This window comes from Modestobacter sp. VKM Ac-2985, assembly GCF_026967925.1.
Classification (GTDB): Bacteria; Actinomycetota; Actinomycetes; order Mycobacteriales; family Geodermatophilaceae; genus Modestobacter.
In genome coordinates this window covers 847,275-1,074,418 of record NZ_JAPVBI010000002.1, presented here as the reverse complement: position 1 = coordinate 1,074,418, position 227,144 = coordinate 847,275, and the positions used below count along the sequence as shown (strand labels likewise).

Below are 227,144 nucleotides of genomic sequence, written 5' to 3'. Positions count from 1 at the left end.
GAAGAAGGACCTCCCTGCCCCCCACCACTCGCGAGCTCGCGGCGGGCCCCTGCAGGGAGGCCGAAGGCGACGAGCCGCCCCCCGCGGTGCGGAGGGCGGCTCGCCGGGGGCGGCGGGTCAGGCGTGTGCGGGCTGGAGGTCCCCCGCCGCCGCGGATGCCGCGACGTCGGCGGCCGGGGCCCCGCCGTCCTCGGCGTCGGCCGGGGCGCCGAGCCGGATCAGCCCGTAGTCGAACGCGTGCCGCCGGTAGACGACCGAGGGCACGCCGGTGTCGGCGCAGAGGAAGAGGAAGAAGTCGTGCCCGACGAGTTCCATCTCGTAGAGGGCCTGGTCGATGTGCATCGGGGTGGCCGGGTGCACCTTCTCCCGGACGACCCGGCCGGGCAGGTGCTCGTCCAGGTCGGTCACCAGGGGTCCGTCGGCCAGCGCGGCCTCGACGTCGGGGGTCGTCCCGTCCGGCTCCCGCACGGGGGCGCTGCTCACCCCGTTGAGCACCGGCTCCTCGACCGTGGGGACGCCGTCGATCCGCACGCTCGGTGGCGTGCGCCGCCCGTGGTGCACGCGGCGACGGTCGTTCGCCCGCCGCATGTGGTTCTCCAGCTTGCCGGCCGCGAGCTCCAACGCGGCGTAGAAGTCAGGGGCGGAGGCTTCAGCGCGGGCCACCGGCCCCTTGCCCCGCAGCGTGATCTCCACGCGCTGGGCGTTGGCGGTCTGCCGAGGGTTCTTCTCGTGCAGCAGCTCGACGTCGATGCGGATGACCTTGCCGTCGAACCGTTCCAGCTGACCGACCTTGTCCTCCACCTTCTGGCGGAAGTGCTCGGGCACCTCGACGTTACGACCACGGACCACGATCTCCATGGGACCTCCCGGTTGAGCGGGGTGTGATCAACCCGACGCTAGACGCTGTACCCCGGTCCCGACAGTGGGAGCAGGGTCCGGGCCCGCTCCACCTCGACCACGCACCGTGAACGACCCAGGTGGCGGCGCGGCGAACGGGCGGTGCACTCGTCGTGGAGTCGCCGCGACGACCGCGGCCACCACCGGCGTGTCCCGACACGGCGTGTCCCCGGCTGTCACGAGCGCCCGGGCCCCCTCGGTCAGGGTCGCGCCGCTCGTGACGACGTCGTCAACGAGCACCAGCCGGCTGCCCGAGGGCACCCCGGCCCACGCCCGGTGGCCGGGGGGCAGCACGCGGAACCGGCCGGCCAGGTTGGCCCGCCGGGCTGCGGCGTCGAGGCCGGCGGAGTCCCGGGTGCGCCCGGCCCGCCCCCGCAGCCTGCCCAGCACCGGCGCCGTCCGGGCGGGCACCCCGGCTGCCCGCAGCTCGGCCACGGCGCGGTCGGCCAGTTCCTGCACGTGGTCCCGGCCCCGCTGGCGCACTGCCGCCGCCGAGCTCGGTACCGGGACCAGCACGACGGTCGCGGTCGCCGGGCCGGCTGCACCGGCCAGCACGACGCCGACGGCCAGCGCCAGCGCCGCGCCCAGCGGGCCGGCCAGCTCGGCCCGGCCGTGTTCCTTGAACGCCAGCACCGCGGGGCGCACCGGCCCGGCGTAGGCGCCGGCCGCCACGGTCGGCGGGAAGCCGGGCGGATGACGCCGCGGCTCGGCCAGCCGGGGCCGGGTCAGCCGACTCCGGCAGGCCGGGCACAGGACGTCGCCGGGCCGCGCACAGCCGGCGCAGCTGCGGGGCAGGACCAGGTCGGCCAGCGCCCGGCTCCCGGCCCGCAGCACCCCGACCACCCCGCTGTCCCCGTCCATGCCGACAGCCTGCCGGTCCTCGGCCGCGCCCGGTCGCCCAGCGCGGCGCTGGGGACCCGGGGCGGGCGTGGGGACGACGGCCGGCGTCGTCCGCTCACATCGGGTAGAAGGGCGCCCCTCCCGGCAGCGGCTCGGCACCGCGCACAGCGGTGACCCAGTTGCCCCCGGGCAGTTGCCACAGCGTGCCGCCGGCGCTGACCAGGGGCTGACGCCCCGGCGCGGCGGCGACGCCGGTCGGCTGCGCGGGCAGCCCCGAGGTGGTCAGCTCACCGAGCCCCCAGCCGTCGACGCTCACCTCGTACGGCACGGTGCGCCCGGTGCTCGGGTCACCGGCCAGCAGGAGCAGCGACCCGGCGTTCCGCCAGGCGACGTCGACGACCTGCCGGATCGCCGGGGTGACCGACCGCAGGTCCCGGACACTGACCGCGTCCTCGGCCCGGACCACCGTCCCGACGTAGAGCTGCCCGCCCTCGGGTCCGTCGATCACCACGGCGGCCCGCAGCCCGTCCGGGGAGAGCTGGAACGTGCTCGCCCGGCCGAGCCCGGGCAGCGTGGGGGCGCTGACCGTCTGCGGCGCCCCGCCCTCGGGCAGCCGGATCACCTCGGCGCCGTCCCGGACGGTCCACACCTCGGCCCGGGTGCCGGCCGTCGTCGGCTCGGTGAAGCTGCTGCCGGTCAACCCCGGCGCCAGCTCCTCGCCGTACTGCCCGGCGTACAGCGTGGCCGGCGCCCCCGACGGCGACGCCGAGGTCGACACCCCGGCGGTGAGCCCGAGCGCCCCGGTCCGGCCGTCGACCGAGACCGCCGCGGAGTCCAGGTCGTACACGCCCTCCCCGGCGGGCCCCGGTGCGGCGCTGCCGTCGGCGGCACGACGCAGCGCGCCGTCGGCCACGTAGTGCCCGACCGCATCGGCCGGGACGACGTCGGGGTCGTACTGCTGCCAGTCGTCGACCCGCTGCTCCTCGGGCACGTCCGGCAGGCCGAGCTCCTGCCCGTCGCGCAGCACCCTCACCGAGGTCACGTCCAGCTGGTCCAGGGACCAGACCAGCTGCGCGGAGGCCGCCTGCAGGGTCGCGTCGTCGACGTCGGAGGGGAAGGTGAGGTCGACCGTCGCCGTCCGACCGGAGGTGCTCACCGTGCTGCGCAGCTCCGCGCCGGCCAGCGGGTTGAGCACCCCGGCGGCGACCTGCGGGGACGGGCCGTCGATCAGGCGCTCGACGAGCGTGTTCGGCTGGGCACCGCCCTCGACCAGGTAGCGGGGGTCGGGGACCACCCGGGTGCCGGACTGGTCCAGGAAGTAGGCGTCGACGGGTTCGTAGGTGCGGGCGAAGTCCGGCTCGAGCATCAGCAGCCCGTCGGGCGGGTCGCTGATCCGCCACTCCCCCGACTCCTCGGTGAGCGTGAAGGTGTGGTCGTAGACCTCGCCGGTGCCGACCGTGAAGCTGCCGCGCTGGTCGACGGTGCCCACCTCGGCAGCGGTGACCTCGACGACGCCGGGCGCGGTGCGCACCGGGGCGTAGTCGCCGCTGATGACGGTCAGCCCGTCCGTGTCGCGCCAGGCCGCTGCGGCCTCCTCGGTCAGGTACTGGCGAGCCACCGGGTGGTTGCGGACGGTGCTGGCGTTCGCGTCGATGAACCCACGGACGACCTCCTCCGGCGTCGCGCCCGGTACCGGCGCCGGCGGCTCGATGCCGACGGCGCCGGCCGGCGGGGCAGCCGCCTGGGTGATCCGCACCGTCGGGGAACTGCTGGGCACGGTGCTGCACCCGGCCAGCACGAGCACGGCGAGCAACGCGACGAGCGGGGCCAGCCGTGCGGAACGGGGCCCGGTCACGAGGCGCCCCCCACGACACGCGTCGGCGCCGGGCGGAGGGGGAGCGGCGAACTGGCCAGGTCTGCGCCGGCGGTCAGCGGCAGGGTGAGCCGGAACTGGGCCCCCTGCCCGGGCTGGCCCCACACCTGCAGCCAGCCACCGTGCAGCCGGGCGTCCTCCAGGCTGATGGACAGGCCGAGGCCGCTGCCGCCCACGGTGCGCATCCGGGAGGGGTCGGCGCGCCAGAACCGGTCGAACACGTGCTGGGCCGCCACCGGGTCCAGGCCGACACCGTGGTCGCGGACCGTGATCGCCGTCGCCGAACGGTTCGCGGCCAGGGTGATCTCGACGGGCTGCCCCTGCCCGTGTTCGATCGCGTTGCCGATCAGGTTGCGCAGCACCCGCTCCACCCGTCGCCCGTCCACCTCCGCGATGACCGCCGACGTCGGGACGGCGACCTCCAGGGTGCAGCCGTGCCGCTCGGCGAGCACGGTCATCCCGGCGGCGACCCGCTCGACCAGCGGGCCGAGGTCCTGCGCCTCCGCCTCCAGCGTCGCCGCGCCGGCGTCGTACCGGCTGATCTCCAGCAGATCGGTCAGCAGCCCCTCGAAACGGTCCAGCTCCGCCCGCAGCAGCTCCGCGGAGCGGGCGACGGCCGGGTCGAAGTCCCCGCGCGCCTCGTGCAGCACGTCCGCCGCCATCTGCACCGTGGTCAGCGGCGTGCGCAGCTCGTGCGAGACGTCGGAGGTGAACCGCTGCTGCAGCTGCGAGAGGCCCTCCAGCTGGGTGATCTGCTTCTGCAGGCTCTCGGCCATCGCGTTGAAGCTCGTGGCCAGCCGCGCGAGGTCGTCCTCGCCGCGCACGGCCAGGCGCTCCTCCAGGTGCCCGGCCGCCAGCCGCTGTGCACCTCCGGCGGCGCGACGCACCGGGCCGACGACCAGCCGGGTCACCAGGACGCCGATGCCCACGACGAAGAGCACGAGCGCGGTCCCGCTGATCACCACGGTGCTGCGGATCAGCCCCAGGCTCTCCTGCTCCTGGTCCAGCGGGAAGGCGAAGTAGACCTCAACCCGGTCGCCGCTGCGGGCGTCGGTGGGCACGGGCGCCCCGACCACCAGGGTGGGCACGGGCTCGCCCTGCCCGCTGGGCACCGACGCGTACCGGTAGGCCGGTGATCCGTCGGCCACCTCCGCCCGGAGGTCGGCGGGGAGGGCGGGGTAGATCTCCAGCCGGCTCCACGCCGGGCGTTCCTGGTCACCGGAGCCGTAGACCATCACGACGTCGAAGTCACCCGCCGCGCCGCCGCGGGAGGTCAGCCCCGTGACGGTGCGGGCGAGCGTGGACCGCACGCTCGCCGAGTCGCCGGTGGCGATGCCACTGACCTCGGTCTGGGCGTACGCCACCCCGTTCAGCGCCTGGTCGATGGCGGCGTCGCGTTTGACCCGGAGCAGCTGGTCGCTGATCTGGCTGAAGAGCACCAGGCTCACGATCACCACCACGGTGCTGGCGACCAGCATGGTGATGGCGCCGATCCGCAGCTGGAGCGAGGACCGCCAGGCGTGCAGGGCGCGGCGCAGGCTGCGCCCCCCGAGGACCAGTGCGCGCCGCCGCGCGCGGCGCACCCGGCGGCGCACCCGGGCCGATGGCGGACGACGGGCAGGACGGGGACCGGGGGCGGCGCTGCCCGGTGCCGCCACGCCCACCGGGTCGGCGGCCGGCGCCCCGGTGGCGGTGCGCACGACCGGCGAGGTGCTCACGACCGGCGAGGTGCTCGCGACCGGTGGGGTGCCCAGGTCACGGCGGGCCCGCCTTGTAGCCCACCCCGCGGACGGTGAGGACCACCTCGGGCTTCTCGGGGTCGCGCTCCACCTTCGCGCGCAACCGCTGGACGTGCACGTTCACCAGCCGGGTGTCCGCCGCGTGCCGGTAGCCCCACACCTGCTCGAGCAGCAGCTCGCGGGTGAACACCTGTCGGGGCTTGCGAGCCAGGGCCACCAGCAGGTCGAACTCCAGCGGGGTCAGGGCGATCGCCTCGCCGTCCCGGGTGACCTGGTGCGCCGGGACGTCGATCTGCACGTCACCGATGGCCAGGCTCTCTGCCTGACCGGTCTCTCCGCGGCGCAGCTGTGCCCGCACCCGCGCGACCAGCTCGACCGGCTTGAACGGCTTGGTCACGTAGTCGTCGGCCCCGGCCTCCAGCCCCTGGACGACGTCGATCGTGTCGCCCTTGGCGGTCAGCATCACGATCGGCACGGTGGACTGGGTGCGGATGTCGGCGCAGATCTGCAGGCCGTTGCGGCCCGGCAGCATCAGGTCCAGCAGGACCAGGTCGGGGCGGACCTGCTGGAAGGTGGCCACGGCTCGTGCCCCGTCGGAGACGAACGCCGGTTCATAGCCCTCCCGGCGCAGCACGATGCCCAGCATCTCGGCGAGGGCGGCGTCGTCGTCGACGACGAGGACGCGGCCGCGGCTGGTCCCGGCAGTGGGAGCTGAAGGTGGCACGGGACCCATTCTGCGCGACCGAGTCCAGGAAACGGTCCGCCCCGCCCGGGAGATCTCCCCGGACGGGGCGGAACGTGCAGCTCAGAGCCCCTGTCGCAGCTGGAACGGCCACCCTTCAGGGGCCAGCGCCGAGCTCGTGACGTGCTGGAACGGCCCCCTTGCAGGGCCCCGCCGCGAGCTTGCTCGTGGTGGGGGGCAAGGGGGTCCTTTCAGTAGCGGTAGTGGTCGCTCTTGTAGGGGCCCTCGACCGGGACGCCGAGGTAGTCGGCCTGCACCTTGCTCAGCGTGGTCAGCTTCACCCCGAGGGCGTCCAGGTGGAGGCGCGCGACGTGCTCGTCGAGCTTCTTGGGGAGCACGGTGACGCCCGGGGTCTGGCCCTCGTAGGCGGCGCGGTTGCCCCACAGCTCGATCTGGGCCAGCGTCTGGTTGGAGAACGACGCGCTCATCACGAAGCTCGGGTGCCCGGTGGCGTTGCCCAGGTTCAGCAGCCGCCCCTCGGAGAGCACGATGATCGTGTGGCCGTCGGCGAAGCGCCACTCGTCGACCTGCGGCTTGATCGTCGTCCGGACCACGCCGGGGGTGCGGGCCAGGCCGGCGATGTCGATCTCGTTGTCGAAGTGCCCGATGTTGCCGATGATCGCCTGGTGCTTGGTCTGGCTGAGCTGCTCGGCGGAGATGATGTCCTTGTTGCCGGTCGTGGTGATGATGATGTCGGCCTTGCCGATGACCTCGTCCAGCGTGGTCACCTCGTAGCCGTGCATCGCCGCCTGCAGGGCGTTGATCGGGTCGATCTCGGTGACGATGACCCGGGCACCCTGGCCGCGCAGCGACTCCGCGCAGCCCTTGCCGACGTCGCCGTAGCCGCAGACGACGGCGACCTTGCCGCCGATCATCACGTCGGTGGCGCGGTTCAGGCCGTCGATCAGGGAGTGCCGGCAGCCGTAGAGGTTGTCGAACTTGCTCTTGGTGACCGAGTCGTTGACGTTGATCGCCGGGAAGAGCAGCCGGCCCTCGCGGGCGAGCTCGTAGAGCCGCAGCACACCGGTGGTGGTCTCCTCGGTGACGCCCTTGATGGCCGCACCGATGCGGGTCCAGCGCTGGTCGTCCTCGGTCAGGCTGGTGCGCAGCGCGTCGAGGATGACGCCGTACTCCTCGGAGTCGGCCTCGGTGGTGTCCGGGACGACGCCGTCGGCCTCGAAGCGGGTGCCGAGGTGCACGAGCAGGGTGGCGTCGCCGCCGTCGTCCAGCAGCATGTTCGGCCCGATGATCGTGCCGTCGGTGTCGGTGAACTCGAAGAGCCGCTGGGTGCACCACCAGTACTCCGGCAGCGTCTCGCCCTTCCAGGCGAAGACCGGCACGCCGGTCGGCTCCTCGGGGGTGCCGTCGCCGACGACGATCGCCGCGGCCGCATGGTCCTGGGTGGAGAAGATGTTGCAGCTGACCCAGCGGACGTCGGCGCCGAGGGCGGTCAGCGTCTCGATCAGCACGGCGGTCTGGATGGTCATGTGCAGCGAGCCGGCGATGCGGGCCCCGGCCAGCGGCTGGGCCTCGCCGTACTCGGCGCGCAGCGCCATCAGGCCGGGCATCTCGTGCTCGGCGAGCGAGATCTCCTTGCGGCCGAAGCCGTGCAGGGAGAGGTCGGCGACCTTGAAGTCGCCGTCGGTCAGGGTGCGGGTGCCAGTGCTGGCGGTCATGTCGCTCCAGTGTCCGGCCCTGCCCGGGACGGGCGGGCTCTGTCGGTCGCTGTGTCCCCGCGGCTGCGGGGCGAGCGAGCATGCCGAGGCTTCGGCGGGGCTCGTGCCGTCGTCGATCCTACCCGCCGGAGCACCCCGCCCGGTGGCCCTGCGGTCCCGTCAGGGCTGCGCGGTGGTGGCGCGGTAGAGCACCGCGGGCCCGCGGGCGGTGACCGCCTGCCCGGCGGGCACGAACGCCGACTGTCCCTGCCGCAAGGTCAAGTCGCCGTCCGCGCCGGTGAGCACCGCGACGCCCTCCGCGCAGAGGACCACCTGCGGCCCGGCCGTGGTGAGCACACCGGGGTCGACGTCGACCTGGCAGCGAGTGAGGTCGAAGTCGTCGACCGGGACGGGGTAGCGCAGGCCACCACGGCCGAGCACCGGGTGGATGACCGGCACCTTGCCGTCGGTGAAGTCCAGGACCTCGATCAACGCCGCCAGGTCGACGTGCTTGCTCGTCAGCCCGCCGCGGAGCACGTTGTCCGAGCTGGCCATCACCTCCACCCCGGCACCACTGAGGTAGGCGTGCAGGTTCCCGGCGGGCAGGAAGACCGCCTCACCCGGCGCCAGCGTCAGGTGGTTGCACAGCAGCGAGATGACCACGCCGGGGTCACCCGGGTACGCCTCGGCGAGGTTCTCCGCCCAGCGGTAGGTGTTGATGAACTCGGGGTCGTGCTTGGCGACGAAGCTCGCCGCCTTCTCCGCGACCGCGCTGACCAGCGACTCCCGGCGCCGCTCGGACAGGGCGAGCAGCTGGGGGATCGCGGTCCGCAGGCCCCCGTGGGCGAGCGCGGCGACCGTGGGCAGCAGCTCCGTCAGCTGGAGCTTGGCCAGGCAGTGCAGCGACTCGACCAGCGGGCGGAAGCCGCAGAGCGCCTCGACCGGCGTGATGGCCAGCAGGATCTCCGGCTTGTGGAACGGGTCCTTGAAGGTCCGTGTCGGGTCGTCGAGCGGGACGCCCGCGGCCTCCTCCGCCGCGAACCCGACCTCTGCCTGAGCGGTGGTCGGGTGCGCCTGGAGGGACAGCGGCTCATCCGCGGCGAGGACCTTCATCAGGAAGGGGAGCCGGTCACCGAAGCGGTGCCGGGCCTCTGCACCCAGCATCGTCTCCGGGTCCATGGCGATCGCCTTGTCCAGCGGTCGACCGTCGGAGAGCACGCTCGGCTGCCCCGGGTGCGCCCCCATCCACAGTTCCGCGTGCGGCTGGTCAGCCGGTGAGGGCTGCCCGAGCAGCTCGGGGATCACCGTGCGGGATCCCCAGGGGTAATGGCGCACGGCGTTCGTCATCTGCCACATCGCGCCGGACCATACCTCCGCACTCAGCGGCGTCCACGGCCGAACCGCCGACCACGCTCACCGAGGTGTGCACCAGGTCAGGTGTGGAACGCCCGCTCGTGGTCCAGCGCCAGCGCCAGGTAGACGGCGCTGAAGTCGGCGACGGACAACTGCCGGGCCAGCCGGGCCAGCCGGGGATGCCGTTCCGGTTCGGCCTGCTCGGCCAGCGCGCTGACCGGGACGTTGTGCGCCGCCGCGGTGCGCAGCACCTCCTGCATCGCCTCCCCGGCCGACCGCGGGTCGCGTTCCCCGGCGTCGTGCTCGCCGGCGTCCGCGTCGCGGATGGTGATCAGCCGCAGCCGGCGGCCGACGTCGTCGGTCCGATCCCGGAAGAAGTCGTCCTGCCCCTCCTCGGGCGCCAGCAGGCCGCCGAGGACGGTGCACGCAGCGACCCGCTGGTCGGGCAGCCGGAAGCCGGTCACCGGCAGCCCGGCCAGGGTGGCCAGCTGATCGGCGACCCGGCCGGCCGCGGCCCCGGCCAGCGGACCCTCGGCAGCGATGACCGGCAGCGCGTCCAGCAGCTCCAGCGCCAGGGTCTTCGCCGGGTTCACGAAGGACTCACGGGCCGGGCCGCACTCCGCCGCCACCTCGTCCAGCGCCGCGGCCACCAGCTCGGTGTCGGCGGCGTCCTCCGCGACGAGCCCCAGCTCGGCGGCGAGCAGCAGCATGGGCGTGAGCAGCGACCACAACGCGGTGTGCTGCACCCGGGAGGCCGGCAGCGGCACGTAGGGCGCCCGGGCGCTGGCGCACGCGCCGTGCAGCGGGGCGCCCTCGGCGCCGATGCCGACCAGCACGACGCCGCGGCGGGCGGCCTCGTAGGCGGGGGTGACGGCGTACCGGCCCGCGCCGGTCCGGGTCGCCACCACCGCGATGTCCGAGGGACCCATCCAGACCGGCAGGTCCGGCCCCGGGACGACGTCCACGGTCACCGGGCTGGCCGGCCCGAGCAGCGCCCGCAGCACCGCCGCGGCGACCGCTCCCTCGCGCCGCCCGACGATCACGAGCCCACGCGGGCGGCCGCCCGAGGTGGCCCGCTGCAGCCCGGCCTCCTGGGTCAGCTGCGTCGTCTCCCGGACCTGGGCCCCGGCACCCGCGACCGCCGGCAGCAGCCCCCGGGGGTCGCGGGCACGCAGCAGCTCGAGGTCGTCGAGGACCTCCTCGGCGAGCTCGGGCGAGGTCATGAGCTGCGCTGCCGGGCCTCGTCGAGCAGCAGCACCGGGATGCCGTCGCGCACCGGGAAGGCGCGGGAGCAGCTCGGGCAGACCAGCTCGCTCGCCTCGACGTCGACGGTGAGCGGCGTGTGGTGCGTGTCCGGGCAGGCGAGGATCGCGAGCAGCTCGGGGTCGATGCCCAGCGTCCCGCCGCCGGCGGCCGGGCCGCTCATGCGCGGACCACCTCGAGCACCTCGTCGCGCACCTGCGTCATGCGGGCTGCGTCGGCCGCCTCGACGTTCAACCGCAGCAGGGGCTCGGTGTTGCTGGCCCGCAGGTTGAACCACGCGCCGTCGGGCAGGGAGACCGTCAGGCCGTCGAGGTCGTCGAAGGTCACCCCGTCCTGGTCGCCGTAGACCTCGCGGACGGCGGCCACCCGGCCGTCCTGGTCGGCGACCGTGGAGTTGATCTCGCCCGAGGCCACGTAGCGCTCGTACGAGGCGGTCAGCTCCGACAGCGGGCGGGACTGCTCGCCGAGCGCGGCCAGCACGTGCATCGCGGCGAGCATGCCGGTGTCGGCCCGCCAGAAGTCGCGGAAGTAGTAGTGCGCGGAGTGCTCACCGCCGAAGACGGCGTCGGTGCGGGCCATCTCCGCCTTGATGAAGGAGTGCCCGACCCGGGTGCGCACCGGCTCCCCGCCGTGCTCGCGGACGATCTCCGGCACCGCCCGGGAGGTGATCAGGTTGTGGATGATCACCGTCCCGGTGCCCTTGGCGAGCTCACGGACGGCGACCAGCCCGGTGATCGCCGAGGGGCTCACCGGCTCACCGCGCTCGTCGATGATGAAGCAGCGGTCGGCGTCGCCGTCGAAGGCCAGGCCGATGTCGGCGCCGTGCTCGCGCACCCCCGCCTGCAGGTCGACCAGGTTCGCCGGGTCCAGCGGGTTCGCCTCGTGGTTGGGGAAGGACCCGTCGAGCTCGAAGTACATCGGCACGATCTCCAGCGGCAGGCCGGAGAGCACCACGGGGACGGTGTGCCCGCCCATCCCGTTCCCGGCGTCGACGACGACCTTCAGCGGCCGGATGCCGGAGAGGTCGACCAGGTTCCGCAGGTACGCGGCGTACTCGACGGCGACGTCCCGACCACTGACCGTGCCCAGGCGGCCCGGGTCGCGATCGAACACGGTCGCCCCGTCCAGGAGCTGCTCGGCCCACTCCCGGATCTGGACCAGCCCGGACTCCTGGCCGATCGGTGCGGCGCCGGACCGGCAGAGCTTGATGCCGTTGTACTGCGCCGGGTTGTGGCTGGCGGTGAACATCGCACCCGGCATCTCCAGCGAGCCGGCGGCGAAGTACAGCATGTCGGTGGAGCCCAGGCCGGCCTCGACGACGTCGAGCCCGCGGGACAGCACGCCCTCCGCGAAGGCCCGGGACAGCGGGATCGAGGAGTCGCGCATGTCGTGCGCGGTGACGACCGAGGTCGCGCCCGTCTCCTGGTGCACGAACTCGGCGAAGGCGGTCCCGATGGCGCGGGCGACGGTCTCGTCCCACTGGTCGGGGACGACCCCGCGCACGTCGTAGGCCTTGATGATCGATGTCAGGTCCGGCAACGCAGCTCATCCTCGCAGTCGGTGACCGCGGCCCGAGTGACCGACGGCGGGTCGACCCTAACGGCGCGGCGGGCGCCGGGCGCCCCAGCGTCTCAGGGGAGGTTGGGGAGGACGCGCAGGTGGCCGCGGCGGGTGCCGCTGCCGTCGTCGGCCGGGTCGCGCGGGGGCTCCGGGCGGGCCGCCTCGCGCACCGCGTCGGCCAGCGCCAGCAGGTCGTCACCGGTCGGGCCGAGGTCGTCGGCGTCGATCTCGTGCCGGACGACCTCCCAGCCCCGGGGCACCGTGAGCCGCTCGGCGTGGAACTCGCACAGGTCGTAGCTGTGCGGCTCGGAGTAGGTCGCCAAGGGGCCGACGACGGCCGTGGACTCCGCGTACACGTAGGTCAGGGTGGCCGCCGCCGGTTGCGCGCAGCCGCTGCGCGAACAGCGACGTGACTGCCTCACCACCGGTTCCTCACGCTGGGCACACTATCCGGGCCGACGCCGTCTGGGGAGGAGGCACACCGGATCACGCACGTCCACCCCCTCGTCCCCGTCCTGGCACACCTGCCCCAGCCGTCCCCGCACCACGACCCGGGAGAGACCCCCATGACGACCGGACCCGACACGGTGCTGCTGCTCGGCGGGCGCAGTGAGATCGGCCTGGAGCTGGCCGAACGACTGGTCGCCGACGGCGCCCGGCGGGTCCAGCTCGCAGCCCGGCGCAGCGACGCCCTCGACGCAGAGGAGGCGCGCCTCCGAGCGGCCGGCGCGACGTCGGTGCAGCGGCTGGAGTTCGACGCCGACGACCTGGCCGGACACGAGCAGCTCCTGAGCGCCGCCCTCGACCCGGCCGGCGGCTGGGACCCCCGACGCACCGTCGCCGTGCTCGCCTTCGGGGTGCTCGGCGACCAGGCACGGGCGGAGGTGGACGCGGAGCACGCGGTGGCCGTCGTCTCCACCGACTACCTCGCCCAGGTCTCGGTGCTCACCCACCTGGCCCGCTTGATGCGTGCCGGCGGGGGCGGGCGCATCGTCGTCTTCTCCTCGGTCGCCGGGGCCAGGGTGCGCCGGGCCAACTACGTCTACGGCTCGGCCAAGGCGGGGCTCGACGGTTTCGCCAGCGGCCTGACCGACGCGCTGCACGGGTCCGGGGTCCGACTGCTCCTGGTCCGGCCGGGGTTCGTCGTCGGGCGGATGACCACGGGCATGTCCCCCGCCCCGCTGTCGAGCACCCCCACCCAGGTCGCCGCCGCCGTGGCCGATGCCCTGCGCCGGGACCGGACCGTGGTGTGGGTGCCCGGGTCCCTGCGGCTCGTCGCAGCGGTCCTGCGCCTCCTCCCCCGACCGATCTGGCGCCGGATGCCCCGGTGATCCGGCGTGGCCACGGCCACGTCAGGCCGTAGGCTCCTGCCGCGATGGACCGCCTCCCTTCCCGCGCCCGGCGCGACCGCCATGGCCGCGGCCTGCGTGGTCGTCTCGTGCCACCGACGGTGCCGCTGTCCCGCAGCCGCGCCGAGCAGTTCGACGACCTGGTCCTGGACGCGGTCGAGGACCTGGAGCGCCGCTGGGAGCGCGAGCTGGCCGGCGTCGAGTTCGCCGTCGAGGACGTGCCCTGGGTGGACCACACCAGCCCGGACGACGTGGTGCTGGACGCCGACGTGCTGGAGGACGGCAGCGTCCCGCTGGCCCGGGTGCTGCCCGCACACCGGGAGGGCGGGCACGAGCACCCGGCTCGGATCGTGGTCTACCGCCGTCCGCTGGAGATCCGCGCCGCCGACCGCGACGACCTCGCCGACCTGGTGCGGGACGTCGTCGTCGACCAGGTGGCGGTGCTGCTGGGGCGGGACCCCGAGGAGATCGACCCCGCAGGTTGAACGGGCCGTACCGGACCCCTTTGCCATGCTGGGCGCCGAGATGAGCGCAGCTGACCAGAGCCGGCCCGGCCGGCAGGGTGCCCGACGGGCAGTCGTCACCGGGGTCGTCGCCGTCCTCGTCGTCCTCGCCGCGGGCCTGGCGCTGCTGGCCCTCCAGCCCCGGACGACGACGGCCACCGCGACCCTGACCGTGACCCCCCGCACCGAGGCCGGCGCCGGTGCCGCCCTGCTGCTGGCCGACCGGTACACCGCGCTCGCCGGATCGGCCGAGGTGCTGGCCGAGGCGCGGGCCGGCGCGCCCGCGCTGGCCGAGGTGTCGCTGGCCGAGCTCGAGGAGGGCACCGCTGCCGACCGCGCCCCCGGCACCGCCACCGTCGCGGTCCGGGTGACACTGCCCGACCGGGACGCGGCGGTGACCGCTGCCGACGCCGTGGTGGACCGGCTGGTCGAGATCGGCGCCGCCGAGGACCTCGTGGACGTCGACCCCGGCCGGGAGGCCTCCCCGTCCGACGCCACCGGGTCGCCGGCCGCGACCCGGTGGGTGGTCGTCTCGGTGCTGCTGGCCCTCGCCGCCGGGCTGTGCGCCGCGCTGGCGTCGGCGCTCCTGGCCGGGCGGGCTGCTGCCGGGCCGGCCGCCCGCGAGGCCGGTCACCACGGCACCGATGTCGAGCAGCTCGACGACCTGCCCGGCTTCCGGGAGGCCCCGCCCGGCTCCGCCACCACCCGGCCGCCGGCCGCACAGCCGCAGACCGCCAGGACGGGCGTCACGGCGACCGCGGTCCGGGCACCCGGCGGCACGCTGTCGCGCACGGCTCTGTCCGCCACCACCCTGACGGCGGCGTCCCTGCTGGTCCTCGCCGCCGTGGCGGTGGGCGCACCCCCGAGCCAGGCCGGCGACGCCGGTCTGGACGACACCGCGGCGGACGGCACCCTCACCGGGACGACGGGCGCTCCCCCTGCCCCGACCGACCCCGCGCCCGCCGCGCCGACTCCCGAGAACGGTGTGCCGGCCGCCGCGACCCAGCCCGAGGCGGGCGCCCTGGCGCTGTCCTCCGTCCCGCTGGGCGCCGACGGCGTCGCGGCGACGGCGAGCTTCGGCGGGGTGCTGCTGGAGGAGCGGGCCGTGGGGCTGACCGTCACCTACCCCAGCGTCAGCCTCACCACCGACGGCCGACGCGCCCTGGCACACGTCCGGCTGCCCACGTACAACTGCCTGACCGCCGAGCCCCCCGCCGACCCGGTGGCCGCCGGCTGCGCCCGGTCGATCACCGAGTACGCCGACCTGGCCGACCCGGAGCTCCAGGTCACCCGCGACGGCGACCGCATCGAGCTGACGGGTCTCTTCCCGACCTACACGCGCCCGAACGGGAGCCCGCCCGGCTACACCGGCAGGGCCTACCAGCTGGCCGCCTCGATCACCCCCGACGGCCCGCGCCGGGAGGGCACGGCCCCGGCGACCGGCGTCGTCCGGATCGGGCTGGACAGCGCGGCCACCGCACCCGAGCGCGGGGTCACCCGGTTGCAGCACCCCGGCTGAGCGCACCCCGGCGGCCCAGCCGGGTGAGGCCGGCGACGGCCGTCAGCGTGCCCGCCGGGGCACCGAGCTCACGGCGGAGCCCGCCGACGTCGCTCGTCCCCCACCACGGCCAGCGCTCCTCCCCGGCGGCGCCGCGATCGAGCAGGGTGAGCAGCACGGCCCTCGGCCCGTCGTCCGCCGGGACGACGGCGACCTCCAGCTCGCCGGTCGCGGCGTGCAGCCGGGCTGCGGCGCGCACGAAGTCCCGCTGCGCGGCGGGGAGCTGCGCCAGCACGGCCGGCAGCCAGCGCTCGACCTCGGCCGGGTCCCGACTGCGGACGACGTCGGCGACGGTGTCCAGCTCGTCGACCAGGCGACGACTGCGGACGGTGGCCAGCTGGGCGTCCGGCAGCCCGGCAGCGAGGTGCCGCACCGTCGGGTCGCCGAGCGGGAGCCCGGTCAGCCGGAGGGTCCACGGGCCCCGGACCCGGTCCAGCAGGCCGATCACCCCGGCGGCGAGCCGTGTGGCGACCTCGTCGTCCCGGGCCGGCAGCCGGGACTGAGGTCGTCCCGGGGGCAGCGGGCCGGGTTCGGCACCCAGCAGGGTGACCACGGTGCCGACGCCGCGGCGCCGGAAGGACAGCAGGGCCACCCCGACGGGAGGGCTTCCCGCGTCCTGCCCGACCAGCACCGCCCGCGGACGGACCCGACCGAACGGGCGGCCGGCCTGCGTGTTCAGCGCAGCGGTGAGCCACGGTGGGCGGGCGGGGAGGGGGGCGGCGACGCCGGTCAGGAGAGGTGCGGCGGCGCGGACCTCACGGACGACGGCGGTGTGGCCGTCGACGACCCGGGTGTGCACGGGCCCAGTCGATCACACGGGCGAGATCCGTGGGGGCGGACTGCAGAGCGGCCGGGTGGGGTGCTCGGTGACGAGCCTCGTCGGCGCGTCGTTGCGCCGACCGTCCGGGAGGAGAACGGGGAGTTCGGGACGTGCGATCCAGGGGACCTGGGTTTCGTCAGCCGGCCTGGCGGCGCAGGCGGCGACGCTCACGCTCGGAGAGCCCGCCCCAGATGCCGAAGCGCTCGTCCATGGTCAGCGCGTACTCCAGGCACTCGGCGCGGACCTCGCAGCCGGTGCAGATCTTCTTGGCCTCGCGGGTGGAGCCGCCCTTCTCCGGGAAGAACGCCTCCGGGTCGGTCTCCGCGCACAGCGCGCGCTCCTGCCAACTCTGGTCCTCGGCGTCCACGCCCGGGAGCCCGGCGTCGAAGACACCTGCCCTCCCCAGCACGTCCCGCCCGGAGGAGGCCGGCGTGGGGCCTGCTGCAGAGCTCTCGTGCTCGGTCAACCACGACACCTCGGCCATCACGTTGCGTCCCCTCTCGCTGCGTCCTGGCGCGTGCAACTGGGCGGGTCCCAGTCGCCAGCACCTGATGACGACATCGGAATTACACGCGTGTCGTTGAGTCGAGGTCAAGTCGGGCCGGTGTAACGCAGCACCACATCCGTCCCACAGGTGACAACTCGTCCGGGAGTGATCACAGCCCACCCCGACACGCCGCGTTCCGCCACACCATCTGCCATCGAGACCGGACGGTTTCGTGTAGATCATCTGGGGCCGACCCGGGTCCGCCGTGGAGTTCTGACGATCAGGCACCATGGGTGGGGTGCACATCGTCGTACTCGCCGGCGGCATCGGCGGCGCCCGCTTCCTCCGCGGCCTCCTCGCGGCGGCTCCCGACGCCGAGGTGACCGCCGTGGTCAACACCGGCGACGACGTGACCCTGCACGGGCTGCGGATCTGCCCCGACCTGGACACCGTGATGTACACGCTGGGTGACGGCATCGACGAGGACCGTGGCTGGGGCCGTCGGGGCGAGAGCTGGACGGTGAAGGACGAACTGGCCGCCTACGGTGCAGAACCGACGTGGTTCGGTCTCGGCGACCGGGACATCGCGACCCATCTCGTCCGCACCCGCATGCTCGACGCCGGCTACCCGCTCTCCGACGTCACCGCCGCGCTCGCGCAGCGCTGGCAACCGGGGGTGCGGCTGCTGCCGATGAGCGACCAGCGGGTCGAGACGCACGTCGTGGTGGACGACCCCGACACCGGCCGCCCGCGCGCCATCCACTTCCAGGAGTGGTGGATCCGGCACCGGGCCGCCCTGGCCGCCCGCAGCTTCGTCCAGGTCGGGGTGGACGACGCCCGTCCCGGCCCCGGCGTCGTCGAGGCCCTCCGCACCGCCGACGCGGTGCTCTTCGCCCCGTCCAACCCGGTCGTCTCGATCGGCACCGTGCTGGGGGTGCCCGGGATCCGCGACGCCGTCCGGGCCGCCGCCGGCCGGGTGGTCGGCATCTCCCCCATCGTCGACGGCGCCGCGCTGCGCGGCATGGCCGACCGCTGTCTGCCCGTGGTCGGCGTCGAGGTCAGCGCGGAAGGTGTCGGCCGGCACTACGGCGCCCGGTCCGCCGGCGGCCTGCTGGACGCCTGGCTGGTGCACACCGGCGACCAGGCCACCGTGCCCGGCGTCGACGTGCGCGCCGTCCCGTTGCTGATGAGCTCACCGGAGGCGACGCAGGCGCTGGCCCAGGCCGCGCTGGACGCAGCCGGAGCAGGGTCCCGGTGACCGCACCACCGGCGGGCATCTCGGTGCTGCCGGTGGCCGGGCTGCCCGAGTTCTCCCCTGGCGACGACCTCGCCGGCGCCGTCGCCGCCGCTGCCCCCTGGCTGGGCGACGACGACGTCCTGGTGGTGACGTCGAAGGTCGTGTCCAAGGTCGAGGGCAACCTGGTGTCGGTCCCGCCGGGTACCGACCGGGAGACCGCACGACAGCAGGCGATCACCGCCGAGACGGTGCGGGTCGTCGCCCGCCGCGGGCCGCTGAGGATCGTCGAGACCCGGCACGGCTGGGTGGTGGCCGCCGCCGGCATCGACGCCTCCAACGTCGCCTCCGACGCCCTGGTGCTGCTGCCCGAGGACGCCGACGCCTCGGCCCGGCGGCTGCGTGACCGGCTGCACGAGCTGCTCGGGGTGACCGTGGCCGTCGTGGTCAGCGACACCTTCGGCCGGCCCTGGCGGGACGGGGTCACCGACGTGGCGATCGGGGCGGCCGGGCTGCCCGCCCTGGTCGACCACCGCGGGGCCGTCGACGTGCACGGCAACCGGCTGGAGACCACCCAGGTCGCGGTGGTCGACGAGCTCGCCGCCGCCGGTGACCTGGTCAAGGGCAAGCTCGGTGGCGTCCCGGTGGCGGTGGTGCGCGGTCTGCGGTTCGCGCCACCGGTGCCGGACGACGGCACCCGTCCGCTGGTCCGGCTCGGCGCCGGCGACCTGTTCCCCACGGGCGCCCGGGACCTGGTCGGCAGCCGCGCCAGCTCCGCCTCCCTCGCCCATCGGGACGGCGCCCTGCTCGCCGTCGCCGAGGCCTTCCGGACCGCCGTGGCCGCGCTGCCGGAGTTCCCGGTGGTCTTCCGCTACGGCAGCGAGGAGGGGGAGGACGGCGACGTCGTCGACGTCCACCTGGCCGACCCGATCACCCCGGTCACCTCGCTGGCCCTCGGCGCGGTCGTCGGCGCGGCGCTGGTCCAGCTGCAGGCCGAGGGCTGGGCGACCCGGTGGGAGCCGGCCGCGACCTTCGGCGGTGCGTCGCTGGCCGGCCGGGTGTGGCTGGGGCGCACCCCCACCTGAGGGGGAGACCCGGTGCCCGCCTCCGCCGGCGGTCGCTAGCGTCGACCCGTGCAGATCCGTGAGCTCGCCGTCCCCGACGCCTATGCGCTGGACCTGGTCCCGCACGGTGACACCCGCGGCCGGTTCACCGAGTGGTTCCGCGCCGACGTGCTCGCCGAGGCGGTCGGTCCGGGCTTCCGGATCGCCCAGGCCAACCACAGCGTCTCCGCCCGCGGCGCGCTGCGGGGCGTGCACTTCGCCTCGGTGCCCCCCGGCCAGGCCAAGTACGTCTACTGCCCGGCCGGCACGGTGCTCGACGTGGTGGTCGACCTGCGGGTCGGCTCGCCGACCTTCGGTGTGCACGACACGGTGCTGCTGGACAGCGCGCAGCCGCGCGCGGTCTACCTGGCCGAAGGGCTGGGACACGCGTTCGTCTCCCTCGCCGACGCCAGCTCGGTCACCTACCTCGTGTCCACCGGCTACTCCCCCGGTCGGGAGTTCGGCGTGCACCCGATGGACCCCGAGCTGGACCTGCCCTGGCCGGCCGACGTCGAGTTCGAGCTGTCAGCCAAGGACCTCGCCGCGCCCACCCTCGCCGCCGCCCGTGAGCAGGGCCTGCTGCCCACCATGGCCGAGTGTCAGGCGCGGTACGCAGAGCTGCGCGGCAGCTGACGAGCTCGCGACTCCAGCCCCACCCGGGTCAGCTGCGGAGGGCGCCGAGCCGGTCGACGCAGGCGCGCACGGAGGTCGCCCAGGGCGGCAGCGGCGTCAGCCCGGCCGCCACCCAGGCAGCGGGGTCCAGCACGCTGTAGGCCGGTCGCACCGCACGGCTGGGGAACGCGTCGGTCGTGGTGGGCTGCACCCGCCCCGGATCGGCGCCGGCGAGCTCGAAGACCAGCCGGGCGAGCCCGAACCAGGTGGTGGAGCCGCCGTTCGTGGCGTGCAACAGGCCGCGAGCCTGTGCCAGCGACACCTCCACCAGCCCGCGGGCGAGGTCGGCCGACCAGGTCGGGCTGCCGGTCTGGTCGTCGACGACGGACAGGGTGTCCCGCTCGCGCTCGAGCCGGAGCATGGTGCGCACGAAGTTGCTGCCGTGCGCGGCGTGCACCCAGGAGGTCCGGACGACGACGGCGTCGTCGTCCACCGCCGCGATCGCGTGCTCCCCGGCCAGCTTCGTCCGGCCGTAGGCGGTCCGCGGTGCGGGCTCGTCGTCGACCCGGTACGGCGTGCTGGCCGTGCCGGCGAAGACGTAGTCGGTGGAGACGTGCACCAGCCGGCCGCGCCCGGCCAGCTCCTCGGCCAGCCAGCCCGGGGCGGCCCCGTTGACCAGCAGCGCGGTCGCCTCGTCGTCCTCAGCGGCGTCCACCGCCGTGTAGGCGGCGGCGTTGACCACCACCGGCCGCGCACCGGCCGCCCGGGCCAGGTGCAGCCACCCGCGGACCCGCGCGCGCACCTGGGCCTCGTCGGTGAGGTCCAGCTCGGCCCGGCCGAGCGCGGTCACGGTGTCGTCCGGACGGTCCGCCGCCAGCACCGCCTGCAGGTCGGTGCCGAGCTGCCCGCCCGCCCCGGTGACCAGCCAGGAGGTCGGGGCGGTCACGAGCGCGCGGTCGCCGCGGCGGCCTTGAGCGGCTCCCACCAGGCGCGGTTGTCCCGGTACCACTGGACGGTCAGCGCGAGACCGTCCTCGAAGCTCATGCGCGGGGCATAGCCGAGCGCAGCGGTCTTGGAGTGGTCGACGGAGTAGCGCAGGTCGTGACCGCCGCCGCGCGGGTCGACGATGTTCTCCACGTGGCTCCAGTCGCGGCCGGTGGCCACCAGCAGCTGCTCGGTGAGCTCCTTGTTGGACAGCTCCCGCCCACCGCCGATGTTGTAGAACTCCCCCGGCCGCCCCTTCTCCAGCACCAGCTGGATCCCCCGGCAGTGGTCGTCGACGAACAGCCAGTCGCGCACGTTGGCGCCCTCCCCGTAGAGCGGCACCGTGAGCCCGTCCAGCAGGTTGGTGACGAACAGCGGGATGACCTTCTCCGGGAAGTGGTACGGCCCGTAGTTGTTGCTGCACCGGGTGATCGAGACGTCCAGCCCGTAGGTCTTCGCGTAGGCCCGGGCGATCAGGTCGCTGCCCGCCTTCGCCGCCGAGTACGGCGAGTTGGGCTCGAGCAGGTGGTCCTCGGTCCACGAGCCGGAGTCGATCGAGCCGTAGACCTCGTCGGTGGAGACGTGCACGACCCGGCGGACGCCGTGCCGGAGCGCGGCGTCGAACACCTGCTGGGCGCCCAGCACGTTGGTCAGCACGAAGCCGGCGGCACCGGTGATCGAGCGGTCGACGTGGGACTCCGCAGCGAAGTGGACCACCATGTCGTGCCCGGGCAGGGCAGCGTCCAGGTCCGCGGCGACGCAGATGTCGCCCTGCACGAACCGGTAGCGCGGGCTGTCGGAGACCGGGGCGAGGTTGGCCAGGTTGCCGGCGTAGGTGAGCTTGTCGAAGACGGTGACCTCGGCGTCCTCGAAGCCCGGGTACCCGCCGGAGAGCATGGTGCGCACGTAGTGCGAACCGATGAAGCCGGCACCGCCGGTGACCAGGACGCGCATGCCCGAGACGCTAGGCGACGCGGCTGCCGGGCGGGGCGTGCCACGTCGGAGCTCATCCGCCGGGGTGAGTGGCACCACCGCTCCACGTCACCGGCCGCTTACGGTCAGCGGATGCGAGGGATCATCTTGGCCGGCGGGACCGGCAGCCGACTGTGGCCCATCACCCTGGGCGTCAGCAAGCAGCTCATGCCGGTCTACGACAAGCCGATGATCTACTACCCGCTCTCCACCCTGATGATGGCGGGGATCCGCGAGGTCCTGGTCATCACCACCCCGGAGGACCGCGACTCCTTCGCCCGGTTGCTCGGTGACGGCACGCGGCTGGGCATGCGGATCGAGTACGCGGTGCAGCCCCGGCCGGAGGGGCTCGCGCAGGCGTTCCTCATCGGCGCGGACTTCCTCGACGGCCAGGCGGCCGCCCTGGTGCTGGGCGACAACATCTTCTACGGCGCCGGCCTGGGCACCGCCCTGTCCCGGCTGCCCGAGCCCGACGGCGGGCACGTCTTCGCCTACCACGTCGCCGACCCGGCGGCCTACGGCGTCGTGGAGTTCGACGACGCCGGCCGGGTGCTCTCCATCGAGGAGAAGCCGGCGGTGCCCAAGAGCTCCTACGCCGTCCCGGGGCTGTACTTCTTCGGCCCGGACGTCGTCGCGGTCGCCCGCGGCATCACCCCCAGTGCCCGGGGCGAGCTGGAGATCACCGCCGTCAACGAGCACTACCTGCGGCAGGGCCGGCTCACCGTCACCGTGCTGGACCGTGGCACCGCCTGGCTGGACACCGGCACCTTCGCCTCGTTGCGCCAGGCCACCGAGTTCGTCTCGGTGGTCGAGGAGCGGCAGGGGCTGAAGATCGGCTGCATCGAGGAGGTCGCCTGGCGCAACGGCTGGCTGGACGACGCGGGGCTCCGCGCCGCGGCCGAGCCGCTGGCCAAGAGCGGGTACGGCGACTACCTGCGGGGCCTGCTCGCCGGCTGACCGGAGTCAGATCGAGCGGTACTGGGTGGGGGCCATCCGGGGGCCCCGCTTGGGCGGCATGCTGCCGCCGACCTCCAGCAACCGGACGACGCGCTGCCGGTGCCCGCGCCAGGGCTCCAGCAGTTCGAGCATCCCGGCGTCGTCGGTCTTCCGGCCGGCCAGCGACCAGCCCACCAGGTTCTTCAGGTGGTAGTCGCCGACGCTGACCGAGTCCGGGCAGCCCACGGCGCGCTGGGCCACCTCGGCCGCGGTCCAGACGCCGATGCCCGGCACCGACTGCAGCCGGCGGCGCAGGTCGGCGCAGTCGTCGTGGACGCCGGCCTCCAGCCGGGACGCGACCGAGGCGACCGCCCGCAGCGACCGGCGGCGGGCACCGTCCAGCCCGCAGCCGTGCCACTGCCAGTCGGTGACCGCGAGCACCCGCTCGGCCGAGGGCACCACCCGCATCCCCGCCGGCGCCGGTCCGGGCGCGGTCTCACCGGCCAGCCCCAGCAGTTCACGGAAGGTGCGGTGCGCCTCGATGCCGGTCACCTTCTGCTCCAGGACGGCCGGCAGCAGGGCGTCCCACACCCGCCCGGTGCTGCCCAGCCGCAGCCACGGCGCCCCGCGGTGCAGCCGGGCGACGAGCGGGTGCGAGGTCGGGTCGAAGTCCTCCGGCCGGTCGTCGGCCCCCAGCCAGCGGGGCGCGCGCCGGCCGGCCCACGCTGCGCCCGGTCCCCAGGCCTGCACCCGGATGGCCGACGCGCCTCCGGTCAGCCGCACGGTGGCCGGCCCATCGGGGGTGGTCGTCGTCCGCCAGACGCCGTCCTCGGCGTAGCGCAGCGTCGGGTCGCCGGTGCCCCGGCGGTCCCGGGACAGCGTCCGGCGCACGTCCAGCGGCCAGTCCGGCGTCCAGACCTGGTCGTGCGCCGGTGCGTCGACGGCCGACAGCTCCCCCACGGCGTTCCTCCCGGTACGTGCTGTCGTCAGCGCGGTGCCATCCGCAGCGCGCCGTCCATCCGGACGACCTCACCGTTCAGGTAGCCGTGCCGCACGATGTCCAGCGCCAGCTCGGCGAAGTCCTCGGGCCGCCCCAGCCGCTTGGGGAACGGGATGCCGGCGGCCAGCGCCGTCCGGGCCTCCTCGGGCAGCGAGGCGAGCAGCGGGGTGTCGACCAGCCCGGGGGCGATCGTGCAGACCCGCACGCCGACGGAGGAGAGGTCGCGCGCCGCCGGGAGGGTCAGTCCGACGATGCCGCCCTTGGACGCGGCGTAGGCGGTCTGGCCGATCTGGCCGTCGTAGGCGGCGATCGAGGCGGTGTTGACGACGACGCCGCGTTCGCCGTCCTCGTCGGGCTCGGTGCGGGCCATCGCGGCGGCGGCCAACCGCAGCACGTTGAAGGTGCCGATCAGGTTGACGGTCACGGTGCGGCTGAACGGGGCCAGGTCGTGCGCGGACCCGTCGCGGCCGAGCACCCGCTGCGCCCAGCCGATGCCGGCGCAGTTGACCGCGATCCGCAGCGGCCGGTCCTTGCCCGTCGCGTCCTCGATCGCCGCCTGCACCGACGCCTCGTCGGTGACGTCGGTGCGGACGAAGGTGGTGTGGCCCCCCAGCTCGGCGGCCAGCGCCTGCCCGCGGTCCTCCTGCAGGTCCAGGACGGTGACCGCGACACCGGCCGCGGTCAGCGCACGGGTGGTGGCCTCACCGAGGCCAGAGGCCCCTCCGGTGACGACAGCGGCGACGTCGAGGTTCTTCATGCGCCCGAGGTTAACCAGCGCGCTGCCGCCACCGGACGCCCTCAGCTGAAGCGCGGGCCGAACCGCTCCCCCGTCGCGCCGAGCAGCTGCTTGACCCGTTCGGCGTCGGAGACGGGACAGACCATCGTGACGTCGGCGGTGTGCACGACCACGCTGTCCCGCACGCCGACCAGCGCGACCAGGTGCTCCGGGTCGTCACTCAGCACGACGTTGCCCGAGCTGTCCAGCAGCACGGTCAGCCCCCGGGTGGCGTTGCCCGCCTCGTCGGCGGTCAGCGTGTTCGCCAGCGCCGGCCACGAGCCGACGTCCAGCCAGTCGACGTCCAGGTCGACCACGGCCACCCGGCCAGGCTCCGCGGCCGCCGGCTCCAGCACGGCGTAGTCGACGCTGATCTTCGGCAGGGTCGGGAAGACCTCGGCGAGGACGGCGTCCCGCTCCGGGCCGGCCGGCGCGGCGACGATGCGCCCCAGGCCGGCGGCCGACTCCGGCAGGTGGTCGGCGAGCGCGTCCAGGACGGTCTGCGCCCGCCAGACGAACATCCCCGAGTTCCAGACGTACTCGCCGCTGGCCAGGTACTGCTCGGCGGTGGCCAGGTCCGGCTTCTCCCGGAACGACGCCGCCTCGCTCGCGCCGGCCACCTCGGTCGGCGCGCCCTTCTGCACGTAGCCGAAGCCGGTGGCCGGCGACGTCGGCGTGACACCGAGGGTCACCAGCGCCCGCGGCCGGACGGCGAGGAGGTCGTAGGCGGTGCGCAGCGCGTCGGCGAACCGCTCGACCGGCCGGATCACGTGGTCGGCGCTGACCACGGCCAGCTCGGCGTCGGGGTCGACGTCGGCGACGAGTGCGGCGGCCAGCCCGACGGCGTTGGCGGTGTCCCGGGCGACCGGCTCCAGGACCAGCCGGTCGGCCCGCAGCTCGGGCAGCGCGGCCCGCACCTGGTCGCCGTACCGGGCCGCGGTGCACACCCAGATCTGCTCCGTCGGGAGCACCGCCTGCAGCCGGGTGAAGGCCTCGGCCAGCAGGCTGTGCGCGGAGCCGTCCTCCGCAGCCACGACGTCGAGCAGCTGCTTCGGGCGCTCGGCCCGGGACAGCGGCCAGAGCCGGGTGCCGGATCCGCCCGCCATGATCACCGCGTGTCGCATGGTCGTCCGTCCTCAGTCGTCATCGTGTCGGGGTGAAGGGGGCCGGGTCAGCCGCGGCGGAGGCGCCGACGGCTCCGCTGGGCCGGGAGTTCGTCGACCGTCTGCTGCGGCTGCGCACCCTCGTCCACCCGGCTGCTGACGTAGGAGACCAGCATCCGGCCGCCCAGTCCGGCCCGCAGCACCGCCCGCAGCGGGGCGTGCCGGCGTCGCGGGTAGTCGGCCGACAGGTACCGCAGCGCGCTCGTGTGGTGCACCCGCTGCATCCGGTGGGCCGAGCGCTTCGTCGCGTGCCCGCCCTCGTGCGTCACCACAGCGGTGGGCACGTACACCTGCAGCCACCCTCGCTGACCCAGGCGGCGGGCCAGGTCGACGTCCTCGAAGTACATGAAGTAGCCAGGGTCGAAGCCACCGACCGAGGCGAAGGCGCCCACGTCCACCAGGAAGCAGCTGCCGGAGAGCCAGCCCGCCGGACGCTCGACGATCTCCTCGTGCTCCCGGCGGTACCGGGCCGTCCACGGGTTGGCCGGCCAGGCCCAGCCGAGCAGGGCGTGCCCGACACCGGTCGACAGCGCCGGCAACTCGCGGGCGGAGGGGTAGATGGTCCCCTCCGGCGTCCGGATCGCCGGTCCGAGCGTCGCCGCGCGGGGCCACCGGGCGGCCGCGGCCAGCAGCTCGTCGACCGAACCGGGCTCGAAGCGGACGTCGGGGTTGGCGATCAGCGCATGGCCCGAGCTGAGGTCGGCCAGCCCGGCGTTGGCTGCGGCGCCGTACCCGACGTTGCCGCCGGTCCGCAGCAGCCGGACCTCGGGGCGCTCCCGGGCCATCTGCTCGGGCACCCCGTCGGTGGAGCCGTTGTCGGCCAGCACCACCTCGTACCGGCGGGTGGTCGCCTCGGCCAGGGAGTCCAGGAAGGCGGCCAGCGTCTCCCCGGGCGAGTAGGTGACGACGACGACCGTCAGTGTCGCCGAGGTGCTGCCCACAGCGCGACCCTAGACGGCGCCGGGAGCCACACCGCGCACCGGCTCGGCCGGCGGGCACGTCAGCGGCGGCGCCACCACGGACCCGACCCGGCAGCGGCTTCGTACACCGCGAGGTGCACGTCCGCGGCCCGGCCCCAGGTGAACGTGGCCGCCCGGGTCACGGCCCGGGTCGCCAGCCTCTCCCGCTCCCCGGCATCGGCGAGCAGCGAGCGCAGTGCCGCAGCGATCGAGGGCTGGTCGACGCCGCAGTAGGCGACCGCGTCACCGCCGACCTCGGGCAGCGCGAGCCGTTCGGTGGTGAGCACCGTCGCCCGGCAGGCCATCGCCTCCAGCACCGGCAGGCCGAAGCCCTCGCCGAGGCTCGGATAGGCCACGACCTCCGCCCCGCCGAGGAAGCCGGGCAGGTCGGTGAGCGGCAGGTAGCCGGGACGCAGCACGGTCAGGTGTGCCGGGACGGCGGCCACGGCGGCGTCCACCCGGTCGTCCCAGCCCATCCCGCCGGCCAGCACCAGCGCCGGTGGGTCGTCCTGCTCGCGGACGGCGTCCACCCAGGCGCCGATCAGCGCGGGCACGTTCTTCCGCGGTTCGATCGTGCCCAGGAAGGCGACGTACCGGCGACCGGACAGGCCCAGCGATGCGGCGACCCGGGCCCGATCGCCGTCGGCCGGGGGACGGAACACCGTGTCGTCGACCCCGTGCCACGCGACGTGGATCTTGCCGGGGTCCACGTCCGCCTCCCGGGCCACCTCGGCCCGGGTCGCCTCCGACGGCGCGATCAGCGCGGCCGCACAGCGCCCGGCCAGCCGGGTGGCTCCGCGGAAGAACCGGGCCTTGACCGGCGAGTGCACGGCCCGATCGGTGAAGAAGGTCGCGTCGTGGACGGTCACGACGACGGGCACCGGGGCCGCCAGCGGCAGGGTGTAGTGCGGGCTGTGCAGCACGTCGGCCCTCCAGCGGCGGGCCAGCCGGGGCAGGCCGCTCTGCTCCCACGCCAGCCGTACCGGACGGCGGGCGGCCGGTCCCGGGGCAGCGACCACCTCGGCGGCCGGGACCGTCCGGGCGAAGCCGGCGACGTCGTGCGGCTGGGCGACGACCAGCAGGTCGACGTCACGCTCGCCCAGCGCAGGCAGGACGCCGTCCAGGTAGCGGCCGACCCCACCGCGGTCGTGCGGGATCGCCGTGACGTCGACCAACACCTTCAGCCCCATGCCATCAGCCTCACCACGCGGTCACCCTACGAGCACCGCGGACCGTCCCGGAGGGCGGATGACCAGACCGGCTCCGCGCCGCGAGGGGCTGGTGTGGCGGGCGGCGACTCACGAGGCCCGCGGACGCGCGCCTGCTGGCTCGCACACAGAGTGATGTTTAGGTTCCGGTACGTGACGGTTCTCCCGCTGTACTTCTGGCACATCCCCAAGACCGCTGGCACGTCGTTCATCCAGTGGCTCGACTCCCACCACGAGCCGGATGACGTCTTCGCCCCCCAACTCCTCCCCCAGCTGGAGGCCACGAGGGACGAGGACCTCCGGGGCCGGCTGCTGTACCGGGGACACCTCGCCGACGAGCTGTCCCGGCGACTCGCCGGGCCCACCGTCGACATCACGTTGCTCCGCAACCCCCGCGCGCGGACCGTCTCCCACCTGTGCCACATCTGGCGCGCTCCCGAGCACTACCTGCACGATCGACTCCACCGCATCGGCAACGACCTCGCCGCCGTGGTCCAGGACCCGGTGCTGCGACTGGCGCTGACCGACGTCCAGGCCCGCTACCTCGCGACCAGCACCGCCGACACGCGTGACACCCGCCTGCCCGAGGAGGCGACGGGGTTCTTCCTGGCCCAGGCCCGCTACGAGCTGGCCGCACTGCCGTCGAAGCCGGTGCTGGTGCACCGCGCGACCCAGCGGCTCCGGCGGATGGCCGACTTCGGCTTCGCCGAGGAGCTGGACGCCCTCGCCCAGCGGGTGGCGAACCGGCGGGGCTGGCCGCCGGCCACCGCGATGCCCCGTTCGAACGTCCGTCCCGCCGGCGCACCGTGGGAGCTCCCGGCCCTCACGCCCGGCGACCTGCGTGCGCTGGACTCGCTGAACCGGGCCGACTCCGCGCTCTACCAAGCCGCCCGCCGCCTGGTCCAGCTCCGTGCGGTGCGCAGCACCCCCGCCCGGATCCCGTTCCCCCGGCGGGGTGAGCGCGCGACGGCTCCGGTCTGACCGCTCGGGGGCTGGTGGCCGGGCCGCCGACGTAGCCTGCTCGGGCGTCCGTCGCACCAGCACGGTCACCACCAGGCCCCCGCTCCCGATCGGGGGCCATGACAGGCAGGAGCGTCATGGCCCCCGATCGGAGCCCGCTGCGCGTCGGGATGACGGTCGAGCAGTGCTGGCAGCCCCAACCCGGCGGGTCGGGCACGTACGTGCGCGAACTGCTCACCGAGCTGTCGGGGCGGGCGGACCTGCGGCTGACCGGACTCACCGCACGCCACGGCGGGCGGACGCCCGAGGGTGATCGCCTCCCCGTCCCGTTGCGGCGCTCCCCGGTGCCCCGGCGGGCGCTCTACCAGCTCTGGCAGTCCACGCGCCGCCCACGGCCGGACCGCGGACTGGACGTCGTCCACGCCACGACCTGGGCGATCCCCGGACGGCGCCGGCCCCTCGTGGTGACGGTGCACGACCTGGCGTTCCTGCAGGACCCCGAGCACTTCACCGCGCACGGCGCGGCCTTCTTCCGCCGGGGACTGGAGATCACCCGACGGGAGGCCACCGCAGTCGTCGTGCCCTCGCACGCCACCCGCGCGGAGTGCGTCGAGCAGGGCATCGACCCCGCCCGCATCACCGTCGTGCCGCACGGCGTGCGACCGGTGCACACCACACCCGAGGACGTGGCGCGGTTCCGCGCACGACACGGGCTGACCCGCCCCTACGTGCTGTGGACCGGCACGCGCGAGCCGCGGAAGAACCTGCCCGTGCTCGTGCAGGCCTTCGAGCAGTTCGCCACCGGCACCGGCCTGGACGTCGACCTGGTCCTCGTCGGCCCCGAGGGCTGGGGCCCGGAGACCGCGCGACTGCGCCGGGTGCCCACCGACCGGGTCCGCGTCCTCGGGCGGCTCCCGCGCACCGAGCTGGACGCGGCCTACGCCGGCGCCCTGCTGTTCTGCTACCCGTCCCTCCGCGAGGGGTACGGGCTGCCGGTGACCGAGGCGATGGCGCACGGGGTCCCCGTCGTCACGTCGTCGGGGACCGCGACCGAGGAGGCCGCCGGTGGCGCCGCCGTCCTCGTGGAACCGCGCGATCCCGCCGACGTCGCCCGCGGACTGGCGGAGGCCGCTGACCCGACACGCCGGGAGGTGCTGCGCACCGGCTCGCTCGCCCGGGCAGCAGACCTGGACTGGTCCCGGACGGCGGACCAGACCGCGGCCGTGCTGTCCCGGGCAGCGGCCGACGGGCCCCGCTGACCCGTCGAACGGGTCAGCCCGGAGGGCGCTCCGCGGTCAGCGCCAGGTCCGTCTCGACCATCCGGGCGACGATCTCCTCGAAGGGCACCGTGGGCGCCCACCCGAGCAGCTCCCGGGCGCGCGAGGCGTCCCCGAGCTGCTCCGGCGCGTCCGACGGCCGGGCGAAGCGCGGGTCGAGGGTGACGTGCCGCTCCCAGTCGTCGATGCCCGCGGCGCGGAAGGCCGCGGCCACGAACTCCCGGACGCTGTGCCCCACCCCGGTCGCCACGACGTAGTCCCGGCCCTCGTCGGCCCGCGCCGCGAGGACCATCGCCGCGACGTAGTCCGGCGCCCATCCCCAGTCCCGACGGGCGTCCAGGTTGCCCATCGCCAGCTCGTCCTGCTGACCGCGGGCGATCCGGGCTGCGGCGGCGGTGACCTTGCGGGTCACGAACGTCTCCGGACGCCGCGGCGACTCGTGGTTGTAGAGGATGCAGCTGGACGCGTGCAGCCCCCGCGCCCGGTAGACCCCGACCAGCAGGTGGCCGTAGGCCTTGGCAGCCCCATAGGGGGTGATCGGGCGCACCGGGGTGGTCTCGTCCTGCGGGACCTGGTCGGCGTGACCGAACACCTCGGCGCTGGACGCCTGCACGAAGCGCACCGGGCGACCGGTGCGCTCCTGCAGATCGTGCGAGGCCTGCAGCAGCCGGCCGACCGCCACCCCGCTCACCTGGGCGGTGAGCGCCGGCTCCTGCCAGGACAGCGCGACCGAGCTCAGCCCACCGAGGTTGTAGAGCTCGTCCGGCTCCACCTCGGCGACGACGGCCTCGAGCCGCTCACCGGCCAGCAGGTCGGCGGTGTGCACGTGCACCCCGTCGGGGAGGTGTCCGGACGGACGACCGCCCGGCTCCTGACCGCGGACCACGGCGTGCACCTCGACGCCCTCGGCGAGCAGTTGCTCGACGAGGTAGCTGCCGTCCTGCCCCGTCGCCCCGGTGACGAGCGCACGGACCGGGCTCACCGGCCCGCGAGCTCCTTCTGCTGGGCCAGGTCCGAGTCGACCATCATCCGGACCAGCTCCTCGAACCCGACCTGCGGCGTCCAGCCCAGCTTCTCCTTGGCCTTGGCCGGGTCACCGATGAGCAGGTCGACCTCGGCGGGGCGGAAGAACCGCGGGTCCTGGAACACCTTGCCCGACCAGTCCTCGATGCCCACGTGGGCGAAGGCGATCTCCAGCAGCTCCCGGATGGAGTGCGTCTCACCGGTCGCGACCACGTAGTCATCGGCCTCGTCCTGCTGCACCATCCGCCACATCGCGTCGACGTAGTCACCGGCGAAGCCCCAGTCACGCTTGGCGTCCAGGTTGCCCAGCGCGATGCTCTCCTGCAGGCCCAGGGAGATGCGCGCCACGGCCTGGGTGACCTTGCGGGTGACGAACTCCGGGCCGCGGCGGGGCGACTCGTGGTTGAACAGGATGCCGGAGCTGGCGTGCATGCCGTAGGACTCGCGGTAGTTGATCGTCATGTAGTGGCCGTACACCTTGGCCACGCCGTACGGCGACCGCGGCCACAGCAAGGTGCTCTCCCGCTGCGGGACGTCCTGCACCTTGCCGAACATCTCCGAGCTCGACGCCTGGTAGAAGCGCACCTTCGACAGGTCGCTGCCGGCGTAGAGCCGGGTCGCCTCCAGCATGTTCAGCACACCGATGCCGGTGACGTCCGACGTCAGCCGGGCGTTCTCCCAGGAGTACGCCACGAAGGAGATGGCGCCCAGGTTGTAGACCTCGTCGGGCTGAGCCTCGGAGAAGGCCCGGATGAGGCTGGACAGGTCGGTGATGTCACCGGTCAGCAGCTTCACGTCCGGCACGGTCTGACGGACCAGGTCGAGCTTCGGGTTGTTCTGCCCCCGGATGAGGCCGTAGACCTCATAGCCCTTCGACAGCAGCAGCTCGGACAGGTACAGACCGTCCTGACCGGTGATGCCGGTGATGAGTGCGCGCTTCATGTGTCCTTCGTCCCTCGGTTGCAGATCGCGGCCAGCCTAGAGGGCATCGGCCCCGCCCACGCGGCGGGCGGGGCCTCCGAGCGGACGCCTGGGGCGCCCGTGGCCGCTGTGACGAAAGGTGCCCCGCCCCCGGCATCCCGGCCCGATCGACACCCTCCCGTCGGTATCGTCCGGCCCGTGACCCTCCTCGACCGACCCGAGTCAGGACCCCCGTCGTCGACCCACGGCGGCAGGCCCGACTCCCGGATCCTCGCGGGCATCACCGTGCTGGCCGTGAGTCTCCTCGTCATCTGGCGGGTGGGTCCGGGGAAGCTCATGAACATCGAGGGCTTCGAGGGGATCGCCCGGGCCTGGCCACTGGCCCCCCTCCCCCCTGAGCAGGCGTACGTCCTCCGTCAAGCGCTGGGCCAGGCTCTCTACCACGCACTGGGCTGGACGGGCACGGACCGGTTCCTCGTCCTGCACCTCGCCGTCCTCCTGCTGTCTGGACTGGTCCTGGCCGGCTGGCTGGTCCGTCGCCTGGGCATCCAGCGGGGAGCCATCGCGGTCTGCCTCCTGGTGGTGTCACCGGTCACGGCCGTGCTCCTCGAGTGGATCGGCATGTACGACGCCTTCTCCGTGTTCGTGTGGGTCCTGCTCCTCCTGGTCCTCGGCCGCAATCCGTGGCTGCAGGGAGCCGTGGCCTTCCTCGGCGGCGTGCAGAACTTCGAACAGTTCGTCGTCAGCGTCGTGCTGCTGGCGCTGCTCCCCGAGCTGACCAAGGGGCTGGCGCTGCGCGTCCGGCCGATCGCCCTCCTCGTCGGCGCCCTCGGGGGCAAGGTGGCCCTCGAGCTGTACCTGCGATCCGCCGGCGCGGCCAACGGGTCACGCGCCTCGTTCCTGACGGACCCGGACATGCAGCGGCTCGTCCTCACCAGCTTCGCGTTGCTGGCGCCCGTGATCGTGTGGACCGTCCTCGGCGGCCTGTGGGTGCCGCTCCTCCGGCGGCTGCCTGCGGTCTGGGCGTCCGCTCCGCGCGGACTGCGGGTCCGCGGACTGCTCGCCGCAGCCCTGGTGCTCGGGATCGGGATCGTGAGCGCCGATCACACGCGGGTCATGGTGCTGATCTCCTTCCCCCTGCTGGTGCTCCTCTGCGTCCGGCTCGCTCTCGACGAGACCTCGGTGAGCACCTGGTTGCGACGCCCGGACACGTGGTTGGTGCTGTTGACACCGACGTTCGTCATCGTCTCCGGCAACACCCCCCTGCCCCTCGGGATCGATCCCTCGCTCCTGGGGCTGTGAGGCCTCACCAGTCGTCAGGGTGCAACGAGGTCACCCGGGCCAACCCCGACGGCAACTGACCGAGCGGCCTACGGAGCCGTTCCCCGTCGCCCGGACGCCGCCCCCACGGCCGGACCGCACCGCGCGCGATGAGCCCGGGTGCCCGCAGGACCCGGAACACATCGACGACACCGATCACCGCTCGTCAGCACGGCACTGGCCACGAACGGGGCGCCGCACGCCCGGGCCGGCGCGGCGACGAGGAGACTCCGCCGCGGTCCAACCGGCGCCGCCCGCGCGCCCCGGCCCCGGACCACCGAGCCCGGGCGCTCATCCCCACCGGACCACGTCCGTCACCACGTCGGTGCCCAGCGGGCCCACGGGGGCTCCGTGGAAGGGCGCGTCGCCGAAGGTGAACACGCCGCCGTGCTCGGTGACCACCCAGTAGCCGGCACCGGTGGCGGTCGGGACCAGCTCCACGCCGGCGTCCGACACGGCGCACGTGCCCAAGCCGGCGATGCTCCCGGCGTAAGGCACGCCGAAGGAGAAGATCCCACCGTCACGAGCCAGCAACCAGTACCCACGCCCGTCCGGGCTGACGGCGACCGAGGTGACCGGGTCCGACAACGCCGTCGCAGCGCCGCGGAAGACGGCATCCCCGAAGGTGAAGACCGCACCATTGGCAGTGACGAGGTAGTAGCCGCCCCCGCTGTCCGTGACAGAGGCGTCGACCACCGGGGAGGTCGAGCGGACGCCCACCGACCCGAGGGAGCCGAGGAACGGTGCGTCACCGAAGGAGAAGACGGCTCCGTCCGCGGTGACGAGCCAGTAACCCTTCCCGGAAGGGCTGCTCATGATGGCCGCGACCGGCGAGGCGCCACCGAGTCCCCGGGCGTCCCCGTACCACCGGGCCGCCCCGAAGTCCTGGACGGCGCCGCCGGGTCCCGCCACCCAGTAGCCGTCCCCCTGCGGGCGGAGCACCATCGCACCAGACGGCAGCGGGAGCCGGGTGCCCGCTGGCGCGCCGAAGAACGCGCTGCGACCGTACGAGAAGAGGCCCCCGCCGCGTGCCAACACCGAGTAGCCCGCACCCGCAGCCGGTGACGGACTGGCAGGGGGGTTCGAGTTCCGCGCGCAGAAGCCCGGGGGGATCGGATTGCCGCCGGTGAGCGGCCCGCCCAGCCTGCGTTCGCCCTTACGGAACAGCGGCCAGTCACTGGCCGCCCCGGTGGCTGGCAGGACGATGGAGGTGATCTGCCCCGACGTGAAGCCCGGCACGGCCGGCGCCCAACCGAGGACGATCAACTGGCGCCCGCCCGCGCTGCCGAAGTCCGCGATCGCTGGCGCGCCCACTGAGGCGTGGAGAGTGCCGCCGACCGCCGCCAGCAGGGCGCCGGTGGAGCCGTTGAGGAGGAGCGCGCCACCCAGCCCGTAACCGATGGCCACGTCCTGGTCGCCGTCCCCGTCGAGGTCCCCGATGGTCGGGCCCCCGTCGTATCCGTTGCCGTTGTCGCCACGCGGACCGGGAAAGGTCTTCCAGGCTCGCTGCCCGGTGCCTCGGAAGGCGTACACGGCGCCGCTGCGATCCCCGATGACGACTTCCGGCCGGCCGGCGTCCCCCGGGACGACGTCGCCGAGCGCGACCGAGGTGGCCAGCAGGCCCTCGGTGGTCTGCGGCCACCCCGGGGTGAGGCTGCCGTCCTCGAGGTGCACCGCCCATATCCGCCGACTGTCCACCGAGTCGTTGTAGAAGCCGCCGGTGGAGAACACGGCCTCGGGCCGCCCATCCCCGTTGATGTCGCCGATCGCGGGGCTCGCCAGGACGATGTCGTCGAACGTCCGCATCCAGGCCTGACGCACCTGGCCGTTGGCATGGTCCAGCGCTCGGAACGTACCGCGGAAGAAGAGCCCCGCCGGTGGGTTGGGCGTCGCGTCTCCGCCGATCAACACCTCGAGCCGTCCGTCTCCGTCGATGTCGTAGAGCGCCGGGGACGAGAAGACGGTGTCGACGTTGTCGAACGGGAAGCCGGGGATCATCGCGCCGTCGGAGCCGCGCAGTGCGTAGACGTAGTGGTCCAACGCAGCGAACACCACGTCGTTGACCCCGTCTCCGTCCACGTCGCCGATCGCTGGTGTCGCGATGACGCCGTCGCTCAACCCGTCCGGCGGTCCACCGGTGTAGACGTTGAGCGTGTCCCCGGTGCGGAAGCGCCACTTCGTCGTCCCGTCGGAGTTGAAGGCGACGACGCCACCGTTCTGCGGGCGATCCCGCGGGTCGATCGCGCCGGCGCCGACCACCACCTCGTTGCGGCCGTCGCCGTCCAGGTCACCGATGGCGGGCGAGCTCTCGACCGCGGCCACTCGGCCGGGGTCCGGGTCGACGCCGGCCGCCCACAGGATCGATCCGTCCGGCCGGATGGCCCGGAGAGTGCCCGCCATGTCCGCGGCGATGATCACCCGCCCGGCGGGGAGGTCGCCCACTGCGGCCGAGGAGTTGTGCGTGGCCGCCGCCGGGATGGTCCACGCTGTCGGGTAGCTCGGCGCGGCCTCGGCGGTCCCCGGTCGCGCGTTCACGATGCTGAGGACCATCGCCATCGCGAGCATGGCGACCACCGACATCCGGGCACACTTCATGACGGCTCCTGGGAGGTCGTTCGCCGGCCCACGGCCGGCGGCCGCCAGGACCACGCGACTGGGTCGACCTCCTCCATCGGCCGTGGCCGGACCGACCGTGACCCCTGGACCCTCCACCCGCCGGGCGGCTCATGGGTCGGACCAGGAGGGCGGGTCACCGGGCCAGTCCCTCACAGCCGTGCTGGGCCGTCCCTCCCCGGACCGTCTCGGCTGCCCAGCCGTTGGTCGCGATGCCCCGCACCCCGGCAGTGACCTGCGCATCCGACCAGTCCCAGAGACGCTCTGGGTGCAGGTTGACGTCAGCAGGGAGGCTGTTCCAGCACCAGGAAGAACGGGTGATGGCGCCCTCCGCGTGCACTGCCACGCTGACCACCACCAGCACTGCCGTCGCCACCCGCGCGGTGGCCACGACGGCCCGGCGGGATGCGCCCGGCGGCCGCGGCTGGGTGAGCCAGGCCACCGCCGGCAGGCTGAGCAGCACCATCGGCGGGATGACATCCGACATGAACCGAGAACCGTAGGAGTACCCACCCCACCAGTCGGCAAAGGACGACACCAGCACCCAGTGCGCCACCACGAGCCCGAGACAACTGAGGTCCAGCAGGTCCCACTCCCGACGGCGCACGCGCAGCGCGAGCCCCGCGAAGGCCAGCAGCAGCACCGGACTGAACACCAGCAGTCCGCGGGCGGGGCTCACCAGGTTGGACAGCAGCGCCTGCGACAGATCGCCACGCGCGGCGCCGAACTCGGTGTCGCCCGGCAGGAAGTACCCCGGCAGCACCTGTCCGTACTGGGACAGGTTCACGGCCACGAAGAGGCTGGTCACCACAGTCCCGCCCAGCACTGCCCAGCCGATCGCAGCCGGGCGACGGGCCAACAGCCAGAGGCCCAGCGCGATGATCAACAGAGAGCTCGTCGGCCGCATGGCGAAGGCCGAGGCCGCAGAGGCGCCGAGCAACAGCGCCGGCCATCGCGCTCGGGTCCCCGCCGCCTCCAGCTTGACGGCGCCGAGCAGTGCCAAGCAGGAGAAGAGCATGGCTGGTCCGTGCTGCCACAGTGAGCGACTGCTCGTCGACCAGGCGGAGGTACCGAAGGCGAAGACCAGTGCGACCACCACCGCAACGACCTCACGGCGCCGGGCGGGCAGGGCTGCGAGCCTGGCGCGCGCGATGGCGTGGACGACCATCGCGGTGAGGGCGACGACCAGGCTCATGCTGGCCACCTCGAAGGGCCACTGGGTGTACGACACGCTCAACCGGTCTTCGATGCTCCCCCCGCCGGTGGCTCGCAGGAGGACGTCGGCCACCGCGAGGAGGGGCACGACGAACAGAGACGGCGCCCACGGGAAGAAGGGAAGCCAGGCACCGCCCGCCCGGACGATGCCGAAATCGGTCCCCATGGTCCAGGCCGGCGAGAAGCCCTGTAAGTCGAGTTCACCGCGGCGGAGCATGGCCACGCCCACGAACACCGCCCGCAGCGAGTCTGCGCTCACCGCCATGGGACTGGCGAGGTGGCCGACGAGCACGGTGGCGAAGACCACGAGACCGCCCACGACGGGAGGTCGACGCAACCCCTCGAGACGGCCGCGAAGGGGCCTCACCGGCCCGTGAGCTCCTTCTGCTGGGCCAGGTCGGAGTCGACCATCATCCGGACCAGCTCCTCGAACCCGACCTGCGGCGTCCAGCCCAGCTTCTCCTTGGCCTTGGCCGGGTCACCGATGAGCAGGTCGACCTCGGCGGGGCGGAAGAACCGCGGGTCCTGGAACACCTTGCCCGACCAGTCCTCGATGCCCACGTGGGCGAAGGCGATCTCCAGCAGCTCCCGGATGGAGTGCGTCTCACCGGTCGCGACCACGTAGTCATCGGCCTCGTCCTGCTGCACCATCCGCCACATCGCGTCGACGTAGTCACCGGCGAAGCCCCAGTCACGCTTGGCGTCCAGGTTGCCCAGCGCGATGCTCTCCTGCAGGCCCAGGGAGATGCGCGCCACGGCCTGGGTGACCTTGCGGGTGACGAACTCCGGGCCGCGGCGGGGCGACTCGTGGTTGAACAGGATGCCGGAGCTGGCGTGCATGCCGTAGGACTCGCGGTAGTTGATCGTCATGTAGTGGCCGTACACCTTGGCCACGCCGTACGGCGACCGCGGCCACAGCAAGGTGCTCTCCCGCTGCGGGACGTCCTGCACCTTGCCGAACATCTCCGAGCTCGACGCCTGGTAGAAGCGCACCTTCGACAGGTCGCTGCCGGCGTAGAGCCGGGTCGCCTCCAGCATGTTCAGCACACCGATGCCGGTGACGTCCGACGTCAGCCGGGCGTTCTCCCAGGAGTACGCCACGAAGGAGATGGCGCCCAGGTTGTAGACCTCGTCGGGCTGAGCCTCGGAGAAGGCCCGGATGAGGCTGGACAGGTCGGTGATGTCACCGGTCAGCAGCTTCACGTCCGGCACGGTCTGACGGACCAGGTCGAGCTTCGGGTTGTTCTGCCCCCGGATGAGGCCGTAGACCTCATAGCCCTTCGACAGCAGCAGCTCGGACAGGTACAGACCGTCCTGACCGGTGATGCCGGTGATGAGTGCGCGCTTCATGTGTCCTCGACTGGATGACGACGGGTCCGCCTAAGGTACCGAGGATGCTGGTGACGCCCAGGCCGACCGCGCGCGTGGACCGACCATGAGGGTCGGTGTCGACGCGACCCCGCTGCTGGGCCAGCGGAGTGGTGTCGGCCGTTATCTCAGCGGACTGCTGTCGGGTCTCCACGAGATCGATTCCGGTGTCGAGCCGGTGCTCACCCTGTTCAGCATCCGGGGGCAGGTGCCCGCTCCCTGGCCACCGGGCACGACTCCCGCACCCCGCCGCGCGCCTGCCCGGCTGCTGAACAGGATGTGGGCGCGCGTGCCCTTCCCGCCGGTCGAGCTCCTGACCGGGAAGGTCGACGTCTTCCACGCCACCAACTTCGTCCTCCCGCCACTGGCCCGCGCCGGCGGCGTCGTCACGGTGCACGACCTCACCTACCTGCGTTTCCCCGAGACCGTCGACGACCAGGTGCGGGCGTACCGGCACCTGGTCCCGGATGCACTGCGCCGGGCGGCCCGGGTCATCGCGGTCAGCCACACGATCGCCGACGAGCTGGTCGCGGAGTACTCGTTGGCGAGCGAGACCGTGGTCGTCGCGCCCAACGGCGTGGACCCGGAGTGGGGCCGGTCCCAGCCGCTGAGCGAGGAGCGGCGCCGAGTCCTGGGGCTCCCCGACCGCTATCTCCTCTTCGTCGGCAACCGTGAGCCGCGGAAGAACCTCGGCACGCTCATCCGGGCCCACGCCCTCGCCCGCCGCGCCGACCCCGACGTCCCGCCGCTCGCCCTGGTGGGCCCGGCCGGATGGGGCGACGCCTGGGGCGGCCAGCAGCCCGATCCCGAGCACACGCTGCTGCTGGGCTTCCTGACCGACGAGGACCTCCGGAGCACGGTGGCCGGCGCCACCGCGGTCTGCGTCCCGTCGCTCTACGAGGGGTTCGGCCTGCCGGTCATCGAGGCCATGGCCGCCGGGGTGCGCGTACTGGCCAGCGACATCCCGACCCACCGGGAGATCAGCGGCGGGCTGGCCACGCTCGTGCCGGTACAGGACGTGGAGGCGTGGTCAGAGGTGCTGGTGGGATTGCGCCACGCCGAAGATGATGACGGTTCGGCATCGACTGCCCGGCGTGCGCACACGCGCGCGTTCACCTGGGAACGCAGCGCCCGGGCGCACCTCGAGGCCTACCGCGCGGCCGCCGCGCACGCCTGAAGCACCTCCGCCGACGCCGTTACAGTGGCGCCGTGACGAATGACCCCTTCGTGTCGTACGCCCAGAACGGCGAGGACGTCGTCCTGTGGCGGGCCCTGCACTCGGTGACCCCCGGCCGCTACGTGGAGGTCGGCGCCAACGACCCGAAGACCCACTCGATCAGCCGCGCATTCTACGACCGGGGCTGGTCAGGTCTCGAGATCGAGCCCGTGCCGGCCTTCGCCCAGCGGTTCCGCGAGGCTCGCCCACGGGACACCGTCGTCGAGGCGGCGATCACGTCCCAGGACGTGGAGTCGATCACGCTGCACGTCATCCCGGACAGCGGGCTCTCGACGCTGCGGGACGACGTGGGCGCCGAGCACGCCCGATCGGGCTGGCCGGTCGAGGCGGTCTCCGTCCCGGCCCGGCGACTCGACGACGTCCTCGACGAGCACGTGCCCGCCGGTGAGGACGTGCACTTCCTCGTCATCGACACCGAGGGTGCCGAGCGGCAAGTGCTGGAGAGCATCGACCTGAAGAGATGGCGCCCCTGGGTGGTGGTCATCGAGGCCACCGCGCCGATGAGCGCCGTGCGGACCCACGAGGCCTGGGAGTCGCTCGTCACCGACGCCGGCTACCAGTTCTGCCTCTTCGACGGGCTCTCCCGCTGGTACGTCGCCGACGAGCACGCCGAGCTCACCCGGCTCCTGGACCACCCGGCCTGCGCCCTCGACCCGTGGATCAGCCGGGCAGCGCACGAGGCCGAGCAGCGCGTCGACGTCCTGACCGCGGAGAACGCGGAGCTGCTGGAGCAGCTGATCAAGTGGCGTGGCAAGGTGCTGACGCACTGGGCCGAGGCCGCCTCGGCTGCCGTGCACACCCCGGGTGCCGGTGGCGTCGCATCGCACGAGTCGGCCCGGCTGCGCGCCGAGCTCGACGCGATGCACGAGACCCTGTCCTGGCGTGTCACCGCGCCCCTGCGGGACGTCCGCAGCGCCCAGCTGCGCCGGAGTCGCCGCGCATGACGAGCACGCTCCCCCAGGCCGGCTCCGCCGCGACCGATGTCGCCCGCGCGCTGGTCCAGCGCCTCGGTGCCGCCGCGCAGCAGCTGCTGGACCAGGTTCCTCCGCCGGCACCGGACCCCGAGCAGGAGGCCGCCCAGCTGCTGTGGCACCTGGTCGAGACGGTCCGTGCCAGCGGCGACACCCAGCACCTCTGGCTGCTGCTGACCGCACTGTCCAGCGCCTTCCCGACCGGTGACGAGCTGGTCGACGCCCGCCGTCGCCTGCAGCTGGACGACACCGGGGACGCCGTGGCGTGGCTGCTGGAAGCCGCACACTCCGCCGTGCTGAACGCCGGGACCCCGTCCGCCGAGATGGACGTCGTCGTCGGCGCGGTGGTGGCCGACGTCGACTTCTGCGCGACCAACGAGCACCACACCGGCATCCAGCGGGTGGTCCGCGAGACGGTCCCGCGGTGGGACCGTGACCACGACCTGCTCCTCGTCGCCTGGACCCGGTCCAACGGCGCGCTGCGCCAGCTCGACGCGCACGAGCGCGACCTCGTCCTCCGCTGGGGTCAGACCCGGACCACCGTCTCCGACCCCGAGCTGGGCACCGAGGCCGGCACCACGCCGCCTCGGCTGCTGGTGCCCTGGCGCAGCACGGTGATCCTGCCGGAGAACCCGGAGCCGGCGCGCTGCCCCGCGATCGCCGCGCTGGCCGAGCACAGCGGCAACACCGTGACCGCGATCGGGTACGACTGCATCCCGATCGTCAGTCCCGAGCTCATCCACCCCGGGCTGCCCGACCGGTTCGTGCACTACCTCTCGGTGGTCAAGCACGCCCGGGTCGTCGCGGGCATCTCCGCCTCGGCGACCGAGGAGTTCCGCGGCTTCTCCCGGATGATGCCGTCGCAGGGACTCCCGGGTCCCGAGGTCGTCGAGGTGGCGCTGCCCGTCGAGGTACCCGTCCCGACCGGGAGCCCGGCCTCGCCGCACGAGCGGCCCGTCGTGATCTCGGTCGGCAGCTTCGAGCCCCGCAAGAACCAGCTCGCCGTGCTGCACGCCGCCGAGCGGCTGTGGCGGGAGGGGCTGCGCTTCGAGTTGAAGTTCATCGGTGGAGGCGGCTGGCGCACCGAGTTCGACGCATCGATGAACCAGCTGGCCGCCAGCGGCCGCCCCGTGTCGGTGGCCGTGCGGATCAGCGACGAGGAGCTCTGGGGGCTCTACCGTCGGGCGCGCTTCACGGTCTTCGCCAGCCTGCACGAGGGCTACGGCCTCCCCGTGGCCGAGTCCCTCGCCTACGGCACCCCTGCGCTGACCACCGACTACGGCAGCACCGCCGAGATCGCCGCCGAGGGTGGAGCGCTCACGGTCGACCCCCGGGACGACGACGCCCTGGCCGACGCCATGCGCCGACTGCTGACCGACGACGCGCTCATCACCGAGCTCCAGCAGGGCGCCCGGTCTCGTCCCGTGCGGACGTGGGACGACTACGCCCGAGAGCTCTGGGACGCCCTGGCGCGCCCGCTGCCCCGAGGAGAACAGCCCCGATGAGGCTCACGACTGCAACGCAGATGCTGCCGGAGCTGTCCCTGGGCCGGCTCCTGCAGCTGCCGGGCAAGCGCACCGGGGTGATCCGGGACCGTCTCGCGACCCTGGCCGCGGCCCTCGAGCTGCAGCCGTCCACCGTGGACGACCCGCAGTCGACCCTGGCCGCCGTGGAGGACCGGCTCGCCGACCCGCACCCGGACGAGGTGTGGCTCACCATCGCCGTCCTGACCGCCGCTCTCCCCGAGGCGCCCGACGTGGTCCGGGCTGCCCGGGCCTGCCGCACGGAGGGGCCGGGCCCCGTGCTCAGCCGCCTCGTCGCCGAGGGCTGGCTCCGCCGGCAGCTCACCGGCGAGGCCCAGCCGGCAGTCGAGGTGGTCTCCGGCGAGGTGCTGGTGGACCTCGAGCACACCAGCCGCACCGAGCTGGCGACCGGGATCCAGCGGGTCGCCCGGATGACGGCCAGCCGCTGGGCCAGGGACCACGAGGTCGTGCTCATCGGCTGGCACCCCGGGCAGCACGCCCTCCGGCGGCTGCGCGTCCACGAGGCGTCGCGGGCTCTCACCGGCAGTGCCCGTGGTGCAGACACCGTGCTGGCCGACGCGCCGGAGACGGTCGTGGTCCCGTGGCGCGCGACCTACCTCCTGCCCGAGCTGGCCCCGGAGCGGGAGCGCACGTACCGGCTGCTGGCCCTCGCGCGCTTCTCCCGCAGCCGCACCGGGGTGATCGGCTTCGACTGCGTGCCCATCAGCTCCGCGGAGACCACCGACGTCAACGTGAGCGAGGCCTTCGCCAACAACCTGGCCGCGGTCCGGCACTTCGACCGCGTGGCCGGCATCTCCGAGGCAGCCGCCGAGGAGTACCGGGGCTGGCGGCACATGCTGTCGGCGATCGGCGTGCGCGGTCCGGAGATCGAGGCGGTCAGCCTGCCGGTCGAGGCCCAGGCGCCGACCGAGCGGGCGCTGGCGGAGATGCGCGAGCGACTCGTGATCGGCACCCTGCCCGTCGTCCTCTGCGTCGGTACGCACGAGCCCCGCAAGAACCACCTCGCCGTCCTGCACGCAGCCGAGGTCCTCTGGCGGCGCGGCGTCCGCTTCAGCCTCACCTTCATCGGTGGGCACTCCTGGAACAGCCAGCGGTTCGACGCGGGCGTCGCCCGGCTCCGCGAGGCCGGACGCCCCATCGAGACGCTGAGGTCGGTGACCGACGAGCAGCTGTGGGCGGCCTACCACCTCAGCCACTGCCTGGTGTTCCCGTCGTTGAACGAGGGGTTCGGGCTCCCTGTTGCCGAGGCGTTGGCCTCCGGCACACCGGTGGTCACCTCCGCCTTCGGCAGCATGGCCGAGATCGCGGCCGACGGTGGCGCCGTGCTGGTCGACCCCCGGGACGACGACTCTCTCGTCGCCGGGCTCGCCCAGGTCCTGACCGACCCCGAGCGCCACGGCGAGCTGCGGGCAGCCGCCGCCAGCCGGCCGCTGCGGACCTGGGACGAGTACGCCGCAGAGACCTGGACACACCTCGTGGAAGAAGAAGTGGACCGATCATGACGAGCCAGGCCCCCGAGAAGGTCGGCGTCTCATCGACGTCCGAGGTCGCCAAGGAACGCATGGCCCGCCTGAACGAGGAGGCACTCGTCTCGGCCGGCCCGACGAGGGGCTTCTTCCGCGGCACCTGGCAGTCGATCCGTGACCTCGGCGAGTACCGCGAGCTGCTGGGCCTGCTGGTCCGGCGCGAGCTGAAGGCCCGCTACAAGGACAGCGCGCTCGGGTTCCTCTGGAGCCTGCTCCGCCCGATCGCCATCCTGCTGGTCTACTACGTCGCGATCGGCAAGTTCCTCGGCGCGGAGCGGTCCATCCCCTCCTTCGCCATCTACGTCTTCGCCGGCCTGACCGCATGGCAGCTGTTCACCGACGTGGTGGCCGGCGGGACAGGCTGCATCGTCGGCAACGCCGGGCTGATCAAGAAGGTCTACCTGCCCCGCGAGGTCTTCCCGCTCAGCGTCCTCGGGTCGGGGCTGTTCACCTTCTCCACCCAGTTCGCCATCCTGGTGCTCGGCGTCGTCGTCGCCAGCGAGATCCCGACCGGCTCGCGGCTGCTCTTCGTGCCGTTGTCCCTGCTGGTCATCGTGGTCTACGCGACGGCGCTCGCCCTGGTGCTGTCCGCGGTCAACGTCTACCTGCGCGACGTGCAGTACCTGGTCGAGATCGGCCTGACCGTGCTCTTCTGGTCGACACCGGTGGTCTACTCGTGGGCACTCGTGCAGAACATCGTGGCCGGCGGCTGGCTCCAGCAGCTCTACCTGGCGAACCCGATGGCCGTCGCGATCATGGGCATGCAGCGCGGCATGTGGGTCGCCGGCACCGACCAGCCCTTCCCGGACGGGCTGGGCACCCGGTTGCTGATCATGCTGGGGATCGGCCTCGTACTCGTCTGGCTGGCGCAGCGTCTGTTCGCGCGCCTGGAAGCCAACTTCGCTCAGGAGCTGTGACAGTGTCCGACAGTCCGACAGTCGTGCGAGTCCACGACGTCTCCCAGCGGTTCGTGATCCGCAAGGACAAGTCGCTCAAGGAGCGACTCGTCAACGCAGCCCGGTCCCGCCAGCACCGCGAGGACTTCTGGGCGCTGCGCAACGTCAACCTGGAGATCTCGGCCGGCACGACGGTGGGCCTCATCGGACCGAACGGGTCCGGGAAGAGCACCCTCCTCAAGACCATCGGCGGCATCCTCCAGCCCACCACGGGGTCGGTGGAGCGACGTGGCCGGCTGGCTGCGCTGCTGGAGCTGGGTGCCGGGTTCCACCCCGACCTCACCGGCCGCGAGAACGTCTACCTCAACGCCTCGATCCTGGGCCTGTCCCGGGCTCAGACCGAGCGCTTCTTCGACCCGATCGTGGAGTTCTCCGGGATCGAGAAGTTCATCGACACCCAGGTGAAGTTCTACTCGTCGGGCATGTACGTGCGCCTCGCCTTCGCGGTGGCCGTGCACGTCGACCCCGACGTCCTCCTGGTCGACGAGGTGCTGGCCGTCGGCGACGAGCCGTTCCAGCGCAAGTGCCTGGACCGCATCCGCACCTTCCAGAAGGAAGGCCGGACGATCGTGCTGGTCACGCACGCGCTGGACCAGGTCGTGGACATGTGCGACCGGGCCGTCGTCCTCGAGTCCGGGCACGTGATCGTCGACGGCGACCCCCGCCTCGCCACCCGCACGCTGCGGGACGACTTCGAGGCCACCCGTCAAGCCGAGCAGCAGGTCGAGCAGGCCGCGCAGCAGCAGGTGGCGGCGAAGGTCGTCGCCGTGCGCATCCTGGACGACAACGGCGTCATCGTCCGCGAGATGTCCAGCGGCGACGACCTGCGGGTCCAGGTGGACGTCGAGTCCCCGGACACCCTGGACGACTGGGTCCTCGGCATCGGCCTGGACACCCCGTCCGGGCAGAGCCTCTACGGCACGAACACCCGGCTGCTCAAGACCCGGCTCCCGTCCTTCTCCGGCCGCCGCACCTTCGAGATCCGGCTGCGCAACGTCGGGCTCGGCGCCGGCCAGTACCAGGTGCACGGTGCGCTGGCGATCTGGCACGGCGCGGAGATCCACCGGCTGCCCCAGGCCGCGACCTTCACCGTGGAGGGCGACGGCCGCTCGGTGGGGCTGGTCGGCGCCCAGCCGACGCTGGTGCCGACGTGGGAGCAGTGGGCCACCTCGGCCAGCATGAGCTGACGGCTGATCCCCCGCGGCTGATCGGTCGCGGGGAGGGCCGCAGGGGACGAGACCCCCGTCGCGCAGCCCGGCGGGGTGCCGGCGGAGGCAGCACGCAGCTGCCAGCGCGGCGGTACCCAGTCGACACCGACGGGGCAGAGCCCAGTGCCGTGCGAGGACGACGCGTGGGCCCGTCGACGGGAGTCCTGCGGGCCATCCGTCGACCGCGGCCCGTCAGCCGAACGCGTGCAGCTGGCCGCCGCGTGACCACCCCGTCCTCGACGACCCGGAGCGATCGTGACCCAGCTCCGTGAGGACGCCGCCGTCCGCTGAGAGCCTCCCGGCTCGTCGCGGACGCTAGGACCGGGAGGCGGCCCGGTGAACCGCGAGGCTCTGCGCACCGATCGCCGCGGAGTGGACCGGCGACGACGTGCGCCGTCCCCGTCGGGGGTCCGACATCACCCCGCCCACCTGCCCCGGGCTCGCCCGTGCGGCTCGGTCGGTCCGGGGCCCAGGGCGCTCCTCGCGCTCTGGGCCCTGCACAGTTGCCGACCGGGCCTCCTGGGGGCCGGTCGGCAACTGCTCCGTCAGGGGAAGCGGGTCTGCGATCGCGTGACGTACTCGGGGCTGACCAGCGCCGCCTCGCGCATGCTCTCATCGCCGGCTGTGATCACCGTCCGAGACCAGTAGTCCCGCTCGCCGGGGCTCGCCGCTCGGCTCAGCCAGCGCAGATAACTGCGGTCGACTCGGTTCAGTGCCCCCTCGTAGCTGTCCCAGATGCCGCGCACCACCTCCGCCCGGCCTGCGGTGCGCGCGGTGCCGGCCCAGAGCGCCTGCTCGCCCGACGACGCGGTCCGGTTGAAGGTGCGTCGGTAGAGCAGGTCGACGAAGCCCTCATCGGTGCCGCCCCCCTTGAGGTAGAACTCCTGGGCGAGCATGAAGTGGCTGCGCAGCCGATCCGGGGTCATCCGGCCGGCAGCCATCTCGTTGACCCAGAAGGCCACCGCGCCCGGCTCGGGGTTGCGGGCGAGGATCGTCTCGTATGCCTCGGCGACGAAGCGCTGGCGGTACTCGACACTGCCGGAAGTCCCGCGCACCGCCACCCAGCGGTCTCCGCTCTCCGCGACCGCCTTGGTCCATGCACCGAGTTCGCCGGGTGCCGGAGTCCGGCCGAGCACGTCCGCGAAGAGCCCGTTGACGAGGGCAGCTGCTCCCGTGGCCGCGAGCGCCTGCTCGCGGACCTGCCCGAGCTGGGCATATCCGTACTGTCCGGGGCACGCCGTCTTGCCCACATCGCGATGCCCGAAGATCGTGGGCACGGTGACCTGAGTGCCCGCAGGGTACTTGGACGTCCCCCCGCCACCGGAGGTGAGCGTCGTGGTCGCATACGGGTTCACCCCGTACAGCGAGAACTTCCAGGCGATGATCGCGGCGATCGAACTGGTCATCGACGGGTACACCCGCTGGGTGTCGTAGTTGCCCAGCATCGAGACGCCGAAGGTGCCGGTGTTGAAGCCACCCGCGTGGGCTCCGATCACGGTGCTGTTGAGCCCCCCGTACCGCCCCTCCCAGAGCCGGCCGTACTTGTCGACGATGACGTTGTAGCCGATGTCGCCCCACCCGCGGCTCACGGAGTGATACCGGTAGATGGCCCGCAACATCGCCGGCACCTGCTCCGCCGAGTAGTTGTTGGTGTCAGCGGTGTGGTGCAGCGTGGCCGCCTTGATCGTCCTGGCGTACTCCGGGTCCCAGGACCGGATGCCCTCGTCAGCACCCCACTGCGCCCGGGAGAACACCTCCGGCATGGCCATCGCCGCATGCGCGGTACCCACGGCGCCCGCATCCGTGAGCGATTCGTCCGCGTCGCTCTGACCCGGGTCCACCAGGTCGAGGACGACGTCGCGCGGCTGACGACCCGATCGGGTGACCAGTTCGGCTTCCACCCCGACGCTGGGCCCGGTCCACAACGGCGCGGAACCCCCTCGGCGTTCGGCACCGCTGTCGGCGTCGGCGTCCTGGTCGGCGTCCTCGACCGCCACCTCGGCCCACTGACCCCACGTTCCCTCGGCTGAGCGGACACGGACCTTGACGAGCGTGTCGGTGACGGCCGGGTCGTGGTCCCACGTCACCCCGACGAGGGAGAACTCGCGGGTCCTCGGCTCGGCGACGGTCAAGGTCGGGGCGTTGCCGGGGACGCCCACCACGGGATCGGTGGTGCCCGCCTGGACGGCGGCGGCCTGCGACGGGTCCTCGACCGACCCCATCGTCACCTCGACGCTGGAGGTCTCGACGGGCTCGGCCTCGGCTGTCGGCGCCGCATAGACGGGGAGGATCAGCAGCGTCCCGGTGAACAGGACGGATGCGCTGACACAGGCGCTCACACGACGCACAGGAGGTACCTCCGAAAGGGTCTTGGTGACGGCCCGCACGGGACGTGCCGATTCGACGTGTCCTCCAGCCACTCGTCGCGACTGGGTCGGGGTGCGCACCGATGTCGCGCAGGGACCTTCTCACGAGTTGACCACTCTCCGCATGCGACTCGCGGCATAGAGTAGCTGTTACGCCTGCCACCGACCGGGACTCGCGGGGTGCGTGCGCGACGTGGGGTGAGCTTGGCGGGAGGGGCATCTGTGGGTCGCGGCGGGATGCGTCGCACGACCGCACCCGCACGTTGCCGACGTATCGTCACCAGCGACTCCGCCGCGGGATGGGCAGACCAGCCGCCCAGCGCGCCCGCCCTCCCGACGTCAGGACAACTCGTGAGCGAAACCCCCGACCGCCACGGTGGGATGGACCGCCCCCTGCCTCCCCGGCTGGACCCACGCGCCGGGCGATCCCCGCGTCAGTCGACCTCCGGGTCCTCGAGCACTCCCGGGCACGCCCGCCTCGCCACCGGAGCCCGCGTCGTCGCCGGCCTGCTCTCCCTGGTGCTGCTGGGCACGAGCGGGTGGGGTTGGTATCTCGGCCGGGTCGCCGACGCCAGTGTGAACCGGACCAACGCCATCCCGAGCTCGGGCAACGAGCAGACCGTGGACACCGGCGAGGCGATGAACCTGCTCCTCGTGGGCAACGACAGCCGCGCGGGGGCCTCGGAGGAGGAGCTGGCCCTGCTCAACACCGAGGCCAACGCCGGGCTCAACACCGACACCATGATCCTCGCCCACGTCCCGGGCGACGGGTCCGCAGCCTCCTTCGTCTCCTTCCCGCGGGACTCGTACGTGCAGATCCCCGGCCACGGCTGGGACAAGCTGAACGCCGCCTACGCCTACGGGGCGATGGACGCACCAGAGGGCGCATCGGACGCGGGCGTGCAGGCGGCGGGCGCCCAGCTGCTGATCCAGACGATCAGCTCGCTCACCGGGCTCCGCGTCGACCACTACGCAGAGGTCGACCTGCTGGGCTTCTTCAAGCTGTCGACGGTCGTCGGCGGTGTGGAGGTCAACCTCTGCGAGCCGGCGAAGGACAGCTTCTCCGGCATCGACCTCCCTGCCGGCGTGCAGACGATCAGCGGCGAGCAGGCGCTGGCCTTCGTGCGCCAGCGGCACGGCCTGCCGCGCGGTGACTTCGACCGGATCATCCGCCAGCAGACCTTCATCGGCGGGATGATCCGCAAGATGCTGAGCGACAACGTGCTGCTGGACCTGGGCAAGCAGCGCGAGCTGGTCCAGGCCGCCGCCGACGCGCTGACCGTGGACCAGAACCTCAATCTCCTGCAACTGGCGCAGCAGATGCAGTCGGTGACGCCGGGCAGCATCGACTTCCAGACCGTCCCGTACATCGGTGACGACGAGGACGACGCCGGCCGCTACATCCTCCGGCTCGAGGACGAGGACACGCTGCACACCTTCTTCGCCGAACTCGATGCCGATCCCGAGCCCGCAGCCGAGACGGCGGCACCTGAGACGCCGGAGGTCGTCAGACCGGCCGACGTGGACGTGGAGGTCTACAACGGTTCCGGCATCTCCGGCCTGGCCGGAGATGCCGGCGAGGAACTGACCGCGGCGGGCTTCCAGGTCATCGGGACGGCGAACGCCGACTCCATGGACTACGAGGTGACCGAGATCCGGCACGTCGCCGGAGACGAGGCGCTGGCGGCGGCACTGGCCGCCCAGGTCCCGGGTGCGGTCACCGAGGTCGTCGACGACGCCGTCAGCGGCACCGTCCAGCTGGTGCTCGGCTCGGACTTCAACGGGGTGGGGCAGGCCGTGACCGCCGCACCCGCGGCGCCGGTGACGGAGGGCGCGGACGCCCGGACCGCCGCTGACACCGGCTGCATCAACTGACCCGACGCGCAGCAGCGGCAGACGGCGAGGGAGGTCCCACCCGATCGGGGTGGGACCTCCCTCGTCCGTGGGGCGTCCGGTGGGCTCAGATGGGCAGCCGTCGGAACAGTGCGCGGGGGGTGTGCCGCAGGCCGCTCATCACCCACCGCATCGCGCCGGGCACCCAGACCGTGTGCCGTCCTCTGCGGATGCCGGTGACGATCGCCTCGGCGACGGCCTCCGGGGTGGTCGCCAGCGGCGCGTCGGCCAGGCCCTCGGTCATCTTGGAGCGCACGAAGCCCGGCCGGACGACGAGCACGGAGACCCCGGTGCCGACCAGCGAGTCGGCCAGCCCGGAGTAGAAGGCGTCCAGCCCTGCCTTGGTGGAGCCGTAGACGAAGTTGGACGCCCGCGGCCGCTCCCCCGCCACCGAGGAGAGCGCCACGATGACGCCGTGCCCCTGCCGGCGCAGCTGGTTGGCCAGCTCGGTGCCGACCACCGCGGGCGCGACGTAGTTGACCTGCGCCAGCTGGGCCACGGCGGTCGGGTCGGTGCGCAGCTGGTCGGCCTCCCCCAGCAGCCCGAAGGCGACCACCGCGACGTCGATGTCACCCGCGGCCGCTGCCTCGGTGACCATCCGGCCCGGCGACGCCGGGTCGTCGGCGTCGAAGTCGACGACCTGGACCTGTGCGCCGGCGGCGGTGAGCTCCGCGGCGACGGCGCTGCGGCGCGGGGTGTCCCGCGCGGCGACGACCACCCGCAGCGGCCGCTCCGCGAGGTACCGGCGCGCGGTGGCCACCGCGATGTCGGAGGTGCCGCCGACGAGCAGCAGCGAACTGGGCGAACCGAGCGCGTCGATCACAGCGCGAGCCTCCTGGCCAGGTCGGAGGTGAAGACCCCGTCCGGGTCCACCCGCTTGCGCACGGCCCGGAAGTCGTCGATCCGGTCGTACATCTCCTCGAAGGTCTCCGGGCGCACCCGGGAGTCCTTGGCCAGGTAGGTCCGCCCCTCCGCGGCGACGACGACCTCGTCGAGGGAGTCCAGCAGGCCGGCCAGCCCCTTCATCACCGGGATGTCCAGGGCCAGCGTCCAGCCGGGCGAGGGGTAGGACAGCATGCCCGGGTTGCCGGGACCGAACCGCTTCAGGACGGCGAGGAAGGACGCCGTCCCGAAGGAGCTGAGCCGGTCCAACACCTCGCGCATGGCCTCCTCCTGCCCGAAGGGCACGGTGACCTGGTACTGCACGAAGCCCTTCGGGCCGTAGATCCGGTTCCAGCCGCCGACCGCGTCGAGCGGGTGGAAGAAGGTCGGGATGCTCTGCAGCTGGTCGCGCTTGCGCGTGGGCGCCTTGCGGTACCAGAGCTCGTTGAACGCCGCGACGGTGGCCAGGTTCAGCAGGCCGGGCGGGAAGACGTCGGGCACGGAGGCCTTGACCGAGCCGTGGTACCGCAGCGGGTCGCTGCGGCGCTTGGCCGGCAGTTCGTCGAGCTTCGCGAAGCGTCCCCGGGTGACCACCGAGCGGCCCATCCGCTTGCCCTTGGCCAGGGTGTCGATCCAGGCGACCGAGTACTCGTAGAGGTGATCGGTCTCGGCGAGCAGGGTCATCAGCGAGTCGAGGTCGGGCGTGCGGTCGGTGTCGACCAGGCACCGCGAGGACTCGATCGCCTTCATCTGCACCTGCGCCCGGAGGACGACGCCGGTCAGGCCCATGCCGCCGACCGTGGCCCAGAACAGGTCGGGGTCGGAGTCCGGGCTGATCCGGCGGACCTGCCCGTCGGCGGTCAGCAGGTCGAGCCACCGCACGTGCTGGCCGAAGCTCCCGGCGACGTGGTGGTTCTTGCCGTGGATGTCCGCGGCGATGGCCCCGCCCACGGTCACCAGCCGGGTGCCCGGCGTCACCGGTACGAAGAAGCCCTGCGGCACGAACCGGTTCATCAACTCGTCGAGGGAGATGCCGGCCTCGACGTCGACCAGGCCGGACTCCAGGTCTGCGTGCAACACCCGGTTCGCGGTCGTCATGTCGAGCACGGTGCCGCCCGCGTTCTGCGCGGCGTCGCCGTAGCTGCGGGCCAGGCCACGGGCCACGACACCGCGGCCGGTGGCGGCGAGCACGGCGGTGCGGACGTCGTCGTCACCGTTCACCGGGACGAGCGCGGCACGGGTGGGGGCGGTGCGGCCCCACCCGACCAGGGGGACGGTCTCCTGCAGTGTTCGCTCAGACACCGAAGACCCCCAGGCCGACGGTCAGCACCCACAGGGCACCGAGGACGAGCAGGACGCGGTCGCGCATGACGATCTCCTCCGGGGCACCTGCAGCGCCCTTGTCGACGTCCCGCGCGTACCGCAGGATCGCCATCACGAACGGCGCGATGGAGATGGTCGCCCACGGCACGCCGTCCTGGGTCTCGGCCATCTCGAACGCCCACAGGCTGTAGGCCGTCACGGCCACACCGGCCGACAGGCTCCAGACGAAGCGCAGGTAGCTGGCCGAGTACTCCTGCAGCGTCTTGCGGGTGGCCGCCTCGTCGCCCACGAGGACGAGCTCGGAGTAGCGCTTGCCGGCGACCATGAACAGCGACCCGAAGGCGGCCACCAGCAGGAACCACTGCGACAGCAGCAGTCCCGCGGCGACGCCGCCGGCGATGCCGCGCAGCAGGAAGCCGGAGGCCACCACGGCCAGGTCGATGACCGGCTGGTTCTTCAGGAACACGCAGTAGGCGAGCTGGATGACCACGTAGGCCCCCAGCACCCCGGCCAGCTCAGGCCGGGTCAGCAGCACCGCGGTCGTCAGTGCGACGGCGAAGAGCACCACGGCCAGCGCCACCGCGAGCGGCCGGGGCACCAGACCGGCGGCGATCGGGCGGTACCGCTTCTTCGGGTGCCGGCGGTCCTCCTCGACGTCGATCGAGTCGTTGACCAGGTAGACCCCGGACGCCGAGAGGCAGAACAGCAGGAAGGCGACCGCCGTCGGGCCCATGACGTCGGGGTCGAACACCGCTCCGGCGGCCAGCGGGGCGGCGAGCACCAGCCCGTTCTTGACCCACTGCCGCGGGCGCAGGGCGCGGACGACGCCCCACGGACGCGATCCCCGGAAGCCGGGGGTGCGCGGCGGCGGCGGGACCTTGGCCGGCCCGGCGGTGTCGACCGCGGTCAGCGGGGCCGGCGCCGCGCCCACCACGGTGGGCGGCGAGGCGGTGACGGGTGTCGAGTCGGGGTACACGCTCACGGTCACGCCTTCCTGCCGGCGATCGGGTTCGTACGACGTCGGACGACGGTGGCCACGCCGGCGCCGAGGGCGGCGCCGCAGAGGACGTCCGAGGGGTAGTGGACGCCCAGCAGCACCCGGGAGACCAGCATGGCGCCGGTGACGGCGACCATGACCGGTCGGCCCAGCATCGGGGCGAAGCCGACCGCCGCGGCTGCGGTGGAGCAGCTGTGCGCGCTCGGGAAGGACAGCGTGCTCGGGGTGGCGACCAGTGCGGGGACGTCGTCGAGGGCCGGGCGCACGCGGCGGACCACCCGCTTCACGACCACCCCGGCCCCGTGGGCGGCCACGACGCCGGTCACGGCAGCGGCCCAGCCGGCCCGGTCCCGGCCGCGCAGCCAGCCGGCGGCACCGAGGGCGATCCAGCCGATCGCGTGCTCGCCGAAGTGCGAGAGACCCCGGGCTGCGGACACGGCCGGCGTGCCGCCCAGGGCGCGGCGCGTGGACCGGAGCAGGGAGTGGTCGAACCGGAGCAGCACGGTGCCGGGGCTAGCGCTCATCGAGACGTGACTGTAGCTGCGCACCGCCCACCGCACGGCGACGTGAAGGAGAGGTTCGTCGCGCACCTGTCACTCTGGTCGCGTGCCCCCCACCGCTCCCCCCACCCCCGCGGATCTGCTCACCGCGGCCCTCCGCCGGGACGCCGCCGCCCCACTGATCACCTTCTACGACGACGTCTCCGGCGAGCGGACCGAGCTCTCGGCCACCACCCTGGCCAACTGGGTGGCCAAGACCGCCAACCTGCTGCAGGAGGAGTTCGACGTCGGGCCGGGCAGCACCGTCGGCCTGGCCCTGCCGGTGCACTGGCAGACCGCCGCCGTGCTCCTCGGGGTGTGGAGCTGCGGGGCCGCGGTCTGGGAGACCGCCGCCGAGGACGACGACCGGCTCACCGACGCCGACGTCGTGCTGGCCGACGCCGACCGGCTGCCCGCCCTGGAGGAGCTGGGCCTGGACGAGCTGCTGGGCCTGTCCCTGCACCCGATGGGCATGGGGATGACCGGCTACACCGGCCCGGCGCGCGACTTCGCGCTCGAGGTGCGGGGCCACGGCGACGTCTTCTCCCCCTGGCTGCCGGTCGATCCCGCCGCGGTCGGGCTGGTGCTCGGCGGAGGCCAGCTGAGCCTGGCCGCGCTGGTCGAGGCGGCGACCGAGCTGGCCGGCCGGCTGGGCCTCGTCGCCGGTGACCGGGTGCTGGTCGACCAGCAGGCGGCGACGGAGGCCGGGCCGGTCGCGTGGCTGCTCGCCCCGCTGGCCGCCGGGGCCTCGCTGGTGCTCTGCCGCGCGGCCGCACCGTCCGGCCTGCTCCGTCGCGCGGAGACCGAACGGGTCACCGCTACGCTCGGGCTGAAGCTCGACGGGATCCGCGAGCTGGGCCGCCCCGCCTGACGCACCACCTGCCCAGCCCTCGAACGGATGGTGGTCAGCGCATGGACAAGGTCGTCGCGAGCGCACGGGAGGCCGTGGCCGACATCCCCGACGGGGCCACCCTGTCGGTCGGTGGGTTCGGGTTGTGCGGGGTGCCGATCGCGTTGATCGACGCGCTGCTGGAGCAGGGCGCCGAGGACCTGACCACGATCTCGAACAACTGCGGGGTCGACGACCAGGCGCTCGGGGTGCTGCTCTACGCCGGGCGGATCGCCAAGACGATCAGCTCCTTCGTGGGCGGCAACAAGGAGCTGGCCCGGCTGTACCTCTCCGGTGAGCTGGAGGTCGAGCTGACCCCGCAGGGGTCGCTGGCCGAGCGGCTCCGTGCGGGGGGCACCGGGATCCCGGCCTTCTACACCCCCACCGGGGTGGGGACGCTGGTGGCCGACGGCGGCATCCCGGTGCGCTACGACGCCGAGGGCACCGTGGTGGCCACCAGCGAGCCCAAGGAGGTCCGCCGCTTCGGCGACCAGGACTTCGTCCTGGAGACCGCACTGACCGCGGACTTCGGTCTGGTCCGAGCAGCGGTCGGTGACCGGCACGGCAACCTGGTGTTCCACGAGTCGGCCCGCAACTTCAACCCGCTGTGCGGCATGGCCGCGACGATCACCATCGCCGAGGTGGAGGAGCTGGTCGAGCCCGGGGAGATCCTGCCCGAGTCGGTGCACCTGCCCGGGGTCTTCGTCCAGCGCGTCGTGGTCGTGGGGCCCGAGGGCAAGCGGATCGAGCGGCGCACCACCCGTCCCCGCCCCGGAGCGGCCGCACCCGCAGCCGCCGGCACCGAGTCCACGGAGGCCTGAGATGGCACTGTCCCGCGACCAGCTCGCCGCCCGGGTCGCCCTCGACCTGCAGGACGGCCAGTACGTCAACCTCGGCATCGGCATGCCCACCCTGGTGCCCAACCACATCCCCGACGGGGTGCACGTGGTGCTGCAGAGCGAGAACGGCGTGCTCGGGGTCGGCCCCTACCCCTTCGAGGGCGAGGAGGACGCCGACCTGATCAACGCCGGCAAGGAGACGATCACGATCCTGCCCGGGGCCAGCTTCTTCGACTCCTCGCTGTCCTTCGGCATGATCCGCGGCCACCACATCGACGTCGCCGTCCTGGGCGCGATGCAGGTCAACACCCGAGGCGACCTGGCCAACTGGCTGATCCCCGGGAAGATGGTCAACGGGATGGGCGGGGCGATGGACCTGGTCCACGGCGCCCGCGAGGTGATCGTGATGATGGAGCACGTCGCCCGCGACGGCTCCCCCAAGATCGTCGACGAGTGCTCCCTGCCGCTGACCGGCAAGAGCTGCGTCGACCGCATCATCACCGATCTCGCCGTCATCGACGTCACCGACGCCGGGCTGGTGCTCCGCGAGACCGCACCGGGCGTCACCGTCGCCGACGTGGTCGCCGCCACCGGCGCCCCGCTGCAGGTGGACGGCGAGGTCCCCACCATGACCTTGCCGGCGACCGTCTGACCCCCGCCCACCAGGACAGGTGACCTTCTCCGTCATCGCCCGGGACCCCACGACGGGCGACCTGGGCATCGCAGTCTCCTCCTGCATCCTGGCCGTCGGCCGTGCCGTGCCGACGGTGCAGCCGGGGGTCGGCGTGGTCGCGGTCCAGGCGCGCAGCCGGCGGGGCCTGGGCCGCACCCTGCTGGCCGGACTGACCGACGGCGCCTCGCCGCAGGACCTGGTCAGGCGGGCCGCGCACGCCGCCGAGGACGCCGACCGCCAGATCGCCGTCCTGGACGCGGCCGGCCGGGTGGCCGCCGACACCGGCCCGGGCTCGCTGCCCACCAGCGGGCACGTGCTGGGCGAGGGGTTCAGCGTGCAGGGCAACATGCTCGCCTCCCCCGACGTGCTGCCGGCCATGGCGCAGGCCCTCACCGCGGCCAGCGGGGCGCTGTCCGACCGGCTGATCGCCGCGCTGACCGCGGGGCAGGACGCCGGCGGTGACCTCCGCGGCCGGCAGTCCGCCGCGCTGCAGGTGGTGAGCGGGGCCCCGGCCAGCGAGGACGACGACGGCGTCCGGGTGGACCTGCGGGTCGACGACTCCGGCGACCCGGTCGCCCAGTTGCGGATGCTGCGCAACCTGCAGCGCGCCTACGACGAACGCGACTACGAGACGCTCGCGGTCTTCGCCCCCGAGGGCGCCCGAGACCTGTACGCGGCGCTGGCCGCCTCCCGGCGCGGGGACCGGGCCGCGGCCCGCAGCGCGCTGGAGGCGGTGCGCACGCGGCCCGGCTGGTCGACGTGGCTGGCCTCGATGGCCGGCGACGCGCGCCTGTCCGCCGTCTCGCAGCTGCTCGACTGAGAGTCAGAGACCCCGGTCCCGCAGCGCCTCGGCCAGCTCGGTGCCCATCCGCTCGTAGCCTGCCCCATTGGGGTGGACGGGGTCGGCGAAGAGGCCGTCGGCCGGGCTGAGCCACCCTTCGGCGATGGGGTCGATGAAGGTCAGCCCGGCCGAGCCGGCAGCCTCCAGGAGGACGTCCCGGACCGCGCCCACCCCCGCCGGGTCGACCCCGGGCGGAGCGACCGGGCCCAGCACCACGACCCGAGCGTCGGGGAGACGGGCGGCCAGCGCCGCGTACAGGTGGTCGGCGGCCGCGCGCAGTTCGGCGACCGGGTGGCCCACGTCGTTCGTACTGCCCTGGACCAGCACCAGGTCGGGCTGACCGGCCACGACGTCGTCCAGCCGTTCCCGGTACGGCGCCGGGTCAGCGGCGAGCCCGCCAGCGAGATAGCCGGTGCCGTCCTCCGCCTCGAGCACGGTCGCCCAGCCCATGGCCTCCGAGACCAGCGGGACATAGCCGGCACCCTCGGCCGAGTCCACCGTGTAGGAGTCGCCCAGCACGACCACGCGGGAGTCGGCGGCCGTCGTCCTCGCGTCGTCGCCCGACGGCGCGCTGCCCGACGCCGTCGAGAGACCACAGCCGACACAGGCGAGAACCGAGAGGACAGACAGCAGGACCGGAGTGGGAGACCGCACGCCACGAGGCTAGGGCGTGCGGTTGCGCTCCGAGGACTCCCGAGGTCGTGTGCCGGCCGCCGTCAGCGGAGCAGGCTGCGCGCGATCACCATGCGCTGCACCTGGTTGGTGCCCTCGTAGATCTGGGTGATCTTGGCGTCGCGCATCATCCGCTCGACGGGGAAGTCCTGGGTGTAGCCGGCGCCACCGAACAGCTGGACGGCGTCGGTGGTCACCTGCATCGCGACGTCCGAGGCGAAGGCCTTGGCGGCGGCGGAGACCCGGGTGACGTCGGGGCTCCCCTGCTCACCGGCCGCGGCAGCGACGTACACCAGGTGCCGGGCGGCCTGGATCTTCATGTCCATGTCGGCGAGCATGAACTGGACGCCCTGGAAGTCGCTGACCGCGGAGCCGAACTGGCGACGGTCCTTGGTGTAGACCACCGCGGCGTCCAGTGCGCCCTGGGCGACCCCGACCGCCTGGGCGCCGATGGTCGGCCGGGTGAAGTCCAGCGTCCGCAGCGCCGTCGTGAACCCGGTGCCGGGCTCCCCGACGATCCGGTCGGCCGGGATGGTGCAGTCGGTGAACCACAGCTCGCAGGTCGGCGAGCCCTTGATCCCCATCTTCTTCTCCTTGGGCCCCACGGCGAAGCCCGGGTCGTCGCGGTGCACGACGAACGCGGAGATGCCCTTGGCACCCTTCTCCGGGTCGGTGACGGCCATGACCGTGAACCACTCGGACACGCTGGCGTTGGTGATCCACGCCTTGGTGCCGTTGAGCACCCAGCTGTCGCCCTCGAGCCGCGCCCGGGTCCGCATCGCCGCGGCGTCGGAGCCCGCCTCCCGCTCGGAGAGCCCGTAGCTGATCATCGCGTCACCGGCGGCGATCGAGGGCAGCACCCGCTGCTTGAGGTCCTCCGACGCCGACAGGATCACCGGCACCGAGCCGAGCTTGTTGACGGCGGGGATCAGCGAGGCGCTGACGTCGACCCGGGCGACCTCCTCGATCACGATGCAGGTGGCGATCGCGTCGGCACCCTCACCGCCGTAGGCCTCCGGGACGTGCGTGGCGTGGAAGCCCGCCGCGGTGAGCGCCTTCTGCGCCTCCACCGGGTAGCGGGAATCGGCGTCCACCTCTGCGGCGAACGGGGCGATCTCCCGCTCGGCGATCTCGCGGACGGCTTCCCGGATGGCGTCGTGCTCGTCGGTGAGCGCGTACAGCGCGGCGTTGTTACCCACGGGTAGATGCTAAGCCCGGCAGCGCCGCTCCTGGGAACAACTCACCCCGGAGCGGGGTGTCCGGTCAGGGCGCGATCCGCTGCTGCAGCGCGTCGTCCCGGGCGACGACGGACGCCGCCAGATCGGCCTGGAACCGCTCCACCGCTGCGCGCAGCTGATCGTCGCCGGCGGCCAGGATGCGCACGGCCAGCAGTCCGGCGTTCCGACCGCCGCCGATCGAGACGGTGGCCACCGGCACACCGGCCGGCATCTGCACGATCGACAGCAGGCTGTCCAGGCCGTCGAGCCGGTCCAGCGGCCGGGGCACGCCGATCACCGGCAAGGGCGTCGCCGCGGCGACCATGCCGGGCAGGTGCGCTGCTCCCCCGGCGCCGGCGATGACCACCCGCAGACCCCTCTCAGCAGCGGACTCGGCGTAGTCCAGCATCCGCCGCGGGGTGCGGTGCGCGGAGACGACGTGCGCCTCCCATGGGACGTCGAACTCGGCCAGCGCCTGCGCGGCGGGCTCCAGCATCGGCCAGTCGGAGTCACTGCCCATCACGATGCCGACGATCGGGTCGCTCACGGCACAGCTCCTCAGTGCTCGGTCTCGAAGGCGAACGCAGGGTCGACGACGCCGTCGGCCAGGTAGCGGGCAGCAGCCACCGCCCGGGCGCGCACCTCGGCCATGTCCTCGCCCAGCGCGGTGACGTGCCCGAGCTTGCGGCCGCGCCGCTGGCCCTTGCCGTACCAGTGCAGCTTCACGTCCGGCCAGTGCGCCATCAGGTGGTGCACCCGTTCGTCGAGGCCGGGCCCGGACCAGTCGTCGTCCGCGGTCGCGCCGCCGAGCACGTTGGCCATGACGACCACCGGCGCGGTCATCGCCGTCGATCCCAGCGGGTAGTCGAGCACGGCGCGCAGGTGCTGCTCGAACTGGCTGGTCCGGGCGCCCTCGATCGTCCAGTGCCCGGAGTTGTGCGGGCGCATCGCCAGCTCGTTGACCAGCACGCCGTCGGCGGTCTCGAACAGCTCCACGGCCAGCATGCCCACCACCCCGAGCCGGTCGGCGATCCGGACGGCGAGCTCCTGGGCGGCCGCGGCCAGCTCCTCGGAGAGCCCGGGCGCCGGGGCGTAGACCTCGTTGCAGACGCCGTCCCGCTGGACCGTCTCCACCACCGGCCAGACCGCGACCTGACCGAACGGCGAGCGGGCGACCTGCGCCGACAGCTCGCGCACCATCGCCACCCGCTCCTCCGCGAGCAGCGTGCCGTGCCGCTCGAGGAGGTCGGCGACCTGGTCGGGGCCGGAGACGACGAAGACGCCCTTGCCGTCGTAGCCGCCACGCGGGGTCTTCAGCACCACCGGCCAGCCGACGCCGTCGGCGAAGGCGGTCACGTCGTGCACCGTGCGCACCTCGGCCCAGGCCGGCTGTGGCTCCCCGGCCTCGGTCAGCGCCCGGCGCAGCACCAGCTTGTCCTGGGCGTGCACCAGGGCAGCGGGACCCGGGGCGACCCGGTGGCCGTCGGCCTCGAGCGCGCGCAGGTGCTCGGTCGGGACGTGCTCGTGGTCGAAGGTGACCACCGTCGCGCCCGCGGCGAGACGCCGGAGGTCGGCGAGCTCGTTGTGGTCACCGAGCTGGACGTCGGCGGCCACGAGCGCCGCGGACTCGTCCGGGTCGGCGGCCAGCACCCGGAGTGACTGCCCCAGCGCGATCGCCGCCGGGTGCGTCATGCGGGAGAGCTGTCCCCCGCCGACCATCGCCACGACGGGCATCCCGGTGGTCGGGTGGAGCGGCGTGTGCGAGGACGGAGAGGTGGTCATCGGTGCCCAGCCTAGTGATCAGCCCGCGGGTGGCCGCCCGCGCCGTTCTCGCCGGAAGTCACCTCGGCCGCCTCATCCGGACCCTCCCGCCCCACCGGCGACAGCGACCGTGTCGCTCCGGCGGTGACTGGGTGTACAGCTGTCATTCTCCTGCGTAGCCATGACTGAGCTGCGCGATCCCCGACGGGCTCGGTGCGGCAGGTCCTCCACGCAGACCCGAGGGACGTACATGCGACAGGGACGGCGACCGGCTGCGCTCGGCGCAGTGGCGCTCATCATGACGGCCTTGGTCGGCTGCACCTCGGCGTCCGATGATGTGGCGGCCGGGACGTCGGCCCCTCGATCCGGGACTGATGCGGCGGCCACCACCGCGCCGGGCACCTACGGGGTCCCCGTCGACCCCGCACTGCCCGACCCCACCGACGTGGCAACCGACGCCCCGGTCACCACCCCTCCCAGCGACGCAGTGCGGGTGGTCGTCACCTACTCCGGGTGGACGGACACCAGCGCGGCCGTCGAGTTCGGCGCGTACGTCGCCGGGGTGGTGGAAGCCGGGGGCACCTGCACCCTGACGCTCACCGCCGGCTCGTCCTCGGCCAGCGCGACGGTGGAAGCCCAGCCCGACGCCTCCTCGACCTCCTGCCCGATGATGTCCATCGCGGGCACGGAGCTGTCCTCCGGCACCTGGCAGGCAGCCGTCGAGTACGAGTCGTCCGGGACATCGGGGCAGTCGAAGCCCGTGTCGGTGACCGTGCCGTGATCCGCAGCGTCGTGCGCCTGCTGACCGTCGCGGCGCTGCTGGCCACCACGCTGGCCCTGCCCGGCTCCGGGAGCTCGCCGTCCGCCACTGCGCAGGCAGCGGACCTGAGCTCCTTCGACCCCGGCAACATCATCTCCGACGCGATCTTCTTCGACTCCCTCGCCACCGACGTGAACACCGTGCAGACGTTCCTCGCCGCCAAGGGCGCCAACTGCGTCGCGGGTGAGATGCCCTGCCTGAAGGACTACCGGCAGAGCACCGCGAACCAGACCGGCGACAGCTACTGCGCCACCTATCAGGGCGCGGCCGACGAGACCGCCGCAGCCATCCTGGTCAAGATCGGCGTCGCCTGCGGCATCAACCCGCGGGTGCTCCTCGTCCTCCTCCAGAAGGAGCAGGGCCTGATCACCGGCACGCGGCCGAGCGCCACGAGGTACACCAAGGCCACCGGCTTCGGCTGCCCCGACACCGCGCCGTGCAACCCCGCCTTCTCCGGCTTCGTCAGCCAGGTCTACTTCGCCGCACGGCAGTTCCAGCGGTACGCCGCGGGCGCCGCGGGCAGCTACCGGGCGGGCAGGGAGAACAAGGTCCACTACCACCCCGACCTGACCCGTTGCGGGTCCTCGCAGGTGTTCATCCAGAACAAGGCCACGGCCGGTCTCTACAGCTACACCCCGTACCAGCCGAACGCAGCCGCGCTGGCCGCCGGCTACCGCGTCGGGGACAGCTGCTCGTCCTACGGCAACCGCAACTTCTGGAACTACTTCACCGACTGGTTCGGCTCCACCCAGTCCCGCGGTGCCACCGCGATCGACAGGTTGCACGCCGCCACCGGGGGCAGCACCGGTCTCCTGGGCGCCCCGATCTCCGGCTACCTCTGCGGGCTGGTGGCGTCGGGCTGCTGGCAGCAGTTCCAGACCGGGGCCATCTACTACACGCCCGCGACGGGTGCCCACTACGTACGTGGCGCGATCCGGATCGAGTGGGGGGACAACGGCTACGAGGCCGGCTTCCTCGGCTATCCCGTCACGAGCGAGAGCTGCGGGCTGATCAGGGGCGGCTGCTGGCAGCAGTTCCAGGGCGGGGCGGTCTACTGGAGCCCGGACAGCGACGTCCACTTCGTCCGAGGTGCCATCCGGAGCGCCTGGGCCGGACAGCGGTGGGAGGCCGGCGTCCTCGGCTACCCGATCGCAGACGAGGCCTGCGGGCTGGCCGGCTCCGGCTGTTGGCAGCAGTTCCAGGGTGGGACGTACTACTACTCGCCCGCCACCGGAGCACACTTCGTGCGGGGCGCGCTCGAGACGGGTTGGGCCGACCAAGGGCGCGAGAGCGGTTTCCTCGCGTACCCGCTGACCGACGAGGGCTGCGGCTTGGTGGGCGGTGGGTGCTGGCAGCAGTTCCAGGGGGGATCTCTGTACTGGAGCCCCGCGAGCGGGGTGCACCACGTCCGCGGCGCCATCCTCTCCCAGTACGCCGCGGTGGGTTGGGAGAACGGTGCACTGGGTTACCCGACCAGCGGCGAGACCTGCACGACGACGCCCGCGATGTGCACCTCGACGTTCCAGGGCGGGGTGATCGTGTGGAGTCCGGCCACCGGTCCGGTCGCTTCCGCGCCGCCCACCCTGGAGGGCTGGCAGGCCCGCGGCGGGGCCACCGGCCCCCTCGGCCTGCCCACGGTGAACACCTGGTGCGGACTCGTCGGCGGCGGTTGCAACCAGGTGTTCACGGGCGGGACCCTGTACTCGACTGCCCGTACCGGCACCCACCTCGTGCGCGGAGCGATCCTCAGCCGCTACGCCGGCGTGGGCCGGGAGGCCGGCGCACTGGGCTACCCGACCAGTGACGAGAGCTGCACCCCGGCGAACACCTGCAGCAACACCTTCGAGCGCGGCTCCATCGTGTGGAGTCCGGCGACCGGGCCGCTGCTCGTCTCCGATGCGGTGTCGGGGCGCTGGACGGACCTCGGTGGCGTCGGTGGGCCGCTCGGCAGGCCGCTGGCCGACACGTCGTGTGGACTGACCGCAGGAGGTTGCTCACAGGCGTTCGAGGGCGGGACGATGTTGACCAGCCCTGCCACCGGGGCCTTCTGGACCCGGGGCGCGATCCGGGGCCTCTGGACGTCGGCGGGGGCACAGCGCGGCCCGCTCGGATATCCCCTCTCGGATGAGAACTGTGGGCTGGTGGGTGGTGGGTGTTTCCAGATGTTCCAGGGCGGTGCGGTGTACTGGTCGCCGACCTCGGGCGTGCACGCGGTGAGCGGTGGGCTGTGGGACGCCTGGGCCGCCCAGGGGTGGGAGACCGGCCCGTGGGGCTATCCGACCGGGGACGCACAGGTGACCGGCAGCGTCGTGACCCAGCGGTACGCCGGAGGTACCGCGCGGTGGGACACGGTCACCGGGACCGTGACCTTCGGCTGATCCGCGGCGAGCGGGGGGCTCGGGCGCCTGCCTACACTCGGCAGGTGCCTGAGTCCCCCGTCCGCGCGGGCCGAGCCCCGAGCCGGTGGCGGCTCTTGGCCAGGGAGCTGACCGCGTTCGGCGTCGTGGGCGCCGTCTGCTTCGTCCTGCAGGTCGGGGGCTTCCAGCTGCTCTACGCCCACCTCGGCGTGGGCGCAGTGACGTCGAACCTCATCGCCACGCTGGTGTCGATGACGGCGGCGTACCTCGGGCACCGCTACTGGTCGTTCTCCGACCGGGAACGCTCAGGCGTGGCCCGCCAGTACCTGGTGTTCGCCGCGATCAACGGGGTCACCCTGCTGCTCGGGCTGACCGTCGTCGCGGTGGTCCGCTACCCGCTGGGGCAGGACAGCGCGCTGGTGCTGCAGGTCGCCAACGTGGGCTCCATCGTGCTGGGCACCGTGATCCGCTATCTCGGCTACCGCCGCTGGGTGTTCCGTGCCGCGGCGCCGGAGGCGGGAGCCGGCGAGCAGCCGGAGCCGGCCGACCACGGTGCAGCGGCAGTCCCCGTCTCCCGCTGAGCCCCACGTCAGGCAGCGAGCCGCGAGCCGTGCCGGCCGGAGACGACCTCCAGCCGGCTGCTGATCCGGGTCCGCAGCTCCTCGACGTGACTGATCACGCCGACGGTGCGCCCACCCCGGCGCAGCTCGTCCAGGACGGTCATGACCGCGTCGAGGGCCTGCGGGTCCAGGGTGCCGAAGCCCTCGTCGACGAAGAGCGTGTCGATCCGGACGCCGCCGCTCTCGGCCGTGACGACGTCGGCCAGGCCCAGCGCCAGGGCCAGGGAGGCCATGAAGCTCTCCCCACCGGACAGGGTCTTCGTCGGCCGCCGGGCGCCGGTGTGCTCGTCGAGCACGTCGAGCCCCAGTCCGCCCCGCGCGCCGTGCCGGCCGAGGGCGTCGCTGTGCAGGAACGTGTAGCGCCCACCGGACATGTCCTTCAGCCGCCGGCTGGCCACGGCGGCGACCTGCTCCAGCCGGGCAGCCAGCACGAAGGACTGCAGCCGCATCCGGAGCGTGTTCGCCCCTCGGCCGTTGACCAGGTCGGCGAGGGCGGTGACCTGCTCGGCCACGGCCCGGCGCTCGTCCAGCTCGACCTCGATCTCGGTGAGGTCGGCGGTGAGCGAGTCCAGGGCGTCGGCGCAGCGCCGCACCTCGGCCAGCGCACCGACCGCGGCCTCCCGGCTGCGCGTCGCACCGCGACAGGTGTCGGTCAGCGCGTCCAGGTCCGGCCGGGGCGCGAGGTCGGCCAGCTCCGGTTCGGCCAGCGTCGCCGTGACCACCGACCACCGCTGGTCGTGCTCGGCCACCCGCCGCCCGGCCGACGCCGCGGTGGCCCGGTCCAGCAGCGCGTCCGCGGCGGCCAACAGGTCCGGGAACCCGGCCTCGGCGACACGCTCCTCGGCCAGCCGGCGAGCTGCGTCGGCTGCCGTCCGAGCGCGCAGTCCCGCGCCCTCGGCGTCGACGAGGGCCTCGCACCGTTCGGTCTCGGTGGCGAGGCGGGCGATCCGGGCGGCGATGCCGGGGTCCTCGCCCTGCGCGGCGAGCAGCCGCTGCTGCACCGCCGCCAGCGTCTCCTGTGCTGCCACGCGCTCGGCGGTCCGCCCCGCCAGCTCCTCGCGGGCCGCGGCGGTGGCTGCCAGGGCGGCTTCCCGCTCGGCGGTCAGCGTGACCAGTGCCCGGCGTGCCCCGTCCAGGACCCCGGCTGCGGCGCGTGCCCCGGCCTCCTGCTGGGCCGCCTCGGCGAGCGCGTGCTCCTTGTCGGCCAGCGGCTCCGGCCCGGCCTGGGCACGGAGCACCGCCAGCTCCCGGTCGGTCTCCTCCAGCGCGGCGCGCAGGTCGGCGAGCCGGGCCTCGGCCTCGTCCGCGGCGGCACGGCCGGCGTCCTCGTCGGCCTGGGTCACCACGGGACCGCCGTGGCCGGCCAGCCGTGGGTGCTCCAGCGCACCGCACACCGGGCAGTCCTGGCCGTCGGCCAGACCGGCGGCGAGCTCGGCGGCCATCCCGTCCAGCCGCCGGGTGCGCAGGTCGCCCCACGTCTCGCGGGCGTCCAGCCACGCCTCCCGGGCGGTGTCGACGGCGCTGCGCTGCTCCTCCTGCCGCCCGGCCAGCTCACCGGCCGCCCGGGCCGCAGCGAGGGCGGCACGCCGACCCTCGAGCACGGCGGTCAGCCCGGGCAGGCTCGAGGCCGCCGCCGCGGCCTCGGCGACCCGGGCCTCCTGCTGGGCCAGCCGCGCCGGCCACTCCAGCGCGGCGGCCTCGTCCTCGGCGCAGCGGGCCCGCAGCACCTCGACCCGGCGGGTGGCCTGGGCCACCTCACGGGTCAGCTCGGCGGCGCGGTCGACGTCGGGGAGCAGTGCCCGCAGTCCGGCGATCTCGTCCCGCAGCGCCCGGGAGAGCAGCGTGTCGGCCGGACGACCGGCGGCGACCTCCGCCCAGCGGTCGCGGGCAGACGCCAGGTGGTCCGCCGCGCCCTCGGCGTCCAGGGCCGCGCGACCGGCGGCCTCCAGCACGTCCCGCACCGGCTCGGCCCGGCCACCGGCGTCCAGCGCCGCACGCAACGGCAGCAGCTCCGCCGCCTCGGCCTGCAACCGGACGAGCTCGGCCCGGGCGCGATCGCGCCGGTCGTGCCGGTCGACCTCGCCCCGGGCGGCGGCCAGCACGGCGTCGACCCGCGCGACCTCGGCGGCCGCCCGCTCCGCCTCCGTGCGCTGGTCGGCGAGCCGCCCAGCGACCTCGGCACGCACCCGCTGCACCCAGGCACCGGCGGAGGCGTGGGGCGTGGCACCGACCAGCTCCGGGGCCAGCTCCTCGGGCACGTCGACGTCGGCCACCTGCGCCACCCGGGCCAGCAGGGTGCTCGCCCGCAGCCGGACCTCGTCCCAGTGTCCGCGGGCGACGGTGCGCTGGTCGGCGAGCCAGTCCTCGACCTGGGCGAAGCGCCCGACGTCGAACAGCGTGCGCAACAGCCGGCCCCGGTCCTCCGGCTCGGCCACCAGGAACCGCGCGAAGTCCCCCTGCGGGAGCAGCACGACCTGGCAGAACTGCTCGGCCGACAGCCCCAGCCGGCTGCGCAGGTGCTCGGAGCCCTCGTCGATCCGGGTGCTGACCGGCTCCCAGCCCTCCGGCGTCCAGCGCTGCACGGTGAGCTTGGCCTGCTCGGTGGTCCAGCCGGTGCCGCGCCGCTTGGGCCGCTGCTGCTCGGGCCGGCGGGTGACCAGCAACCGCTCCCCGCCGAGGGTGACCTCGCACTCCACCTCGGTGCGGACCTGCTCGACGGCGTGGTCGCTGCGCAGCCGCTTCTCCTCACCGCGCGCCCCCGGGACGGTGCCGTAGAGGGCGTACACGACCGCGTCCAGCAGCGTCGTCTTCCCGGCGCCGGTCGGGCCCCAGAGCAGGAACAGCCCGTCCCGGCCGACGTCGTCGAGGTCGACGTCGACCCGGTCGGCGAACGGCCCGAAGGCGGTCAGGGAGAGCGAGTGGACCCTCATGCCAGCGACTCCTCGTGCGCAGCCGCGGCCAGCGCCCGGCCCAGCAGTTCGAGCTCGGCCGGGGTGGCGGCCACCGCGCGGACGTGCGCGACGAACTCCCCGGCCACCTCCAGGTCGCTGCGGCCGGCCAGCCGCTCGGTGTAGCTGCGCTGGTCGCCGGGCTGGCCGGTGCCGGCCCACTCCAGGTGCACCGCGTGCGGGAAGCGCCCCTGCAACTGGCGCATCGGGTCGCTCGGCCGGGCCGCATCGGTGAGCTGGGCGGAGACGAAGTGCCCGGTCACCGGCTCCAGCTCCGGGTCGGCGAGCAGCGCGGCGAGCTCCCCACGCAGCACGGTCAGCTGACGGGGCGCCGGGAGGAGGACGGGCCGCACCTCGGCCAGCCCACGGGCGTCGAGGTCGACGAGCCAGGCCTGTTTCTGCTGGCCGGCCTCGCCGAAGGAGTAGGCGAGCGGTGAGCCGCTGTAGCGGATCCGGTCGCTGAGCGACTGGGGCCGGTGCAGGTGGCCCAGGGCCACGTAGTCGACGCCGTCGAAGACCGCGGCGGAGACCAGGTCGACCCCGCCCACGCAGATGTCCCGCTCGCTCTCGCTGGGCAGCCCACCACCGACGAAGGCGTGCGCCAGCACCACCGACCGGGTGCCCGGTCGGAGGAACAGGTCGGCCCGGACCCGGTCCATCGCCGCGCCCAGCACCGCCTCGTGGCCGCGGGCGTCGGGCAGGCCCAGCTCGTGCCGGGCCACCTCCGGCTCGAGGTAGGGCAGGCCGTACACCGCGACGTCACCGTGCTCGTCGGCCAGCAGCACCGGCTCGTCGAGCGCCGGGGTCACCGCGCGGACGTGCACCCCGGACTGGGCCAGCAGCCCGGCGCCGAACCCCAGCCGCCGTGCCGAGTCGTGGTTGCCGGGGGTGAGGACCACCTGGGCGCCGGCACCTCGCAGCCGCATCAGCACCCGGTCCAGCACACCCGTGGCATCCGCCGAGGGAACGGCGCGGTCGTACACGTCACCGGCGATCAGCACCACGTCGACGGACTCCGCGCGGACGACGTCGGCCAGCCCGCCCAGCACCTGCTCCTGCTCGAGGAGCAGGTCCGTGCCGTGGAGGGATCGGCCGAGGTGCCAGTCGGAGGTGTGCAGCAGTCGCATGCCGTGACGTTAGGACGCGGTACCGACGATCTGCTCCAGGCGGCGGTCATCCGTCCCTGACCGGCGACCGGCAGAGGCCAGGCGCTCGTCCGCGCCACCACGCCTCGGGAGCGGCGGCAGCTGACGAGCCGCCGATGAGGCCGGCAGCCCCGTCGTCCGGGGGCCGACGATCGAGGGCACCGGTGCCCGGACGGTGATGACCGGTGTCCGGACGTCCGAGCCTGCCGAGGACCGGGCTGCAGCGGTGGACCGGCCGAGCAACCGGAGCACCAGGCGCCTCCCCGGCTCCTCGACGCCGTGGTAGAGCCCGGCGCTGAGCACCAAGGAGACCAGGATGAGCAGCGGCAGCACCAGGACCATGCCGGCCCGCATGTTCCCCTGTGGCTCCCCGCCGCGGAGGAAGAGGGTCAGCACGACGTCCAGGACGGCGAAGTGCACGAGGTAGAGGCTGTAGGACAGTCGCCCCCCGTAGTTCATCGCGGCTCCGGACAGCACCCGGGCCGGGCCGCGTGAGGTGAGCGCCAGACCGGCGATGAGCAGGGGGAAGACGATGACGATCACGCCCGAGTAGTCGTGGGGTCCGGTGCCCTGGACCCGCCACGCCGCCCAGAACACGCCCATGACGACCAGGAAGAGGCAGGTCCAGACCCCGGCCAGCGCGATCGCCTCGGTCCGCTCGTCGCGACGGACCCGGCGGACGGCGAGCGCAGCCAGCATGCCGGCGGTGAAGCCACAGGCGATCCGGAGCACCCAGGACTGGGTGAAGTCCTGCGGCCCCCAGAGGAAGGACGTGACCGAGAGCGGCGCCATGGCCGCCACCGAGAGGACGAACAGCACCGCCGCGGGCAGGCGGCGCAACGGCCTCAGTGCCAGGACCAGCACGGGGAAGGCCAGGTACGCAGCCCACTCAGCACTGATCGACCAGCCGGGCAGGACGTAGCTGGCACCGTGGAGGTCCTGCTCGCCCCACATCTGCGTCATCGTCAACTGCCGCAGCAGGGTGGGCGCATCGGCGGCCGGGTGGGCGGCCACGAGTTCCGACGACCACCCCAGCGACCGCACGGTCCACAGCCAACCGCCCATCACGATGGTGACCGTCGCCCACGCCGGCCACGTACGAGCGAGCCGACTGACGAGGAACGACCACGCTGCAGCCAGGGTCGGCGAGCTCCCCATGCGATCGCCGTAGGACAGCATGATCAGGAAGCCGCTGAGCACGAAGAAGGCCTCGACACCGGTCCAGCCGGCGCTGATGACCGGGCGCAGGATGGGCGCCTGCTCGATGTACGGGAGCATGGGCCCCTGGTAGTGGAAGAGCACCACCAGGACGGCGACCACGATGCGCATGCCGGTGAGCGCGCGGATCTCGGGAGTGCCGCCGACTCGCCGCACAGCTGTCGTCACGTCTTCCCCCCAGAGATGGTCGCCCCCGGGAGAGTCCCCCCGCGCCACGGTCGACCCTAGGAGCTGGACCGGTCCACCTTGAGCCGACGGGAGACCAAGTCGAGGGGCGCCTGTTGGCAGGTCGCGACAATGGTCGCCCCATCCGCCCCACGCCTCTCGCGACCTGCGGACCTCGCGGATCTCACCTGCACGTCGAGGTCCCGAGGACCGTCGGTCACCTCACTCCCGGGCCTCCGAGGTGGTCGGGCGATCACCGCCGTGCGGGGCCCGCCGGTCGGCGTCCTCCTCGATGAGCTGGTTGAGCAGTTGCTGCACCCCCTCGCTGTCCGGGATGGCCCGCAACACGGTCGGGCCGCCCTCCCCCGCCGTCTCGATCGAGACCGTGCCGGAGTTGACCAGCCGCTCCCCCAGGGTCTGCCGGTAGGAGACGTCGGTGATCCGGGACAGGCCGATGTCCCGGCCGTGCCGGGCCAGGATGCCGACCCGGTACAGCAGCCGGTGGGTGGTGATCACGTAGTGCGTGGTGCGCCAGCGCAGCAGCGGGGTGACGACCAGGAACACCGCGAGGACGACGGCGACCCCGACGACGACCAGACGCCAGAGCCCCTGCTGGTCCCCCGCGGGCACGATGGCGGCGCCGAAGGAGGCCAGGCCGACCAGCGCCAGGAACGCCACGATCGGCCAGAAGACGGTCAGCCAGTGCGGGTGCAGGTGGCGCTCGACCTCTTCATCGGCAGCGAGCACCTTGTCGGGGTAGGCCACGCCGACAGGATGACCTACCCGGCTGAGCGCCGTCACGGGCCACGACGACGGAGTCGGCGGTGTCGCGGCGCGAGGGCCCGAAGGGTCTTCCGACGTGGCACGGGACACGGCTCAGCGCCGCTGGTCCACGCTCCTGGCCGCGTTGCGGCCCGTCAGGGTCGCGATGTGCTCGGCCGCACGTGTCGCACGTCGCCGGAGGCGAGCTCCAGCAGCCCGGCGTCGGTGCGGACGACGAGCCGGCCGTCCCAGTCCACCGCCTCGGCGACCCCGTCGAGGGCCGAGCCGTCGGGCATGGTCACGGTGACGGCGGAACCGACCGTGCTGCACCAGGCCAGGTAGTCCTGGGCCAGGCCGGAGGAGACCGGGTCGCCGAGCACCTGCGACCACCGGGCGTGACGCCGCTCCAGCCCCCGCAGGAAGGCCAGCAGCACGGCGGCCCGGTCGACCGGTTGCGCCCGCACCAGCTCCAGCGAGGTGCCGGTGTCGGGGAGCTCGTCGGCACGGGTCGAGACGTTGAGGCCGACTCCCACCACCACGGCCGTGCCGGAGCTCTCGGCCAGGATGCCGGCCAGCTTCCGGCCGTCGGCGGCGAGCAGGTCGTTGGGCCACTTCAGCGAGGTGCGGACGCCGGTGACCTCGCCGACCGCCTCGGCCAGCGCCACCCCGGTGAGCAGCGAGAGCCAGGCGCGCCGGGCCGCGGGGACGTCGGGGCGCAGCAGCACCGAGACGGTCAGCCCCGCCCGCGGCGGCGACGTCCAGGTGCGGTCCAGCCGTCCGCGCCCGGCCTCCTGGTGCTCGGCCGCCAGCACCAGCCCCTCGGTGGCGCCCTCGGCCGCCCGGGCGACCAGCTCGGCGTTCGTCGACCCGATCGCCTCGACCACCTCGACCGCCCGCCACAGGTCGCTGCCGGCGGTGAGGGCGGCGGTCAGCGCGGCCGCGTCGAGGCCCGGCCGATCGATGGGAGGAGCTGCGGTGCGGGAGCTGTCGGGCACGTCACCTACGCTACGGCGCTGTGAGTGCCGCCGAACTGGAGAGCGCGGGAGAACCCGTCCCTGCCGACCTCGACCTGCACACCACCGCCGGCAAGCTGGCCGACTTCGAGCGGCGGGTGGAGGAGGCGACGCACGCCGGGTCGCAGCGCGCGGTCGACAAGCAGCACGCCGCCGGCAAGATGACCGCCCGGGAGCGGATCGAGGCGCTGCTGGACCCGGGCTCGTTCACCGAGCTCGACGAGTTCGCCCGGCACCGGTCCACCAACTTCGGGATGGACGCCAAGCGCCCGTTCGGGGACGGCGTCGTCACCGGCTACGGCACGGTCGACGGTCGCCCGGTCTGCGTCTTCTCCCAGGACGTCACCGTCTTCGGCGGCAGCCTCGGCGAGGTCTACGGCGAGAAGATCGTCAAGGTGCTGGACCTGGCCATGCGCAACGGCTGCCCGGTCATCGGCATCAACGAGGGCGGTGGCGCCCGGATCCAGGAGGGCGTGGTCTCCCTCGGCCTCTACGCCGAGATCTTCCGGCGCAACGTGCACGCCTCGGGCGTGATCCCGCAGATCTCCCTGGTGATGGGCGCCGCCGCCGGTGGGCACGTCTACTCCCCCGCGCTGACCGACTTCATCGTCATGGTCGACAAGACCAGCCAGATGTTCATCACCGGCCCCGACGTGGTGAAGACGGTGACCGGGGAGGACGTGACGCTGGAGGAGCTGGGCGGCGCCCGCACCCACAACACCAAGTCCGGCGTCGCCCACTACCTGGCCGAGGACGAGGCCGATGCGCTGGACTACGTGAAGGCCCTGCTGTCGCACCTGCCCAGCAACAACCTCGACCCGCTGCCGGTGGTCGAGGCCCCGCCGGTCGAGATCGCCCTCCCCGAGGCGCTCACCGACGTCGACCGCGAGCTGGACACCTTCATCCCGGACTCGCCGAACACGCCCTACGACATGCACACCGTGATCGAGCACGTGCTGGACGACGAGGAGTTCCTCGAGGTCCAGGCGTTGTTCGCGCCCAACATCCTCATCGGCTTCGGCCGGGTCGAGGGCCGGCCGGTCGGCGTGGTGGCCAACCAGCCCACCCAGCTCGCCGGCACGCTGGACATCGACGCCAGCGAGAAGGCCGCGCGGTTCGTGCGCACCTGCGACGCCTTCAACATCCCGGTGCTCACCTTCGTCGACGTCCCCGGCTTCCTGCCCGGCACCTCGCAGGAGTGGGACGGGATCATCCGGCGCGGCGCCAAGCTGATCTACGCCTACGCCGAGGCCACCGTCCCGAAGATCACCGTGATCACCCGCAAGGCCTACGGCGGCGCCTACGACGTGATGGGCTCCAAGCACCTCGGCGCCGACGTCAACCTGGCCTGGCCGACCGCCCAGATCGCGGTGATCGGCGCCCAGGGCGCCGTCGGCATCCTCTACCGCAAGGAGCTCGCCGCGGCCGAGGACCCGGAGTCGCTGCGCGCCGAGCTGGTCACCGACTACGAGGACACGCTCGCCAACCCCTACATCGCCGCCGACCGCGGGTACGTCGACGCGGTGATCCCGCCCTCGCACACCCGCGTCCACGTCGTCCGGGCGCTGCGGCTGCTGGCCAACAAGCGCCAGACCCTGCCCGCCAAGAAGCACGGGAACATCCCACTCTGATGACCGAACAGACCCAACCCCCACTGCTCCAGGTGGTCCGCGGCGAGCCGACTGCCGAGGAGCTCGCCGCGCTGACCGTCGTCGTCGCGGCGCTGTCCCAGCGCCGCACCCGTCGCCGTCCCACCCCGGTCGGGGCCTGGGCCGAGCGGGCCGACGTGCTGCGCCGGCCGCTGCTGGCCGGCCCCGGCGGCTGGCGCGCCTCGGGGCGGGCGTCATGACCCGGCGTCTCGTGCTCGCCTCCCAGTCCCCGGCCCGCCTGCAGCTGATGCGCCAGGCGGGGCTGAACCCGGAGGTGGTGGTCAGCGGCGTCGACGAGACGGCGGTGACCGCACCCAGGGTCGGTGAGCTCGTCGCCCTGCTCGCCGCCGCCAAGGCCGCCGCGGTCGCCAAGGACCAGACCGATGCGCTGGTGATCGGCGCCGACTCGGTGCTCGAGTTCCGCGGCCAGGCGCTCGGCAAGCCGGCCGACACCGCCGACGCGCGGGGCCGCTGGCAGCGGATGGGCGGGCGCAGCGGCGTCCTGCACACCGGTCAGGCGGTCTTCGACGTCCGGGACGGGGGCGTGGCCCAACGGGACGTCGGCGTCTCCTCCACCGTGGTCCACTTCGCCACGCCGACGTCGCAGGAGCTGGAGGCCTACCTCGCCACCGGTGAACCGCTGGGGGTGGCCGGCGCCTTCACCCTCGACGGGCTGGGCGCCCCGTTCGTGCGCCGGATCGAGGGCGACCCGTCCGCGGTGCTCGGCCTCTCGCTGCCGCTGCTGCGCACCCAGCTCGCCAAGCTCGGCCTGGCGATCACCGACCTCTGGCGACGCTGACCCGGCGCCCTTCAGCCCGCCCCGCCTCTCAAGGAGAACCAACGTGCAGAAGGTCCTGATCGCCAACCGCGGTGAGATCGCGGTGCGGGTGGCGCGCGCCTGCCGGGACGCCGGGCTCACCAGCGTCGCCGTGTACGCCGAACCCGACCGGGACGCGCTGCACGTGCGCGCCGCCGACGAGGCCTTCGCCCTCGGGGGCAGCACTCCCGGTGACTCCTACCTGGTGATCGACAAGGTCCTCGCCGCGGCGCGGGAGTCCGGCGCCGACGCCGTGCACCCCGGCTACGGCTTCCTGTCGGAGAACGCCGACTTCGCCCAGGCCGTGATCGACGCCGGCCTCACCTGGATCGGCCCGTCACCGCAGGCGATCATCGACCTCGGCGACAAGGTCGCCGCCCGGCACATCGCCACCCGGGCGGGCGCCCCGCTGGTGCCCGGCACCAAGGACCCGGTGGCGAACGCCGACGAGGTGGTCGCCTTCGCCCGGGAGCACGGGCTGCCGGTGGCCATCAAGGCCGCCTTCGGCGGCGGCGGTCGCGGCCTGAAGGTCGCCCGCACCCTCGAGGAGATCCCCGAGCTGTTCGACTCTGCGGTGCGCGAGGCCGTCTCGGCGTTCGGGCGCGGCGAGTGCTTCGTCGAGCGGTTCCTGGACAAGCCCCGGCACGTGGAGGCCCAGGTGCTGGCCGACACCCACGGCACCGTCGTCGTCGTCGGCACCCGGGACTGCTCGCTGCAGCGGCGCAACCAGAAGCTGGTCGAGGAGGCGCCGGCGCCGTTCCTCACCGACGACCAGCGGGAGCGGATCCACTCCTCGGCCAAGGCGATCTGCGCCGAGGCCGGCTACGTCGGTGCCGGGACCGTGGAGTACCTGGTCGGCACCGACGGCTCGATCTCCTTCCTGGAGGTCAACACCCGGCTGCAGGTCGAGCACCCGGTCAGCGAGGAGACCTCCGGGATCGACCTGGTCCGCCAGCAGTTCCGGATCGCCGAGGGCCTGCCGCTGGAGATCACCGAGGACCCCACCCCGCGCGGGCACAGCTTCGAGTTCCGGATCAACGCCGAGGACGCCGGCCGCAACTTCATGCCCGCCCCCGGACCGGTCACCCGGCTGGAGATCCCGCAGGGCCCCGGCGTGCGCTGGGACTCCGGGGTCGAGACCGGGGGTGAGGTGGCCGGTGCGTTCGACTCGATGCTGGCCAAGCTCATCGTCACGGGTGCCACGCGCGAGGAGGCCCTCCAGCGGGCCCGCCGCGCGCTGGCGGAGCTGGTCGTCGAGGGCATGCCGACCGTCGTCCCGTTCCACCGCGCGGTCGTCGCCGACCCGGCCTTCACCAGCGCGCCGTTCACAGTGCACACCCGCTGGATCGAGACCGAGTGGGACAACCAGGTCCAGCCGTACGGCCCCGCCGCGGAGACCGACGAGGCCGAGCCGCGGCAGACCGTCGTGGTCGAGGTCGGTGGCCGCCGCCTGGAGGTGTCGCTGCCCGCCGGGCTGGCCGCAGGCGGGGCGGCGCCGGCCGCGGGTGCGGCCAAGCCGCGCAAGCGCAGCGGCGGCGGCGGGTCGGCCGCCTCCGGCGACTCCCTCACCGCCCCGATGCAGGGCACGATCGTCAAGGTCGCCGTAGAGGACGGTGCCACCGTCGCCGCCGGTGACCTGGTGGTCGTGCTCGAGGCGATGAAGATGGAGCAGCCGATCGTGGCCCACCGGGCCGGGACGGTGTCCGGGCTGTCGGCCGAGGTCGGCGTCAGCGTCACCAGCGGCGCCGTCCTCTGCACGATCGCCGACGCCGCCGGCTGATCGGCCTGCGCCGGCGCAGCTGCTGCGCGCGGCAGGTCACCGCACGGGGTCTCCGCCGGTCCACCAGACGGGCGCGCCATCAGGCCGGTAGGCGACCAGGTTGCCGTCGTCCTGGAGGACGACGCGGGTCGCTCCTGACCCGCCCGTGCGCGAGTTCCACAGCGCCCGCCCGGCCGGTGAGTACACCACCAGGTTGCCGTCACCCTGCATCACCAGCCTCGAGCCGGCGGAGCCGTGGGTGCCGGCGTGCCACAGGACGCGCCCGTCCGCGGCGTAGAGGACCACGTTGCCGTCACCCTGCACCACCAGTCGGTACCGGCCACGAGGCGAGGACAGCAGCTGCCCGGACGTGAGGGTCTGCCCCGCGGACAGTTGTGCCGGAGCAGACGGCACGTCGGCACCGGTCCACCACAGCGGCTTGCCGTCCGCCCGGTAGAGCACGAGGTTGCCGTCGTCCTGCATCACCACGTACGCACCCGGGTTGCCCGATGTCCCGGTGTGCCAGACCGGGACACCGGTGCGGGAGTAGAGGACCAGGTTCCCGTCCCCCTGCATGACCAGGTAGCTCCGGGCCTGGCCCGTGCCGCTGTTCCAGATCGGCTGTCCGTTGCTCCGGTAGACGACGACGTTCCCGTCGCTCTGGACGACGGCCAGGTGGCTCCCGCTGGCGGACCTGAGGTGCCCATCATCGGTGAGGCCCTGCCCGGCGGCCAGGACATGGGGCTGTGTCGGTGGAGTGAGCTGGAGAGTGGCGGTGGCGACGGAGATGACGGCGGAGGCGCCGGCGGACTGCAGGGTGAGGCCGAACTCCCCATCGGCGACCGTGACGGGGACCCCGATCGGGAGGAAGGCGGTGATGTCGCTGCTCCAGCCCGATGAGGCCGAGGGGGAGGCGTCCAGCAGCAGTGAGGAGTCCCCGCCACCGACCTGCTCTCGCCGGACGAGCACCCCGGGCATCAGGCCGATCCGGTTGGCCGACGGGGCCAACCAGCTGTCCTGCCCTGCTGCCGGCCGGTACTCCACCCAGTAGACGGCACCGTCGGACGCGCTCAGTCGCAACGCCCGGGTGCCGCTCGACGCGGAGATCGGCGCCAGGGTGTGGTTCCCGGTCGAGGTGGTCGAGGTGACGTCGACGCGTTGCGCGGACGAGAGGACGCCGAGCGCAGCTGCGTGGCGCGCGCTCAGCGAGCCCACATGGTCCCAGGAGATGCCCATGACGTCGTAGTAGTCACGGTAGGAGCTGACCTGGCAGGCGGAGGACGTCGACTCCTCGACCGTCCCGGAGCACTGGAGCTGCGACGAGTGGCCCAGGCCCAGGTTGTGCCCGAACTCGTGTGCGATCACCGAGGTGGCCGGAGCCTGGACGTAGGCGAGCCCGCCGCTGTCGATGCTCGTGCCCAGGGTGCCCAGCCCGTAGCTGCAGCCGGGCGCACCAGCGGGCACGTAGACGAGCAGGTGCCGACCAGCGCCCGTGGTCCAGCCCGCTCGATCGGCGGCGGCCTGCCACAGGGCGAACGGGTCGCTGCACGTGGCCGTCGTCGTCGCCCAGTCGAACCCGGCGACCACACCGAAGCGCGCGACACCGGCGGACTGCTGCTCCCAGAAGTCGCCGACCGCACCGTTCACCACGTTCGTCACGGTCGCGAGGGTGGTGGAGTCACGGGCGACACCGCCCGGCTGCATCAGCACCACCGTGACCTCGTGGTTGACCGCGGCCACCGCGGGGGCCGTCACCGGTTCCTCCGCCGGCGCGAGGACCTCCGCGGCGACGAGTTCGTGGGCCGCCTCCAGCCCCTCCTGCGCGGCCGTGTCCTGCACCTCCGCACCCAGGGTCACCTGGACGGTCGAGCCGGTCTCCACCTCCGTCACGTCTCCGGTGGAGACCCGGACGGTCTCGCCGGACTCCGTCTGCACCCAGCTGAGCAGCGTGTCGTCGTGCCCGGCCTCGTCGTGCCCGGCCTCGTCGTGCCCGGCCTCGTCGTGCCCGGCCTCGTCGTGCCCGGCCTCGTCATGGGCGTGCCCGGTCTCAGCCTCGTCGCCCGGGCCGAACGGCGCCGGGTCCGCGAAGGCCTGCACCAGCTCGCCCAGCACGACTTCACCGGGTCCAGGCGCAGGCGCGTCCACCGCAGGGAGCGCGGCAGTCGTCGCGAGCGCCTCGGTCGTGACAGGCGCCTCGGAGGTGGCCGGTGCCTCGGTCGCCACAGGCGCCTCGGAGGTCGACGGCGCCTCGGTGGGGGCGGGCGCCTCGGTGGGGGCGGGCGCCTCGGCGGTGACGGGCGGGGTGGGCGACGAGGCGTCGTCCGCGCGAGCGTGGGTCGGACCCGTCGCGAGCATCCCGGCCAGCAGGACCGAGACCGTGACCAGTCCTCCGGAACGGAGGCGCGGTCGGTGGGGGAAGTGCACGGGAGGCTCCTGACCGAGAGGGGATCCCGATCAGGATCGGCACGCCCCCCGCAGAACTGGAGCGCGCGCCCCGGGGGGCGGCCGCGGGCCCCCACTCCGGGGGGCCTCAGGTGCGGCGACCCGGGTTCAGCTGTGCTCGTCCTCGATCCCCATCAGCCGGCGGCCGGCCTCGGTGATCGAACCGGACAGCGACGGGTAGATCGCGAAGGTCTGCGCGAGGTCCCCGGCGGTCAGGCCCTTGGTGACGGCCAGTGCGATCGGCAGGATCAGCTCCGACGCACCGGGCGCGACGACCACCCCACCGACGACGACGTCGGTCGACCGGCGGGTGAACAGCTTGACGAAGCCGCTGTGCAGGTCGCCCATCTTGGCCCGGGCGTTGGTCGCCAGCGGCAGCCGCACGACCTCCACGTCGGCGTCCTCGGTCAGCGTCTTCTCCTGCACGCCGACCGTGGCGATCTCCGGGTGGGTGAAGACGTTGGCCGAGACGGTCTTCAGCCGGATCGGCGCGACCGCTTCGCCGAGGGCGTGCCACATGGCGATCCGGCCCTGCATGGCCGCCACGGAGGCGAGCTGGAAGACCCCGGTGACGTCGCCGGCGGCGTAGACGCCGGCGACGGTGGTGCGGGAGACCCGGTCGACGACGACGTGCCCTGCGGGGGTGAGCTCGACGCCGCAGGCCTCCAGGTTCATCCCCCCGCTGTTGGGCACGGTGCCCACGGTCATCAGCGCGTGCGAGCCCTCGACGACGCGGCCGTCGGTCAGCTCGACCCGCACGCCCTTCTCGGTGCGCACGACCTTGTCCGCGCGGCTGCGCTCGGCGATCCGGCCGCCCCGGGACTGGAAGACCTCCTCGACGACGGCCGCGGCGTCGGCGTCCTCGCCGGGCAGCACCTGGTCGCGGGAGGACACCAGGGTGACCGGCACGCCGGCCTCGAGGTAGCCGGAGGCGAACTCCGCACCGGTGACACCGGAACCGATCACGATCAGGTGCTCGGGCATCTCCTGGAGCTCGTAGACGTCGCGCCAGGACAGGATCCGCTCGCCGTCCGGCTCGGCACCGGGCAGCACGCGCGGGTCGGCACCGGTGGCGATGAGGACGACGTCGCCCTCCAGCGTCTCGGCGACCTGCCCGTCGGCGTCCACGACCTCGACCCGGTGCACGGTCAGCCCGAGCTTCTCGTCGGCCAGCCGGGCCGAGGCACGGATGATCCGCACCCCCTCGGACTCCAAGCGGTGGTGGATGTCCGAGGACTGCGCGACGGCCAGTCCCTTGATCCGGCTGTTCACCGTCGCCAGGTCCAGCGCAGCCCGCCCCAGCTCGGTGCCGGTGACCCCCAGGGCGACGGAGTCGCGGACCCAGGTCATCGCACCGGCGGAGGCGATGAAGGTCTTCGACGGCACGCAGTCGGTCAGCACGCTGGCGCCGCCGATGCCGTCGCGCTCGACGACGGTGACGTCCGCACCGAGCTGGGCGGCGACGAGCGCGGCCTCGTACCCGGCCGGGCCGCCGCCGATGATGACGATGCGGGTCATGGCTGCTGCTCCCAGTGCTGGACCGATGTGTGCACCCGCCATTGTCCCTGTTGCGGCAGGCACTGTCGGCCACCGACGCGACCACACCGCGCACCGAGCTGCTCGCTAGGCTGCCCGGGTCGGGCTGTGCTCCCGCGACTGCCGTTCGATCGCGATCCGAGGGACACGTGACCACCGACCCACAACGACCCGGCGACCTGTGGGGACAGCTGGTCCGGTTCGTCGTCGTCGGCCTGTTCAGCGCCGTCGTCGACTTCACCGTCTACACCCTCGCCCTGCACCTGGGCCTGTGGGTGCACGCCGCCCGTGCACTCAGCTTCGTGTGCGGCACCACCACCGCGTACGCGCTGAACCGGCGCTGGGCGTTCCGGGTGGCGGGCGGCCGCAATCGGGCGCTGGGCTTCACGCTGCTCTACAGCACGACGTTCTTCGTCATCCTCGGCGTGAACGCGCTGGCGCTCGCCGTCCTCCCGGAGCGCTCGTGGACGATCACGCTGGCCTGGGCGCTGTCCCAGGGGTTCGGCACCGCCTGCAACTTCGTGATGCTGCGGACCGTCGTCTTCCGCAGCTGAGGATCAGTCCGGCACGGTCCCGAACGCGTCCAGCAGCCGGCGGGCGGCCAGCGCCGGGGTGAGCTCGCCGGCCAGCACGGCCGCCTCCAGCTCCGGCGTCGCCGCCCGCACCGCGGGGTGCTCGCGCAGCTGGTGCTCCAGCCCGTCGCGGACCAGCTGCCAGGTCCAGCGCACCTGCTGCGCCCGGCGCCGCTCGACCAGCTGACCCGAGGCCCGCATCCGGTCCTGGTGCTCGACGACCTTCGCCCACACCTCGACCAGCCCGGCGCCGCTGAGCCCGGCGCAGGTGAGCACCGGGACGTCCCACTCGGTGTGCCCGCGCAGCATCCGGATCGCCCCGGCCAGCTCGCGGGCGGCGCGGCGGGCGTCGACCTCAGCCGGGCCGTCGGCCTTGTTGACCGCGATCACGTCGGCGATCTCCAGGATGCCGCGCTTGATCCCCTGCAGCTGGTCACCGGTGCGGGCCAGGGTGAGGAACAGGAAGGAGTCGACCATCTCCGCGACGGTCACCTCCGACTGGCCGACCCCGACGGTCTCCACCAGGACGACGTCGTACCCGGCCGCCTCCACCACGACCATCGACTCCCGGGTCGCCTGGGCCACCCCACCGAGCGTGCCGGCGGTCGGCGCCGGCCGGATGAACGCGTTCGGGTCCACGGCCAACCGGGCCATCCGGGTCTTGTCGCCCAGGATCGAGCCACCGGACCGGGCCGACGACGGGTCGACGGCGAGCACCGCGACCTTCGACCCCGCCGCGGTCAGGTCGACGCCCAGGGAGTCGATGAACGTCGACTTCCCGACCCCCGGGACGCCGCTGATCCCCACCCGCCGGGCGTTCCCGGCGTGCGGCAGCAGCTGCACCAGCAGCTCCTGGGCCGCCTCCCGGTGGTCGGCCCGACGCGACTCGACCAGCGTGATCGCCCGCGCCATCGCCCGCCGGTCCCCGGCGAGCACCCCCTCGGTCAACCCGGGGACGTCGACGGGCCGACTCACACCGGCCCCCGACCCACCAAAATGGCCATTGCGGTGGACGGGGTCACGCGTGGCCGAGCCGGGTGGAGAGGGTGCGGAGCAGGTCCTGGGCGGCGTCGGCGATCACGGTGCCGGGTGGGAAGACGGCGGCGGCGCCCATCTCCTTCAGGGTCGGGACGTCGTCCGGCGGGATCACCCCGCCCACCACGACCAGCACGTCGTCGGCCCCGAGCTCGGCGAGCGCGTCCCGCAGCGCCGGCACCAGCGTGAGGTGGCCGGCAGCGAGGGAGGAGACGCCGACGACGTGCACGTCAGCCTCGACGGCCTGCCGGGCGACCTCCTCCGGCGTCTGGAACAGCGGGCCGACGTCGACGTCGAAGCCGAGGTCGGCGAAGGCGGTGGCGATCACCTTCTGCCCGCGGTCGTGCCCGTCCTGGCCCATCTTGGCCACCAGGATCCGGGGGCGACGGCCCTCGGCCTCGGCGAACGCCGACGCCAGCGCACGGGTCTCGTCCACCGGGCCCGCTCCCCCTGCCTCGTCGCGGTACACGCCGGAGATGGTGCGCACCTGACCGGAGTGCCGGCCGTAGACCGCCTCCAGCGCGTCGGAGATCTCCCCCACCGACGCCTTCGCCCGGGCCGCGTCCACGGCCAGCTTGAGCAGGTTGCTCTCGAGCGAGGAGTCGCGGCGGCCGTCGGCGGCCGACCGGGCCGCGTCGGTCAGCCGGCCCAGCGCCTCGGTCACCGCGGCGCCGTCCCGGGAGGCGCGCAGCTCGGCGAGCTTCGCCTTCTGCTGGGCCAGCACGTCGGCGTTGTCGACCCGGAGCACGTCGACCGCCTCGTCGGCCTCGACCCGGTACTTGTTCACCCCGATCACCGGCTGGCGGCCGGAGTCGATCCGGGCCTGGGTGCGGGCCGCGGCCTCCTCGATCCGCAGCTTCGGGATGCCGTCGTCGATGGCCTGCGCCATGCCGCCGTGCTCGGCGACCTCGGCGATGTGCGCCCACGCCCGGCGGGCCAGGTCGTAGGTCAGCTTCTCCACGTACGCCGACCCGCCCCACGGGTCGATGACCCGCGTCGTCCCGGACTCCTGCTGCAGCAGCAGCTGCGTGTTGCGGGCGATCCGGGCGGAGAAGTCCGTCGGCAGCGCGAGCGCCTCGTCCAGGGCGTTGGTGTGCAGCGACTGGGTGTGCCCCTGGGTGGCGGCCATCGCCTCCAGGCAGGTGCGGACGACGTTGTTGTAGACGTCCTGCGCGGTCAGCGACCAGCCCGAGGTCTGGCAGTGGGTGCGCAGCGACATCGACTTGTCCTTGGTCGCCCCCGCCTCCTTCACCAGCTTGGCCCAGAGCAGCCGCCCGGCCCGCAGCTTGGCGACCTCCATGAAGAAGTTCATCCCGATGCCCCAGAAGAAGCTCAGCCGGGGCGCGAAGACGTCGACGTCCAGGCCCGCCGCCTTGCCCGCCTGCAGGTACTCCACCCCGTCGGCCAGGGTGTAGGCCAGCTCCAGGTCGGCCGTCGCCCCGGCCTCCTGGATGTGGTAGCCGGAGATGGAGATCGAGTTGAACCGCGGCATCTGCGTGGAGGTGAACCGGAAGATGTCGCTGATGATCTGCATCGAGGGCTTCGGCGGGTAGATGTAGGTGTTGCGGACCATGAACTCCTTGAGGATGTCGTTCTGGATCGTCCCCGTGAGCTGGTCCGGCTTCACCCCCTGCTCCTCGGCGGCGACCACGTAGAGCGCCAGCACCGGCAGGACGGCGCCGTTCATCGTCATCGACACGCTCATCTTGTCCAGCGGGATGCCGTCGAAGAGCTGCCGCATGTCCAGGATCGAGTCGATCGCCACCCCGGCCATCCCGACGTCGCCGGGCACCCGCGGGTGGTCGGAGTCGTAGCCGCGGTGGGTGGGCAGGTCGAAGGCGACCGAGAGCCCCTTCTGCCCGGCAGCCAGGTTGCGCCGGTAGAAGGCGTTGGACTCCGCCGCGGTGGAGAACCCGGCGTACTGCCGCACCGTCCACGGCTGGGTCGTGTACATCGTCGGGTAGGGCCCGCGCAGGTAGGGCGCCACGCCCGGGTAGGTGCCGAGGAAGTCCAGGTCACCCAGGTCGCCCTGAGTGAACAGCGGCGGGACGGCGATCCCCTCCGGCGTCTGCCAGGTCGCCTCACCGACGTCCCGGCCGGTGGCGTCGGCGTAGGCCTTCGCCCAGTCGTCCGACGTCGCCGTCGGCTGCGGGCGGCCCAGTTCCAGGCCACCGAAGTCGGGGATCGCGCTCATGCCCTTCCCTCCCCTCGGGCAGAAATGGCCATTTCTGCCCCCAGCAGTTCACCCAGGACCGTCGTCAGGACCGCCAGGGCGTCGCACCCGGCGTACAGGTACCCGTCGACGCCGTCCACCGCCAGGGACGGCGGCCCGGCGAGCCAGACCTGGGTGGCGCCGGCGGCCCGCAGCTCGGCGGCGAGCGGGGCGGCGGAGTCGGCGTAGTCGCGGTCGCTGCCGCAGATGCAGGCCACCGTCGTCCCGGCGAGGCCGTCGGCCCCGTCCCCGGTCGGCGCCGCCAGCCCGCCGGCACCGAACAGGTTCGCCGCGAACGTGGCCCGGGCGGTGTGCCGGGCGACCGGCCCGATCGTGGCCAGGTGCACCCGCGGGCGGGGATCGACGGACTCGACCCGGTCGCGCAGCTGCTCGAACGCCTGCGCGGCCCGCACCCGCGGCAGCCCGCCCGGGGCGGGCGGCAGCGCCTCGGCAGCCGGACGGCGGGTGGGCAGCACCTCGCTCGGGTTGGGGAACTCGGTGACCCCGGTGATGGCGTCGGTGCGGTGCGCGACCCGCTCCTGCCGCTCCGCCCACGCGGCGGCGATCCGGTCGGCGACCAGCCCGGACGTCAGCGCGGCCGCCAGCCCGCCGGCCCGCTCGATCTCGGTGAACCAGGCCCAGGCGGCCTGGGCGAGGGACTCGGTCAGCGACTCGACGTACCAGGAGCCACCGGCCGGGTCGAGCACCCGGGCGAGGTGCCCCTCCTCCACCAGCAGGCTCTGGGTGTTGCGCGCGATCCGCCGGGCGAAGGCGTCGGGCAGCCCGAGCGCTGCGTCGAAGGGCTGCACCGTCACCACGTCGGCACCGCCGACACCGGCGGCGAAGCAGGCCACCGTGGTGCGCAGCATGTTCACCCACGGGTCGCGCCGGGTGACCATGACGTTCGAGGTGACCGCGTGCTGCCGCATCGCCCGCGGCTCCGGCGGCGCCCCGCTGGCCTCCCCGACCCGGTCCCAGAGCCGTCGCGCCGCCCGCAGCGCGGCGATGGTGGTGAACTGGTCGGCGCTCGCCGACAGCCGGAACTCCACCTGGCCGAACGCGTCCGCCACGTCCAGGCCCTGAGCGGTGAGCGCCCGCAGGTAGGCCACCCCGGCGGCGACGGCGCAGCCGAGCTCCTCCACCACCGAGCCACCGGCGTCGGCGAACACCGTCCCGTCGACGACGACGGTGCGCCAGCCCGCCGGGGCGCGGCGGGCCAGGTCGGCCAGGCCGGTGAGGTCCTGCGGCTCCCCCGTCGCGGCCTGCACGCCGAGCGGGTCCAGTCCCAGGCAGCCGCCCGGCGCCAGGTCGGTGCGCCCCTCGACCAGCGTCAGGAAGGCCTCCGCGGCGGACGGCCCGCCCTGCAGGGTCACCGGTGCCAGGTCCAGCAGGACGTCGGCGAGCACCTCGCCCAGCGCGCCGACCGGCACCGCACCGTCGCCGACCACCAGCCACAGCGAGGAGACGCCGTTCTCCAGGTCCGCGGCGATCGCCTCCCGGGTGCGCGGCACGTCGGGGTCGGCGTGCCGCTGCCGCACGTCCCAGCCGGCGGGGACGTCGGCGTCCGCACCACCGGCCGCGGTCGTACCGGCAGCGCCGGCCCGGGAGCCACGGACGAACGGCGGCAGCCCGGGCACGCCGGCCAGCGCGGGCAGGTCCCCGGCGTCCTCGGCGGTGTAGAGCGGGGCGACGGTGACCCCGGTGGCGACGGTGCGGGCCAGCGCCTCCTCCACCGGGTCGGGCAGCTCGTCCCGGCCGGCCTTGCGCAGCACCCCCGCCACGAGTTCACGCCACTGGTCCCGGCTGGCGGCGGGGAACTCCCCGGCGAGGGTCAGCAGGTCGGGCGCGGCCGGCTCGGCCGGCGGCCGCGTGCCCTGCTGGTCGGTGGAGCTCATCGTCGGGTCCCCGCCTCTCAGGTGCCTGAGGGAAGTGCGTCGGAAGAGGTCTACAGGGCCGGACCGACGGGCGTACCAGCGGGTACGGCGTCGGCCGCCAGTGCGTGCAGCGCCGTGCGGGCCAGCAACCGCACCCCGACCCCGATCGCCCGCTCGTCGACGTCGAAGGTGCCGCGGTGCAGGTCCAACGTCTCGCCCCCGCCGTGGGTGCCCAGCCGGGCGAGCGCGATCGGCAGCACCTCCGCGAACCAGCCGAAGTCCTCCCCGCCCATGCTCTGCGGGGACAGCGCCACGGCCTCGCTGCCCACCGTCTCCAGCGCCGCGGACCGGAGCAGGGCCACGCTGCGCGGGTCGTTGACCACCGGCGGCACCCCGCGCACGTAGTCGATCGCCACCCGCGCCCCCGACGCCGTGGCGACGTCGGTGACCAGCCGGCGCACGAGGTCCTCGGCCTCGCTCCACACCGCGCGGTCGAGCACCCGCAGCGTGCCGCGCAGCTGACCGGTCTCGGGGATGGTGTTGGCCGCCACCCCGGCGCTGATCGCACCCCACACCAGCGAGACGCCGGCGCGCGGGTCGACCAGCCGGGACAGCAGCCCGGGGACCTCGGTGACCACCTGGCCCATCGCGTGCACCAGGTCGACGGTCAGCTGCGGTCGGGCGGTGTGCCCGCCGGGCCCGGTGAGCGTCACCTCGACCCGGTCGCAGGCCGCGGTGATCGCCCCGGTGCGCAGGCCGACCGAACCGGCCGTCAGCGAGGGGTCGCAGTGCAGCGCGAACGCCCGGGTCGCACCGGCCAGCACGCCCTCGTCGACGACCTCCAGCCCACCGCCGGGCACCTGCTCCTCGGCGGGCTGGAAGACGCACCGCACGGTGCCCGGCAGGTCGTCCAGCGACGCGAGCGCCAGCGCGACGCCGAGCAGCACCGTGGTGTGCACGTCATGGCCGCAGGCGTGGCAGAGCCCCTCGCGGGTGGAGGCGTAGGGGACGTCCTTGAGGTCGGCCAGCGGCAGCGCGTCGATGTCGGCGCGCAGCACGACGACCGGCCCGGCGTCCGGGTCGCCCCCGACGTCACAGACCAGCCCGGTGCCGGACTTCAGCCGGCGGGGCGCCAGGCCCGCTGCGGTGAGCCGCTGCTCCAGGAAGGCCGTCGTCTCGTGCTCGGCGAACCCCAGCTCGGGATGGGCGTGCAGGTGCCGGCGGACGGCGACCAGCTCGGGCTGGTGCTCGTGCGACCAGGAGTCGACGGCCCGGCCGAGGACGTCGGTGCCGCCGGTCTCCCCGCCGCTCATGCCGCCCCCGTCGCCGGCAGCCCGTCACGGAGCTCGGCGAGCAGGCTGTCGACCACCGGGGCCAGTGCACCGTCGTGCGCGGCGGCCACGGCCCGCTGGCGCTGGTAGGAGGCACCGGCGTCCAGCACCCGCCGGGCGTCGACCAGCTCGGCCTCGCAGCCGAGCTTGCGAGCGGTCGGCAGCAGCTCCTCGACCAGGTCGGCGATCGCCTCGCGCACCGGGCGCACGGTGCCCTGCTCGTCGACGACGATCTGGGCGTCCAGCCCGTAGCGCACCGCCCGCCACTTGTTCTCCCGCACGATCCAGTCCGTCGGTGAGGGCAGCGTGTAGCCGCGGTCGAGCTGGGTGTCGAACTGCTCGACCAGGCACTGGGCGAGCGCGGCGACCGCGCCGATCTCGTCGAGGGTGGGCAGGCCGTCGCAGATCCGCAGCTCGACGGTGCCGAAGTCCGGGTGCGGGCGGATGTCCCACCACACCTCGCGGACGCTCTCGATGGCGCCGGCGTCGATCAGCGTGCCCATGTACTCCTCGAACTCCGACCAGTCGGCCAACTGGTAGGGCAACCCAGCGGTCGGCATCGCCTCGAAGACCTTGGTGCGGGCCGACGCCAGGCCGGTGTCGCAGCCGGACCAGTAGGGCGAGGACGCCGACAGCGCCAGGAAGTGCGGCACGTACTGGGTGAGCGCGTTCACGATCGGGATGATCTTGTCGGGTGAGCGGACGCCGACGTGCACGTGCACCCCGAAGATCTGCAGCCGCCGGGCCGGCCACTGCATCCGCTCGACGAGCTCCGCGTAACGCTCCTTCGGCGAGATCTCCTGGCTGTCCCACCGCGTGAAGGGGTGGCTGCCGGCGCACATCACGCCCAGGCCGCGCCGCTCTGCGGCGCCGACCACCTCGGCCAGGGTGCCCGCCAGGTCGGCCTTCGCCTCGGCGACGGTGGTGCAGATCCCGGTGATGATCTCGATCGTCGACTGCAGCAGCTCGTGCTTGGCCTTGGGGTGCTCCTCCAGGCCCTCGGGGGTGAGCTCGGCGAGGATCTCGATGGCGCCGGAGGTCAGCTCGCGGGTCTGCGGGTCGATGAGCTGCAGCTCCCACTCCACTCCCAGGCTGGCGCGCTCGGACGAGTGGAAGGGGATCTGCACCCCGCGAGTCTAGGAGGGACACCGGACAGCCGCCGGTCCACGGCAGCGCGTCCGCTAGATGTAGCCCTACAGTCCGGACCGTGCGACGGCGACTGGTGGTCATCGGTGGGGACGCCGCGGGTGGCAGCGCTGCCTCGCAGGCCAGGAAGCGGTGCGCCGACCTCGACGTGGTGATGTTCGAGCGCGGCCGCTCGACCTCCTACTCCGCCTGCGGGATCCCCTACTGGATCAGCGGCACGGTGGAGAGCGAGGCGGCGCTGATCGCCCGCACACCCGACCAGCACCGCGCCATGGGCATCGACGTGCGGATGCGCACCGAGGTGACCGGCATCGACCTGGACCGCCGCACGGTCACCTGGCGGGACCTGGACGGCGGCGGACGGGGCAGCGAGTCCTTCGACGAGCTGGTCTACGCCACCGGCAGCGTGCCGATGCGCCCGCCCGTGCCCGGCATCGACGCCGACGGGGTGTACGGCGTCCAGGTCCTGGACGACGGGGTGGCGCTGCGCGCGGAGCTCGACAGCGGGCGGGTGCGCCGGGTCGTGGTGGTGGGCGGGGGCTACATCGGGCTGGAGATCGCCGAGGCGTGCCGGGTCCGCGACCTGGACGTCGCGGTGGTGGACCGCTCGGCCACCCCGGTGGGCACGTTCGACCCCGATGTCGGGCAGTTCATCGCCGACGCCGTGCGCGCCGAGGGCATCGAGCTGGTGATGAGCGAGGAAGTCGTCGCCGTCGACGTCGGCACCGATGGACGGGCCCGGGCGGTGCTGACCGCGGGCGGGCGTGAGCTGCCCGCCGATCTGGTCGTGCTCGGCCTGGGGGTGCGACCCAACGTCGGACTGGCCCGGGAGGCGGGAATCCCGCTGGGCATCTCCGGCGGCATCGCCGTCGACGCCCGGATGCACACCGAGGTGGAGGGGGTCTGGGCGGCCGGGGACTGCGTGGAGTCGCGGCACCGACTGTCGGGCCAGCGGATGGTGGTGGCGCTGGGCACGCACGCCAACAAGCAGGGCCGGGTGGCCGGGATCAACATCGGCGGGGGGTACGCCACCTTCCCCGGCGTGATCGGCACCGCGATCACGAAGGTGTGCGATCTGGAGGTCGCCCGCACCGGCCTGTCCAGCGAAGAGGCGCGGCAGGCCGGCTACGCGTTCGTGACGGCGTCGGTCGACTCGACCACCACGGCCGGCTACTTCCCCGGCGCCCAGCCCATCCGGCTCAAGATGATCGCCGAGCGGCGCAGTGGACGGCTGCTGGGCGCCCAGGTCGTCGGGGGTCCCGGGTCCGCCAAGCGGATCGACGCCCTGGCCGTCTCCATCTGGAACGAGATGACGGTCGACGAGATCCTGTCCCTGGACCTGTCCTACGCACCGCCGTTCGCCCCGGTCTGGGACCCGGTCCTCATCGCCGCCCGCAAGGCCTTCGAGGCAGTGGAGAGCGACGTCCGGGACCTCTGACCGGCTCGCCGGGCCGGGCGACCGGAGGTCGGGCGTCCGCCGCTCGCCCGCGGGGGTCGGCAGCCGCTGGGCTAGTTTCGGCCCGTGAGCACGCCGACCGCCACCGCCGTCCCCGACCCCGCCGCCCTCGCCGCCTCGGCGGCCGAGCAGCTGACCGCCGCCCTGGGCGGCGGCCACGACGTCGCGGTGGTGATGGGCTCGGGGTGGGCCCCGGCTGCCGACGCCTTCGGCGAGACGCTGGCCAGCGTCGCCATCGGCGACCTGCCCGGGTTCGCCGCCCCGACCGTCACCGGGCACGGCGGGCAGATCCGCTCGGTCCAGGTCGGTGCGCACAAGGTGCTGCTCTTCCTGGGCCGCACGCACCTGTACGAGGGCCGCGGGGTCGAGCCGGTGGTGCACGGGATCCGCACCGCTGCCGCGGCCGGGGTGCGCACCGTCGTCCTCACCAACGCCGCCGGCGGACTGCGCCCGGACCACCGCGTCGGGCAGGCCGTGCTGATCAGCGACCACCTGAACATGACCGCCCGCTCGCCGCTGGTGGGCGCGACCTTCGTCGACCTCACCGACCTGTACTCCGCCCGGCTGCGGACCCTGGCCCAGGAGATCGACCCGTCGCTGACCGAGGGCGTCTACGCCGCGCTGCCCGGCCCGCACTTCGAGACCCCGGCCGAGATCCGGATGCTCACCACGCTGGGCGCGGACCTGGTCGGCATGTCCACCGCACTGGAGGCGATCGCCGCCCGGGCAGCCGGGATGGAGGTGTTCGGCCTGTCGATGGTCACCAACGCCGCCGCCGGCATCACCGGCGAGGCGCTGGACCACCTCGAGGTGCTGGCGGCGGGCAAGGCGGCGGCCGGCCGGCTCGGCGCCTTCCTCGTGGAGCTGATCGGGCGGATGCCGTGACCGGGCCGGTCCTGGTCACCGGCGCCGCCGGCGGGCTCGGGACGGCGCTGCGCGGGGGGCTGCCGGAGCGCGGCTGGGCGGTGCGCAGCCTGGACGTGGTGCCGATCCAGGACCCGCGCCCGGGCGAGGAACACCTGGTGGCCGACGCCGCCGACCTGCCCGCGGTGACCGGGGCGGCGCAGGGGGCGGCGGCCGTGGTGCACCTGGCCGGGATCCTCGGCGAGGCGACCTGGCCGGCCATCGTGCGCTCGCACATCGAGACCACCCGCACCGCGCTGGAGGCGGCCCGGAAGGCCGGCGTCCCCCGGGTGGTGCTGGCCAGCAGCAACCACGCGAGCGGCTTCACCACCCGGCCGGCCTCCGGCCTGCTCACCGAGGCCGACGCGCCGCCGCGTCCGGACACCTACTACGGGGTGGCCAAGGTGACGATGGAGGCGCTCGGCTCGCTCTACGCCGACCGGTACGGCCTGGACGTCGTCTGCCTGCGGATCGGCAGCGCCTTCCCGCGGCCGACGACGGTCCGCCAGCTGGCGACCTGGCTCTCCCCCGGCGACACCGTGCGGCTGGTCGACGCCGCACTCCGCACTCCCTCCCCCGGGTTCCGGGTGGTCTGGGGCGTCTCGGCGAACACCCGCGGCTGGTGGGACCTCACCGCCGCCCGCGCGCTGGGCTACGAGCCGGCCGACGACGCCGAGGCGTACGCCGCCGAGCTGATCGCCGCCCAGGGCGAGGCGGACCCGGCCGATCCGGTGCACGCCCGGGTCGGCGGTGAGTACACGCTGCCGGGCGTCGACGTCGAGGTGGTCGAGGCCGCGCAGGGCCCGGTCCAGCCGAGTGGAGGCCCACGATGACCGACCTGCTGACCACCGCCCGCGCCTGGGCCGCCGCCGACCCGCACGCCGGTGACCGCGCCGAGATCGAGGCGCTCGTCGCCGCAGGGGACGAGGCCGAGCTGGCCCGCCGGTTCACCGGGCCGCTGACCTTCGGCACCGCCGGGCTGCGCGGCCCGCTGCGCGCCGGCCCGGCCGGGATGAACGCCGCCGTGGTCGGTCGCGCGGCCGCCGGGCTGGCCCGGTACCTCCACGACACGGGCCAGGGCGGCCGCGGCGTGGTCATCGGCTTCGACGCCCGGCACCGCTCCGACGAGTTCGCGCACGTCTCCGCCGCGGTGCTCTCCGGCGCCGGGTTCGCCGTCTCCGTGCTGCCCCGCCCGCTGCCCACGCCGGTGCTGTCCTACGCCGTCCGGCACCTGGGCGCGGCCGCCGGGGTCATGGTGACCGCCAGCCACAACCCGCCACAGGACAACGGCTACAAGGTCTACCTCGCCGACGGTGCGCAGCTCGTGCCGCCGGCCGACCGGGAGATCGAGGCCGCCATCGCGGCCACCGGCCCGGCCCGCGACATCCCGCTCGGGGACGAGTGGACCACCCTCGGCGACGACGTCGAGGCCGACTACGTCGCCGCGGTGGTGCGCGCCCTGGAGCCCGGCCGGGTGGACGCGGCGGCCCGCCGGCGTCTCGTGGTGGCCTACACCGCGATGCACGGCGTCGGCTCGGCGACCACCCAGCAGGTGTTCCAGGCCGCCGGCTTCGCCGCGCTGCACTGCGTCCCGGAGCAGGACCGGCCCGACCCGGCGTTCCCGACCGTCGCCTTCCCCAACCCGGAGGAGCCGGGCGCGGTGGACCTGCTGACTGCGCTGGCCGACCGCACCGGCGCCGACGTCGCGATCGCCGAGGACCCGGACGCCGACCGCTGCTCGGTGGTGGCGGGCGGGCGCCAGCTGACCGGCGACGAGGTCGGCGTGCTGCTGGGCGACTGGCTGCTCCGCCGCGGGGTGCGCGGCACCTACGCGAACTCGCTGGTCAGCGGCTCACTGCTGGGCACGCTCGCCGGCGCGCACGGCGTGCCGTTCGAGCAGACCCCGACCGGCTTCAAGTGGATCATCCGGGCCGGGTCGGCGGCGGCGCCGCTGGTCTTCGGCTACGAGGAGGCGCTGGGCTACGCGGTGTCACCCTCGGTGGCGCACGACAAGGACGGCGTCTCCGCGGCCCTCGCGGTCGCCCTGCTCGCCGCCGAGCTGGCGGTCGAGGGACGCACGCTGACCGACCGGCTCGACGAGCTGGCGGTCGAGCACGGCCTGTACGCCACCGGCCAGTACTCGGTCCGGGTCGAGGACCTCACGCTCATCTCCGGCGCGATGGCCCGGCTGCGCGCCCAGCCGCCGGCCCAGCTGCTGGACCGGCCGGTCGAGGTGGTCGACCTGGCGCAGGCCACCCCGCCGCTGGACGCGGTCCGGCTGACCGGCGAGGGCGTGCGGGTGATCGTGCGCCCCAGCGGGACCGAGCCGAAGCTCAAGGCCTACCTGGAGACCGTCGTCCCGGTGCCCGCCGCCGACGGTGTGCCGGCGGCGCGCAGCCAGGGTGCGGACGAGCTGGACCGGCTGCGCGCGGAGATGGCCGCCGCCCTCGGGCTGTGACCGCCCGGCGTCAGCCCCAGTAGGGCGGTCGTTCCGGCTCGGGCGCCGGCTCCGGCTGCGGGCTCGCCAGCGGGGCCGCGGACGGTGGCGGGCCGTACCGGTTGGGGCCGCCGTCGCCGGGCAGGAAGCCGGTGATCACCAGCAGGGCCACCTGGCCGAACAGCGGGACCAACCCGATCAGCAGCCACCACGCGGACATGCCGCGGTCGTGCAACCGGGTCGCACCGCTGGAGATCGACGCCGGCATCGCCAGCAGCCCGATCGTGGTCACGATCGGGCCGTAGCCGGTCTCGCCGGTGGCGATGCTCTCCAGCGAGCTGTTGCCCAGGGCCACGTCGGCCATCAGGGCCAACACGCTGAGCACCCCGATCGGGACGGCGTACTGCAACCACCAGGTGCGCCGGTCGATGCGCCCGCGGCGCACGTACCACTGCCAGAAGTCCACGGCTCCAGTCTGCCTCGCCGAACACGGGTCAGCGAGGAGGCGGCCCGTACCGATTCGGGTGCGACTGGGTGCTGAGGAAGCCGCAGGTGATCAGCAGGACCAACCAGCCGATGCCCGGGAGCAGGCTCCACAGCAGCCACCAGGCGGAGTGGTCGCGGTCGTGCAGCCGGGTGACGGTGGCCGCGACGTTCGGCACGGCGAGCACCAGGGCGACGAGCGCGGTCACCGGGCCGCCCTCCTCGGGGAAGAACCAGAGGACGTCGGCCACGTCGACGCTGCCCGGCCGGTCCTCGAACCGCGGGTAGCTGTCGGGGAACCACTGCGCGTCCACCGCCGAGGCCATCAGCCCGAACAGGCCGATGAGCAGCACGTACCGCAGCCACCAGTCGCTGCGCCGGATCCGCCCGGTGGGCACGTACCAGCCGAGCAGGCCACCGCGGCCGCCGTTCCCGCTCATCCCCCGGCGGTCTCCCGGCAGCCGGTGTGCAGCGACCGCTGCGCGGCCTCCAGCACCCGGACGACGTCCCGCCCGAAGGTGACGTCGCACGGGTGCACCCCGCCGGTCAGCGCAGCCGCTTGCAACTCGTCGACGGCGACCGCGTGCGCCTCGACCGCGGTGCCGGACTCGGGCAGCAGCACCAGCCGGCCGGCGTCCCCGTGCACCCAGATGTCGATGCCGGTGGCCAGCTCTCCCACGGTCGCCGAGACGGTCACCGTGCTCGCGCGGCCCTCGGGGTGGGTGAGCACCAGGTGCACGGTGTCGCCCAGCCCGGCGCCGGCCAGCACCGCGCTCACCGGCCCGAGCGCCGGCACCAGCAGGGAGAGCGCGTGCGGTCCGAGGTCCCACAGCGCACCGTGCTCCAGCCGCCACGGGGTCTCGAACGGCGAACCGGCCAGCCGGCCCAGCCAGGTGACCGCCCCGCCGGCCAGGGTGGTGCGGGACGCCTGCTCGAGCCAGGTGGAGGTCGCCGTCCGGAAGCGGTTGGTGAAGAAGACCACCGAGGCGACCCCGGCCGCCTCGACCGCGGTGACCACCCGGTCGGCCGCGGCGACCGACAGCGCCACCGGCTTCTCCAGCAGCAGGTGCTTGCCCGCGGCAGCCGCCCGCTCGGCGAGCGGCGCCTGGACGTCCGGGGGCAGCGCGAAGCTGACCGCGTCGACGTCGGCGAGCAGGGCGTCGACGTCGTCGGTGCCCGGGACGTCGAACTGCGCCCCGGCGGCCTTGGCCTTGGCCAGGTCCCTGCCCCACACGCCGACCAGCTCGGCGTCCGGGTGCCCGGCCAGTGAGGTGGCGTGCACCTCGGTCGCCCAGAACCCGGTGCCGAGCACCGCGAACCGCACGGTCAGACCGCGCCGAACTGGCGGTCTCCGGCGTCACCGAGACCCGGGACGATGTAGGCGTTCTCGTTGAGCCGCTCGTCGATGCTGGCGGTGAAGACGCGCAGCGGCAGGCCGCTCTCCTCCAGCCGCTCCAGCCCCTCGGGGGCGGCGAGGGCGCAGAGCACGGTGATGTCGGTGCAGCCGCGGTCGGTGAGCAGGGAGCAGCAGTGCACCAGCGAGCCGCCGGTGGCCAGCATCGGGTCGAGCACGAACACCTGGCGGCCGACGAGCGACTCGGGCAGCGAGGCCATGTAGGCCTCCGGCTGGAAGGTGACCTCGTTGCGGGCCAGCCCGACGAAGCCCATCTGCGACTCCGGCAGCATCCCGTGCGCGGTGTCGGCCATGCCGAGCCCGGCACGCAGCACCGGCACGATCAGCGGCGGCGCGGCCAGCCGGTAGCCGGTGGTGTCGGTGACCGGGGTGGTGATCGGCTCCTCGGCGACCGCGAGGTCGCGGCTGGCCTCGTACACCAGGATCTGGGTGAGCTCCCGCAGCGCGGCCCGGAAGGCGGCGTTGTCGGTGCGCTCGTCGCGCATCCGCGACAGTCGGGCGCGGGCGATCGGGTGGTCGACGACGGTCAGCTGCACGGCGCACACCGTATCGGCCTGCGGTCGCGGGTCAGGAGCGGAGCCGGGCGGCGGCCTCACCGACTCCCGGCCCGGTGACCCCGGACGCCGACACCGACCGGCCGGTGGCCAGCAGCAGGAGGTCGCCGGCGGTGCCGCACACCTCCGGTCCCGCACCCTCCGCCCAGGCGGCGTCGGTGGCCACCAGCCGCACCCCGTGCAGCCGCCGGGACGGGCGGCCGTAGAAGACGTTGGACCAGACGTGCTGCAGCGCCGGGCCGGCGAGCTCCGGTGGTGTCGGCAGCCGGCGGCGGAGCGGGCGGGCGATGTCCTGGCCGTGCACGAGGACGTCGACCAGCGGGTCCCAGGAGCTGGAGACCCCGACCCGGCGGTCGAGCGCGGCCGTCTCGCGCAGCTGGGCGGTGAGCATGGCCGGTGAGTGCGCGGCGGCACGTTCCCGGGCGGCGCGGGCCTCGGCCCGGTCGAAGTCGCCGCGGGCCCGCAGGATGCGCAGCACCATCCCGGCGGTGGACTGCCGGGTGGAGAGGGTGAGATGGGCCAGCACGTCGTGCACCGTCCAGCCGAGACAGAGCGACGGCGCCGTCCACTCGTCGCGGCGCAGGGTGTCGAGCAGGTCGGCCAGGGCGTGCCGCTGCGCGGCGACCTCGGGGAGCATGGCGACGCGGGGTGCGGGCACGGGTTCCTCACAGGGGACGGCGGACGTCGGTCGTGTCGAGGACTCCAGCGCCACGGCGAACTCATCGCTGTGCCCACGGACCGGGATGAGGAGCGCATGGACCGAGCAGTCCGTCTGGTGACCCTGGCCGACGTCGGCGATCGAGCGGGAGACCGGGTCTCGGTCTCGGCGCGGCACGAGCTGGAGCTCGCCGACGGGAGTCGGGTGCTGCTGCTGGACGACCGGGGCTGGGGCTCGTCGGGCAGCTGGGACACGTGCTCGATGGCAGAGCTGGTCGACACGTCGCGCGTCGTCGTCGGACCGGACGAGCCCTTCGGCGGCCGGTCACCCGAGGACATGGCCGCCGACCACTGGGGCACGCTGGCCAACACCGCACGGGCCCACGGGGTCACCGTCAACGCGATCGAGCTCAGCCGGCTGCCGCACGACGTGGTCCTCAGCCAGCGGCTGCGGGCGCGCGTGGGCGCCCTCGGGAACGGCGTCAGCTCTGACTGACGCCCTTGAAGAGCACACCGGCCCGCCCCCGCTCCGGGCAGCCACGCGAATCAACAGGTCAAGCGCCTGTCCACAGATCGCCAGAGGCTCTTGACACACCACCCGGAGGGGCGTTGAAGAGAGTCCCCGGCTGCGGACCGTGTCCACTGGCCCGATGCCGCAGTGGAGAATGCGGCGCATGACCCACGTGCTGGACCCGAACGCGCTGGCCGACACCAGCAGCGGAACGGGCACCCTGCCCGACCCCTTCGCCGACGTCACCCGCTCGAACGACGCCTTCCGCGCGTTCCTGCACGGCCTGCCCGGCGTCGACCAGGTCGGGGCCGAGGCCCGGGCGAAGGTGCTGGGCACCCGGTCGATCAAGACGACCGCCAAGGCGTGGGCGATCGACACGGCGATCTCGATGGTCGACCTGACCACGCTGGAGGGCTCGGACACCCCGGGCAAGGTCCGCGCACTGGCCGCCAAGGCCCGCCGTCCCGACCCGACCGACCCGAGCTGCCCGGCCGTCGCCGCGGTCTGCGTCTACGGCGACCTGGCCGGCGTCGCCCAGGAGGCGCTGGCCGGCACGGGCATCAACGTCGCCGCCGTCGCCACCGCCTTCCCCAGCGGCCGGGCCAGCCGGGAGGTGAAGCTCGCCGACGTCCGGGACGCCGTCGCGAACGGGGCCGACGAGATCGACATGGTCATCGACCGCGGCGCCTTCCTCACCGGTCGCTACCTCGACGTCTTCGAGGAGATCGTCGCGGTCAAGGAGGCCTGTGGGTCCGCCCACCTCAAGGTGATCCTGGAGACCGGCGAGCTCGTCACCCTCGACGCCGTCCGCCGTGCCTCCTGGCTGGCGATGCTGGCCGGCGGCGACTTCATCAAGACCTCCACCGGCAAGGTCTCCCCCGCCGCCACCCTGCCGGTCTGCCTGGTGATGCTGGAGGCCGTCCGCGACTTCCGCACCGCCACCGGCCGCCAGGTCGGGGTCAAGCCCGCCGGCGGCATCCGGACCACGAAGGACGCCGTGAAGCACCTGGTGCTGATCAACGAGACCGTCGGCTCGGACTGGCTGTCCCCCGACTGGTTCCGCTTCGGCGCCTCCAGCCTGCTCAACGACCTGCTCCTGCAGCGCCAGAAGCTCCGCACCGGCCACTACTCCGGCCCCGACCACGTGAGCGTGGACTGATGACCAGCCTGTTCGAGTACGCGCCCGCCCCCGAGTCGCGGTCGATCGTCGACATCCGGCCCAGCTACGGGCTGTTCGTCGACGGCGAGTTCGTCGACGGCACCGGCACGCCGCTGAAGACGGTCAACCCGGCCACCGAGGAGGTGCTCAGCGAGGTCGCCACCGGCAGCGAGGAGGACGTCGACCGCGCGGTGCGCGCGGCCCGCCGGGCGTTCGTCAAGACCTGGGGCCCGATGCGCCCGGCCGACCGCGGCAAGTACCTGTTCCGCATCGCCCGGCTGCTGCAGGAGCGGGCCCGGGAGTTCGCCGTCCTGGAGACGCTGGACAACGGCAAGCCGATCCGGGAGAGCCGGGACGTCGACGTCCCGCTGGCCGCGGCGCACTTCTTCTACCACGCAGGCTGGGCCGACAAGCTCGAGCACGCGGGTCTCGGGCCGGCCCCGCGCCCGCTGGGCGTGGCCGGTCAGGTGATCCCGTGGAACTTCCCGCTGCTGATGCTGGCGTGGAAGGTCGCCCCGGCGCTGGCCACCGGCAACACCGTCGTCCTGAAGCCTGCCGAGACCACCCCGCTGACCGCGCTGCTGTTCGCCGAGATCTGCCAGCAGGCCGACCTGCCCCCGGGCGTGGTCAACATCGTGACCGGCGCCGGGGAGACCGGCCGCGCGGTGATCAGCCACCCCGACGTCGACAAGGTCGCGTTCACCGGCTCGACCGAGGTCGGCCGCTCGATCGCCCGCGCGGTCGCCGGCACCGAGAAGCGGCTCACCCTGGAGCTGGGCGGCAAGGCGGCGAACATCGTCTTCGACGACGCCCCGATCGACCAGGCCGTCGAGGGCATCGTCCGCGGCATCTTCTTCAACCAGGGCCACGTCTGCTGCGCCGGCTCCCGGCTGCTGGTCCAGGAGTCGGTGCACGACGAGGTCGTCGCCTCGCTGCAGCGGCGGATCGGCACGCTCCGGGTCGGTGACCCGATGGACAAGAACACCGACCTCGGCGCCATCAACTCCGCGGAACAGCTGGCCCGCATCCGCGAGCTGGCCGCGTTCGGCGAGACCGAGGGCGCGACCTGCTGGCAGCCCGAGGGCGAGCTGCCCGACCGCGGCTTCTGGTTCAAGCCGACCGTCTTCACCGACGTCTCCCCCGCCCACCGGATCGCCCGCGACGAGGTGTTCGGCCCGGTGCTGTCGGTGATGACCTTCCGCACCCCCGACGAGGCGGTCGCGAAGGCGAACAACACCACCTACGGGCTCTCGGCCGGCATCTGGTCGGAGAAGGGCTCCCGGATCCTGAAGGTCACCGACCAGCTGCGCGCCGGCGTGGTGTGGGCCAACACCTTCAACGAGTTCGACCCCACCTCGCCGTTCGGCGGCTACAAGCAGTCCGGCTACGGCCGCGAGGGCGGCCGGCAGGGCCTGGCCGCCTACCTCTCGTCAGGAGACCAGAAGTGAGCGACCGGCTCGCCGTGCGCAAGACCTACAAGCTCTACCTGGGCGGGGCCTTCCCCCGCTCGGAGTCCGGCCGCACCTACGAGGTGCACGACACGCGAGGCCACTTCCTGGCCAACGCCGCCTGGGCCTCCCGCAAGGACGGCCGGGACGCCGTGGTCGCCGCCCGCAGCGCGTTCGGGAAGTGGTCGGGCGCCACCGCCTACAACCGCGGTCAGGTGCTGTACCGGGTCGCCGAGGTGATGGAAGGTCGCGCCGCCCAGTTCACCGAGGAGGTCGCCGCCGGCGAGGGGCTCTCCACGGCCAAGGCACGGGCCGCGGTGGACGCCGCGATCGACCGCTGGGTCTGGTACGCCGGGTGGACCGACAAGCTCGCCGCCGTGCTGGGCAGCACGAACCCGGTCGCCGGGCCGTACTTCGGCTTCTCGGTGCCCGAGCCCACCGGCGTCGTCGCCGTCCTCGCCCCGCAGCGGTCGAGTCTGCTCGGCCTGGTCAGCGTGCTCGCCCCGGTGCTGGCCGCCGGCAACACCGCCGTGGTGGTCACCTCGAAGGAGCGCCCGCTGCCGGCGATCACCCTCGGCGAGGTGCTGGCCACCTCCGACGTCCCGGGCGGCGTGGTCAACCTGCTCACCGGGGACGCCGCGGAGATCGGCCCCTGGCTCGCCGAGCACGCCGACGTCGACGCGATCGACCTGGCCGGCGCCCCGGCGCCGCTGGCGATGGAGCTGGAGCGCTCCGCCGCCGGGACGATCAAGCGGGTGCTGCGCACCCCGGCCGAGGAGCCGGACTGGACCGCGGACCCGGGGCTCTCCCGGCTGCGGCCGTTCCTGGAGACCAAGTCCGTCTGGCACCCGATCGGCGTGTAGCGGGGCCGGGCAGCAGACAGACACACCGGCCTGCGAGGACCCAGCCCCACCGGGCAGGATGGACGGGTGCCCAGGCCCAGCATCGTCCCCATCGCCCTGACCCTCGACGACCGCACGGGCTACACGCTCTGGGCGCCGCCGTGGGAAGAGGACGGCGAGGAGTGGCAGGCGTTCCTCGGCAGCACGATCGACGTGCCGGCCGACATCAACGACGACGACCCCGAGGCCCCCGGCCCCACCGCCGTCGTCCACCTGTTCCCCTCGCCCGCCGCGCTGGCCGCCTTCTGCCGCATGAGCACCGACCACGACCTCGCCGACCACCCGGTCTGGCCCACGGTGTCGACGCTGGGCGCCGCCGACCTCACCCCCGACGAGGACCACCGCTACGACCTCGACGGCGTCTACGACATCGTCGCGGAGAACCCCGACCGCTGGGCCGTCGAGGAGCTGGCCGCCGACGTCGACATCGTCGGCCGGCTCGCCGAGTGCTGCGACACCACCGGCGACGAGGACGACGAGGACCTGGACGACGACGAGACCGGCTTCGAGGCCGTCGCCGAGCTGGTCTCCCGCCCCGAGATCGCCGCCCTCGGCCTGGGCGTCGGGGCGTTCCTCGGCCGGAGCGGCGAGGAGAGCTGGGCGCGGCTGGGCACCGCGGTCGACGAGCTGTGGGAGGACGTCCTCGAGGAGCTCGACGAGCACCTCGACTGGACCGGCGCCGGCACCGTCGCGGTGGACGACTACCCCTCCGCCGCCGAGGAGGCCGAGGCCCGCGCCGCCGAGCCCGGTGACGACGACGGAGACGAGGACGACGACGACGCCCCGGCTGCCCGCCCCGCCGCCGGCTCCACAGCGGCCAGCCCGGCCGATGCGTCCACCGCCGGCATCCGGACCATCCGCAGCGGCAGCGGGCTGACCGCCACCCCTGCGGCCGTCGCCGCCGCCCAGGAGTTCTGGGAGGCGGTCGGCATCCTGCCGGTGGAGCTGGTCGTGCCGGAGGGCGCGGGGATCACCCTGCGCTGCTACGTCGACGACCGGGCGCGCTTCCTCGGTCGCGACGGGAAGGTCTTCGTCTTCCCGACCCCGGTGGAGCTGGCCCGGTTCTGCGCCGGCGACGAGGAGCACGACCTCACCGAGATCGCCTCGTGGCCCGAGGTGGCCGACACCGACACCATGCCCCTGCCGGCCGACGAGGACCGCTACGACCTGGCGGCGCTGGCCGAGGTGCTCACCGAGGTGGCCGGGGGCGCCGGCGGGCTGGTGACCCATCAGGCCCTGGCGCAGCCGGCCGAGGGCGCACTCGACCTCGCCGAGTACGCCGGCCTCGTGCGCGTGCAGGAACTGCTCGGCCCGGGCGCACCGCTGGGCCGAGCCGTGGCCCGCAGCGAGGCCGAGCCGACCGCCCCGCTGTCCGCGGAGGACGCCTCAGCACTGGGGTCGGCCTGGGGCGACGTCCTCACCGACGTCGGCACCGTCCTGGTCTTCCGCGACGCCGCCGCACGCTGACGGAGGACCCCGGACAGACGGCAACGGCCGGCCCCCGCGATGCGGGAGCCGGCCGTTGCCGTTGCGGCCCCGTCCTCACGGACGGGGCCCCTGCTCAGAAGGAGCGGGCCGGGCGCGAGGGGCGGCCGCCGGAGCGCTGCCCGTCGCTGGTGCCGCGGTAGCCACCGGAACGATCCCGATCGCCGTAGGAGCGCTCGCCCGAGGGGCGGTCTCCGTACGAGCGGTCGCGGTCGCCGGCAGGACGGCCAGCCGCACTGCGATCCCGATCGCCGTAGGAGCGCTCGCCCGAGGGGCGGTCTCCGTACGTGCGATCGCGGTCGCCGGCAGGACGGCGCGGGCCGCCGCGGTAGCCACCGGGACGCTCCCCGGAGGGACGACGCCCACCGGAACCGCCGGCCGGACGGCGCGACTCGCGCACCGGACGGACGATCGGCTCGACGAACGTGCCACCGGCCACGAGGTCCGTGATCGGGGCGTCGCCCGGGCGGATCCGCGACACCTGCGGGTCGAGCTTGGCCTGGCGGAAGCGGCGCTTGGCCTGGCCCACCTGGTCGGGGAGGAGCAGCGAGACCACGACACCTGCGGCACCGGCGCGCGCGGTGCGGCCGGAACGGTGCAGGTAGGTCTTGTGGTCTGCCGGCGGGTCGTAGTGCAGGACCAGCGACACGTCGTCGACGTGGATGCCACGCGCGGCGACGTCGGTGGCCACCAGGACCGGGCTGCGGGCGTCGGTGAACGCCTCCAGCGCACGGCGGCGGGCCGCCTGCGGGAGCCCACCGTGGATGGGCTCGGCCGCGATGCCGACCTGCTGCAGGTTGCCGGCCAGCCGGTCGGCACCGTGCTGTGTCCGGACGAAGATGATGATCCGGCCCGGACGGGCGGCCATCGCCTCGGCGATCTTCAGCTTGTCCGGGAAGGACACGCTGTAGGCCAGGTGCTCGGCCTGCGGACCGCTGTCCTCGGCCTTGGCGACCTCGTGGCGGGCCGGGTCCTTGAGGTAACGGCGCACCAGGGTGTCGACCTCGCCGTCCAGCGTGGCCGAGAAGAGCAGCCGCTGACCGTCGGGGCGGGTCTGGTCGAGCAGTTCCTTGACCACCGGCAGGAAGCCGAGGTCGGACATGAAGTCGGCCTCGTCGATGACGGAGACGATCACCTCGGCGAGGGTGGCCTCGCCCTGGTTGATCAGGTCCTGGAGCCGCCCGGGGGTGGCGATCAGCACGTCGACACCGCGACGCAGCTGCTGGATCTGGCGGTACATCGAGGCACCGCCGTAGACGGCGGCCAGCTGCACGCCGTTGGCCTGCCCGAGCGGGGCCAGGTTGTCGTGCACCTGCTGGGCCAGCTCGCGGGTCGGCACCAGGATCAGGCCACGCGGTGCGCGGCGACCCTGACCGGGCTCGGCACCGAGCCGGGCGAGCAGCGGCAGACCGAAGGCCAGCGTCTTGCCCGAACCGGTGGCGGCCTTGCCGAGCACGTCGCGCCCGGCGAGGGCGTCCGGCAGGGCGGAGGTCTGGATGGCGAAGGGGTGACGGATGCCCTTGCGCTCCAGCGCGGTGACCAGCGGCTGGGGCAGGCCCAGCTGGGCGAAGGTCGGACCGGTGGGCTCGGGCGCCACCTCGGCCGCGGGGGCCTCGGTGGGGGGCGTGTCGAGGACGGCGGCGTCAGCCGGGGCGTCCTGCAGAGCGGGGGTGTTCTGAACGTCGACAGAGTCGAACGAGGACAAGCGGGGACTCCGATACAGATCGGCGCGCGTCCCGTGGTGATGGTGGTCGCCGGATGCCCGGCGTCCACGCTGGTGATCGGGGGCGTCTGCTATGACGCGTGATCTGCACGGATGCGCTGTGCCCGGGCAGGACCGCCCGGGAGGATGACCGGCGTTCACCGGCACGTCCAGGTTAGCAGCGACCGCGCCCAGAAGATTCCCGAGCGTGGGTGACCCTGCTCGCGCGGGTCAGGAGCGCAGTGCCTCGAAGCCCGGTCGGAGCACCTCGGTGAACACCCGGGCCCGCACCGCGTCGTCGGCGAACCCGCCGCGCAGCGCCCGCTCGGCCACCGCCTGCACGTCGTCCCAGCCCCAGCCGAAGGTGTCCACGACCGCGACCAGCTCGCTGGTGGCCGACACCCCGCTCATCAGCCGGTTGTCGGTGTTGAGGGTCACCGTGAAGCCGGCCCGGTGCAGCCGGTCGACCGGGTGGTCGGCCAACGTCGGGTAGGCGCCGGTCTGCACGTTGGACGACGGCGCGACCTCCAGCGGCACCTGCTCCTCGCGCACCCGCTCGGCCAGCGCACCCAGCGGGCCGTCGGCCGGCACCTCGTCGGCGATCCGCACCCCGTGGCCCAGCCGCTCGGCGCCGGCGCCGTCCAGGGCGGCCCGGATCGACTCGATGCCGGCCGCCTCGCCGGCGTGGACCGTGCGGTGGGCACCGGCGCGGTCCAGCAGCTCGATCGCCGCGGGGATGCGGTCCGGCGGGAAGCCGTCCTCGGGCCCGGCCAGGTCGAAGCCGACCACCCCGGCGTCCCGGTGCCGCACGACCTGCTCGGCGACCTCGACCCAGCGGTCGGCCTGGCGCATCGCGCACAGCAGCGTGCCGACGACGATCGGGTGCCCGGCGGCCGCGGCCTCCCGACTGCCCTGGGCGTAGCCGTCGAGCATCGCCTCGACCGCGTCGTCCAGCGACATCCCGCCCGCGGTCAGCAGCTCCGGGGCCATCCGCACCTCGGCGTAGACGACCCCGTCGGCGGCCAGGTCCAGCGCGCACTCGCGGGCCACCCGCTGCACCGCCTCCGGGCGCTGCATGACCGCCACGGTGTGCGCGAAGGTCAGCAGGTAGCGCTCGAGTGAACCGGAGTCCGCGGACTCGCGGAACCAGCGGCCCAGCGCCTCCGGCTCGTCGGCGGGCAGGTCGCGGTACCCGACCTCCTCGGCCAGCTCCAGCACCGTCTGCGGCCGCAGCCCGCCGTCCAGGTGGTCGTGCAGCAGCACCTTCGGCGCGCGGGCGAGACTGTCGGCATCCAGGGGCGCGGCGGGCATCCCCGCACGCTACCCAGACGTCCCGGGGCGCCCGTTACCGGTCGATGCGGTCCTGCCAGCGGAAGGTGCGCACGCAGAGCACCAGGCCGACGACGCACCAGATGCCCAGCACCAGGGCGACCCGGCCGAGCTCCCAGCTGCCGGCCGGCTCCTGGGCGGCCAGCGCGTCGGGGAGGAAGACCGAGCGCAGCCCCTGGGCCATCCACTTCAGCGGGAAGACCGCGGCGATCGTCTGCAGCCAGGTGGGGACCTCGCTGAACTGGAAGAACACCCCCGAGATGAACTGCAGGACCAGCGCCACCGGGGTGACCGTCGCCGAGGCGGAGCGCCCGTTGCGGGCCAGGCTGGAGACGGCGATGCCCAGCAGCGTGCAGGCCGCCGAGCCCAGCGCGGCGACCCAGGCGAAGGTCAGCCACCCCGTCCCCGACGGGAGGTCGACGCCGTAGAAGACGACGCCGATGACCAGCAGGATCACCACGATCGCCACGGTGACGACCAGGACCTGGACGACCTTCCCGACGAAGTAGGCGCTCTTGGGCATCGGCGTGCCGGCCAGGCCCTTGAGGGTGCCGTCGCTGCGCTCGGTGGCGATGCCGATGGCCATGTTCTGCAGGCTGGCGCCGAGGATCCCGGCGGCGATCACCCCGGCCATGAAGTACTGGGTGAAGCTCACCCCGGAGCCCAGCTCGTAGTCCAGCACCGCGCCGAACACCAGCAGCAGGATCACCGGGAACATCAGCGTGAAGACGACCGACTCCCGCTGCCGGAAGAACTCCTTGAGCTCCACGCCGGCCCGGGTCCGGCAGACGCCGGCGATCGACGGCAGCGAGCGTTCCTCGGTCATCGTCATGCGGGGTCACCGATCATGCGCAGGTAGACGTCCTCGAGCGTGGGTCGGGCGACGGCCAGGTCGGGCACCTCGCCCGGGAAGCGGGTGGCCAGCTCCGCGACGAAGGCCGTCGGGGCGGCGGTCTCCGCGGTGCGCCGGACGCCGTCCTCGGTCCAGCTGACGACGGCGGGGGCCTGGCCACGCCCGCCCAGCGCGGACGGGACGGCCACCTCGACCAAACGACCCCGGGTGATGACCCCCACCCGGTCGGCCAGCTCCTCGGCCTCGTCGAGGTAGTGCGTGGTCAGCAACATCGTGGTGCCCAGGTCGCGCAGCGAGCGGATCAGCGACCAGAACTGCCGGCGGGCCTCCGGGTCGAAGCCGGTGGTGGGCTCGTCGAGGAAGAGCAGCCGCGGCCGGCCGACGATGCCCAGCGCGACGTCCAGCCGGCGGCGCTGGCCGCCGGAGAGCGTGCGACCGCGGGAGCCGGCCTTCTCGGTGAGCCCGACCAGCTCCAGCACCTCGGCCGGGTCGCGGGGTGCGGGGTAGTAGGCGGCCTGGGCGCGCAGCAGCTCCAGGCAGGTGAGCTGGCTGTCGCCGGCGCCGGACTGCAGCACGATGCCGAGCTCGGCCTTCCAGCGCCGCCCGCCGTCGGCCGGGTCGACGCCGAGCACCCGGACCTCGCCGCCGTCCCGCGCGCGGTAGCCCTCCAGCACCTCGACGGTGGTGGTCTTCCCCGCGCCGTTGGGCCCGAGCAGGGCGAAGATCTCCCCGCGCTGGATGTCCAGGTCGACGCCGTCGACGGCGTTGCGGTCGCCGTAGCGCTTCACCAGGCCGCGGATGCTGATGGCGGCATCGGGGTCGAGCGGGCTGGCCGGCTGGACCGCTCCGGGCGCGGGTGCGGCGGGCGTTCGGGTCACGAGAGGTCAGTGTCCTCTCCCCGGCTGTGCACCCCGTGCCACCCCTCCCCCGCCGATTCCCCCGACGATCATGGAGCCGGCGGGACGACTCGCCGTCTGGCCCCCTCGCAGGGCCCCGCCGCGAGCCTGCGAGTGGTGGGGGGCGAGGGGGTCCTTCTAGATGCGGTCGAGGACCAGGGGCAGGGGTTCGTCGCCGGTGTCGACCCCGATCGCGTCTTCCAGGGCCTCCAGCGCGCGCGGGATGCGGGCGGCGTCGTCGGTCTGCAGCTCCAGCAGCGGCTGCCCGGCGGTCACCTGCTCCCCCACGCCGGCGGTCCAGACGACCCCGGCCGCGGCGGACACGGGGTCCTCCTTGCGGGCCCGGCCGGCACCCAGCCGCCACGCCGCCACACCGAGCGCGTAGGCGTCCAGCCGGGTCAGCGTGCCGGTGGCCGGGGCGGTCACCACGTGCCGTTCGGCCGGCTGCGGCAGCGCGGCGTCGGGGTCACCGCCCTGGGCGGCGATCATCCGGCGCCAGACGTCCATCGCCCGGCCGTCCGCGAGGACGTCGGCGGGGTCGACGTCGTCCCGGCCCACGCCGGCGAGCATCTCCCGCGCCAGGGCGAGGGTCAGCTCGACGACGTCGGCCGGACCACCCCCGGCGAGCACCTCGACCGACTCGGCCACCTCGACGGCGTTGCCGGCGGCCCGGCCCAGCGGCCGGTCCATCGCCGTCACCAGCGCCACGGTGCGCACGCCGGCCGCCTCGCCCAGCCCGACCATCGTGCGGGCCAGCGTGCGGGCGTCGGCCGGGTCGCGCATGAACGCACCCGACCCGGTCTTCACGTCCAGCACCAGGGCGTCGGCGCCCTCGGCGATCTTCTTGCTCATGATCGAGCTGGCGATCAGCGGGATGGACTCGACGGTGCCGGTCACGTCCCGGAGGGCGTAGAGCACCTTGTCCGCCGGTGCGAGGTCCGAGCCCGCGGCGCAGATGACCGCGCCGACGTCCCGGAGCTGGGCCAGGTAGGCCTCCTCACCGACGTCGGCCCGCCACCCGGGGATCGACTCCAGCTTGTCCAGGGTGCCGCCGGTGTGCCCGAGGCCGCGGCCGGACAGCTGCGGCACGGCGACCCCGCAGGCGGCGACCAACGGGGCCAGCGGCAGGGTGGTCTTGTCGCCGACGCCGCCGGTGGAGTGCTTGTCCGCGGTGGGTCGACCCAGCGAGGAGAGGTCCTTGCGGACGCCGGAGTCGATCATCGCCTGGGTCCAGGCCGCCAGCTCGTCGGCGGACATGCCCCGGAAGAAGACGGCCATGAGCAGCGCGCTCATCTGCTCGTCGGGCACCACCCGGTCGGTGTAGGCCCCGACCACCCAGCGGATCTGCTCGGGGCTCAGCGGCCGGCCGTCCCGCTTGGCCCGGATGACGTCGATGGCGTCGAACGGCTGCGTCATCGGGACCCCGCCGCTGCGCCGCCGGCAGACCGCGCGGCGGCAGCCGTGAGGTCCTCGGGACCGAACGCGTCCGGCAGCACCTCGCGCATCGGCACGATCCCCAGCGACACCGTCTCGATGAGCATCTCGGCTCCGCCGTGCTCCCAGAGCAGCTGCCGGCAGCGGCCGCAGGGCATCAGCGGCTGCCCGTCTCCGCCCACGCACGCCACCGCGACCAGCCGGCCACCGCCGGAGCGGGCCAGCTCGCTGACCATGCCGCACTCGGCGCAGAGGCCGAGCCCGTAGGAGGCGTTCTCCACGTTGCACCCGGTGACCACCCGGCCGTCGTCGACCAGGCCGGCCACCCCCACCGGGAACTGGGAGTAGGGCGCGTAGGCGTTGATCATCGCCTCGCGGGCGGCCGTGCGCAGCGCGTCCCAGTCGACGTCCACTAGTGCTCTCCTCGTCGGTAGACCAGCCCGTCGGCCTTCGGCGGCCGCAGCCGTTGCGAGGCCAGCGACAGGACCAGCAGCGTGGTCAGGTGCGGGGTGAAGGAGACGATGCCGTCGGGCAGCTCGTCGATGGTCAGGAAGGCGGCGAGCGTGGCGGCCGCGAAGGCCGCCGCGATGACCGCCTGCATCCGCCTGCCACGGAACAGCTGCCACACGGTGACCCCGGCGAGGAGGAGCGCCACCAGCAGCAGCAACGCCACCACCGCGGTCTGACTGCGCAGCTGCAGCGCGTCGGCGAACCCGAACAGGCCCGCGCCCGCGGCCAGGCCGCCCGGGCGCCAGTTGCCGAAGATCAGCGCGGCCAGGCCGATGAAGCCGCGGCCGTTGGTCTGCCCTTCGCGGTAGATGTTGGCGATGAAGACCAGGAAGACCCCGCCCAGGCCGGCCAGCATCCCGGAGATGACCACCGCGATGTACTTGAGCCGGTAGACCGGGACTCCGAGGGAGTCCGCGGCCGCCGGGTTCTCCCCGCAGGAGCGCAAGCGCAGGCCGAACGCCGTCCGCCAGAGCAGCAGGTAGGCAGCCGGGACCATCAGCACGGCGAGCACGGTGAGCACGCCGACGCCGTTGCTCACCCCGCGGAGCAGCCCGGCGAGGTCGCTGATCAGGAACCAGTGCCGGGACTCCAGGTCACCGAGCAGGTCGGGGCCGGAGGAGAGCACCGGCAGCGAGAAGCTCGGCGGGCGGCTGGACAGCGACGGCGACTGGGTGACCCCACCGCCCGCGGCGTTGTCGGTGTAGAGCAGCTCGGAGAGGAAGCGGACGACGCCGGCGGCCAGGATGTTGATCGCCACGCCGGAGACGACGTGGTCGACGCCGAAGGTGACCGTGGCGACCGCGTGCAGCAGGCCACCGAGCGCCCCCATGAGCGCGCCGCCGGCCAGCGCACCGACCCAGCCCCACTGGTAGCCGGCCCAGCCGGCCCCCCAGGTGCCCAGGATCATCATGCCCTCGAGGCCGATGTTCACCACGCCGGCTCGTTCGGCGAACAGGCCGCCGAGGGCGACCAGCAGGAGCGGCACGGCGAGCAGCAGTGCCGCGCCGAAGGTGGACGACGACGTCAGCGCCTGCTGACCGGAGATCACCCGCACGGCGGAGAACAGCACCAGCAGCCCGACGAGCAGCCAGGTGACCCGGCGCGCCCGGCCACCGCCGAGGAACAGCTCGGTCACCGGGCCACGGCCGGCACCGGAGGTGGGTACGGCGGTCGCGGTGCTCATGCCCCTGCTCCCTGTCGGCTGTCGGTGCGGCCGGGTTCGCCGCTCGCATTGCGGACCCCGACGCCGGTGCCGGTGCCGGTCGTGGGACCGACGTCCGGTGGCGGCCCGTCTCCGGGACCCTGCCCGCCACCGGTGCTGCCGTCACCGGAGGTGGGCGGGGCGACGGCGCTGCCGCGCTCGGCCTGCTGCCGGGTCACCCGGCGGGCGATCTCGTTGGCGATGACCACGGCGAGCACGATCGTGCCCTGGATGATCGTGACGACCGAGGCCGGGATGTCGGCGAACTGCAGCGGGATCGCGGCCCGGTCGAGGAAGGCGAACAGCAGCGCCCCGAACGCGATCCCCAGCGGGGAGTTCCGGCCCAGCAGGGCCACGGCGATGCCCAGGAAGCCCAGGCCCGCGGTGAACTCGGTGTTGTAGCTGCGTGCCTCGCCGAGCAGGTCGGGCATGCCGATCAGGCCGGCGATGGCGCCGGAGATGAGCATCGCCTTGAGCACCATCCGACGGGCGTCCACCCCGCTCGCGGTGGCCGCGGACGGCGACATCCCGGTGGCCCGCAGGTCGAAGCCGAATCGGGTGCGCTTGATCAGCACGGCCACGGCGATGCCGACCACCCCGGCCACGACCAGGAAGCCGTAGAGCTCCGATCGCGGTTCCGCCAGGCCCAGCCCGGTGAGCACACCGTTCAGACCGGGGAACCAGCCGGACTCGGGGATCGGGCTGGTGGTGATGATCGAGGCGCCCTCGGGCGACCCCCGCAACGGCCCGGTGAGCAGGTAGGACGCCAACCCCAGGGCGATGAAGTTCAGCATGATCGAGCTGATCACCTCGCTCACGCCCCGGGTCACCTTGAGCACGGCGACGATGCCGGCCCAGAAGGCCCCGACCGCCATCGCGACGACGACGATGAGCAGCAGGTGCAACGGCCCGGGCAGGGCCACCGCCGCACCGGCACCGGCGGCCAGCACCGTCGCGATCCGGTACTGGCCCTCGACGCCGATGTTGAACAGGCCCATCCGGAAGGCCACCGAGACCGCCAGTCCGGCCAGGAACAGCGGCACCGCGCGGTTGAGCACCACCACGATCGCCTGGGTCTGCTGGGCGGGCGAGTCGCCGAAGTCGAACATGACCCGGACCGCGGTGGCCGGGTTCTGGCCGATCAGCGCGATGACGGCGGCGGACAGGGCGAGCGCCACCGCGACGGCGATGGCCGGGGCCATCAGCGACAGGCCCAGCCGGCGGAGGGCGGTCACGCCGCACCCACCGAGTCGTCGCCGCGCGCGGCGCCGGTCATGTGCCCACCGAGTTCCTCCGGGGTGACCCGTCTCGGGTCCAGCGTCGCGACCAGTGCGCCGCGGAGCATCACGTGCAGCGTGTCGGACAAGCTGATCAGCTCGTCCAGGTCGGCCGAGACCAGCAGGATCCCCATCCCCTCCGCGCGGGCGTCCTTGAGCAGCTCCCAGATGCCCGCCTGGGCGCCGACGTCGACACCGCGGGTCGGGTGGGCGGCGACCAGCAGCCGCGGGTGCGCGCTCATCTCCCGCCCGACGATCAGCTTCTGCTGGTTGCCCCCGGAGAGCGCCACCGCCGCGGTGTCCGGCCCGGGTGCCCGGACGTCGTACTCGCGCATGATCCGGGCGGTGTCGGCCCGGGCTGCCCGCCGGTCGATGAAGAAGCCCTTGACCGCCGGTGGCCGGGTCTGGTGCCCGAGGACCCGGTTCTCCCACAGCGGCGCGTCCAGCAGCATCCCCTGCCGGTGCCGGTCCTCGGGGACGAAGCCGATGCCGCCCTCGCGGCGTCGGCGGGTGCTCCACTGCGTGATGTCCTCCTCGCCGAGCCGGAGCTCACCGGCGGCCAGCGGCCGCAGGCCCATGATCGCGTCGACGAGCTCGGCCTGGCCGTTCCCCTCGACGCCGGCGATGCCGACGACCTCCCCCTCGCGCACGGTGAGGGTCACGTCGTCGACGACCGACCGGCCACCGGCGACGGCGGTGACGCTGACCCCCCGCATCCGGAGGACGGGGGCCTCCCGCACCGTGGACTCCCGCGTCGCCGCGACGGGCAGCTCGGCGCCGACCATCATCTCGGCCAGCTCCTTGGCGCTCGTCGTCCGGGGGTCGGCGGTGCCGACGGTGGTGCCCCGGCGGATGACGGTGATCGAGTCGGCGACCTTGCGCACCTCGTCGAGCTTGTGCGAGATGAAGATGACCGTGAGGCCCTCGCGCTTGAGCTCGGCGAGGTTGCCGAACAGCTCGTCGACCTCCTGCGGGACCAGGACGGCGGTCGGCTCGTCGAGGATCAGCGTGGTGGCGCCCCGGTAGAGGACCTTCGCGATCTCCACGCGCTGCCGGTCGCCGACGCCCAGGTCCTCGACCAGGCTGTCGGGGTCCAGGCCCAGGGCGTAGCTGTCGGAGATCTCCCGGATCCGGTCGCGGGCCGCGGCGCGGTCCAGCCGCCCGCCCTTGGTCGGCTCGCTGCCGAGGACGACGTTCTCCAGCACGGTGAAGTTGTCGGCCAGCATGAAGTGCTGGTGGACCATCCCGATGCCCGCAGCGATGGCGTCCGCCGGGCTCCGGAAGGACGCCGGCTCCCCGTCGAGCAGGATCTGGCCCTCGTCCGGGCGGTGCATGCCGTACAGGGTCTTCATCAGCGTGGACTTGCCGGCGCCGTTCTCGCCCACGATGGCGTGCACCTCACCGCGCCGGACGCGCAGCTCGATGTCCTTGTTGGCCACGACTCCGGGGAAGCGCTTGGTGATGCCGCGCAGCTCGACCGCCAGTGGTGCCGACTCGTTCAACGGGATCTCCATCGTTGCGCTGGACCGGGGCTGGTGACCGGAGGTCTTCCGGTCATGAGCGCGTCGGACGAGGTCCGGTCCGACGCGGAGACGGTACACACGGAAAACGGCGGGCCCGGGGGCGTGTACCGCCCCCGGGCCCGCCGCGTCCGTGCTGCTCAGGACGAGCGCGTCACGGGATCGTCGGGACCTCGATCTCGCCGTCGATGATCTGCTGCCGGAACTCCTCGATCTGGGTCTGGATGTCGTCGATCTGCCCGCCGGAGGTGGACAGGCCCACGCCCTCGGTCGACAGGTCGTTGACGATGTCCTGGCCGCCCTCGACAGCGCCCTCGGAGTAGTCGGTGATGAAGGACTCCACCGCGTTGTCGACCCGCTTCAGCATCGACGTCATGATCACCGCCTGCAGGGCCGGGTCACCGACCGTCTCGTACTGGTCGGAGTCGACACCGATCGCGCGGCCACCGGAGGCGGCAGCGGCCTCGAAGACGCCCTGACCGGAGCCGCCGGCGGCGTGGTAGACGATGTCGGCGCCGGCGTCGAACATGCCCTGCGCGACGATCTGGCCGCGGGCCGGGTCACCGAAGCCGGAGAAGTCACCGGCCGGGGAGATGTACTGGGTGTCGATGATGATGTCCGGGTCGACCGCCCGTGCACCCGCCACGTAGCCCGCCTCGAACTTCTGGATCAGCGGGTTCTCGACGCCGCCGACGAAGCCGATGTGGCCGGTCTCGGACTTCAGCGCCGCAGCCGCACCGGCGAGGAAGGACCCCTCCTCCTCGGCGAAGAGCAGGCCGGTCAGGTTCTCGGCGCCCATCTCGGCCACCGACGAGTCGACGACGGCGAAGGTGGTCTCGGGGTACTCGGCGGCGATGTCGCCGATGATCTCGCCGTAGGCGAAGCCCACCCCGATCACCGGGTCGTAGCCCTGCTCGGCCAGCTGGGTGAGCAGCTCGGCGCGGTCGGAACCGTCGTCGTTGGGCGACAGCTCCTGGACCTCCCCGCCCATCTCCTCGATGGCAGCCTCGACACCGGCGTAGGCCGAGTCGTTGAACGACTTGTCGCCGCGACCGCCGGTGTCGTAGGCGAGCCCGACCATCAGCTCCTCGCCGGCGGCGCTGCCGCCGCCGCCGCCGTCAGCGGAACCGGTGTCGGTCTCGTCACTGGCGCAGGCCGCCAGGGCCATGCTGCCGGCCAGCAGCAGAGCTGCGGCCTTCATCCCACGCACTCGGCGCAAGACGGTCTCCTCTCTCAGAGGGCTCCTCCGACCACTGGTCGGACGGGGAACCCCGGTGCGGTGTGTTCCAGGCCTGCTCCGCCGTCCGGCTCACACGTACGAGCTCACAGGCACGAGGCGGTTCCGACGGCGACGTGGGCACGCTAACCGCGGCTCGGGCGCCGGAGACCCCCAGGCGAACGGATAGAGACCCGATCGTTGCCAACGGGCAACACCCGGCACACACGAGGCGCCTTCCGGGAGACCTCCGGCACACCGTGGACCGCCCGCCGTTCGATCGAGCAGGCCGCTGCGGGTTAGCGTCGGGCATGCGCCGACCCCTGCCGTTGCGCCGGCTGCCCGCCGTGCTGCTCGTGGCCGGGCTGTCGGTGATCGGGCTCCTGCTGGCCCCCGCCGGCCCGGCCCTGGCCGAGGACCCCCGGCCCACCGTCGACCCGGCGGCCCCGACCCCGACCAGCCCGTACCCGGACGGGCCACCCCAGGGCAGCGCCCCCGACGGCAGCACCGTCGGCGGTGAGCGGCTGGACACCCGCGGCCAGGTGACCGCGCCCGGGGCACCTCCGCTCCCCGAGGGCATCGACGCCCGCGGCTGGCTGGTGGCCGACGCCGGCACCGGTGCGGTGCTGGGGGCCCGGGACCCGCACGGCCGCTACTACCCGGCCAGCACGCTCAAGGCGCTGACGCTGCTCACCCTCGCGCCGGTCCTGGACCCCGCGCTGGTCGTCGAGGGCACGGTCGAGGACGAGGCGATCGAGGGCAGCCGGGTGGGCCTGGTGCGCGGCGGCCAGTACCCGGTCGACCTGCTCCTCCGCGCCCTGGTCATGCAGTCGGGCAACGACGTGGCCAACGCCCTCGCCCGGGCCGCGGGCGGGGTGGAGAGCACGCTCGCCGCGATGAACGAGACCGCCGCCCAGCTGGGCGCGTACGACACCGTGGCGGGCACCCCCTCCGGCTTGGACGTGGCCGGGCAGTCCTCCTCGCCCTACGACCTCGCCCTGATCCTGCGCCAGCTGGTCACCGACCCCTACCGCCTGGACGTGCTGCAGACCCGCATCGCGCAGATGCCGACCGTCGCGGGCTACGAGGGCTACCAGATCCAGAACCAGAACACCCTGCTGAGCGACTACCCGGGCACCCTGGCCGGGAAGACGGGGTTCACCGACGCGGCCCGGCACACCTTCGTCGTGGCCGCCGAACGCGACGGCCGGCGCCTGGTGGTCAGCGTCATGCAGGCCGAACGCCGCCCGGTGCACGAGCTGGAGCAGGCCCGGCGGCTGCTGGACTGGGGCTTCGCCGTCCCCGCCGGCGCCGAGGCCGTCGGCCGGCTGGTCGAGCCGGGCGAGGTGGCCGCTGAGATGGAGGCCGCCGAGCAGCTGGCCGCCGAGAAGACGGCGGCGAGGGCGGCCGCCGAGGCCACGTCCGCGGCCGAGCCGGTCGGCACGGCCGCCGCGGCCGCTCCGGGCTCCACGACGGGCACCTCCCCCCTCGTGCCCGCCGGGCTGGCCACCGGCGCGCTGGTGATCGTGGCGGCCACGGTCATCGGTCGCCGTCGGGCGGTGCTCCGGGACGCTCGGTCCGAGGCCGCCTCCGACCCCCGCGGCGGGTGATGAGCCGGCTCCCGGCGGCACCGGCGAGCGCACCGACCGCGAGCAGGCCGAGGGCGAGCCGGCCGGGGGCCGGGCTCGCGCCCCGTTCGTCGACCCGCGCCATCTCCGGCAGCGGCGTCGGCCCGGCCGGGCCGTGCGGCACCTGGGTCTCTGCGTGCTCGATCGCGGGGAGGGTCGCCGTCCAGCACGCGGTGAAGAAGGCGAACCGGCACACCACGTTGATCCACACGATGAGGCCGACCAGTCCGCCGAAGGTCGAGGCGGTGACGTTGCCGCCGATGACCGCCAGGTACAGCCCACCGACGAGCTTCAGCGCCTCGAAGCCCACGGCGCCGAAGACGGCGCCGGGCAGCACCTGCCGGTAGCCCCAGGGAGTGCCCGGCACCCCCTTGAGCAGCCACAGGAACAGCAGGGTGGCCCCAGCCACGGCCAGCACGATCGGCAAGGCGCGGCTGACCACGAAGAAGCCGGGCACCTCGTCGACCTCGGTGAGCCCGAGCACCTGGTCGGCGACGGTGGCCGCGCCGGCGGTGAGCGCGATGCTGAGGGCACCCGCGACGCCGAGCCCGAACAGCGAGACGAGGTCCCGGGCCCGGTCGGCCAGGAGCTCCGGCGGGTCGGCCCGGCCCCGCCAGACGATGTCCATGCCGATGCGCAGCTTGTCCATCGCGGCCAGCCCGATGACCACCACGCCGACCAGGCCGAGGAGGCCGAACGTGGTGGCGCTCTCGACGGCCGTGGTGACGGTCTGCGCCAGGCTGTCCCCGGTCTCCCCGGGCACCGCGTCCCGGAGGGCGCCGAGCAGCTCGTCCTGCAGCAGCGGGTCGCCGCGCAGGACGAACCCGGCGACCGCGACGAGCAGCAGGGTCACCGGCGCCAGGGCGAGGAAGACGTAGTAGGTGACCCCGGAGGCCATCAGGGTGGCGTGCACCCGGATGTAGCGCCCGCCGGCCCGGACCAGGTGGTCCAGCCAGGAGCGCCGGGCGCGCTGGCGCCGCAGGAACCCGCCCGCCGCCCCGGCCGCGCGGGCGACGGGGTTGGTCATCGTGGCCAGTCTGGGCGCTCCGCGGCGACCCCGCGCAGCAGCAGCCCGACGCGGACGCGGGTCAGTGCTGCGGGCCGGTGAGCGGGTACTCGCGGGAGACGGCCCACGCCCCGCTGGGCAGCTGCTCGAACTCGGTGAAGCCGTCGACCCGGAACTCCGCGTGCACCTCGGCCAGCCCGGCGTAGGCGAGGTCCAGCATGTCGGTCGGCACGTCGTGGGCCACCGTGACGTGCGGGTGGTACGGGAAGCTCAACGGCCGGGCAAGCGGCCCGCTCCGGACGTCGGTCGCGATCAGCTCGCAGTCACCGATGCCCTGCGCGACCGCCACGAAGACCACCTCCGAGATCGGGCGGAAGGTGCCCGTGCCCGACAGGTGCATGTCGAACGGGGGGTGCTGGGCGGCCACCCGGGCGAGGTGCTCGGTGATCGCCGGCCGCGAGCCGATCGGCACCTCGGTGGGCGGCAGCAGCGTCACGTGCGGGGGCACGAGGGTGGCCTGGGGGTCACCGCACTTGCCCCGCCACTCGACCAGCAGCTGCGCCCACGGCTCGGGGACCGACACCACGACGCCGAGGACGGCGGTGTCCGGTGACGTCGCGGCGCCGGGCCGGTGCACGAAGGTGTCGTCGGCCCGGAGCGGCCGGTCCCTCACGTCGGTGCCCCGACGGCGGGGAGGAAGCCGACCCGCTCGTAGACCGTGGCCAGCGTCGGGGCCGCCACCGCACGAGCCCGGGCCGCCCCGGCGGCGAGCACGCGCTCGAGCTCGGCGGGATCGGCCAGCAGCTCGGCGGTGCGCTGCTGGACCGGGGCCAGGGCGTCGGTCACGACCTCGGCGACCTCCTTCTTCAGGTCGCCGTAGCCGCGGCCGGTGAACTGCTCCTCCAGCTGCGCCACGCTCTGCCCGGACAGCGCCGAGTGGATGGCCAGCAGGTTCGTCACCCCGGGCTTCCCCACCGGGTCGGCCACGACCTCGCGGCCGGTGTCGGTGACCGCCGAGCGGATCCGCTTCGCCGTCACCTTCGGGTCGTCCAGGAGGTTGATGCAGCCGGCCGGCGGGAGGCTCTTGCTCATCTTCTTGTCCGGCGACTGGAGGTCCAGCACCTTCGCCGCCCCCGGCGGCACGTAGGCCTCGGGGAGGGTGAACGTGTCGCCGTACCGGCCGTTGAACCGGGTGGCCAGGTCGCGGGTCAGCTCCAGGTGCTGGCGCTGGTCCTCCCCCACCGGCACCCGGGCGGCCTGGTACAGCAGGATGTCGGCGGCCTGGAGCACCGGGTAGGTGAAGAGCCCCACCGACGTCGTCCCGGCCCCCTCGCGGGCGCTCTTGTCCTTGAACTGGGTCATCCGGCTGGCCTCACCGAACCCGGTCAGGCACTGGAGCACCCAGGCCAGCTGCGCGTGCTCGGGCACGTGGCTCTGCACGAAGAGCGCGCTGCGGTCCGGGTCGACCCCGAGCGCGAGCAGCTGCGCGGCGGACGCCAGCGTGCGCGAGCGCAGCAGTGCCGGGTCGGGCTGCTCCGCGGTGATCGCGTGCAGGTCGACGACGCAGTAGAAGGCCTCGTGGTCGTCCTGCAGGGCGACCCACTGCCGCAGTGCACCCAGGAAGTTGCCGAGGTGGAAGGAGTCCGCCGTCGGCTGGATGCCGGACAGCACGCGGGGAGCAGGCACGTCCTCCATCGAACCACGCGCCCCAGCAGGGCTCGCTCAGGCTCCGGCAGCACCCGCCGGTGCGCTGGTCAGGACGTCGTCCAGCGCGCCGAGGAAGACGTCGTCCTCCTCCGGGGTGCCGACGGTCACCCGGATCCCCTCACCGGCGAACGGCCGGGTGATCACCGCGCGCGCCTCGAGCGCAGCGGCGACCTCGACGGTGCGCTCCCCCAGCGGCAGCCAGACGAAGTTGGCCTGGCTGTCGGCCACCGGCAGGCCGCGCTCGCGCAGCGCGCCGGTGAGCCGGGCGCGCTCGGTGACGACGGCGGCACAGCGCTCGCGCACCTCCGGCTCGCTGGCCAGTGCCGCGACCGCCGCGGCCTGGGCGAGGGAGGAGACGCTGAACGGCACCTGGGTGCGGCGGACGGCGTCGGCCACGGCCGGGTCCTCGGCGAGCAGGTAGCCCACCCGCAGGCCGGCCAGGCCCCAGGCCTTGGAGAACGTCCGCAGCACGGCGACGTTGGGCCGACCGCGCATCAGCTCGACCCCGTCGGGGACGTCGGGGTCGGTGACGAACTCCCGGTAGGCCTCGTCCAGCACGACCAGGGTCTGCGCCGGGACGGCGTCCAGGAAGCGCTCGAGCTCGGGGCGCCGCACCGCCGTCCCGGTCGGGTTGTTCGGGTTGCAGACGAAGACCACCCGGGTCGTGTCGTCGATCGCCGCGGCCAGCGCGTCCAGGTCGTGGGTGTCCGCGGCCCCGCCGGGGGTGCCCGGGACGAGCGGCACCTGCTGGGCCCGGGCCCCGGCGACCTGGGCGAGCAGTGGGTACATCTCGAAGGAGCGCCAGGCGAAGGCGATGCTCGAGCCCGGGTCGTTGTAGGCCTGGGCCAGCTGCTGGCAGACGGTGACCGCGCCGCAGCCGGTGGCCACCTGCGCCGGCTCGACGCCGTACCGCTCGGCCAGGGCCCGGGTGAGGACGACGGCGCCGTTGTCGGGGTACCGGTTCGTCTCCCCCGCGGTCGCGGCGATCGCCTGGACGACGGCCGGCAGCGGCGGAAAGGCGACCTCGTTGCTGGCCAGCTTCACGGCACGGTCGACACCGATCTCCCGGGCCAGGTCGGCGGGGTTGCGGCCGGGTCGGTAGACCGGCATGGCGGCCACGGCAGGGCGGGCGCTGACCACGGGATCCTCCTCCTCGGTCGCGCCGGAGGTCCTCCGGGCGACTCACTAGGGTTGGCGGCATGCGCGTACTCGTCACCGGTGGGGCCGGCTACATCGGCAGCGTAGTCACGGCGGCCCTGCTGGAGGCCGGCCACGAGGTCACGGTGCTCGACGACCTGTCGACCGGTCACGAGGACGCCGTCCCCGCCGGCGCCCGGTTCGTCCGGTCCTCGCTGCACGACTCCGCGCCCGTGCTGGCCGACGTGCGCCCCGAGGCGGTGCTGCACTTCGCGGCCAAGAGCCTGGTCGCGCAGAGCCAGGTCGAGCCCGAGGTCTACTGGCACTCCAACGTCGGCGGCTCGCTGGCGCTCCTGGAGGCGATGCGCGCGGTCGACTGCCGGCGGATCGTCTTCTCCTCGACCGCGGCCACCTACGGCGAGCCCGACCAGGTGCCGATCCGCGAGGACGCCCCGACCCGGCCCACCAACACCTACGGCGCCAGCAAGCTCGCCGTCGACACCATGCTGACGTCCTACGCGGTGGCCCACTCCTTCGCCGCGGTCAGCCTGCGGTACTTCAACGTCGGCGGTGCGGCCTACGGCGTCGGCGAGCGGCACGCCACCGAGACGCACCTGATCCCGATCGCGCTGCAGGTGGCCTCCGGCACCCGCGAGGCGCTCACCGTGTACGGCTCGGACTACCCGACCCCCGACGGCACCTGCATCCGCGACTACGTGCACGTCAAGGACCTCGCGGCGGCCCACCTGCTGGCGCTGCCGGCCCCGGCGCCGGGCGAGCACCGCATCTACAACCTGGGCAGCGGCACCGGCTTCTCCGTGCAGCAGATGGTCGACGCGGTCCGGGAGGTCACCGGGCACGAGCTGCCGGTCGTCGTCGGCGACCGCCGGCCCGGTGACCCGGCCCGGCTGGTGGCCAGCTCCGCCCGGATCCAGGACGAGCTCGGTTGGGCACCGCAGCACACCGACCTCGGCGAGATCGTCGCCGACGCCTGGGCGTTCACGAACAGCCGGGCCTGAGGACGCCGGCCGTCAGCCTGCGGTGGACTCCGCGGCGGTGTCGGCGTCGTCGTCCTGCTGCGGGGCGGCGCTGACGCTGATCCGGGCGATCCGCCGTCCGTCGAGCTCGAGCACCGTCAGGGTGCGCTCCTCGACCGTCACGCTGTCCCCGACCACCGGCAGGCGCCCCAGCTCGGCGAGCACGTAGCCGGCGACCGTCTCGTAGGGGCCCTCGGGCAGCTGCAGCCCCGTCGCCCCCGCGAAGTCGTCGAGGTTGAGCAACCCGTCGACCTCGTGCGGCCCCTCGGCCGGCTCCTCGGACTCGGGCGCGACGTCCTCGTCGTACTCGTCGTAGATGTCGCCGATGACCTCCTCGATGAGGTCCTCCAGGGTGACGATGCCGTCGGTGCCGCCGTACTCGTCGACCACGATCGCGAAGTGCCGGTTCTCCTTGCGCATCCCCGACAGGGCGGTGAGCACGCCGGCGGTGCCCGGCAGCTGCTTGATCTCGCGGGTGAGGTCGCCCACGGTCGCCGCCCGCCCCGCCGGGTGGCTGGGCAGGAACAGGTCGCGCACGTGCACGAACCCGACGACGTCGTCCTCGTTCCGGCCCACCACCGGGTAGCGGGACCAGTTGGAGTCCGCGACCTGCTTGGCCGCGCGGCTGGCGGTCATGCTGGCGTCCAGGAAGTGGACCTCGGTGCGGGGGGTCATCACCTCGCGCACCTCACGGTCCCCGGCCCGGAACACCTCGTCGATCAGCCGGCGCTCGTCGCTGGACAGCGACTCGTGCGCGGCGACCAGGTCGCGCAGCTCCTCCTGGCTGATCGACTCCCCGCTCGCCCGCGGGTCACCGCCCAGCAGACGGACCAGCACGTTCGTGGACTTCGACAGCAGCCAGATGATCGGCCGGAACAGCTTGGCGATGGCGTTGAGCGGGGCGGCGACCACCAGGGAGAAGCCCTCGGCCCGCTGCAGGGCCAGCCGCTTGGGGGTCAGCTCGCCGACGACCAGGGACAGGTAGCTGATCGCGATGGTGACGGCGACGAAGGACAGCGGGTCGGCCACACCGGGCTGCACCCCCCAACCGATCAGGACGTCGCCGAGCGGCCCGGACAGGGTGCTGGCGCCGAACGCGGCGGAGAAGAAGCCGGCCAGCGTGACGCCGACCTGGACGGAGGCGAGGAACTGGTTGGGGTCGGCGAGCAGCTTGTTCAGCGCCTGCCCGCGCCGGCCGGTCTCGGCGAGCGCCCGGACCTGGGACTCGCGGAGGGAGACCAGTGCGATCTCGGCGCCGGAGAACGCCCCGCCGACCAGCACGAAGGCGAAGACCATGACGATGTTGAGCCAGACGTCGCTCACGAGCGGCGTGCTCCTCCAGATGTGGGGTGTGCCGGGAACGCCCGGAGAAGCCCACGGTAGTGGCTGGACCGAGGGGCGGGCCGCGCCTCCCTGCCGGGCCCACCCCTGCGGAGGCCCGCCCGTGACCGGTACGGTCACCGTCCGCATGCGGCTACCCTCGCCTGAGTGACGAGCTGGACTCACCGTGAGGACGTCGACGTGCCGCACCGCCGCACCCCGCCGTCCTCGGCCGGACGCCACCGGTCGCTGTGGGCGCTCGTGCTGGTCGCCGTCGTCGTCGCCGCGGTCGCCCTGACCACCGTGCTGGGCGGCCGCCTGCTGCCCGGCCTGGACGACGCCTCGCAGGCCACGGACGTCGAGCAGCGCGCCACGGACGTCGAGCAGCGGGCGGACGCCGCACCGCCCGCTGCCCCGAGCGAGCCTGCGGCGTCCAGCGACCCTGCGGCGTCCAGCACTGCGCCCGCCCCGGCGACCGGCAGCACAGGTGAGCCGTCGGCGTCGACCACCACCGCGGTACCGGCGCCGCCGCCCCCACCGGCCCCGGTTCCTGCTCCTGCCCCGGGCTCGGCCCCCGCTCCGCCGCCTCCACCGCCGGCCGCCGCACCCGCGCCCCGGGCACCTGCGCCGGCCGCTGGCGCAGCACCGGCGCCCGCCCGGGCGCCCGCACCTCCGCCGGCCGCGGCGGCCGCACCCCGCCCCGCAGCGGCAGCCGCACCGGCGGCTCCCGGGCCCGAGGGGCAGGTGCTGGCCCTGGTGAACGTCGAACGGGCCGCCGCAGGCTGCGCCCCGGTCAGTGCGGACGCCGGCCTGGCGACGGTCGCCCGGGCGCACAGCGCCGACATGCGGGACCGCGGCTACTTCTCCCACGTGAGCCCCGACGGGCTGGACCCCTTCGCCCGCGCTCGCGCGGCGGGACTGGGCCACGCGCGGGCGGAGAACATCGCCGCCGGCCAGCCCGACGCGACCGCGGTGATGGCGGCCTGGATGACCAGCCCCGGGCACCGGGCGAACATCCTCGACTGCGACCTGCGCACGCTGGGGGTCGGGGTCGCCACCGGTTCCGGCGGCCCGTGGTGGACCCAGCTCTTCGGCGCCTGAGCGTCCGCCACTCGTCGAGAACGGGCTGGTGGCTGCCTCCACCACGGTGAGGCAGCCCTCAGCCCGAGGTGATCACCGCAGGGCCGCGCGCAGCCGGGCGATCAGCAGCTCCGGGGCGTGCAGGTCGGCCGCGGTGATGACCAGGACGCGCCAGCCGGCGGCCGCCAGGGCGCTGAGCCGCTGCCGGTCCCGCACGAACGGACCGGGTCCGTCGTGCCAGACCCCGTCGTACTCCAGCGCCACCCGGCGCTCGGGCCAGCCGAAGTCGACGCGGGCCAGGAAGCGCCCACCGCTGCGCACCTCGTGCTGCGCCACCGGCGCGGGCAGCCCGTGCGCCGCCAGCAGCAGCCGCACCCGGGTCTCCTGGGGCGACTCCGCCCGCCCGTCCGCGGCCGCCGCAGCCCGGCGGGCCCGTGCCGACCCGCGACAGGTGGGCAGGGCGCTCACCGCCGCCCGGACCTGAGTGAGGTCCACGACCCGTGCGTGCACGAGCTGGTCGAGCAGGACGACCGCCTCCTCCGGCGGCGCGAACCGGGCCAGGTCGACCGCCGTCCGCAGGCCGGTCGTCCAACGGAGGAAGGGCCCCCGGGTCAGCACGGCGCCGTCGAGGTCGGCTGCCCGGACGACGATCCCCGGCTCCGGGTCCCAGCGGGTGCCCGCCGGGACCACCACCTCGACCGGGTCCCCCGCGCCCGCCACGTCGGCCACCCCCAGCAGGTCCGCGGCGCTCCGCCCACCCAGCGCGGCCCCCCGGGGCATCCGCAGCGCCGCGCCGCGGGCGTGCAGCCGATGGGTGTCCGGCAACGCCGCGTCGGCGTGGACGTCCTGCCGCAGCCGGCGCCAGGCCGAGCTCCGCAGCTGCGCCCGGGTCAGCACCCCTGTCTCGATCGCCCAGGTGCCACGGAAGACCCGCCCGCGGAGCACGGCGGGGCGGTACGGCGGGATCGGCACCGGGGCAGCCTGCCGCGACCCGCCTGCCCGCCGCGGACGTCGTCCACAGGGCGGTGATCACCTCGGGCCGGCGGCTGCCTCGACCCGATCGAGGCAGCCACCACCCCGATCTCGACCCCGCCCCCGGACGCAGAACGGCCCCCGCGACCAGAGATCGCGGGGGCCGTTCTCAGAGCGCTGTCGTCAGGCCATTGCCTTCTGCAGGTTGGTGTCGATCGCCGCCAGGAAGTCCTGGGTGGTCAGCCACGGGCTGTCCTTGGAGATCAGCAGCGCGAGGTCCTTGGTCATCTGACCGCCCTCGACCGTCTCGATGCAGACCCGCTCGAGGGTCTCGGCGAACCGGGTCACCTCGGGGGTGCCGTCGAGCACGCCGCGGTGGGCCAGGCCCCGGGTCCAGGCGAAGATCGACGCGATCGGGTTCGTCGAGGTCTCCTTGCCCTGCTGGTGCTGGCGGTAGTGCCGGGTGACCGTGCCGTGGGCGGCCTCGGCCTCGACGGTCTTGCCGTCCGGGGTGGCCAGCACCGACGTCATCAGGCCGAGCGAGCCGAAGCCCTGGGCCACGGTGTCGGACTGCACGTCACCGTCGTAGTTCTTGCACGCCCAGACGTAGCCGCCCTCCCACTTGAGGGAGGCGGCGACCATGTCGTCGATCAGCCGGTGCTCGTAGGTGATCCCGGCCGCGTCGAACTGCTCCTTGAACTCGGCCTGGAAGACCTCCTCGAAGATGTCCTTGAACCGGCCGTCGTAGGCCTTCAGGATCGTGTTCTTCGTGGACAGGTAGACCGGGTAGCCACGGTTCAGCCCGTAGTTCAGCGAGGCGCGGGCGAAGTCGCGGATCGAGTCGTCGAGGTTGTACATCGACAGCGAGACGCCGGCGCCGGGGGCCTGGAAGACCTCGCGCTCGATCGGCTCGCCGCCGTCCTCGGGGGTGAAGACGACCTTCAGGGTGCCCGCGGAGGGGAACGTGAAGTCGGTGGCGCGGTACTGGTCGCCGAAGGCGTGGCGGCCGATGATGATCGGCTTCGTCCAGCCCGGCACCAGGCGCGGCACGTTCTGCATGATGATCGGCTCGCGGAAGATCACGCCGCCGAGGATGTTGCGGATCGTCCCGTTCGGGGAGCGCCACATCTTCTTCAGGCCGAACTCCTCGACGCGCGCCTCGTCCGGGGTGATGGTGGCGCACTTGACGCCGACCCCGTGCTGCTTGATGGCGTTGGCCGCGTCGACGGTGACCTGGTCGTCGGTCGCGTCGCGGTTCTCCATGCCGAGGTCGTAGTACTCGAGGTCGACGTCCAGGTACGGGAGGATCAGCTGGTCCTTGATGAACTGCCAGATGATCCGGGTCATCTCGTCGCCGTCGAGCTCGACGACCTTGCCCTCGACCTTGATCTTGCTCACGTGGTTCTCCTTTGTGCAGTCATGGCCCCGCTGCAGGGCCCCGCCGCGAGCGTGCGAGCGGTGGGGGGCAGCGGGGTCCCTTCTCAGAGGTCGGCTACATCGGCCTGCTTGGCGCGTACCGCCTCGGCGGCCTCGCGCAGGCCCGCCAGCTCACTGTCGGAGAGGTCGCCCTCGACGACCTTCCGGACACCTTCTCGGCCGATCTCGGCCTCGACCCCCAGGTAGACCCCGGCGATCCCGTACTCCCCGTCGACCCAGGCGCACACCGGCATCACGGCGCCGCTGTCGCAGATCACGGCGCGGGCCATCCGGGCGGCCGCGGCGGACGGCGCGTAGTAGGCGGACCCGGTCTTCAGCAGCGCCACGACCTCGGCCCCGCCGTTGCGGGTGCGGTCGACCAGGTGCGCGATGCGGTCGGCGGGCAGCACGTCGGCCAGCGACGTGCCGTCGACGGTGCAGCGGGACGGCACCGGGACCATCGTGTCGCCGTGCGAGCCCAGGGTCAGCGTGCGCACGGAGGCGACCGGGACGCCGAGCTCCTCGGCGACGTTGTTGCTGAAGCGTGCGGTGTCCAGCATCCCGGCCTGGCCCATGACCCGGGCCTTCGGGAAGCCGGTGGCCAGCTGCGCCAGGGCGGTCATCTCGTCCAGCGGGTTGGACACGACGATGACGACGGCGTCCGGGGAGGTCTGCGCGACGTTCTCGGCGACCTGGCGGACGATGCCGGCGTTGGTCTCGATCAGGTCCATCCGGCTCATGCCGGGCTTGCGGGGCAGGCCCGCGGTGATCACCACGACGTCGGAGCCCTCGGTGCCCGCGTACGAGCCACCGCCGACCCCCACCACCCGGGTCTCGAACCCCTCGATCGGGCGCGACTGGTTGATGTCCAGCGCCAGCCCCTCGGGCTTCCCCTCCACGATGTCGGTGAGCACGACCGTCTCGAACAGGTCGTACTCCGCCAGTCGCAATGCGGTGGTCGAGCCGTAGAAACCGGCACCGACCACGGTCACCTTGCCGTTCCGGGCCCGATCTGCCATGCCCGCCAACCTAGCCCCGAGCGGCGGCGTCCGGCCATGCGGGGGCCGCACCGGACCGGTCAGGTGGGCGGGATGCTCAGGGCCAGGACCACCAGGGCGACGCCGGCGGAGCCCGTCAGGGCGACGTCGATGCGCTGGCTGCGGACGGCGAGGAAGCCGGTACGGCGCAGCGGGAGCAGCAGGCGCAGCGCGGCCGCGGCGATCAGCGCGACCCCCATCACGACCAGCCCCGGACGCCACCGGTCGGCTGCGACGAGCAGCAGCCCGGCCCCGGCGACGACGATGACGGCCAGCAGCGGCCACTGCCGGAGGAACCCGGCCAGCAGCGGTCGGCGCAGGTAGAGCGGCGGCCGGGTGGGTGGGGTCCCGCCGGCGGGCCGGGTCATGCCGTCAGCACCTCGACCCCGGCCGCCTGCTCCGCGGCCAGGACGACGTTGGCCAGCAGCATCGCCCGGGTCATCGGGCCGACGCCGCCGGGGTTGGGGGCCACGAAACCGGCCACCTCGCGCACGTCGGCGGCGACGTCGCCGGCGATCCTGCCGTCGACCCGGCTGACCCCCACGTCGAGCACGGCCGCGCCGGGCTTGACCATGTCGGCGGTGATCAGCCCCGGGACGCCGGCCGCCGCGACGACGACGTCGGCCGCGCGGGTGTGCGCGGCCAGGTCCCGGGTGCCGGTGTGGCAGAGGGTCACGGTCGCGTTCTCGGTGCGCCGGGTGAGCAGCAGGCCCAGCGGCCGGCCGACGGTGATGCCACGGCCGACCACGACGACCTCCGCGCCGGCCAGCGGCACGTCGAAACGGCGGAGCAGCTCGACGATCCCGACCGGCGTGCAGGGCAGCGCCCCGGGGACGCCGAGCACCAGCCGGCCGAGGTTGACCGGGTGCAGGCCGTCGGCGTCCTTGGCCGGGTCGATCCGCTCCAGCACGACGCTCTCGTCGATGCCGCGCGGCAGCGGGAGCTGCACGATGTAGCCGGTGCAGGCCGGGTCGGCGTTGAGCTCGTCGACGACGGCGAGCACCTCGGCGAGGTCGGCGGTGGCCGGCAGCTCCCGCTGGATGCTGGCGATGCCGACCTGCGCGCAGTCGGAGTGCTTGGCCCCGACGTACCAGCGGCTGCCCGGGTCGTCGCCGACCAGCAGGGTGCCCAGGCCCGGTCGCCGTCCGGCCGCGGCCAGGGCCGCCACCCGCCCGGTCAGCTCCGCCCGGATCGTCGCCGCGGTCGCCTTGCCGTCCAGAGTCGTCGCCACCACGGGGTGCAGTCTGCCCGACGCACGACGCCGGAGTCGCTCAGCCGGCCACCAGGGCGCCGTGGGCGCTGGTGAACAGCACGGCCTGGGCCAGGTCCAGCCGCACCCCGGTGGGGTCGAAGCCCCGCCAGTTGACGCCGTCGGTCTGGGCGCCGCGCAGGTCCGCCCCGCGCAGCTGGGTCGACTGCAGCCGGGCACGCCGCAGATCGGCCCGGGTCAGGTCGGCGTCGGTCAGCACGGTGTCGGTGAGGTCGGCCTCGGTCAGCTTCTGGCCGGAGAGGTCGACACCGGAGAGGTCGACGCCGCGCAGCGACACGTACGACCAGTCGGACTCCTCCGAGGTCAACGGCCGCAGCGTGGCACCCGGGAACTGCGAGCCGGTGAGCTTGCAGCCGGTCCAGGTGACGTTGGAGAGCTTCGCCCGGTCGAACCGGCAGGAGAGGAACGCCGTCCCCTCGTGCCGGGAGCCCGACAGCGCGGCGCCGGTGAGGACGCACCGCTCGAACACGCAGCGGTTGGTGACCAGCTCCGCCATCGAGGCGTCGTCGAAGCGGCAGTCGACGAACGTCACCCGCTCCAGCCGGGCCCAGTCCCAGTCGACGCCCGCGAGGTCCTCGTCCTCCCAGACCGTGTCCGGCTCCGGCGGTCGCGGGTCCCGCATCAGTGCGCGAAGTGGCGGGTGCCGGTGAGGTACAGCGTCACCCCGGCGGCCTGCGCGGCGGCGACGACCTCCTCGTCCCGCACCGACCCGCCCGGCTGCACCACGGCCCGCACCCCGGCGTCGAGCAGCACCTGCAGCCCGTCGGCGAAGGGGAAGAACGCGTCGGAGGCGGCCACCGAACCGGTCGCCCGCTCCCCCGCCCGGGCCACCGCGAGCCGCGCGGAGTCGACCCGGTTGACCTGCCCCATGCCGACCCCGACGGTGGCCTTGTCGGCCGCCAGCAGGATGGCGTTGCTCTTCACCGAGCGGACCGACCGCCAGGCGAACACCAGGTCGTCCAGCCCGGCGGCGTCCAGCGGCGCACCGGCCGCAAGCGTCCAGCTGGTCGGGTCGTCGCCGGGTGCGTCGATCCGGTCGGCGGTCTGCAGCAGCAGCCCGCCGCTGATCGCGCGCAGCTCCACCGACAGCCGAGGCACCTCCGGCATGCGCAGCAGCCGGATGTTCTTCTTCGCGGTCAGCACGCCGAGGGCGTCCTGGGTGAACGAGGGGGCCACGACGACCTCGGTGAAGACCTCCGAGACCTGCTCGGCCAGGGTCAGGTCGACCTCGCGGTTGGCCGCGATCACGCCACCGAACGCCGAGACCGGGTCGCAGGCGTGCGCCTTGCGGTGGGCGGCGGCGATGTCGGTGCCCACGGCGATCCCGCAGGGGTTGGCGTGCTTGATGATCGCCACGCAGGGGTCGGCGTGGTCGTGCGCGGCCCGCCACGCGGCGTCGGTGTCGACGTAGTTGTTGTAGGACATCTGCTTGCCGTGCAGCTGCTCGGCGTCCGCGAGACCCGACTGCCCGCTGCGGTACAGCGCCGCGCCCTGGTGCGGGTTCTCCCCGTAGCGCAGGACCTCGGTGCGCTCCCAGCTCCCGCCGACCCACTCGGGGAAGCCGCTCGCGTCGTCCGGGGCCAGCACGTTGCCCATCCAGGAGGCGACGGCGACGTCGTACGCGGCGGTGTGCCGGAACGCCTCGGCCGCCAGCTCCCGGCGCTGGGCCAGGGTGAACCCGCCGGCCGTGACCGCCTCGACGACCTCGTCGTAGCGGGCCGGGTCGACGACGACGGCGACCGAGGGGTGGTTCTTCGCCGCGGCGCGCACCATCGCCGGGCCGCCGATGTCGATCTGCTCGATGCACTCGTCGGGCGAGGCGCCGGAGGCCACCGTGTCGCTGAACGGGTAGAGGTTCACCACCACCAGGTCGAAGGCGGCGATGCCCAGCTCGTCGAGCTGGGCGACGTGCTCGGGCCGGCGCCGGTCGGCGAGGATGCCGGCGTGCACCGCCGGGTGCAGCGTCTTGACCCGGCCGTCCAGGCACTCGGGGAAGCCGGTGACCTGCTCGACGGGGGTGACCGGCAGGCCGGCGGCGGCGATCCGGGCGGCGGTGGCGCCGGTGCTGACCAGCTCCACCCCGGCGTCGACCAGCCCGCGGGCCAGCTCCTCGACGCCGTTCTTGTCGTAGACGCCGAGCAGGGCGCGGCGGACGGGGGTGCGGTCGCTCATCGGGTGCTCTCCTGGGTCGGTGGGTCGGTCGGGGACAGCCCGGCGGCCTGGACCACGAGGCCGGCCAGGGTCTGCACCAGGAGCTCCCGCTCCACGGTCTTGATCCGTTCGTGCAGGCGTTCCTCGTCGTCCCCCGGCAGCACCGGGACCGGGCGCTGGGCCAGGACCGGGCCGGTGTCGACGCCGGCGTCGACGAGGTGGACGGTCGCGCCGGTGGTGGGGACGCCGGCGGCGAGGGCGTCCCGGACGGCGTGGGCGCCGGGGAAGGCCGGCAGCAGCGCCGGGTGGCTGTTGAGCACCCGCCCCCCGAACGCGTCCAGGACGGCCGGGCCCAGCAGCCGCATGAAGCCGGCGCAGACGACCCAGTCGGGCCGGTGCCGGGCCAGTTCGGCGGCCAGTGCGGCGTCCCAGCCGGCCCGGTCGGGGGCGTCCCGCAGGGCGGTGACGAAGGTGGGGACGCCGGCGTCGCGGGCGTGCGCCAGGCCCGGGGCGTCCGCACGGTCGGAGCCGACGGCGACCACCTCGGCCGGGTAGCCCGGCGAGGCCGCGGCGGACAGCAGTGCCGCGCACAGCGTGCCGGCCCCGGACAGGAGCACGACGACGCGGGACCGCGGGGCGGCTGCGTCGGCGGACACGTTCGCAGACCCTAGCCGTCGCCTCCGGCCGAGCCGACCGCGGCCGGGGTCAGCCCCGCGCGCGCCAGCGGCTGACGGCTGCCGCCACGGCGGCCGCGAGGGCCGCCTGCGCGGCGATCGTCAGTCCCGTGGCCAGCGCCGGCGCACCCACCTCGGCCAGCGCCGCGTCCCCGAGCCGGCCAGCGGCGACCAGCACCCACAGCCCGGCGCAGGCGCCGACGCCCAGCCCGGCGACCACGCCCCACAGCGCCGCGATCACCGTGCCGCCGTCGTCGTCCCCGAGCCGGCGACCGAGCACCGCACCCGCGACGAGGCCGGCCACCGCCGGCAGGACCTGGGAGAGGAAGGCCAGCAGCGGCACCGCCTGGGTGTCCGGCAGCGCGGCCAGCAGCGGCAGCGCGGGCACGGTGCCCAGCGTCACCCCGCTGGTGGACACGAAGGTCCCGGCCCCCACCAGGAAGCCGGGGCCGGCGGCGAGGCCCATCACCGCACCCACGGCGTTGGGCAGCACGAGCAGGCTCAGCCCGACCTGCCCGGCGGCGCCGGCACCGGCGCCGCCGAGGCCGGTGATGATCCGGCCGAGCCCGGCGACGTCGTCGACGAGGGCCACGGCGATCACCGCGGTGCAGCAGGCGGCCAGCGCCAGGGTCCCGGCGGCCACCGCGCGCAGCACCACCCCCCCGGGACCGGGGAGCCGGTCGACCAGCTCCGCACCCAGGCCCGAGTCGCGCAGCACCCCCAGCCCGCCGGCGACGAGCGCGACGACGCCGGCGCCGAGCACCGCGCGCGGCAGGGCGACCGAGGCGCCCGGGGCGTCCAGGACCAGGGCCAGGCCGGTGGCGAGGACGACGTGGACGGCGACGACGACCGCCAGCACCGCGGCCGCCCCACCGCCGGTGCGCACTCGCCGGACGGTCACCACCGAGCCTGCTGCCCGGCTGATCCCCCAGGCGATCGCCACCGTCAGGGCCAGCGGCGCGAGCCGCAGCGGGCCCGAGGGGAGCCGGAGCTCCGCTCCCTGCGCGAGCAGCCACAGCTGGCCGGCCACCCGAGCCGAGGACGTCAGGGGCAGCCCGCCGTCGGGGTCCAGGGTCTGGACGACGACGACGGCGAGGGTCAGCCCCGAGAGCCCCAGCGCCGACACGGCCAGCGCGGCGGCCACGGCCAGGAAGCCGGTGAGCCGACCGCGACGCTCCCCCGACCCGACGGAGGGCAGACGCGCCAGCAGGGAGGTCACCCCCCCACTGTCGCAAGGCGGAGGAGACCCGACGTGGCGCACGCGCCGGGACGACTCAAGTCACGGCCCCGCCCGTGGCGGGGGGTCAGCGGTCGGCAGCGGGGCGTGGTCGGTCCGGGTCTGCCGGGTCCGGATGCGCGGCCTCCGGGTCGGCGGACCGCCGTTCGGTGGGCGGGGCGACGGTCGCTCCGCCGGCCGACGGCGGCGGCGGGGTCGGCCGCTGCCACTGGGCCTCCGGCTGCCCGTACTCCGGGCGCCCGTACTGCGGCGGCTCGTGCTGCGGCTGTGTGTACTGCGGCTGCCCGAAGGCCACCGGCTGCCCGTAGTGCAGGCGCCCGTACTGCGGCTGCTCGGGAGCCGACGGCCCGTACCCGGGCGCCGGCTGGTGCTGCGGCGACCAGCCTCCACCGGCGCCCTCCCCGCGGTCGACCGGCCCACCGCGGAGGAGGGACGCGGCGCGGAGCTCGGGCAGCAGGGACACCGCGGCCAGGACGGTCACGGCGGCGGCGAGGAGGACGCCCAGCAGGGCGGGGAGCTGGAAGCCGTAGTCCGCGCTCCGCAGCCAGGCGATGAGCGTGCAGAGCAGCGCCAGCGCGGCCAGGACGACGGTCGGCGCAGCGCGCAGGGAGCGGACCCGGTCCGGCCGGACCGCGGGGAGGACGGCCCACGCTCCTGCGGCCAGCAACAGCAGTGCGCTGAGCCCGACGAGCCCGGAGTACTCGTACCCGCTGGCGGTGATCCGCCCGACGAAGTCGAAGCTGACCGAGGCCCACGGGAGGAAGCCGACGAGCACGTACAGGAGGGCTCCCCCGGCCACCAGCACGTCGGCCGTGCTCAGCCGGCTCCGGTCGAAGCCGGAGCCCGCGGCCCGCGCACCCGGGGGTGGACCGCCCGGCTGCTCGGACCCCGCAGGAGGCTGGGCCGGACCACTCGGCGTCATCGTGCTCTCCTCGGCGTGCGTGCGGACGGGCACCAGGGAGTCTCCGCCGTCTCGCGTGCGGCGGGCACCCCGGGACGCCACTGCCCGGCGCCTCCGGAGAGGGGCCGGGCAGTGGCGGTGGAACGCGGTCGGTGGCGTCAGCCGCCGACGATCTCCCGCATGAGGCGGGCGGCCTCCGACGGGGTCTTGCCGACCTTGACGCCGGCGGCCTCGAGGGCCTCCTGCTTGGCGGCGGCGGTCCCGGCCGAGCCGGAGACGATGGCGCCGGCGTGGCCCATCGTCTTGCCCTCGGGAGCGGTGAAGCCGGCCACGTAGCCGACGACCGGCTTGGTCACGTTGGCCTTGATGAAGTCCGCCGCGCGCTCCTCGGCGTCGCCGCCGATCTCGCCGATCATCACGATCGCCTCGGTCTCCGGGTCGTCCTGGAACGCCTGGAGGCAGTCGATGTGCGTCGTCCCGATGACCGGGTCGCCGCCGATGCCGACGGCGGTGGAGAAGCCGATGTCCCGGAGCTCGTACATCATCTGGTAGGTCAGCGTGCCGGACTTGCTGACCAGCCCGATCTTGCCGGCCTGGGTGATGTTCGCCGGGATGATGCCGGCGTTGGACCGCCCGGGGCTGATCAGCCCGGGGCAGTTCGGGCCGATGATCCGGGTCGAGCCGCCCTGGGCGTGCGCCCAGAAGTAGGTCGAGTCGTGCACCGGGATGCCCTCGGTGATGACCACGGCCATCCCGATCTGGGCGTCGATGGCCTCGATGACGGCGCCCTTGGCGAACTTCGGCGGCACGAAGACGACGGTGACGTCGGCCCCGGTCTCCTTCATCGCCTCGGCGACGGTGCCGAAGACGGGGACGGACGTGCCGTCGAAGTCCACGGTCTGACCGGCCTTGCTCGGGTTCACGCCACCGACGACGGCGGTGCCGGAGGCGAGCATCCGCGCGGTGTGCTTGCGGCCCTCGGATCCGGTGATGCCCTGGACGATGACCTTGCTGTTCTCGGTGAGGAAGATCGACATCTCTGCTGTGTCCTGTTCTCGGGTGCCGGGGCGATCAGGCGGCGAGTTCGGCGGCGCGGCGGGCGGCGCCGTCCATGGTGTCGACCACGGTCACCAGGGGGTGGGCGGCCTCGGCGAGGATCCGCCGGCCCTCCTCCACGTTGTTGCCGTCCAGCCGCACGACCAGCGGCTTGGTGGCCTCGTCGCCGAGCAGGCCCAGCGCCGAGACGATGCCGTCGGCCACGGCGTCGCAGGCGGTGATCCCGCCGAACACGTTGACGAAGACGCTCTTCACGGCCGGGTCGGACAGGATGACGGCGAGGCCGTCGGCCATCACCTGGGCGGAGGCGCCACCGCCGATGTCGAGGAAGTTGGCCGGGCGGACCCCGCCGAACTCCTCGCCGGCGTAGGCGACGACGTCCAGCGTGCTCATGACCAGGCCGGCGCCGTTGCCGATGATGCCGACCTCGCCCTCCAGCTTGACGTAGTTGAGGCCCTTCTCCTTGGCCGCGGCCTCCAGCGGGTCGGCGGCGGCGACGTCCTCGAGGGCGTCGTGCTCGCCGTGCCGGAAGGAGGCGTTCTCGTCGAGGGTCACCTTGGCGTCCAGGGCGAGGACGGTGCCGTCGGGCGCCTTGGCCAGCGGGTTGATCTCGACCAGGGTGGCGTCCTCCTTGCTGAAGACGTCCCACAGCTGGACGGCGATGGCGATCACCTGGTCGCGCACCTCGGCCGGGAAGCCGGCCGCGTCGACGATCTCGGCGGCCTTCTGCGCGTCGACGCCGACCGAGGCGTCGACGGGGATCCGGGCCAGCGCCTCCGGGCGCTCGACGGCGAGCGTCTCGATCTCCACGCCACCCTCGACCGAGGCCATGGCCAGGAAGGTGCGGTTGGACCGGTCGAGCAGGTAGGAGAAGTAGTACTCCTCGGCGATGTCGCTGGCCTGGGCCACCATCACCTTGTGGGTGATGTGCCCCTTGATGTCCAGCCCGAGGATGTCCTGGGCCCGCGCCTTGGCGCTCTCGGGGTCGTCGGCCAGCTTCACGCCGCCGGCCTTGCCGCGGCCACCGACCTTCACCTGCGCCTTCACGACGACCGGGGCGGAGATCTCGCGGGCGATCGCCTCCGCCTCCTCGGGCGTCTCGGCGACGCCGCCGGGGAGCACGGGCACGCCGTGCGAGGCCAACAGGTCACGGGCCTGGTACTCGAAGAGATCCACGAGCAAGGACCGTAGCCCGCCCCGGTCCGCCTCGCGTCACCTGCCCTCCGTCCGAGGGGGACGTCTCACCCGTCTCTTCCGCCCAGCGGGATCGGAACGTGGGGTCAGGCCTCGGCGGTGGCGCCCACGTGGTCCCGGACCCAGCCCACGATCTCCTCGGTGCTCGCACCGGGGGTGAAGACCCGGGCCACGCCCAGCCGGGACAGCTCGGGCAGGTCGGCCTCGGGGATGATCCCGCCACCGAAGACGACGACGTCGTCGACCCCCCGCTCGCGGAGCAGCTCGGCGAGCCGGCGGAACAGCGTCATGTGCGCGCCGGAGAGCACCGAGAGCCCGACCGCGTCGGCGTCCTCCTGGACGACGGTGTTCACGATCTGCTCGGGCGTCTGGTGGAGCCCGGTGTAGACGACCTCCATGCCCGCGTCACGGAGTGCACGGGCGACGATCTTGGCGCCGCGGTCGTGGCCGTCGAGACCCGGCTTGGCGATCACGACACGGATGCGCTCAGCTGCCACGACCGCGACTCTAGGGGCGCCGGGGTGTCCTACGTCACCCCTGGGCGGGGGAGCCGCGCCGCCCGCGCCAGGCCAACAGCGTGAGCCCGCCCGTACCGAGGGCCAGCAGCAGCAGACCGACACCCGGCACGGTCCACTCCAGGTCCGGGCTGGACCACGCAGCACGGAGCCCGGCCAGGGCGGTGTCCAGCAGGAAGACGGTGACGGCGAGCAGTCCACCGACGGCGGCGAGCCGGGGCCGCAGCGACGGCGCGACGACGGCGGAGAGCACGAGTGCGCCGGCGAGCAGCAACCCGCCCAGCAGGGCCAGCCCGGGTCGCTCCAGCAGCGCCTGCGGCCCCTCCTGCTGCACGACGACCTCCAGGCCGGTCAGCGGATCGGTCACCACCTCGTCCGGGACGTCGGCCGCCGGCGGGGCGAGGGTGAGCACCGCCGCCACGCCGAGGAGCACCGCCACCCCGGCCAGCACCGGGCGCAGCGGGTCCAGCCCGCCACCGTCCTCCATGACCGTGCGACCCCAGGCGGCGAAGGCGGTCAGCCCGGCGAGGACGGCGAGGCCCAGGGCGACGACACCGAGCACCCAGCCTGCGCCGATCTCCACCGAACTGGTGAGCACCAGCTCGCCGGCCAGCACCTCGACCGCCGGGCGGGTGGTCGACCCCTGCCCGCGGTGTAGCTCGATGAGGAGCCGGCCGACCGCCAGCGCACCGGTGACCGCCGCGTAGGCAAGGCCGAACCGCGGCACCCGCCCGAGGAGCAGCCCGGTGCCGACCGCGATCGAGGCGACCGGTGCGACGAGAGCGACGACGGCGTCCAGCGCTCCCTGCACCGGGCTCACCGCCGCCCCCCCGACCACCAGGTAGGTCGGGAAGGCCGCCGCGGCGCCGGCCAGCCCGGCGAGCAGGAGGAGCAACCCGCAGGCCCGGGCCAGCACCGGGACCGGCCCGACGACGAGCCGGTCAGGGGCGGGTGTGGACGGCGAGGTCGCACCGGCCCGGGGCCCTCCGGTGCGGCGGGCCGCGGGGGTGCGCGCCGCACCGGACCGGCCTGGCGTGCCGGTGCGGTCGGTGGCGCGGTCACGGGCGGGCACTGGGGGTCTCCTCGGGATCGAGCTGGCTGGCCACGGACGCGTGTCGTGTGTCGGTTGTGTGACTCTCAACACAACGGGGCATTACGGTCCCCTGAACCGAGCACACCACTGCCCATGGCGCGCCGCCCGGCGCGGTGCCGGGACGGACGGGAGGGAGAGCGGCGTGCAGGTACCCGTTCTGCCCTCCACACCAGCCTGGCACGCCCCGCGCGCGGGAGCAGCGAGCGACGCCCCAGCAGCCCCTCGGCGCACCGGCCTCCGACGACTCGTCTCCCCGGCCGCGATCACCGGCAGCCTCACCGAGCTGGCCTGGGTCGGGGCACACACGCTGCTCTACCCGCTCGGCACCCGCACCGAGCGACTGCGCCCCGACGGGAGCTACCGCCCCCACCCACAGCCGGCCGCCGTCCGCGCACTGTTCGCCGCCGACCCCCTGGCCGCCCGCATCCCCGTCGTCCTGGTCCACGGGCTGGTGGACAACCGGTCGGTGTTCGCGGTGATGCGCCGAGGCCTCCGTCGACGCGGCTTCACCCAGGTCGGCACGTGGAACTACAGCCCGCTGCTGCGGGACGTGGAGAGCGCTGCCGAGGCGCTGGGTCAGCACATCGAGGAGGTCTGCCGGGCCACCGGGCACGACCGGGTGCACGTGGTGGGCCACAGCCTCGGTGGGCTGGTGGCCCGGTACCTCGTGCAGCGCCTGGGCGGCGATGCGCGGGTGGAGTCGCTGGTCACGCTGGGGACGCCACACGGTGGGAGCCGGTGGGCGCACGTCCTGCCCACCCGCCTGGTGCGCCAGCTCCGGCCTGGCTCCGCACTGTTCCAGGAGCTCGCCGCCCCGGCGCCGGCGTGCCGGACCCGGGTGACGGCCGTCTACAGCGACCTGGACCAGATGGTCGTGCCGTCGTCGGCCGGGCGCTGCGACCACCCCGACCTCCAGGCCCGCAACGTCCTCGTGCCGGGCGTGGGGCACATGTCGCTGCCCATCCACCGGGGTGTGGTCGACGAGGTCGCCGCGACCCTGGCCGGCCTGCGGACCGAGGCCGACGACACCCCTGTCGCGGCCGCCTGACCACTTGTCGACACCTGCCAACTGCGGGTGTCGTCACTCATAGCTCTGCGCACCGACACGCGCAGTCAGGTCGTTGGTCGCCCCTGCCGCCCTCCGTAGCGTCGCGAATGACACCGATGGGATTCCCGTCGGCGTCACCGAAACCGCAGTGCCAGCACCAGCCGCTCCCTGCGGCCGGCTGGTGCCCGACGACGCCCGGCTCCCCCCGGCGTGCTGCCCGGGAAGGTGCCCGTTGTCCCGTATGCGAGAACTCGTCGGCCGCACGCAGTCCGCGGTCGTCCCCGTGGCCGCCCCCACCGGCGCCTCCGGCGACTGGACCGACGAGTTCGACGACGACTGGGACTGGGACCGCGAGTGGGCGGCCACCCAGGAGACCGATTCCGGCAGCGCCAACGACACCCCGGCCGAACTCGAGGAGACCCCGCCGAGCTCACCCGGGGCGGCCACGCGGCGCCGCGTCCCCCGACCGCCGCGGCGCCGGGCGCCGGTGCTCCTCGCCGTCGCCGTGGTCGGCGCCCTGGCGACCTCGCTGATGGGCGGCCTCGGCGAACCGGCACCCGCCCCGGTGGCCTCCGGCGTGGACTACGGGCTGGGCCTGACCGACGCCAGCTTCGCCGGCGGCGTGGACGTCGAGGGCGTGCGCGGGGAGATCAGCCAGGCGGAGGCCCAGGCCCGGCTGAGTGAGATCGCCGCCTCGCGAGCAGCCCGCGAGCCGGACTTCGTCGTGCCCACCTCCGGCCGGCTGACCACGTGTTTCTGCCAGCGCTGGGGCACCATGCACTGGGGGCTGGACCTCGCCGCCCCCCTCGGCACGCCGATCTTCGCCGCGGCGGACGGGGTCGTGCTGCGCGCCGGTCCCGCGTCGGGCTACGGCAACGCCGTCTACATCCAGGACGCCGACGGCAACGTCCAGATCTACGGGCACATGCGCTACTACGACGTGTCTGCCGGCGACGTCGTGTCGGCGGGTCAGCAGATCGCCAAGGTCGGCAACCAGGGCCAGTCGACCGGACCGCACCTGCACTTCGAGATCCACCGCGGTGGGATGAACGGCAAGCCGATCGACCCGGAGGCGTGGCTCGCCGAGCGCGGCCTCTCCGTCGGCTGACCCAGGTCGAGGGCCCGGCAGTCACCCGGGTGATCTGGGACCCGGACCGCCGTGTGGCGGTGGGCCGGGCGGGCTTCCACGGCGCACCCGACGACGACAGCATGGTGGAGATCGGCTACGTCGTCGTGCCCGACGTGGCGCCGGCAGGGCCACGCCCGTGCCGCCGTCGAGCAAGCTGCTCGCCCGGGCGGCCGGGGACCCGGCGGTGCGCACCGTCCGGGTGACGATCAGCCCGACCAACACCGCCTCCCGGGCCCTCGCGCTCCCCTACGGCTTCGTGCTGGTCGGTGAGCAGGAGGACGACGAGGACGGTCCGGAGCTGGTCTACGAGCTCCCCGCCGACCAGCTCAGAGCTTGACCAGCGGTGCGTAGCGGAGCACGAGGCGCTTGGTGCCACCGGAGCCGAAGTCGACCGTGGCCTGCGCCTTGTCGCCGGCGCCGTTGATCTCGACCACCGTGCCGAGCCCGAAGGCGTCGTGGCTGACCCGGTCGCCGACGTCGACGCTGATCACCGCCCGGTTGCCCGCCCCACCACGGAGCCCTCCGGTGGACAGGCCGGTCGAGGCGACCCGGGCCTGCGCGGAGCTCATCGGCTTGCTGGGGGCCGGCTCCAGCCGCTCCCAGTGGACGGCGTCGGCCGGCAGCTCGTCGAGGAACCGGGACGGCGGGTTGTAGGCCGGCTGCCCCCAGCTGGTGCGCACGGTGGCGCGGGAGAGGAACAGCCGCTGCCGCGCCCGGGTGATGCCCACGTAGGCCAGTCGCCGCTCCTCCTCCAGCTCCCGCGGGTCACCGAGGGCCCGCAGGTGCGGGAAGACGCCGTCCTCCAGGCCGGTGAGGAAGACCACCGGGAACTCCAGGCCCTTGGCCGTGTGCAGGGTCATCAGCGTCACCACGCCCGCCTCGTCACCGCTGACCGGGATCTGGTCGGCGTCGGCGACCAGCGAGACCTGCTCGAGGAACTCGGTGACCGTGCCCCCGGGGTTGGCCGCCTCGAACTCGGCGGCCACCGAGATCAGCTCGTTGAGGTTGTCGACCCGGCCCTCGTCCTGCGGGTCGGTGCTCGCCTCGAGCTCGGCGAGGTAGCCGGTGCGGTCGAGCACGCTCTCCAGCAGCGCCGCCGGGCCGGAACCGGTCTCGACCAGCTGCTCGAACTCCTCCAGCAGGGCGACGAACTCCTGGATCGCCTTGAGCGAGCGGGTGGCCAGGTCGCCGACCTCCGAGCACCGCCGCAGCGCGCTGGCGAAGGGGATCCGCTCGCGGTCGGCGAACCGCTCGACGCACGCCTCGGCCCGCTCGCCGATGCCGCGCTTGGGGGTGTTCAGCACCCGGCGCAGGCTGACCACGTCGGCCGGGTTGGCGACCACCTTCAGGTAGGCGACCGCGTCCCGGACCTCGCGGCGCTCGTAGAAGCGCACGCCGCCGACCACCTTGTAGGGCATGCCGACCCGGATGAACACCTCCTCGAAGACGCGGGAGGCGTTGTTGGTGCGGTAGAAGATCGCGATGTCGGCCGGCCGGGCCGTGCCCTCGTCGGTGAGCGCGTCGATCTGCTCGGCGACCCAGGCGGCCTCGTCGTGCTCGTTGTCGGCGACGTAGCCCTCGATCAGCTCGCCGTCTCCGGCGTCGGACCACAGGTTCTTCGGCCGGCGGGCGGTGTTGCGGGCGATCACCTGGTTGGCCGCGCGCAGGATCCGCTGGGTGGAGCGGTAGTTCTGCTCCAGCACGATGGTGGTGGCGTCGGGGTAGTCGCGCTCGAACTCGTCGATGTTGCGGATCGTCGCGCCCCGGAAGGCGTAGATCGACTGGTCGGCGTCGCCGACGACGCACAGCTCGGCCGGCGGCACCGGGCCACCGTGCGTGCCGACCAGCTCGCGGACCAGCACGTACTGGGCGTGGTTGGTGTCCTGGTACTCGTCGACCAGCACGTGCCGGAACCGGCGGCGGTAGTGCTCGGCGACGTCGGGGAAGGCCTGGAGCAGGTGCACCGTGGTCATGATCAGGTCGTCGAAGTCCATGGCGTGCGCCTCGCGCAGCCGCCGCTGGTAGAGGGTGTACGCCTCCTTCAGCACCTTCTCCGGTGCCGTCTGCGGGGCGTAGGACTCCTCGTCGACCAGCTCGTTCTTCAGGTTCGACACCTGGTTGGCCAGGCTCCGACCGGGATAGCGCTTGGCGTCGAGGTCCAGGTCGCGGGCGACCATCGTCATCAGCCGGACCGAGTCGCCCTGGTCGTAGATGGTGAACGAGCTCTTCATGCCGAGCTTGCCGGCCTCGGCCCGCAGGATGCGCACGCACATCGAGTGGAACGTGGACACCCACATGGCCCGGGCCCGCGGGCCGACCAGCGCGGCGACCCGCTCCTTCATCTCCCCGGCGGCCTTGTTGGTGAAGGTGATCGCGAGGATCTCGCCGGGCGAGGTGCCGCGGGCGCCGAGCAGGTAGGCGATGCGGTGGGTGAGCACCCGCGTCTTGCCCGAACCCGCACCGGCGACGATGAGCAGCGGGCTGCCCTCGTGCACCGTGGCCTCGCGCTGCGGGCTGTTCAGGCCGGCGAGCATCCGGTCCAGCTCGCGGCCGGTCTGGCCGGCGGTGTGCCGGGGGAGCGCGGCGGTGCCGGGGAGGGTGTGCTGGGGGCTGCTCATGACCCCGCCACTCTAAGCCGGGACACCGACAGGTCCTGGCGGCCCGCGTGTCGGCGGGGTGGTCGGCGGAGTGGTCGGCGATGGCCCGGGACCGTGGGCTGTGGCACACTCCTGGACGTGCTCAGCCCTCGAGAGTTTTCCTACGGCCACCGGGTTCCGGTGTCCGTCTCGGCTGGCTGAACCGCCACCGCACACGACGCCCCGGGCCCACGGCCCCGGGGCGTTTTCCGTCTCCGGGGTCCCGACGGCCTCCTGCACCCCGGAGGAACCGATGAGCACCACCCTCTCCCCCAGCACCGCCCTCTCCCCCAGCACCGACGGCTCGGCCGCGGACACGGCGGCGGACCCCGGGGCGCGGATCGACGCGCTGCGCGGTGAGATCGACGCCTGCGACGCCGAGATCATCGCGCTCGTGCGGCGCCGGCTGTCCATCTCCCAGGAGATCGGCTCGCTGCGCACCGCGAGCGGTGGCATGCGGCTGTCGCTCTCCCGCGAGCAGCGGGTGCTCGCCCGGTTCCGCGACGCCCTCGGCCCCGACGGCTCGACCCTCGGGATGATGCTGCTGCGCCAGGGCCGCGGCCGGCTCTGACGCCGTCCTCCTCGCCCAGCCCCCGTGCGGTCGAGGGCGGATGTCACGTCGGCGGGCGCCGTCCCGTCTCCATGGGCACCGACCGATGGAGAGGACGACGGACATGACCACCGACACCGCCCGCATCCCGCTCGACCCGCCCCGCACCCCGCTGACCCGAGCCGCGGGTTGGTGGTCCCGCCGAACGTTCGGAGCGGTGCTCGACCCGGGCGCGGCGATGGCGCACCACCCGCGCGTGCTGCTCAGCCAGGTCCGCTACGAGAAGAGCGTGGACCGGTGGCGCCGGCTGGACCCGACGCTCAAGGCGCTGGCGGTGATGTCCGCGGCGACCACCATCGGCTGTTCCTGGTGCCTGGACTTCGGCTTCTGGGAGAGCAGTCAGCGCGGGGTGGACCCGGCCAAGCTGCGCGACGTCCCGCGGTGGCGGGACAGCCCGGTGTACAGCGACCTGGAACGACGGGTGATGGCCTACGCGGAGGCCATGACGGCGACCCCACCGCAGGTGACCGACGAGATGGTCGCGGACCTGCGGCGTGACCTGGACGACGCCCAGCTGGTGGAGCTCACGATGATGATCTCCGTGGAGAACTCCCGCTCGCGGACCAACGCCGCCCTCGGGCTGACCAGCCAGGGCTTCCGGGACCGGTGCGGGGTGCCGGGCCGGTGAGCGCCGCCGCCGACCCGTTCGCCGACCACCGCCGACTGCTGTTCTCCGTCGCCTACCAGCTGCTGGGCAGCGTGGCCGACGCCGAGGACGCCGTGCAGGACGCATGGCTGCGCTGGTCGGCAGCCGACCGGGCCGACGTCACCGACCCCCGGGCCTACCTGGTGCAGGTCACCACCCGGCTGGCGCTCGACCGGCTCCGCTCCGCCCGCACCCGGCGGGAGAGCTACGTCGGGCCGTGGCTGCCCGAGCCGCTGCTCACCGGGGGAGACCGGGTCGCCGCGGCACCCGGCCCGGCCGACCCGAGCGAGGTCGCCGAGACCGGGGAGCAGGTGTCCCTGGCGCTGCTGGTCGTGCTGGAGACCCTCTCCCCCGCCGAGCGTGCGGTCTTCGTGCTCCGCGAGGTCTTCGCCCTCCCGGTCGCCGAGGTCGCGGCCGCGCTGGGCCGCAGCGAGTCCGCCGTCCGGCAGATGGCCCACCGGGCACGGGAGCACGTACAGGCCCGTCGTCCCCGGTTCGACACCGACCGCCGTGCCCAGCGGGAGGTGACCGACCGCTTCCTGGCGGCCTGCGCGGGCGGTGACGTCGCGGCGCTGCTGGCGGCGCTGGCCCCCGACGTCGTCCTGGTCAGCGACGGCGGCGGCAAGGCCAAGGCGGCGCTGCGACCGATCACCGGCGCGGAGAAGGTCAGCCGGTTCCTGGTCGGGATCGCCGCGCAGGCCACGGACGTGCCGGACCTGCGGATCGAGGTCGTGGAGGTCAACGGCACCCCGGCGATCGTGGGCTGGAGCGGCGCCGAGCCGTTCCTGACCATGTCGCTCGTCGTCGCCGACGGGCTCATCGAGCAGGTGCTGGTCGTCCGCAACCCCGACAAGCTGCAGGGCCTGGCCGGACGCCCGGGCGCCGCGACCTAGGCTCGCCCGCGTGATGCCGCTGCCCGAGGCCCCTGCCCCGTTCGTCGAGCGCGCCCTGTGCGTGCTCGCCCACCCCGACGACGTCGACTTCGGCAGCGCCGGGACCGTCGCCACCTGGACCGCGGCCGGCACCGAGGTCACGTACTGCATGGTCACCGACGGCGACGCCGGCGGGTTCGACGACACCCCGCGCGAGGAGATGGGGCCGCTGCGGCGGGCGGAGCAGACCGTCGCCGCGGCCGCGGTCGGGGTCAGCGACGTGCGGTTCCTCGGGTACCCCGACGGGCGGCTGGAGCCGACCCTGGAGCTGCGCCGGGACATCAGCCGGGTGATCCGGCAGGTGCGCCCGCAGCGGGTCCTGACCAGTTCACCGGAGCGGTTCTGGGAGCGGATCGGGGCCAGTCACCCCGACCACCTGACCGTCGGCGAGTCCACGCTGCGCGCCGTCTACCCCGACGCCCGCAACCCCTTCGCCTTCCCCGAGCTGCTGGCCGACGAGGGCCTGGAGGCCTGGACGGTGTCGGAGGTGTGGCTGGGCGGCGGGCCCCGCTCGGACCACGCCGTGGACGTGACCGACGTGCTGGACCGCAAGCTCGCCGCGCTCCGCGCGCACGTCAGCCAGGTCTCGCACTGGCCGGAGGGCCAGATGGAGGAGTTCCTGACCGGCTGGATGCGACAGAACGCGCGCACCCACGGCCTGCCCGACGGGCACCTGGCCGAAGCGTTCCAGGTCGTGCACACAGCGTGATTGACATTCGTCCCGACATCGGGCCGGAATGCCCCGGCACTCTCGCCGCACAGCTGTAACACAGCTCACGTAGACCTCTCCCGGTCCGCTCACCAGCACCGGGAGAACACGATGACCGACGCACCGCACGAGGGCCCGGAACCGGCGACTGCCGCTGCCCTGCTGGAGCGCGGGCTCGGCCGCCGCGCCTTCGTCCAGGCCGCCCTGGCCACCGGCGCCGTCATGGCGGCCGGTGTCGCCACCGCCTCGCCTGCGGCGGCCACCGGTGGACGCCGGACCCGGCTGCCCGGGCAGGTCCTGCAGCCCGGCACCGGCCCCATCGACGGGGACGTGTACCTCTCCTCGCGGCCCGACGAGGTGCTGTGGGGCTACCTGCCCCGCACCACCGACGCGCCGGTCGTCCGGATGCGCTCCGGGCAGACGATCACCATCGACACGGTGAGCCACGAGGGGATCCTCGAGGACCAGGGCCGCGACCCGGTGGGGTGGTTCGCCGGTCAGGGCGTGCCCCGCGAGCAGGTGCTGGACGACGCCGTCGCCATCGCCGCCGGCTACAGCCGGCACCCGCGCGACTTCGACGCCGACGGGCCGCACGTCGTCACCGGCCCGGTGTACGTCGAGGGCGCCCGTCCGGGGGACGTGCTCAAGATCGAGCCCCTCTCGGCCCTGCCCCGGGTCCCCTACGGCGTCATCTCCAGCCGGCACGGCAAGGGGGCGCTCGCCGTCCAGTTCTCCCCCGACGACGGGATCAGCCCCGCCGAGGCGATGCCGCAGACGCCGGACGGCCGGGCCACGGGGGACCCGCTGCAGTACGGCAACGTCTCGGTCTTCACCCCGGTCCGGCGGGGGCGTCGCGGGGTGCCCACCGCCCATCTCCCGGTGGGCACCAGGGGTGAGGTCAGCTGGCCGCTGGACCCGTTCGCGGGGCTGATGGCGGTCGCCACGGTCGGTGACGCCCCGCAGCTGAACGACCCGCTGGTGAACTCGATCCCGCCGACCCTCGGCGGCGGCAACATCGACGTCAAGCACCTCAACGTCGGCTCCGCCTTCTACGTGCCGGTGGTCGCCGAGGGGGCGCTGTTCTCCACCGGCGACCCGCACATGTCGATGGGCAACGGCGAGGTGGCCCTCACCGCGATGGAGGGGTCGCTCCGGATCACCTACCGGCTCACCGTCTGCCGCCCGGGCGCGGGCGACGCACCGTCGGTGGCCTTCCGGTACCCCTTCGGGGAGACGCCGGACGCCTGGGTGCCGATCGGGTTGTCCGACCCGGACGGCTCCCGCAACGGGCAGGGCAGTGACCTGGACGTCGCCAGCCGGCGGGCCGTGGTCAACGCGCTGGACTTCCTGGTGGACGACCGGGGGATGGACCGGGCGGTCGCCTACGCCTACCTGTCCGCGGCCGCGGACTTCGAGGTGTCCCAGGTGGTGGACCGCACCGTCGGCGTGCACGGCCTGATCCCGAAGAGCCACTTCTGCTGACGGAGGACCACCTCCTCCTCTGTGCCCGCGAGGGGTGGGAGGAGGTGGTCCTCCCTCAGAGCAGCCGGTTGGTGGCCGCCCAGCGGGTGAGCTCGTTGCGGTTGGACAGCTGCAGCTTGCGCAGCACGTTGGAGGCGTGGGACTCCACCGTCTTCACCGAGATGAACAGCCGGCCGCCGATCTCCCGGTAGGTGTAGCCGCGGGCCAGCAGCTGCATCACCTCCCGCTCGCGGGCGGACAGCAGGTCCAGGCCCGGGTCGGTGGCCGGGTCGTCGGCGGGCGCGGCTGCGGCGGGGCCGGCGGAGAAGGCGTCGAGCACGAACCCGGCCAGCCGGGGGCTGAACACGACGTCGTCCTCGGCGACCCGGCGGACGGCGTCCCGCAGGTCGGCCCCGGAGATCGTCTTGGTCACGTACCCCCGGGCCCCGGCCCGGATGACGGCGATGACGTCCTCGGCCGCGTCGGAGACCGACAGCGCCAGCCAGCGGGTCGCGGGCAGCTCGGTGCGCAGCGACTCCAGGACGGCGTGGCCGCCGCCGCCGGGCAGGTGCACGTCGAGCAGGACGACGTCCGGCGTGCTGGCCCGGATGCCGGCCACCGCGGTGGGGACGTCGGCTGCCTCGCCGACCACCTCGACCTCCTCGCCCAGCTCGGCCCGCACCCCGGCGCGGACCATCGCGTGGTCGTCGACCAGGAAGACCCGGGTGCGCCCCGTCGCGGCCGTCATGCCGGCGCCTCCGTCCGCTCGCGCGGCAGGCAGAGCTCCACCTCGGTCCCCTCTCCCGGTGCGGATCGCACCGTCGCCGTGCCGCCCAGTCGGGTCAGCCGTCCCACCACCGAGTCGCGCAGTCCGCGTCGGTCACCCGGCACGGCGGCCGGGTCGAACCCGGTGCCGCGGTCCCGGACGAACACCGTCACCGCGCCCGGCGTCACCTCGCTGTACAGCGAGACCGACGGCGCACCGGAGTGCTTCGCGGCGTTGACCACCGCCTCCCGGGCAGCCTGGCCCAGGGTGGCCACCGCGTCGTCGACGGGCAGGTCCCCGACGACGACCGGGTCGACGGTGACGGCGTGGTCGGCCTCCACCTCGGCCACCAGCCGGGCGACCAGCCCGGCCCAGGTGCCGCCGGTGGCGACGGTCGGTTCGTACAGCCACGCCCGCAGCTCCCGCTCCTGGCTGCGGGCCAGCCGGCCCACCACCGTGGGGTCGGCCGCGTGCCGCTGGATCAGGGCGAGGGTCTGCAGCACCGAGTCGTGCAGGTGGGCCGCGACCGCGGCGCGCTCCTCCGACCGGATCCGGGCGGCCCGCTCGGTCGCGCGCTGGTCCAGCAGCCGGCGCCACAGCGGGGCGGTCGCCAGCGCCAGGCCGACCAGGATCACCACGGTGGCGGTGAAGCCGTTGCGGGCGTTGGCCAGCTGCCCGGTGGTGACCAGCAGCAGCACCACGCCGATCACGCCGACGAGGACCCCGGCAGCCAGCCCCCAGCGGCTGGTGCGGCGGGAGAGCGAGGCGTCGCTGTCGGTCTGCCGCCAGATCACGGCCAGCCCGATCCCGGCGAGGGCCAGCGGCAGGACGACGTCGTAGCCGCCGAAGGTGAGCAGCTGGGAGACCAGCCCGAAGACGACGAAGGACAGCAGGGCCAGCAGGATCAGCTGGCGGCGGCTGGGGCGCTCCCCGATCACGGCCGTGGGAGCACCGTCGCCGGAGGGGTCGGCGACCGGCATGGTCAGCCAGAGCAACGCGTAGGCGACGACGCCGACCCCGGTGAACGCCAGCCCGATCACGACGAACCGGACCACCAGCGGGTCCAGACGCAGGTGCGCCGCCGTCCCGGCGACCACCCCGGCCAGCAGCCGCCCCGTGGCCGGCCGCACGAGCGGGGGCCGGGCCGGGCGGCCGTCGGGGAGCCGGGCCGTGGACGGGGCGGGATGCCCGGCCGTCGGCTCGGTGCTGGTGGTCACGGTCCCGATGGTGTCACCGCCGCTGCACCACGCACACCGGTGATCACCCGGAGGCAGGGCGGCCGGTGCGGATCAGGGTCGGCCCAGGGGGTTCCCTGATACCGCCGGGCGCCCGGAGTGGGCAGGCTCGTGGCATGACCTCAGCAGTCCCTCCCTCCACCCCGCCCCCGGCGGCCGAGCAGCCGCCGGGCCCCTGGCCGCCGCCTCCCCCGCCGGGTTCCTGGCCGCCTCCTCCACCGCAGGGCTCCTGGCCGCCTCCTCCTCCACCGGGTGCGGTCGCCCGCCCGCCGCTGCGCCGCAGCCGCACCGACAAGGTGATCGGCGGCGTCGCCGGCGGCCTGGCTGAGTACACCGGCGTCGATGCCCTGCTGTGGCGGGTGGGCGCCATCGCGCTCACCCTCGCCGGCGGCAGCGGCCTGATCATCTACGTGCTGCTGTGGCTGCTCATGCCGGCCGCGCCCGCAGCACCGCCCGGCCAGCCCGGCGCTCCGGAGCAGGCCCGGACCGGTCCGCGTTCCCCGGTGCCCGGGGTGACGATCGCGGCGCTGCTGATCATCGCCGGCGTCGCGGTGATGCTCGACCAGTTCACCGACGTGGACCTGGGCGCCAGCGGCGTCCTGGGCAGCGCGCTGCTGATCGTCGGCGTCGGCCTGGTGTTCGGTGCGCTGACCGGGATCGGCCGGGGGGCCAAGGGCGGGCTGATCGGGCTGGGCCTGGTGCTCTCCGTGGCGCTCGCGATCGCCTCGACGGTCGAGGTCCCCAGCGGCGAGATGGGCGACCGCACCTGGCGCCCGGCGTCGGCGGCCGCGGTGCAGTCGGACTACGGGAACGGGGTCGGTGACCTGCTGCTGGACCTGCGCGGCGTCGACTCCGACGAGCTGGCCGACCTGGACTCACCGATCACCACCCGGATCGACTCCGGGCTCGGCGACATCGAGGTGATCGTGCCCTTCTCCGCCGACGTGCGGCTGGAGGTCGTGCAGGGGCTCGGCGAGACCGACCTGTTCGGCGACAGCGTGGAGACCGGCTTCTTCCCCGGCCGGGGCACGGCCGACTGGTCCGGGGACTCCGAGCCGGAGTTCGAGATCATCATCAACGCAGGTCTGGGTGACGTGGAGGTGTCCCGTGGCTGAGCACGACCCCTACGGACGGCGGGACACCGAGGTGTTCCCGCAGGGCGCCACCAGCAGCTCCACGGCGTCCACCGTCGACGAGTCCGGCCGCCGGCGCGACGTCGACAACGGGGCACTGGTCGCCGGGGTGCTGTTCATCCTGGTGGCGATCCTGCTGATGGCCGGGGTGGACCTGTCCTTCGACTGGTTCGGCAACGGGATCGCCTGGGTCATCCTGATCGGCGCCGGGATCGCGCTGCTGGTCAACGAGTGGCGCAAGGCCCGCCGCCGGAGCTGACGGCACCCGCCGCAGGGCCGGTGACGGGCGGGGTCACCCGGCACCGACCCGAGGCACCGCGAGACCGACCACGAGGGCCCGGGGAGCGACCGCTCCCCGGGCCCTCGTCATCGGCTGATCACCGCGAGCGCGATCGTCCCCGCGTAGATCAGCGGCAGCAGGATCCCCTCGAACCCGATGCCCTTCCGGTCGCGCATCACCAGGCCGGCGGTGAGGACGGTGGTGAGCAGGACCGTTCCACCCAGCAGCACCAGGCTGACGGGCCCGGCGTCCCGGTAGATCGGCCCGTCCAGGTAGAAGGCGTCGGCCACGGCGATCATCAGCGTGTCGAAGGTGTTGCCGCCGATGATGTTGCCGACGCCGAGGCTCAGCGCCCCCATCCGGACCGCGGTCAGGAGCACCACCAGCTCGGGCAGGGACGTGACCCCAGTGGTGAGGGTGAAGCCCACGACCCCGCTGGGCAGCCCGGTGCCCTCGACCACGCCGAGGCCGGCCTGGCCGATCACCCAGCCGGCGACCCCGACCACCAGACCGAGCGACACCAGCAGGGACCACAGCCGGCGGGTGCTCCGGTCGGAGCCCTCCTCCTCCGGGTCCTGCTCCACGGTGGCCGAGGTGTGCGTGGGGATCCACATCGGGTGTCGGTCCATCCGCCGCAGCAGCACCAGCCCGTAGCCGTACAGCACGGGGATGAGCAGGGTGAGCGGGTGGATCCAGCCCAGGCGCAGGTCGGGGGTCGCGTAGGCCATCACCGGCACCGAAAGCAGCGCCACCAGGATCAGCGACTGCATCACGTTCTGCAGCGACGCCGCGGAGTGCTCCAGGTTGGCCCGGCGGTAGACCAGGTCGGCGATCGCCAGCCACACGGTCTGGATGGCGACGCCACCGATCGGGTTGGAGAGGCCGAAACCGGGGTCGCCCTCCAGGGCGCCAGTGGCGGTGGCGACGATCCCCGGCAGCGAGGTGACCGCCCCGAGCAGGAGCGCCCCGCCGAGCGCGTCGCCGAGGCCGGTCCGGTCGGCGAGCTCGTCGGCGACGCGGGTCAGCCGGACGCCGGCGAAGATGATCACCACGGCCATGGCGGCGAGTGCAAGAGCGCTGGGCAGCAGCGGCCACGTTCCGGGGAGCACGCGGTGACCTCCTGGGGACGACGATGATCAGGACCGTCGCCCACCCCACCACGGCTGACGATCACCCGCAGGTCGGGTGAGGTGCTCCTACTCCCACTCGATGGTGCCCGGCGGCTTGCTCGTCACGTCGAGCACGACCCGGTTCACCTCGGCCACCTCGTTGGTGATCCGGGTGGAGATCCTCGCCAGCACGTCGTAGGGCAGCCTGGTCCAGTCGGCGGTCATCGCGTCCTCGCTGGACACCGGGCGCAGCACCACCGGGTGGCCGTAGGTGCGCCCGTCGCCCTGCACCCCGACCGAACGGACGTCGGCCAGCAGCACCACCGGGCACTGCCAGATCTCCGTGTCCAGCTTCGCCGCGGTCAGCTCCTCGCGGGCGATCGCGTCGGCCTGGCGCAGCACGTCCAACCGCTCGCGCGTGACCTCGCCGATGATCCGGATGCCCAGGCCCGGGCCGGGGAACGGCTGGCGCTGCACCAGGGTGTCGGGCAGCCCGAGCTGCCGGCCGACCTCACGCACCTCGTCCTTGAACAGCGTGCGCAGCGGCTCGACCAGGGTGAACGTCAGGTCCTCGGGGAGCCCACCGACGTTGTGGTGGCTCTTGATGTTCGCCGTCCCGGTGCCGCCACCGGACTCCACCACGTCGGGGTAGAGGGTGCCCTGCACCAGGAAGTCGACGGTCTCGCCGTGCTCCTTGGCGTCGGCGATCACGTCGAGGGCAGCCTGCTCGAAGACCCGGATGAACTCCCGGCCGATGATCTTCCGCTTCGTCTCCGGGTCGCTCACCCCGGCCAGCGCGGCCAGGAACTGGTCGCTGGCGTCGACGACCCGCAGGTCGGCGCCGGTGACGGCGACGAAGTCGCGCTCGATCTGCTCGGTCTCGCCCTCGCGCATCAGCCCGTGGTCGACGTAGACGCAGGTGAGCCGGTCACCGATGGCCCGCTGGACCAGCGCGGCGGCCACCGCGGAGTCGACCCCGCCGGACAGCCCGCAGATGGCCCGCCGGTCGCCGATCTGCGCCCGGATCGACGCGACCTGCTCGTCGACGACGTTGGCCATCGTCCAGCTCGGCTCCAGGCCGGCGATGTCGAACAGGAAGTGCTCGAGCACCGTCTGCCCGTGCGGGGTGTTCTTCACCTCGGGGTGGAACTGCACACCGGCCAGCCGCCGGTCGACGTCCTCGAACGCCGCGACCGGCGCGCCGGTGCTGGTGGCGGTGACGGTGAACCCGGGCGGGGCGGCGGAGACCGCGTCGCCGTGGCTCATCCACACCGACTGCTCGGTGGGCAGCTCACCGAACAGCTGCCCCGGCGTGGTCACCGTCAGCGGGGTGCCGCCGTACTCCCGGTCGCCGGTGCGGGCCACCGTGCCGCCGAGACTGGCGGCCATCGCCTGGAACCCGTAACAGATGCCGAAGGCCGGCACGCCCGCCTCGAAGACGGCCGGGTCGAGCTGCGGCGCACCCTCGGCGTAGACGCTGGAGGGCCCGCCGGACAGGACGATCGCCGCCGGCTTGCGGGCCAGCAGGTCGGCCACCGGCACGTCGGACCCCACGAGCTCGGAGTACACACCGGCCTCGCGGATGCGCCGGGCGATCAGCTGCGCGTACTGGGCGCCGAAGTCGACGACCAGGACGGTCGGGAAGTCCATGTTCGACAGACCGTTGCTCATCGCCGCGCTCAGCCGGCCAGGTGGCCGGGTGCGTCGTCGCTGCCGCCACCGAGCACCAGGTCGACCCGCTGGAACTCCTTGAGGTCCCGGTAGCCGGTCTTGGCCATGGTGCGGCGCAGGGCACCGAAGAGGTTGGTACGCCCGTCGGCGGTGTCGGCCGGCCCGAGCAGCAGCTGCTCCAGCGTGCCGCGCGGCTCCGCGGCGCCGGAGGTGCCACCGCGCGGCAGCCGCGGGTGCGCGGCGACGGAGTCCCACCACACGCCACCGGCCGGGGCCTCGCTCGCCGCGCGCAGCGGCTCGCCCAGCTGGACGGCGTCGGCGCCGCAGGCCAGGGCTCGGGCGATCGCGCCGCTGGTCTCGATCCGGCCGTTGGCGATGACGTGCACGTACCGGCCACCGGTCTCGTCGAGGTAGTCGCGCCGGGCCGCGGCGGCGTCGGCGATCGCGCTGGCCAGCGGGACCCGGACGCCCATCACGGCGTCCGCGGTCGACCAGCTGTCGGCGCCCACGCCGACGATCACGCCGGCGGCGCCGGTGCGCATCAGGTGCAGCGCGGTCTGGTAGTCCGCCGCGCCGCCCACGATCACCGGGACGTCGAGGTCGGCGATGAACTCCTTGAGGTTCAGGGCCTCCCCCGACGTCGTCACGTGCTCGGCGGAGACGATCGTGCCCTGGATGACCAGCAGGTCGACGCCGGCGGCCAGGATCGTCGGCGCCAGCCACGCCGTGTGCTGCGGGGAGACGCGCACCGCCGTCGTCACGCCGGCGTCCCGCATCTCCTTGATCCGGGCGGCGATCAGGTCCGGCTTCACCGGCTCGGCGTAGACCTGCTGCAGCAGCGCGGTCGGCGGCCCGCTGTCCGGCCCGGCGGCGTCGCGCAGCTGCCGGTAGACGTCGGTCGGGTCGTCGTACCGGGCCCACAGGCCCTCGGCGTTGAGCACACCCAGGCCACCGGCCTGCCCGACGGCGACCGCGGTCGCCGGGCTGACCACCGCGTCACTGGGGCTGGTGACGAGCGGGATCTCGAACCGGAAGGCGTCGATCTGCCAGGCGGTGGAGACGTCGTCGTGGTCCCGGGTGCGGCGCGAGGGGACGATCGACACCTCGTCGAGGTCGTACCCCCGGCGGGCGAAGCGGTTCAGGCCGATCTCGACGTTGTCACGTACTGGCATGGGTCAGCGGCCTCGGTAGTTGGGGGCTTCGACGGTCATCTGGATGTCGTGCGGGTGGCTCTCGGTCAGGCCGGCGGAGGTGATCCGGGTGAGCTGGCCACGGTCCTGCAGGTCGGCGACGGTGGCCGCACCCGCGTAGCCCATGCCCGCGCGGAGCCCGCCGACCAGCTGGTGGGCGACCCCGGACAGCGGGCCCCGGTAGGGCACCTGCCCCTCGATGCCCTCCGGCACGAGCTTGTCGTCGGAGAGGACGTCGTCGGCGAAGTACCGGTCGCGGCTGAAGGACTGGTTGCCGCGCTTCTGCATCGCGCCGAGGGAGCCCATGCCGCGATAGGTCTTGTACTGCTTGCCGTTCATGAAGACCAGCTCGCCCGGGGCCTCCTCGACCCCGGCGAACAGGCCGCCGATCATCACGGTGTCCGCGCCGGCGACGAGCGCCTTGACGATGTCACCGGAGTACTGCAGCCCGCCGTCGGCGATCACCGGCACCCCGGCCGGGCGGGCGGCGAGCGCGGCCTCGTAGATGGCGGTGACCTGCGGGACGCCGACCCCGGCCACCACGCGGGTGGTGCAGATCGAGCCCGGCCCGACGCCGACCTTGACCGCGTCGACCCCGGCGTCGATCAGCGCCTGCGCACCGGCCCGGGTGGCGACGTTGCCGCCGACGACCTGCACGCCGTGGCCGACGTTCGCGAACTCCTTCTTCACCCGGGCGACCATGTCCAGCACGGCCCGCTGGTGACCGTGGGCGGTGTCGACGACGAGCACGTCGACCCCGGCGTCCACGAGCAGCCCGGCCCGCTTGTAGGCGTCCTCGCCCACGCCGAGGGCGGCACCGACGGTCAGCCGGCCGCCGACGTCCTTGGTGGCGTTGGGGTACTGGTCGCGCTTGACGAAGTCCTTGACGGTGATCAGCCCGCGCAGCCGGCCGGCGTCGTCCACCAGCGGCAGCTTCTCGATCTTGTGCTGCTTGAGCAGCGCCAGCGCACGCTCCGGCTCCACGCCGACCGGCGCGGTGACCAGCGGCAGCGGCGTCATCACGTCGCGCACCAGCCGGTGCTGGTCGGTCTCGAAGCGCATGTCCCGGTTGGTGACCATGCCGACCAGCACGCCGTCGGCGTCGACGACCGGGGCGCCGGATATCCGGTAGCGCGCCGACAGCGCGTCGACCTCGGCGAGGGTGTTCTCCGGGGAGCAGGTGACCGGGTTGGTGACCATGCCGGCCTCGGAGCGCTTGACCAGGTCGACCTGGCCGGCCTGGTCCTCGGCGGCGAGGTTGCGGTGCAGGATCCCGATGCCACCCGCGCGGGCCATGGCGATCGCCATCCGCGACTCGGTGACGGTGTCCATCGCGGAGGAGACCAGCGGGATGGCGATCCGGATGCCGCGGGTCAGCCGGCTGCTGGTGTCCACGTCGGTGGGCACGATGTCCGAGGCCCCGGGGACCAGCAGGACGTCGTCGTAGGTCAGCCCCAGCGGGGCGAACTTGGCCGGCAGTTCAGGTGTGCGCTCGTCGGGCTGCATGTGCCGCCACCCTCTCGACTTCCTCGGTGGGAGCGCCTTGCGTGGCGCACGGGTTCCCGCTTCATGTTAGGCGGAGCACCGGAGGGCCCCCGCCCCCCGCTACCGTGGTCCGGTGGTCGGGTGCGCCCGGCCCGGCTGCTGGCTGACCAGCAGTGACCGAGAAGGCCGGCCTGTCCGGCGAGGAGGACACGTGGACGCGTGGGACGACGCATTCGGCGCGACCCCGGATCGCGACCCGGACTTCGGGGACGGTCTCGGTTCCGGTGACCACTCGGTGCAGCCACCGCTCACCATGGAGGAACGGGCCGGGGTGCTCGACGACCTGGCCGAGCTCGAGGTCTTCCGCACCCTGCTGGAGCCGACCGGGGTCAAGGGCATCGTCGTGGACTGCCCCGACTGCGACGAGGAGCACCACGTCGACTGGGCGCTGATGCAGGCGAACCTGCGCCAGCTGCTCGACGAGGGCCAGACCGGCCGGCACGAACCGCCGTTCGACCCCGACCCCGACGACTACGTCAGCTGGGACTACGCCAGCGGCTACGCCGACGGGGTGGCTGCGCTCGCCGAGCGCGAGGAGCCCACCGGCCGGCACGGCACCGGCGGCCGGCACGCCCGCGACGACTGAGGGAGGAACGCGAGGTCAGGTCATGATGCCGCGGCGGAAGCCGGTGGCGACGGCCTCGGCGCGGTCCTTGGCGCCCAGCTTGCGGAACAGCCGCCGCGCGTGGGTCTTGATCGTGTCCTCGGACAGGTAGAGCTCCCGACCGATCTGGGCGTTGCTCTTGCCCTGGCTCATCCCGGTGAGCACCTGCATCTCCCGCCCCGACAGGGCGGCCTGCGGCGTCTCGGGCACCGTGGACCGCACGGTGGTCGGGGCCAGCCCGGCCAGCGGGCTGGCGCCGCTCCAGCCGGAGCCGGCAGGGGCGCCGGCGAGCATGCCCGCGTGCTGCGGGTTGCGGGGCGCAGGGGCCAGCTGGTGGGGCAGGCGCCCACCCTCGGGACGCATGCCGGTGCGGGACAGGCCCAGCCCGAGCTCCACCGGGCTGGCGTCCCAGCGGAGGTAGCCCCGCGCGCCGAGGGAGACCGCGGCGCGCACGGTCTCGGCGTCGTCCGGTGCGCCGAGCATCAGCACCGGCAGCGCGGGGTGGGCGCGCAGGACCTGGGTGGCCACCGACAGCCCGCTGTCGGTCGCCCGCTGGGTGCCGACGAGGAGAACGTCGGGCACCCGGTTGTCCAGCCGGGCCATCAGCGACGCGGGGTCGGCGACGGCCTCGACGCGGCTGACGAACGGCAGGGCCAGCAGCCGGCCGGCGACGTCGTCCCGGACCCGGCGGCGCTCGTCGAACACCCAGACGACGGATCCACCGCTGCCGTTGCCCCGCGTCCTGTCCTCGATCACGACTGCTCCCGTCTGCGCCGGTCGGAGCCGGCGGCGTACCGACCGGGCGTCGCCCGGGCGGGTGGCCGGAGCGGGGTGGTCCCCCCGCTCCCGGGAGCGCCGGCACCGCCGGTCTCCCGGACGGGTGTCGGGGTGTCCCCCACCCTGGTGGTCGGCACTCACTGTGACCACCTTGATCCGCTGAGTAGTGCAGCAACAGTGGCCGTCACCCCCGCGGGTGACGACCCGTGAGCGCGCGACGGCTGAAGCACAACTCGGCCGATCTCGCAGGACGAGCACGATCGGTCGTGTTTGCGGCTGGTCGGCAGCGGGCATCGGCCCGGAAGCGACCGGGCAGACCCCCCGGTGCACCGAGCCGAGGAGGTCCAATGGCTGACATCCGCCGACTGCCCAACCCCGTGGCCGAGGTCTGGGACTGGCAGCTGCACGGTTCCTGCCGGGGCGAGAGCACTTCGCTCTTCTTCCACCCCGACGGTGAGCGCGGGCCGGCCCGCGCGCGCCGTCAGGCCGCTGCCAAAGCCGTCTGCGGACGTTGTCCGGTGATCGAGTCCTGCCTCCAGCACGCCCTGTCGGTCCGCGAGCCCTACGGGGTCTGGGGCGGCATGAGCGAGGAGGAGCGCGCGCGGCTGATCGCCGCCGAGCCCGCCGCCATCGCCGCCGCGGTCTGATCCCGCCGGCGGGAGGCCTCCCCCGCTGACGAGATGCCGAGAGGGCCGGTCCGACGAACGTGTCGGACCGGCCCTCTCGGCTGTCCGGCACCGCTCAGCCCAGGTCGCTGACGACCAGGTCCCGCCCTCGGGTCTTCGCTCCGTAGAGGTGCTCGTCCGCGCGGCTGAGCAGACCGGCGATCGTCGCGCCCGCGTCCCCGGCCGTGGTGGACACCCCGGCGCTCAGCGTCACCGCCAGGTCGTCGGCCAGATCGCCCCACGGGTGGGCGGCGACCTCCCGGCGCAGCTCGTCCAGCTGCCGGACGGCGCGCCGCAGGTCCCCGCCCAGGAGCACCAGCAGGAACTCCTCGCCCCCCATCCGGGCGGCGAAGCCACCCGGGACGACGGAGCCCGACGCCGCGGCCTCCAGCCTCGCCGCCACTGCGCGGAGCACCTGGTCCCCGACGTCGTGGGACCACGTGTCGTTGACGCGCTTGAAGTGGTCCAGGTCGATCAGCGCCACGGAGACGACCTCATCGGCCGCGGTCGCCCGGGCCAGCACCTGCGGGAGCTGGTCGTCGACGAAGCGCCGGTTGTACAGGCCCGTCAGCGGATCACGCAGCGAGAGCTCGCGGTAACGCCGGCTCTGCCGCCGCGCCTCGGTGGTCTCGTACATCGCCTGCAGCGCCCGGGCACGGGCATCCCGTTGCACGGACTGCAGGTCCAGCGCCGCCTGGCAGTACAGCTGGTGTTCCTCGAACGCCGCCCGGAAGTCAGCACCTGCCGCGTGCAGCTCGGCCTGCTCCCGCCGGGCACGCACCCGGATGGCGGTCAGCCCGTGCTGCTCGCACCGGCGCACGCACTCGTCGAGCGCCTGCTGCGCACCCGCCACGCGCCCCCGCCGACGACGGACCTCGGCCAGGGTGAGCAGGAAGTCGGCGCCGGCGTCCCCGTCCGACGAGGCGTCCAGCGCTCCGGACCGCGTCCCCGGCGCGAGGGCGTTCTCCGCCTCCTCCAGCCGGCCCAGTCCGAGGAGGGCTCGGGCGATGGTGTCCAGCCGCCCGACGTGCAACACCACCCCGTGTTCGTCGGAGAGGGCCTGCAGCTGCGTGCTCAGGGTCAGGGCACCCTCGTACCGGCCGGCGATCGTCTCCACGTAGGCCCAGTTGTTCAGGATCAGCAGCTGCCGGTCCACGTCACCGAGCTGCGCGGCGAGACCGAACACCTCCGCGTACCGCTCCCGCGCTCCCTGGTCACCCTGCAGGCCCTGGCAGTCGGCCAGCCGGGCGAGGTGGTCGATCCTCAGCACCGGCGGGTCCTCGTCCCCGAGCAGGTCCACCGACTGGACGGCGTGCTCCAGGGCCAGCGAGAGGTCGCCCAGCTCCTGGAAGACGGCCGCCAGCAGGAAGTGGCTGCGGGACAGCAGGTGCCGGGAACCCGCGTCGGTGGCCCAGCGCTGCACCTCGCGGGCGACCCGGCCGGCCTCGGCCACGTCCCCGCGTCGTCGGGCCAGGTCGGCCGCCACCAGTCGCGCCCGCAGCTCCAGCTCCGGTACGTCCAGTGCGCGGGCGGCGTCCTGCGCCGCCTGCGCTCGGTCGCCGATGCCGTCGCGGTCGAATCGCGACAGCGCCTCCAGTTCGCTGAGGGCGGCCGCCAGCTCGACGGCGTCCGCAGCGGTCGCCGGAGAGGAGAGGGACGCTGCCCTCTCACCGGCCTCCGTGTCGTGCACACCACCCCATCGACCGCCCGACGGACAGCTTGAGCCCGGCCTCGGCGGGCTGACCCGCACGGGGTGTGCCCACCCGGCGGCCAGGAGCGCCTCCGCCCCCGCTCCCAGACGGGAACGGGGGCGGAGGTCAACCGGTCGCGCTCAGCTCAGTGGCTGTGCCCGTGGCCGTGCGAGTGCCCGTGGGTGTGGTGCCCGGCACCGTCGGACTCCTGCTCGGCGGGCTTCTCCACGATCGCGGAGTCGGTGGTGAGCACCATCGCCGCGATCGAGGCGGCGTGCGAGAGCGCCGCCTTGGTGACCTTGACCGGGTCGATGACGCCCTGGGCGGCCAGGTCGCCGTACTCGCCGGTGGCGGCGTTGAAGCCCTGGCCGATGCCCAGCTCACGGACCCGGCCGACGACGACCGGCCCCTCGAACCCGGCGTTGGAGGCGATCAGCGCCAGCGGCGAGTCGATCGCCTTGCGCACCGACCGGGCACCGATCAGCTCGTCGCCGGTCAGCTCCAGGTCGTCGATCGCCGTGGCGGCGTGCACCAGCGCAGACCCACCGCCGGGGACGACGCCCTCCTCCACCGCGGCGCGGGTGGCGGCGATGGCGTCCTCGATGCGGTGCTTGCGCTCCTTCATCTCGACCTCGGTCGCGGCACCGACGCGGATGACCGCGATGCCGCCGGCCAGCTTGGCCAGCCGCTCCTGCAGCTTCTCGCGGTCCCAGTCGGAGTCGGTCGCCTCGATCTCCTTGCGGATCTGGGCGACGCGGTCGGCCACGGCGCCGGAGGTGCCACCGCCGTCGACGATCGTCGTGTCGTCCTTGGTGACGGTCACCCGGCGCGCGGTGCCCAGCACCTCGAGGCCGACGCCGTCCAGGGACAGGCCGACGTCCTCGCTGACGACCTGGCCGCCGGTGACGATGGCGAGGTCGGTCATGAACGCCTTGCGCCGGTCGCCGAAGTAGGGCGACTTCACCGCGACGACCTTGACGGTCTTGCGGATCGAGTTGACGACCAGGGTGGACAGCGCCTCACCCTCGACGTCCTCGGCCACGATCAGCAGCGGGCGGCTGCCGGTCGCCAGGACCTTCTCCAGCAGCGGCAGCAGGTCGGCCAGGGCGCTGACCTTGCCGCTGACCATGAGGACGAGGGCGTCCTCGAGGACGGCCTCCATCGCCTCGTTGTCGGTGACGAAGTACGGGGAGAGGTAGCCCTTGTCGAACTGCACGCCCTCGGTGACGTCCAGGTCGGTGGTCATCCCGTTGGCCTCTTCGACGGTGATGACACCGTCCTTGCCCACCCGCTCCATCGCCTCGCCGATCAGCTCGCCGACCTCGGCGTCCTGGGCGGAGACGGTGGCGACCCCGGCGATGGCCTTCCGGTCGTCGACGGGGATGGCGACGGCGTCCAGGGCGGCGGAGACCGCGTCGACGGCGGCGCGCATGCCGCGGCCCAGGCTCATCGGGTTCGCCCCGGCGGCGACGTTGCGCAGCCCCTCGTGCACGAGGGCCTGGGCCAGCACGGTGGCGGTGGTGGTGCCGTCGCCGGCGACGTCGTTGGTCTTGGTGGCGACGTTCTTGGCGAGCTGGGCGCCGAGGTTCTCGTACGGGTCCTCGAGATCGATCTCCCGGGCGATGGTCACGCCGTCGTTGGTGATCGTCGGGGCGCCGAAGTTCTTGTTGATGACCACGTTCCGGCCGCGGGGGCCGAGGGTGACCTTGACGGCGTCGGCGAGCTTGTCGACGCCACGCTCGAGGGCGCGACGGGCGTCCTCGTCGAACAGGATGATCTTGGCCATGCCAGACCTCTCTCAGGTGGTGCGGAGGAGAACGGAGGCAGACGACGACCGCCCCGGGACCCGGTGGTTCGGGTCGCCGGGGCGGTGTCGTGCTGTGTCGTGCGCGGCCCCTGTCGGGGCCGGGGTCCTACTTGGAGACGACGGCGAGCAGGTCGCGCGCGGAGAGGACGAGGTAGTCCTCGCCGCCGTAGCGCACCTCGGTGCCGCCGTACTTCGAGTAGATGACCACGTCGCCGACGTTCACGTCGAGCGGGACCCGGTTGCCGTTGTCGTCGACGCGGCCGGGGCCGACAGCGATGACGGTGCCCTCCTGGGGCTTCTCCTTGGCGGTGTCCGGGATGACCAGACCGGAGGCGGTGGTGGTCTCGGCCTCATTGGCCTGGACCACCACGCGGTCCTCGAGCGGCTTGATGTTGACCTTGGTAGCGGTCGTCACGTCGTGACGCCCCCTTCGGTGTCGGACGGGCTCTCGATGGATGGTGCTGATGCTGTGGCACGGGGGCTGGGCCTCGCCGTCGCGGGGGTCGGGGCCCGGCCCGTGTCGATTGGCACTCTACCCATGTGAGTGCCAGCCGCTCAACCGGGGTCCTGCCCAGGTGGGGACGGCGATGCGCCAGGCTGTGCCGGTGCCCGGCGACCCCCACGACGACGAGCCCGGCGGGCAGGCCGCGGAGACGGTGCGCCAGCTGCAGGCCCTCGCGACCCCGGCCGGTGGGGCGGCGCTGACCCGCGCCCGGGAGCTCCTGGCCGGACGCGCCGACGCGGTCACCGCGCTGACCCGGCTGCGGGCCGAGGTGGGCGTGGAGCTGGCCGGCCCGGCCTGGGGCATCGCCCGGCAGCGGGAGCGGGCCCGGCCGGTGTTCGGCGCCGACGCCGACCGGCTCTTCTTCACCGCCGACGCACTGGAGCAGGCCGGCCGGCCGGTGCTCGCCGACCGGCGGGCCGCCCGGTTGCTGGCCGGCGGCGTCCGGTCGGTGGTCGACCTCGGCTGCGCCGCCGGCACCGACACCATCGCGCTGGCCCGGGCCGGCGCCACCGTGGTCGCCGTCGACCTGGACCCGGTCGCCCGCGAGCTCACCCGGCTCAACACCGCGGCGTCCGGGCTCCCCGGTGTCGAGGTCCGCGACGCCGACGCCGTCCAGCTGGTGGCCGCCGCGAGCGAGGGCCGGGTGGCCGGCTGCGACGCCGCCGTCCTCGATCCCGCCCGGCGGGCCGGCGGGCGTCGCCAGCTCGACCCCGACCGCTGGTCCCCAAAGTGGTCGACGGTGCAGGCGCTGCTGGACGCCGTGCCCACCTGCCTGGTGAAGGTGGCTCCGGGGCTGGACCACGACCGGGTGCCGGCCGGGGTCGAGGCGGAGTGGGTGTCGATGGGCGGGTCGATCGTCGAGGCGCTGCTGTGGGGACGGGCGCCCTCGCGCACCTGGCGCCGGGCCACCGTGATCGACCGGGACGGCGGAGTGCACGAGCTGACCGCGGACGCCGACCCCGGTGATGCCGAGCCGGGCCCGGTGCGCGGCTGGCTGCACGAGCCCGACCCGGCGGTCATCCGCTCCGGCCTGGTCTCCCTCGCCGCCGCCGAGCTGGACGCGACCCTGGTCGACCCGACGATCGCCTACCTGACCTCCGACGCGGCAGCGGACTCCCCGTGGGTCAGCTCCTACCGGGTGAGCGAGGTGCTGCCGTTCAACCTGAAGAAGCTGAAGGCGCTGCTGCGGGCACGCGGGATCGGCCGGGTGGTAGTGAAGAAGCGGGGCTCGCCGATCGAGCCCGAGGCGCTGGCCCGCCAGCTGCGCGGCCCCGGCGAGGGCAGCGCGGTCGTCGTCGTCACCCGCGTCGCCGGCGCCCCCACCGTGCTGGTCTGCGACCCCTCGTGACATATCGCGGCAGTGCAGCGGCCCCCTGGGCCATGCAAGCAGCCGCGAGTTGGCCCCACCGAGCACCAGGTGGTCGACTCTCTGGCCGCGAAAGACCCGCACCGTTGGCGGTCAGCACGTCGACCACCGCGGCCCGAGACGACGCCGAGACCACTGTCTACACAAGGAGGCGGGCCCCTTGTTTGAATTATCGATGACAAGCCAAGGAAAAGACTACGCACTGATAATGGTTTGATACCGACTGAGCAGTCGCGCCAGTTCCAGACGAGTGTCTTCTGTAGCCGCGAATACGGAAGAGACGTTGTCATGAATTCTCAGCCAGTCTTCCGTAAGACGACCCCACAACTCATCCACTTCTCCGTCGATAGCGAGTCGCTCAAGTAGTCGAAGCGTGTGCGACAGGAACGCCAGCCATGTGACCAGATTTTCGGGGTCCAGATCGCTGGCTTTTTCGAAGGCATCATAAGTGCGATCGTAGTAGTCGCCCAACTGGGTCCGATCGGCCTTCGCGCCACGGGCTGCAAGCACAGTGCCAAGGGTCGTGTAAGAGTAGGCGTCTTCCCGGAGCGAGATCGCACGCTGCGCATAGGACTCCGCCCGCGCTAATGCGTCATCACTCGTTTCACCCAAGTGTCTACTCATGATCGCGCGCTGCTCCCAGTAGCGCCCACTCCAACTACCAAAGCTGTTAAACAGACTTTCGTACCAGGCTTCGTGATTACCGTGCGGGAATATTGCAGCTACATTCCTGTAAGCCATAAGTGACCCAACGAGCAGGGATGTAGCATTCCTTTCTCGTTGACTGGACCGACTGAGCCGACTCGACAGGCGACCGATTGCTGCACTCAGAAGTGAGAGCGCTGACTGTTCGCCTAAACGGTCAATGACTGGCTGCAACGCCAACCAACGTTGACGAGTGCCGACCAGACGGCCGTCGGTTGACAGCACCGAGGATAGCTGTTCACCCCTGATCATGCGGACGATTTGCTCACTCGGCATCTGCATCATTTGGGCGGCATCAATGACGGGAAGTCGCCGATCGACGCGAGCCGCCACTGAGGCGAACAGTAGAAGCACCAAGTCTTCTTCCGACTCCACCGCGCCAACCTCGACACCCACCCGACGGCCAAAGCCGGGTGCATCCGCCAATTCCGCCATGGCGGCAAAGAGCTCATGGCGGCGGAAGTGCGCGATTCGTTCGCGGTCGGTGCGCACCGCTTCGAGCCGCCCCAGACGACCGGCGGCCTGCAGCCTGTCGACCAGTCGCCCGGCGTCCGTACTCGTTAGTCGCGAGTTGATCGAACGCGTCTTGCCATCCACGAGAAGGTTAGGCGGGATTCGACCAATGATTCCAGCGCTACGCTCGAACTGGTCGACCGCGAGCACCGATATTTGTAAACCGGCATTGCGGGCTCTGCGCAGCAGGGTTGCAACATCCTCTGCGATATCCGCGATGCCGTCGAAGATCAGCAGTAGAGCTCTACCGTCCGCAGCATACTGAACGATGGCGTCCACATCTGGTCGTTCATCTTTAGTGTAAAGAAGTACGCGCCATGACTGTCGCCTAAATGCGAGCGCTATGGCATAGAGTCCAGTGCTCCTACCTGACAGTCTTTTACCGGTGTAGATGAGAGCGCTCGAAGCAGGAATAGACTGCCCGAAGCGGCGCACAAGAGCAGCGCCTGACCTAATCCAGTCCAACTCGGCGTGGATAGACGACCGGACGTCATCCCAGATCGGTTCGTCGCCACCCAGGAGGTCGTGATTCCTGGGGATCTTGACCGTCTTGTTCGTAGTCAGCTCTCGAAATTGTCGACCTACCCTAAAGGCCAGTTCTTCCAAACGAGTCGGCGCGACATTAAGATCCACACCCGCCAGTTCCCCCCATACGTCAGCAAACTCTTCGGCAGTCATTCTGACAGGCACTAGGCGCCACGCGCGCAGATCCGCTTCCACGGCCGGCGATATGTCCGGACTTACGTAGAAGCTTGGCGCATCGTGTTCGGGAAGCCGTCTTCCTACGATGGCTTCAATATCAGGCTCATCGCGAAGCCGTGCGCCGATGATCACCATTGGACTCACCCCGTACGTATCGCGGAAGGCGAGCGGCCAAGCCGACCTGGCTACTGCGGCGTCCGCGTACTCACTGAGCGAAAAGACCAATGAGCGAGGCGCACTATCGAGCACATGCCCATGCAGGTGCACTACCGCCAATTCGCGACTAAGCCGAAACTCGTCATCCCAGGAAACCGTACGCAAAGCGCGGGACTCATCGTTAGCGACCCGCGAGTAGGAACGCTCGAATGAGTCGTCCAGGTTAAGTGTCCATACGAACTCCCAGGGGAAGCGGGCATACTGGTCCATCCAAGCAGGAGGGTCCACCATCGCGAACCGCCTGCGCAACCATGCGTAGACCGCAGCGCCACCCTGCTTATCTACTGCACGGGAGTAGATGCGCCAAAGCAGGTCACCGTCTTCTACTGGCACATCGAATTGCGTACTCAACTCCTCGGCGAGCCTCTTTGCGCCAGGAAGGAGTCGCCCGTCTGCGGACTGCGAGTCAAGGCTGGCACCCGCCCCCAACAGCAGGTGATAGCTACTGTTCGCAGCAGCGCGTCGCAACGCTGTTAGATCGCCCGCCGAAAGACCCAGATCGCACATGCTCAGCATCTCTCCAGTTGGTCGAGTGCGATCACCATATAGCGGTGACCCACTCGTCTAGCGCAACGCGGATGCGTCAACTGGCCAGGGCCGTACAATCTTCACGTACTAATGAGGTCGATCGGCATCGAGCTGTCGGCGCCCAGGTCTACCGGCGCCGGGGCCACCCCTGCCTCGACCAGGCGCGAGCCGAGCGCGGCCACCATCGCGCCGTTGTCGGTGCACAGCCGCGGGCTCGGGGTGCGCAGCACGATCCCGGCGGCGTCGCAGCGCTCCTGGGCCAGGGCGCGCAGCCGGGAGTTGGCCGCCACCCCGCCCCCGATGACCAGGTGGTCCACCCCGTGGTCGCGGCAGGCCCGCACCGCCTTGGCGGTCAGCACGTCGACCACCGCCTCCTGGAAGGACGCAGAGACGTCGGCGACCGAGATCGCCTCCCCGGCGCGCTGGCGGCCCTCCACCCAGCGGGCCACCGCCGTCTTCAGGCCGGAGAAGGAGAAGTCGTAGGCCGCGTCGCGGGGGCCGGTCAGGCCACGCGGGAACGGGATCGCCCGCCGGTCGCCCTCGCGGGCGGCCCGGTCGATCGGGGGCCCGCCCGGGAACGGCAGGTCGAGCACCCGGGCGACCTTGTCGAAGGCCTCCCCCGCCGCGTCGTCGATCGTCCGGCCCAGCTCCTGCACCTCCTGCGCGAGGTCGGGCACCAGCAGCAGCGAGCTGTGCCCCCCGGAGACGAGCAGCGCGATCGAGGGCTCGGCCAGCCGGCCGTGCTCCAGTTCGTCGACGGCGACGTGCGCGGCCAGGTGGTTCACCCCGTACAGCGGGACGTCGAGGGCCAGCGCGTAGGCCTTGGCCGCGGCCACCCCCACGAGCAGCGCGCCGGTGAGCCCCGGGCCGGCGGTGACCGCGATCGCGTCGACGTCGCGCAGGGTCACCCCGGCGTCGGCCAGTGACCGGTGCACGGTCGGGACCATCGCCTCCAGGTGCGCCCGGCTGGCGATCTCCGGGACCACCCCGCCGAAGCGCTCGTGCTCGGCCATGGACGTGGCCAGCGCGTCGGACAGCAGCGTCTGCCCGCGCACCAGCCCGATGCCGGTCTCGTCGCACGAGGTCTCGAACCCCAGCACCAGCGGCTGGCTCATCGCCGCACCTCCCGCAGCATCACGACGGCGTCCTTCCCACTGAGCGGGTAGTAGTTCGGGCGGCGGCCGATCTCGGCGAACCCGCGCCGGCGGTAGAACGCCTGGGTCGCCTCGTCGTCCTCGCGCACCTCCAGCAGCACCGGGGTGCGCCGCCCGTCCGCCTCGGCGAGCAGGGCGTCCAGCAGCAACGCCCCGATCCCCTCGTGCTGCCGCGTGCCGGTGACCCCGATGGTCGCGATGTGCGCCTCGTAGGGGTAGCTGATCAGCCCCGCGTAGCCGAGGACGGCTGCGGCATCGGCGTGGGCGTCGACGGCCACCAGGTAGTGCCGGGTGTCGGGGCGGGCGAGCTCGTCCCGGTACATCCACTCGGTCCAGGTGTCGGGGGCGAAGAGCTCCTCCTCCAGGGCCATCACCGCGGTCAGGTCGTCGACCGTCATGTCCCGCAGCTGCACGCTCACTGGCTCACCGGCTTGCGGGTCACCGAGGGCACCGCGTCGGGACGGCGCAGGTACAGCGGCTCCAGCGGTGCCGGTGGTCGGTCGAACAGGGGCAGGGCGGCGCGGAGCAGCCCGGCCGTGGTGACCTCGGCGGCGATGACCTCGCGGCCCAGCCGCTCGGCGAACCGGACGTCCCCGACGACCGGGTCGGTGACCGGGGCGTCCTCCGGCCGGTCGACGCCGGGACCGGAGAGCCGCACCCCCGCCTCGTCGTAGGTGGCCCAGTGGACCTCCTTGCGCCGGGCGTCGGTGACCACCGACCGGGCGCCGTCGCCGACCGCGTCCAGCGAGCAGACCCCGTGCACCGGGATCCCGCGGGCGTCCCCCAGGGCAGCTGCGCTGACGATGCCGACCCGCAGGCCGGTGAACGGTCCCGGCCCGAGTCCGACGACGACGGCGTCCAGGTCGGCCATCGCGACGCCGGCGGTGCCGAGGGCCTCCCGGATCGCGGGGGTGAGCAGCTCGGCGTGCCGGTTGCCCGAGGGCAGCCCGCGCTCGGTGAGCACGTCGGCGGGGCCACCGGCGGTCCAGCGGGCGAGGCCGACCACGAGGGTCGGGGTGGCCGTGTCGAGCGCGAGGACGAGCACGACCGTCGAGGGTAGATGCCGCCCCCGTCGGCAGCGGCCGGGAGGTTGCGCCCGGGACCCCCTTGTTGATCAACTGCGCGTCCACCGCCCCCGACGACGAGGAACCCCATGCCCGCCACCCTGGTCCTGGTCCACGGCGCCTGGCACACCCCGTGGTGCTGGCAGCCGCTGGTCGACCACCTGCCCGGCGTCGACGTCGTCCGCGTCGCGCTGCCCAGCTCCGGCACCGACCCGCAGTCCCTCGGTGACCTCACCGCCGACGCCGCCGCCGTCCGGGACGCGCTCGCCGGCCTCGAGGGGCCGGCGGTCCTGGTGGGGCACTCCTACGGCGGGATCCCGATCAGCGAGGCGGCCACCGCCGAGCTGGGCGTGGCGCACCTGGTCTACCTGTGCGCCTTCCAGCTCGACGTGGGCGACTCGCTGGTGAGCAGCCTGGGCGGTCAGGTCCCGTCCTGGCAGGAGCTGTACCCGACGCACGTCCGGGCCACCACACCCGAGGCGGTCTTCTACAACGGCGTCTCCCCGGAGCTCACCCGGCAGGCGGTGGCCGAGCTGCAGCTGCAGTCCACGGCCGCGCTCACCCAGCCGCTGAGCCGCGCCGCCTGGACCGAGCTGCCGAGCACCTACGTCGTCTGCGAGCAGGACCAGGCCATCCCGGTGGCCGCCCAGGAGGCGATGTCCGCGCGCGCCGGCACCGTGCTCCGGCTGGACGCCGGCCACTCACCGTTCCTGGCCGCCCCGGCGGAGCTGGCGGCGCTGCTGCGCCCGATCGTCGAGCGGGCCGGCTGAGGCTCAGGCCTCGGTGAGCCGCTGCTCCCAGCCCGCGCCGGCGGGCACCAGCCGGACGGTGCGGACGTCGTCGTCCCGGCGGTCGAGCTCGACGACCAGGTGCTCGTCGGCCAGCTGCTCGACCAGGCCGTGGCCCCACTCGACGACCGTGACCGCCTCCTCGGTGGTGGCGTCGAGGTCCAGGTCGTCGACGTCGGCCATGCCGGCCAGCCGGTAGGCGTCGACGTGCACCAGCGGCACCCGCCCGCCGCGGTGCACCCGGGCGAGCACGAAGGTCGGTGAGGTCACCGGGCCGGGCACCCCGAGGCCGGCGCCGATGCCCTGGGTGAGGGCCGTCTTCCCGGCACCCAGGGGACCGGCCAGCACGACCAGGTCGCCGGCCCGCAGCAGCCCGGCCAGCTCGCGGCCGAACGCCTGGGTGTCGGCGACGGTGGGCAGCTCGTGCTCGCGCTTCACAGCGAGGCCGCCACGGCGTGCAGGTCGGCGGCCAGCGCGGCCCGCGGGGCGCCGTTCGGACCGAACCGGATCGCCGCCGACGGGTGGTAGGTGACCCACACGGCCCGCCCGTCGACGTCGTGCGCCCTGCCCCGCACCTGACCGAGCACGGTGCGTGGGCCGAGGAACCACTTGGCCGAGGAGAGCCCGAGGGCGACCACGACCTCGGCGCCGAGCAGGTCGAGCTGGCGGCGCAGCCAGCCGCTGCAGCGGGCGACCTCGGGTGCCTTCGGGGTGCGGTTGCCCGGTGGGCGGCACTTCACGATGTTGAGCACGGCCACCTCTGCCCGGGCCAGCCCGGCCTCGCCGAGCAGCAGGTCCAGCAGCGCGCCGCTCCTGCCCACGAACGGCCGGCCGGTCTCGTCCTCGGTGGCGCCCGGGGCCTCCCCCACGACGACCAGCCGCGGCCGGCCCGTCAGCGGCACGTCCCCGACGACGACGTGCTGCCGGGTGGCGGCCAGCTCCGGGCAGGCGACGCAGGAGCGGGCGAGGTCGGCCAGCGCAGCCCAGTCCGGCGCGGCAGCGGCGCTCGCCGCGACCTCGGCGGCGGCCGCGTCGGGGCGCGGCGGACGGACGGGGACCACGCGCAGACCCTACGGCGGGGCCGAGGCGGCCGTCAGCGGGTGGGGCGCTGCCCGGCGGCGACCCGGCGGACCAGGCCGACCAGCGCCTCCGTCACCTGCGCCGGGTGCTCCAGCGGCACCAGGTGCCCGGCATCCGGGACGGCGACGTACTCCACGGGCCCTCCGCCCGTCTCCTCGAGCCGCTGCCGGATCCGCTCGCTGTGCGCCTTGGGGATCAGCTTGTCCGCGTCGCCGGTGAGCACCACGGTCGGCACCCGGCACAACGGCTCGATCGCGCCGCTGACGTCGAGCCCGGCGATCGCCGGGTAGAACTCGGCGACCACGTCGACCGGAGTGCCGGCGATCATCGCGTCCACGTAGCGCCCCAGTGCCGGGTCGACGCCGGTGGAGGAGAACGACATCGACCAGGTGACCGCCGACACGACGTCCTTGGCCAGTCGCCGGGTCACCTCGGCGAGCCCGGGCCTGCGGCGCATGGCCCAGACCGCCACCGGCAGCACCGTGGCGCGCACCCGGGTCAGCAGCGCGGGCAGCCCGAAGTCAAGGTCGCCGAGGTTGCCGCTGGAGGTGGACACCAGCGCCACCCCGGCGACCCGGGTCCCGAACAGCTCCGGCCGTCGCTGGGCGAGCGCGAGCACCGTCATCCCGCCCATCGAGTGACCGACGAGCACCACCGGCCCGCGCGGCACCCGTGCGGCGAGCACCGACTCCAGGTCCGCGGCCAGCTGGTCGATCGTCGAGCGCGCGGCGGCACCGCGGCCGGAGGCGCCGTGCCCCCGCTGGTCGTAGAAGACCAGGCGCGCGGTGGGCCGGTGGCCGTTGGCGGTGGCCAGCTGCTCGCCGAGGTCCCTGCGCTGGAACGTCCAGGAGGCCATGGACAGCGCGTAGCCGTGCACGAAGACGACGGTCAGCGGAGCATCGGTCGGGCCGACCTCCTCGACCGTGAGCGCCACCCCGTCGTCGGCCCGCACCACCACCGTGCGGTCGGCGGTACGGCGGCCGGAGCCCAGCGGGTCCTCCCGGCGCAGCTGGTTCACCGGCACGTCCTCGACGGGGCGGCCGTCCTCCCCGCGCTGACCGGCCAGCTGGCCGGCCCGCACCCGGGCCGTCGCCGTCCGGGTGACGGCGACCCCGACCGCCGTCCCGGCCGCGGCCAGGCCGACCGCGGCGCCGACCAGACCGGCCGTGCGGCCCAGGCGGAGGTGGCCGTGCTGCGCCATCAGGCGGTCCCCGCGGTGCCCACGTAGCGGCGGGAGAAGCGGCCGCCCACCCGGGTGACGAGCTCGTAGTGGATGGTGTCGACCGCGTCGGCCCACTGCTGGGCGGTCGGCTCGCCGGCGGCCCCCGAGCCCCACAGCACCACCGTGTCGCCCGGGGCGATCGGGTCGTCGCCCACGTCGAGGACGAACTGGTCCATGCAGACCCGGCCGGCGATCGTCCGCTGCACCCCGGCGGCGAGCACCGGCGCCCGGTTGCCGGCCGCGCGGGGCACCCCGTCGGCGTAACCCACCGGCACCAGGGCCAGCGTCGTCTGCCGGTCCGGGGAGTAGGTGTGGCCGTAGGAGACGCCGGCCCCGGCCGGCACCCGCTTGGTCAGCGCCACCCGGGCCTGCACCGTCATCGCCGGGCGGAGCCCGTACTCCCCCGGGTCGCCGCCCAGCGGGTCCAGGCCGTAGACCGCCACGCCCGGCCGGACCATGTCGTACCAGGTCTCCGGCAAGGCGATCGTGGCCGCCGAGTTGGCCAGGTGCCGGCGGACGTCGGTCAGCCCGGCCTGCGCGGCCAGCGCCACCGCCTCCTCGAAGACCTGCACCTGGCGGGCGATGGTCGGGTGGGTGGGGGCATCGGCGTAGGCGAGGTGGCTCCACAGCCCGGTCACGACGAGGTCGCCGTCGGCCTGGGCGCGCACCGCGGCGGCCACCAGCCCGGGCCAGGCCTCCGGCGTCGCCCCCTCGCGGGACAGGCCGGTGTCGGCGAACAGCTGCACCCGGGCGAGGCGGCCGCCGGCGCGGGCGGCGTCGACCACCTCGGCCAGCGCCCACTCCGCGTTGACCGACAGCTCGACGTCGGCGGCCAGTGCCGCGGCGTAGTCCTCCCCCGGTCCGTGCTGCCAGGACAGCAGGGGCGCGGTGACCCCGGCGGCGCGCAGCGCGAGCGCCTCCTCCAGCACCGTCACCCCGAGGGCGTCGGCCCCGCCGGCGAGCGCCGCCCGGGCCGCGGGGACCAGCCCGTGGCCGTAGCCGTCGGCCTTGACCACCGCCATCAGCGGGCGGGCGGCCCGTGCGCGCAGCGCCGCGGTGTTCTCCGCGATCGCGTCGAGGTCGACGACCACCTCGGCCCGGCTGCCCAGCACCTGCTGCACCTGCGTCACACCGCCCACTGTCCCAGGCCGCCGCGGTCAGCCGGCACCGGCGCGCAGCCGGGCCAGCGTCTCCGGCAGCCGACGGACCAGGTCCCCGGCGATCAGCGGTCCCTGCTCGGCGGCCAGCTGGCCGGCCCGGCCGTGCAGGTGGGCGGCGACGGCCGCGGCCTCGGCTGCCGGCAGCCCGGTCGCCAGCACGGCGCCCAGGATGCCGGCGAGCACGTCGCCGGTGCCGGCGGTCGCCAGCCACGGGGTGCCGGTGCCGTTGACGAAGGTGGTGCCGGCGGCGTCGGCGACGACGGTGGCATCCCCCTTGAGCAGCACCGTGCAGCCCAGCTCCGCCGCACCCCGGCGGGCTGCGGCCAGCCGGTCGGTGCCGACCTCGCCGAAGAGGCGGGCGAACTCGCGGTCGTGCGGGGTGAGCACGGTGGGGGCGGTCCGCTCGCCCACCAGTTCCGGCCGCTGGGAGACCAGGGTCAGCCCGTCGGCGTCGACCACCACCGGCAGGTCGGTCGCCAGCACCTCGGCGAGCACGCTCGCGGCGTCGTCGTCGGTGCCCATCCCCGGGCCGACCACCCAGGCCTGCACGCGTCCGGCGTCCCCCGGGCGGCCGGACGTGACGATGGCCTCCGGCCAGGAGGCACGGACGCCCTCCGCAGCGGTGCCGGCGTACCGGACCAGGCCCGGCCGGGTGCGCAGCGCGGCGCCCGTGCACAGCACCCCGGCGCCCGGGTAGGTGGCCGAACCGGCCAGCACGCCGACCACGCCGCGCGAGTACTTGTCGTCGTCGGGTGCGGGGGCGTCCAGGTGCGGGACGACGTCGGCGTCGGTCAGCTGCCGGGCCGCCGGCTCGGGCAGCGCGGGGCCGAGCCCGATGTCGACCAGGTGCACCGTGCCGGCCTGCCGGCGCCCGGCGCCGACCACCAGCCCGGGCTTGACCGCACCGAAGGTGACCGTGTGCTGCGCGGGGAAGGCGGCGCCGGGCACCTCCCCGGTGTCCGCGTCGACGCCGCTGGGCAGGTCGACCGCGACCAGCAGGCCCGGCCCGGCGGTCGCCTCCTGGACCAGCGCGGCCGCCGGCTCCCGCAGCCCGCCGCTGCCGCCGAGGCCGAGGATCCCGTCGAGGACCAGGTCGGCCCGGTGCAGCCCGGCGTCGGCGGCCTCCGCCACCCGCCCACCGGCCCGGCGGAACGCGGTCAGCCCCTCGGCGTGCGCCCGCTCCGGGGAGAGCAGGACGGCGGTGACGGCCGCCCCCCGTTGCGCCAGCAGCCCGCCGGCGAACAGGGCGTCGCCGCCGTTGTCGCCCGACCCGACCAGCAGCACCACGCGGACGCCGTGGCCCCGGCCCAGCAGCCGCAGGCAGACCGTGGCCAGCCCGGTCGCGGCCCGCTGCATGAGCGCCCCCGCCGGGAGCCCGGCCAGCACGTCCTGCTCGGCACCCCGGACCTGCGCGGCCGTGTGCAGCCCGATCACGGGGCAGTCCCCTCGGCGATCACCATGGCGGAGGCGATGCCCCCGTCGTGGCTCAGCGACACGTGCCAGGAGGTGACCCCCAGCTCGGCCGCGCACCGGGCCACCGTGCCGCGGACCTCCAGGTGCGGGCGCCCGCGCTCCCCGACCACCACCTCGGCGTCGTGCCAGCGCAGGCCGCCCGGTGCGCCCAGCGCCTTGGCCAGGGCCTCCTTGGCGGCGAAGCGGGCAGCCATGGACTCACCGCTGCGCTGGGCGCCGGCCGGGGTGCGTTGCTCCGCCGGGGTGAACAGCCGGTCCCGCAGCCCCGGGGTGCGGACCAGCGAGGCGGCGAACCGCTCCACCGGGCAGACGTCGACACCGATCCCGATGATCACCGGCCCAGTCTGCCTGGCACCGTCCGCCCGCACCCGGTGGTGCTACTCCACGGTGACGCTCTTGGCCAGGTTGCGCGGCTGGTCGACGTCCAGGCCGCGGGTGGCCGCGATCTCGCACGCCAGCACCTGCAGCGGCACGGTGGTGACGACCGGCGCGAGCAGGGTCGGGGTGCGCGGCACCCGGATCAGGTGGTCGGCGTAGGGCAGCACGTCGTCGTCGCCCTCCTCGGCGATCACGATCGTGCGCGCACCGCGGGCCCGGACCTCCTGGATGTTGCTCACCACCTTGCCGTGCACCGACTCCCGGCTCAGCGGCGACGGGACGACGATCACCACCGGCGTGCCCTGGTCGACGAGCGCGATCGACCCGTGCTTCAGCTCCCCGGCGGCGAAGCCCTCGGCGTGGATGTAGGCGAGCTCCTTGAGCTTGAGCGCCCCCTCCAGGGCCACCGGGTAGCCGACGTGCCGACCGAGGAACAGGATCGTGTTCTCGGTGGCCAGGTCGCGGGCGAGCTCCCGCACCGGCTCCATGCTGCCCAGCACCTCGGTCACCTGGGCCGGCAGCGCCCGCAGGTCGTCGACGATGGCGGCGACCTCGTCGGCGTACTTGACCCCGCGCACCTGGGCGAGGAAGAGCCCCACCAGGTAGCAGGCCACGACCTGGGTGAGGAACCCCTTGGTCGAGGCGACGGCGACCTCCGGCCCGGCGTGGGTGTAGAGGACGGCGTCGGACTCCCGCGGGATCGTCGACCCGTTGGCGTTGCAGATCGCCAGGACCTTGGCCTTCTGCTGCCGGGCGTGCCGCAGCGCCATCAGGGTGTCCATCGTCTCGCCGGACTGGCTGATCACCACGACCAGCGTGCTGCGGTCCAGCACCGGGTCGCGGTAGCGGAACTCGCTGGCGAGCTCCACCTCGACCGGGATCCGCGTCCAGTGCTCGATCGCGTACTTGGCGATCAGCCCGGCGTGGTAAGCGGTTCCGCAGGCGACGACGAAGACCTTGTCGACGTCGCGCAGCTCCTGGTCGGAGAGCCGGACCTCGTCGAGGACCAGCTCGCCGGTCTCGCCGAGCCGGCCCAGCAGGGTGTTGGCCACCGCCTCCGGCTGCTCGGCGATCTCCTTGAGCATGAACCAGTCGTAGCCGCCCTTCTCCGCGGCGGCGGCGTCCCAGTCGACGGTGCGGGTCACCGGCTCGACGACGGTGCCCGCGAAGTCGGTGACCGTCACCCCGTGCTGGCGGTCCAGCAGGACGACCTGGTCCTCCTCGACGTCCAGCGCCCGGCGGGTGTGCCCGATGAAGGCCGCGACGTCGGAACCGAGGAAGTACTCGCCGTCACCCACCCCGACGACCAGCGGGCTGTTGCGCCGGGAGGCGACCAGCCGGTCGGGCTCGGCGGCGTGGCTGGCGACCAGGGTGAACGCGCCCTGCAGGCGCCGGCTGACCGTGCGCATCGCCTCGGCGAGCCGATCGGGCCCCTCCGGGGTCTCCCGGTAGACGGCGGCCAGGAGGTGCGCGACGACCTCGGTGTCGGTCTCGGACGAGAACTCGATGCCGGCGGCCTCGCACTCGGCGCGCAGCGACGCGAAGTTCTCGATGATCCCGTTGTGGATGACCGCGACGGTGCCGTCGGCGGAGACGTGCGGGTGGGCGTTGCGGTCGGTGGGCCCGCCGTGCGTGGCCCAGCGGGTGTGCCCGATCCCGATGGTCGAGGCCGGCAGCCCCTCCTCGGCGAGCTCCTTCTCCAGGTTGGCGAGCTTGCCCGCCTTCTTGGCGGTGGCCAGCCGGCCGTCGGCCAGCACCGCCACCCCGGCCGAGTCATAGCCCCGGTACTCGAGTCGACGGAGGCCCTCCAGGACGACGTCCAACGAGTCCTGCGGGCCGACGTACCCCACGATGCCGCACATTCCGCCGACGATACCGGGGGCTCAGGCCGGCCACCTGTGACCTCGGCCGGGACGAGCGGGGCGTCCGGGGTGTCGAGCCGTCGTCAGGTGGCGGATGCGACGACGCCGGCCAACCGGGTGGCGACGGCGTCGGCCTCCTCCTGGGTGGGCGCCTCGACCATCACCCGCACCAGCTGTTCGGTGCCCGAGGGGCGCAGCAGCACCCGGCCGGAGTCGCCGAGCTCGGCCTCGACCGCGTTGACCGCACGCGCGACCTCGTCGCTCTCGGCGACCGCGAGCCGGTCGGTCACCGGCACGTTGACCAGGGTCTGCGGCAGCCGCTGCACGACCGAGGCCAGCTCGGCCAGCGAGGCGCCGGTGGCGCTCATCCGGGAGAGCAGCGCCAGCCCGGTGAGCAGCCCGTCGCCGGTGGTGGCCCAGTCCAGGAAGACCAGGTGCCCGCTCTGCTCGCCGCCGAGCGAGAGCCCCCGCGAGCGCAGCGCCTCGAGGACGTAGCGGTCGCCCACGGCGGTCGTCTGCACGGCGATGCCGGCGGCGCGCATGGTGTGGTGGAAGCCGAGGTTGCTCATCACGGTGGCGACGACCGTGTCGTCGGCCAGGTTGCCGCCCTCGTGCAGCGCCAGCGCGCAGATCGCCAGGATCGCGTCGCCGTCGACGACGTCGCCCTGCGCGGTCACGGCCAGGCAGCGGTCGGCGTCCCCGTCGTGGGCGATGCCGATGTCGGCACCGTGCCGCGCGACGGCGTCGATCAGCGGCCCCAGGTGGGTGGACCCGATGCCGTCGTTGATGTTCCAGCCGTCGGGCTCGCCACCGATGACGTGCACCTGCGCACCGGCCCGGCGGTAGACCTCCGGGGCGCAGCGGTAGGCGGCCCCGTGCGCGCAGTCGACGACGACGCGCAGGTTCCGCAGGGGTTCGCGCAGCGCGGAGAGGACGTGGGTGGTGTAGTCCTCCGCGGCGCCGGCCAGGTCGCGGACCCGGCCGATGCCCCCGCCGGTCGGCCGGTGGTCGCCGCGGGGATCGCCGTCGTCGGCGCCGGTCACCCGCCGCTCGATGGCTGCCTCGACGGCGTCGGGCAGCTTGTGCCCGCCCCGGCTGAACAGCTTGATGCCGTTGTCGGGCATCGGGTTGTGGCTCGCGGAGAGCATCACGCCCAGGTCCGCGTCGGTGCGGCCGGTGAGGTGCGCGATCGCGGGCGTCGGGAGCACCCCGACGCGCAGCACCTCGGCACCGGCGCTCGCCAGGCCGGCGACGACCGCGGCCTCGAGCATCTCCCCGCTCGCGCGGGGGTCGCGCCCGACGACCGCGACGGGACGCGAGGTCCCGTCGCGGTCGGCGAGCACGCTGGCGGCGGCCCGGGCCACCGAGAGCGCCAGTTCTGGCGTCAGCTCGGCGTTGGCCCGGCCCCGGACGCCGTCGGTCCCGAAGAGCCGACCCACGGACGTACCGTCAGCGCTTCGAGTACTGAGGCGCCTTGCGGGCCTTCTTCAGGCCGTACTTCTTGCGCTCGGTGACCCGGGGGTCACGGGTCAGGAAGCCGGCCTTCTTCAGGGCCGGACGGTCATCGGGCTCGATCTCGATGAGCGCGCGGGCGATGGCCAGGCGCAGCGCGCCGGCCTGGCCGCTGACGCCGCCGCCGTGCAGGATGCCGACGACGTCGTACTGCTCGTTCTTCTCCAGGATCACGAACGGCTCACGGATGAGCTGCTGGTGCACCTTGTTGGGGAAGTACTGCTCGATGGTGCGGCCGTTGAGCTTGAACTCGCCGGTGCCGGGGAGCAGACGCACCCGGACGATGGCCTCCTTGCGGCGGCCGACGGTCTGGATGGGACGCCCGTCGGCGTCGGTCACGGTCAGTGCGCTGGTCACTGGGCCACCTGCTTGATCTCGTAGGTCTGGGGCTGCTGGGCGGCGTGCGGGTGCTCGGGCCCGGCGTAGACCTTGAGCTTGGAGAGCATCTGCCGGCCCAGCGTGTTGTGCGGCAGCATCCCCTTGATGGCGCGCTCGACGACGCGGTCGGGACGGGTCTTCAGCTCGTCGCCGACGTTGATCGTCCGGAGGCCACCCGGGTAACCGGAGTGGCGGTAGGCGACCTTGGTGTCGCGCTTGGAGCCGGTGAGGGCCACCTTGCCCGCGTTGACGATGACGACGAAGTCGCCGGCGTCGACGTGCGGCGCGAACTGGGGCTTGTGCTTGCCGCGGAGGAGGATCGCGGTCTGGCTGGCGAGTCGACCGAGCACCACGTCGGTGGCGTCGATGACGTGCCAGGCCCGGGTGATGTCACCGGGCTTGGGGCTGTACGTGCGCACGAGGCTCACTTGTCCTGTCGTCGTCGGGCGGGTGGCTGGTGGGATCGCCTCACCGAGGACGGGAGACTTGGGCTGACCCGATGAGATCGGCGGCCCCGGACACGCGTGCACCAACCGGCATCACGCACCAACGGAGAACCATACCAGCGTCGGACCGGTCGGCTGACAGCCGCGATCAGTCCACCTCGCGGAGCCGGCCGCTCGCGACGTCGTAGACGGTGCCCCGCACCTCGGCGCTGAGCAGGTAGGGCGTCTCCCGGATCCGCTGCATCGACTCCCGGACGTCGGCGTCGACGTCGGTGAAGGTGCGCGCCACCCACGGCGGCCGGTGGCCGGTGTTCCGCTCCACCAGGTCGGCGACCTCCTGGTCGGTGGCCTTGTTGAGCCCGCAGTCGGTGTGGTGCACGAGCACGACGGCGCGGGTGCCCAGGACGTGCTGGGAGATGGCCAGCGACCGCAGGGTGTCCTCGGTGACGACGCCGCCGGCGTTGCGGATCACGTGGGCGTCGCCGACCGCCAGCCCGAGCATCCCGAACAGCGGCATCCGCGAGTCCATGCAGGCGACGACCGCGACCTTGCGGTCCGGGGCCACCGGGAGGTCGCCCGGGAACTCCCCGAGCCAGGCCTCGTTCGCCGCGAGCATCCGGTCGATCTCGGTCACCTGCACCACCTCTGCGTCCGCCTCGTGTCCCGGTGAACGCTAGCGCGACGGGTCAGCGGCCCGCACCGCCGCGCTCCCGGCACTCCGCGGCCAGGCCGGCGACCTCCCCCGCGTCCAGCGCGGGCCGCCCGCCGAGCCGGTCCACGGTCAGGGCCGCAGCGGCTCCCGCCTGCCAGGCCGCCGTCCCCGGGTCCGCTCCGCGCAGCAGTGCGACGGTGAACGCCGCCACCACGCTGTCCCCGGCGCCGGTCGGGTCGACCGGCGCCGGGCCGAGCAGCGGCACCAGCTCCTCGCGCAGCCGGCCACCGGGCTCCCGCCACACCGTCAGGTCGCCGTCCTCCCCGGTCGCCAGGCAGACCACCCGCGGACCGGCCGCGCACAGCTGGTGGGCTGCATCGCGGACGTCGGCCGGCCCGTCCAGCTCGCCGTCCACCCACAGCCCGGCCTCGACCAGGTCGGCCCGCAGGAGCTGGACCCGACCCAGCAGCGCGTCCCGGGTCTCGTCGTCCGGCGGCGCGCCGTCGGCGACCGTCAGCGCGCCCCGGGGAGCCCGCGCCAGCGCGGCGCGGATCGCGGCCCCCGGCTGCTGCAGCTGGAGGAGGACGGCGGACGCCCGCGCGAACGAGGGCGCGGCCGCCTCCACGTCGGCGGCGGTCAGCAGGGTGGCCGCCGGCACGTCCTCCAGCAGCCGCCGGGTGCCGTCGGCCTCCACTAGGTCGACCAGCAGGGCGGTCTCGGCACCGTGGCGGCGGGCCACCCCGGAGACCCACAGGCCGTCGGCGACCGCCTGGGCCAGGACGAGGTCACCCGGCGGGTCGTCGCCGAGCACCCCGACCAGCGCGACCGGCCAGCCCAGCTGCGCCATCGCGACGCCCTGGTTCGCGCCCTTGCCGCCGAGCAGCTCCCGGCGTCGGCGGACGTCGGTGCTCCGCCCGCCGTCCGGCAGCCGGTCGACCTCCAGCACGAGGTCCCGGCCCACCTGGCCGACGACGACGGCGGGGCCCTCCGGAACTGGCACGCTTCCTCCTCGTCCGCGCTGCGCCGGGCGCGCGGCGTCGGTCACCGGCCAGCCTGCCCGCTCGCGCTCGGTCGTGCGACCACCCGCCGTGCACGGCCGGAACCGGTGCCGTCCCGGCCCGCGCCGCGACGCGCTGGCTGGGCATCGGTGAGGATGGGCGGCGTGCGCACCGTCGAGGAACACCAGGCAGCGGTCGCCGGGCTGCTCGCCCCGCTGCCGGTCGAGGACGTCCCGCTCGCCTCGGCCGCCGGACGGGTGCTCGCCCGCGACCTGACCGCGCGGGTGGCCCTGCCCGGCTTCGACAACTCCGCGATGGACGGCTACGCCGCGCGGCACGCCGAGGTCGGGGCGGCCACCGCGGACGCCCCCGTCCGGCTGCCGGTCGGTGCCGACCTGCCGGCCGGGCGCACCGACGTGCCGCCCCTGCTGGCCGGCACGGTGCACCGCATCATGACCGGTGCCCCGGTGCCCGAGGGCGCCGACGTGATCGTCCCCGTCGAGCGCACCGACGCCGGCACCGACGTCGTCACCATCAGCTCCTCCCCTCCGGCCGGCACCCACCTGCGGCACGCCGGGGAGGACATCCGGGCCGGGGAGCTGGCCCTGCCCGCCGGCACCGCGCTCGGCGCGGCCCAGCTGGGGCTCGCCGCCGCGGTCGGGTACGACACCGTGCCGGTGCGACGTCGCCCCCGGGTGCTGGTCCTCTCCACCGGCAGCGAGCTCGTCGAACCGGGTCGCCCGCTGCAGCCGGGCCAGATCTACGAGTCCAACTCTGTGCTGTTGGCCGCCGCCGTCACCGAGGCGGGCGGCGAGGCCCGGACGCTGCACTTCGTGCCCGACGACGTGGAGCAGTTCCTCAGCACCGTGCGCGCCGAACTGCCGGACGCCGACCTGCTGGTCACCAGCGGCGGGGTCAGCGCCGGCGCCTACGAGGTCGTCAAGGACGCCTTCGCCGGGCTGGGCACGGTCGAGTTCGGCAAGGTCGCCATGCAGCCGGGCGGCCCGCAGGGCGCCGGCACCGTCGACGGCGTCCCGGTCATCACGCTGCCCGGCAACCCGGTGAGCTCGTTCGTCTCCTTCGAGGTCTTCGTCCGGCCCGCGCTGCGCCGCGCGCTCGGCCACGCCTCCCCCGACCGGCTGCGCACCACCGCCCGGCTCACCGCCCCGCTGCGCTCCCCCGCCGGCCGTCGGCAGTTCCTCCGCGGCTGGTTCGACGGCGCGGTCGTCGACCAGGTGGGCGGGCCCGGCTCGCACCTGGTCGCCCACCTCGCTCGCGCCAACTGCCTGGTCGTCGTCCCCGAGGACGTCACCGACCTGCCCGCGGGCGCCGAGATCACCGTCGTCCTGATCGAAGGAGCACTCCAGTGAGCACCCCTCCCGGCGGCCCGCCCCGGCTGACCCACGTCGACGAGACCGGCGCCGCCCGGATGGTCGACGTCACCGCCAAGGCGGTCACCGCGCGGGTGGCCACCGCCGCCGGCCGGGTGCTGGTCAGCCCCGAGGTGGTCGCGCTGCTGCGCGGCACCGGGGTGCCCAAGGGCGACGCCATCGCGGTGGCCCGGATCGCCGGGATCGCCGGGGCCAAGCGCACGCCCGACCTGATCCCGCTGTGCCACCCGATCGCGTTGCACGGCGTGACCGTCGACCTCGAGGTGACCGACGACGCCGTGGAGATCACCGCCACCGCCCGCACCGCGGACCGCACCGGCGTGGAGATGGAGGCGCTCACGTCGGTCGCCGTCGCCGGGCTCACCGTGATCGACATGGTGAAGGCCGTCGACCCGCGCGCCTGCATCACCGACGTCCGGCTGCTCGCCAAGTCCGGCGGCAAGAAGGGCGACTGGACCCGATGAGCTCCGACCTGCCGGCCGACGCCCGGGCCGTCGTGCTCACCGCCTCCAACCGCGCCTCGGCCGGGGTCTACGAGGACCGCTCCGGGCAGGCGCTCGCCGACGGGCTGCGCGGCCTCGGCTTCACCGTGGAGGGCCCGCACGTGCGCCCGGACGACGTCGACGCGCTCACCGCGGTGCTGCGGGAGGCGGTGGCCGGCGGGGCCGACGTCGTCCTCACCACCGGCGGCACCGGGCTCTCGCCCACCGACGTCACACCCGAGGCGACCCGCTCGGTGCTGGAGCGCGAGGCCCCCGGCATCGCCGAGGCGGTGCGCCGGTACGGCGAGGGCACGGTGCCCACGTCGGTGCTGTCCCGTGGGGTGGCCGGCACCGCCGGCCGCACCCTGATCGTCAACCTGCCCGGCTCCACCGGCGGGGTCCGCGACGGCCTGGCCGTCCTCGGGCCGCTCCTGCCGCACGTGGTCAGCCAGTTGCGCGGCGGGGACCACTGACGAACGACCCGCGCTAGTCCAGCACCAGGCGCTCGGGGTGGGTGTAGACGTTGCAGCCGTCGCCACGGAGGAAGCCGATCAGGGTGATGCCGACCTCCTGGGCCAGCTCCACGGCCAGCGAGCTCGGTGCTGACACCGCCGCCAGCACGGGTACCGCGGCCATCGCCGCCTTCTGGGTGAGCTCGAAGGACGAGCGGCCGCTCACCATCAGCACGTGCCCGGCCAGCGGCACCCGGCCCTCGCGCACCGCGTCGCCGACCACCTTGTCCACCGCGTTGTGCCGGCCCACGTCCTCGCGCAGCGCGACCATCTCGCCCGCAGCGGTGAACAGGCCGGCGGCGTGCAGGCCCCCGGTCTTGTCGAACACCTGCTGGGCGGCGCGCAGCCGGTCCGGCAGCGCGAGCAGCGTCGCCAGGGTCAGCCGGGTGTCGTCGGCGGCCACGTCGTAGGCGGTCTTCGTCCGGATCGCGTCGATGCTGGCCTTGCCGCAGACCCCGCAGGAGCTGGTCGTGTAGAAGTTCCGGTCCAGCGCGGTGTCCGGGGCCTCGACGCCGGGCGCCAGGTCGACGTCGACGACGTTGTAGGTGTTGCGGCCCTCGTCGTCGACGGAGTTGCAGTACCGCAGCCCGGCGATGTCCGCGGCCGAGGCGATCACGCCCTCGGTGGTCAGGAAGCCGTGCACGAGGTCGAAGTCGTCGCCGGGGGTCCGCATCGTCACCGCGAGCGGGGTGCCGCCCAGCCGGATCTCCAGCGGCTCCTCGGAGGCGACCGTGTCAGGCCGTCGGGTGTGCACGGCGCCTCGGATGCGCAGCACCGGGGTGCGGCTGGTGACTCGTCCCACGCCGATGACGGTACTCATCGGCCGCGCCCTACCGTTGGCGGCCATGAGCTCGCTCCCGCCCTTCGCGGCCGTCGTGCTGGCCGGCGGCCGGGCAGCCCGGCTCGGCGGGCAGCCCAAACCGCAGCTGGACGTCGGCGGACGCACCATGCTCGCCGCCGTCCTGGCCGCCGTCCGGGACGCCGACCCGGTCGTCGTGGTCGGACCGCCCCAGCCCGTCCCCGCGGGCGTCGTGCTCGTCCGCGAGGTCCCCGCCGGTGGCGGTCCGGTGCCCGCGCTCGCCGCCGGGCTCGCCGCGGTCGGGGACGCCGAGGTGGTCGCCGTCCTCGCCGCCGACCTGCCCTTCCTCACCCGCGACCTGGTCACCGTCCTGCGCCGGCAGCTGGCCGAGGACGGCGTGCTGGTGGTCGACGACACCGGCCGGGACCAGCTCCTGCTCGGCGTCTGGCGGACCGCGGCCCTGCGCGACGCCCTCCGGGACCCCCGCCCGCACACCCCGCTGCGGGCCGTCCTGTCCCCGCTCTCGGTGCACCGCCACCGGCCGGGGACGACGCCCGGTCGCCCGGCGCCGTGGACCGACTGCGACACCCCGGCGGACCTGGCCCGCGCCCGCGCTCGCGCCGCACCGACCAGCGAGTGAGCCGTTCGCCACGGAGCCGGCCTGCGTGGGAGCGGCCGGCCCCGGGTAGCCCCGCACCATGCGCGTTGTCACAGCAGGAGCCCATGGGAAGATCGCCCGCCGCCTCGGCCGATTGCTGAGCCAGCGGGGGGACACCGCCGTCGGCATCATCAGGAACCCCGACCACCGTGCCGACCTGGAGGCCGACGGGGTCGAACCGGTGGTGCTGGACCTGGAGCAGGCCTCGGTGGAGGAGCTGGCCGCCGTCGTCTCCGGCGCCGACGCCGTGGTGTTCGCCGCCGGCGGTGGCCCGGACAGCGGGATCGAGCGCAAGGACTCGGTCGACCGCGGCGCCGCCGTGCTGCTGGCAGACGCGGCCGTCGCCGCCGGCGTCCGCCCCTACCTGCTGATCTCCTCGATCGGCGTCGAGATGGTGGCCGGCGACGCACCCCCGGAGGACATGGACGAGGTCTTCGTCGCCTACCTGCGCGCCAAGCTGGCCGCCGAGGAGCACGTGCTCTCCCGCGAGGGCCTGTCCCCCATGGTGATCCGTCCCGGCAGCCTGACCGACGACCCCGGCACCGGCCGGGTGCGACTGGAGCACACCACCGACCGCGGCGAGGTGCCGCGCGACGACGTCGCCGCCGTCCTGGTGGCCCTGCTCGACGATCCGAAGGACGGCACCGTGGTGGAGCTGCTCACCGGAGACACCCCGATCGCCGAGGCGGTCAGCGCCCTCCCCTGACGGCCGGTCGCCGGCGCACGGCTGACGTCCGTCAGCTGCGCTTCGCCCGGGTCACCCGTGCGCGGGCCGCGAGCTCGGCGTCGTCCGGGTAGTCGACCCGCAGCAACGTCAGGCCGCCGGCCGGGGCGACGGGCACGTCACTGGCCCGCTCGCTCCGGCTGAGCAGGGACGCCGGCCACTCCGGGGGCCGCCGTCCCTCGCCCACGGCGCCGAGGGCGCCGACGAGGCTGCGCACCATCGAGTGACAGAAGGCGTCGGCCGAGGCATGGACCTGCACCAGGTCGCCGTCCCGCTGCACGTCCAGGGCGAGCAGGGTGCGGATCGTCGTCGCCCCCTCGCGTCGACGGCAGAAGGCGGCGAAGTCCTGCTGCCCGAGCAGCAGTCGCGCCGCCACCTGCATCGCGTCGGCGTCGACCCGGCGCGACCAACCGACGGTGTCGGCCCGGCGCAGCGGGGGCGGCCCGGCGTCGGCATCGGTCAGCCGGTACACGTAGTGCCGGGCCAACGCGGAGAAGCGCGCGTCGAAGTCGGCCGTGACCGCCTCCGCTGCGGTCACGGCGATGTCCGGCGCCAGGACGCCCCGTAACCGCCGCAGCAGCCGGTCCTGGTGTCCGGCGAAGAGCTCCCCCGGCAGGTCGGTGTGGGCCACCTGACCGGTGGCGTGCACGCCGGCGTCCGTACGACCGGCCACGGTGAGGTCCACGTCCGCCCGCAGCACGGTGGCCAGGGCCAGCTCCAGCTCCCCCTGCACGGTGCGCAGGCCCGGCTGGCGGGCCCAGCCGTGCAGTGCCGTCCCGTCGTAGGAGATGCCCAGCCGGACGCGGACGAGCCCGCCACCGAGAACGGTGGCGGGCTCGTCAGCGTGCACGTCCTGCATGGGGTGGACCGTCGGAGACGGTCTCACCTCACTTCGGGTCGGTGGCCGGCTCGCCACCGGGGGCCTGGGCGCCCGCGGTGGCCGCGTCGGTGGTCTCGGCGGCCTCCACCTCGGCAGCGGCCGCAGCGGCCACGTCGGGGCTGAGCGTCGGGTCGTCGACGACGGCGAGGTTCTCCGACGTCGGCTCCGGGGTGACGTCGCCGTCGTCCTGGCGCTCGCCGTCGGGCACGAAGACGTCGGTGACGACCTCCTCGGCCTCGGCGGACTCGTCGGTGTCCGTGGCGACCGCGTCCGCGGTCACCTCGCCGGCGGCTGCCGACGCGCCGGCGCCGGCCGCGAACCGGGTGCCACGGGCACGCTCGGCCTCGCCGACGGCCTGCTGCGCCACCGTCTGGCCCTCGACCAGCTCGATGATCGCCATGGGTGCGTTGTCGCCCTTGCGGGGACCGACCTTGACGATGCGCGTGTAGCCACCGGGACGGTCCGCGAAGCGCGGGCCGATCTCGGCGAACAGGTGGTGCACGACGTCCTTGTCCCGGATCGTCGTCAGCACCTGCCGACGGGCGTGCAGGTCACCGCGCTTGGCGAAGGTGACCAGCTTCTCGGCCAGCGGCCGCAGCCGCTTGGCCTTGGCCTCGGTGGTGGTGATCCGCCCGTGCTCGAACAGCGAGGTGGCCATGTTGGCCAGCATCAGCCGCTCGTGCGCGGGGGAGCCGCCGAGACGGGGGCCCTTTGTGGGGGTGGGCATGTCGGTCCTTCCTCAGGCGGCCGGGCGGGCTGTTGCCGGCTGCATCGTCCATCGCGGTGCTACGTCTGGGCCCAGTGTGGCGGCCCCGGTGCGGCCCCGCTGCAGGGGCCCGCCGCGCGCGAACGCGCGGCGGGGTGCAGCGGGGTCCTTCGTCAGAGCTGCTCGGTCTCCTGGTAGGTGCCCTCGTCCAGCGTCGCCGGGTCCCCGAAGGCCGCGTCGCCCTGGTAGGCGTCGGTCTCGTAGCCCTCGTCGTAGCTCTCCACCGAGGTGGGGACGAACCCGGGCGGGCTGTCCTTCAGCGCCAGGCCCATCGCGGCGAGCTTGAGCTTGACCTCGTCGATCGACTTGGCACCGAAGTTCCGGATGTCGAGGAGGTCCGCCTCGGAGCGGGTGACGAGCTCACCGACGGTGTGCACGCCCTCGCGCTTGAGGCAGTTGTAGGACCGCACGGTGAGGTCCATGTCCTCGATGGGCATCGAGAAGTTGGCGATGTCGGCGGCCTCGGCCGGGCTGGGCCCGACCTCGATGCCCTCGGCGTCGATGTTCAGCTCGCGCAGCAGGCCGAAGAGCTCGACCAGCGTCGAACCGGCGCTGGCGATGGCGTCGCGGGGCTCCATCGACGGCTTCGTCTCGACGTCGACCACCAGGCGGTCGAAGTCGGTGCGCTGCTCGACACGGGTGGCCTCGACCGCGTACGTCACCTTGAGGACCGGCGAGTAGATGGAGTCGACGGGGATGCGGCCGATCTCCTGGCCGGGCTGCTTGTTCTGGGTGGCCGGCACGTAACCGCGGCCACGCTCGACGACCAGCTCGATCTCGAGCCGGCCCTTCGCGTTCAGCGTGGCGATGTGCATGTCTGGGTTGTGCACCTCGACACCGGCCGGCGGCGCGATGTCGGCTGCGGTGACCTCACCCGGCCCCTGCTTGCGCAGGTACATGGTCACCGGCTCGTCGGAGTCGGAGCTGACCACGAGGCCCTTGAGGTTCAGGATGATCTCGGTGACGTCCTCCTTGACCCCCGGCACGGTGGTGAACTCGTGCAGGGTGCCCTCGATCCGGATGCTGGTGACAGCAGCGCCGGGGATCGAGGACAGCAGGGTGCGACGAAGCGAGTTGCCGAGGGTGTAACCGAAACCCGGCTCGAGCGGCTCGATGACGAACCGTGAGCGCTGGGCGTCGATGGTCTCCTCGGCGAGGGTCGGACGCTGTGCGATGAGCATGGTTCTCCTTCAGGTCCTCCGGCACCCGCCATATGACGCCGTGAGGGGGTGGTGCCGGCGGGACGGACATCGGTCCGCCCGTCCCGCCGTGGGGCTTCCTCGCCCCCCAGGCCGCGCGGAACGCGGCCTGGGGGGCGAGGGGGTGTTGCTACTTCGAGTAGAGCTCGACGATCAGCTGCTCCTGGACCGGGGTGTCGATCACCTGGCGCGCCGGGATGTTGTGGACCAACACCTTCAGCTGCGAGGAGATGACCTCCAGCCACGGCGGCACCGGACGAGAGCCGGCCTTGGCCTGGGCGAGCTGGAACGGCACCATCTCGGCGGACTTCGCAGCCACCTCGAGGATGTCGTTGGCGCTCACCCGGTAGGACGGGATGTCGACCTTGCGACCGTTGACCTTGATGTGGCCGTGACGCACCAGCTGGCGCGCCATGTCGCGGGACTCGGCGAAGCCGGCCCGGTAGACCACGTTGTCGAGGCGGGACTCGAGGATCTGCAGCAGGACCTCACCGGTCTTGCCCGACTTCTTGTTCGCCTCTTCGTAGTAACCGCGGAACTGCTTCTCCAGCACGCCGTAGATGCGGCGGGCCTTCTGCTTCTCACGAAGCTGGAGCAGGTACTCGCTGTCCTTGCTGCGACCCCGGCCGTGCTCACCCGGCGGGTAGGGCCGGATCTCGATCGGGCACTTCGGGGACTCGCACTTGCTGCCCTTGAGGAACAGCTTCATCTTCTCGCGCCGGCACAGGCGGCAATCGGCTCCGGTGTAACGGGCCACGTGTATCTACCTTCTTCGTCTCGTCAGTGACCGGTCAGACCCGGCGGCGCTTCTTGGGGCGGCAGCCGTTGTGCGGCTGGGGCGTCACGTCCTGGATCTGACCCACTTCGAGGCCGGTGGCCTGCAGCGAGCGGATCGCGGTCTCCCGACCGGAGCCCGGGCCCTTGACGAAGACGTCGACCTTGCGCATGCCGTGCTCCTGCGCCTTGCGGGCGGCGTTCTCCGCAGCCATCTGCGCCGCGAACGGCGTGGACTTGCGGGAGCCCTTGAACCCGACGTGCCCGGCCGAGGCCCAGCTGATCACGTTGCCCGTGGGGTCAGTGATCGACACGATCGTGTTGTTGAAGGTGCTCTTGATGTGCGCCGCGCCGTGAGCGACGTTCTTCTTCTCCTTGCGGCGCACCTTCTTGGTGCCAGCTGCCGCGCGAGCCCTGGGAGGCATCTCTCTCCGGTCTGAGTCTGTGTTCGTGGCCTGGTCGCCCACCCGGTCCTAGCCGAGGGGACGGTCCTGCTCAGGCGCACCGCCGGTCCGGCCCTACGGACCCGCGACGGTGCGCCGACGTGCTGAGATCAGCGGGCCTTCTTCTTGCCCGCGATGGTCTTGCGCGGGCCCTTGCTCGAGCGCGCGTTCGTCTTGGTGCGCTGACCGTGCACCGGCAGGCCGCGGCGGTGCCGCAGACCCTGGTAGCAACCGATCTCCACCTTGCGGCGGATGTCGGCAGCCACCTCACGGCGCAGGTCACCCTCGACGCGGAAGTGCTCGTCGATGTAGTCGCGCAGCTTGAGCAGGTCCTCGTCGGTCAGGTCCTTGGCCCGCAGGTCCGGGCTGACGCCCGTTGCGGCAAGGGTCGCCTTGGCCGACGTGGGCCCGATCCCGTAGATGTAGGTGAGCGCGATCTCCATCCGCTTCTCGCGGGGAAGGTCGACGCCAGCAAGTCGTGCCATTGTCAGGTACTCCCTCAGCCCTGGCGCTGCTTGTGCCGGGCGTTCTCGCAGATGACCATGACCCGGCCGTGCCGGCGGATCACCTTGCACTTGTCACAGATCTTCTTCACCGACGGCTGGACCTTCACCGGTGCCGCCCTCATTCCTGTAGATCGTGCGCCGACCCCCGGACCCACGTGGGGACCCGGACCGGCAGCGGGTTACTTGTAGCGGTAGACGATGCGGCCGCGGGTCAGGTCGTAGGGCGACAGCTCTACGACCACGCGGTCCTCGGGCAGGATCCGGATGTAGTGCTGCCGCATCTTGCCGCTGATGTGGGCGAGCACCCGGTGCCCGTTCTGCAGTTCGACCCGGAACATCGCGTTGGGCAGCGGCTCGACGACACGACCCTCGACCTCGATGGCCCCGTCCTTCTTTGCCACGCCTACACGGCCTCCTCGTTCGATCAGACTGCATGCGCCCATGCCGGGATGGCACGGGCGGTGGTGCGGGGTTTCCTTGCTGGCTGCACCTGATGGACACGGTGCGGTGGTACGGGCGATCTCACTGAGGGCGTCCGACGGCGTACGGCCACAGCACGACGACGGACGGCGCGAACGCCATCGGCCACTGTACTCCCCACCGCACCCGGGCTCCAACCCGGGCCGTGGTGACCATCCCCTCCTCGCCGCCGGCGTCGGCAGGCGCGGGCTGAGGGCCCAGAGCACGGATCAGGAGCGGGGGGTGACCCCGAAGGGTGCGAGACCGGCCAGGCCACCGTCCTCCGCCGTGAGGACCCAGGGCCCCTCCGGCGTGATGGCGACACTGTGCTCGAAGTGCGCGGCACGGGAGCCGTCCTTGGTGACGACCGTCCAGCCGTCGTCCAGCTCCACGGTGGCCGGGTCGCCGACGGTGACCATGGGCTCGATCGCGAGGGCCAGGCCGGGGACCAGCTTCGGCCCACGACCCGGGCGCCCGTAGTTCAGCACGTGGGGGTCCTGGTGCATCTCCGTGCCGATGCCGTGCCCGCCGTAGTGGTCGACGATCCCGTACCGGTGCTCGTGCGCGGTGATCGACTCCTCCACGGCGTGGCTGATGTCGGTGAGCCGGCCACCGGCGACGGCCCTGGCGAGCCCGGCCCACATCGACCGCTCGGTGACCTCCAGGAGCGCCACGTCCGCTGCCGACGGTGTACCGACGGACACGGTGATGGCCGAGTCGCTGTGCCAGCCCTGGAGGATGGCGCCGCAGTCGATCGAGATGTTGTCGCCCTCGACCAGCGTCCGGTCGGGGTTCGGGATCCCGTGGACCACCTCGTCGTTGACCGACGCACAGATGGTGCCGGTGAACCCGTGGTACCCCAGGAAGTTCGGCACAGCGCCGGAAGACCGGATGTGGTCCTCGGCGATCGCGTCGAGCTCACCGGTGGTCACCCCGGGCCGGACGGCGGCGCGCACTGCCTTGAGGGCCCCGGCGGTGACCAGTCCGGAGGCGCGCATGAGCTCGATCTCGTGCGCTGTCTTGATCTGGATCATGCGTCCACTCCACTTCGCCAGCAGCGGCAACCAGGACGCCCACCCGGGACCGCGGTCACCGTGCACCGCGACCTCGCTGGGTCAGCGCCCGGACTCGTCGTCGGGCTCGTCGGCCAGCGCCTCGTCGGCGCCGAGCGCCTCCAGGGCGCGTCGGGTGACCTCGTCGATCTCCCCGATGGCATCGATCCGGCTGAGCAGCCCAACCTCGTCGTAGAACCCGGCCAACGGCGCGGTCTGTTCCCGGTAGACCTCGAGCCGGTGCCGCACGGTCTCGGGCTTGTCGTCCTCCCGCTGGACCATCTCGCCGTCGACCGACACCCGCCGGCCGGAGAGCCGCCGTACGAGCTCCTCCTCGTCGACGACGAGCTCCAAGCAGCGGTCGAGTCGGTTCCCCATCTCCGCCAGCGAGTCACGCAGCTGCTCGGCCTGGGCGATGGTGCGCGGGAAGCCGTCGAGCAGGAAGCCTGCCTTGGCATCGGGCTCGGCCAGTCGATCGGAGACCATCGCGACGGTGATCTCGTCGGGCACCAGGTCGCCGGCGTCCATGTAGGCCTTCGCCTGCTTGCCCAGGTCGGTCTGACTGGTGACGTTGGCGCGGAAGATGTCGCCAGTCGAGATCGCCGGCACACTAAGCCGAGCGGCGATGACCTGCGCCTGGGTCCCCTTGCCTGCCCCGGGAGGGCCCAGCAGCACGACGCGCATCAGCGGAGGAACCCTTCGTAGCTGCGCTGGTTGAGCTGCGTCTCGATCTGCTTCACCGTCTCCAAGCCCACTCCCACCATGATCAGCACCGCGGTCCCGCCGAACGGGAAGTTCTGGTTCTGCCCCTCTTGGGTGATCGAGAGGAACAGGTTGGGCAGCACGGCCACCAACCCGAGGTAGATCGACCCCGGCAGGGTGATCCGGGACAGCACGTACTGCAGGTACTCCGCGGTGGGCCGGCCGGGACGGATGCCCGGGATGAAGCCGCCGTACCGCTTCATGTCATCGGCCCGCTCTTCGGGGTTGAACGTGATCGACACGTAGAAGTACGTGAAGAAGATGATCAGCCCGAAGTAGATGGCGATGTGCACCGGGCTGCTCTGGTTGATCACGTAGTTCTCGAAGAACCGGCGGACCGGGCCGCTCGAGTCGCTCTGCAGCTGGCTGAGCAGCTGAGGCAGGTAGAGCAGCGACGAGGCGAAGATGACCGGGATGACGCCGGCCTGGTTCACCTTCAGCGGCAGGTAGGTCGACGTCCCGCCGTACATCCGGCGGCCGACCATCCGCTTGGCGTACTGCACCGGGATGCGGCGTTGCGCCTGCTCGACGTAGACCACCGAGGCGATGACCACCAGGGCGAAGACGCAGACGACGGCGAAGATGAAGGCGCCGCGGGTCTGCAGGATCGCCCCGCCCTCGGCCGGGATCCGGGCGGCGATCGAGGTGAAGATCAGCACGGACATGCCGTTGCCGATCCCCTTCTCGGTGAGCAGCTCGCCCAGCCACATGATCACGGCGGTGCCGGCGGTCAGCGTGATGACCAGGATGACCGTGGTCCACACCGAGTCCGACGGGATGATGTCCTGCGGGCAGTTCGGGAACAGCTGGCCGCTGCGGGCCAGGGCGATGATCCCGGTGCTCTGCAGCACGGCGAGCGCGATCGTCAGGTAGCGGGTGTACTGGGTCAGCTTGGCCTGACCCGACTGCCCTTCCTTCTTCAGCTGCTCGAACCGCGGGATGACCACGACCAGGAGCTGGACGATGATGCTCGCGGTGATGTACGGCATGATGCCGAGCGCGAAGACCGACAGCCGGAGCAGTGCTCCACCGGAGAACAGGTTCACCAGCGAGTAGACGTCGCGCTGATCGGACGCCGCAGCCAGGTCCAGGCAGCTGTTGATCGCCTCGGTGGACACACCCGGGCCAGGGACACTGGCGCCGAGCCGGTAGACGGCGATCAGCGCCAGGGAGAACAGCAGCTTGCGCCGGAGATCTGGCGTCCGGAACGCCGCGGCGAACGCCTGCAGCACGTGCCCTCCCCGAGTTGGTCATGTGAGGTTATCAACGTCGGCCGACATCCCCACCGCCACCGTCCCACGAGGACGGCACGAGCGGGGTCCGGCGGACCTGGACGAGTGTGGCGTGGCCCGGTCCACGACCGGACAGCAGACGACCCCCGGGGCGCAGTCACCCTGCTCGGGTGCGCGCCCCGGGGGCCGTCGACGATCAGATCTGGGTGGTGCTGCCCCCGGCAGCGCCGATCTTCTCCTGGGCGGACTTCGAGAAGGCGTGCGCCTGCACGTCGACCTTCACCCCGCCCAGCTCGCCGGTGCCGAGGACCTTGACCGGCTGACCACGACGGATGGCACCGGCGTCGGCCAGCGTCTCCGGGTCGATGGTCCCGCCCTGCGGGAACAGGGAGGCGATCCGGTCCAGGTTGACGACCTGGAAGACGACCTTGTTGTTGTTCTTGAAGCCGGAGAGCTTCGGCAGTCGCATGAAGAGGGGGGTCTGGCCACCCTCGAAGCGGGCAGAGACCTGCACGCGAGCGCCGGAGCCCTTGGTGCCGCGACCGGCCGTCTTGCCCTTGGAGCCCTCACCACGACCCACGCGGGTCTTCTTGGTGTGGGCGCCCGGGGCCGGACGCAGGTGGTGGACCTTGAGAGTCATGTCAGTGTTCCTTCTCGTCCGACGTTCAGACGATCTCTTCGACGGCGACCAGGTGCGGCACCGTCGCGACCATCCCGCGGATCTCGGGACGGTCCTCCTGGACGACCGAGTCGTTGATCCGCTTCAGCCCGAGCGAACGCAGCGTCTGGCGCTGGTTCGGCTTGGTGCCGATGGCCGACTTGACCTGGGTGACCTTCAGCTGAGCCATCTCAGACCCCCTGACCGGCCCGCGCACGCAGCATCGCGGCCGGGGCGACGTCCTCCAGGGGCAGACCGCGGCGAGCCGCGATCTCCTCGGGACGGACGAGGTCCTTCAGCGCCTGCATGGTCGCGTGGACGATGTTGATCGGGTTCGAGGACCCGAGGCTCTTGGACAGGATGTCGTGGATGCCGGCGCACTCGAGCACGGCGCGCACCGGACCACCGGCGATGACACCGGTACCCGGGCTGGCCGGCTTCAGCAGCACGACACCGGCGGCCGCCTCACCCTGCACCGGGTGCGGGATGGTGCTGGCGATGCGGGGCACCTTGTAGAAGTGCTTCTTGGCCTCCTCGACGCCCTTGGCGATCGCCGCGGGCACCTCCTTGGCCTTGCCGTACCCGACACCCACGGTGCCGTTGCCGTCTCCCACGATCACCAGCGCGGTGAAGCTGAAGCGCCGACCGCCCTTGACGACCTTGGACACGCGGTTGATGGCCACCACGCGCTCGATGAACTGGCTCTTCTCGGCGGTACCGCCGCCGGGGCCGCGGCCGCCGTCGCGGCGGTCACGGCGGTCGTTGCCGCCGCCGGCACCGCCGGGGCCACCCGTCCCGCCGGCGCCACCGCCGCGTCGCTGTGGTCCTGGCATCAGACGTCCCTCTCGATCTGCTCAGTGATGGTGCTCATCAGAAGTCCAGCCCGCCTTCGCGGGCGCCGTCCGCCAGGGCGGCGATGCGCCCGGCGTACCGGTTGCCACCGCGGTCGAACACGACGGCGGCGATCCCGGCGGCCTTGGCACGCTCCGCGACCAGTGCACCGACCTGACGGGCGAGGGCGGACTTGTCGCCCTCGGCGCCCTTCAGGCTGGCGTCCATGGTCGACGCACTGGCCAGGGTACGGCCCACCGTGTCGTCGACCACCTGGACGTGGATGTGCCGCGAACTGCGCTTGACCACCAGGCGCGGGCGCTCCGGCGTACCGCCGACGCGCTTGCGCAACCGGTTGTGCCGGCGCAGCCGCGAGACGCGGCGCGCAGTGCTGACGTCGGTGCCGACGGGCTTGTGCACCCGGACACCCTTCTCGGTCTTGGCTGCCTGTGCCATCACTTGCCCGTCTTCCCGACCTTGCGCTTGATGACCTCGCCCTGGTACCGCACGCCCTTGCCCTTGTACGGGTCGGGGCGACGGATCTTGCGGATCTTGGCGGAGACCTCGCCGACCTGCTGCTTGTCGATCCCGCTCACCCGCAGGCGAGTGGGGGCCTCGACGGTGAAGGCGATCCCCTCAGGGGCCTTGACCAGCACCGGGTGGCTGAAGCCGAGGGCGAACTCGAGGTCCGACCCGCGGGCCTGCACGCGGTAGCCGACGCCGACGATCTCCAGGGTCTTCTCGTACCCCTGGGTGACGCCGGTGATCATGTTGGCGATGAGGGTCCGCGAGAGGCCGTGCAGCGCGCGGCTCTCCCGCTCGTCGTCGGGACGCTGCACCAGCAGGGTCCCTTCCTCACCGCGCTGGACGGTGATGGGAGCGGCCACCGTGTGGCTGAGCTTCCCCTTCGGCCCGGAGACGTTGACCGTTCGCCCGTCGATGGCGACGTCAACCCCGCTCGGCACCGGAATCGGGAGTCGTCCGATCCGTGACATGTCTGCTCGCTCCTCTTACCAGACGTAGGCGAGGACTTCCCCACCCACGCCCTTCTTGTTCGCCTGCTTGTCGGTCAGCAGCCCGGTGGAGGTGGAGATGATCGCCACCCCGAGGCCGCCCAGGACCTTGGGCAGGGCGGTCGACTTCGCGTAGACACGCAGGCCGGGCTTGGAGACCCGACGGACACCGGCGATGCTGCGCTCGCGGTTGGGGCCGTACTTGAGGGAGACCACGAGCTCCTTGCGGACGTGGCCTTCGACCTCGACGTCGTTGACGGTCCAGCCGCCGATGTAACCCTCCCGCTGGAGGATCTCGGCGACCTTCGTCTTGAGCTTCGACGACGGCATGGCCGCGGCGTCGTGGTACGCCTGGTTGGCGTTGCGGATCCGCGTGAGCATGTCCGCGATCGGGTCGGTCATCGTCATGAGTGCGTCGTGCCTCTCTCGCCGCGGTTCCGCACGCTGTCGTGCGCGGGCCTCTCGGCGACGTGGGTTGTGCTCCGGGGCGTGCCCGGGAGCGAGTGGCCCGCCCCGTGCGGGGCGGGCCGTACTGCGTCTGTTACCAGCTGGACTTGGTCACGCCGGGCAGCTCGCCGGCGTGGGCCATCTCCCGCAGGCAGATCCGGCACAGGCCGAACTTGCGGAACACCGCGTGCGGACGACCGCACCGCTGGCAGCGGGTGTAGCCGCGGACGGCGAACTTCGGCGTGCGAGCCGCCTTGTTGACAAGGGCCTTCTTGGCCATCTCTTGGTCTCCTACCTTCTACGCAGACCGCGTCAGCGGGTGGTGTTCACGACGGTCTGGCCGGCGAAGGGGAACCCGAGCCGCGACAGCAGCTCCCGGCCCTCCTCGTCGGTGGTGGCGGTGGTCACCAGGGTGATGTCCATGCCCCGGGGCCGGTCGATCCTGTCGACGTCGATCTCGCGGAACATCGACTGCTCGGTCAGACCGAAGGTGTAGTTGCCGTGGCCGTCGAACTGCTTGGGGTTCAGGCCGCGGAAGTCGCGGATGCGGGGCAGGGCCAGCGACAGCAGCCGGTCCAGGAACTCCCACATGCGGTCGCCGCGGAGGGTGACCTTCGCGCCGATCGGCATGCCCTCGCGCAGCTTGAACTGCGCGATGGACTTGCGGGCCCGCACGACGGCGGGCTTCTGGCCGGTGATGGCGGTGAGGTCACGGACCGCGCCGTCCATCAGCTTGGCGTCACGGGTGGCCTCGCCGACGCCCATGTTGACCACGATCTTCACGAGACCGGGGATCTGCATGACGTTGGGGTAGCCGAACTCGGTCTGCAGGGCCGGCGCGATCTCCTCGCGGTACCGGGCCAGCATGCGGGGCAGCTCACGGGTGGGTGCGCTCATGGTGTTCAGAGGTCCTTACCGGTGCGCCGCGAGACCCGGATGTTGCGGCCTTCCTCGTCCTTGCGGTAACCGACCCGGGTCGGCTTGTCCTCGGAGTCGATCACCATCACGTTGCTCACGTGGATGGCGGCCTCCTGCGTGACGATCCCGCCCTGCTGGGCACCGCGCTGGGTGGTGCTGATCCGGGTGTGCTTCTTCACCCGGCCGATGCCCTCCACCAGGACCTTCTGGGTCCGGGGGAAGGCCGCGATGACGCGGCCCTTGGCACCCTTGTCCTTGCCGGCCAGGACGACGACGGAGTCGCCCTTCTTGACCTTCATCGACGGGGTCTTCCCGCTCGTCGGCTGAGCCATGATCACAACACCTCCGGGGCGAGCGAGATGATCCGCATGAAGCGCTTGTCGCGCAGCTCCCGGCCCACCGGGCCGAAGATGCGCGTGCCGCGCGGGTCGCCGGTGTCGCGGATGATCACCGCGGCGTTCTCGTCGAAGCGGATGTAGGAACCGTCCGGACGACGGCGCTCCTTGACCGTGCGGACGATGACGGCCTTGACCACATCGCCCTTCTTGACGCCTGCGCCCGGCAGCGCGTCCTTGACGGTGGCGACGATGACGTCACCGATGCCCGCGTAGCGACGCCCCGAGCCACCGAGCACGCGGATGCACAAGATCTCCTTGGCCCCGGTGTTGTCGGCGACCCTGAGCCGCGACTCCTGCTGGATCACTTCCTGCTCCTGAATCTGAGTGGTGACAGCCGGACCGGATCGGTGAACCGGCTGTCCGGTACCCACGTGCGGACGCACCGGCAGCGATCGCCGGCGGTGCGTCCGTGCACGGGTCCCGGGATGTGGCGCGCCCCGAAGAGCGCGCCAGTCGTCCAGGGTACTCCCTGCTCACCGACCCCGAGGGGCCGGCTGTCGACTTCTTACTTGGCCTTCTCCACGACCGTCACCAGACGCCACCGCTTGGTGGCGGAGGTGGGGCGCGTCTCCATGATCTGCACCCGGTCGCCGATGCCGGCGGTGTTCTCCTCGTCGTGCGCCTTCAGCTTGCTCGTGCGGCGCAGGACCTTGCCGTAGAGACCGTGCTTCACACGGTCCTCGACCTCGACCACGATGGTCTTGTCCATCTTGTCGCTGACCACCAGGCCCTCCCGGACCTTGCGGTAGCCACGCCCGGCCAGGCCGGGCCCGGTCGAGGTCTCGGTGCTGGTGTTCGTGACCTCGCTCATGCGACACCCTCGTTCGGGGCGACCGAGAGACCCAGCTCGCGCTCGCGCATGATCGTGTAGATCCGGGCGATGTCGCGGCGGACGGTCTGCAGTCGCCGGTTGTTGTCCAGCTGGCCGGTGGCCACCTGGAACCGCAGGTTGAACAGCTCTTCGCGCGACTCGCGCAGCCGGGTGGCCAGCTCGTCGGCGGACAGCTCGCGCAGCTCAGGCGCAGTGAGGCCGGCGGCCATCACACCTCTCCTTCGCGAGTGATGAAGCGGCACTTCATGGGGAGCTTGTGGATCGCGCGGCGCATGGCCTCGCGGGCCACCGGCTCATCGACACCCGACAGCTCGAACATGATCCGACCCGGCTTGACGTTCGCCACCCACCACTCGGGCGAGCCCTTGCCGGAACCCATGCGGGTCTCGGCCGGCTTCTTGGTCAGCGGACGGTCGGGGTAGATCGAGATCCACACCTTCCCGCCACGCTTGATGTGACGGGTCATGGCGATACGAGCGGACTCGATCTGCCGGTTCGTCACGTAGGCGGGCTCGAGAGCCTGGATCGCGAAGTCACCGAAGTTGATCGCGGTGCCGCCCTTGGCCCGCCCGGTCCGGTCCGGGTGGTGCTGCTTGCGGTGCTTGACCCGACGCGGGATGAGCACTGGTCAGCCCTCCGTGTTCTCGGCGCCGGCGGCCTTCGCAGCCGCGGTGCCCTCAGCACCGGCAGCCTCGCCGATGCTCTGTGCGGGAGCAGCCTCACCCGAGGCGACGGCGACGGCACTGGTGACGTCGGCGGGAGCCTCGGACGGCTGCTCGGTGGAGACCGGGGCGTCGGCCGCTGCGCGGCCGGCCTCGGTGCCCCCGGCAGTGGTGCCGGACGAGCCGGACCGACGCTGGGGACGCTGGGCCCGCTCACGGCGCTGCTGACGCTGGGCGAGGGCCTCGAGGGCCTCCCGCTCGGCGCGCGAACCGCTGGCGTCACCCTTGTAGATCCAGACCTTCACGCCGATGCGGCCGAAGGTCGTGCGAGCCTCGTAGATGCCGTAGTCGATGTTCGCGCGCAGCGTGTGCAGCGGGACGCGACCCTCGCGGTAGAACTCCGAACGGCTCATCTCCGTGCCGCCGAGGCGACCGGAGCACTGCACCCGGATGCCCTTGACCTGCGGGCTGCGCTGCGCCGACTGCATGGCCTTGCGCATGGCACGACGGAAGCTCACGCGGCTGGACAGCTGCTCGGCGACACCCTGGGCGACCAGCTGCGCATCGGACTCGGGGTTCTTCACCTCGAGGATGTTCAGCTGCACCTGCTTCCCGGTGAGCTTCTCGAGCTCACCGCGGATGCGGTCGGCCTCCGCACCACGGCGACCGATGACGATGCCCGGCCGGGCGGTGTGGATGTCCACTCGGACGCGGTCACGGGTGCGCTCGATCTCCACCTTCGAGATGCCGGCGCGCTCCATGCCCTTGCCCATGAGCTTCCGGATGGCCACGTCTTCCTTGACGTAGTCGGCGTACAGCTTGTCCGCGTACCACCGGGACTTGTAGTCGGTGGTGATGCCGAGCCGGAACCCGTGCGGGTTGACCTTCTGACCCACTAGCGGGTCCCTCCCCTCGTGTTGCTCTTCTGCTGCTGGGTGGCCGGGCCGGACTGCCCGGTCTCCCGACGTGCCTTGCGCGACCGCAGGGCCAGCTCAGCGCTCGAGCTCACCTCGGTCACCTCGACGGTGATGTGGCTGGTCCGCTTGTTGATGCGGAACGCCCGGCCCTGCGCTCGCGGACGGATCCGCTTGAGCGTGGGGCCCTCGTCGACGAACGCGGCGCTGACGACCAGCGCTGCGGGGTCCAACTGCAGGTTGTGCTCGGCGTTGGCAACCGCGCTGGCGACGACCTTGGCCACCGGCTCGCTGGCTGTCTGCGGGGTGAAGCGCAGCAGCGCCAGTGCCTCGTCGGTCGGCAGGTAGCGGATCATGTCCACCACCCGGCGGGCCTTCATGGGGGTGACGCTGACGAACCGGGCCGTGGCCCGGGCGACCGGCGTCTCCTGTCCCAACTGGGAAGTCATCTGGGTCTCTTCTCTACCTGGTCGTCGCTCAGCCGCGCCGCGACCGGCGGTCGTCCTTGACGTGCCCACGGAAGGTGCGCGTGGGCGCGAACTCGCCGAGCTTGTGCCCGACCATCGCCTCGGTGACGAACACCGGGACGTGCTTGCGGCCGTCGTGCACGGCGATCGTGTGCCCGAGCATGTCGGGGATGATCGTCGAACGCCGCGACCAGGTGCGGATGACGTTCTTGGTGCCCTTGTCGTTCTGGACGTCCACCTTGGCGAGCAGGTGGTCGTCGACGAACGGGCCCTTCTTGAGGCTGCGTGGCATGTCTGTCGGACTCCTCTACCCGCTCAGCGCTTCTTGTTGGTGCGCCGGCGGCGCACGATCAGGGCATCACTGGCCTTGCGCTTGCGCGTGCGGCCCTCCGGCTTGCCCTTCGGGTTGACCGGGTGCCGGCCACCGGAGGTCTTGCCCTCACCACCACCGTGCGGGTGGTCGACCGGGTTCATCGCGACACCGCGGACGGTCGGGCGCTTGCCCTTCCACCGCATCCGGCCGGCCTTGCCCCAGTTGATGTTCGACTGCTCGGCGTTGCCGACCTCACCGATCGTGCCGCGGCACCGCACGTCGACGTTGCGGATCTCGCCCGAGGGCATCCGCAGCTGGGCGAAGCGACCCTCACGGGCGACCAGCTGGACACTCGTGCCGGCCGAGCGGGCGATCTTCGCCCCGCCACCGGGCCGCAGCTCGATGGCGTGGATGACCGTGCCGACCGGGATGTTGCGCAGCGGCAGGTTGTTGCCGGGCTTGATGTCGGCCGCGGGGCCGCACTCGACCGTGTCGCCCTGCTTCAGCTTCGCCGGCGCGATGATGTAGCGCTTCTCCCCGTCGGCGAAGTGCAGCAGCGCGATGCGCGACGTGCGGTTCGGGTCGTACTCGATGTGCGCGACCTTGGCCGGCACACCGTCCTTGTCGGCCCGGCGGAAGTCGATGAGACGGTAGGCACGCTTGTGCCCGCCGCCCTGGTGGCGAGCAGTCACACGACCGTGGACGTTGCGCCCGCCACGACCGTGCAGCGGTCGGACCAGCGACTTCTCGGGATGGTCGCGGGTGACCTCGGCGAAGTCGGCGACGGACGAGCCGCGGCGGCCCGGCGTCGTCGGCTTGTACTTACGGATGGCCATGGTTCCTCAGAGTCCCTGTCTGTTCTCTCTGGTCCGATCGGTGGTCACCGGCGCTCAGGCGCCGGGTCCACCGAAGAGCTCGATGCGGTCACCGGGGGCAACGGAGACGATGGCGCGCTTGGTGTCCTTGCGCTTCCCCATCACAGCGCCCTTGGAGCGCTTCCTCTTCCCCTGGCGGTTGATCGTGTTGACGGCGAGGACCTTCACGTTGAAGACCTGCTGCACCGCGATCTTGATCTGGGTCTTGTTGGCGTCGGGCCGGACGATGAACGTGTACTTGTTCTCGTCCAGGAGCCCGTAGCTCTTCTCCGAGATGACCGGGGACAGCAGCACGTCCCGGGGGTCGCGGACGCTCATGCCTTCTCCTCGGTCGTCTCGGTCGTGGTGGCCGGCGCGATCGAGGGCACGTCGCCGTCGATCTCGTGGGTCTCCAGGTCGGGGAGCTCGGCCGAGGAGGCCGCGCCCTTGCCGCCCCGGGCCGGGCCGGTGACGTACTCGTCCAGCGCGGTCTCGGTGAAGACCACCTCGTCGGACACGAGCACGTCGTAGGTGTTGAGCTGACCGGCCTCGATGAGGTGCACCCGCGGCACGTTGCGCAGGCTCACCCAGTTGAGGACGTCGTCCCGGTCGAGGACGACCAGCACGCGCTTGGCGGTGCTGATCGCGTCGAGGACCTTCAGCGCCGCCTTGGTCGAGGGAGCGTCACCCTCGACGAACGCGGACACGACGTGCACGCGGCCGTCCCGGGCCCGGTCGGAGAGGGCACCGCGCAGGGCGGCGGCCTTCATCTTCTTGGGCGTCTTCTGCTCGTAGTTGCGCGGCTGCGGGCCGTGCGAGATGCCACCGCCGGTGAACTGCGGCGAGCGCAGCGAACCCTGACGGGCACGACCGGTGCCCTTCTGGCGGTACGGCTTGGCGCCGGTACCGCTGACCTGGGCGCGCGTCTTGGTCGAGTGTGTGCCCTGGCGGGCCGCGGCCAGCTGGGCCACGACGACCTGGTGCAACAGCGAGACGTTGGCCGGGGCGTCGAAGAGCTCACCGGGCAGCGTCACGCTGCCGGAGGTCTCCCCCGCCGGCGTCCGGACGTCGACCTGACGGTCGGACCGGGTGTCGGTCTGCTGACTCACTTCGCGTCACTCCCTACGGGGCCACCCTTGACCGCGGAACGGACGAGCAGCAGCCCGCCGCGCGGACCGGGGACGGCGCCCTTGATGAGCACCAGGCCCTTCTCCGTGTCGATCTGGTGGACCTTCAGCGAGAGCGTGGTCGTGGTGACCGCGCCCATGCGTCCGGCCATGCGCACGCCCTTGAAGACGCGACCCGGGGTGGAGGCCCCGCCGATCGAGCCGGGGGCGCGGTGCTTGCGGTGGGTGCCGTGACCCGCGCCGAGGCCCTTGAAGCCGTGACGCTTCATGACGCCGGCGGTGCCCTTGCCCTTGCTGGTGCCGATGACGTCGACCTTGGCCACGTCGGAGAAGACCTCGGCGGTCAGCTCCTGACCGACCGTGTAGTCAGCGGCGTCCTCGGTGCGCAGCTCGACCAGGTGCCGGCGCGGCGTGACGCCTGCCTTGGCGAAGTGCCCGCCCTCGGGCTTGTTCACCTTGCGGGGGTCGATCGCACCGAAACCGAGCTGGACGGCGGAGTAGCCGTCCTTCTCGGGGGTGCGCACCTGGGTGACCACGCACGGGCCCGCCTTGATGACGGTCACCGGCACGATGCGGTTGTTCTCGTCGAATACCTGGGTCATCCCCAGCTTCTCGCCGAGGAGACCACGGAATGTGCTCGCCATGTCTGGGACAGCCCTTACTGGATGTTGACGTCGACCGAGGCCGGCAGGTCGATGCGCATGAGCGCGTCGACCGTCTTCGGCGTCGGGTCGAGGATGTCGATGAGCCGCTTGTGCGTACGCATCTCGAAGTGCTCGCGCGAGTCCTTGTACTTGTGCGGCGAGCGGATGACGCAGTACACGTTCTTCTCCGTCGGCAGCGGCACTGGGCCGACGACGCGCGCTCCGGTCTTCGTCACCGTGTCCACGATGCGCCGAGCCGAGGCATCGATCGCCTCGTGGTCGTAGGCCTTCAGCCGGATGCGGATCTTCTGTCCCGCCATCGGTTGTCTTCGCTCCTGCCGATCGGTTGTGAAAGTACAAGTGGGTCTGCTGACCCTGGGTCGGGTGTCCCGACCCGGCTGACGGGCGGCGGCCGAACCGGCCGCCGCCCGTCAGGGTGTCACTGGTTGATCTTGACGACCCGACCGGCGCCAACGGTGCGGCCACCCTCGCGGATGGCGAAGCGCAGGCCCTCCTCCATGGCGATCGGCTGGATCAGCTCGACCGACATCTCGGTGTTGTCGCCGGGCATGACCATCTCGGTGCCCGCAGGCAGCGTGACGACGCCGGTGACGTCCGTGGTCCGGAAGTAGAACTGGGGACGGTAGTTGTTGAAGAACGGCGTGTGCCGGCCACCCTCGTCCTTCGAGAGGATGTAGACCGAGCCCTCGAAGTTCGTGTGCGGGGTGATCGAACCCGGCTTCACGACGACCTGGCCGCGCTCGACGTCCTCGCGCTTGATGCCACGCAGCAGCAGACCGACGTTGTCACCGGCCTGACCCTGGTCGAGCAGCTTGCGGAACATCTCGACGCCGGTGACGGTCGTCTTGGTCGAGTTCGGGCGGATGCCGACGATCTCGATCTCCTCGGAGACCTTGACGATGCCGCGCTCGACGCGACCGGTGACGACGGTGCCACGACCGGTGATCGTGAAGACGTCCTCGACGGGCATGAGGAACGGCTTGTCGATCTCACGCTCGGGCTCGGGGATCGCCGTGTCGACGGCGTTCATCAGCTCCATGAGCTTGTCGCCCCACTCGGCGTCGCCCTCGAGCGCCTTCAGCGCCGAGACGCGGACCACGGGGACGTCGTCGCCCGGGAACTCGTACTCGGACAGCAGCTCGCGGACCTCCAGCTCGACGAGCTCGAGGATCTCCTCGTCGTCGACCATGTCGGCCTTGTTCAGCGCGACCACGATGTAGGGGACGCCGACCTGGCGGGCCAGGAGGACGTGCTCCTTGGTCTGCGGCATCGGGCCGTCGGTGGCGGCCACCACGAGGATGGCGCCGTCCATCTGCGCCGCACCCGTGATCATGTTCTTGATGTAGTCGGCGTGCCCGGGGCAGTCGACGTGCGCGTAGTGCCGGTTCTCGGTCTGGTACTCGACGTGGGCGATCGAGATCGTGATGCCGCGAGCCTTCTCCTCGGGCGCCTTGTCGATCATGTCGAACGCGGACGCCTCGTTGAGGTTCGGGAACTTGTCGTGCAGCACCTTGGTGATCGCCGCGGTCAGCGTCGTCTTGCCGTGGTCGATGTGCCCGATGGTGCCGATGTTGACGTGCGGCTTGGTCCGCTCGAACTTGGCCTTGGCCACTGGGATCCTCTCTCCGTGTCTTCGCAGTCGTGCTCGTGTCTGGGGTGGTCCGTGCTCGGGGGGCGGGCCCGGGGTACCCGGGCCCGCCGTCCCGTTACTCGCCGGTCGCCTTGGCGATGATCTCCTTGGCGACGTTGGCCGGGACCTCGGCGTAGGTGTCGAACACCATGGTGTAGCTCGCCCGCCCCTGGGTGCGGCTGCGCAGGTCGCCCACGTAGCCGAACATCTCCGACAGCGGCACCAGGGCCCGGACGACGCGAGCGCCGGAGCGCTCCTCCATCGCCTGGATGGTCCCGCGGCGGGAGTTCAGGTCGCCGATGACGTCGCCCATGTTCTCTTCAGGGGTGACGACCTCGACCGCCATCATCGGCTCCAGCAGGGCCGGGCTGGCCTTGCGGGCAGCCTCCTTGAAGGCGATCGACCCGGCGATCTTGAAGGCCATCTCCGAGGAGTCGACCTCGTGGTACTGGCCGTCCAGGAGCGACGCCTTGACGCCGACCATCGGGTAGCCGGCGAGGATGCCGTACTGCATGGCGTCCTGCATGCCGGCGTCGACCGACGGGATGTACTCCCGCGGGATGCGCCCACCGGTGACCTTGTTCTCGAACTCGTAGGTCGCCGAGTCGCCGCTCATCACGAGCGGCTCGAGGGCGATCTGCACCTTCGCGAACTGGCCGGAGCCACCCGTCTGCTTCTTGTGCGTGTAGTCGTAGCGCTCGACGGCCTTGCGGATCGTCTCGCGGTAGGCCACCTGCGGCTTGCCGACGTTGGCCTCGACGCGGAACTCACGCCGCATGCGGTCGACCAGGATCTCCAGGTGGAGCTCGCCCATGCCGGAGATGACCGTCTGACCGGTCTCCTCGTCCAGCTTGACCTGGAAGGTGGGGTCCTCCTCGGCCAGCTTCTGGATGGCCGTGCCCAGCTTCTCCTGGTCGCCCTTCGTCTTGGGCTCGATCGCCACCGAGATGACCGGGGCGGGGAAGGTCATCGACTCGAGGATCACCGGGCTCTGCGGGTCGCAGAGGGTGTCGCCCGTGGTCGTGTTCTTCATCCCGTTGACGGCGACGATCTCACCGGCACCCACGCCAGCGCGCTCTTCGCGCTTGTTGGCGTGCATCTGGTAGATCTTCCCGACCCGCTCCTTGCGGTCCTTGGTGCTGTTCAGCACCGGGGAGCCCGCCTCGAGCTTGCCGGAGTAGACCCGGATGTAGGTCAGCTTCCCCAGGTGCTGGTCCGTCTGGATCTTGAAGGCCAGCGCGGAGAACGGCTCGTTCTCGTCAGCGTGACGCAGGACCTCGGTCTCGCCGTCCAGCGCGGTGCCGACGATCGACTCGACGTCCAGCGGGCTGGGCAGGTAGTCGACGACCGCGTCGAGCAGGGGCTGCACGCCCTTGTTCTTGAAGGCCGTGCCGGTGATGACCGGGTTGACCTGGCCGGCGATGGTCGCCTTGCGGATGGCGGCCTTGAGGCGCTCCGGGGCGATCTCCTCGCCGCCGAGGTAGTCCTCCATCAACGAGTCGTCGAAGTCCGCGATGTTCTCGAGCAGCTTCTCGCGGTACTCGGCGGCCTGGTCGGCGAGCTCGGCCGGGATCTCCTCGATGGCGTAGTCCTCGCCCATCTTGGTCTCACCGCGCCAGGTGAGTGCGCGCATGAACACCAGGTCGACGACGCCGATGAAGTCGGCCTCGGCCCCGATCGGCAGCTGCAGCACCAGCGGGTTGGCCGCGAGGCGCTCGATCATCATCTCGACGCAGCGGAAGAAGTCCGCACCGGTGCGGTCGAGCTTGTTGACGAAGCACATGCGCGGGACGCTGTACTTCTCTGCCTGCCGCCAGACCTGCTCGGTCTGCGGCTCGACGCCGGCCACACCGTCGTAGACGGCGACGGCCCCGTCGAGGACCCGGAGCGACCGCTCCACCTCGACGGTGAAGTCGACGTGACCCGGGGTGTCGATGATGTTGATGTCGTGATCGGCCCAGGAGCACTTCGTCGCAGCGGACGTGATCGTGATTCCGCGCTCCTGCTCCTGCTCCATCCAGTCCATCGTGGCCGCGCCGTCGTGGACTTCACCGATCTTGTAGTTGATACCGGTGTAGAAGAGGATCCGCTCGGTCGTCGTCGTCTTGCCGGCGTCGATGTGCGCCATGATCCCGATGTTGCGGGTCTTGGCGAGTTGGGCCTCGTTCTGGGCCATTACGTCACTCCTCTTCGTTCTCGTCCGTGCGCGGTGCCCGGGGGTCGCCCGGGTCCACCGCGGGCAGCGGCTGCTGAGGGACTGTCGTCACCAGCGGTAGTGCGCGAAGGCCTTGTTCGACTCGGCCATCTTGTGCGTGTCCTCGCGGCGCTTGACCGCGGCACCGAGACCGTTGCTGGCGTCCAGCAGCTCGTTCATGAGGCGCTCGGTCATCGTCTTCTCACGGCGCGCCCGGCTGTACTGGATGAGCCAGCGCAGGCCGAGGGTGGTGCTGCGCGAGGGGCGGACCTCGATCGGCACCTGGTACGTGGCACCACCGACGCGGCGGCTGCGCACCTCGAGGGCGGGCTTCACGTTGTCCAGCGCACGCTTGAGCGTGACGACCGGGTCGGTGTCGTTCTTCGCCCGGACGCCCTCGAGGGCGCCGTAGACGATCGCCTCGGCGATGGAGCGCTTGCCGTCGACGAGCACCTTGTTCACCAGCTGGGTGACCAGCTGGGACTGGTAGACCGGGTCGGCGACGAGCGGACGCTTCGGCGCGGGGCCCTTGCGCGGCATTAGCTCTTCTCCTTCTTCGCGCCGTAGCGGCTGCGAGCCTGCTTGCGGCCGCGGACGCCCTGGGTGTCCAGCGAGCCGCGAATGATCTTGTACCGGACGCCGGGGAGGTCCTTCACCCGGCCGCCGCGCACGAGCACCATGGAGTGCTCCTGCAGGTTGTGGCCGACGCCCGGGATGTAGGCGGTCACCTCGACGCCACTGGTGAGGCGGACGCGAGCGACCTTGCGCAGCGCCGAGTTCGGCTTCTTCGGCGTCGTCGTGTAGACGCGCGTGCACACGCCGCGGCGCTGAGGGGATCCCTTCAACGCCGGGGTCTTGGTCTTCTCGACCTTGTCCTCGCGGCCCTTGCGGACCAGCTGCTGGATCGTGGGCATGGGTGGCCTGGATCTCCTGCCTGCGCTGGGTCGTGCTGTGGATGTGGTGCACTGCTGTGGTGTGCCCGGTCGCCCGGCCCTCTCGAGTCTGCCCGCGACCCACCCTCCGACCCCCGCGTTCGGGCGTGTCGCCCTGCGCGAGAACCGGCCAGTTGATCGAACCGGACTCATCGCCCCTCGCGACTCGGCACCGACCACACCACCTTGCAGTGGGCCCCGTCGGTGACGGGAGTGGCCCCTGGCATCCGGTCGGTCCGAGGACCGATGGACACCCAGGTGCACCGCGAACGGGAGCAGGCCCAGTCATCCTGGGCACAGCTGACCACAGTACCCGGCCCTGCCGGACCGGTCAAAGCCGGGTCGACATGTGGGCTGCGCACCGGGGTCAGCCGGTCCGTCCTGCACCAACTGGCGGTGTACCGGGCACATTCCCGGGCGCTGCAGGCAGCTGCCCGAGGGGTCGTGCCGGCAACGTACCGGAATCGGACGGCGGCGGGCAGGCGCACCGCCACCGTGGACCGGCGCCGATCGTCCACGTCGCTTCTGTCGGACTCCCGCCCTACGGTCGGTGCTGACCTGCTCACGTCCTGCACCCAGTCCTTGGTGCCCCTGCCGCCCGGAGGTAGCCGTGCTCCCCGACAACGCCCGCGAACTGAAGGCCCGGCTGTCCAAGCGGCTGAGCGAGGTGCCGCCGTCCAGCGTCGTCGCCAGCTCGGTCGACGGGCCTTCCCGGTGGAGCGGGATCGCCCTGGGCCTGACCCCGGTCGCCGGGGGCCAGGTGCACCTGGCGATCCGGTTGATCGAGCCGGCCGACGCCGAGGTGGTGCTCGCCGGCCTGGACGCCGGCGCCCGGGACGAGGTCGACGTCCGGGTCATCGGACCGGTCCGGCCGCTGCGCTCCCCCACCCCCGAGGAGCTGCGGCGGCGCGGCCGTCCGTTGCGGCCGGGGGCGTCGATCAGCCATCGGGACGTCACCGCCGGGACCCTCGGCGGGTTCGTCCGGCGCGCCGGCGCCGGCGAGCTGCTGGTGCTGAGCAACAACCACGTGCTGGCCAACAGCGACGCGGCCACGGAGGGGGACCCGGTGCTGCAGCCAGGTGTCGCCGACGGCGGTCTCGAGACCGACCGCATCGGTGGGCTGACCTCCTTCGTCCGGTTCAGGAGCCAGCCGGGGAACCTCGTCGACGCCGCGGTCGCCGCCCTGGACCCGGGCATGGCCGCCGATCCCACCGCCTACCCCGGGGGCCCGCTCTCTGCCGCGGTGGCGGCCGCCGACGAGACCGACCCCGACGAACTGGTGGAGAAGGTGGGGCGCACCACCGGCCACACCCACGGACGGATCACCGCCGTCGAGGTGGACGGCGTCGGCGTGCAGTACGACGACGTCGTGCACACGTTCGACGACCAGGTGGAGATCGAGGGCCTCACCGGTGGCTTCAGCGCCGGCGGCGACAGCGGGTCGGTGATCTGGCGCAGCCGGGACCGTGCGCCACTGGGGCTGCTGTTCGCCGGGTCCACCACCGGCGGCAGCGCCGGTGGCGGCGTCACGTTCGCCAACCCGATGGCCACCGTGCTGCGCGAGCTCGACGTCGAGTGGTTCGCAGGCTGAGTCACGGAGCACGCGAGCCGGGGGACCCCGGACGGAGGGCACCGACGGCCGTTGCCCTGTCCTGATCCCGCGGCGAGGGGCACCATGGGGACATGACCGACCGCGCCTCCGCCCGGGCCGCCAAGGACGCGCTGGCCTCCCGCTTCGCCTCCGACCCCGGTGTCGCCGGGGTCGGGCTCGCGCGGCAGGCCGCCGAGTACGTGGTCCGGGTCGACCTGGCCGAGCCGGGCGCTGGCGCCCGGGTCCCGGCCGACGTCGACGGCGTGCGGGTCGTCACCCACGTGATCGGAACCGTCCGCGCACTCTGAGCCGCCCCGGGTCCCGACGCCCCCGCCCGGCCGTTACCGTCGCGGCACGTGGCACCGACGAGGGTGCCGCAAACGCCGAGGAGGGCGCGTGCGCATCGGGATCCAGGCCAGCTACGCCGGTGACTTCAAGCAGACCGCGGAGGAGATCCGCGACCTGGAGTCGGCCGGGCTCGACGTCGCGATGTGCGCGGAGGTGTACACGTTCGACGCGGTGAGCCAGTTGGGCTATCTCGCGGCCGTGACCGACCGGGTCGAGCTGATGAGCGGCATCCTGCCCATCTACAGCCGCACTCCTGCGCTGATCGCGATGACCGCGGCCGGCCTGGACTTCGTGTCCGGTGGCCGGTTCACCCTCGGGCTCGGCGCCTCGGGCCCCCAGGTCATCGAGGGGTGGCACGGGTTGCCGTACGACGCCCCGCTGCAGCGGACCCGCGAGATCGTGGAGATCTGCCGCCAGGTGTGGCGCCGCGAGCGGCTGGAGCACGACGGCAAGAAGTACCAGGTGCCGCTCCCAGCCGACCAGGGCACCGGCCTCGGCAAGCCGCTGAAGCTGATCAACACCCCGGTCCGGCCGCAGATCCCGGTGCTCCTGGCCGCCCTCGGCCCGAAGAACGTCGAGCTCGCCGCGGAGATCGCGGAGAAGTGGGAGCCGATCTTCTTCCACCCCGAGCGCGCGGCCGACGTGTGGGGGGCCTCGCTCGAAGCGGGCAGGGCCAAGCGGGACCCGTCGCTGGGTGAGCTCGACGTCGTCGTCGGGGTGCCGGTGGCGATCGGCGAGGACGTCGACCACCTGGTGGAGGCAGTGCGGCCGGGGATCGCGCTGTACGTCGGCGGCATGGGCGCCAAGGGGAAGAACTTCTACAACGACCTGGCCCGCCGGTACGGCTACGAGGCCGAGGCCGAGGCCATCCAGGAGCTGTACCTGGCCGGACGGAAGGACGAGGCGGCCGCCGCCGTCCCGGAGGACCTGGTGCGGGCGACGTCCCTCATCGGGTCGGAGTCCTACGTGGCGGAGCGGATCGCGGCGTTCGCGGAGGCCGGGGTGACCACGCTGAACCTGCAGCCCCTCGACGACAGCCGCGAGGGCCGACTCCGCACCGTCGAGACGATGCGCCGCCTGGCCGGCTGAGCCCCCGCAGGCCGGAACCCCTGGCTCCTTGCGTCACGTGACGCGGCAGGACGAAGAGAGGCCCCGCACGCCGGCTGGCGTGCGGGGCCTCTCTGTCACTCACTCAGCGCATCAGCGCCAGTCGTACTCCTCGAGCCGGACGGCCTCGCCCGTGCCCTGACCGAAGACGTCCGGGCTGTAGTACTGCCCGTCGTCGTAGCCGGCCATGGTGTAGACGGCGGCGCGCGCCTCCTCGGTGGGCTCGACCGTGATGTTCCGGTAGCGGCTGATGCCGGTGCCGGCCGGGATCAGCTTCCCGATGATCACGTTCTCCTTGAGCCCGAGCAGGCTGTCGCTCTTGCCCTGGATGGCGGCGTCGGTGAGCACCTTGGTCGTCTCCTGGAAGGAGGCGGCCGACAGCCACGACTCCGTCGCCAGCGACGCCTTGGTGATCCCCATCAGCACCGGACGGGCCGAGGCCGGCTCGCCACCTTCGGCGACCACCCGACGGTTCTCCGTCTCGAACAGGGTCCGCTCGACCAGCGCACCGGGCAGGAACTCCGTCGCACCCGAGTCGATGATGGTCACCCGCTTCAGCATCTGGCGGATGATCACCTCGATGTGCTTGTCGTGGATCGACACGCCCTGGCTGCGGTAGACCTCCTGGACCTCGCGCACCAGGTGCAGCTGCACCTCACGCGGGCCCATGATCCGCAGCACCTCGTGCGGGTCGACCGCACCCTCGGTCAGCTGCTCGCCGACCTCGACGTGCCCGCCGTCCTCGACCCGCAGCCGCGAGCGACGCGACAGCTTGTCGTAGACGACCTCCTCGGACCCGTCGTCCGGGGTGATGGTGAGCTTGCGGAACTGGTCGCCGTCCTCGATCCGGACGGTGCCGGCCAGCTCGGCGATCGGGGCCTTGCCCTTGGGGACGCGGGCCTCGAAGAGCTCGACCACACGCGGCAGGCCGTGGGTGATGTCGGCACCGGCCACACCACCGGTGTGGAAGGTGCGCATGGTCAGCTGCGTACCGGGCTCACCGATCGACTGGGCGGCGATGATGCCGACCGCCTCGCCGACGTCCACGAGCTTGCCCGACGCCAGCGACCGGCCGTAGCAGGTGGCGCAGGTGCCCAGCAGCGACTCGCAGGTGAGCACGCAGCGCACCTTGACCTCGGCGACACCGGCGTCGACGAGCTGAGCGATCAGCACGTCGCCCAGGTCCGCCCCGGCCGGGGCGATCTGGGTGCCGTCGGCAGCGACCACGTCGGCGGCCAGCGCGCGGGCGTAGACGCTGGTCTCCACGTGGGCGTCACGGATGACCGTGCCGTCCACCACGGTGCCGATCGGCATGATCACGCCGCGCTCGGTGCCGCAGTCCTCCTCGCGGATGATGACGTCCTGCGAGACGTCGACCAGACGGCGGGTGAGGTACCCGGAGTCGGCGGTCCGCAGCGCGGTGTCGGCCAGGCCCTTGCGGGCACCGTGCGTGGAGATGAAGTACTCCAGCACCGACAGACCCTCCCGGAAGTTGGCCTTGATCGGCCGCGGGATGATCTCGCCCTTCGGGTTGGCCACCAGGCCACGCATGCCGGCGATCTGGCTGATCTGCATCATGTTGCCGCGAGCGCCGGAGTTGACCATGACCCAGACCGGGTTGGTGGTCGGGAAGTTGTCGACCATCGCCTGGCTGACCTCGGCGCGTGCCCGCGTCCAGATCTCGATGAGCTCGGAACGACGCTCGGCGTCGGTGATGACGCCGCGCTCGTACTGACGCTCGATCTTGCGGGCCTCGTCCTCGTGCCGCTCCAGGATCGCGGCCTTCACCGGCGGGGTGACGACGTCGTCGATCGCGATCGTCACGCCCGAACGGGTCGCCCAGCGGAACCCGGCCGACTTGAGGGCGTCCAGCGTCGCCGCCACCTGCACCTTCGGGTAGCGCTCGGCGAGGTCGTTGACGATCGCGCCCAGCGCCTTCTTCGGCACCTGGTAGTTGACGAACCGGTAGTCCTCCGGCAGGGCCTCGTTGAAGAGGACCCGGCCCAGGCTGGTGGAGACGAGGGCCGGCTGACCCGGCTCCCAGCCCTCGGGGGCCTCCCACGGGTCGTTCGGGCCGCTGTCGACGCCGAAGACCTCGTCGAGGCGGATGAGGACCCGCTCCTGCAGCCCGAGCGCGCCCTTGTCGAAGGCCATGACGGCCTCGGCGGTCGTGGAGTAGGACTTCGGCCGCTCGCCCTCGGGCACCTCGACCGTCCCGGAAAGGGAGGTCAGGTGGTAGAGGCCCAGCACCATGTCCTGGGTCGGCGCGGTGATCGGGCGACCATCGGCCGGGCTCAGGATGTTGTTGCTGGACAGCATGAGGATGCGGGCCTCGGCCTGCGCCTCGGCGGACAGCGGCAGGTGCACCGCCATCTGGTCACCGTCGAAGTCGGCGTTGAACGCGGTGCAGACCAGCGGGTGGATCTGGATGGCCTTGCCCTCGACCAGCTGGGGCTCGAAGGCCTGGATGCCCAGACGGTGCAGGGTCGGCGCCCGGTTCAGCAGCACCGGGTGCTCGGTGATGACCTCTTCGAGGACGTCCCACACGACCGGCCGCGCGCGCTCCACCATCCGCTTGGCGGACTTGATGTTCTGCGCGTGGTTCAGGTCCACCAGCCGCTTCATCACGAACGGCTTGAACAGCTCCAGCGCCATCTGCTTGGGCAGACCGCACTGGTGCAGCTTCAGCTGCGGGCCGACGACGATGACCGAACGGCCGGAGTAGTCGACGCGCTTGCCCAGCAGGTTCTGCCGGAAACGACCCTGCTTGCCCTTGAGCAGGTCGCTCAGGGACTTCAGCGGACGGTTGCCCGGTCCGGTGACCGGCCGACCACGACGGCCGTTGTCGAACAGCGCGTCCACGGACTCCTGGAGCATCCGCTTCTCGTTGTTGACGATGATCTCCGGCGCACCCAGGTCGAGCAGACGCTTGAGCCGGTTGTTCCGGTTGATCACCCGGCGGTACAGGTCGTTCATGTCGCTGGTCGCGAAGCGGCCACCGTCCAGCTGCACCATGGGGCGCAGGTCCGGCGGGATCACCGGCACGCAGTCCAGCACCATGCCCATCGGCGAGTTCTGGGTCTGCTGGAACGCCGCGACGACCTTCAGCCGCTTGAGCGCCCGCAGCTTGCGCTGGCCCTTGCCGCTGCGGATGGTCTCGCGCAGCGAGATGGCCTCGGCGTCGAGGTCGAAGCCGGCGAGCAGCTTCTGCAGCGCCGCAGCGCCCATGCCGCCCTCGAAGTACTCACCGAAGCGGTCGCGCAGCTCGCGGTAGAGGCCCTCGTCGGCGATGAGCTGCTTCACCTCGAGCTTGCGGAAGGTGTCCATCACCTCTTCGAGGCGGTCGATCTCCCGCTGGGCCCGGTCGCGCAGCTGGCGCATCTCGCGCTCGCCGCCCTCGCGCACCTTGCGGCGCACGTCGGACTTGGCACCCTCGGCCTCGAGCTCGGCGAGGTCGGCCTCCAGCTTCTGCTGGCGGGCCTCCACGTCGGCGTCGCGGCGACCCTCGAGGTTGGACTTCTCGGCGCTGATCTCGGCCTCGACGGTCGGCAGGTCGCGGTGACGCGCCTCGTCGTCGACAGAGGTGATCATGTACGCAGCGAAGTAGATGATCTTCTCGAGGTCCTTGGGCGCCAGGTCCAGCAGGTAGCCCAGGCGCGAGGGAACGCCCTTGAAGAACCAGATGTGGGTGACCGGGGCGGCCAGCTCGATGTGGCCCATCCGCTCACGACGCACCTTGGCGCGAGTGACCTCGACGCCGCAGCGCTCGCAGATGATGCCCTTGAAGCGGACCCGCTTGTACTTCCCGCAGTAGCACTCCCAGTCCCGGGTGGGACCGAAGATCTTCTCGCAGAACAGACCGTCCTTCTCCGGACGGAGAGTGCGGTAGTTGATGGTCTCGGGCTTCTTCACCTCGCCGTGTGACCACTGGCGGATGTCGTCACCGCTGGCCAGACCGATGCGCAGTTCGTCGAAGAAGTTGACGTCGAGCACTCGATGTACCCCTTTCCGGGGCTAGTTCTTCGCTTCTAGTCGATGAGGGTTGGTGCCGGCCGGCCCTGACTGCTCAGGGCCGGCCGGCGGCCGATCAGACGTCCTCGACGGACGACGGCTCGCGACGGCTGAGGTCGATGCCCAGCTCCTCCGCGGCGCGGAAGACCTCGTCGTCGGTGTCACGCAGCTCGATCGCCTGCCCGTCGCCGGAGAGGACCTCCACGTTCAGGCAGAGCGACTGGAGCTCCTTGAGCAGCACCTTGAAGGACTCCGGGATGCCCGGCTCCGGGATGTTCTCGCCCTTGACGATCGCCTCGTACACCTTGACGCGGCCGAGGATGTCGTCGGACTTGATGGTGAGGAGCTCCTGCAGCGCGTAGGCGGCGCCGTAGGCCTGCATCGCCCAGCACTCCATCTCACCGAAGCGCTGACCACCGAACTGCGCCTTACCACCCAGCGGCTGCTGCGTGATCATCGAGTACGGGCCGGTGGAGCGGGCGTGGATCTTGTCGTCCACCAGGTGCAGCAGCTTCAGGATGTAGACGTACCCCACGGCGATCGGCTCGGGGAAGGGCTCCCCGGAGCGGCCGTCGAACAGCCGCGCCTTGCCGGTCTCCTTGACCATCCGGTCGCCGTTGCGGTTCGGCGTCGTCGAGCCGAGCAGGCCGATGAGCTCCTCCTCCTTGGCGCCGTCGAACACCGGGGTCGCGGTGCGGGTGCCGGGAGCGGCCTGACGGGCGGCGGCGGGCAGCTTCGCAGCCCACTCCGGGGTGCCCTCGACCTCCCAGCCCTGCTTGGCGATCCACCCGAGGTGCATCTCCAGCACCTGGCCGACGTTCATCCGACCGGGCACGCCCAGCGGGTTGAGCACGATGTCGACCGGGGTGCCGTCCTCGAGGAACGGCATGTCCTCCTGCGGGAGGATCTTGGAGATGACGCCCTTGTTCCCGTGCCGGCCGGCCAGCTTGTCGCCGTCGCTGATCTTGCGCATCTGGGCCACGTAGACCCGGATGAGCTCGTTCACGCCGGCGGGGAGCTCGTCGCCGTCCTCGCGGGAGAAGACCCGGACGCCGATGACCTTGCCGGACTCACCGTGCTTGACCTTGAGGCTGGTGTCGCGCACCTCGCGGGCCTTCTCACCGAAGATCGCCCGCAGCAGCCGCTCCTCGGGGGTCAGCTCGGTCTCGCCCTTGGGCGTGACCTTGCCGACGAGGATGTCGCCGGGGACGACCTCGGCACCGATCCGGATGATCCCGCGCTCGTCGAGGTCGGCGAGGACCTCCTCGGAGACGTTCGGGATGTCCCGGGTGATCTCCTCGGCACCGAGCTTGGTGTCGCGGGCGTCGACCTCGAACTCCTCGATGTGGATCGAGGACAGGACGTCGTCCTGCACGAGGCGCTGCGACAGGATGATCGCGTCCTCGTAGTTGTGACCCTCCCAGGGCATGAAGGCGACGAGCAGGTTCTTGCCCAGCGCCATCTCGCCCTCGTCGGTGCACGGGCCGTCGGCGACGACCTGACCGACCTCGACCCGCTGGCCCTCCTCGACCACCGGGCTCTGGTTGATCGAGGTGCCCTGGTTCGAGCGCTGGAACTTCAGCAGCCGGTACGTCTGCCGGGTCCCGTCGTCGGCCATCACGGTGACGTAGTCGGCGGTGGAGTCCTCGACCACGCCGGCCTTCTCGGCCACCACGACGTCGCCGGCGTCGACGGCGGCACGCAGCTCCATGCCGGTGCCGACCAGCGGCGCCTCGCTGCGCAGCAGCGGCACCGCCTGACGCTGCATGTTCGCGCCCATCAGGGCCCGGTTCGCGTCGTCGTGCTCGAGGAACGGGATCATCGCCGTCGCGACCGAGGTCATCTGCCGCGGCGAGACGTCCATGTAGTCGACGTTCTCCGGGGCGAGGTCGGTGGTCTCGCCGCCCTTGGTGCGGACCAGGACCAGGTCCTCGGCGAACCGGCCCGTCGCGTCCAGCGGCGAGTTGGCCTGGGCGACGACGAAGCGGTCCTCCTCGTCCGCGGTGAGGTAGTCGATCTGGTCGGTGACCGTGCCGTTCTCGACCTTGCGGTACGGGGTCTCGATGAACCCGAACGGGTTGACCCGACCGAAGGAGGACAGCGAGCCGATCAGGCCGATGTTCGGGCCTTCCGGCGTCTCGATCGGGCACATCCGGCCGTAGTGGCTCGGGTGCACGTCGCGGACCTCCATGCCCGCGCGCTCACGGGAGAGACCACCCGGACCCAGCGCCGACAGGCGACGCTTGTGGGTCAGGCCCGCGAGCGGGTTGGTCTGGTCCATGAACTGCGAGAGCTGGCTGGTGCCGAAGAACTCCTTGATGGAGGCGACGACCGGCCGGATGTTGATCAGGGTCTGCGGCGTGATCGCCTCGACGTCCTGCGTCGTCATCCGCTCGCGCACGACGCGCTCCATGCGGGAGAGACCGACCCGGATCTGGTTCTGGATCAGCTCGCCGACCGTGCGCAGGCGCCGGTTGCCGAAGTGGTCGATGTCGTCGACGCCGTGGTCGGGCTCGCCGGCGTGCAGGCGCACCACGTACTCGATGGTGGCGACGATGTCGTCCTCGGTCAGCGTGGAGGTGCCCTTGGGCACCTCGACGCCGAGCTTCTTGTTCACCTTGTAGCGGCCGACCTTCGCCAGGTCGTAGCGCTTCGGGTTGAAGAAGAGGTTCTCCAGCAGCGCCTGTGCCGACTCACGCGTCGGCGGCTCGCCCGGGCGCAGCTTGCGGTAGATGTCCAGCAGCGCCTCGTCCTGGCCGGCGAGGTGGTCCTTCTCCAGGGTGGCCAGCATCGTGGGCGACCACTGGAAGTGCTCGCGGATGCGGTCCTCGGTCCAGCCGAGGGCCTTGAGCAGGACGCTGACCGGCTGGCGGCGCTTGCGGTCGATCCGGACGCCCACGGTGTCGCGCTTGTCGACGTCGAACTCCAGCCACGCACCGCGGCTGGGGATCACCTTGGCGCTGTAGACGTCCTTGTCCGACGTCTTGTCCAGGCTCTTGTCGAAGTAGACGCCGGGGCTGCGGACCAGCTGGGAGACGACGACGCGCTCGGTCCCGTTGATGACGAACGTGCCCTTGCTCGTCATGACCGGGAAGTCGCCCATGAACACCGTCTGGCTCTTGATCTCGCCGGTGGTGTTGTTCATGAACTCGGCGGTGACGAACAGCGGCGCCGCGTAGGTCATGTCCTTGTCCTTGCACTCCTCGAGCGACGCCTTGACGTCCTCGAAGCGCGGGTTGGAGAAGGACAGCGACATCGAGCCGCTGAAGTCCTCGATCGGGGAGATCTCCTCGAGGATCTCCGCCAGGCCGCCCACCGCGCCGGCCTGCTCCTCGGGCGCGAGGGTGGCCCGCCACGCGGGGCTCCCGACCAGCCAGTCGAAGGAGGCGGTCTGGAGCGCGAGCAGGTCCGGGACCTCGAGCGGCTCGTGGATCTTGGCGAACGAGACGCGCAGCGGCGCGCCGGGGATCTTCTGGTGGTCGGTGCCGCCGGTGCGGGGACCGGGCTGCACGTCGACCGCGGTGGTCGGGGTGCTGCTGGACTCGGTGGTGCCGGGGGTGATGCTGGTGGGGCGAGAGCCTGCCAAGATGCGTCCTTTCGAGGACCTCACGACGTGCGGGCGGTGGGTGCAGTTCGTCCTGGGTCGTCGTCGTTGTCGGCGAGGCTGACCGCGGATGCCTGCCCCGTCGGTACGGTCAACACGGGGTCGCCCGGAGCCGTTCCCGGGCACCCCCTCGTGACCCGTCTCGGCGGGCTGGCAGTCAGAGGGCAGCGCAACAGGAGACCCTACCCCTGCTCAGCGCCGGTGTCCACGTCGGGCCGCCGGAGCGGCTGGGGACCCACCCGCGAGGGGTGGCCGGTGCCCACCCGGCCCGGGAGCACTGGGCTCCGGAGGCGGAGCGCAGCGCCGCGGGATCGGGGGCGAGCGAGGCGAGTGCCCTGCCGATGATGCCAGTGCGGCAGCCCAGCGGGAACTGCCACGCCGGGACCTGTGGGTGAACGACGCGCCTACGGAGATCCGGCCGGGGACGACCGGCCGGCGCTCCGGAGCGATCTGGACGCACGACAGGGGCCGACCCACCGGAGTGGATCGGCCCCTGTCGTCGGTGCGGGGTGGTGCTACCCGGCCGCCGCGGGGGCGGCGGCCGGGTGAGGGGTCACTTGACGGTGACGGTGGCGCCGGCGCCCTCGAGGGCGGCCTTGGCCTTCTCCGCAGCGTCCTTGGCGACCTTCTCCAGGACCGGCTTCGGTGCGTTGTCGACCAGGTCCTTGGCCTCCTTGAGGCCGAGCGAGGTCAGGCCGCGCACCTCCTTGATGACCTGGATCTTCTTGTCACCGGCGGACTCGAGGACGACGTCGAACTCGTCCTGCTCGACCGGGGCCTCGGCGGCAGCGCCGCCACCGGCGCCACCGGCAGCCGCGACGGCGACCGGCGCAGCGGCGGTGACGTCGAAGGTGGTCTCGAACTCCTTCACGAAGTCCGACAGCTCCAGGAGGGTCATCTCCTTGAAGGCGTCGAGCAGCTCGTCAGTGGAAAGCTTGGCCATGGTGTCTCCTTGGGGGGGTCAGTCGGTGCTGGCCGCGGAGTCCGCGGCAGCACTCTCGTCGGTGGTGGCCGGGGCGGCCGGGGTGGTGTCAGCAGCAGAGTCGGCGGGAGCAGCGTCGTCCGAGGCGGGAGCGCCCTCGGCCGGCTTCTTCTCCTTGAGGGCCTCGGCCAGTCGGGCGACCTGCGACAGCGGGGCCTGGAACAGCCCGGCCGCCTTGGTGAGGTTGCCCTTCATGGCGCCGGCCAGCTTGGCCAGCAGGACCTCACGGGACTCGACGTCGGCGAGGCGGGTGACCTCGGCTGCGTCGACCGTGCGGCCCTCGACCACGCCGCCCTTGATGACCAGCAGCGGGTTGGCCCGCGCGAAGTCACGGATGGCCTTGGCGGCCTCGACCGGGTCGCCCTCGATGAAGGCGATCGCGGTGGGGCCGTTGAGCAGCGGGGCCAGGTCGGAGTGACCGACCGAGTCCGCTGCACGCTTCGTCAGGGTGTTCTTGACGACGGCGTAGCTGCTGCCCGCACCGAGGGAACGACGCAGCTCGGTCAGCTGCGCCACGGTCAGCCCGCGGTACTCGGTGAGCACGGCCGCGCTGGACTTCTGGAACCGCTCGGTGATCTCTTCGATCACCGCGGCCTTCGCCTGCGTGGGCATGGGCCTCCTCTCGTCTGTCGGGCGACCACCGGCGAGGAGCGCCCGGGGCGATCGGGCCCGGAGACGAGGAACGCCCCGGCGCAGGGCGCACGGGGCGAGGGACGTTCACGGTGCAGGCGCTGAGGCCGTGCCGCGACACGTTCGTCGAACCGTCCACCTGCGCGGGTCGTCCGGTCTACTCCGGACCTTCGATCGCACGCGGACGTGCGACGACCAGCGGTCTTGGGGGGAACAGCGGCAAGAGTACACGCCCCGGCGGGGCCGGGCGCACGAGGGCCCCGCAGCGCCATGCGCTGCGGGGCCCTCGGGGGACGGGGTCCGTCGATCAGGCGGAGGGCTCGTCCACGGTCAGGTTGCGGGTGCGGTTCGGGTCGACCGGGATGCCCGGGCCCATGGTGGTGGAGACGGTCACCTTCCGCAGGTACCGGCCCTTGGCAGCGGACGGCTTCGCCCGCAGCACCTCGTCGAGGGCGGCGGCGTAGTTCTCCACCAGCTTGGTCTGGTCGAAGGACGTCTTGCCGATCACCAGGTGCAGGTTGGCCTGCTTGTCGACGCGGAAGTTGATCTTCCCGCCCTTGATGTCGTTGACGGCCTTGGTGACGTCGGGGGTCACCGTGCCCGTCTTCGGGTTCGGCATCAGGCCACGGGGGCCGAGGATGCGGGCGATGCGACCGACCTTCGCCATCTGGTCGGGGGTGGCGATCGCGGCGTCGAAGTCCAGGAAGCCGCCCTGGATCTGCTCGATCAGGTCGTCGGAGCCCACGACGTCGGCGCCGGCGGCCTCGGCCTCGGCTGCCTTGTCGCCGGTCGCGAAGACGATGACGCGAGCGGTCTTGCCGGTGCCGTGCGGCAGGTTGACCGTGCCACGGACCATCTGGTCGGCCTTGCGGGGGTCGACCCCGAGCCGGATGGCGACCTCGACGGTCGCGTCGTACTTGGTGGTCGAGGTCTCCTTGGCCAGACCGGCGGCCTGCAGCGGGCTGTACAGGTTGTCCGCGTCGACCAGCTCAGCGACCTTGCGGTAGTTCTTGCCGTGCTTTGCCATGGTGGTTCTCCTTCCCCCCGGGAGCGGGGGTCGCGTGGTGCGCGGGCCTGGCGAGGCCCTCCCACGAGTGCTGGCCGGGTCCACGTGGACCCGGGTCGTGCAACGCCACCGTCAGCCGGCGGCTGCCGTCACTTGACGGTGATGCCCATCGACCGGGCGGTGCCGGCGATGATCTTCTCGGCCTGCTCGAGGTCGTTGGCGTTCAGATCGGCCATCTTCGTCTCCGCGATCTCACGGACCTGGTCGCGGGTGACGGTCGCGACCTTGGTCTTGTGCGGCTCACCCGAGCCCTTCTCCACACCGGCGGCCTTCAGCAGCATGCGCGCTGCCGGGGGCGTCTTGGTGACGAAGGTGAACGACCGGTCCTCGAAGACCGAGATCTCGACGGGGATGACGCTGCCGCGCTGCGCTTCCGTCGCGGCGTTGTACGCCTTGCAGAACTCCATGATGTTCACGCCGTGCTGACCGAGGGCGGGGCCCACGGGCGGCGCGGGGGTGGCCGCACCGGCGTTGATCTGGAGCTTGATGACCGCGGTCAACCGCTTCCTGGGGGGCATGACTTCCTTCTTCGTAACGGGATGGAACGGCCCCGTCGCAGGGCCCCGACGCGAGTTTACGAGCGTCGGGGGGCGACGGGGTCCTTGATCAGATCTTGGTGACCTGGGTGAACGACAGCTCGACCGGTGTCTCGCGGCCGAAGATGGAAACGAGCACCTGGAGCTTCTGCTGCTCCGGGTTGATCTCGTTGATGGTCGCCGGCAGCGTCGCGAACGGACCGTCCATGACGGTGACGGACTCGCCGACCTCGAACTCGACCTCGGGTGCGGGGCCGGCGCTGGGGGCGGCCTCGGTCGCCGAGACCGGCTTGGCGGTCGTCGCCGGGACCAGCAGGTTGACGACCTCGTCGATGCTCAGCGGTGAGGGCTTGGAGGTGGCCCCGACGAAGCCGGTGACGCCCGGGGTGTTGCGGACCGCACCCCAGGACTCGTCGTTGAGGTCCATCCGGACCAGCAGGTACCCCGGCAGCTTCTTGCGGTTGACCTGCGTCCGCTTGCCGTTCTTGATCTCGGTGACCTCCTCGGTGGGCACCTCGATCTGGAAGATGTAGTCCTCCATGTCCAGCGACGTGATCCGGGACTCGAGGTTGGTCTTCACCTTGTTCTCGTAGCCCGCGTAGGAGTGGATCACGTACCAGTCGCCGAACTGTCCGCGCAGCGTCGAACGCAGGGCCTCCGCCGGGTCCTCGTCCTCCGCCGCGGCGGTCTCGAGGGCCTCGACCACCACTGGGTCGTGGTCGGGAGCGGGCTCGGCCAGGGGGTCGGCTACCAGCGCGTCGCCCACCGAACCCCGGGAGCCACCGTTGCCGGGAGCCGGCGCGTCGGCCATCGGGTTGTCCGCAGTGAGGTCCGTCGTCCCGAGGGACCCCTCAGCGGCGCCGGTCTCCCGGACGCCGGTCTCGACGTCGACGGTGCCGGCCTCGGCAGCGGCGTCGTCGAGGTCGGTGCCCTCGACGGCGCTGTCGGTCTCGAAGGGCTCGCGGGGGTCAGTCACAGGGTCTCTTCCTTGTCGGGTGCGGTGCAGGCGCGGACGGTCAGCCGAAGACGGCGAGCACGCCCTGGGCGAAGAGGAGGTCCAGGCCGGCGACGATCGCGACCATGACGGCCACGAAGATGATCACCACGGTGGTGTAGGTGATCAGCTCCTTGCGGCCCGGCCAGATGACCTTGCGCAGCTCGGCGACGACCTCACGCAGGAACCGCCCGAGGTTCCGCTTCTCCTTCAGCTCCGCGGCGCGTGCCCGCTCGGCGTCGGCCCGGGTTCGAGTGCCCTCCCCCGCGGGGCCGGCATCCGGCGTCCGGTCGGCCGGACGCCGAGAGGACCGGGACCGGCGCTGGGTGGGGGTGGCGACGACCTTGTCCTCGTCGGACTCCGCATCGTCGGCGACATCGGCCTCGGCGGCCTCGAGCGCCTCCGCGTCGTCCACGCCCGGCGTCTCGGCGTCGAGCTGCTCGGCGTCGACCTGCTCGCCGTTCGGCTCGCCGTCCTTCTCGCTCACAGCGCCTCGCTCACGTCGGTCCGGCTCACTTCGGTCGGCTCATCTCGGTCGGTCGTCAGGTCGTGGCAGGGGTGACAGGACTTGAACCTGCAGCCTGCGGTTTTGGAGACCGCTGCTCTGCCAATTGAGCTACACCCCTAGGGATCGCCGGGTCCGCGTCGCGGCGCGGCCCCAGTCTCGACGTGACCCCCGAAGGGGCCTCCGGGGCACGCCGGTGGCGGGGTCCCACAGGCCCCAGGTCGTCGAGTGTACGGGACCCACCCGGCCAGCAGCGAACACGGGAGGCGAGGCTCCCGCTCGGGGCGCTCGGGAGGGGCCGAGCACCTCGTCCGGTCTGCCACGATCGGATCATGCTGACCGCACCCGCACCCGGGCCCGATGCCGTCGAACCCGCGCCACCGGCGGAGCGGCGGATCTCCCGGCGGGTCGGTGCCGTCACCACCTCGACGACGATGGCCACCGACGCACGCGCCAAGGCGCTGCGGGCGAGCGGGCGGCCGGTGGTCAACCTGGCCGCCGGAGAGTCGGACCGCGCCACGGCCGACCACGTCGTCGCCGCGGCCGTCCGGGCAGCCCGGGACCCGGCGATGCACCGGTACAGCCCGGTCGGGGGCCTCCCGGAACTCCGGCAGGCGATCGTGGCCAAGACGCTGCGCGACTCGGGACTGACCGCCCGGCCCACCGACGTGCTGGTCACCGCCGGAGGCAAGCAGGCGGTCGCCCAGGCGCTGGCGACGCTGCTGGACCCCGGCGACGAGGTCCTGCTGCCGACGCCGCACTGGACGACCTACCCGGAGGCGATCCGGCTGGCCGGTGGCGTCCCCGTCCCCGTGGTCGCCGACGAGGCCAGCGGCTATCTCGTCTCCGTCGGTCAGTTGAAGGCGGCTCGCACCCCGCGCACCAAGCTGCTGCTGTTCAGCTCCCCGGCCAACCCGACGGGCGCCGTCCACCCGCCCGAGGAGGTGGCCGAGATCGGCCGGTGGGCACTGGCAGCCGGTCTCTGGGTGGTCACCGACGAGATCTACGAGCACCTGACCTACGACGGGACGACGGCGGCGTCGCTGCCGGCCCTGGTCCCGGAGATCCAGCCGCGGTGCGTCGTCGTCAACGGGGTCGCCAAGGCGTACGCGATGACCGGCTGGCGGGTGGGCTGGCTGATCGGGCCGGCCGACGTGGTGGCCGGTGCGACGGCCCTGCAGTCGCACTCGGCCGGACACGTCTCGAACATCGCCCAGGCCGCCGCGGTGGCCGCGCTGACCGGCGACCAGTCCAGCGTGGCGGAGCTCCGGGCCGCACTCGACCGGCGCCGCCGGACCGTGCTCGGGATGCTCCGGGAGATCCCCGGGATCGCCTGCCCCGAGCCACTGGGCGCCTTCTACGTCTTCCCCTCGGTCACCGCACTGCTCGGCCGGTCGATCGCCGGCCGCACCGTCGCCACGAGCGCCGAGCTGGCCGAGCTGCTGCTGGAGCAGGCCCAGGTCGCCGTCGTCCCCGGCGAGGCCTTCGGCACCCCGGGGTACCTCCGGCTGTCCTACGCCATGGGGGACGACGAGCTGGTGGAGGGCGTCCGCCGGATGCAGCAGCTGCTGGGCTCTGCCGACTGAGAGCCCGCGGGCGGGATCAGCCGAGCGCGACGACGGCGCGGGCCAGGGACAGGACCTTCTCGCCACCACTGATCACGGTCAGGTCGACGCGGACCCGGCCGTCCTCGAGGAGTGCGGCGACCCGGCCGCGCACGGTGAGCTCGGCACCGAGGTCGTCGTCGGGCACCACCACCGGCCGGCTGAAGCGCACCTGGTACTCGACGACGGCACCCGGGTCGCCGGCCCAGGCGGTGACCGCTCGGACGGCGAGACCGGCGGTGAGCATCCCGTGCGCGATCACGCCGGGGAGGCCCACCTCGCGGGCGACCCGCTCGTTCCAGTGGATGACGTTGAAGTCACCGGAGGCTCCGGCGTAGCGCACCAGGTCGGCGCGGGTGACCCGGGAGATCTGCTCGGGGAGCTCGGTGCCCACCTCGACGTCGGCCGGGCGCGGGCTCACGCCGTCCCCCGGGCGACGAGCATGGACCGCGTGGTGCAGACGGGCTCGCCGTCCTCGGTGGCCAGGTCGACGCGGGTGGTCAGCATGTCGTTGCCGGCCACCGTCTTCACCGCGTCGATCGTGGCGGTCGCGACCAGCCGGTCGCCGGCCCGGATCGGGCGGTGGTGGGTGAACCGCTGCTCGCCGTGGACGACGCGGCTGTAGTCCAGCCCCACCTCCGGGTCCTCGACCACGACGTCTGCCGCACCGAGGCTCAGCACGATGGCGAAGGTCGGCGGGGCGATGACGTCGGGATGGCCGGCTGCACGGGCGGCGGCCGGGTCGCGGTGGACCGGGTCCGGATCGGCCAGCGCCGTGGCGAACTCCGCGATCTTCTCGCGCCCGACCTCGTACACGGCAGAGGGCGGGTAGCTGCGCCCGACCAGTCCTGCGTCCAGCGTCATGCTCCCCGCCCTCTCCTCGCGACCGCTGGGGTCAGCGCGTCTCGCGGTGGACCGTGTGCTTGCGGTCGGTGGGGCAGTACTTCTTCAGCTCGATCCGGTCGGGGTCGTTCCGCCGGTTCTTGCGGGTGATGTAGTTGCGGTTCTTGCACTCCTGGCAGGCCAGGGTGATCTTCGGACGAACGTCGGTGGCTGCCATGAGCGCATCCTCGCCTTGTCGGTGGTCGAGAGTTCCTCGACGCGTCGGGGTGGTGCCCGCGCCCGGCGGATGCCGAACACGACGACGGACCCCGTTCCCGGGGCCCGTCTGGGGTAGCGGTGACCGGACTTGAACCGGTGACACAGCGATTATGAGCCGCTTGCTCTACCAGGCTGAGCTACACCGCCAGGCGACCGTGCGGCCCGGTCTTCCGACTGGACCGGCGGTCGGGCATTCGATCGTACGAGCCCCTTTACGGAATCGAACCGTAGACCTTCTCCTTACCATGGAGACGCTCTGCCGACTGAGCTAAAGGGGCGTTGCTCCGAAGAGCCGTGCAGAACTGTACCCGATGCCCTTTGGCCTCCCTACAGGGGCCCGCCGCGAGCCTGCGAGCGGTGGGGGCAGTGAGGTCCTCTCTCAGGTCCGGACGAACAGTCGCCGGTGGGTGGCCCCCGGTGCGGCGGCGCGGACGCCGGTGCGGGCCAGCAGCCATCCCTCCAGCCGGTCCTCGGGCAACGGCCGGCTGACCAGGAAGCCCTGCAGCTTGTCGCAGCCCATCTGGGTCAGCAGGTCCCGGGTCATCTCGTCCTCGACCCCCTCGGCGACCACGCGCAACCCGAGGTTGTGCGCCAGCTCCACGATCGACCGGGCGATGAAGGACTCGTTCGAGCTCGTCGACATGCCCAGCACGAAGGACTTGTCGATCTTCAGCTCGTCGATCGGCAGCAGCCGCAGCTGGGACAGCGAGGAGTAGCCGGTACCGAAGTCGTCCATGGACAGCCGCAGGCCCAACGCGTGCAGGTCGGCCAGCACGGTGCTGTTGCGCACCGTGTCGTCGACGACGCTGCCCTCGGTGAGCTCGAGGGTCAGCAGCTCACCCGGGACACCGTGGCGGCGCAGTGCCCGGCGGACCCGGTCGACGATGTCCGGCTCGGCGAGGCAGTGGGCGGAGAGGTTGACCGCCACCGACAGCGCGATGTCCTGGTCCAGCCACCGCCGGCAGCGGTCCAGCGCGCGGTCGAGCACGTGGTCGGTGAGCAGCCCGATCCGACCGATCTGCTCGGCCAGGCCGATGAAGTCGTCCGGCGAGATGTCCCCGTAGCGGGGATGCGCCCAGCGCACGAGCGTCTCCACCGAGACGATGTCGGCGGTGCGGGTGTCCACGATCGGCTGGAAGACCACCGAGATCTGCCCGTCGGAGATCGCCGTCTCCAGCTCGGCACCCAGCTGGAGGCGGCGCAGGCTCTGCTGGTCCAGGACCGGGTGGTAGGTCGCCACTCCCCCGGAGCCCTGTGCCGCGAGCAGCGCGACGTCGGCCCGCTGGATCAGCGTGCCGGACTCCGAACCGTGGACGGGCGCCGCGGCCACCCCGATGGTCAGCCCGACCTCCAGGTCGAGCCCGGCGACCCGGGCGCGGGTGGAGGCGGCCTCCCGCAGCCGACGGGCGGCCCGCTCGGTGGCGGCCAGGGACAGACCGGGCAGCAGGACGGCGAACTGGCCACCCTCCATCCGCGCGACGACGGCCTGCGGCGGCGCGTGCTCGCGGAGCAGCCCGGCGGTGACCAGGAGCAGTTCGTCGCTGGCAGCGTGCCCGAGGGTGTCGGTGACGTCGGTGTAGCCGTCCAGGGCCGCCAGCACCAACCCGGCCCGGGCGGTGGCCGGCTCGGCGAGCAGCAACGCGTCGATCTCCCCGCCCAGCCGCTGCCGGTTGGGCAGCCCGGTCAGCCGGTCGTGGTCGCCGTCGTGCCGGATCTGGCTGAGCAGCTGCTGCTGGCGGATCGCGGCGTTGACGTGGGTCAGCATCGAGTCCAACGCACCCCGGTCACCGTCGGCGAAGGAGACGATGTCCCCCTGCCGGTCGCACACCTCCAGGTACCCCGGTTCACCGGCTGCGGTGGTCACGGGCGCGCCGAGCACCTCACGTGCCCCCCGACGGAGGAGCGCGGCCCGCTCAGCGTCGTCGGCCCGGCCGAAGGAGACGAAGACCGGACCATCAGCACCCGGGACGACGGCGCGCGCCCGGACCAGGTCGTCGGGATCACCCGGCCCGTCGTACCAGGCCAGCTCCCGATCAGCCGCGTCGACGACCAGTTGCGGCCCCTCATCCAGGTACGGAGGCAGCCACAGCGCCACCCGGTCGGCGTTGAGGAGCTCACGAACAGCTCGGACGATCTCCCGGGTGCCGGCCTCGTCCGCGGACACCAGCTCCACCCGCCGGGCGAAGTCGTAGACCCGCTGGACAGTGCGCCGTTCACGCACCGCCTGGGCGGACTGGCGGAAGAGCACCACGACGACGACGAGCAACGGGATGATGAGCGCCCAGGTCCATGAGGTCTCGCGGGTGAGCAGGAGAGCGATCACCCCGATGACGACACTGACCGGCCCGAGCACCAGGTTCGGCACGGCGGCCGCGAAGAAGTGCCAGCCGGGGAAACCCTCGGTCAGGGACACGGCAGCGCCCACGCCGAACATGCTGACGATCCCGGTGACGAGGACGGCGACCATCAGGGACAACCAGGCGATCGGGTCTGTCACCTCCAGCGGTGGCAGCAGGCTCAGCACAGCCAACGCCGCGCTCAGCTCCGCCACGGCCAGCGCGGCGTTGAAGAGCACCTTGGGGGCGGGATAGCGCTGCCAGCACTCGACGATCACGACGGCGGCCACGCGAGTGACGGCCGTCCACAGACCACCGACCTCGAGCAGCCCGACGACGACCGCGATCTCCGTCGGGGACAGCGAGATCGTCTGCTTCCGGAACTCGACGTCGAACTGGACCGATTCCGTGAGCAGGAACCCAGCCAGCAGAGCCAGCACCAACCCGACCGAGGCGTCCTGCCAGCCTGCGGGCAACACGGGAAGCGCAGCAGCGACGGCCACTGCGCTCGCCATCAAGGCGATCGTCCACGGCCGCCGGATCATGGAGGCCCCCGTCGTCTCGGGGGCCGCGGACTTGGCCACGGGCAGCCTGTCTGTCGAGGTCGGCGAAGGCCGAAGATAACAGCGCCCGACCGTCCCGTGTCGTCAACTCACTCCGAGGGGCGATCGCCAACCGTGCGCCCCCGCCGGCGTGAGCCCTGACTCAGCGGCCCCACTTCCAGTTACGGCCCCACTTCCAGTTGCGGCCGGAGGCGGTGGCGGAACGGTCGGCGGACACAGCAGTGCGTGCGGACATGACGTCTCCTGAGGGCATGAGTGGGCTCGGGGATCGCGGCAGCCGCCCACGCGGGGGCAGAGCGTCGTCCGGCACAGACCGCAGTTAAGAGACTGCAGTGGGTCACCCACACGCGCAAGATTCGACACGACCGGGCTAATGATCTTCGTTGTGTCGCAACCCTGCGTGATGAGTGATATGCCGAGTGTCACGATCGGGTGTTCCCGAACGGGTGTCAGCGCGGTGGACGAGGTTCCGGGAGCTCTGCGCGGCGCAGGTCGTCGAGCCGGTCCCACA

General features: G+C 73.0%; 222 protein-coding genes and 3 tRNA genes (2 of these 225 cut by a window edge). 65 read left to right on the top strand and 160 right to left on the bottom strand.

Features of this window, described 5'->3' with window-relative positions; genetic code table 11:
* Positions 1–2, top strand: a 2-nt sliver of a protein-coding gene (locus O2V61_RS14450) for a GNAT family N-acetyltransferase (RefSeq protein WP_269184272.1). The gene continues 553 nt to the left of window position 1, outside the view; a 2-nt sliver of its 555-nt coding sequence is all that appears in the window; the start codon falls outside the window, past its left edge; its stop codon straddles the left edge of the window (only 2 of its three bases are visible, at positions 1–2).
* A 115-nt stretch (positions 3–117) separates the two neighbouring features.
* Here O2V61_RS14450 and hpf read toward each other — a convergent pair whose 3' ends face one another.
* The 11 genes from hpf to O2V61_RS14395 all read right to left on the bottom strand — a co-directional run bounded on the left by hpf (position 118) and on the right by O2V61_RS14395 (position 12,344).
* A complete protein-coding gene (gene hpf, locus O2V61_RS14445) occupies positions 118–858 on the bottom strand; it encodes a ribosome hibernation-promoting factor, HPF/YfiA family (RefSeq protein ID WP_269183970.1) in 741 nt (246 codons plus the stop codon).
* A 27-nt stretch (positions 859–885) separates the two neighbouring features.
* The gene (locus O2V61_RS14440) at positions 886–1,758 is read right to left on the bottom strand and encodes a ComF family protein (protein WP_269183969.1); all 873 of its coding nucleotides are present in this window, start codon (positions 1,756–1,758) and stop codon (positions 886–888) included.
* 94 nt (positions 1,759–1,852) lie between these two features.
* The gene (locus tag O2V61_RS14435) at positions 1,853–3,592 is read right to left on the bottom strand and encodes an LpqB family beta-propeller domain-containing protein (protein ID WP_269183968.1); all 1,740 of its coding nucleotides are present in this window, start codon (positions 3,590–3,592) and stop codon (positions 1,853–1,855) included.
* The gene (gene mtrB / locus O2V61_RS14430) at positions 3,589–5,328 is read right to left on the bottom strand and encodes an MtrAB system histidine kinase MtrB (RefSeq protein WP_269183967.1); all 1,740 of its coding nucleotides are present in this window, start codon (positions 5,326–5,328) and stop codon (positions 3,589–3,591) included. Before mtrB ends, O2V61_RS14435 begins: the two co-directional genes overlap by 4 nt.
* A 37-nt stretch (positions 5,329–5,365) precedes the next feature.
* Positions 5,366–6,082: an MtrAB system response regulator MtrA gene (gene mtrA / locus O2V61_RS14425; RefSeq protein ID WP_269183966.1), complete on the bottom strand. Its 717-nt coding sequence runs from the start codon at positions 6,080–6,082 to the stop codon at positions 5,366–5,368.
* A 200-nt stretch (positions 6,083–6,282) separates the two neighbouring features.
* A complete protein-coding gene (gene ahcY / locus O2V61_RS14420; protein ID WP_269183965.1) occupies positions 6,283–7,767 on the bottom strand; it encodes an adenosylhomocysteinase in 1,485 nt (494 codons plus the stop codon).
* A gap of 159 nt (positions 7,768–7,926) precedes the next feature.
* Positions 7,927–9,102, bottom strand: a complete 1,176-nt coding sequence (manA, locus tag O2V61_RS14415; protein WP_269183964.1) for a mannose-6-phosphate isomerase, class I — start codon at positions 9,100–9,102, stop codon at positions 7,927–7,929.
* A 77-nt stretch (positions 9,103–9,179) separates the two neighbouring features.
* Positions 9,180–10,322 (bottom strand): SIS domain-containing protein, encoded by a 1,143-nt coding sequence (locus O2V61_RS14410; protein ID WP_269183963.1) that lies wholly within the window; start codon positions 10,320–10,322, stop codon positions 9,180–9,182.
* Positions 10,319–10,525 (bottom strand): Trm112 family protein, encoded by a 207-nt coding sequence (locus O2V61_RS14405; protein ID WP_269183962.1) that lies wholly within the window; start codon positions 10,523–10,525, stop codon positions 10,319–10,321. The genes O2V61_RS14410 and O2V61_RS14405 overlap by 4 nt, the downstream gene beginning before the upstream one ends.
* Positions 10,522–11,901, bottom strand: a complete 1,380-nt coding sequence (locus tag O2V61_RS14400) for a phosphomannomutase/phosphoglucomutase (RefSeq protein ID WP_269183961.1) — start codon at positions 11,899–11,901, stop codon at positions 10,522–10,524. Before O2V61_RS14400 ends, O2V61_RS14405 begins: the two co-directional genes overlap by 4 nt.
* 92 nt (positions 11,902–11,993) lie before the next feature.
* On the bottom strand, positions 11,994–12,344 hold the full coding sequence (locus O2V61_RS14395) for a DUF3499 domain-containing protein (protein WP_269158659.1): 351 nt from the start codon (positions 12,342–12,344) through the stop codon (positions 11,994–11,996).
* A 144-nt stretch (positions 12,345–12,488) separates the two neighbouring features.
* Between O2V61_RS14395 and O2V61_RS14390 the strand changes: the two genes are divergently transcribed.
* From O2V61_RS14390 to O2V61_RS14380, 3 genes are all read left to right on the top strand, one after another.
* A complete protein-coding gene (locus tag O2V61_RS14390; RefSeq protein ID WP_269183960.1) occupies positions 12,489–13,253 on the top strand; it encodes an SDR family NAD(P)-dependent oxidoreductase in 765 nt (254 codons plus the stop codon).
* Between the two features lie 107 nt (positions 13,254–13,360).
* Complete coding sequence (locus O2V61_RS14385) at positions 13,361–13,756, top strand: metallopeptidase family protein (RefSeq protein ID WP_269183959.1); 396 nt, start codon at positions 13,361–13,363, stop codon at positions 13,754–13,756.
* Between the two features lie 40 nt (positions 13,757–13,796).
* The gene (locus tag O2V61_RS14380) at positions 13,797–15,293 is read left to right on the top strand and encodes a hypothetical protein (protein WP_269183958.1); all 1,497 of its coding nucleotides are present in this window, start codon (positions 13,797–13,799) and stop codon (positions 15,291–15,293) included.
* On the opposite strand, the gene O2V61_RS14375 is transcribed toward O2V61_RS14380, so the two are convergent.
* Together O2V61_RS14375 and O2V61_RS14370 are read right to left on the bottom strand one after the other, a co-directional pair.
* Positions 15,268–16,131: a hypothetical protein gene (locus O2V61_RS14375; protein WP_269183957.1), complete on the bottom strand. Its 864-nt coding sequence runs from the start codon at positions 16,129–16,131 to the stop codon at positions 15,268–15,270. The genes O2V61_RS14380 and O2V61_RS14375 overlap by 26 nt on opposite strands.
* A gap of 157 nt (positions 16,132–16,288) precedes the next feature.
* On the bottom strand, positions 16,289–16,618 hold the full coding sequence (locus O2V61_RS14370) for a WhiB family transcriptional regulator (RefSeq protein ID WP_442929177.1): 330 nt from the start codon (positions 16,616–16,618) through the stop codon (positions 16,289–16,291).
* Positions 16,619–16,937: 319 nt separating this feature from the next.
* On the opposite strand from O2V61_RS14370, the gene cofD reads away from it, so the two are divergent.
* The 3 genes from cofD to O2V61_RS14355 are packed head-to-tail and all read left to right on the top strand — an operon-like array spanning position 16,938 to position 19,609.
* Positions 16,938–17,897: a 2-phospho-L-lactate transferase gene (gene cofD / locus O2V61_RS14365; protein WP_269183955.1), complete on the top strand. Its 960-nt coding sequence runs from the start codon at positions 16,938–16,940 to the stop codon at positions 17,895–17,897.
* The gene (locus O2V61_RS14360) at positions 17,894–18,958 is read left to right on the top strand and encodes a coenzyme F420-0:L-glutamate ligase (RefSeq protein ID WP_269183954.1); all 1,065 of its coding nucleotides are present in this window, start codon (positions 17,894–17,896) and stop codon (positions 18,956–18,958) included. Before cofD ends, O2V61_RS14360 begins: the two co-directional genes overlap by 4 nt.
* A gap of 48 nt (positions 18,959–19,006) precedes the next feature.
* A complete protein-coding gene (locus O2V61_RS14355; RefSeq protein ID WP_269183953.1) occupies positions 19,007–19,609 on the top strand; it encodes a dTDP-4-dehydrorhamnose 3,5-epimerase family protein in 603 nt (200 codons plus the stop codon).
* A 28-nt stretch (positions 19,610–19,637) separates the two neighbouring features.
* Here O2V61_RS14355 and rfbD read toward each other — a convergent pair whose 3' ends face one another.
* Together rfbD and rfbB are read right to left on the bottom strand one after the other, a co-directional pair.
* Positions 19,638–20,534 carry a dTDP-4-dehydrorhamnose reductase gene (rfbD, locus tag O2V61_RS14350; RefSeq protein ID WP_269183952.1) on the bottom strand — a complete coding sequence of 299 codons (897 nt, stop codon included), beginning with the start codon at positions 20,532–20,534 and terminating at the stop codon, positions 19,638–19,640.
* The gene (gene rfbB, locus O2V61_RS14345) at positions 20,531–21,526 is read right to left on the bottom strand and encodes a dTDP-glucose 4,6-dehydratase (RefSeq protein WP_269183951.1); all 996 of its coding nucleotides are present in this window, start codon (positions 21,524–21,526) and stop codon (positions 20,531–20,533) included. The genes rfbD and rfbB overlap by 4 nt, the downstream gene beginning before the upstream one ends.
* A 111-nt stretch (positions 21,527–21,637) precedes the next feature.
* On the opposite strand from rfbB, the gene rfbA reads away from it, so the two are divergent.
* Positions 21,638–22,501 carry a glucose-1-phosphate thymidylyltransferase RfbA gene (gene rfbA / locus O2V61_RS14340; protein WP_269183950.1) on the top strand — a complete coding sequence of 288 codons (864 nt, stop codon included), beginning with the start codon at positions 21,638–21,640 and terminating at the stop codon, positions 22,499–22,501.
* A gap of 6 nt (positions 22,502–22,507) precedes the next feature.
* Here rfbA and O2V61_RS14335 read toward each other — a convergent pair whose 3' ends face one another.
* The 5 genes from O2V61_RS14335 to O2V61_RS14315 are packed head-to-tail and all read right to left on the bottom strand — an operon-like array spanning position 22,508 to position 27,567.
* Entirely contained in the window at positions 22,508–23,440 is a 933-nt protein-coding gene (locus tag O2V61_RS14335; protein ID WP_269183949.1) for a DNA-3-methyladenine glycosylase family protein, read from the bottom strand.
* Positions 23,441–23,466: 26 nt separating this feature from the next.
* The gene (locus O2V61_RS14330) at positions 23,467–24,237 is read right to left on the bottom strand and encodes an SDR family NAD(P)-dependent oxidoreductase (protein ID WP_269183948.1); all 771 of its coding nucleotides are present in this window, start codon (positions 24,235–24,237) and stop codon (positions 23,467–23,469) included.
* 41 nt (positions 24,238–24,278) lie between these two features.
* On the bottom strand, positions 24,279–25,379 hold the full coding sequence (locus O2V61_RS14325) for a mannose-1-phosphate guanylyltransferase (RefSeq protein WP_269183947.1): 1,101 nt from the start codon (positions 25,377–25,379) through the stop codon (positions 24,279–24,281).
* 47 nt (positions 25,380–25,426) lie between these two features.
* On the bottom strand, positions 25,427–26,359 hold the full coding sequence (locus O2V61_RS14320; RefSeq protein ID WP_269183946.1) for a glycosyltransferase family 2 protein: 933 nt from the start codon (positions 26,357–26,359) through the stop codon (positions 25,427–25,429).
* 59 nt (positions 26,360–26,418) lie between these two features.
* Entirely contained in the window at positions 26,419–27,567 is a 1,149-nt protein-coding gene (locus O2V61_RS14315; RefSeq protein WP_269183945.1) for a glycosyltransferase family 4 protein, read from the bottom strand.
* A gap of 171 nt (positions 27,568–27,738) precedes the next feature.
* On the opposite strand from O2V61_RS14315, the gene O2V61_RS14310 reads away from it, so the two are divergent.
* Both O2V61_RS14310 and O2V61_RS14305 read left to right on the top strand, forming a co-directional pair.
* Positions 27,739–28,566, top strand: a complete 828-nt coding sequence (locus O2V61_RS14310; protein ID WP_269183944.1) for a hypothetical protein — start codon at positions 27,739–27,741, stop codon at positions 28,564–28,566.
* A gap of 116 nt (positions 28,567–28,682) precedes the next feature.
* A complete protein-coding gene (locus tag O2V61_RS14305; RefSeq protein WP_269183943.1) occupies positions 28,683–29,804 on the top strand; it encodes a glycosyltransferase family 4 protein in 1,122 nt (373 codons plus the stop codon).
* A gap of 13 nt (positions 29,805–29,817) precedes the next feature.
* Here the strand turns inward: O2V61_RS14305 and O2V61_RS14300 are convergent, their stop codons facing one another.
* Together O2V61_RS14300 and gmd (O2V61_RS14295) are read right to left on the bottom strand one after the other, a co-directional pair.
* Positions 29,818–30,804 carry a GDP-mannose 4,6-dehydratase gene (locus O2V61_RS14300; protein ID WP_269183942.1) on the bottom strand — a complete coding sequence of 329 codons (987 nt, stop codon included), beginning with the start codon at positions 30,802–30,804 and terminating at the stop codon, positions 29,818–29,820.
* Positions 30,801–31,787, bottom strand: coding sequence for a GDP-mannose 4,6-dehydratase (gene gmd, locus O2V61_RS14295; RefSeq protein WP_269183941.1), 987 nt, complete (start codon positions 31,785–31,787; stop codon positions 30,801–30,803). The genes O2V61_RS14300 and gmd (O2V61_RS14295) overlap by 4 nt, the downstream gene beginning before the upstream one ends.
* 273 nt (positions 31,788–32,060) lie before the next feature.
* Here gmd (O2V61_RS14295) and O2V61_RS14290 point away from each other — a divergent pair, with 273 nt between their 5' ends.
* Entirely contained in the window at positions 32,061–33,068 is a 1,008-nt protein-coding gene (locus O2V61_RS14290; RefSeq protein ID WP_269183940.1) for a hypothetical protein, read from the top strand.
* A gap of 309 nt (positions 33,069–33,377) precedes the next feature.
* On the opposite strand, the gene O2V61_RS14285 is transcribed toward O2V61_RS14290, so the two are convergent.
* The 3 genes from O2V61_RS14285 to gmd (O2V61_RS14275) form a co-directional block, all read right to left on the bottom strand.
* Positions 33,378–35,681, bottom strand: coding sequence for an FG-GAP repeat domain-containing protein (locus O2V61_RS14285; protein WP_269183939.1), 2,304 nt, complete (start codon positions 35,679–35,681; stop codon positions 33,378–33,380).
* Positions 35,682–35,835: 154 nt separating this feature from the next.
* On the bottom strand, positions 35,836–37,221 hold the full coding sequence (locus tag O2V61_RS14280; protein ID WP_269183938.1) for a hypothetical protein: 1,386 nt from the start codon (positions 37,219–37,221) through the stop codon (positions 35,836–35,838).
* A 56-nt stretch (positions 37,222–37,277) separates the two neighbouring features.
* Positions 37,278–38,264 carry a GDP-mannose 4,6-dehydratase gene (gene gmd / locus O2V61_RS14275; RefSeq protein WP_269183937.1) on the bottom strand — a complete coding sequence of 329 codons (987 nt, stop codon included), beginning with the start codon at positions 38,262–38,264 and terminating at the stop codon, positions 37,278–37,280.
* Positions 38,265–38,349: 85 nt separating this feature from the next.
* On the opposite strand from gmd (O2V61_RS14275), the gene O2V61_RS14270 reads away from it, so the two are divergent.
* Genes O2V61_RS14270 through O2V61_RS14245 form a run of 6 tightly spaced genes read left to right on the top strand, consistent with a single transcriptional unit; the run spans position 38,350 to position 45,703 of the window.
* The gene (locus O2V61_RS14270; protein WP_269183936.1) at positions 38,350–39,459 is read left to right on the top strand and encodes a glycosyltransferase family 4 protein; all 1,110 of its coding nucleotides are present in this window, start codon (positions 38,350–38,352) and stop codon (positions 39,457–39,459) included.
* Between the two features lie 32 nt (positions 39,460–39,491).
* A complete protein-coding gene (locus O2V61_RS14265) occupies positions 39,492–40,463 on the top strand; it encodes an FkbM family methyltransferase (RefSeq protein WP_269183935.1) in 972 nt (323 codons plus the stop codon).
* Positions 40,460–41,995, top strand: a complete 1,536-nt coding sequence (locus O2V61_RS14260; protein WP_269183934.1) for a glycosyltransferase family 4 protein — start codon at positions 40,460–40,462, stop codon at positions 41,993–41,995. The genes O2V61_RS14265 and O2V61_RS14260 overlap by 4 nt, the downstream gene beginning before the upstream one ends.
* Positions 41,992–43,536 carry a glycosyltransferase family 4 protein gene (locus O2V61_RS14255; protein WP_269183933.1) on the top strand — a complete coding sequence of 515 codons (1,545 nt, stop codon included), beginning with the start codon at positions 41,992–41,994 and terminating at the stop codon, positions 43,534–43,536. The genes O2V61_RS14260 and O2V61_RS14255 overlap by 4 nt, the downstream gene beginning before the upstream one ends.
* On the top strand, positions 43,533–44,477 hold the full coding sequence (locus O2V61_RS14250; protein ID WP_269183932.1) for an ABC transporter permease: 945 nt from the start codon (positions 43,533–43,535) through the stop codon (positions 44,475–44,477). Before O2V61_RS14255 ends, O2V61_RS14250 begins: the two co-directional genes overlap by 4 nt.
* A gap of 23 nt (positions 44,478–44,500) precedes the next feature.
* Positions 44,501–45,703: an ABC transporter ATP-binding protein gene (locus O2V61_RS14245; protein WP_269183931.1), complete on the top strand. Its 1,203-nt coding sequence runs from the start codon at positions 44,501–44,503 to the stop codon at positions 45,701–45,703.
* 566 nt (positions 45,704–46,269) lie between these two features.
* Here O2V61_RS14245 and O2V61_RS14240 read toward each other — a convergent pair.
* Positions 46,270–48,063: a DUF4214 domain-containing protein gene (locus O2V61_RS14240; protein ID WP_269183930.1), complete on the bottom strand. Its 1,794-nt coding sequence runs from the start codon at positions 48,061–48,063 to the stop codon at positions 46,270–46,272.
* A gap of 378 nt (positions 48,064–48,441) precedes the next feature.
* Here O2V61_RS14240 and O2V61_RS14235 point away from each other — a divergent pair, with 378 nt between their 5' ends.
* Positions 48,442–49,965 (top strand): LCP family protein, encoded by a 1,524-nt coding sequence (locus O2V61_RS14235; RefSeq protein WP_269183929.1) that lies wholly within the window; start codon positions 48,442–48,444, stop codon positions 49,963–49,965.
* 85 nt (positions 49,966–50,050) lie between these two features.
* Here O2V61_RS14235 and O2V61_RS14230 read toward each other — a convergent pair whose 3' ends face one another.
* The 4 genes from O2V61_RS14230 to O2V61_RS14215 are packed head-to-tail and all read right to left on the bottom strand — an operon-like array spanning position 50,051 to position 53,709.
* Positions 50,051–50,806, bottom strand: coding sequence for a decaprenylphospho-beta-D-erythro-pentofuranosid-2-ulose 2-reductase (locus O2V61_RS14230; RefSeq protein WP_269183928.1), 756 nt, complete (start codon positions 50,804–50,806; stop codon positions 50,051–50,053).
* Positions 50,803–52,167 (bottom strand): FAD-binding oxidoreductase, encoded by a 1,365-nt coding sequence (locus tag O2V61_RS14225; RefSeq protein ID WP_269183927.1) that lies wholly within the window; start codon positions 52,165–52,167, stop codon positions 50,803–50,805. The genes O2V61_RS14230 and O2V61_RS14225 overlap by 4 nt, the downstream gene beginning before the upstream one ends.
* Positions 52,160–53,170 (bottom strand): decaprenyl-phosphate phosphoribosyltransferase, encoded by a 1,011-nt coding sequence (locus tag O2V61_RS14220; RefSeq protein WP_269183926.1) that lies wholly within the window; start codon positions 53,168–53,170, stop codon positions 52,160–52,162. Before O2V61_RS14220 ends, O2V61_RS14225 begins: the two co-directional genes overlap by 8 nt.
* Positions 53,171–53,172: 2 nt before the next feature.
* On the bottom strand, positions 53,173–53,709 hold the full coding sequence (locus O2V61_RS14215; protein ID WP_269183925.1) for a phosphatase PAP2 family protein: 537 nt from the start codon (positions 53,707–53,709) through the stop codon (positions 53,173–53,175).
* A gap of 82 nt (positions 53,710–53,791) precedes the next feature.
* Between O2V61_RS14215 and O2V61_RS14210 the strand changes: the two genes are divergently transcribed.
* The 4 genes from O2V61_RS14210 to O2V61_RS14195 are packed head-to-tail and all read left to right on the top strand — an operon-like array spanning position 53,792 to position 56,945.
* A complete protein-coding gene (locus tag O2V61_RS14210; protein WP_269183924.1) occupies positions 53,792–54,595 on the top strand; it encodes a TIGR03089 family protein in 804 nt (267 codons plus the stop codon).
* 41 nt (positions 54,596–54,636) lie between these two features.
* Positions 54,637–55,434, top strand: coding sequence for a CoA transferase subunit A (locus tag O2V61_RS14205; protein WP_269183923.1), 798 nt, complete (start codon positions 54,637–54,639; stop codon positions 55,432–55,434).
* A 1-nt stretch (position 55,435) separates the two neighbouring features.
* Entirely contained in the window at positions 55,436–56,104 is a 669-nt protein-coding gene (locus O2V61_RS14200; RefSeq protein ID WP_269183922.1) for a CoA transferase subunit B, read from the top strand.
* 19 nt (positions 56,105–56,123) lie between these two features.
* Positions 56,124–56,945: a DUF1028 domain-containing protein gene (locus O2V61_RS14195; RefSeq protein WP_269183921.1), complete on the top strand. Its 822-nt coding sequence runs from the start codon at positions 56,124–56,126 to the stop codon at positions 56,943–56,945.
* Between the two features lie 3 nt (positions 56,946–56,948).
* On the opposite strand, the gene O2V61_RS14190 is transcribed toward O2V61_RS14195, so the two are convergent.
* The 4 genes from O2V61_RS14190 to O2V61_RS14175 form a co-directional block, all read right to left on the bottom strand.
* Complete coding sequence (locus tag O2V61_RS14190) at positions 56,949–57,620, bottom strand: SGNH/GDSL hydrolase family protein (protein ID WP_269183920.1); 672 nt, start codon at positions 57,618–57,620, stop codon at positions 56,949–56,951.
* Positions 57,621–57,682: 62 nt separating this feature from the next.
* Positions 57,683–58,837 carry an acyl-CoA dehydrogenase family protein gene (locus tag O2V61_RS14185; protein WP_269183919.1) on the bottom strand — a complete coding sequence of 385 codons (1,155 nt, stop codon included), beginning with the start codon at positions 58,835–58,837 and terminating at the stop codon, positions 57,683–57,685.
* Positions 58,838–58,901: 64 nt separating this feature from the next.
* Entirely contained in the window at positions 58,902–59,402 is a 501-nt protein-coding gene (gene purE, locus O2V61_RS14180; protein ID WP_331254225.1) for a 5-(carboxyamino)imidazole ribonucleotide mutase, read from the bottom strand.
* An 11-nt stretch (positions 59,403–59,413) separates the two neighbouring features.
* Entirely contained in the window at positions 59,414–60,637 is a 1,224-nt protein-coding gene (locus O2V61_RS14175; protein ID WP_269183918.1) for a 5-(carboxyamino)imidazole ribonucleotide synthase, read from the bottom strand.
* Between the two features lie 277 nt (positions 60,638–60,914).
* Between O2V61_RS14175 and O2V61_RS14170 the strand changes: the two genes are divergently transcribed.
* Genes O2V61_RS14170 through O2V61_RS14160 form a run of 3 tightly spaced genes read left to right on the top strand, consistent with a single transcriptional unit; the run spans position 60,915 to position 64,374 of the window.
* Positions 60,915–61,397 carry a hypothetical protein gene (locus O2V61_RS14170; RefSeq protein ID WP_269183917.1) on the top strand — a complete coding sequence of 161 codons (483 nt, stop codon included), beginning with the start codon at positions 60,915–60,917 and terminating at the stop codon, positions 61,395–61,397.
* Positions 61,394–63,814, top strand: coding sequence for a hypothetical protein (locus O2V61_RS14165; RefSeq protein WP_269183916.1), 2,421 nt, complete (start codon positions 61,394–61,396; stop codon positions 63,812–63,814). Before O2V61_RS14170 ends, O2V61_RS14165 begins: the two co-directional genes overlap by 4 nt.
* A 44-nt stretch (positions 63,815–63,858) precedes the next feature.
* On the top strand, positions 63,859–64,374 hold the full coding sequence (locus tag O2V61_RS14160; protein WP_269183915.1) for a GtrA family protein: 516 nt from the start codon (positions 63,859–63,861) through the stop codon (positions 64,372–64,374).
* Positions 64,375–64,382: 8 nt separating this feature from the next.
* Here the strand turns inward: O2V61_RS14160 and O2V61_RS14155 are convergent, their stop codons facing one another.
* From O2V61_RS14155 to O2V61_RS14135, 5 genes are all read right to left on the bottom strand, one after another.
* Complete coding sequence (locus O2V61_RS14155; RefSeq protein WP_269183914.1) at positions 64,383–67,343, bottom strand: AAA family ATPase; 2,961 nt, start codon at positions 67,341–67,343, stop codon at positions 64,383–64,385.
* Positions 67,340–68,488 (bottom strand): exonuclease SbcCD subunit D, encoded by a 1,149-nt coding sequence (locus O2V61_RS14150; protein ID WP_269183913.1) that lies wholly within the window; start codon positions 68,486–68,488, stop codon positions 67,340–67,342. Before O2V61_RS14150 ends, O2V61_RS14155 begins: the two co-directional genes overlap by 4 nt.
* Positions 68,489–68,497: 9 nt before the next feature.
* Positions 68,498–69,892 (bottom strand): acyltransferase family protein, encoded by a 1,395-nt coding sequence (locus O2V61_RS14145; RefSeq protein WP_269183912.1) that lies wholly within the window; start codon positions 69,890–69,892, stop codon positions 68,498–68,500.
* Positions 69,893–70,111: 219 nt separating this feature from the next.
* The gene (locus O2V61_RS14140; RefSeq protein ID WP_269183911.1) at positions 70,112–70,654 is read right to left on the bottom strand and encodes a PH domain-containing protein; all 543 of its coding nucleotides are present in this window, start codon (positions 70,652–70,654) and stop codon (positions 70,112–70,114) included.
* Positions 70,655–70,806: 152 nt separating this feature from the next.
* The gene (locus O2V61_RS14135; RefSeq protein WP_269183910.1) at positions 70,807–71,646 is read right to left on the bottom strand and encodes a biotin--[acetyl-CoA-carboxylase] ligase; all 840 of its coding nucleotides are present in this window, start codon (positions 71,644–71,646) and stop codon (positions 70,807–70,809) included.
* A 20-nt stretch (positions 71,647–71,666) separates the two neighbouring features.
* Here O2V61_RS14135 and O2V61_RS14130 point away from each other — a divergent pair, with 20 nt between their 5' ends.
* From O2V61_RS14130 to O2V61_RS14115, 4 genes are read left to right on the top strand one after another with little or no spacing between them, the layout of a single operon-like run.
* Entirely contained in the window at positions 71,667–73,295 is a 1,629-nt protein-coding gene (locus O2V61_RS14130; protein WP_269183909.1) for an acyl-CoA carboxylase subunit beta, read from the top strand.
* The gene (locus O2V61_RS14125; protein WP_269183908.1) at positions 73,295–73,513 is read left to right on the top strand and encodes an acyl-CoA carboxylase subunit epsilon; all 219 of its coding nucleotides are present in this window, start codon (positions 73,295–73,297) and stop codon (positions 73,511–73,513) included. Before O2V61_RS14130 ends, O2V61_RS14125 begins: the two co-directional genes overlap by 1 nt.
* Positions 73,510–74,112 carry a Maf family protein gene (locus O2V61_RS14120; protein WP_269183907.1) on the top strand — a complete coding sequence of 201 codons (603 nt, stop codon included), beginning with the start codon at positions 73,510–73,512 and terminating at the stop codon, positions 74,110–74,112. Before O2V61_RS14125 ends, O2V61_RS14120 begins: the two co-directional genes overlap by 4 nt.
* Before the next feature lie 43 nt (positions 74,113–74,155).
* On the top strand, positions 74,156–75,910 hold the full coding sequence (locus O2V61_RS14115; RefSeq protein WP_269183906.1) for an acetyl/propionyl/methylcrotonyl-CoA carboxylase subunit alpha: 1,755 nt from the start codon (positions 74,156–74,158) through the stop codon (positions 75,908–75,910).
* 36 nt (positions 75,911–75,946) lie between these two features.
* Here O2V61_RS14115 and O2V61_RS14110 read toward each other — a convergent pair whose 3' ends face one another.
* Both O2V61_RS14110 and O2V61_RS14105 read right to left on the bottom strand, forming a co-directional pair.
* Positions 75,947–78,001 carry a reprolysin-like metallopeptidase gene (locus O2V61_RS14110; protein ID WP_269183905.1) on the bottom strand — a complete coding sequence of 685 codons (2,055 nt, stop codon included), beginning with the start codon at positions 77,999–78,001 and terminating at the stop codon, positions 75,947–75,949.
* Between the two features lie 438 nt (positions 78,002–78,439).
* Entirely contained in the window at positions 78,440–79,849 is a 1,410-nt protein-coding gene (locus O2V61_RS14105; RefSeq protein ID WP_269183904.1) for an NAD(P)H-quinone dehydrogenase, read from the bottom strand.
* A 167-nt stretch (positions 79,850–80,016) separates the two neighbouring features.
* On the opposite strand from O2V61_RS14105, the gene O2V61_RS14100 reads away from it, so the two are divergent.
* Positions 80,017–80,421: a GtrA family protein gene (locus O2V61_RS14100; RefSeq protein ID WP_269183903.1), complete on the top strand. Its 405-nt coding sequence runs from the start codon at positions 80,017–80,019 to the stop codon at positions 80,419–80,421.
* A 3-nt stretch (positions 80,422–80,424) separates the two neighbouring features.
* Here the strand turns inward: O2V61_RS14100 and meaB are convergent, their stop codons facing one another.
* From meaB to O2V61_RS14075, 5 genes are read right to left on the bottom strand one after another with little or no spacing between them, the layout of a single operon-like run.
* A complete protein-coding gene (meaB, locus tag O2V61_RS14095; protein ID WP_269183902.1) occupies positions 80,425–81,414 on the bottom strand; it encodes a methylmalonyl Co-A mutase-associated GTPase MeaB in 990 nt (329 codons plus the stop codon).
* 43 nt (positions 81,415–81,457) lie between these two features.
* Positions 81,458–83,668 (bottom strand): methylmalonyl-CoA mutase, encoded by a 2,211-nt coding sequence (gene scpA, locus O2V61_RS14090; RefSeq protein ID WP_269183901.1) that lies wholly within the window; start codon positions 83,666–83,668, stop codon positions 81,458–81,460.
* Entirely contained in the window at positions 83,665–85,581 is a 1,917-nt protein-coding gene (locus O2V61_RS14085) for a methylmalonyl-CoA mutase family protein (protein WP_269183900.1), read from the bottom strand. Before O2V61_RS14085 ends, scpA begins: the two co-directional genes overlap by 4 nt.
* A gap of 50 nt (positions 85,582–85,631) precedes the next feature.
* Entirely contained in the window at positions 85,632–86,873 is a 1,242-nt protein-coding gene (locus O2V61_RS14080; protein WP_269183899.1) for an amidohydrolase, read from the bottom strand.
* On the bottom strand, positions 86,870–88,018 hold the full coding sequence (locus tag O2V61_RS14075; RefSeq protein WP_269183898.1) for a glutamate--cysteine ligase: 1,149 nt from the start codon (positions 88,016–88,018) through the stop codon (positions 86,870–86,872). The genes O2V61_RS14080 and O2V61_RS14075 overlap by 4 nt, the downstream gene beginning before the upstream one ends.
* An 80-nt stretch (positions 88,019–88,098) precedes the next feature.
* On the opposite strand from O2V61_RS14075, the gene O2V61_RS14070 reads away from it, so the two are divergent.
* The 4 genes from O2V61_RS14070 (at position 88,099) to O2V61_RS14055 (ending at position 92,854) form a co-directional block, all read left to right on the top strand.
* Positions 88,099–89,475: an FAD-dependent oxidoreductase gene (locus O2V61_RS14070; protein WP_269183897.1), complete on the top strand. Its 1,377-nt coding sequence runs from the start codon at positions 88,099–88,101 to the stop codon at positions 89,473–89,475.
* An 84-nt stretch (positions 89,476–89,559) separates the two neighbouring features.
* Positions 89,560–90,378 carry a purine-nucleoside phosphorylase gene (locus O2V61_RS14065; protein ID WP_269183896.1) on the top strand — a complete coding sequence of 273 codons (819 nt, stop codon included), beginning with the start codon at positions 89,560–89,562 and terminating at the stop codon, positions 90,376–90,378.
* Positions 90,375–91,229 carry an NAD-dependent epimerase/dehydratase family protein gene (locus O2V61_RS14060; protein WP_269183895.1) on the top strand — a complete coding sequence of 285 codons (855 nt, stop codon included), beginning with the start codon at positions 90,375–90,377 and terminating at the stop codon, positions 91,227–91,229. Before O2V61_RS14065 ends, O2V61_RS14060 begins: the two co-directional genes overlap by 4 nt.
* Positions 91,226–92,854, top strand: coding sequence for a phospho-sugar mutase (locus O2V61_RS14055; protein WP_269183894.1), 1,629 nt, complete (start codon positions 91,226–91,228; stop codon positions 92,852–92,854). The genes O2V61_RS14060 and O2V61_RS14055 overlap by 4 nt, the downstream gene beginning before the upstream one ends.
* Positions 92,855–92,864: 10 nt before the next feature.
* Here O2V61_RS14055 and O2V61_RS14050 read toward each other — a convergent pair whose 3' ends face one another.
* From O2V61_RS14050 to O2V61_RS14030, 5 genes are read right to left on the bottom strand one after another with little or no spacing between them, the layout of a single operon-like run.
* The gene (locus tag O2V61_RS14050; RefSeq protein ID WP_269183893.1) at positions 92,865–93,299 is read right to left on the bottom strand and encodes a DUF805 domain-containing protein; all 435 of its coding nucleotides are present in this window, start codon (positions 93,297–93,299) and stop codon (positions 92,865–92,867) included.
* 28 nt (positions 93,300–93,327) lie between these two features.
* The gene (locus O2V61_RS14045; protein WP_269183892.1) at positions 93,328–93,756 is read right to left on the bottom strand and encodes a DUF805 domain-containing protein; all 429 of its coding nucleotides are present in this window, start codon (positions 93,754–93,756) and stop codon (positions 93,328–93,330) included.
* Positions 93,753–94,640 carry a Gfo/Idh/MocA family protein gene (locus tag O2V61_RS14040; RefSeq protein ID WP_269183891.1) on the bottom strand — a complete coding sequence of 296 codons (888 nt, stop codon included), beginning with the start codon at positions 94,638–94,640 and terminating at the stop codon, positions 93,753–93,755. Before O2V61_RS14040 ends, O2V61_RS14045 begins: the two co-directional genes overlap by 4 nt.
* Before the next feature lie 2 nt (positions 94,641–94,642).
* Entirely contained in the window at positions 94,643–95,266 is a 624-nt protein-coding gene (gene upp / locus O2V61_RS14035; protein ID WP_269183890.1) for a uracil phosphoribosyltransferase, read from the bottom strand.
* 31 nt (positions 95,267–95,297) lie between these two features.
* The gene (locus tag O2V61_RS14030) at positions 95,298–95,942 is read right to left on the bottom strand and encodes a maleylpyruvate isomerase family mycothiol-dependent enzyme (RefSeq protein WP_269183889.1); all 645 of its coding nucleotides are present in this window, start codon (positions 95,940–95,942) and stop codon (positions 95,298–95,300) included.
* Between the two features lie 96 nt (positions 95,943–96,038).
* On the opposite strand from O2V61_RS14030, the gene O2V61_RS14025 reads away from it, so the two are divergent.
* The 5 genes from O2V61_RS14025 to O2V61_RS14005 all read left to right on the top strand — a co-directional run bounded on the left by O2V61_RS14025 (position 96,039) and on the right by O2V61_RS14005 (position 101,428).
* The gene (locus tag O2V61_RS14025; protein ID WP_269183888.1) at positions 96,039–96,437 is read left to right on the top strand and encodes a hypothetical protein; all 399 of its coding nucleotides are present in this window, start codon (positions 96,039–96,041) and stop codon (positions 96,435–96,437) included.
* Positions 96,438–96,615: 178 nt separating this feature from the next.
* The gene (deoC, locus tag O2V61_RS14020; protein WP_269183887.1) at positions 96,616–97,611 is read left to right on the top strand and encodes a deoxyribose-phosphate aldolase; all 996 of its coding nucleotides are present in this window, start codon (positions 96,616–96,618) and stop codon (positions 97,609–97,611) included.
* Positions 97,611–99,059 (top strand): aldehyde dehydrogenase family protein, encoded by a 1,449-nt coding sequence (locus O2V61_RS14015; RefSeq protein ID WP_269183886.1) that lies wholly within the window; start codon positions 97,611–97,613, stop codon positions 99,057–99,059. Before deoC ends, O2V61_RS14015 begins: the two co-directional genes overlap by 1 nt.
* Positions 99,056–99,922 (top strand): aldehyde dehydrogenase family protein, encoded by an 867-nt coding sequence (locus O2V61_RS14010; protein ID WP_269183885.1) that lies wholly within the window; start codon positions 99,056–99,058, stop codon positions 99,920–99,922. The genes O2V61_RS14015 and O2V61_RS14010 overlap by 4 nt, the downstream gene beginning before the upstream one ends.
* A gap of 66 nt (positions 99,923–99,988) precedes the next feature.
* Entirely contained in the window at positions 99,989–101,428 is a 1,440-nt protein-coding gene (locus tag O2V61_RS14005; RefSeq protein ID WP_269183884.1) for a hypothetical protein, read from the top strand.
* A 94-nt stretch (positions 101,429–101,522) separates the two neighbouring features.
* Here the strand turns inward: O2V61_RS14005 and O2V61_RS14000 are convergent, their stop codons facing one another.
* The 10 genes from O2V61_RS14000 to O2V61_RS13955 all read right to left on the bottom strand — a co-directional run bounded on the left by O2V61_RS14000 (position 101,523) and on the right by O2V61_RS13955 (position 113,378).
* Positions 101,523–103,151: a DEAD/DEAH box helicase gene (locus tag O2V61_RS14000; protein WP_269183883.1), complete on the bottom strand. Its 1,629-nt coding sequence runs from the start codon at positions 103,149–103,151 to the stop codon at positions 101,523–101,525.
* 228 nt (positions 103,152–103,379) lie between these two features.
* Positions 103,380–104,459 (bottom strand): adenosine deaminase, encoded by a 1,080-nt coding sequence (locus O2V61_RS13995; RefSeq protein ID WP_269183882.1) that lies wholly within the window; start codon positions 104,457–104,459, stop codon positions 103,380–103,382.
* A 34-nt stretch (positions 104,460–104,493) separates the two neighbouring features.
* The gene (locus tag O2V61_RS13990) at positions 104,494–105,309 is read right to left on the bottom strand and encodes an ABC transporter permease (RefSeq protein ID WP_269183881.1); all 816 of its coding nucleotides are present in this window, start codon (positions 105,307–105,309) and stop codon (positions 104,494–104,496) included.
* Complete coding sequence (locus O2V61_RS13985; RefSeq protein ID WP_269183880.1) at positions 105,306–106,208, bottom strand: ABC transporter ATP-binding protein; 903 nt, start codon at positions 106,206–106,208, stop codon at positions 105,306–105,308. The genes O2V61_RS13990 and O2V61_RS13985 overlap by 4 nt, the downstream gene beginning before the upstream one ends.
* Positions 106,209–106,364: 156 nt before the next feature.
* On the bottom strand, positions 106,365–107,642 hold the full coding sequence (locus O2V61_RS13980) for a thymidine phosphorylase (protein WP_269183879.1): 1,278 nt from the start codon (positions 107,640–107,642) through the stop codon (positions 106,365–106,367).
* Positions 107,639–108,073, bottom strand: coding sequence for a cytidine deaminase (locus tag O2V61_RS13975; protein WP_269183878.1), 435 nt, complete (start codon positions 108,071–108,073; stop codon positions 107,639–107,641). The genes O2V61_RS13980 and O2V61_RS13975 overlap by 4 nt, the downstream gene beginning before the upstream one ends.
* Positions 108,073–109,353 carry an ABC transporter permease gene (locus O2V61_RS13970; protein ID WP_269183877.1) on the bottom strand — a complete coding sequence of 427 codons (1,281 nt, stop codon included), beginning with the start codon at positions 109,351–109,353 and terminating at the stop codon, positions 108,073–108,075. The genes O2V61_RS13975 and O2V61_RS13970 overlap by 1 nt, the downstream gene beginning before the upstream one ends.
* Positions 109,350–110,606, bottom strand: coding sequence for an ABC transporter permease (locus O2V61_RS13965; protein ID WP_269183876.1), 1,257 nt, complete (start codon positions 110,604–110,606; stop codon positions 109,350–109,352). The genes O2V61_RS13970 and O2V61_RS13965 overlap by 4 nt, the downstream gene beginning before the upstream one ends.
* Positions 110,603–112,150 (bottom strand): ABC transporter ATP-binding protein, encoded by a 1,548-nt coding sequence (locus O2V61_RS13960; protein WP_269183875.1) that lies wholly within the window; start codon positions 112,148–112,150, stop codon positions 110,603–110,605. Before O2V61_RS13960 ends, O2V61_RS13965 begins: the two co-directional genes overlap by 4 nt.
* Before the next feature lie 172 nt (positions 112,151–112,322).
* Entirely contained in the window at positions 112,323–113,378 is a 1,056-nt protein-coding gene (locus O2V61_RS13955) for a BMP family lipoprotein (RefSeq protein ID WP_269184270.1), read from the bottom strand.
* Between the two features lie 317 nt (positions 113,379–113,695).
* On the opposite strand from O2V61_RS13955, the gene O2V61_RS13950 reads away from it, so the two are divergent.
* Entirely contained in the window at positions 113,696–114,994 is a 1,299-nt protein-coding gene (locus O2V61_RS13950; RefSeq protein ID WP_269183874.1) for a D-alanyl-D-alanine carboxypeptidase family protein, read from the top strand.
* Here O2V61_RS13950 and O2V61_RS13945 read toward each other — a convergent pair.
* From O2V61_RS13945 to hisC, 4 genes are all read right to left on the bottom strand, one after another.
* Positions 114,924–116,039 carry a YihY/virulence factor BrkB family protein gene (locus O2V61_RS13945; RefSeq protein ID WP_269183873.1) on the bottom strand — a complete coding sequence of 372 codons (1,116 nt, stop codon included), beginning with the start codon at positions 116,037–116,039 and terminating at the stop codon, positions 114,924–114,926. The two genes, O2V61_RS13950 and O2V61_RS13945, sit on opposite strands and share 71 nt — an antisense overlap.
* Positions 116,040–116,100: 61 nt before the next feature.
* Positions 116,101–116,691, bottom strand: coding sequence for a 2'-5' RNA ligase family protein (locus O2V61_RS13940; protein ID WP_269183872.1), 591 nt, complete (start codon positions 116,689–116,691; stop codon positions 116,101–116,103).
* Complete coding sequence (trpS, locus tag O2V61_RS13935) at positions 116,688–117,713, bottom strand: tryptophan--tRNA ligase (RefSeq protein WP_442929176.1); 1,026 nt, start codon at positions 117,711–117,713, stop codon at positions 116,688–116,690. Before trpS ends, O2V61_RS13940 begins: the two co-directional genes overlap by 4 nt.
* 27 nt (positions 117,714–117,740) lie before the next feature.
* The gene (gene hisC / locus O2V61_RS13930) at positions 117,741–118,865 is read right to left on the bottom strand and encodes a histidinol-phosphate transaminase (RefSeq protein ID WP_269183870.1); all 1,125 of its coding nucleotides are present in this window, start codon (positions 118,863–118,865) and stop codon (positions 117,741–117,743) included.
* 59 nt (positions 118,866–118,924) lie between these two features.
* Between hisC and galE the strand changes: the two genes are divergently transcribed.
* Entirely contained in the window at positions 118,925–119,881 is a 957-nt protein-coding gene (gene galE / locus O2V61_RS13925) for a UDP-glucose 4-epimerase GalE (protein WP_269183869.1), read from the top strand.
* A gap of 12 nt (positions 119,882–119,893) precedes the next feature.
* Here the strand turns inward: galE and O2V61_RS13920 are convergent, their stop codons facing one another.
* Complete coding sequence (locus tag O2V61_RS13920) at positions 119,894–121,222, bottom strand: hemolysin family protein (RefSeq protein WP_269183868.1); 1,329 nt, start codon at positions 121,220–121,222, stop codon at positions 119,894–119,896.
* A gap of 165 nt (positions 121,223–121,387) precedes the next feature.
* Between O2V61_RS13920 and O2V61_RS13915 the strand changes: the two genes are divergently transcribed.
* On the top strand, positions 121,388–122,320 hold the full coding sequence (locus O2V61_RS13915; RefSeq protein ID WP_269183867.1) for a CAP domain-containing protein: 933 nt from the start codon (positions 121,388–121,390) through the stop codon (positions 122,318–122,320).
* 72 nt (positions 122,321–122,392) lie between these two features.
* On the opposite strand, the gene O2V61_RS13910 is transcribed toward O2V61_RS13915, so the two are convergent.
* From O2V61_RS13910 to O2V61_RS13845, 14 genes are all read right to left on the bottom strand, one after another.
* Positions 122,393–123,271, bottom strand: coding sequence for an endonuclease domain-containing protein (locus O2V61_RS13910; protein ID WP_269183866.1), 879 nt, complete (start codon positions 123,269–123,271; stop codon positions 122,393–122,395).
* Positions 123,272–123,454: 183 nt separating this feature from the next.
* Positions 123,455–124,669 (bottom strand): NADP-dependent isocitrate dehydrogenase, encoded by a 1,215-nt coding sequence (locus O2V61_RS13905; protein WP_269183865.1) that lies wholly within the window; start codon positions 124,667–124,669, stop codon positions 123,455–123,457.
* Positions 124,670–124,752: 83 nt separating this feature from the next.
* Positions 124,753–125,706 (bottom strand): malate dehydrogenase, encoded by a 954-nt coding sequence (mdh, locus tag O2V61_RS13900; protein WP_269183864.1) that lies wholly within the window; start codon positions 125,704–125,706, stop codon positions 124,753–124,755.
* A 59-nt stretch (positions 125,707–125,765) separates the two neighbouring features.
* Entirely contained in the window at positions 125,766–126,092 is a 327-nt protein-coding gene (locus tag O2V61_RS13895) for a DUF3017 domain-containing protein (protein ID WP_269183863.1), read from the bottom strand.
* Positions 126,089–126,958 (bottom strand): bifunctional methylenetetrahydrofolate dehydrogenase/methenyltetrahydrofolate cyclohydrolase, encoded by an 870-nt coding sequence (locus O2V61_RS13890; protein WP_269183862.1) that lies wholly within the window; start codon positions 126,956–126,958, stop codon positions 126,089–126,091. Before O2V61_RS13890 ends, O2V61_RS13895 begins: the two co-directional genes overlap by 4 nt.
* A gap of 37 nt (positions 126,959–126,995) precedes the next feature.
* A complete protein-coding gene (locus O2V61_RS13885; RefSeq protein WP_269183861.1) occupies positions 126,996–127,616 on the bottom strand; it encodes a pentapeptide repeat-containing protein in 621 nt (206 codons plus the stop codon).
* Positions 127,616–129,166, bottom strand: coding sequence for a bifunctional phosphoribosylaminoimidazolecarboxamide formyltransferase/IMP cyclohydrolase (gene purH / locus O2V61_RS13880; RefSeq protein WP_269183860.1), 1,551 nt, complete (start codon positions 129,164–129,166; stop codon positions 127,616–127,618). The genes O2V61_RS13885 and purH overlap by 1 nt, the downstream gene beginning before the upstream one ends.
* Positions 129,163–129,801 (bottom strand): phosphoribosylglycinamide formyltransferase, encoded by a 639-nt coding sequence (gene purN / locus O2V61_RS13875; RefSeq protein WP_269183859.1) that lies wholly within the window; start codon positions 129,799–129,801, stop codon positions 129,163–129,165. The genes purH and purN overlap by 4 nt, the downstream gene beginning before the upstream one ends.
* 49 nt (positions 129,802–129,850) lie before the next feature.
* The gene (locus O2V61_RS13870) at positions 129,851–131,038 is read right to left on the bottom strand and encodes a cell division protein PerM (RefSeq protein WP_269183858.1); all 1,188 of its coding nucleotides are present in this window, start codon (positions 131,036–131,038) and stop codon (positions 129,851–129,853) included.
* 85 nt (positions 131,039–131,123) lie between these two features.
* Positions 131,124–132,011: a hypothetical protein gene (locus O2V61_RS13865; protein WP_269183857.1), complete on the bottom strand. Its 888-nt coding sequence runs from the start codon at positions 132,009–132,011 to the stop codon at positions 131,124–131,126.
* Positions 132,012–132,115: 104 nt separating this feature from the next.
* The gene (gene sucD, locus O2V61_RS13860) at positions 132,116–132,994 is read right to left on the bottom strand and encodes a succinate--CoA ligase subunit alpha (protein ID WP_269183856.1); all 879 of its coding nucleotides are present in this window, start codon (positions 132,992–132,994) and stop codon (positions 132,116–132,118) included.
* 34 nt (positions 132,995–133,028) lie between these two features.
* Positions 133,029–134,189 carry an ADP-forming succinate--CoA ligase subunit beta gene (sucC, locus tag O2V61_RS13855; protein WP_269183855.1) on the bottom strand — a complete coding sequence of 387 codons (1,161 nt, stop codon included), beginning with the start codon at positions 134,187–134,189 and terminating at the stop codon, positions 133,029–133,031.
* A gap of 104 nt (positions 134,190–134,293) precedes the next feature.
* Positions 134,294–134,704: a cobalamin B12-binding domain-containing protein gene (locus O2V61_RS13850; RefSeq protein WP_269183854.1), complete on the bottom strand. Its 411-nt coding sequence runs from the start codon at positions 134,702–134,704 to the stop codon at positions 134,294–134,296.
* A gap of 34 nt (positions 134,705–134,738) precedes the next feature.
* Positions 134,739–135,794 carry a hypothetical protein gene (locus O2V61_RS13845; RefSeq protein WP_269183853.1) on the bottom strand — a complete coding sequence of 352 codons (1,056 nt, stop codon included), beginning with the start codon at positions 135,792–135,794 and terminating at the stop codon, positions 134,739–134,741.
* A 163-nt stretch (positions 135,795–135,957) separates the two neighbouring features.
* Here O2V61_RS13845 and O2V61_RS13840 point away from each other — a divergent pair, with 163 nt between their 5' ends.
* The 3 genes from O2V61_RS13840 to O2V61_RS13830 all read left to right on the top strand — a co-directional run bounded on the left by O2V61_RS13840 (position 135,958) and on the right by O2V61_RS13830 (position 138,329).
* Entirely contained in the window at positions 135,958–136,863 is a 906-nt protein-coding gene (locus tag O2V61_RS13840) for an esterase/lipase family protein (RefSeq protein ID WP_269183852.1), read from the top strand.
* A 241-nt stretch (positions 136,864–137,104) separates the two neighbouring features.
* Positions 137,105–137,971 carry a M23 family metallopeptidase gene (locus O2V61_RS13835; RefSeq protein WP_269183851.1) on the top strand — a complete coding sequence of 289 codons (867 nt, stop codon included), beginning with the start codon at positions 137,105–137,107 and terminating at the stop codon, positions 137,969–137,971.
* Positions 137,972–138,128: 157 nt separating this feature from the next.
* A complete protein-coding gene (locus O2V61_RS13830; protein WP_269183850.1) occupies positions 138,129–138,329 on the top strand; it encodes a hypothetical protein in 201 nt (66 codons plus the stop codon).
* Here the strand turns inward: O2V61_RS13830 and pcrA are convergent.
* The gene (pcrA, locus tag O2V61_RS13825; protein WP_269183849.1) at positions 138,319–140,610 is read right to left on the bottom strand and encodes a DNA helicase PcrA; all 2,292 of its coding nucleotides are present in this window, start codon (positions 140,608–140,610) and stop codon (positions 138,319–138,321) included. The genes O2V61_RS13830 and pcrA overlap by 11 nt on opposite strands.
* A 271-nt stretch (positions 140,611–140,881) precedes the next feature.
* Here pcrA and O2V61_RS13820 point away from each other — a divergent pair, with 271 nt between their 5' ends.
* The 5 genes from O2V61_RS13820 (at position 140,882) to O2V61_RS13800 (ending at position 145,007) form a co-directional block, all read left to right on the top strand.
* Positions 140,882–141,199, top strand: a complete 318-nt coding sequence (locus tag O2V61_RS13820; protein ID WP_269183848.1) for a chorismate mutase — start codon at positions 140,882–140,884, stop codon at positions 141,197–141,199.
* Positions 141,200–141,302: 103 nt separating this feature from the next.
* Positions 141,303–141,866: a carboxymuconolactone decarboxylase family protein gene (locus tag O2V61_RS13815; protein WP_269183847.1), complete on the top strand. Its 564-nt coding sequence runs from the start codon at positions 141,303–141,305 to the stop codon at positions 141,864–141,866.
* Positions 141,863–142,777 (top strand): RNA polymerase sigma factor SigJ, encoded by a 915-nt coding sequence (gene sigJ / locus O2V61_RS13810; RefSeq protein WP_269183846.1) that lies wholly within the window; start codon positions 141,863–141,865, stop codon positions 142,775–142,777. The genes O2V61_RS13815 and sigJ overlap by 4 nt, the downstream gene beginning before the upstream one ends.
* A 13-nt stretch (positions 142,778–142,790) precedes the next feature.
* Positions 142,791–143,525 (top strand): PIG-L deacetylase family protein, encoded by a 735-nt coding sequence (locus O2V61_RS13805; RefSeq protein WP_269184269.1) that lies wholly within the window; start codon positions 142,791–142,793, stop codon positions 143,523–143,525.
* A gap of 111 nt (positions 143,526–143,636) precedes the next feature.
* The gene (locus O2V61_RS13800) at positions 143,637–145,007 is read left to right on the top strand and encodes an acetamidase/formamidase family protein (RefSeq protein ID WP_269183845.1); all 1,371 of its coding nucleotides are present in this window, start codon (positions 143,637–143,639) and stop codon (positions 145,005–145,007) included.
* Between the two features lie 55 nt (positions 145,008–145,062).
* Here O2V61_RS13800 and O2V61_RS13795 read toward each other — a convergent pair whose 3' ends face one another.
* Together O2V61_RS13795 and O2V61_RS13790 are read right to left on the bottom strand one after the other, a co-directional pair.
* A complete protein-coding gene (locus O2V61_RS13795; protein WP_269183844.1) occupies positions 145,063–145,734 on the bottom strand; it encodes a response regulator in 672 nt (223 codons plus the stop codon).
* Positions 145,731–146,969, bottom strand: a complete 1,239-nt coding sequence (locus O2V61_RS13790) for an ATP-binding protein (protein ID WP_269183843.1) — start codon at positions 146,967–146,969, stop codon at positions 145,731–145,733. The genes O2V61_RS13795 and O2V61_RS13790 overlap by 4 nt, the downstream gene beginning before the upstream one ends.
* Positions 146,970–147,103: 134 nt before the next feature.
* Here O2V61_RS13790 and O2V61_RS13785 point away from each other — a divergent pair, with 134 nt between their 5' ends.
* Positions 147,104–148,102 (top strand): PspC domain-containing protein, encoded by a 999-nt coding sequence (locus tag O2V61_RS13785; RefSeq protein WP_269183842.1) that lies wholly within the window; start codon positions 147,104–147,106, stop codon positions 148,100–148,102.
* Entirely contained in the window at positions 148,095–148,379 is a 285-nt protein-coding gene (locus tag O2V61_RS13780; protein WP_269183841.1) for a hypothetical protein, read from the top strand. The genes O2V61_RS13785 and O2V61_RS13780 overlap by 8 nt, the downstream gene beginning before the upstream one ends.
* A gap of 107 nt (positions 148,380–148,486) precedes the next feature.
* Here O2V61_RS13780 and O2V61_RS13775 read toward each other — a convergent pair whose 3' ends face one another.
* From O2V61_RS13775 to guaB, 4 genes are all read right to left on the bottom strand, one after another.
* Positions 148,487–149,509, bottom strand: coding sequence for a sodium:calcium antiporter (locus tag O2V61_RS13775; RefSeq protein ID WP_269183840.1), 1,023 nt, complete (start codon positions 149,507–149,509; stop codon positions 148,487–148,489).
* 87 nt (positions 149,510–149,596) lie between these two features.
* Positions 149,597–151,180, bottom strand: coding sequence for a glutamine-hydrolyzing GMP synthase (guaA, locus tag O2V61_RS13770; protein WP_269183839.1), 1,584 nt, complete (start codon positions 151,178–151,180; stop codon positions 149,597–149,599).
* Positions 151,181–151,188: 8 nt separating this feature from the next.
* Entirely contained in the window at positions 151,189–152,352 is a 1,164-nt protein-coding gene (locus O2V61_RS13765; RefSeq protein ID WP_269183838.1) for a GuaB3 family IMP dehydrogenase-related protein, read from the bottom strand.
* Positions 152,353–152,355: 3 nt separating this feature from the next.
* Positions 152,356–153,876, bottom strand: coding sequence for an IMP dehydrogenase (guaB, locus tag O2V61_RS13760; RefSeq protein WP_269183837.1), 1,521 nt, complete (start codon positions 153,874–153,876; stop codon positions 152,356–152,358).
* A gap of 190 nt (positions 153,877–154,066) precedes the next feature.
* Here guaB and O2V61_RS13755 point away from each other — a divergent pair, with 190 nt between their 5' ends.
* Positions 154,067–154,501, top strand: coding sequence for a DUF5319 family protein (locus tag O2V61_RS13755; protein WP_269159197.1), 435 nt, complete (start codon positions 154,067–154,069; stop codon positions 154,499–154,501).
* A gap of 15 nt (positions 154,502–154,516) precedes the next feature.
* Here O2V61_RS13755 and O2V61_RS13750 read toward each other — a convergent pair whose 3' ends face one another.
* Positions 154,517–155,275 carry a response regulator transcription factor gene (locus O2V61_RS13750; protein WP_269183836.1) on the bottom strand — a complete coding sequence of 253 codons (759 nt, stop codon included), beginning with the start codon at positions 155,273–155,275 and terminating at the stop codon, positions 154,517–154,519.
* 368 nt (positions 155,276–155,643) lie between these two features.
* On the opposite strand from O2V61_RS13750, the gene O2V61_RS13745 reads away from it, so the two are divergent.
* Positions 155,644–155,943 carry a WhiB family transcriptional regulator gene (locus tag O2V61_RS13745; RefSeq protein WP_036334333.1) on the top strand — a complete coding sequence of 100 codons (300 nt, stop codon included), beginning with the start codon at positions 155,644–155,646 and terminating at the stop codon, positions 155,941–155,943.
* A 94-nt stretch (positions 155,944–156,037) separates the two neighbouring features.
* Here the strand turns inward: O2V61_RS13745 and O2V61_RS13740 are convergent, their stop codons facing one another.
* From O2V61_RS13740 to groES, 3 genes are all read right to left on the bottom strand, one after another.
* A complete protein-coding gene (locus tag O2V61_RS13740) occupies positions 156,038–157,651 on the bottom strand; it encodes a tetratricopeptide repeat-containing diguanylate cyclase (protein WP_269183835.1) in 1,614 nt (537 codons plus the stop codon).
* A 146-nt stretch (positions 157,652–157,797) separates the two neighbouring features.
* Entirely contained in the window at positions 157,798–159,438 is a 1,641-nt protein-coding gene (gene groL, locus O2V61_RS13735; protein WP_269183834.1) for a chaperonin GroEL, read from the bottom strand.
* A 127-nt stretch (positions 159,439–159,565) separates the two neighbouring features.
* On the bottom strand, positions 159,566–159,874 hold the full coding sequence (gene groES, locus O2V61_RS13730) for a co-chaperone GroES (protein WP_269159193.1): 309 nt from the start codon (positions 159,872–159,874) through the stop codon (positions 159,566–159,568).
* 172 nt (positions 159,875–160,046) lie between these two features.
* Between groES and O2V61_RS13725 the strand changes: the two genes are divergently transcribed.
* The gene (locus O2V61_RS13725; protein ID WP_269183833.1) at positions 160,047–161,312 is read left to right on the top strand and encodes a THUMP-like domain-containing protein; all 1,266 of its coding nucleotides are present in this window, start codon (positions 160,047–160,049) and stop codon (positions 161,310–161,312) included.
* 213 nt (positions 161,313–161,525) lie between these two features.
* Here O2V61_RS13725 and O2V61_RS13720 read toward each other — a convergent pair whose 3' ends face one another.
* From O2V61_RS13720 to tsaB, 4 genes are all read right to left on the bottom strand, one after another.
* Positions 161,526–163,973, bottom strand: coding sequence for a P-loop NTPase (locus O2V61_RS13720; RefSeq protein ID WP_269183832.1), 2,448 nt, complete (start codon positions 163,971–163,973; stop codon positions 161,526–161,528).
* A gap of 101 nt (positions 163,974–164,074) precedes the next feature.
* Positions 164,075–165,109, bottom strand: a complete 1,035-nt coding sequence (gene tsaD / locus O2V61_RS13715; RefSeq protein ID WP_269183831.1) for a tRNA (adenosine(37)-N6)-threonylcarbamoyltransferase complex transferase subunit TsaD — start codon at positions 165,107–165,109, stop codon at positions 164,075–164,077.
* On the bottom strand, positions 165,106–165,567 hold the full coding sequence (rimI, locus tag O2V61_RS13710; protein WP_269183830.1) for a ribosomal protein S18-alanine N-acetyltransferase: 462 nt from the start codon (positions 165,565–165,567) through the stop codon (positions 165,106–165,108). The genes tsaD and rimI overlap by 4 nt, the downstream gene beginning before the upstream one ends.
* On the bottom strand, positions 165,564–166,193 hold the full coding sequence (gene tsaB / locus O2V61_RS13705) for a tRNA (adenosine(37)-N6)-threonylcarbamoyltransferase complex dimerization subunit type 1 TsaB (protein WP_269183829.1): 630 nt from the start codon (positions 166,191–166,193) through the stop codon (positions 165,564–165,566). The genes rimI and tsaB overlap by 4 nt, the downstream gene beginning before the upstream one ends.
* 108 nt (positions 166,194–166,301) lie before the next feature.
* Here tsaB and O2V61_RS13700 point away from each other — a divergent pair, with 108 nt between their 5' ends.
* Positions 166,302–166,982 (top strand): alpha/beta hydrolase, encoded by a 681-nt coding sequence (locus tag O2V61_RS13700; RefSeq protein ID WP_269183828.1) that lies wholly within the window; start codon positions 166,302–166,304, stop codon positions 166,980–166,982.
* A gap of 3 nt (positions 166,983–166,985) precedes the next feature.
* On the opposite strand, the gene tsaE is transcribed toward O2V61_RS13700, so the two are convergent.
* The 12 genes from tsaE to O2V61_RS13640 all read right to left on the bottom strand — a co-directional run bounded on the left by tsaE (position 166,986) and on the right by O2V61_RS13640 (position 178,163).
* Positions 166,986–167,438 (bottom strand): tRNA (adenosine(37)-N6)-threonylcarbamoyltransferase complex ATPase subunit type 1 TsaE, encoded by a 453-nt coding sequence (gene tsaE, locus O2V61_RS13695; RefSeq protein ID WP_269183827.1) that lies wholly within the window; start codon positions 167,436–167,438, stop codon positions 166,986–166,988.
* Positions 167,435–168,061, bottom strand: a complete 627-nt coding sequence (locus tag O2V61_RS13690; protein WP_269183826.1) for a uracil-DNA glycosylase — start codon at positions 168,059–168,061, stop codon at positions 167,435–167,437. The genes tsaE and O2V61_RS13690 overlap by 4 nt, the downstream gene beginning before the upstream one ends.
* Before the next feature lie 32 nt (positions 168,062–168,093).
* A complete protein-coding gene (locus O2V61_RS13685; protein ID WP_269183825.1) occupies positions 168,094–169,281 on the bottom strand; it encodes an alpha/beta fold hydrolase in 1,188 nt (395 codons plus the stop codon).
* Positions 169,281–170,432, bottom strand: coding sequence for an alanine racemase (gene alr, locus O2V61_RS13680; protein ID WP_269183824.1), 1,152 nt, complete (start codon positions 170,430–170,432; stop codon positions 169,281–169,283). Before alr ends, O2V61_RS13685 begins: the two co-directional genes overlap by 1 nt.
* A 27-nt stretch (positions 170,433–170,459) precedes the next feature.
* A complete protein-coding gene (locus O2V61_RS13675) occupies positions 170,460–171,896 on the bottom strand; it encodes an NAD(P)H-hydrate dehydratase (RefSeq protein WP_269183823.1) in 1,437 nt (478 codons plus the stop codon).
* Positions 171,893–172,270, bottom strand: a complete 378-nt coding sequence (locus tag O2V61_RS13670) for a holo-ACP synthase (protein ID WP_269183822.1) — start codon at positions 172,268–172,270, stop codon at positions 171,893–171,895. The genes O2V61_RS13675 and O2V61_RS13670 overlap by 4 nt, the downstream gene beginning before the upstream one ends.
* Before the next feature lie 42 nt (positions 172,271–172,312).
* A complete protein-coding gene (gene glmS / locus O2V61_RS13665) occupies positions 172,313–174,175 on the bottom strand; it encodes a glutamine--fructose-6-phosphate transaminase (isomerizing) (RefSeq protein ID WP_269183821.1) in 1,863 nt (620 codons plus the stop codon).
* A gap of 83 nt (positions 174,176–174,258) precedes the next feature.
* On the bottom strand, positions 174,259–175,614 hold the full coding sequence (gene glmM / locus O2V61_RS13660) for a phosphoglucosamine mutase (protein WP_269183820.1): 1,356 nt from the start codon (positions 175,612–175,614) through the stop codon (positions 174,259–174,261).
* 10 nt (positions 175,615–175,624) lie between these two features.
* Positions 175,625–176,044, bottom strand: coding sequence for a 30S ribosomal protein S9 (gene rpsI / locus O2V61_RS13655; RefSeq protein WP_442928913.1), 420 nt, complete (start codon positions 176,042–176,044; stop codon positions 175,625–175,627).
* Entirely contained in the window at positions 176,041–176,484 is a 444-nt protein-coding gene (gene rplM, locus O2V61_RS13650; RefSeq protein ID WP_269170531.1) for a 50S ribosomal protein L13, read from the bottom strand. Before rplM ends, rpsI begins: the two co-directional genes overlap by 4 nt.
* 175 nt (positions 176,485–176,659) lie before the next feature.
* Positions 176,660–177,145: a beta-class carbonic anhydrase gene (locus O2V61_RS13645; RefSeq protein ID WP_269183819.1), complete on the bottom strand. Its 486-nt coding sequence runs from the start codon at positions 177,143–177,145 to the stop codon at positions 176,660–176,662.
* A 52-nt stretch (positions 177,146–177,197) separates the two neighbouring features.
* Positions 177,198–178,163, bottom strand: a complete 966-nt coding sequence (locus tag O2V61_RS13640; protein WP_269183818.1) for a PfkB family carbohydrate kinase — start codon at positions 178,161–178,163, stop codon at positions 177,198–177,200.
* Between the two features lie 162 nt (positions 178,164–178,325).
* Between O2V61_RS13640 and moeA the strand changes: the two genes are divergently transcribed.
* Genes moeA through O2V61_RS13625 form a run of 3 tightly spaced genes read left to right on the top strand, consistent with a single transcriptional unit; the run spans position 178,326 to position 180,507 of the window.
* The gene (gene moeA, locus O2V61_RS13635) at positions 178,326–179,531 is read left to right on the top strand and encodes a molybdopterin molybdotransferase MoeA (RefSeq protein WP_269183817.1); all 1,206 of its coding nucleotides are present in this window, start codon (positions 178,326–178,328) and stop codon (positions 179,529–179,531) included.
* A complete protein-coding gene (gene moaC, locus O2V61_RS13630) occupies positions 179,528–180,016 on the top strand; it encodes a cyclic pyranopterin monophosphate synthase MoaC (protein WP_269183816.1) in 489 nt (162 codons plus the stop codon). Before moeA ends, moaC begins: the two co-directional genes overlap by 4 nt.
* Positions 180,013–180,507: a MogA/MoaB family molybdenum cofactor biosynthesis protein gene (locus tag O2V61_RS13625; RefSeq protein WP_269183815.1), complete on the top strand. Its 495-nt coding sequence runs from the start codon at positions 180,013–180,015 to the stop codon at positions 180,505–180,507. Before moaC ends, O2V61_RS13625 begins: the two co-directional genes overlap by 4 nt.
* 13 nt (positions 180,508–180,520) lie before the next feature.
* Here O2V61_RS13625 and fdhD read toward each other — a convergent pair whose 3' ends face one another.
* Complete coding sequence (gene fdhD, locus O2V61_RS13620) at positions 180,521–181,348, bottom strand: formate dehydrogenase accessory sulfurtransferase FdhD (RefSeq protein WP_269183814.1); 828 nt, start codon at positions 181,346–181,348, stop codon at positions 180,521–180,523.
* Positions 181,349–181,391: 43 nt separating this feature from the next.
* On the opposite strand from fdhD, the gene mobA reads away from it, so the two are divergent.
* Together mobA and O2V61_RS13610 are read left to right on the top strand one after the other, a co-directional pair.
* Positions 181,392–181,985: a molybdenum cofactor guanylyltransferase gene (gene mobA / locus O2V61_RS13615; RefSeq protein ID WP_269183813.1), complete on the top strand. Its 594-nt coding sequence runs from the start codon at positions 181,392–181,394 to the stop codon at positions 181,983–181,985.
* A gap of 58 nt (positions 181,986–182,043) precedes the next feature.
* Positions 182,044–182,709 (top strand): NAD(P)H-binding protein, encoded by a 666-nt coding sequence (locus O2V61_RS13610; protein ID WP_269183812.1) that lies wholly within the window; start codon positions 182,044–182,046, stop codon positions 182,707–182,709.
* 31 nt (positions 182,710–182,740) lie between these two features.
* On the opposite strand, the gene truA is transcribed toward O2V61_RS13610, so the two are convergent.
* From truA to rpsL, 36 genes are all read right to left on the bottom strand, one after another.
* Positions 182,741–183,586, bottom strand: a complete 846-nt coding sequence (gene truA / locus O2V61_RS13605; protein WP_269183811.1) for a tRNA pseudouridine(38-40) synthase TruA — start codon at positions 183,584–183,586, stop codon at positions 182,741–182,743.
* Between the two features lie 28 nt (positions 183,587–183,614).
* Positions 183,615–184,334 (bottom strand): 50S ribosomal protein L17, encoded by a 720-nt coding sequence (gene rplQ / locus O2V61_RS22435; RefSeq protein WP_442928912.1) that lies wholly within the window; start codon positions 184,332–184,334, stop codon positions 183,615–183,617.
* A 152-nt stretch (positions 184,335–184,486) separates the two neighbouring features.
* Positions 184,487–185,554 carry a DNA-directed RNA polymerase subunit alpha gene (locus O2V61_RS13595; RefSeq protein WP_269183810.1) on the bottom strand — a complete coding sequence of 356 codons (1,068 nt, stop codon included), beginning with the start codon at positions 185,552–185,554 and terminating at the stop codon, positions 184,487–184,489.
* Positions 185,555–185,702: 148 nt separating this feature from the next.
* Positions 185,703–186,329 carry a 30S ribosomal protein S4 gene (gene rpsD, locus O2V61_RS13590; RefSeq protein WP_269159168.1) on the bottom strand — a complete coding sequence of 209 codons (627 nt, stop codon included), beginning with the start codon at positions 186,327–186,329 and terminating at the stop codon, positions 185,703–185,705.
* Between the two features lie 34 nt (positions 186,330–186,363).
* The gene (gene rpsK / locus O2V61_RS13585; RefSeq protein WP_026844840.1) at positions 186,364–186,771 is read right to left on the bottom strand and encodes a 30S ribosomal protein S11; all 408 of its coding nucleotides are present in this window, start codon (positions 186,769–186,771) and stop codon (positions 186,364–186,366) included.
* A gap of 128 nt (positions 186,772–186,899) precedes the next feature.
* A complete protein-coding gene (rpsM, locus tag O2V61_RS13580; protein ID WP_036334299.1) occupies positions 186,900–187,274 on the bottom strand; it encodes a 30S ribosomal protein S13 in 375 nt (124 codons plus the stop codon).
* 14 nt (positions 187,275–187,288) lie between these two features.
* Positions 187,289–187,402, bottom strand: coding sequence for a 50S ribosomal protein L36 (gene rpmJ / locus O2V61_RS13575; RefSeq protein ID WP_014742835.1), 114 nt, complete (start codon positions 187,400–187,402; stop codon positions 187,289–187,291).
* A gap of 72 nt (positions 187,403–187,474) precedes the next feature.
* On the bottom strand, positions 187,475–187,696 hold the full coding sequence (infA, locus tag O2V61_RS13570) for a translation initiation factor IF-1 (RefSeq protein WP_012950459.1): 222 nt from the start codon (positions 187,694–187,696) through the stop codon (positions 187,475–187,477).
* Between the two features lie 288 nt (positions 187,697–187,984).
* Positions 187,985–188,788, bottom strand: coding sequence for a type I methionyl aminopeptidase (gene map / locus O2V61_RS13565; RefSeq protein WP_269183809.1), 804 nt, complete (start codon positions 188,786–188,788; stop codon positions 187,985–187,987).
* 81 nt (positions 188,789–188,869) lie between these two features.
* Complete coding sequence (locus tag O2V61_RS13560) at positions 188,870–189,490, bottom strand: adenylate kinase (RefSeq protein WP_269183808.1); 621 nt, start codon at positions 189,488–189,490, stop codon at positions 188,870–188,872.
* Positions 189,490–190,800 (bottom strand): preprotein translocase subunit SecY, encoded by a 1,311-nt coding sequence (secY, locus tag O2V61_RS13555; RefSeq protein ID WP_269159165.1) that lies wholly within the window; start codon positions 190,798–190,800, stop codon positions 189,490–189,492. The genes O2V61_RS13560 and secY overlap by 1 nt, the downstream gene beginning before the upstream one ends.
* Positions 190,801–190,996: 196 nt before the next feature.
* A complete protein-coding gene (gene rplO / locus O2V61_RS13550; RefSeq protein ID WP_269183807.1) occupies positions 190,997–191,440 on the bottom strand; it encodes a 50S ribosomal protein L15 in 444 nt (147 codons plus the stop codon).
* A 25-nt stretch (positions 191,441–191,465) separates the two neighbouring features.
* Entirely contained in the window at positions 191,466–191,648 is a 183-nt protein-coding gene (rpmD, locus tag O2V61_RS13545) for a 50S ribosomal protein L30 (protein WP_164699904.1), read from the bottom strand.
* A 1-nt stretch (position 191,649) separates the two neighbouring features.
* The gene (gene rpsE / locus O2V61_RS13540) at positions 191,650–192,291 is read right to left on the bottom strand and encodes a 30S ribosomal protein S5 (RefSeq protein WP_036334292.1); all 642 of its coding nucleotides are present in this window, start codon (positions 192,289–192,291) and stop codon (positions 191,650–191,652) included.
* 37 nt (positions 192,292–192,328) lie between these two features.
* Entirely contained in the window at positions 192,329–192,745 is a 417-nt protein-coding gene (gene rplR / locus O2V61_RS13535) for a 50S ribosomal protein L18 (protein WP_081975217.1), read from the bottom strand.
* A complete protein-coding gene (gene rplF / locus O2V61_RS13530; protein WP_269183806.1) occupies positions 192,745–193,284 on the bottom strand; it encodes a 50S ribosomal protein L6 in 540 nt (179 codons plus the stop codon). Before rplF ends, rplR begins: the two co-directional genes overlap by 1 nt.
* A gap of 15 nt (positions 193,285–193,299) precedes the next feature.
* Positions 193,300–193,704, bottom strand: a complete 405-nt coding sequence (rpsH, locus tag O2V61_RS13525; protein WP_442929175.1) for a 30S ribosomal protein S8 — start codon at positions 193,702–193,704, stop codon at positions 193,300–193,302.
* 139 nt (positions 193,705–193,843) lie between these two features.
* Entirely contained in the window at positions 193,844–194,029 is a 186-nt protein-coding gene (locus tag O2V61_RS13520) for a type Z 30S ribosomal protein S14 (RefSeq protein WP_036334286.1), read from the bottom strand.
* A gap of 32 nt (positions 194,030–194,061) precedes the next feature.
* Positions 194,062–194,646, bottom strand: a complete 585-nt coding sequence (gene rplE / locus O2V61_RS13515) for a 50S ribosomal protein L5 (protein ID WP_331254224.1) — start codon at positions 194,644–194,646, stop codon at positions 194,062–194,064.
* A 5-nt stretch (positions 194,647–194,651) separates the two neighbouring features.
* Entirely contained in the window at positions 194,652–194,999 is a 348-nt protein-coding gene (gene rplX, locus O2V61_RS13510; protein ID WP_442928849.1) for a 50S ribosomal protein L24, read from the bottom strand.
* A gap of 2 nt (positions 195,000–195,001) precedes the next feature.
* A complete protein-coding gene (rplN, locus tag O2V61_RS13505; protein WP_222050071.1) occupies positions 195,002–195,370 on the bottom strand; it encodes a 50S ribosomal protein L14 in 369 nt (122 codons plus the stop codon).
* Between the two features lie 200 nt (positions 195,371–195,570).
* Positions 195,571–195,876: a 30S ribosomal protein S17 gene (gene rpsQ / locus O2V61_RS13500; protein ID WP_269183804.1), complete on the bottom strand. Its 306-nt coding sequence runs from the start codon at positions 195,874–195,876 to the stop codon at positions 195,571–195,573.
* A complete protein-coding gene (gene rpmC / locus O2V61_RS13495) occupies positions 195,873–196,106 on the bottom strand; it encodes a 50S ribosomal protein L29 (protein WP_014742850.1) in 234 nt (77 codons plus the stop codon). Before rpmC ends, rpsQ begins: the two co-directional genes overlap by 4 nt.
* The gene (rplP, locus tag O2V61_RS13490) at positions 196,106–196,522 is read right to left on the bottom strand and encodes a 50S ribosomal protein L16 (protein WP_269170512.1); all 417 of its coding nucleotides are present in this window, start codon (positions 196,520–196,522) and stop codon (positions 196,106–196,108) included. Before rplP ends, rpmC begins: the two co-directional genes overlap by 1 nt.
* A 3-nt stretch (positions 196,523–196,525) precedes the next feature.
* Positions 196,526–197,455, bottom strand: coding sequence for a 30S ribosomal protein S3 (gene rpsC / locus O2V61_RS13485; protein ID WP_269183803.1), 930 nt, complete (start codon positions 197,453–197,455; stop codon positions 196,526–196,528).
* Entirely contained in the window at positions 197,455–197,922 is a 468-nt protein-coding gene (rplV, locus tag O2V61_RS13480; protein WP_164699905.1) for a 50S ribosomal protein L22, read from the bottom strand. Before rplV ends, rpsC begins: the two co-directional genes overlap by 1 nt.
* Positions 197,923–197,950: 28 nt before the next feature.
* Positions 197,951–198,232: a 30S ribosomal protein S19 gene (rpsS, locus tag O2V61_RS13475; protein WP_036334275.1), complete on the bottom strand. Its 282-nt coding sequence runs from the start codon at positions 198,230–198,232 to the stop codon at positions 197,951–197,953.
* Positions 198,233–198,255: 23 nt separating this feature from the next.
* A complete protein-coding gene (rplB, locus tag O2V61_RS13470; protein ID WP_269183802.1) occupies positions 198,256–199,089 on the bottom strand; it encodes a 50S ribosomal protein L2 in 834 nt (277 codons plus the stop codon).
* A gap of 54 nt (positions 199,090–199,143) precedes the next feature.
* Positions 199,144–199,446: a 50S ribosomal protein L23 gene (rplW, locus tag O2V61_RS13465; RefSeq protein ID WP_014742856.1), complete on the bottom strand. Its 303-nt coding sequence runs from the start codon at positions 199,444–199,446 to the stop codon at positions 199,144–199,146.
* Complete coding sequence (gene rplD, locus O2V61_RS13460) at positions 199,443–200,216, bottom strand: 50S ribosomal protein L4 (protein WP_269183801.1); 774 nt, start codon at positions 200,214–200,216, stop codon at positions 199,443–199,445. The genes rplW and rplD overlap by 4 nt, the downstream gene beginning before the upstream one ends.
* The gene (gene rplC, locus O2V61_RS13455; protein ID WP_269183800.1) at positions 200,213–200,878 is read right to left on the bottom strand and encodes a 50S ribosomal protein L3; all 666 of its coding nucleotides are present in this window, start codon (positions 200,876–200,878) and stop codon (positions 200,213–200,215) included. The genes rplD and rplC overlap by 4 nt, the downstream gene beginning before the upstream one ends.
* A 14-nt stretch (positions 200,879–200,892) precedes the next feature.
* Positions 200,893–201,198, bottom strand: a complete 306-nt coding sequence (gene rpsJ / locus O2V61_RS13450) for a 30S ribosomal protein S10 (RefSeq protein ID WP_014742859.1) — start codon at positions 201,196–201,198, stop codon at positions 200,893–200,895.
* A gap of 119 nt (positions 201,199–201,317) precedes the next feature.
* A complete protein-coding gene (gene tuf / locus O2V61_RS13445; protein ID WP_036334269.1) occupies positions 201,318–202,511 on the bottom strand; it encodes an elongation factor Tu in 1,194 nt (397 codons plus the stop codon).
* 94 nt (positions 202,512–202,605) lie between these two features.
* Complete coding sequence (gene fusA, locus O2V61_RS13440; RefSeq protein ID WP_269183799.1) at positions 202,606–204,705, bottom strand: elongation factor G; 2,100 nt, start codon at positions 204,703–204,705, stop codon at positions 202,606–202,608.
* An 87-nt stretch (positions 204,706–204,792) separates the two neighbouring features.
* The gene (rpsG, locus tag O2V61_RS13435; RefSeq protein ID WP_269159155.1) at positions 204,793–205,263 is read right to left on the bottom strand and encodes a 30S ribosomal protein S7; all 471 of its coding nucleotides are present in this window, start codon (positions 205,261–205,263) and stop codon (positions 204,793–204,795) included.
* A complete protein-coding gene (gene rpsL, locus O2V61_RS13430) occupies positions 205,263–205,637 on the bottom strand; it encodes a 30S ribosomal protein S12 (RefSeq protein WP_036334266.1) in 375 nt (124 codons plus the stop codon). Before rpsL ends, rpsG begins: the two co-directional genes overlap by 1 nt.
* 628 nt (positions 205,638–206,265) lie before the next feature.
* Here rpsL and O2V61_RS13425 point away from each other — a divergent pair.
* From O2V61_RS13425 to O2V61_RS13415, 3 genes are all read left to right on the top strand, one after another.
* Positions 206,266–207,246: a hypothetical protein gene (locus tag O2V61_RS13425; RefSeq protein WP_269183798.1), complete on the top strand. Its 981-nt coding sequence runs from the start codon at positions 206,266–206,268 to the stop codon at positions 207,244–207,246.
* Positions 207,247–207,338: 92 nt separating this feature from the next.
* Positions 207,339–207,554 (top strand): hypothetical protein, encoded by a 216-nt coding sequence (locus O2V61_RS13420; RefSeq protein WP_269183797.1) that lies wholly within the window; start codon positions 207,339–207,341, stop codon positions 207,552–207,554.
* Positions 207,555–207,642: 88 nt separating this feature from the next.
* Positions 207,643–208,683 (top strand): LLM class F420-dependent oxidoreductase, encoded by a 1,041-nt coding sequence (locus O2V61_RS13415; protein WP_269183796.1) that lies wholly within the window; start codon positions 207,643–207,645, stop codon positions 208,681–208,683.
* A gap of 111 nt (positions 208,684–208,794) precedes the next feature.
* Here O2V61_RS13415 and O2V61_RS13410 read toward each other — a convergent pair whose 3' ends face one another.
* The 9 genes from O2V61_RS13410 to O2V61_RS13370 form a co-directional block, all read right to left on the bottom strand.
* Positions 208,795–212,694 (bottom strand): DNA-directed RNA polymerase subunit beta', encoded by a 3,900-nt coding sequence (locus O2V61_RS13410; protein ID WP_269183795.1) that lies wholly within the window; start codon positions 212,692–212,694, stop codon positions 208,795–208,797.
* Between the two features lie 94 nt (positions 212,695–212,788).
* A complete protein-coding gene (gene rpoB / locus O2V61_RS13405) occupies positions 212,789–216,298 on the bottom strand; it encodes a DNA-directed RNA polymerase subunit beta (RefSeq protein WP_269183794.1) in 3,510 nt (1,169 codons plus the stop codon).
* 571 nt (positions 216,299–216,869) lie between these two features.
* The gene (gene rplL, locus O2V61_RS13400) at positions 216,870–217,259 is read right to left on the bottom strand and encodes a 50S ribosomal protein L7/L12 (RefSeq protein ID WP_269183793.1); all 390 of its coding nucleotides are present in this window, start codon (positions 217,257–217,259) and stop codon (positions 216,870–216,872) included.
* Between the two features lie 18 nt (positions 217,260–217,277).
* Positions 217,278–217,910: a 50S ribosomal protein L10 gene (gene rplJ, locus O2V61_RS13395; RefSeq protein WP_269183792.1), complete on the bottom strand. Its 633-nt coding sequence runs from the start codon at positions 217,908–217,910 to the stop codon at positions 217,278–217,280.
* A 325-nt stretch (positions 217,911–218,235) separates the two neighbouring features.
* Entirely contained in the window at positions 218,236–218,955 is a 720-nt protein-coding gene (rplA, locus tag O2V61_RS13390; RefSeq protein WP_269183791.1) for a 50S ribosomal protein L1, read from the bottom strand.
* 128 nt (positions 218,956–219,083) lie between these two features.
* Positions 219,084–219,512: a 50S ribosomal protein L11 gene (rplK, locus tag O2V61_RS13385; RefSeq protein WP_269183790.1), complete on the bottom strand. Its 429-nt coding sequence runs from the start codon at positions 219,510–219,512 to the stop codon at positions 219,084–219,086.
* A gap of 88 nt (positions 219,513–219,600) precedes the next feature.
* Positions 219,601–220,506 carry a transcription termination/antitermination protein NusG gene (gene nusG, locus O2V61_RS22430; RefSeq protein WP_269183789.1) on the bottom strand — a complete coding sequence of 302 codons (906 nt, stop codon included), beginning with the start codon at positions 220,504–220,506 and terminating at the stop codon, positions 219,601–219,603.
* A gap of 40 nt (positions 220,507–220,546) precedes the next feature.
* Complete coding sequence (secE, locus tag O2V61_RS13375; RefSeq protein WP_269183788.1) at positions 220,547–221,011, bottom strand: preprotein translocase subunit SecE; 465 nt, start codon at positions 221,009–221,011, stop codon at positions 220,547–220,549.
* A 63-nt stretch (positions 221,012–221,074) separates the two neighbouring features.
* Positions 221,075–221,150 (bottom strand) — tRNA-Trp (locus tag O2V61_RS13370).
* A gap of 211 nt (positions 221,151–221,361) precedes the next feature.
* Here O2V61_RS13370 and O2V61_RS13365 point away from each other — a divergent pair.
* Complete coding sequence (locus tag O2V61_RS13365) at positions 221,362–222,615, top strand: pyridoxal phosphate-dependent aminotransferase (protein WP_269183787.1); 1,254 nt, start codon at positions 221,362–221,364, stop codon at positions 222,613–222,615.
* 16 nt (positions 222,616–222,631) lie between these two features.
* Here the strand turns inward: O2V61_RS13365 and O2V61_RS13360 are convergent, their stop codons facing one another.
* From O2V61_RS13360 to O2V61_RS13330, 7 genes are all read right to left on the bottom strand, one after another.
* A complete protein-coding gene (locus O2V61_RS13360) occupies positions 222,632–223,054 on the bottom strand; it encodes a MaoC family dehydratase (RefSeq protein ID WP_269183786.1) in 423 nt (140 codons plus the stop codon).
* Complete coding sequence (locus O2V61_RS13355; RefSeq protein ID WP_269183785.1) at positions 223,051–223,497, bottom strand: MaoC family dehydratase N-terminal domain-containing protein; 447 nt, start codon at positions 223,495–223,497, stop codon at positions 223,051–223,053. Before O2V61_RS13355 ends, O2V61_RS13360 begins: the two co-directional genes overlap by 4 nt.
* Positions 223,498–223,528: 31 nt before the next feature.
* On the bottom strand, positions 223,529–223,693 hold the full coding sequence (gene rpmG / locus O2V61_RS13350; protein WP_014742879.1) for a 50S ribosomal protein L33: 165 nt from the start codon (positions 223,691–223,693) through the stop codon (positions 223,529–223,531).
* 114 nt (positions 223,694–223,807) lie between these two features.
* Positions 223,808–223,881: transfer RNA gene (locus O2V61_RS13345), tRNA-Met, on the bottom strand.
* A 58-nt stretch (positions 223,882–223,939) separates the two neighbouring features.
* Positions 223,940–224,012, bottom strand: a tRNA-Thr gene (locus tag O2V61_RS13340).
* A gap of 101 nt (positions 224,013–224,113) precedes the next feature.
* A complete protein-coding gene (locus tag O2V61_RS13335) occupies positions 224,114–226,585 on the bottom strand; it encodes a putative bifunctional diguanylate cyclase/phosphodiesterase (protein ID WP_269183784.1) in 2,472 nt (823 codons plus the stop codon).
* 497 nt (positions 226,586–227,082) lie between these two features.
* On the bottom strand, positions 227,083–227,144 hold the final stretch of the coding sequence (locus tag O2V61_RS13330) for a hypothetical protein (RefSeq protein ID WP_269183783.1). 1,978 nt of this gene lie beyond the right edge of the window; only the last 62 of its 2,040 coding nucleotides appear in the window; the start codon falls outside the window, past its right edge; it ends in the stop codon at positions 227,083–227,085.

What these genes read in the sequence shown, in the direction of transcription:
- hpf (WP_269183970.1), bottom strand. Translation starts at nt 858, where the DNA reads ATGGAGATCGTGGTCCGTGGTCGTAACGTCGAGGTGCCCGAGCACTTC.
- O2V61_RS14440 (WP_269183969.1), bottom strand. Translation starts at nt 1,758, where the DNA reads ATGGACGGGGACAGCGGGGTGGTCGGGGTGCTGCGGGCCGGGAGCCGG.
- mtrA (WP_269183966.1), bottom strand. Translation starts at nt 6,082, where the DNA reads ATGGGTCCCGTGCCACCTTCAGCTCCCACTGCCGGGACCAGCCGCGGC.
- ahcY (WP_269183965.1), bottom strand. Translation starts at nt 7,767, where the DNA reads ATGACCGCCAGCACTGGCACCCGCACCCTGACCGACGGCGACTTCAAG.
- manA (WP_269183964.1), bottom strand. Translation starts at nt 9,102, where the DNA reads ATGTGGCAGATGACGAACGCCGTGCGCCATTACCCCTGGGGATCCCGC.
- O2V61_RS14410 (WP_269183963.1), bottom strand. Translation starts at nt 10,322, where the DNA reads ATGACCTCGCCCGAGCTCGCCGAGGAGGTCCTCGACGACCTCGAGCTG.
- O2V61_RS14405 (WP_269183962.1), bottom strand. Translation starts at nt 10,525, where the DNA reads ATGAGCGGCCCGGCCGCCGGCGGCGGGACGCTGGGCATCGACCCCGAG.
- O2V61_RS14390 (WP_269183960.1), top strand. Translation starts at nt 12,489, where the DNA reads ATGACGACCGGACCCGACACGGTGCTGCTGCTCGGCGGGCGCAGTGAG.
- O2V61_RS14380 (WP_269183958.1), top strand. Translation starts at nt 13,797, where the DNA reads ATGAGCGCAGCTGACCAGAGCCGGCCCGGCCGGCAGGGTGCCCGACGG.
- rfbB (WP_269183951.1), bottom strand. Translation starts at nt 21,526, where the DNA reads ATGCGCGTCCTGGTCACCGGCGGTGCCGGCTTCATCGGTTCGCACTAC.
- rfbA (WP_269183950.1), top strand. Translation starts at nt 21,638, where the DNA reads ATGCGAGGGATCATCTTGGCCGGCGGGACCGGCAGCCGACTGTGGCCC.
- O2V61_RS14330 (WP_269183948.1), bottom strand. Translation starts at nt 24,237, where the DNA reads ATGAAGAACCTCGACGTCGCCGCTGTCGTCACCGGAGGGGCCTCTGGC.
- O2V61_RS14325 (WP_269183947.1), bottom strand. Translation starts at nt 25,379, where the DNA reads ATGCGACACGCGGTGATCATGGCGGGCGGATCCGGCACCCGGCTCTGG.
- O2V61_RS14315 (WP_269183945.1), bottom strand. Translation starts at nt 27,567, where the DNA reads ATGGGGCTGAAGGTGTTGGTCGACGTCACGGCGATCCCGCACGACCGC.
- O2V61_RS14305 (WP_269183943.1), top strand. Translation starts at nt 28,683, where the DNA reads ATGGCCCCCGATCGGAGCCCGCTGCGCGTCGGGATGACGGTCGAGCAG.
- gmd (WP_269183941.1), bottom strand. Translation starts at nt 31,787, where the DNA reads ATGAAGCGCGCACTCATCACCGGCATCACCGGTCAGGACGGTCTGTAC.
- O2V61_RS14285 (WP_269183939.1), bottom strand. Translation starts at nt 35,681, where the DNA reads ATGAAGTGTGCCCGGATGTCGGTGGTCGCCATGCTCGCGATGGCGATG.
- gmd (WP_269183937.1), bottom strand. Translation starts at nt 38,264, where the DNA reads ATGAAGCGCGCACTCATCACCGGCATCACCGGTCAGGACGGTCTGTAC.
- O2V61_RS14270 (WP_269183936.1), top strand. Translation starts at nt 38,350, where the DNA reads ATGAGGGTCGGTGTCGACGCGACCCCGCTGCTGGGCCAGCGGAGTGGT.
- O2V61_RS14260 (WP_269183934.1), top strand. Translation starts at nt 40,460, where the DNA reads ATGACGAGCACGCTCCCCCAGGCCGGCTCCGCCGCGACCGATGTCGCC.
- O2V61_RS14255 (WP_269183933.1), top strand. Translation starts at nt 41,992, where the DNA reads ATGAGGCTCACGACTGCAACGCAGATGCTGCCGGAGCTGTCCCTGGGC.
- O2V61_RS14250 (WP_269183932.1), top strand. Translation starts at nt 43,533, where the DNA reads ATGACGAGCCAGGCCCCCGAGAAGGTCGGCGTCTCATCGACGTCCGAG.
- O2V61_RS14215 (WP_269183925.1), bottom strand. Translation starts at nt 53,709, where the DNA reads ATGAGCGCTAGCCCCGGCACCGTGCTGCTCCGGTTCGACCACTCCCTG.
- O2V61_RS14205 (WP_269183923.1), top strand. Translation starts at nt 54,637, where the DNA reads ATGGACAAGGTCGTCGCGAGCGCACGGGAGGCCGTGGCCGACATCCCC.
- O2V61_RS14200 (WP_269183922.1), top strand. Translation starts at nt 55,436, where the DNA reads ATGGCACTGTCCCGCGACCAGCTCGCCGCCCGGGTCGCCCTCGACCTG.
- O2V61_RS14175 (WP_269183918.1), bottom strand. Translation starts at nt 60,637, where the DNA reads ATGACCACCTCTCCGTCCTCGCACACGCCGCTCCACCCGACCACCGGG.
- O2V61_RS14170 (WP_269183917.1), top strand. Translation starts at nt 60,915, where the DNA reads ATGACGGCCTTGGTCGGCTGCACCTCGGCGTCCGATGATGTGGCGGCC.
- O2V61_RS14155 (WP_269183914.1), bottom strand. Translation starts at nt 67,343, where the DNA reads ATGAGGGTCCACTCGCTCTCCCTGACCGCCTTCGGGCCGTTCGCCGAC.
- O2V61_RS14150 (WP_269183913.1), bottom strand. Translation starts at nt 68,488, where the DNA reads ATGCGACTGCTGCACACCTCCGACTGGCACCTCGGCCGATCCCTCCAC.
- O2V61_RS14125 (WP_269183908.1), top strand. Translation starts at nt 73,295, where the DNA reads ATGACCGAACAGACCCAACCCCCACTGCTCCAGGTGGTCCGCGGCGAG.
- O2V61_RS14120 (WP_269183907.1), top strand. Translation starts at nt 73,510, where the DNA reads ATGACCCGGCGTCTCGTGCTCGCCTCCCAGTCCCCGGCCCGCCTGCAG.
- O2V61_RS14105 (WP_269183904.1), bottom strand. Translation starts at nt 79,849, where the DNA reads ATGACCCGCATCGTCATCATCGGCGGCGGCCCGGCCGGGTACGAGGCC.
- scpA (WP_269183901.1), bottom strand. Translation starts at nt 83,668, where the DNA reads ATGAGCGCGATCCCCGACTTCGGTGGCCTGGAACTGGGCCGCCCGCAG.
- O2V61_RS14085 (WP_269183900.1), bottom strand. Translation starts at nt 85,581, where the DNA reads ATGAGCTCCACCGACCAGCAGGGCACGCGGCCGCCGGCCGAGCCGGCC.
- O2V61_RS14080 (WP_269183899.1), bottom strand. Translation starts at nt 86,873, where the DNA reads ATGAGCGGCGGGGAGACCGGCGGCACCGACGTCCTCGGCCGGGCCGTC.
- O2V61_RS14055 (WP_269183894.1), top strand. Translation starts at nt 91,226, where the DNA reads ATGACCGACCTGCTGACCACCGCCCGCGCCTGGGCCGCCGCCGACCCG.
- O2V61_RS14045 (WP_269183892.1), bottom strand. Translation starts at nt 93,756, where the DNA reads ATGAGCGGGAACGGCGGCCGCGGTGGCCTGCTCGGCTGGTACGTGCCC.
- O2V61_RS14025 (WP_269183888.1), top strand. Translation starts at nt 96,039, where the DNA reads ATGGACCGAGCAGTCCGTCTGGTGACCCTGGCCGACGTCGGCGATCGA.
- deoC (WP_269183887.1), top strand. Translation starts at nt 96,616, where the DNA reads ATGACCCACGTGCTGGACCCGAACGCGCTGGCCGACACCAGCAGCGGA.
- O2V61_RS14015 (WP_269183886.1), top strand. Translation starts at nt 97,611, where the DNA reads ATGACCAGCCTGTTCGAGTACGCGCCCGCCCCCGAGTCGCGGTCGATC.
- O2V61_RS13995 (WP_269183882.1), bottom strand. Translation starts at nt 104,459, where the DNA reads ATGCCCGCCGCGCCCCTGGATGCCGACAGTCTCGCCCGCGCGCCGAAG.
- O2V61_RS13990 (WP_269183881.1), bottom strand. Translation starts at nt 105,309, where the DNA reads ATGACGATGACCGAGGAACGCTCGCTGCCGTCGATCGCCGGCGTCTGC.
- O2V61_RS13980 (WP_269183879.1), bottom strand. Translation starts at nt 107,642, where the DNA reads ATGACGCAGCCGTTCGACGCCATCGACGTCATCCGGGCCAAGCGGGAC.
- O2V61_RS13970 (WP_269183877.1), bottom strand. Translation starts at nt 109,353, where the DNA reads ATGAGCACCGCGACCGCCGTACCCACCTCCGGTGCCGGCCGTGGCCCG.
- O2V61_RS13950 (WP_269183874.1), top strand. Translation starts at nt 113,696, where the DNA reads ATGCGCCGACCCCTGCCGTTGCGCCGGCTGCCCGCCGTGCTGCTCGTG.
- O2V61_RS13945 (WP_269183873.1), bottom strand. Translation starts at nt 116,039, where the DNA reads ATGACCAACCCCGTCGCCCGCGCGGCCGGGGCGGCGGGCGGGTTCCTG.
- trpS (WP_442929176.1), bottom strand. Translation starts at nt 117,713, where the DNA reads ATGGAGGACGTGCCTGCTCCCCGCGTGCTGTCCGGCATCCAGCCGACG.
- galE (WP_269183869.1), top strand. Translation starts at nt 118,925, where the DNA reads ATGCGCGTACTCGTCACCGGTGGGGCCGGCTACATCGGCAGCGTAGTC.
- mdh (WP_269183864.1), bottom strand. Translation starts at nt 125,706, where the DNA reads ATGGCAGATCGGGCCCGGAACGGCAAGGTGACCGTGGTCGGTGCCGGT.
- O2V61_RS13895 (WP_269183863.1), bottom strand. Translation starts at nt 126,092, where the DNA reads ATGACCCGGCCCGCCGGCGGGACCCCACCCACCCGGCCGCCGCTCTAC.
- O2V61_RS13885 (WP_269183861.1), bottom strand. Translation starts at nt 127,616, where the DNA reads ATGCGGGACCCGCGACCGCCGGAGCCGGACACGGTCTGGGAGGACGAG.
- purH (WP_269183860.1), bottom strand. Translation starts at nt 129,166, where the DNA reads ATGAGCGACCGCACCCCCGTCCGCCGCGCCCTGCTCGGCGTCTACGAC.
- sucD (WP_269183856.1), bottom strand. Translation starts at nt 132,994, where the DNA reads ATGTCGATCTTCCTCACCGAGAACAGCAAGGTCATCGTCCAGGGCATC.
- O2V61_RS13835 (WP_269183851.1), top strand. Translation starts at nt 137,105, where the DNA reads ATGCGAGAACTCGTCGGCCGCACGCAGTCCGCGGTCGTCCCCGTGGCC.
- pcrA (WP_269183849.1), bottom strand. Translation starts at nt 140,610, where the DNA reads ATGAGCAGCCCCCAGCACACCCTCCCCGGCACCGCCGCGCTCCCCCGG.
- O2V61_RS13820 (WP_269183848.1), top strand. Translation starts at nt 140,882, where the DNA reads ATGAGCACCACCCTCTCCCCCAGCACCGCCCTCTCCCCCAGCACCGAC.
- O2V61_RS13815 (WP_269183847.1), top strand. Translation starts at nt 141,303, where the DNA reads ATGACCACCGACACCGCCCGCATCCCGCTCGACCCGCCCCGCACCCCG.
- O2V61_RS13805 (WP_269184269.1), top strand. Translation starts at nt 142,791, where the DNA reads ATGCCGCTGCCCGAGGCCCCTGCCCCGTTCGTCGAGCGCGCCCTGTGC.
- O2V61_RS13800 (WP_269183845.1), top strand. Translation starts at nt 143,637, where the DNA reads ATGACCGACGCACCGCACGAGGGCCCGGAACCGGCGACTGCCGCTGCC.
- O2V61_RS13795 (WP_269183844.1), bottom strand. Translation starts at nt 145,734, where the DNA reads ATGACGGCCGCGACGGGGCGCACCCGGGTCTTCCTGGTCGACGACCAC.
- O2V61_RS13785 (WP_269183842.1), top strand. Translation starts at nt 147,104, where the DNA reads ATGACCTCAGCAGTCCCTCCCTCCACCCCGCCCCCGGCGGCCGAGCAG.
- guaA (WP_269183839.1), bottom strand. Translation starts at nt 151,180, where the DNA reads ATGAGCAACGGTCTGTCGAACATGGACTTCCCGACCGTCCTGGTCGTC.
- O2V61_RS13765 (WP_269183838.1), bottom strand. Translation starts at nt 152,352, where the DNA reads ATGCCAGTACGTGACAACGTCGAGATCGGCCTGAACCGCTTCGCCCGC.
- guaB (WP_269183837.1), bottom strand. Translation starts at nt 153,876, where the DNA reads ATGCAGCCCGACGAGCGCACACCTGAACTGCCGGCCAAGTTCGCCCCG.
- O2V61_RS13745 (WP_036334333.1), top strand. Translation starts at nt 155,644, where the DNA reads ATGGCTGACATCCGCCGACTGCCCAACCCCGTGGCCGAGGTCTGGGAC.
- groL (WP_269183834.1), bottom strand. Translation starts at nt 159,438, where the DNA reads ATGGCCAAGATCATCCTGTTCGACGAGGACGCCCGTCGCGCCCTCGAG.
- O2V61_RS13725 (WP_269183833.1), top strand. Translation starts at nt 160,047, where the DNA reads ATGCGCCAGGCTGTGCCGGTGCCCGGCGACCCCCACGACGACGAGCCC.
- O2V61_RS13720 (WP_269183832.1), bottom strand. Translation starts at nt 163,973, where the DNA reads ATGTGCGATCTGGGTCTTTCGGCGGGCGATCTAACAGCGTTGCGACGC.
- tsaD (WP_269183831.1), bottom strand. Translation starts at nt 165,109, where the DNA reads ATGAGCCAGCCGCTGGTGCTGGGGTTCGAGACCTCGTGCGACGAGACC.
- O2V61_RS13700 (WP_269183828.1), top strand. Translation starts at nt 166,302, where the DNA reads ATGCCCGCCACCCTGGTCCTGGTCCACGGCGCCTGGCACACCCCGTGG.
- O2V61_RS13685 (WP_269183825.1), bottom strand. Translation starts at nt 169,281, where the DNA reads ATGGCGCAGCACGGCCACCTCCGCCTGGGCCGCACGGCCGGTCTGGTC.
- glmS (WP_269183821.1), bottom strand. Translation starts at nt 174,175, where the DNA reads ATGTGCGGCATCGTGGGGTACGTCGGCCCGCAGGACTCGTTGGACGTC.
- O2V61_RS13625 (WP_269183815.1), top strand. Translation starts at nt 180,013, where the DNA reads ATGAGCTCCGACCTGCCGGCCGACGCCCGGGCCGTCGTGCTCACCGCC.
- mobA (WP_269183813.1), top strand. Translation starts at nt 181,392, where the DNA reads ATGAGCTCGCTCCCGCCCTTCGCGGCCGTCGTGCTGGCCGGCGGCCGG.
- O2V61_RS13610 (WP_269183812.1), top strand. Translation starts at nt 182,044, where the DNA reads ATGCGCGTTGTCACAGCAGGAGCCCATGGGAAGATCGCCCGCCGCCTC.
- truA (WP_269183811.1), bottom strand. Translation starts at nt 183,586, where the DNA reads ATGCAGGACGTGCACGCTGACGAGCCCGCCACCGTTCTCGGTGGCGGG.
- rplQ (WP_442928912.1), bottom strand. Translation starts at nt 184,334, where the DNA reads ATGCCCACCCCCACAAAGGGCCCCCGTCTCGGCGGCTCCCCCGCGCAC.
- O2V61_RS13595 (WP_269183810.1), bottom strand. Translation starts at nt 185,554, where the DNA reads ATGCTCATCGCACAGCGTCCGACCCTCGCCGAGGAGACCATCGACGCC.
- rpsK (WP_026844840.1), bottom strand. Translation starts at nt 186,771, where the DNA reads ATGCCTCCCAGGGCTCGCGCGGCAGCTGGCACCAAGAAGGTGCGCCGC.
- rpsM (WP_036334299.1), bottom strand. Translation starts at nt 187,274, where the DNA reads ATGGCACGACTTGCTGGCGTCGACCTTCCCCGCGAGAAGCGGATGGAG.
- map (WP_269183809.1), bottom strand. Translation starts at nt 188,788, where the DNA reads ATGATCCAGATCAAGACAGCGCACGAGATCGAGCTCATGCGCGCCTCC.
- O2V61_RS13560 (WP_269183808.1), bottom strand. Translation starts at nt 189,490, where the DNA reads ATGCGCGTCGTGCTGCTGGGCCCTCCCGGGGCAGGCAAGGGGACCCAG.
- rplO (WP_269183807.1), bottom strand. Translation starts at nt 191,440, where the DNA reads ATGACTCTCAAGGTCCACCACCTGCGTCCGGCCCCGGGCGCCCACACC.
- rpmD (WP_164699904.1), bottom strand. Translation starts at nt 191,648, where the DNA reads ATGGCTCAGCTGAAGGTCACCCAGGTCAAGTCGGCCATCGGCACCAAG.
- rpsE (WP_036334292.1), bottom strand. Translation starts at nt 192,291, where the DNA reads ATGCCAGGACCACAGCGACGCGGCGGTGGCGCCGGCGGGACGGGTGGC.
- rplR (WP_081975217.1), bottom strand. Translation starts at nt 192,745, where the DNA reads ATGGCACAGGCAGCCAAGACCGAGAAGGGTGTCCGGGTGCACAAGCCC.
- rplF (WP_269183806.1), bottom strand. Translation starts at nt 193,284, where the DNA reads ATGTCACGGATCGGACGACTCCCGATTCCGGTGCCGAGCGGGGTTGAC.
- rpsH (WP_442929175.1), bottom strand. Translation starts at nt 193,704, where the DNA reads ATGACCGACCCGATCGCGGACATGCTCACGCGGATCCGCAACGCCAAC.
- O2V61_RS13520 (WP_036334286.1), bottom strand. Translation starts at nt 194,029, where the DNA reads ATGGCCAAGAAGGCCCTTGTCAACAAGGCGGCTCGCACGCCGAAGTTC.
- rplE (WP_331254224.1), bottom strand. Translation starts at nt 194,646, where the DNA reads ATGAGCGCACCCACCCGTGAGCTGCCCCGCATGCTGGCCCGGTACCGC.
- rplX (WP_442928849.1), bottom strand. Translation starts at nt 194,999, where the DNA reads ATGGCTCAGCCGACGAGCGGGAAGACCCCGTCGATGAAGGTCAAGAAG.
- rpsQ (WP_269183804.1), bottom strand. Translation starts at nt 195,876, where the DNA reads ATGAGCGAGGTCACGAACACCAGCACCGAGACCTCGACCGGGCCCGGC.
- rpmC (WP_014742850.1), bottom strand. Translation starts at nt 196,106, where the DNA reads ATGGCCGCCGGCCTCACTGCGCCTGAGCTGCGCGAGCTGTCCGCCGAC.
- rplV (WP_164699905.1), bottom strand. Translation starts at nt 197,922, where the DNA reads ATGACTTCCCAGTTGGGACAGGAGACGCCGGTCGCCCGGGCCACGGCC.
- rpsS (WP_036334275.1), bottom strand. Translation starts at nt 198,232, where the DNA reads ATGCCACGCAGCCTCAAGAAGGGCCCGTTCGTCGACGACCACCTGCTC.
- rplB (WP_269183802.1), bottom strand. Translation starts at nt 199,089, where the DNA reads ATGGCCATCCGTAAGTACAAGCCGACGACGCCGGGCCGCCGCGGCTCG.
- rplW (WP_014742856.1), bottom strand. Translation starts at nt 199,446, where the DNA reads ATGAGCGTCCGCGACCCCCGGGACGTGCTGCTGTCCCCGGTCATCTCG.
- rplC (WP_269183800.1), bottom strand. Translation starts at nt 200,878, where the DNA reads ATGGCGAGCACATTCCGTGGTCTCCTCGGCGAGAAGCTGGGGATGACC.
- rpsJ (WP_014742859.1), bottom strand. Translation starts at nt 201,198, where the DNA reads ATGGCGGGACAGAAGATCCGCATCCGGCTGAAGGCCTACGACCACGAG.
- fusA (WP_269183799.1), bottom strand. Translation starts at nt 204,705, where the DNA reads ATGGCCCAGAACGAGGCCCAACTCGCCAAGACCCGCAACATCGGGATC.
- rpsG (WP_269159155.1), bottom strand. Translation starts at nt 205,263, where the DNA reads ATGCCGCGCAAGGGCCCCGCGCCGAAGCGTCCGCTCGTCGCCGACCCG.
- rpsL (WP_036334266.1), bottom strand. Translation starts at nt 205,637, where the DNA reads ATGCCCACGATCCAGCAGCTGGTCCGCAAGGGCCGCGAGGACAAGGTC.
- O2V61_RS13420 (WP_269183797.1), top strand. Translation starts at nt 207,339, where the DNA reads ATGACCGACCGCGCCTCCGCCCGGGCCGCCAAGGACGCGCTGGCCTCC.
- rplL (WP_269183793.1), bottom strand. Translation starts at nt 217,259, where the DNA reads ATGGCCAAGCTTTCCACTGACGAGCTGCTCGACGCCTTCAAGGAGATG.
- rplJ (WP_269183792.1), bottom strand. Translation starts at nt 217,910, where the DNA reads ATGCCCACGCAGGCGAAGGCCGCGGTGATCGAAGAGATCACCGAGCGG.
- rplA (WP_269183791.1), bottom strand. Translation starts at nt 218,955, where the DNA reads ATGGCAAAGCACGGCAAGAACTACCGCAAGGTCGCTGAGCTGGTCGAC.
- rplK (WP_269183790.1), bottom strand. Translation starts at nt 219,512, where the DNA reads ATGCCCCCCAGGAAGCGGTTGACCGCGGTCATCAAGCTCCAGATCAAC.
- O2V61_RS13365 (WP_269183787.1), top strand. Translation starts at nt 221,362, where the DNA reads ATGCTGACCGCACCCGCACCCGGGCCCGATGCCGTCGAACCCGCGCCA.
- O2V61_RS13355 (WP_269183785.1), bottom strand. Translation starts at nt 223,497, where the DNA reads ATGACGCTGGACGCAGGACTGGTCGGGCGCAGCTACCCGCCCTCTGCC.
- rpmG (WP_014742879.1), bottom strand. Translation starts at nt 223,693, where the DNA reads ATGGCAGCCACCGACGTTCGTCCGAAGATCACCCTGGCCTGCCAGGAG.
- O2V61_RS13335 (WP_269183784.1), bottom strand. Translation starts at nt 226,585, where the DNA reads ATGGCGAGCGCAGTGGCCGTCGCTGCTGCGCTTCCCGTGTTGCCCGCA.